The sequence below is a fragment of the Pseudomonas fluorescens group sp. PF-69 genome (assembly GCF_054481235.1).
The window spans coordinates 281756-510428 of record NZ_JBTMNC010000001.1 but is presented as its reverse complement, the minus strand read 5'-3'; the positions used below and the strand labels follow the sequence as shown (position 1 = coordinate 510428).

202 protein-coding genes, 1 tRNA gene and 6 pseudogenes (2 of these 209 cut by a window edge) are annotated in these 228673 nt (G+C 59.4%); 129 read left to right on the top strand and 80 right to left on the bottom strand.

Annotated features, from left to right (window positions below; all coding sequences use genetic code 11):
- The 6 genes from cysN to ACX3YF_RS02365 all read left to right on the top strand — a co-directional run.
- Window positions 1-350, top strand: partial view of a sulfate adenylyltransferase subunit CysN gene (gene cysN / locus ACX3YF_RS02390; protein WP_458973363.1) — the 3' portion only. It extends 1549 nt beyond the left edge of the window; only the last 350 of its 1899 coding nucleotides appear in the window; the start codon falls outside the window, past its left edge; the stop codon is at window positions 348-350.
- Between the two features lie 401 nt (window positions 351-751).
- A complete protein-coding gene (locus ACX3YF_RS02385; RefSeq protein WP_130203968.1) occupies window positions 752-1303 on the top strand; it encodes a hypothetical protein in 552 nt (183 codons plus the stop codon).
- Between the two features lie 327 nt (window positions 1304-1630).
- A complete protein-coding gene (locus ACX3YF_RS02380) occupies window positions 1631-2182 on the top strand; it encodes a hypothetical protein (protein ID WP_130203969.1) in 552 nt (183 codons plus the stop codon).
- The gene (locus ACX3YF_RS02375) at window positions 2163-2747 is read left to right on the top strand and encodes a 2OG-Fe(II) oxygenase (protein ID WP_458973362.1); all 585 of its coding nucleotides are present in this window, start codon (window positions 2163-2165) and stop codon (window positions 2745-2747) included. The genes ACX3YF_RS02380 and ACX3YF_RS02375 overlap by 20 nt, the downstream gene beginning before the upstream one ends.
- A 3-nt stretch (window positions 2748-2750) precedes the next feature.
- Window positions 2751-2990, top strand: a complete 240-nt coding sequence (locus ACX3YF_RS02370; protein ID WP_448645815.1) for a hypothetical protein — start codon at window positions 2751-2753, stop codon at window positions 2988-2990.
- A gap of 89 nt (window positions 2991-3079) precedes the next feature.
- The gene (locus ACX3YF_RS02365) at window positions 3080-3541 is read left to right on the top strand and encodes a hypothetical protein (RefSeq protein WP_458973361.1); all 462 of its coding nucleotides are present in this window, start codon (window positions 3080-3082) and stop codon (window positions 3539-3541) included.
- A 236-nt stretch (window positions 3542-3777) separates the two neighbouring features.
- Here the strand turns inward: ACX3YF_RS02365 and ACX3YF_RS02360 are convergent.
- The 4 genes and pseudogenes from ACX3YF_RS02360 to ACX3YF_RS02345 all read right to left on the bottom strand — a co-directional run.
- Window positions 3778-3870, bottom strand: a pseudogene (locus ACX3YF_RS02360) (metal ABC transporter ATP-binding protein); the annotation flags it as partial.
- Window positions 3871-3876: 6 nt separating this feature from the next.
- On the bottom strand, window positions 3877-4782 hold the full coding sequence (locus ACX3YF_RS02355) for an acyltransferase (protein WP_130203972.1): 906 nt from the start codon (window positions 4780-4782) through the stop codon (window positions 3877-3879).
- A complete protein-coding gene (gene pta / locus ACX3YF_RS02350) occupies window positions 4783-6882 on the bottom strand; it encodes a phosphate acetyltransferase (RefSeq protein WP_047537783.1) in 2100 nt (699 codons plus the stop codon). It abuts the gene before it with no gap.
- Between the two features lie 60 nt (window positions 6883-6942).
- Window positions 6943-7269: a DUF3565 domain-containing protein gene (locus ACX3YF_RS02345; RefSeq protein ID WP_458973360.1), complete on the bottom strand. Its 327-nt coding sequence runs from the start codon at window positions 7267-7269 to the stop codon at window positions 6943-6945.
- Here ACX3YF_RS02345 and ACX3YF_RS02340 point away from each other — a divergent pair.
- From ACX3YF_RS02340 to ACX3YF_RS02330, 3 genes are all read left to right on the top strand, one after another.
- Entirely contained in the window at window positions 7238-7723 is a 486-nt protein-coding gene (locus tag ACX3YF_RS02340) for an FKBP-type peptidyl-prolyl cis-trans isomerase (RefSeq protein ID WP_008054392.1), read from the top strand. The genes ACX3YF_RS02345 and ACX3YF_RS02340 overlap by 32 nt on opposite strands.
- 124 nt (window positions 7724-7847) lie before the next feature.
- Window positions 7848-8330 (top strand): glutathione peroxidase, encoded by a 483-nt coding sequence (locus ACX3YF_RS02335; RefSeq protein WP_103405219.1) that lies wholly within the window; start codon window positions 7848-7850, stop codon window positions 8328-8330.
- Between the two features lie 235 nt (window positions 8331-8565).
- Window positions 8566-9669, top strand: a complete 1104-nt coding sequence (locus ACX3YF_RS02330) for an NADH:flavin oxidoreductase (protein ID WP_458946090.1) — start codon at window positions 8566-8568, stop codon at window positions 9667-9669.
- Window positions 9670-9783: 114 nt separating this feature from the next.
- Here the strand turns inward: ACX3YF_RS02330 and ACX3YF_RS02325 are convergent, their stop codons facing one another.
- A complete protein-coding gene (locus ACX3YF_RS02325) occupies window positions 9784-10983 on the bottom strand; it encodes a glycosyltransferase family 4 protein (RefSeq protein WP_458973359.1) in 1200 nt (399 codons plus the stop codon).
- A 40-nt stretch (window positions 10984-11023) separates the two neighbouring features.
- Entirely contained in the window at window positions 11024-11776 is a 753-nt protein-coding gene (gene cysZ, locus ACX3YF_RS02320; RefSeq protein WP_130203976.1) for a sulfate transporter CysZ, read from the bottom strand.
- 315 nt (window positions 11777-12091) lie between these two features.
- On the opposite strand from cysZ, the gene trxB reads away from it, so the two are divergent.
- Window positions 12092-13048 (top strand): thioredoxin-disulfide reductase, encoded by a 957-nt coding sequence (gene trxB, locus ACX3YF_RS02315; RefSeq protein ID WP_047539318.1) that lies wholly within the window; start codon window positions 12092-12094, stop codon window positions 13046-13048.
- A gap of 177 nt (window positions 13049-13225) precedes the next feature.
- Here the strand turns inward: trxB and ACX3YF_RS02310 are convergent, their stop codons facing one another.
- The 7 genes from ACX3YF_RS02310 to ACX3YF_RS02280 all read right to left on the bottom strand — a co-directional run bounded on the left by ACX3YF_RS02310 (window position 13226) and on the right by ACX3YF_RS02280 (window position 17860).
- On the bottom strand, window positions 13226-14476 hold the full coding sequence (locus tag ACX3YF_RS02310) for a 2-aminoadipate transaminase (protein WP_448645819.1): 1251 nt from the start codon (window positions 14474-14476) through the stop codon (window positions 13226-13228).
- 250 nt (window positions 14477-14726) lie between these two features.
- On the bottom strand, window positions 14727-15065 hold the full coding sequence (locus tag ACX3YF_RS02305; RefSeq protein ID WP_458973358.1) for a HopJ type III effector protein: 339 nt from the start codon (window positions 15063-15065) through the stop codon (window positions 14727-14729).
- Window positions 15058-15354, bottom strand: a complete 297-nt coding sequence (locus tag ACX3YF_RS02300; RefSeq protein ID WP_047537806.1) for a DUF1244 domain-containing protein — start codon at window positions 15352-15354, stop codon at window positions 15058-15060. The genes ACX3YF_RS02305 and ACX3YF_RS02300 overlap by 8 nt, the downstream gene beginning before the upstream one ends.
- 69 nt (window positions 15355-15423) lie before the next feature.
- Window positions 15424-15795 (bottom strand): dihydroneopterin triphosphate 2'-epimerase, encoded by a 372-nt coding sequence (folX, locus tag ACX3YF_RS02295; RefSeq protein WP_448645821.1) that lies wholly within the window; start codon window positions 15793-15795, stop codon window positions 15424-15426.
- A gap of 2 nt (window positions 15796-15797) precedes the next feature.
- Entirely contained in the window at window positions 15798-16373 is a 576-nt protein-coding gene (gene folE, locus ACX3YF_RS02290; protein ID WP_130203980.1) for a GTP cyclohydrolase I FolE, read from the bottom strand.
- A 20-nt stretch (window positions 16374-16393) separates the two neighbouring features.
- Window positions 16394-17104, bottom strand: coding sequence for a dihydromonapterin reductase (gene folM / locus ACX3YF_RS02285; RefSeq protein WP_130203981.1), 711 nt, complete (start codon window positions 17102-17104; stop codon window positions 16394-16396).
- 186 nt (window positions 17105-17290) lie between these two features.
- Window positions 17291-17860, bottom strand: a complete 570-nt coding sequence (locus tag ACX3YF_RS02280) for an antibiotic biosynthesis monooxygenase (protein WP_288097799.1) — start codon at window positions 17858-17860, stop codon at window positions 17291-17293.
- A gap of 212 nt (window positions 17861-18072) precedes the next feature.
- Between ACX3YF_RS02280 and ACX3YF_RS02275 the strand changes: the two genes are divergently transcribed.
- Window positions 18073-19032, top strand: a complete 960-nt coding sequence (locus tag ACX3YF_RS02275) for a MerR family transcriptional regulator (RefSeq protein WP_454837843.1) — start codon at window positions 18073-18075, stop codon at window positions 19030-19032.
- A gap of 2 nt (window positions 19033-19034) precedes the next feature.
- Here ACX3YF_RS02275 and ACX3YF_RS02270 read toward each other — a convergent pair whose 3' ends face one another.
- Both ACX3YF_RS02270 and ACX3YF_RS02265 read right to left on the bottom strand, forming a co-directional pair.
- The gene (locus ACX3YF_RS02270; protein ID WP_458973357.1) at window positions 19035-19640 is read right to left on the bottom strand and encodes a hypothetical protein; all 606 of its coding nucleotides are present in this window, start codon (window positions 19638-19640) and stop codon (window positions 19035-19037) included.
- 72 nt (window positions 19641-19712) lie between these two features.
- Window positions 19713-20171 carry a PAS domain-containing protein gene (locus ACX3YF_RS02265; RefSeq protein WP_130203985.1) on the bottom strand — a complete coding sequence of 153 codons (459 nt, stop codon included), beginning with the start codon at window positions 20169-20171 and terminating at the stop codon, window positions 19713-19715.
- A 100-nt stretch (window positions 20172-20271) separates the two neighbouring features.
- Between ACX3YF_RS02265 and ACX3YF_RS02260 the strand changes: the two genes are divergently transcribed.
- The 4 genes from ACX3YF_RS02260 (at window position 20272) to ACX3YF_RS02245 (ending at window position 23744) form a co-directional block, all read left to right on the top strand.
- Window positions 20272-20727 (top strand): flavodoxin, encoded by a 456-nt coding sequence (locus ACX3YF_RS02260; protein ID WP_130203986.1) that lies wholly within the window; start codon window positions 20272-20274, stop codon window positions 20725-20727.
- A gap of 234 nt (window positions 20728-20961) precedes the next feature.
- Window positions 20962-21744, top strand: a complete 783-nt coding sequence (locus ACX3YF_RS02255; protein ID WP_458946087.1) for a class II aldolase/adducin family protein — start codon at window positions 20962-20964, stop codon at window positions 21742-21744.
- Complete coding sequence (locus ACX3YF_RS02250; RefSeq protein ID WP_198131942.1) at window positions 21744-22646, top strand: alpha/beta fold hydrolase; 903 nt, start codon at window positions 21744-21746, stop codon at window positions 22644-22646. The genes ACX3YF_RS02255 and ACX3YF_RS02250 overlap by 1 nt, the downstream gene beginning before the upstream one ends.
- Window positions 22647-22832: 186 nt before the next feature.
- Complete coding sequence (locus tag ACX3YF_RS02245) at window positions 22833-23744, top strand: SDR family oxidoreductase (RefSeq protein WP_204149727.1); 912 nt, start codon at window positions 22833-22835, stop codon at window positions 23742-23744.
- A 49-nt stretch (window positions 23745-23793) separates the two neighbouring features.
- On the opposite strand, the gene ACX3YF_RS02240 is transcribed toward ACX3YF_RS02245, so the two are convergent.
- On the bottom strand, window positions 23794-24564 hold the full coding sequence (locus ACX3YF_RS02240) for an N-acetylmuramoyl-L-alanine amidase (RefSeq protein WP_130203990.1): 771 nt from the start codon (window positions 24562-24564) through the stop codon (window positions 23794-23796).
- Window positions 24565-24824: 260 nt separating this feature from the next.
- A complete protein-coding gene (locus ACX3YF_RS02235) occupies window positions 24825-26030 on the bottom strand; it encodes an ISL3 family transposase (RefSeq protein WP_130211659.1) in 1206 nt (401 codons plus the stop codon).
- A 561-nt stretch (window positions 26031-26591) separates the two neighbouring features.
- Between ACX3YF_RS02235 and ACX3YF_RS02230 the strand changes: the two genes are divergently transcribed.
- From ACX3YF_RS02230 to ACX3YF_RS02210, 5 genes are all read left to right on the top strand, one after another.
- Window positions 26592-28385, top strand: a complete 1794-nt coding sequence (locus ACX3YF_RS02230) for a DUF1302 domain-containing protein (RefSeq protein ID WP_130203991.1) — start codon at window positions 26592-26594, stop codon at window positions 28383-28385.
- A gap of 23 nt (window positions 28386-28408) precedes the next feature.
- Window positions 28409-29776: a DUF1329 domain-containing protein gene (locus tag ACX3YF_RS02225; protein ID WP_047537843.1), complete on the top strand. Its 1368-nt coding sequence runs from the start codon at window positions 28409-28411 to the stop codon at window positions 29774-29776.
- Between the two features lie 141 nt (window positions 29777-29917).
- On the top strand, window positions 29918-32470 hold the full coding sequence (locus tag ACX3YF_RS02220; protein ID WP_454837848.1) for a LuxR C-terminal-related transcriptional regulator: 2553 nt from the start codon (window positions 29918-29920) through the stop codon (window positions 32468-32470).
- 144 nt (window positions 32471-32614) lie between these two features.
- On the top strand, window positions 32615-32941 hold the full coding sequence (locus ACX3YF_RS02215; protein WP_448645825.1) for a hypothetical protein: 327 nt from the start codon (window positions 32615-32617) through the stop codon (window positions 32939-32941).
- A gap of 142 nt (window positions 32942-33083) precedes the next feature.
- Window positions 33084-33773 (top strand): hypothetical protein, encoded by a 690-nt coding sequence (locus ACX3YF_RS02210; protein ID WP_448645826.1) that lies wholly within the window; start codon window positions 33084-33086, stop codon window positions 33771-33773.
- Here ACX3YF_RS02210 and ACX3YF_RS02205 read toward each other — a convergent pair.
- Window positions 33738-34559 (bottom strand): IclR family transcriptional regulator, encoded by an 822-nt coding sequence (locus ACX3YF_RS02205; RefSeq protein WP_130203995.1) that lies wholly within the window; start codon window positions 34557-34559, stop codon window positions 33738-33740. The genes ACX3YF_RS02210 and ACX3YF_RS02205 overlap by 36 nt on opposite strands.
- Before the next feature lie 165 nt (window positions 34560-34724).
- On the opposite strand from ACX3YF_RS02205, the gene hmgA reads away from it, so the two are divergent.
- The 3 genes from hmgA to maiA are packed head-to-tail and all read left to right on the top strand — an operon-like array spanning window position 34725 to window position 37985.
- Window positions 34725-36029, top strand: coding sequence for a homogentisate 1,2-dioxygenase (gene hmgA, locus ACX3YF_RS02200; protein WP_448645827.1), 1305 nt, complete (start codon window positions 34725-34727; stop codon window positions 36027-36029).
- A gap of 3 nt (window positions 36030-36032) precedes the next feature.
- Window positions 36033-37337, top strand: a complete 1305-nt coding sequence (fahA, locus tag ACX3YF_RS02195; protein WP_130203997.1) for a fumarylacetoacetase — start codon at window positions 36033-36035, stop codon at window positions 37335-37337.
- A 12-nt stretch (window positions 37338-37349) separates the two neighbouring features.
- A complete protein-coding gene (gene maiA, locus ACX3YF_RS02190; protein ID WP_458973356.1) occupies window positions 37350-37985 on the top strand; it encodes a maleylacetoacetate isomerase in 636 nt (211 codons plus the stop codon).
- A 32-nt stretch (window positions 37986-38017) separates the two neighbouring features.
- On the opposite strand, the gene ACX3YF_RS02185 is transcribed toward maiA, so the two are convergent.
- Window positions 38018-38821: a SirB1 family protein gene (locus ACX3YF_RS02185; protein WP_130203999.1), complete on the bottom strand. Its 804-nt coding sequence runs from the start codon at window positions 38819-38821 to the stop codon at window positions 38018-38020.
- Window positions 38822-39004: 183 nt separating this feature from the next.
- Between ACX3YF_RS02185 and ACX3YF_RS02180 the strand changes: the two genes are divergently transcribed.
- Complete coding sequence (locus ACX3YF_RS02180; protein WP_047537867.1) at window positions 39005-40024, top strand: Glu/Leu/Phe/Val dehydrogenase family protein; 1020 nt, start codon at window positions 39005-39007, stop codon at window positions 40022-40024.
- A gap of 185 nt (window positions 40025-40209) precedes the next feature.
- Here the strand turns inward: ACX3YF_RS02180 and ACX3YF_RS02175 are convergent.
- A pseudogene (locus ACX3YF_RS02175) lies at window positions 40210-40449 on the bottom strand (YebG family protein); the annotation flags it as partial.
- A 281-nt stretch (window positions 40450-40730) separates the two neighbouring features.
- On the opposite strand from ACX3YF_RS02175, the gene ACX3YF_RS02170 reads away from it, so the two are divergent.
- Window positions 40731-41231 carry a phosphate-starvation-inducible protein PsiE gene (locus ACX3YF_RS02170; RefSeq protein ID WP_047537873.1) on the top strand — a complete coding sequence of 167 codons (501 nt, stop codon included), beginning with the start codon at window positions 40731-40733 and terminating at the stop codon, window positions 41229-41231.
- Here ACX3YF_RS02170 and ACX3YF_RS02165 read toward each other — a convergent pair.
- Entirely contained in the window at window positions 41228-41545 is a 318-nt protein-coding gene (locus ACX3YF_RS02165; protein ID WP_130204001.1) for a DUF3509 domain-containing protein, read from the bottom strand. The genes ACX3YF_RS02170 and ACX3YF_RS02165 overlap by 4 nt on opposite strands.
- Window positions 41546-42231: 686 nt before the next feature.
- On the opposite strand from ACX3YF_RS02165, the gene ACX3YF_RS02160 reads away from it, so the two are divergent.
- The 3 genes from ACX3YF_RS02160 to ACX3YF_RS02150 all read left to right on the top strand — a co-directional run bounded on the left by ACX3YF_RS02160 (window position 42232) and on the right by ACX3YF_RS02150 (window position 44488).
- Window positions 42232-42642 (top strand): HPF/RaiA family ribosome-associated protein, encoded by a 411-nt coding sequence (locus ACX3YF_RS02160; protein WP_130204002.1) that lies wholly within the window; start codon window positions 42232-42234, stop codon window positions 42640-42642.
- Window positions 42643-42929: 287 nt separating this feature from the next.
- Window positions 42930-43502 carry an RNA polymerase sigma factor gene (locus tag ACX3YF_RS02155; protein WP_458946084.1) on the top strand — a complete coding sequence of 191 codons (573 nt, stop codon included), beginning with the start codon at window positions 42930-42932 and terminating at the stop codon, window positions 43500-43502.
- Window positions 43499-44488: a FecR family protein gene (locus tag ACX3YF_RS02150; RefSeq protein WP_448645831.1), complete on the top strand. Its 990-nt coding sequence runs from the start codon at window positions 43499-43501 to the stop codon at window positions 44486-44488. The genes ACX3YF_RS02155 and ACX3YF_RS02150 overlap by 4 nt, the downstream gene beginning before the upstream one ends.
- On the opposite strand, the gene ACX3YF_RS02145 is transcribed toward ACX3YF_RS02150, so the two are convergent.
- Window positions 44475-44789 carry a hypothetical protein gene (locus tag ACX3YF_RS02145; RefSeq protein WP_223272616.1) on the bottom strand — a complete coding sequence of 105 codons (315 nt, stop codon included), beginning with the start codon at window positions 44787-44789 and terminating at the stop codon, window positions 44475-44477. The genes ACX3YF_RS02150 and ACX3YF_RS02145 overlap by 14 nt on opposite strands.
- Between ACX3YF_RS02145 and ACX3YF_RS02140 the strand changes: the two genes are divergently transcribed.
- Window positions 44731-47061 (top strand): TonB-dependent siderophore receptor, encoded by a 2331-nt coding sequence (locus ACX3YF_RS02140; RefSeq protein WP_458973355.1) that lies wholly within the window; start codon window positions 44731-44733, stop codon window positions 47059-47061. The two genes, ACX3YF_RS02145 and ACX3YF_RS02140, sit on opposite strands and share 59 nt — an antisense overlap.
- A gap of 117 nt (window positions 47062-47178) precedes the next feature.
- Here ACX3YF_RS02140 and ACX3YF_RS02135 read toward each other — a convergent pair whose 3' ends face one another.
- Window positions 47179-48054: a helix-turn-helix domain-containing protein gene (locus ACX3YF_RS02135; protein WP_448645832.1), complete on the bottom strand. Its 876-nt coding sequence runs from the start codon at window positions 48052-48054 to the stop codon at window positions 47179-47181.
- Window positions 48055-48192: 138 nt separating this feature from the next.
- Between ACX3YF_RS02135 and ACX3YF_RS02130 the strand changes: the two genes are divergently transcribed.
- Window positions 48193-49095 carry a DMT family transporter gene (locus tag ACX3YF_RS02130; RefSeq protein WP_103405246.1) on the top strand — a complete coding sequence of 301 codons (903 nt, stop codon included), beginning with the start codon at window positions 48193-48195 and terminating at the stop codon, window positions 49093-49095.
- Window positions 49096-49120: 25 nt separating this feature from the next.
- Here ACX3YF_RS02130 and ACX3YF_RS02125 read toward each other — a convergent pair whose 3' ends face one another.
- Window positions 49121-49630, bottom strand: a complete 510-nt coding sequence (locus ACX3YF_RS02125; protein WP_130204007.1) for a DUF2165 domain-containing protein — start codon at window positions 49628-49630, stop codon at window positions 49121-49123.
- Between the two features lie 166 nt (window positions 49631-49796).
- Window positions 49797-50771 (bottom strand): 2-hydroxyacid dehydrogenase, encoded by a 975-nt coding sequence (locus ACX3YF_RS02120; RefSeq protein ID WP_103405248.1) that lies wholly within the window; start codon window positions 50769-50771, stop codon window positions 49797-49799.
- A gap of 166 nt (window positions 50772-50937) precedes the next feature.
- Here ACX3YF_RS02120 and ACX3YF_RS02115 point away from each other — a divergent pair, with 166 nt between their 5' ends.
- Window positions 50938-51183, top strand: coding sequence for a hypothetical protein (locus ACX3YF_RS02115; protein WP_130204008.1), 246 nt, complete (start codon window positions 50938-50940; stop codon window positions 51181-51183).
- A 171-nt stretch (window positions 51184-51354) separates the two neighbouring features.
- Here the strand turns inward: ACX3YF_RS02115 and ACX3YF_RS02110 are convergent, their stop codons facing one another.
- The 4 genes from ACX3YF_RS02110 to norR form a co-directional block, all read right to left on the bottom strand.
- On the bottom strand, window positions 51355-51687 hold the full coding sequence (locus ACX3YF_RS02110; protein ID WP_458973354.1) for a hypothetical protein: 333 nt from the start codon (window positions 51685-51687) through the stop codon (window positions 51355-51357).
- A 58-nt stretch (window positions 51688-51745) separates the two neighbouring features.
- Window positions 51746-52204, bottom strand: a complete 459-nt coding sequence (locus ACX3YF_RS02105; RefSeq protein WP_130204010.1) for a GNAT family N-acetyltransferase — start codon at window positions 52202-52204, stop codon at window positions 51746-51748.
- Between the two features lie 27 nt (window positions 52205-52231).
- Window positions 52232-53134, bottom strand: coding sequence for a chemotaxis protein CheV (locus tag ACX3YF_RS02100; RefSeq protein WP_454837854.1), 903 nt, complete (start codon window positions 53132-53134; stop codon window positions 52232-52234).
- Window positions 53135-53285: 151 nt separating this feature from the next.
- Window positions 53286-54836, bottom strand: a complete 1551-nt coding sequence (gene norR / locus ACX3YF_RS02095) for a nitric oxide reductase transcriptional regulator NorR (RefSeq protein WP_458973353.1) — start codon at window positions 54834-54836, stop codon at window positions 53286-53288.
- Window positions 54837-54992: 156 nt separating this feature from the next.
- Between norR and hmpA the strand changes: the two genes are divergently transcribed.
- The 7 genes from hmpA (at window position 54993) to cyoE (ending at window position 62608) form a co-directional block, all read left to right on the top strand.
- Entirely contained in the window at window positions 54993-56174 is a 1182-nt protein-coding gene (hmpA, locus tag ACX3YF_RS02090; RefSeq protein ID WP_047537922.1) for an NO-inducible flavohemoprotein, read from the top strand.
- Window positions 56175-56442: 268 nt separating this feature from the next.
- Window positions 56443-56952 (top strand): disulfide bond formation protein B, encoded by a 510-nt coding sequence (locus ACX3YF_RS02085; RefSeq protein ID WP_103405254.1) that lies wholly within the window; start codon window positions 56443-56445, stop codon window positions 56950-56952.
- Window positions 56953-57770: 818 nt separating this feature from the next.
- Window positions 57771-58706, top strand: a complete 936-nt coding sequence (gene cyoA / locus ACX3YF_RS02080; protein WP_130204014.1) for a ubiquinol oxidase subunit II — start codon at window positions 57771-57773, stop codon at window positions 58704-58706.
- 3 nt (window positions 58707-58709) lie between these two features.
- Window positions 58710-60740 (top strand): cytochrome o ubiquinol oxidase subunit I, encoded by a 2031-nt coding sequence (cyoB, locus tag ACX3YF_RS02075; RefSeq protein ID WP_204149729.1) that lies wholly within the window; start codon window positions 58710-58712, stop codon window positions 60738-60740.
- Between the two features lie 3 nt (window positions 60741-60743).
- Window positions 60744-61367: a cytochrome o ubiquinol oxidase subunit III gene (locus ACX3YF_RS02070; RefSeq protein WP_454837856.1), complete on the top strand. Its 624-nt coding sequence runs from the start codon at window positions 60744-60746 to the stop codon at window positions 61365-61367.
- On the top strand, window positions 61368-61709 hold the full coding sequence (gene cyoD / locus ACX3YF_RS02065) for a cytochrome o ubiquinol oxidase subunit IV (RefSeq protein ID WP_130204017.1): 342 nt from the start codon (window positions 61368-61370) through the stop codon (window positions 61707-61709).
- A gap of 11 nt (window positions 61710-61720) precedes the next feature.
- On the top strand, window positions 61721-62608 hold the full coding sequence (gene cyoE / locus ACX3YF_RS02060; RefSeq protein ID WP_047537940.1) for a heme o synthase: 888 nt from the start codon (window positions 61721-61723) through the stop codon (window positions 62606-62608).
- Window positions 62609-62665: 57 nt separating this feature from the next.
- Here cyoE and ACX3YF_RS02055 read toward each other — a convergent pair whose 3' ends face one another.
- Together ACX3YF_RS02055 and ACX3YF_RS02050 are read right to left on the bottom strand one after the other, a co-directional pair.
- A complete protein-coding gene (locus tag ACX3YF_RS02055) occupies window positions 62666-62944 on the bottom strand; it encodes a DUF3077 domain-containing protein (protein ID WP_458973352.1) in 279 nt (92 codons plus the stop codon).
- 338 nt (window positions 62945-63282) lie between these two features.
- Window positions 63283-64701, bottom strand: coding sequence for an aminotransferase-like domain-containing protein (locus ACX3YF_RS02050; protein ID WP_130204019.1), 1419 nt, complete (start codon window positions 64699-64701; stop codon window positions 63283-63285).
- 150 nt (window positions 64702-64851) lie between these two features.
- On the opposite strand from ACX3YF_RS02050, the gene ACX3YF_RS02045 reads away from it, so the two are divergent.
- From ACX3YF_RS02045 to ACX3YF_RS02000, 10 genes are all read left to right on the top strand, one after another.
- Complete coding sequence (locus ACX3YF_RS02045; RefSeq protein WP_130204020.1) at window positions 64852-65952, top strand: MFS transporter; 1101 nt, start codon at window positions 64852-64854, stop codon at window positions 65950-65952.
- 42 nt (window positions 65953-65994) lie between these two features.
- Window positions 65995-67275, top strand: a complete 1281-nt coding sequence (locus ACX3YF_RS02040; RefSeq protein ID WP_130204021.1) for an ATP-grasp domain-containing protein — start codon at window positions 65995-65997, stop codon at window positions 67273-67275.
- A gap of 61 nt (window positions 67276-67336) precedes the next feature.
- On the top strand, window positions 67337-67831 hold the full coding sequence (locus ACX3YF_RS02035) for a RidA family protein (protein ID WP_130204022.1): 495 nt from the start codon (window positions 67337-67339) through the stop codon (window positions 67829-67831).
- An 83-nt stretch (window positions 67832-67914) separates the two neighbouring features.
- Window positions 67915-68400: a cupin domain-containing protein gene (locus ACX3YF_RS02030; RefSeq protein WP_130204023.1), complete on the top strand. Its 486-nt coding sequence runs from the start codon at window positions 67915-67917 to the stop codon at window positions 68398-68400.
- 210 nt (window positions 68401-68610) lie between these two features.
- Window positions 68611-69255 (top strand): glutathione transferase, encoded by a 645-nt coding sequence (gene yfcF, locus ACX3YF_RS02025; RefSeq protein WP_458973351.1) that lies wholly within the window; start codon window positions 68611-68613, stop codon window positions 69253-69255.
- A gap of 25 nt (window positions 69256-69280) precedes the next feature.
- Window positions 69281-70633: a KamA family radical SAM protein gene (locus ACX3YF_RS02020; protein WP_130204025.1), complete on the top strand. Its 1353-nt coding sequence runs from the start codon at window positions 69281-69283 to the stop codon at window positions 70631-70633.
- A gap of 31 nt (window positions 70634-70664) precedes the next feature.
- On the top strand, window positions 70665-71537 hold the full coding sequence (locus tag ACX3YF_RS02015; RefSeq protein ID WP_458973350.1) for a branched-chain amino acid aminotransferase: 873 nt from the start codon (window positions 70665-70667) through the stop codon (window positions 71535-71537).
- A gap of 21 nt (window positions 71538-71558) precedes the next feature.
- A complete protein-coding gene (locus ACX3YF_RS02010) occupies window positions 71559-72317 on the top strand; it encodes a TauD/TfdA family dioxygenase (protein WP_458973349.1) in 759 nt (252 codons plus the stop codon).
- A 66-nt stretch (window positions 72318-72383) separates the two neighbouring features.
- Window positions 72384-73343, top strand: a complete 960-nt coding sequence (locus ACX3YF_RS02005) for a diiron oxygenase (RefSeq protein WP_458973348.1) — start codon at window positions 72384-72386, stop codon at window positions 73341-73343.
- A gap of 14 nt (window positions 73344-73357) precedes the next feature.
- Window positions 73358-74158: an N-acyl homoserine lactonase family protein gene (locus tag ACX3YF_RS02000; RefSeq protein ID WP_449104752.1), complete on the top strand. Its 801-nt coding sequence runs from the start codon at window positions 73358-73360 to the stop codon at window positions 74156-74158.
- Between the two features lie 1862 nt (window positions 74159-76020).
- Here ACX3YF_RS02000 and ACX3YF_RS01995 read toward each other — a convergent pair.
- From ACX3YF_RS01995 to ACX3YF_RS01980, 4 genes are all read right to left on the bottom strand, one after another.
- Entirely contained in the window at window positions 76021-77451 is a 1431-nt protein-coding gene (locus tag ACX3YF_RS01995) for an aminotransferase-like domain-containing protein (RefSeq protein WP_458973347.1), read from the bottom strand.
- A gap of 271 nt (window positions 77452-77722) precedes the next feature.
- Window positions 77723-78427, bottom strand: coding sequence for a hypothetical protein (locus tag ACX3YF_RS01990; RefSeq protein ID WP_130211377.1), 705 nt, complete (start codon window positions 78425-78427; stop codon window positions 77723-77725).
- Window positions 78428-78605: 178 nt separating this feature from the next.
- Complete coding sequence (locus ACX3YF_RS01985; protein ID WP_204149772.1) at window positions 78606-80126, bottom strand: sensor histidine kinase; 1521 nt, start codon at window positions 80124-80126, stop codon at window positions 78606-78608.
- Window positions 80123-80839: a response regulator transcription factor gene (locus ACX3YF_RS01980; RefSeq protein ID WP_090467259.1), complete on the bottom strand. Its 717-nt coding sequence runs from the start codon at window positions 80837-80839 to the stop codon at window positions 80123-80125. The genes ACX3YF_RS01985 and ACX3YF_RS01980 overlap by 4 nt, the downstream gene beginning before the upstream one ends.
- A gap of 216 nt (window positions 80840-81055) precedes the next feature.
- Between ACX3YF_RS01980 and msrB the strand changes: the two genes are divergently transcribed.
- Genes msrB through msrA form a run of 3 tightly spaced genes read left to right on the top strand, consistent with a single transcriptional unit; the run spans window position 81056 to window position 84135 of the window.
- Window positions 81056-81586: a peptide-methionine (R)-S-oxide reductase MsrB gene (gene msrB / locus ACX3YF_RS01975; RefSeq protein ID WP_448645845.1), complete on the top strand. Its 531-nt coding sequence runs from the start codon at window positions 81056-81058 to the stop codon at window positions 81584-81586.
- Window positions 81587-81619: 33 nt separating this feature from the next.
- A complete protein-coding gene (locus ACX3YF_RS01970; RefSeq protein WP_458973346.1) occupies window positions 81620-83398 on the top strand; it encodes a cytochrome c biogenesis protein DipZ in 1779 nt (592 codons plus the stop codon).
- Window positions 83399-83427: 29 nt separating this feature from the next.
- Window positions 83428-84135 (top strand): peptide-methionine (S)-S-oxide reductase MsrA, encoded by a 708-nt coding sequence (gene msrA / locus ACX3YF_RS01965; protein WP_130211381.1) that lies wholly within the window; start codon window positions 83428-83430, stop codon window positions 84133-84135.
- A gap of 10 nt (window positions 84136-84145) precedes the next feature.
- On the opposite strand, the pseudogene ACX3YF_RS01960 reads toward msrA, so the two are convergent.
- A pseudogene (locus ACX3YF_RS01960) lies at window positions 84146-85048 on the bottom strand (LysR family transcriptional regulator); the annotation flags it as partial.
- Window positions 85049-85149: 101 nt separating this feature from the next.
- Between ACX3YF_RS01960 and ACX3YF_RS01955 the strand changes: the two are divergent.
- A complete protein-coding gene (locus ACX3YF_RS01955; RefSeq protein ID WP_458973345.1) occupies window positions 85150-86325 on the top strand; it encodes an acetylornithine/succinylornithine family transaminase in 1176 nt (391 codons plus the stop codon).
- Between the two features lie 36 nt (window positions 86326-86361).
- On the opposite strand, the gene ACX3YF_RS01950 is transcribed toward ACX3YF_RS01955, so the two are convergent.
- Together ACX3YF_RS01950 and ACX3YF_RS01945 are read right to left on the bottom strand one after the other, a co-directional pair.
- The gene (locus ACX3YF_RS01950) at window positions 86362-86862 is read right to left on the bottom strand and encodes a P-loop NTPase family protein (RefSeq protein WP_458946075.1); all 501 of its coding nucleotides are present in this window, start codon (window positions 86860-86862) and stop codon (window positions 86362-86364) included.
- 439 nt (window positions 86863-87301) lie between these two features.
- Window positions 87302-89224 (bottom strand): alkaline phosphatase D family protein, encoded by a 1923-nt coding sequence (locus ACX3YF_RS01945; protein WP_458973344.1) that lies wholly within the window; start codon window positions 89222-89224, stop codon window positions 87302-87304.
- Window positions 89225-89387: 163 nt separating this feature from the next.
- On the opposite strand from ACX3YF_RS01945, the gene ACX3YF_RS01940 reads away from it, so the two are divergent.
- Both ACX3YF_RS01940 and ACX3YF_RS01935 read left to right on the top strand, forming a co-directional pair.
- A complete protein-coding gene (locus ACX3YF_RS01940) occupies window positions 89388-89852 on the top strand; it encodes a hypothetical protein (RefSeq protein ID WP_458973343.1) in 465 nt (154 codons plus the stop codon).
- Between the two features lie 155 nt (window positions 89853-90007).
- Entirely contained in the window at window positions 90008-90349 is a 342-nt protein-coding gene (locus ACX3YF_RS01935; RefSeq protein ID WP_130211388.1) for a potassium channel family protein, read from the top strand.
- Window positions 90350-90931: 582 nt separating this feature from the next.
- Here ACX3YF_RS01935 and ACX3YF_RS01930 read toward each other — a convergent pair.
- From ACX3YF_RS01930 to ACX3YF_RS01915, 4 genes are read right to left on the bottom strand one after another with little or no spacing between them, the layout of a single operon-like run.
- A complete protein-coding gene (locus tag ACX3YF_RS01930; protein WP_130211389.1) occupies window positions 90932-91153 on the bottom strand; it encodes a formate dehydrogenase subunit delta in 222 nt (73 codons plus the stop codon).
- Entirely contained in the window at window positions 91150-94032 is a 2883-nt protein-coding gene (gene fdhF / locus ACX3YF_RS01925) for a formate dehydrogenase subunit alpha (protein WP_458973342.1), read from the bottom strand. Before fdhF ends, ACX3YF_RS01930 begins: the two co-directional genes overlap by 4 nt.
- Entirely contained in the window at window positions 94029-95585 is a 1557-nt protein-coding gene (locus ACX3YF_RS01920; protein ID WP_458973341.1) for a formate dehydrogenase beta subunit, read from the bottom strand. Before ACX3YF_RS01920 ends, fdhF begins: the two co-directional genes overlap by 4 nt.
- Window positions 95585-96061, bottom strand: coding sequence for a formate dehydrogenase subunit gamma (locus ACX3YF_RS01915; RefSeq protein WP_458973340.1), 477 nt, complete (start codon window positions 96059-96061; stop codon window positions 95585-95587). Before ACX3YF_RS01915 ends, ACX3YF_RS01920 begins: the two co-directional genes overlap by 1 nt.
- A 498-nt stretch (window positions 96062-96559) precedes the next feature.
- On the opposite strand from ACX3YF_RS01915, the gene ACX3YF_RS01910 reads away from it, so the two are divergent.
- Window positions 96560-96928 (top strand): PH domain-containing protein, encoded by a 369-nt coding sequence (locus ACX3YF_RS01910; protein ID WP_047538021.1) that lies wholly within the window; start codon window positions 96560-96562, stop codon window positions 96926-96928.
- Window positions 96929-97071: 143 nt separating this feature from the next.
- Here ACX3YF_RS01910 and ACX3YF_RS01905 read toward each other — a convergent pair whose 3' ends face one another.
- The 3 genes from ACX3YF_RS01905 to ACX3YF_RS01895 form a co-directional block, all read right to left on the bottom strand.
- Window positions 97072-97680 carry a LysE family translocator gene (locus ACX3YF_RS01905; protein WP_448645853.1) on the bottom strand — a complete coding sequence of 203 codons (609 nt, stop codon included), beginning with the start codon at window positions 97678-97680 and terminating at the stop codon, window positions 97072-97074.
- A gap of 201 nt (window positions 97681-97881) precedes the next feature.
- On the bottom strand, window positions 97882-98211 hold the full coding sequence (locus ACX3YF_RS01900; protein WP_130211394.1) for a hypothetical protein: 330 nt from the start codon (window positions 98209-98211) through the stop codon (window positions 97882-97884).
- A 151-nt stretch (window positions 98212-98362) separates the two neighbouring features.
- Window positions 98363-98447 (bottom strand) — tRNA-Leu (locus ACX3YF_RS01895).
- Between the two features lie 108 nt (window positions 98448-98555).
- Between ACX3YF_RS01895 and queA the strand changes: the two genes are divergently transcribed.
- From queA to ACX3YF_RS01865, 6 genes are all read left to right on the top strand, one after another.
- Complete coding sequence (gene queA / locus ACX3YF_RS01890; RefSeq protein ID WP_130207434.1) at window positions 98556-99620, top strand: tRNA preQ1(34) S-adenosylmethionine ribosyltransferase-isomerase QueA; 1065 nt, start codon at window positions 98556-98558, stop codon at window positions 99618-99620.
- 14 nt (window positions 99621-99634) lie between these two features.
- Window positions 99635-100750 carry a tRNA guanosine(34) transglycosylase Tgt gene (gene tgt / locus ACX3YF_RS01885; RefSeq protein WP_161793961.1) on the top strand — a complete coding sequence of 372 codons (1116 nt, stop codon included), beginning with the start codon at window positions 99635-99637 and terminating at the stop codon, window positions 100748-100750.
- Between the two features lie 43 nt (window positions 100751-100793).
- Complete coding sequence (gene yajC, locus ACX3YF_RS01880; RefSeq protein ID WP_016773317.1) at window positions 100794-101132, top strand: preprotein translocase subunit YajC; 339 nt, start codon at window positions 100794-100796, stop codon at window positions 101130-101132.
- A 64-nt stretch (window positions 101133-101196) separates the two neighbouring features.
- On the top strand, window positions 101197-103065 hold the full coding sequence (secD, locus tag ACX3YF_RS01875) for a protein translocase subunit SecD (protein ID WP_130207436.1): 1869 nt from the start codon (window positions 101197-101199) through the stop codon (window positions 103063-103065).
- A 9-nt stretch (window positions 103066-103074) separates the two neighbouring features.
- Complete coding sequence (secF, locus tag ACX3YF_RS01870) at window positions 103075-103989, top strand: protein translocase subunit SecF (protein ID WP_130207438.1); 915 nt, start codon at window positions 103075-103077, stop codon at window positions 103987-103989.
- A 120-nt stretch (window positions 103990-104109) separates the two neighbouring features.
- Complete coding sequence (locus ACX3YF_RS01865) at window positions 104110-104661, top strand: glycine zipper 2TM domain-containing protein (protein ID WP_196585707.1); 552 nt, start codon at window positions 104110-104112, stop codon at window positions 104659-104661.
- 241 nt (window positions 104662-104902) lie between these two features.
- Here ACX3YF_RS01865 and suhB read toward each other — a convergent pair whose 3' ends face one another.
- The gene (gene suhB / locus ACX3YF_RS01860) at window positions 104903-105721 is read right to left on the bottom strand and encodes a type III secretion system regulator SuhB (protein WP_047538060.1); all 819 of its coding nucleotides are present in this window, start codon (window positions 105719-105721) and stop codon (window positions 104903-104905) included.
- Between the two features lie 146 nt (window positions 105722-105867).
- On the opposite strand from suhB, the gene trmJ reads away from it, so the two are divergent.
- From trmJ to ACX3YF_RS01755, 21 genes are all read left to right on the top strand, one after another.
- Complete coding sequence (trmJ, locus tag ACX3YF_RS01855; protein WP_047538063.1) at window positions 105868-106638, top strand: tRNA (cytosine(32)/uridine(32)-2'-O)-methyltransferase TrmJ; 771 nt, start codon at window positions 105868-105870, stop codon at window positions 106636-106638.
- A 2-nt stretch (window positions 106639-106640) separates the two neighbouring features.
- Window positions 106641-107417: a serine O-acetyltransferase gene (cysE, locus tag ACX3YF_RS01850; protein ID WP_458973339.1), complete on the top strand. Its 777-nt coding sequence runs from the start codon at window positions 106641-106643 to the stop codon at window positions 107415-107417.
- A 184-nt stretch (window positions 107418-107601) separates the two neighbouring features.
- Entirely contained in the window at window positions 107602-108093 is a 492-nt protein-coding gene (gene iscR, locus ACX3YF_RS01845) for a Fe-S cluster assembly transcriptional regulator IscR (RefSeq protein ID WP_003227911.1), read from the top strand.
- Between the two features lie 50 nt (window positions 108094-108143).
- Window positions 108144-109358, top strand: a complete 1215-nt coding sequence (locus ACX3YF_RS01840; RefSeq protein ID WP_130207442.1) for an IscS subfamily cysteine desulfurase — start codon at window positions 108144-108146, stop codon at window positions 109356-109358.
- Window positions 109359-109546: 188 nt separating this feature from the next.
- The gene (gene iscU / locus ACX3YF_RS01835) at window positions 109547-109933 is read left to right on the top strand and encodes a Fe-S cluster assembly scaffold IscU (protein ID WP_028620148.1); all 387 of its coding nucleotides are present in this window, start codon (window positions 109547-109549) and stop codon (window positions 109931-109933) included.
- 34 nt (window positions 109934-109967) lie between these two features.
- Window positions 109968-110291 (top strand): iron-sulfur cluster assembly protein IscA, encoded by a 324-nt coding sequence (iscA, locus tag ACX3YF_RS01830; protein ID WP_003227904.1) that lies wholly within the window; start codon window positions 109968-109970, stop codon window positions 110289-110291.
- Between the two features lie 8 nt (window positions 110292-110299).
- The gene (hscB, locus tag ACX3YF_RS01825; RefSeq protein WP_130207569.1) at window positions 110300-110821 is read left to right on the top strand and encodes a co-chaperone HscB; all 522 of its coding nucleotides are present in this window, start codon (window positions 110300-110302) and stop codon (window positions 110819-110821) included.
- Window positions 110822-110872: 51 nt separating this feature from the next.
- On the top strand, window positions 110873-112735 hold the full coding sequence (gene hscA, locus ACX3YF_RS01820) for a Fe-S protein assembly chaperone HscA (RefSeq protein ID WP_130207444.1): 1863 nt from the start codon (window positions 110873-110875) through the stop codon (window positions 112733-112735).
- A gap of 2 nt (window positions 112736-112737) precedes the next feature.
- Window positions 112738-113079, top strand: coding sequence for an ISC system 2Fe-2S type ferredoxin (fdx, locus tag ACX3YF_RS01815; RefSeq protein WP_130207446.1), 342 nt, complete (start codon window positions 112738-112740; stop codon window positions 113077-113079).
- A gap of 14 nt (window positions 113080-113093) precedes the next feature.
- Window positions 113094-113294 (top strand): Fe-S cluster assembly protein IscX, encoded by a 201-nt coding sequence (gene iscX / locus ACX3YF_RS01810; protein ID WP_047538086.1) that lies wholly within the window; start codon window positions 113094-113096, stop codon window positions 113292-113294.
- Window positions 113295-113386: 92 nt separating this feature from the next.
- On the top strand, window positions 113387-113812 hold the full coding sequence (ndk, locus tag ACX3YF_RS01805; RefSeq protein WP_047538089.1) for a nucleoside-diphosphate kinase: 426 nt from the start codon (window positions 113387-113389) through the stop codon (window positions 113810-113812).
- Window positions 113813-113840: 28 nt separating this feature from the next.
- Window positions 113841-114989, top strand: coding sequence for a dual-specificity RNA methyltransferase RlmN (rlmN, locus tag ACX3YF_RS01800; RefSeq protein WP_047538092.1), 1149 nt, complete (start codon window positions 113841-113843; stop codon window positions 114987-114989).
- 12 nt (window positions 114990-115001) lie between these two features.
- Window positions 115002-115760, top strand: coding sequence for a type IV pilus biogenesis/stability protein PilW (gene pilW / locus ACX3YF_RS01795; RefSeq protein ID WP_288096944.1), 759 nt, complete (start codon window positions 115002-115004; stop codon window positions 115758-115760).
- Complete coding sequence (locus tag ACX3YF_RS01790; protein WP_458973338.1) at window positions 115760-116791, top strand: RodZ domain-containing protein; 1032 nt, start codon at window positions 115760-115762, stop codon at window positions 116789-116791. Before pilW ends, ACX3YF_RS01790 begins: the two co-directional genes overlap by 1 nt.
- Before the next feature lie 3 nt (window positions 116792-116794).
- Window positions 116795-117904, top strand: a complete 1110-nt coding sequence (gene ispG, locus ACX3YF_RS01785; RefSeq protein ID WP_020795607.1) for a flavodoxin-dependent (E)-4-hydroxy-3-methylbut-2-enyl-diphosphate synthase — start codon at window positions 116795-116797, stop codon at window positions 117902-117904.
- Between the two features lie 38 nt (window positions 117905-117942).
- Window positions 117943-119232: a histidine--tRNA ligase gene (gene hisS / locus ACX3YF_RS01780; RefSeq protein WP_130207452.1), complete on the top strand. Its 1290-nt coding sequence runs from the start codon at window positions 117943-117945 to the stop codon at window positions 119230-119232.
- Between the two features lie 41 nt (window positions 119233-119273).
- Window positions 119274-119915, top strand: coding sequence for a tetratricopeptide repeat protein (locus tag ACX3YF_RS01775; RefSeq protein WP_090467297.1), 642 nt, complete (start codon window positions 119274-119276; stop codon window positions 119913-119915).
- Window positions 119908-121059, top strand: coding sequence for an outer membrane protein assembly factor BamB (gene bamB / locus ACX3YF_RS01770; protein ID WP_130207456.1), 1152 nt, complete (start codon window positions 119908-119910; stop codon window positions 121057-121059). Before ACX3YF_RS01775 ends, bamB begins: the two co-directional genes overlap by 8 nt.
- Window positions 121060-121314: 255 nt before the next feature.
- Window positions 121315-122784, top strand: coding sequence for a ribosome biogenesis GTPase Der (gene der, locus ACX3YF_RS01765; RefSeq protein ID WP_090316528.1), 1470 nt, complete (start codon window positions 121315-121317; stop codon window positions 122782-122784).
- Between the two features lie 145 nt (window positions 122785-122929).
- Window positions 122930-124078 carry a pyridoxal phosphate-dependent aminotransferase gene (locus ACX3YF_RS01760; RefSeq protein ID WP_130207460.1) on the top strand — a complete coding sequence of 383 codons (1149 nt, stop codon included), beginning with the start codon at window positions 122930-122932 and terminating at the stop codon, window positions 124076-124078.
- Window positions 124066-124857, top strand: a complete 792-nt coding sequence (locus tag ACX3YF_RS01755; RefSeq protein WP_130207462.1) for an amidohydrolase — start codon at window positions 124066-124068, stop codon at window positions 124855-124857. The genes ACX3YF_RS01760 and ACX3YF_RS01755 overlap by 13 nt, the downstream gene beginning before the upstream one ends.
- A 202-nt stretch (window positions 124858-125059) precedes the next feature.
- Here ACX3YF_RS01755 and leuA read toward each other — a convergent pair whose 3' ends face one another.
- Complete coding sequence (gene leuA, locus ACX3YF_RS01750; protein ID WP_047538113.1) at window positions 125060-126739, bottom strand: 2-isopropylmalate synthase; 1680 nt, start codon at window positions 126737-126739, stop codon at window positions 125060-125062.
- 388 nt (window positions 126740-127127) lie between these two features.
- On the opposite strand from leuA, the gene ACX3YF_RS01745 reads away from it, so the two are divergent.
- Window positions 127128-127484 (top strand): hypothetical protein, encoded by a 357-nt coding sequence (locus ACX3YF_RS01745; protein WP_047539337.1) that lies wholly within the window; start codon window positions 127128-127130, stop codon window positions 127482-127484.
- A gap of 30 nt (window positions 127485-127514) precedes the next feature.
- On the opposite strand, the gene ACX3YF_RS01740 is transcribed toward ACX3YF_RS01745, so the two are convergent.
- Together ACX3YF_RS01740 and xseA are read right to left on the bottom strand one after the other, a co-directional pair.
- The gene (locus tag ACX3YF_RS01740; RefSeq protein ID WP_458973337.1) at window positions 127515-128336 is read right to left on the bottom strand and encodes a peptidoglycan DD-metalloendopeptidase family protein; all 822 of its coding nucleotides are present in this window, start codon (window positions 128334-128336) and stop codon (window positions 127515-127517) included.
- Window positions 128337-128339: 3 nt separating this feature from the next.
- The gene (gene xseA / locus ACX3YF_RS01735; protein WP_130207466.1) at window positions 128340-129719 is read right to left on the bottom strand and encodes an exodeoxyribonuclease VII large subunit; all 1380 of its coding nucleotides are present in this window, start codon (window positions 129717-129719) and stop codon (window positions 128340-128342) included.
- A gap of 187 nt (window positions 129720-129906) precedes the next feature.
- Here xseA and ACX3YF_RS01730 point away from each other — a divergent pair, with 187 nt between their 5' ends.
- Window positions 129907-130674 (top strand): sulfite exporter TauE/SafE family protein, encoded by a 768-nt coding sequence (locus ACX3YF_RS01730; protein WP_196585699.1) that lies wholly within the window; start codon window positions 129907-129909, stop codon window positions 130672-130674.
- A 136-nt stretch (window positions 130675-130810) separates the two neighbouring features.
- Here ACX3YF_RS01730 and ACX3YF_RS01725 read toward each other — a convergent pair whose 3' ends face one another.
- From ACX3YF_RS01725 to ACX3YF_RS01715, 3 genes are read right to left on the bottom strand one after another with little or no spacing between them, the layout of a single operon-like run.
- On the bottom strand, window positions 130811-131200 hold the full coding sequence (locus ACX3YF_RS01725) for a hypothetical protein (protein ID WP_047538121.1): 390 nt from the start codon (window positions 131198-131200) through the stop codon (window positions 130811-130813).
- A gap of 8 nt (window positions 131201-131208) precedes the next feature.
- Window positions 131209-131637, bottom strand: coding sequence for a DNA polymerase III subunit chi (locus tag ACX3YF_RS01720; RefSeq protein WP_130207470.1), 429 nt, complete (start codon window positions 131635-131637; stop codon window positions 131209-131211).
- Between the two features lie 59 nt (window positions 131638-131696).
- A complete protein-coding gene (locus tag ACX3YF_RS01715) occupies window positions 131697-133187 on the bottom strand; it encodes a leucyl aminopeptidase (protein ID WP_130207472.1) in 1491 nt (496 codons plus the stop codon).
- 406 nt (window positions 133188-133593) lie between these two features.
- On the opposite strand from ACX3YF_RS01715, the gene lptF reads away from it, so the two are divergent.
- From lptF to pdxJ, 8 genes are all read left to right on the top strand, one after another.
- A complete protein-coding gene (gene lptF, locus ACX3YF_RS01710) occupies window positions 133594-134712 on the top strand; it encodes an LPS export ABC transporter permease LptF (protein ID WP_130207474.1) in 1119 nt (372 codons plus the stop codon).
- Complete coding sequence (gene lptG, locus ACX3YF_RS01705; protein WP_458973336.1) at window positions 134705-135766, top strand: LPS export ABC transporter permease LptG; 1062 nt, start codon at window positions 134705-134707, stop codon at window positions 135764-135766. The genes lptF and lptG overlap by 8 nt, the downstream gene beginning before the upstream one ends.
- 171 nt (window positions 135767-135937) lie before the next feature.
- On the top strand, window positions 135938-137737 hold the full coding sequence (gene lepA, locus ACX3YF_RS01700; RefSeq protein ID WP_130207478.1) for a translation elongation factor 4: 1800 nt from the start codon (window positions 135938-135940) through the stop codon (window positions 137735-137737).
- Window positions 137738-137742: 5 nt separating this feature from the next.
- On the top strand, window positions 137743-138597 hold the full coding sequence (gene lepB, locus ACX3YF_RS01695; RefSeq protein WP_130207480.1) for a signal peptidase I: 855 nt from the start codon (window positions 137743-137745) through the stop codon (window positions 138595-138597).
- A gap of 184 nt (window positions 138598-138781) precedes the next feature.
- A complete protein-coding gene (gene rnc / locus ACX3YF_RS01690) occupies window positions 138782-139471 on the top strand; it encodes a ribonuclease III (protein WP_018927089.1) in 690 nt (229 codons plus the stop codon).
- On the top strand, window positions 139464-140366 hold the full coding sequence (gene era, locus ACX3YF_RS01685; RefSeq protein WP_047538131.1) for a GTPase Era: 903 nt from the start codon (window positions 139464-139466) through the stop codon (window positions 140364-140366). Before rnc ends, era begins: the two co-directional genes overlap by 8 nt.
- A gap of 131 nt (window positions 140367-140497) precedes the next feature.
- Entirely contained in the window at window positions 140498-141181 is a 684-nt protein-coding gene (gene recO, locus ACX3YF_RS01680; RefSeq protein WP_090467302.1) for a DNA repair protein RecO, read from the top strand.
- Window positions 141182-141232: 51 nt separating this feature from the next.
- On the top strand, window positions 141233-141979 hold the full coding sequence (pdxJ, locus tag ACX3YF_RS01675) for a pyridoxine 5'-phosphate synthase (protein ID WP_047538133.1): 747 nt from the start codon (window positions 141233-141235) through the stop codon (window positions 141977-141979).
- 126 nt (window positions 141980-142105) lie between these two features.
- Here the strand turns inward: pdxJ and mltF are convergent, their stop codons facing one another.
- On the bottom strand, window positions 142106-143566 hold the full coding sequence (gene mltF / locus ACX3YF_RS01670; protein ID WP_130207482.1) for a membrane-bound lytic murein transglycosylase MltF: 1461 nt from the start codon (window positions 143564-143566) through the stop codon (window positions 142106-142108).
- Window positions 143567-143852: 286 nt separating this feature from the next.
- Here mltF and purL point away from each other — a divergent pair, with 286 nt between their 5' ends.
- Together purL and ACX3YF_RS01660 are read left to right on the top strand one after the other, a co-directional pair.
- Window positions 143853-147749: a phosphoribosylformylglycinamidine synthase gene (purL, locus tag ACX3YF_RS01665; RefSeq protein WP_458973335.1), complete on the top strand. Its 3897-nt coding sequence runs from the start codon at window positions 143853-143855 to the stop codon at window positions 147747-147749.
- A 20-nt stretch (window positions 147750-147769) separates the two neighbouring features.
- Window positions 147770-148081 carry a YqfO family protein gene (locus ACX3YF_RS01660; RefSeq protein WP_130207486.1) on the top strand — a complete coding sequence of 104 codons (312 nt, stop codon included), beginning with the start codon at window positions 147770-147772 and terminating at the stop codon, window positions 148079-148081.
- Window positions 148082-148178: 97 nt separating this feature from the next.
- On the opposite strand, the gene ACX3YF_RS01655 is transcribed toward ACX3YF_RS01660, so the two are convergent.
- Window positions 148179-149378, bottom strand: coding sequence for a hypothetical protein (locus tag ACX3YF_RS01655; protein ID WP_130207488.1), 1200 nt, complete (start codon window positions 149376-149378; stop codon window positions 148179-148181).
- Window positions 149379-149503: 125 nt separating this feature from the next.
- On the opposite strand from ACX3YF_RS01655, the pseudogene ACX3YF_RS01650 reads away from it, so the two are divergent.
- Window positions 149504-149599 (top strand): annotated as a pseudogene (locus ACX3YF_RS01650) (NGG1p interacting factor NIF3); the annotation flags it as partial.
- 66 nt (window positions 149600-149665) lie between these two features.
- On the opposite strand, the gene ACX3YF_RS01645 reads toward ACX3YF_RS01650, so the two are convergent.
- Both ACX3YF_RS01645 and ACX3YF_RS01640 read right to left on the bottom strand, forming a co-directional pair.
- Complete coding sequence (locus ACX3YF_RS01645; protein ID WP_458973334.1) at window positions 149666-150169, bottom strand: L,D-transpeptidase family protein; 504 nt, start codon at window positions 150167-150169, stop codon at window positions 149666-149668.
- A 50-nt stretch (window positions 150170-150219) separates the two neighbouring features.
- Complete coding sequence (locus ACX3YF_RS01640; protein WP_196586328.1) at window positions 150220-150768, bottom strand: NUDIX hydrolase; 549 nt, start codon at window positions 150766-150768, stop codon at window positions 150220-150222.
- A gap of 147 nt (window positions 150769-150915) precedes the next feature.
- Here ACX3YF_RS01640 and ACX3YF_RS01635 point away from each other — a divergent pair, with 147 nt between their 5' ends.
- From ACX3YF_RS01635 to ACX3YF_RS01595, 9 genes are all read left to right on the top strand, one after another.
- Complete coding sequence (locus tag ACX3YF_RS01635) at window positions 150916-151515, top strand: CoA pyrophosphatase (protein WP_047538148.1); 600 nt, start codon at window positions 150916-150918, stop codon at window positions 151513-151515.
- Between the two features lie 55 nt (window positions 151516-151570).
- Window positions 151571-152095 (top strand): gamma carbonic anhydrase family protein, encoded by a 525-nt coding sequence (locus ACX3YF_RS01630; protein WP_458973333.1) that lies wholly within the window; start codon window positions 151571-151573, stop codon window positions 152093-152095.
- The gene (locus tag ACX3YF_RS01625) at window positions 152092-152307 is read left to right on the top strand and encodes a DUF1289 domain-containing protein (RefSeq protein ID WP_130207494.1); all 216 of its coding nucleotides are present in this window, start codon (window positions 152092-152094) and stop codon (window positions 152305-152307) included. The genes ACX3YF_RS01630 and ACX3YF_RS01625 overlap by 4 nt, the downstream gene beginning before the upstream one ends.
- 166 nt (window positions 152308-152473) lie before the next feature.
- Window positions 152474-152941 carry a preQ0 transporter gene (locus ACX3YF_RS01620; RefSeq protein ID WP_458973332.1) on the top strand — a complete coding sequence of 156 codons (468 nt, stop codon included), beginning with the start codon at window positions 152474-152476 and terminating at the stop codon, window positions 152939-152941.
- A 100-nt stretch (window positions 152942-153041) separates the two neighbouring features.
- Window positions 153042-154223, top strand: a complete 1182-nt coding sequence (gene purT, locus ACX3YF_RS01615) for a formate-dependent phosphoribosylglycinamide formyltransferase (protein ID WP_130207497.1) — start codon at window positions 153042-153044, stop codon at window positions 154221-154223.
- A 206-nt stretch (window positions 154224-154429) separates the two neighbouring features.
- Entirely contained in the window at window positions 154430-154978 is a 549-nt protein-coding gene (locus ACX3YF_RS01610; protein WP_075946645.1) for a sugar ABC transporter ATPase, read from the top strand.
- 117 nt (window positions 154979-155095) lie between these two features.
- The gene (gene guaB / locus ACX3YF_RS01605) at window positions 155096-156565 is read left to right on the top strand and encodes an IMP dehydrogenase (protein WP_130207499.1); all 1470 of its coding nucleotides are present in this window, start codon (window positions 155096-155098) and stop codon (window positions 156563-156565) included.
- Window positions 156566-156663: 98 nt separating this feature from the next.
- A complete protein-coding gene (gene guaA / locus ACX3YF_RS01600; protein ID WP_130207501.1) occupies window positions 156664-158241 on the top strand; it encodes a glutamine-hydrolyzing GMP synthase in 1578 nt (525 codons plus the stop codon).
- A 308-nt stretch (window positions 158242-158549) separates the two neighbouring features.
- A complete protein-coding gene (locus ACX3YF_RS01595; protein ID WP_458974823.1) occupies window positions 158550-159764 on the top strand; it encodes a tyrosine-type recombinase/integrase in 1215 nt (404 codons plus the stop codon).
- A 599-nt stretch (window positions 159765-160363) separates the two neighbouring features.
- On the opposite strand, the gene ACX3YF_RS01590 is transcribed toward ACX3YF_RS01595, so the two are convergent.
- Entirely contained in the window at window positions 160364-160807 is a 444-nt protein-coding gene (locus tag ACX3YF_RS01590; RefSeq protein ID WP_458973331.1) for a PaaI family thioesterase, read from the bottom strand.
- A 489-nt stretch (window positions 160808-161296) separates the two neighbouring features.
- On the bottom strand, window positions 161297-162127 hold the full coding sequence (locus ACX3YF_RS01585) for a hypothetical protein (RefSeq protein WP_458973330.1): 831 nt from the start codon (window positions 162125-162127) through the stop codon (window positions 161297-161299).
- A 108-nt stretch (window positions 162128-162235) separates the two neighbouring features.
- Between ACX3YF_RS01585 and ACX3YF_RS01580 the strand changes: the two genes are divergently transcribed.
- From ACX3YF_RS01580 to ACX3YF_RS01560, 5 genes and pseudogenes are all read left to right on the top strand, one after another.
- A complete protein-coding gene (locus tag ACX3YF_RS01580; RefSeq protein ID WP_458973329.1) occupies window positions 162236-162463 on the top strand; it encodes a helix-turn-helix transcriptional regulator in 228 nt (75 codons plus the stop codon).
- 34 nt (window positions 162464-162497) lie between these two features.
- Window positions 162498-163622 (top strand): replication initiator protein A, encoded by a 1125-nt coding sequence (locus tag ACX3YF_RS01575; protein WP_458973328.1) that lies wholly within the window; start codon window positions 162498-162500, stop codon window positions 163620-163622.
- A gap of 829 nt (window positions 163623-164451) precedes the next feature.
- Window positions 164452-164733 (top strand): IS66 family insertion sequence element accessory protein TnpB, encoded by a 282-nt coding sequence (gene tnpB, locus ACX3YF_RS01570; protein WP_458973327.1) that lies wholly within the window; start codon window positions 164452-164454, stop codon window positions 164731-164733.
- Window positions 164697-165074: pseudogene (locus ACX3YF_RS01565) on the top strand (IS66 family transposase); the annotation flags it as partial. The gene tnpB and the pseudogene ACX3YF_RS01565, both read left to right, overlap by 37 nt.
- A 177-nt stretch (window positions 165075-165251) precedes the next feature.
- Window positions 165252-165476, top strand: coding sequence for a hypothetical protein (locus ACX3YF_RS01560; RefSeq protein WP_458973326.1), 225 nt, complete (start codon window positions 165252-165254; stop codon window positions 165474-165476).
- 473 nt (window positions 165477-165949) lie between these two features.
- Here ACX3YF_RS01560 and ACX3YF_RS01555 read toward each other — a convergent pair whose 3' ends face one another.
- Both ACX3YF_RS01555 and ACX3YF_RS01550 read right to left on the bottom strand, forming a co-directional pair.
- The gene (locus tag ACX3YF_RS01555; protein WP_458973325.1) at window positions 165950-166951 is read right to left on the bottom strand and encodes a hypothetical protein; all 1002 of its coding nucleotides are present in this window, start codon (window positions 166949-166951) and stop codon (window positions 165950-165952) included.
- The gene (locus ACX3YF_RS01550; protein ID WP_458973324.1) at window positions 166944-168635 is read right to left on the bottom strand and encodes an AAA family ATPase; all 1692 of its coding nucleotides are present in this window, start codon (window positions 168633-168635) and stop codon (window positions 166944-166946) included. Before ACX3YF_RS01550 ends, ACX3YF_RS01555 begins: the two co-directional genes overlap by 8 nt.
- A 579-nt stretch (window positions 168636-169214) precedes the next feature.
- On the opposite strand from ACX3YF_RS01550, the gene ACX3YF_RS01545 reads away from it, so the two are divergent.
- On the top strand, window positions 169215-169415 hold the full coding sequence (locus ACX3YF_RS01545; RefSeq protein ID WP_458973323.1) for a transcriptional regulator: 201 nt from the start codon (window positions 169215-169217) through the stop codon (window positions 169413-169415).
- Between the two features lie 181 nt (window positions 169416-169596).
- Here the strand turns inward: ACX3YF_RS01545 and ACX3YF_RS01540 are convergent, their stop codons facing one another.
- Window positions 169597-172560, bottom strand: a complete 2964-nt coding sequence (locus ACX3YF_RS01540; RefSeq protein ID WP_448645859.1) for a membrane-targeted effector domain-containing toxin — start codon at window positions 172558-172560, stop codon at window positions 169597-169599.
- A gap of 250 nt (window positions 172561-172810) precedes the next feature.
- Window positions 172811-175837, bottom strand: coding sequence for a dermonecrotic toxin domain-containing protein (locus ACX3YF_RS01535; RefSeq protein ID WP_458973322.1), 3027 nt, complete (start codon window positions 175835-175837; stop codon window positions 172811-172813).
- Between the two features lie 188 nt (window positions 175838-176025).
- On the opposite strand from ACX3YF_RS01535, the gene ACX3YF_RS01530 reads away from it, so the two are divergent.
- Both ACX3YF_RS01530 and tadA read left to right on the top strand, forming a co-directional pair.
- Window positions 176026-177402, top strand: a complete 1377-nt coding sequence (locus ACX3YF_RS01530) for a multicopper oxidase family protein (RefSeq protein ID WP_458973321.1) — start codon at window positions 176026-176028, stop codon at window positions 177400-177402.
- Entirely contained in the window at window positions 177402-177899 is a 498-nt protein-coding gene (gene tadA / locus ACX3YF_RS01525) for a tRNA adenosine(34) deaminase TadA (protein ID WP_047538171.1), read from the top strand. The genes ACX3YF_RS01530 and tadA overlap by 1 nt, the downstream gene beginning before the upstream one ends.
- 122 nt (window positions 177900-178021) lie before the next feature.
- Here the strand turns inward: tadA and cmoB are convergent, their stop codons facing one another.
- The 7 genes from cmoB to ACX3YF_RS01490 form a co-directional block, all read right to left on the bottom strand.
- Complete coding sequence (gene cmoB / locus ACX3YF_RS01520) at window positions 178022-178978, bottom strand: tRNA 5-methoxyuridine(34)/uridine 5-oxyacetic acid(34) synthase CmoB (RefSeq protein WP_448645861.1); 957 nt, start codon at window positions 178976-178978, stop codon at window positions 178022-178024.
- Window positions 178975-179754, bottom strand: a complete 780-nt coding sequence (cmoA, locus tag ACX3YF_RS01515; RefSeq protein WP_189340409.1) for a carboxy-S-adenosyl-L-methionine synthase CmoA — start codon at window positions 179752-179754, stop codon at window positions 178975-178977. The genes cmoB and cmoA overlap by 4 nt, the downstream gene beginning before the upstream one ends.
- Window positions 179755-179935: 181 nt before the next feature.
- Window positions 179936-180571 carry a lysoplasmalogenase gene (locus ACX3YF_RS01510; RefSeq protein WP_458973320.1) on the bottom strand — a complete coding sequence of 212 codons (636 nt, stop codon included), beginning with the start codon at window positions 180569-180571 and terminating at the stop codon, window positions 179936-179938.
- 2 nt (window positions 180572-180573) lie between these two features.
- Window positions 180574-180966: a protease inhibitor I42 family protein gene (locus tag ACX3YF_RS01505; RefSeq protein ID WP_196586743.1), complete on the bottom strand. Its 393-nt coding sequence runs from the start codon at window positions 180964-180966 to the stop codon at window positions 180574-180576.
- 214 nt (window positions 180967-181180) lie between these two features.
- Entirely contained in the window at window positions 181181-183598 is a 2418-nt protein-coding gene (gene lon, locus ACX3YF_RS01500; protein ID WP_130207517.1) for an endopeptidase La, read from the bottom strand.
- A gap of 317 nt (window positions 183599-183915) precedes the next feature.
- Entirely contained in the window at window positions 183916-186327 is a 2412-nt protein-coding gene (locus ACX3YF_RS01495) for a glucose/quinate/shikimate family membrane-bound PQQ-dependent dehydrogenase (RefSeq protein WP_458973319.1), read from the bottom strand.
- Window positions 186328-186537: 210 nt separating this feature from the next.
- A complete protein-coding gene (locus ACX3YF_RS01490) occupies window positions 186538-187920 on the bottom strand; it encodes a carbohydrate porin (protein ID WP_458973318.1) in 1383 nt (460 codons plus the stop codon).
- Window positions 187921-188288: 368 nt separating this feature from the next.
- Here ACX3YF_RS01490 and ACX3YF_RS01485 point away from each other — a divergent pair, with 368 nt between their 5' ends.
- Together ACX3YF_RS01485 and ACX3YF_RS01480 are read left to right on the top strand one after the other, a co-directional pair.
- Complete coding sequence (locus ACX3YF_RS01485; RefSeq protein WP_007985772.1) at window positions 188289-188519, top strand: VF530 family protein; 231 nt, start codon at window positions 188289-188291, stop codon at window positions 188517-188519.
- A gap of 14 nt (window positions 188520-188533) precedes the next feature.
- Window positions 188534-189193, top strand: a complete 660-nt coding sequence (locus ACX3YF_RS01480; protein WP_130207523.1) for a Pr6Pr family membrane protein — start codon at window positions 188534-188536, stop codon at window positions 189191-189193.
- A 104-nt stretch (window positions 189194-189297) separates the two neighbouring features.
- Here the strand turns inward: ACX3YF_RS01480 and ACX3YF_RS01475 are convergent, their stop codons facing one another.
- Window positions 189298-190083, bottom strand: a complete 786-nt coding sequence (locus ACX3YF_RS01475) for a siderophore-interacting protein (RefSeq protein ID WP_130207525.1) — start codon at window positions 190081-190083, stop codon at window positions 189298-189300.
- The gene (locus ACX3YF_RS01470; protein WP_448645864.1) at window positions 190080-190655 is read right to left on the bottom strand and encodes a PadR family transcriptional regulator; all 576 of its coding nucleotides are present in this window, start codon (window positions 190653-190655) and stop codon (window positions 190080-190082) included. The genes ACX3YF_RS01475 and ACX3YF_RS01470 overlap by 4 nt, the downstream gene beginning before the upstream one ends.
- Window positions 190656-191157: 502 nt before the next feature.
- Between ACX3YF_RS01470 and ACX3YF_RS01465 the strand changes: the two genes are divergently transcribed.
- From ACX3YF_RS01465 to ACX3YF_RS01440, 6 genes are all read left to right on the top strand, one after another.
- Entirely contained in the window at window positions 191158-191643 is a 486-nt protein-coding gene (locus tag ACX3YF_RS01465; RefSeq protein ID WP_448645865.1) for a CS1 type fimbrial major subunit, read from the top strand.
- A gap of 102 nt (window positions 191644-191745) precedes the next feature.
- Entirely contained in the window at window positions 191746-194268 is a 2523-nt protein-coding gene (locus ACX3YF_RS01460; RefSeq protein ID WP_196586748.1) for a CS1-pili formation C-terminal domain-containing protein, read from the top strand.
- A gap of 41 nt (window positions 194269-194309) precedes the next feature.
- Window positions 194310-195572, top strand: a complete 1263-nt coding sequence (locus ACX3YF_RS01455; protein WP_458946046.1) for a hypothetical protein — start codon at window positions 194310-194312, stop codon at window positions 195570-195572.
- 59 nt (window positions 195573-195631) lie between these two features.
- Window positions 195632-196375 carry a molecular chaperone gene (locus tag ACX3YF_RS01450; protein ID WP_458946045.1) on the top strand — a complete coding sequence of 248 codons (744 nt, stop codon included), beginning with the start codon at window positions 195632-195634 and terminating at the stop codon, window positions 196373-196375.
- Window positions 196376-196438: 63 nt separating this feature from the next.
- Entirely contained in the window at window positions 196439-196927 is a 489-nt protein-coding gene (locus tag ACX3YF_RS01445; RefSeq protein WP_458973317.1) for a CS1 type fimbrial major subunit, read from the top strand.
- A gap of 305 nt (window positions 196928-197232) precedes the next feature.
- Window positions 197233-198411 carry a hypothetical protein gene (locus tag ACX3YF_RS01440; protein ID WP_458973316.1) on the top strand — a complete coding sequence of 393 codons (1179 nt, stop codon included), beginning with the start codon at window positions 197233-197235 and terminating at the stop codon, window positions 198409-198411.
- Window positions 198412-198472: 61 nt separating this feature from the next.
- Here ACX3YF_RS01440 and ACX3YF_RS01435 read toward each other — a convergent pair whose 3' ends face one another.
- Together ACX3YF_RS01435 and ACX3YF_RS01430 are read right to left on the bottom strand one after the other, a co-directional pair.
- Complete coding sequence (locus ACX3YF_RS01435; protein WP_458973315.1) at window positions 198473-203131, bottom strand: NEL-type E3 ubiquitin ligase domain-containing protein; 4659 nt, start codon at window positions 203129-203131, stop codon at window positions 198473-198475.
- 164 nt (window positions 203132-203295) lie between these two features.
- Window positions 203296-206415 carry a transglycosylase domain-containing protein gene (locus ACX3YF_RS01430; RefSeq protein ID WP_130207529.1) on the bottom strand — a complete coding sequence of 1040 codons (3120 nt, stop codon included), beginning with the start codon at window positions 206413-206415 and terminating at the stop codon, window positions 203296-203298.
- A gap of 633 nt (window positions 206416-207048) precedes the next feature.
- Between ACX3YF_RS01430 and ACX3YF_RS01425 the strand changes: the two genes are divergently transcribed.
- Window positions 207049-208470: an amino acid permease gene (locus ACX3YF_RS01425; RefSeq protein WP_458973314.1), complete on the top strand. Its 1422-nt coding sequence runs from the start codon at window positions 207049-207051 to the stop codon at window positions 208468-208470.
- A gap of 96 nt (window positions 208471-208566) precedes the next feature.
- Here the strand turns inward: ACX3YF_RS01425 and ACX3YF_RS01420 are convergent, their stop codons facing one another.
- Window positions 208567-209706 (bottom strand): OpgC family protein, encoded by a 1140-nt coding sequence (locus tag ACX3YF_RS01420; RefSeq protein ID WP_130207533.1) that lies wholly within the window; start codon window positions 209704-209706, stop codon window positions 208567-208569.
- Window positions 209707-210071: 365 nt separating this feature from the next.
- Here ACX3YF_RS01420 and ACX3YF_RS01415 point away from each other — a divergent pair, with 365 nt between their 5' ends.
- Entirely contained in the window at window positions 210072-211580 is a 1509-nt protein-coding gene (locus ACX3YF_RS01415) for a glucosyltransferase domain-containing protein (RefSeq protein WP_458973313.1), read from the top strand.
- 22 nt (window positions 211581-211602) lie between these two features.
- Here ACX3YF_RS01415 and ACX3YF_RS01410 read toward each other — a convergent pair whose 3' ends face one another.
- The 3 genes and pseudogenes from ACX3YF_RS01410 to ACX3YF_RS01400 all read right to left on the bottom strand — a co-directional run bounded on the left by ACX3YF_RS01410 (window position 211603) and on the right by ACX3YF_RS01400 (window position 214353).
- Entirely contained in the window at window positions 211603-213222 is a 1620-nt protein-coding gene (locus tag ACX3YF_RS01410; RefSeq protein ID WP_130207537.1) for an FMN-binding glutamate synthase family protein, read from the bottom strand.
- Between the two features lie 169 nt (window positions 213223-213391).
- Window positions 213392-213680: pseudogene (locus ACX3YF_RS01405) on the bottom strand (helix-turn-helix transcriptional regulator); the annotation flags it as partial.
- Between the two features lie 202 nt (window positions 213681-213882).
- A complete protein-coding gene (locus tag ACX3YF_RS01400; RefSeq protein WP_130207539.1) occupies window positions 213883-214353 on the bottom strand; it encodes a hypothetical protein in 471 nt (156 codons plus the stop codon).
- Between the two features lie 192 nt (window positions 214354-214545).
- On the opposite strand from ACX3YF_RS01400, the gene ACX3YF_RS01395 reads away from it, so the two are divergent.
- From ACX3YF_RS01395 to ACX3YF_RS01385, 3 genes are read left to right on the top strand one after another with little or no spacing between them, the layout of a single operon-like run.
- Window positions 214546-214989, top strand: a complete 444-nt coding sequence (locus tag ACX3YF_RS01395; RefSeq protein ID WP_448645871.1) for an NUDIX hydrolase — start codon at window positions 214546-214548, stop codon at window positions 214987-214989.
- 22 nt (window positions 214990-215011) lie between these two features.
- Window positions 215012-215650, top strand: a complete 639-nt coding sequence (locus ACX3YF_RS01390) for a LysE family translocator (protein WP_130207543.1) — start codon at window positions 215012-215014, stop codon at window positions 215648-215650.
- Between the two features lie 2 nt (window positions 215651-215652).
- A complete protein-coding gene (locus ACX3YF_RS01385; RefSeq protein WP_458946038.1) occupies window positions 215653-216192 on the top strand; it encodes a GNAT family N-acetyltransferase in 540 nt (179 codons plus the stop codon).
- Between the two features lie 78 nt (window positions 216193-216270).
- Here ACX3YF_RS01385 and metR read toward each other — a convergent pair whose 3' ends face one another.
- Window positions 216271-217188, bottom strand: a complete 918-nt coding sequence (metR, locus tag ACX3YF_RS01380; RefSeq protein ID WP_130207547.1) for a transcriptional regulator MetR — start codon at window positions 217186-217188, stop codon at window positions 216271-216273.
- A 107-nt stretch (window positions 217189-217295) separates the two neighbouring features.
- On the opposite strand from metR, the gene metE reads away from it, so the two are divergent.
- Window positions 217296-219608, top strand: a complete 2313-nt coding sequence (gene metE, locus ACX3YF_RS01375) for a 5-methyltetrahydropteroyltriglutamate--homocysteine S-methyltransferase (RefSeq protein WP_130207549.1) — start codon at window positions 217296-217298, stop codon at window positions 219606-219608.
- Between the two features lie 140 nt (window positions 219609-219748).
- Here metE and ACX3YF_RS01370 read toward each other — a convergent pair whose 3' ends face one another.
- Window positions 219749-224962: a dermonecrotic toxin domain-containing protein gene (locus ACX3YF_RS01370; RefSeq protein ID WP_458973312.1), complete on the bottom strand. Its 5214-nt coding sequence runs from the start codon at window positions 224960-224962 to the stop codon at window positions 219749-219751.
- 209 nt (window positions 224963-225171) lie between these two features.
- Between ACX3YF_RS01370 and ACX3YF_RS01365 the strand changes: the two genes are divergently transcribed.
- The 3 genes from ACX3YF_RS01365 to ACX3YF_RS01355 all read left to right on the top strand — a co-directional run bounded on the left by ACX3YF_RS01365 (window position 225172) and on the right by ACX3YF_RS01355 (window position 227939).
- Window positions 225172-226203: an alpha/beta fold hydrolase gene (locus tag ACX3YF_RS01365; protein WP_458973311.1), complete on the top strand. Its 1032-nt coding sequence runs from the start codon at window positions 225172-225174 to the stop codon at window positions 226201-226203.
- Between the two features lie 135 nt (window positions 226204-226338).
- On the top strand, window positions 226339-227034 hold the full coding sequence (locus ACX3YF_RS01360) for a hypothetical protein (RefSeq protein ID WP_130207555.1): 696 nt from the start codon (window positions 226339-226341) through the stop codon (window positions 227032-227034).
- On the top strand, window positions 227031-227939 hold the full coding sequence (locus ACX3YF_RS01355) for a hypothetical protein (RefSeq protein ID WP_448645874.1): 909 nt from the start codon (window positions 227031-227033) through the stop codon (window positions 227937-227939). Before ACX3YF_RS01360 ends, ACX3YF_RS01355 begins: the two co-directional genes overlap by 4 nt.
- Before the next feature lie 56 nt (window positions 227940-227995).
- Here the strand turns inward: ACX3YF_RS01355 and ACX3YF_RS01350 are convergent, their stop codons facing one another.
- A protein-coding gene (locus tag ACX3YF_RS01350) for a sigma-54-dependent transcriptional regulator (RefSeq protein ID WP_448645875.1) crosses the window boundary here: on the bottom strand, window positions 227996-228673 show its final stretch. Its footprint extends 714 nt past the window's final position; only the last 678 of its 1392 coding nucleotides appear in the window; the start codon falls outside the window, past its right edge; it ends in the stop codon at window positions 227996-227998.

Genomic DNA, 228673 nt, shown 5'->3' with positions numbered 1-228673 from the left:
GGCGTACCGAGAACTGGCGTCGTGCCGCGCACGTCGCGCGTCAGTTCAACGAAGCCGGTTTGCTGACCCTGGCGGCGTTCGTTGCGCCGAGCTCCGAAGGTCGTGAACAGGCCAAGGAACTGATCGGCAAGGAGCGTCTGCTGACGGTCTACGTCCAGGCTTCGCCAGCGGTCTGTGCCGAACGCGATCCACAAGGCCTGTACGCGGCGGCCGGCGATAACATCCCGGGCGAGTCCTTCCCGTACGACGTGCCGCTGGATGCCGATCTGGTGATCGACACCCAATCGCTGTCGCTGGAAGAAAGCGTCAAGCAAGTGCTGGATCTGCTGCGCAAGCGTGGCGCGATCTAAGCTCAAAGCAGCGGCAAGCTTCTAGCTTCAAGCTGCAAGAAAAAGCCCGCAGACAGGTAACTGTCTGCGGGCTTTTTTTGTGCTCGGAAAAACGCGTGAATGGCCAGCGTTGTTGGTGCTTGGGAAATGGACTACAGGGATATCGGAACTCGTAAGTTACATTTGTTTGCATAGGGAGATATTGTTGTTAGCAGATATGAGGTTGATATCTGTTTCGGTTTTTTTTTGGGGGGGGCGAAAAGAAAATACAAAGCGCAGGGTTTTTGAATTTTAAGCGCTCTGAAATATTAAAGTTTAAAGATTTGGATTTCTCGGTGAGAAAAATCTGAGTTTCGAGCGGTGCCAATCCCTGTCAGGTGTGAGTGTTAAATGTTGTTTTTGATAGGCGTCTGGAGGTACGTGTGCCTGCAAAGAATTTATATGCCAATCCTGGATATGTTACTGGGGTCGGAGAGAATGTTTCCTTACTATTTTTGTTTTTTGTTCTGGTTTTGGTCTCGGTTCTTGTATATGGAAAAATACAGGAAATCCCTCCCTTGCCGGAAAGGCTGGTTAGGGAGAGTGCTTATTTGTATAAAGATGTTTCGCACTCAAGGAATGATTCATTTTTATATTTGAGGGTCGGGCTGAATGATGATGCCTATAACTACATTATTGAAGCTTCTGCTAGTGACATTCAGAACTTGGATTTGAGGAAGGGGCAAAAATTATGGGTTGCTGTAGATTCAGATCGGGCTAAACGGTTTGTTTGGTGGGTCTATGATGTTGATACCCATCTGTTGGTCAGTCGTGAGGATATATTGAGTTGGATAAAGCGTAGTAACAATGAGTGCTATTTTTTATTGGTGTGGTTGTCAGTTTTGTCATCATGCTTTCTGTTTGTTATTTTTCGAAATGGAATTTGGAACAGGGTTGTAGCGAAAAGGAGAGTGCATGAAAATCGAACGGATTGATAATGGAATATACGTGATTTATGACTTTCTGACGGAAAGCGAAGAAGTCGCCATAAACCTTTTGCTCAAGGGGGTTGTCTGGAGATAAAGCTGGCCAAATTATGAAGAACTGCTCTTTGTCAGGCCCTGCTGGCACGTGTTCATCTCGGTGTTTTGTCTAGTTTCGAAAAATACAAAGCTCTGGAGCTTTGCGTTTAAGCGATCTGAGGTATTTCACTTAAAAAAGTCGGGCTATTCGGTGCGCAAGATTTGAGATTCGAACGATTCCGAGCTCAGTCAGGTGTTGAATCCTTAATGTGATTTTCGATTGACGTTCTGGGAGTGCGTGTGCCTGCAAAGAATTTATATATCCCTCCTGAATATATTGCCGGGGTCGGTGAGATTGTTTTTTTAGTGTTTTTGTTTGTTGGTTTTGTTGTTGCTTCGGTCCCAATGTATGGAAAAGTACGGGAGATCCCTCCCTTGCCGGAACGGCTGGTTATGGAAAGTGCTTATTTGTATAGAGATGTTTTTCAGTCAAGAGCTACTTCATCTTTATATTTGAGGGTCGGGCTGGATGAGGATGCCTATAACTACATTATTGAAGCTTCTGCGAGTGACATTCAGCACCTGAATTTGAGGAAGGGGAAAAAATTGTGGGTTGCTGTGGATTCAGATCGGACTAAACGGTTTGTTTGGTGGGTCTATGATGTTGATACCAATTTGTTGATCGGCCGTAAAGATATATTGCTTTGGGTAAGGTCAAATAACATTGGGTGTTATTTTGTGCTGGCTGGTTGGTCAATTATATTGTCCTACTTGCTGTTTGTAATTGCTCGGAATGGGATTTGGAACAGGGTCGCTGCGAAAAGGAGAACGCATGAAACTCGAGAGAATTGATAATGGAATATATGTTATTGATGACTTTCTGATGGAAAGCGAAGAAGTCGCTATAAATCTTTTGCTCAAGGGGGCTGTCTGGAGATACAACTGGCCAAATTATGAAGAGTTGCCCTTCGTCAGGCCCTGCTGGCACGTGTTCATTGCGGGTAAAGGTCGCCCTGAGCGGCAGTCCTGCCTGGAAGAATTGAACGGCAATGAATCATGGCGTTTTCTGGTTGGTTTCTGGGAGCGATTTTCAGATCTACATGATTTCAATATGACGTTGTTAGGTGTTTACGCAAACGGACAGATGTTCGGGCAAGACACCATTATTCATCGTGATAACAAAACCCATCCGGGATTGACTGTTATCGTTTTCTGCAACGAGCACTGGCCCACGTCCTGGGGAGGAGAGCTCGTTTTCTATGATGATGCGAAAGAAAATGTCATTAAGGCTGTACTTCCAAAATCTCGTCGTGTGGTGGTTTTCGATGGGCGAATTCCACATGCGGCGAGATCACCTTCCGTCAAGTGTGATCAGGTAAGAATGACACTTGCGTTTAAAACTGTGATCAAGGAGTAATATATGGCTGGGAAAGCCGAGATAATTGTAGGTGTAGTGAACGATGGCGTAACTGTCGGCTCGGGTGCGACTGCGGTGGCAGACCAGTTTTTAGTGAATGGGGCTGGAATGGTGTTGGTGAGCCAAACGGCACAAACCGGTGCTGTAATAGCGAGCGTGATGTCAGTCACCAAGCTGGCAGGACCTTATGTGCCGATTGTGAGCATGCCAGCCAATATAGTCGCTGGTACTATACTTTCCTAAAAATTGGAGTGGATGTTAGAGATGGTAATGGAATTAACAAGGGTGATGCTCTTAACCTCGTAGGTAATGTCGCTGGTGTACTCGGAACTATGGCTATTTTAGTAGCTTCACCATCGCTGATTATTGCCAGTATGAGTGTCTCGATTCTTGTTGGTGGGTATTCAATCTATAAATCGCAAGCGCTCGAAAACATAGTGACAAATGCTGCGAATTTCTTTAATGGTAGTGCTGCGGATAACTACCTTGATTACGTCTGTGCACCCGACATGAAGATAGTGCACAAGGAAACTCTGAGGGTGGCGTACGGTAATCAGATGCTTTCTTGTAATTGGTTTTCTGCAACCGGCGAATTTTTGCCTTCTGCGATAGCTGTATTCAACGAAAATATCGGGGGAGGGGGATCTTATGCTCCTGCGCCTTTTGTTCCTCCACCACCGCCGCCTGAAAATATCGCAACAGTAACGATCGGGCCACTTGAAATAGGTGGTAACCCTGATGATACCGGTGACGAATATGGGTGCTGTACAAGCGGTAGTGATGGTTATATTTAACAGGCCGCACTGTAAGGCTAGTGGTGTTTAAGCAAACAATCCTTGGTTTTGGATAAAAGCGCGATTGAGTGCGAGTCGATTCAAGTTCGCGTCATGCTGGGGCGTGCAGCTCATTACTTATAGAGGCCAGCCTATCCGTTTATCAAGTTCTTGCCATGCAGGCAGTGAGTATTAGCCCGTAATGAAAAACCCGCCGATGAGTGATCATCGGCGGTTTTTTTTCAGATTGATTCGATCAAATGTGGGAGCGAGCCTGCTCGCGAATACGGTGTGTCATTCAACATTGATGTAGGCTGATCCGCCGCATTCGCGAGCAGGCTCGCTCCCACAGGGGATCAGCGTTTGTCTGGATATTCCCGATGCATCTGCCCCAGCAACGCATCCTTGTCTTCCCAAAGCTGATTGATCCAGCCCTGAAACTGCAGGCGGTACTCGCCGTCCTGGTCGTAGTTCTTGCCGATGAACTGCGGCGGAATTTTCAGCTCTTCGAAGTGCACCACCACATCCGCAATATTCCCGCACAGCAGGTCCCAGAAACCAGGTCGTCCGGCTGGGTAGTGGATGGTCACGTTGACGATGGACTCCAACTGCTCGCCCATGGCATCCAGCACAAAGGCAATGCCGCCGGCCTTGGGTTTGAGCAGGTATTTAAAGGGTGATTGCTGTTGGGCATGCTTGCCTTCGGTGAAGCGTGTGCCTTCGACGAAGTTGAAAATCCCCACCGGATTATTGCGGAACTTTGCGCAGGTGTTGCGGGTGGTTTCCAGGTCTTTGCCCTTCTTTTCCGGATGTTTCTCCAGATAGGCCTTGGAGTAGCGCTTCATGAACGGGAAGCCCAGCGCCCACCACGCCAGGCCGATCACCGGGACCCAGATCAGTTCTTGCTTGAGAAAGAACTTCAGTGGCTGGATACGGCGGTTGAGCACGTATTGCAGCACCAGGATGTCGACCCAGCTCTGGTGATTGCTGGTGATCAGGTACGAATGCCGGTAGTCCAGGCCTTGCAGGCCGCTGGTGTGCCAGCGGGTACGACGGACCAGGTTCATCCAGCCTTTGTTGATGCTGATCCAGGCTTCGTGGGTATGACTCATCAACCATCCGGCGATGCGCTGGGTGAAGGCGAACGGCAGGACCTTGATCAGCGCCACGCAGAACAGGAATGAGCACAGCAGGATGGTATTGAGTGCCAACAGCAACGAAGCAATGACACCGCGCACGGCGGCAGGTAGAAAAACCAGCATTTAAACGTCCATAGGTCGGTTGGCTGCCTGGATCGCGGTCAACGCGATGGTGTAGACGATGTCGTCGACTTGCGCACCGCGCGGCAAGTCATTCACCGGTTTGCGCAGGCCTTGCAGCATCGGGCCGAGGCTGACGCAGTCGGCGCTGCGCTGCACGGCTTTGTGAGTGGTGTTGCCGGTATTCAGATCGGGGAACACGAACACCGTGGCGCGTCCGGCCACCTGACTGTTCGGTGCCAGTTGCCGGGCCACGGTTTCGTTGGCGGCGGCATCGTATTGCAACGGTCCGTCGATCAGCAGCGAGTTCTGTTGCTCATGGGCGAGCAGCGTAGCCTCGCGCACCTTCTCGACCTCTTCGCCGCTGGCCGATTCACCGCTGGAGTAACTGATCATCGCCACACGGGGAGTGATGCCGAACGCTGCCGCCGAATCGGCGCTTTGCAGGGCGATCTCGGCCAGTTCGCTGGCGCTCGGGTGCGGGTTCATCACGCAGTCGCCGTAGACCAGCACCTCTTCCGGAAACAGCATGAAGAACACCGACGAGACCAACGTGCAGCCCGGCGCCGTTTTGATCAGTTGCAGGGCCGGGCGAATGGTGTTGGCGGTGGAGTGGATGACGCCCGACACGAGGCCATCGACCTCGTCCAGCGCCAGCATCATGGTGCCGATCACCACGGTGTCTTCCAGTTGCTGCTCGGCCATGGGCGCGTTGAGGCTTTTGCTTTTGCGCAGGGCAACCATCGGTTCGACATAGCGCTCGCGGATCAGGTCCGGGTCGAGGATTTCCAGCCCCGGTGGCAGCTCGATGCCTTGGGCGCGCGCAACGGCCTCGACGTCTGCCGGTTTGGCCAGCAACACGCAACGGGCAATGCCGCGGGCCTGACAGATCGCTGCGGCCTGCACGGTCAACGGCTCGCTGCCTTCGGGCAGGACGATGCGCTTGTTGGCGTTCTGCGCACGCTGAATCAGTTGATAGCGGAACACGGCCGGCGACAGGCGCATTTCCCGCGGTGTGCCACAACGCTGGTGCAGCCAGTTGGCGTCGAGGTGGCTGGCGACGAAATCGGTAATGATTTCCGCGCGCTCGCGGTCGTCGATCGGGATTTCCTTGTTCAGGCCGTTCAACTGGTTGGCGGTGTCATAGGAGCCGGTGCTCACCGACAACACCGGCAAACCGGCCTGCAAGGCGCCACGGCAGAGGTCCATGATCCGTGGGTCGGGCAGGGTGTCGCTGGTCAGCAACAGGCCGGCCAGCGGTACGCCATTCATGGCGGCGAGGCTGACGGCGAGGATGATGTCGTCGCGATCGCCCGGGGTCACCACCAGCACGCCCGGTTTGAGCAGCTCTACGGTGTTACGCATGGTGCGCGCGCAGATGATGATTTTGGACATGCGCCGGGTTTCGTAGTCGCCGGCGTTGAGCACCTGTGCGCCCATCAGGTCGGCGACGTCGCGGGTGCGCGGGGCGTTGAGTTCCGGCTGAAACGGAATGCAGCCCAGCAGGCGGAAGTCACCACTGCGCAACAGCGGCGAATGTTCCTTGAGGCGGGCGGCGAAGGCCTCCATGCTTTCGTCGGTCTTCACCTTGTTGAGGATCACGCCGAGGACTTTCGGGTCTTTCGGGCCGCCAAACAATTGCGCCTGCAACTCGACGCGACCGGACAGTTCGGTCAGCACTTCGTTTTCCGGCGCCGACACCAGGATCACCTCGGCGTCGAGGCTTTTGGCCAGGTGCAAGTTGACCCGTGCGGCATAGCTGGCGCTGCGGGTCGGGACCATGCCTTCGACAATCAGCACGTCCTTGCCGATGGCCGCTTGTTGATAAAGCGTGATGATTTCTTCGAGCAACTCGTCCAGCTGACCGTCGCCGAGCATGCGCTCGACATGGGCCAGGCCCAGTGGCTGTGGAGGTTTCAGGCCGTGGGTGCGGGCGATCAGTTCGGTGGAGCGCTCAGGCCCCGTGTCACCCGGATGCGGCTGAGCGATCGGTTTGAAAAAACCGACCTTGAGGCCGGCACGCTCAAGGGTGCGGACCAGCCCGAGGCTGATGGAGGTCAGACCCACACCAAAATCGGTGGGTGCGATAAAAAAAGTTTGCATGCGGATTCTCTGGAGGTGCATGGCAGTGGTGATCATCTATATCTGACGATCTACCGAAATTCAGTCGCCAAGGTTATCGCTAACCGAGCCTTGTGCGCACCAACCGCAATCGAAGGGCTGGCCTATTTTTTCATGGCGCCGTGCAGGGTCCGTGACCCAGGCGCGGGACTGCCAGGGCGGCTGGTGTCGCAGGTGCTGTGTGTGGCCGCAGGAAAGCTCGGCCACCCAGTGTCCGTCCTCGTCTTGATGAAAGCCGGTGATCGTCGCAATCCGTCTGTCCGGGTTGTATTCGCTTTCGGGCGATTGCTTCGCTAAACTGGGTCTTTCATTATTCTTATGCAAAAGGTCTCGCCCCATGCTGATTGCCGCCAATAAGGCTGTCTCCATCGACTATACCCTGACCAACGACGCTGGTGAGGTCATCGACAGCTCAGCCGGCGGCGCGCCGCTGGTCTACCTGCAAGGCGCAGGTAACATCATTCCGGGCCTGGAAAAGGCACTGGAAGGCAAAGCAGTCGGCGACGAGCTGACCGTAGCCGTTGAACCTGAAGATGCCTATGGCGAGTACGCTGCCGAACTGGTCAGCACACTGAGCCGCAGCATGTTCGAAGGCGTGGATGAGCTGGAAGTGGGCATGCAGTTCCACGCTTCCGCTCCGGACGGCCAGATGCAGATCGTGACCATCCGCGATCTGGATGGCGACGACGTGACTGTCGACGGCAACCACCCGTTGGCCGGTCAGCGCCTGAATTTCCAGGTCAAGATCATCAATATCCGTGATGCCAGCCAGGAAGAAATCGCTCATGGTCACGTCCATGGCGAAGGTGGCCATCACCACTGATTTTCTGCGCTAAGCTTTCGATTACTGGAGAGGCGCCCCGAGGGCGCCTTTTTAGTCTGCGGCTGTCCCAGGCGACACCGATAAGTGGCTGTTTCGAGAAGAACACGGGAATCTGGAGTTCGTCATGAGTGCTTTTCACGACCTTAATTTGACAGCCCTTGATGGTCAGGCGCTACCTTTGGCGCCGTTCAAGGGGCACGTGGTGCTGGTGGTCAACGTTGCTTCCAAATGTGGCCTGACCCCACAGTACGCGGCGCTGGAGAATCTTTACCAGCAATACAAGGCCAAAGGCTTCAGCGTGTTGGGCTTGCCGTGCAACCAGTTTGCCGGACAGGAGCCAGGCACCGAGCAGGAAATCCAGGAGTTTTGCAGCCTCAACTATGGCGTGACTTTTCCGTTGTCCAGCAAACTGGAAGTCAACGGGCATGAACGTCATCAGCTGTACAAACTGTTGGCGGGCGAGGGCGCGGAGTTCCCGGGTGACATCACCTGGAACTTCGAAAAGTTCCTCCTGGGCAAAGACGGGCGTGTACTGGCGCGGTTCTCGCCACGTACGTCGCCGGACGATCCGAGCGTCATTCAGGCGATTGAAAAAGCCCTGAGCTGATTCCCCCCCCTGTAGGAGCGAGCGGGCTCCGGGCGGCGTTCCGACGATGGACCTGAGAACGCCGCGGGGTGTCAGGTTTCCCGCGTTATCGTTCACGACAATCGCGAGCAGGCTCGCTCCTACAAGGTTATTCGTAACCTTTTGCTCCTTTATCACCCAAATCGATAGTGCTATCCAGCGCGTGCGGATCTCCATATTATCGCCGTCATAAAGTAATCCTTCGTGGAGCGTCCCCATGCCCGTCCAAGCTCTGTTCAAACCGTTCCACCTTGGCAACCTCGAACTGCCGACCCGCGTCGTCATGGCGCCGATGACCCGTTCGTTTTCCCCAGGCGGTGTCCCTAACTCCAAAGTCATCGAATACTACCGTCGTCGTGCTGCCGCTGGCGTTGGCCTGATCATCACCGAAGGCACCACCGTCGGCCACAAGGCATCCAATGGCTACCCGAACGTCCCGCACTTCTACGGCGAAGCCGCCCTGGCAGGCTGGAAGAAAGTCGTCGACGCCGTCCACGCCGAAGGCGGCAAGATCGTTCCGCAACTGTGGCACGTCGGCAGCGTGCGTCGCATCGGCACCGAGCCGGACGCCAGCGTGCCGGGTTATGGCCCGTCGGAAAAAGTGAAGGACGGTCAGGTCGTTGTTCACGGCATGACCCAACAAGATATTCAGGACGTGATCGCCGCGTTCGCCCAGGCCGCCAAGGATGCCCAGAGCATCGGCATGGACGGCGTAGAGATCCATGGCGCCCACGGCTACCTCATCGACCAGTTCTTCTGGGAAGGCAGCAACCAGCGTACCGACGAATACGGCGGCAGCCTGGCCAATCGTTCGCGGTTCGCCATCGAATTGATCCAGGCGGTGCGTGCGGCGGTCGGCGAAGGTTTCCCGATCATCTTCCGTTTCTCTCAGTGGAAACAGCAGGATTACACCGCGCGCCTGGTGCAAACCCCGGAGGCGCTGGGCGAGTTCCTCAAGCCGTTGTCCGACGCCGGCGTGGATATCTTCCACTGCTCGACCCGCCGCTTCTGGGAGCCGGAGTTCGACGGTTCCGAATTGAACCTGGCGGGCTGGACCCGCACGCTCACCGGCAAGCCAACCATCACCGTCGGTAGCGTCGGTCTGGATGGCGAGTTCCTGCAGTTCATGGTCAACACCGACAAGGTCGCGCAACCGGCCAGCCTGGAAAAACTGCTGGAGCGTTTGAACAACGACGAGTTCGACCTGGTAGCGGTCGGTCGTGCGCTGTTGGTCGATCCGGACTGGGCGCAGAAAGTTCGCGAAGGCCGTGAGCAGGACATTCTGCCGTTTAGCCGCGATGCGTTGATGACCTTGGTTTAAAGGCGTCTGTACCGGCCCATCGCGGGCAAGCCCGCTCCCACAAGTTTTGTGTACAACGCAAAACACTGTGGGAGCGGGCTTGCCCGCGATGGGGGCCTCAAAGTCAGTAAATGTTCAAGGGATTATCGACGCGTTCGACACCACCTGCTCCCTCACGCAAGCCCCCCGCAACTGCCCCTCGAACTGTTCGATAATCGACGCCCAGCCCTGGCGACTGGCATGCTGGCGTGCGTTGAGCCGAACGCAGCGCAAGGTTTCCCGCTCTTCCAGCAGCCACGCCGCCGCATCGCAGAACGCTTCTTCATCTCCCGGCATCGCCAGTACGCCGTTGTAGCCATGGCGAATATGCTGGGCTGCCGCCGCCTGATCGTAGGCCACGACCCCCAGCCCCGAGGCCAGCGCCTCAAGCACTACATTGCCAAAGGTTTCGGTCAGGCTCGGAAACAGGAATACATCCCCCGACGCATAGTGACAGGCCAGGGCTTCACCGCGCTGAGTGCCGCAGAAAATCGCCTCGGGCATCTCGTTCTCCAGTTCCTGGCGCTGCGGACCATCGCCCACCACGATCAGCTTCAGGGTGCGCTGTGGATAACTGGCCTTGAGGGTGTCGAAGGTGCGCTTGAGCAATCCCAGGTTTTTTTCCTGGGCCAGGCGACCGACATGAATGACCGCGATGTCTTCTTCGGCCAATCCCCATTGCTCGCGCAGGGCGTTCAAGCGTTTTGAGGGGTGAAACAATTGACTGTCGACCCCTCGGGAAAGCAGCGCCAGGCGCTCGAAGTGACGCCGTTCCAGCTCCATTCGCTGACTGACGCTGGGCACCAGGGTCATGGTCGAACGATTGTGGAACCAGCGCAGGTAGTGGGTCAGCAGCCGCGTCAACAAGCCGAGCCCATATTGGTTGGAGTACTGCTGGAAATTGGTGTGAAAACCGCTGACCACCGATATCCCCAGGCGCCGTGCCGCTCGCAGTGCCGATAACCCCAATGGACCTTCGGTGGCGATGTACAGCACATCCGGGCGATGGCGCTTCCAGCGGCGCAACAGCTTGTGCATTGACGACTGACCCCATTGCAAACCGGGATAGCCCGGCAGCGGCCAGCCCCGGCACAGCATCAATTCATCGTCGCTGCTCAGTTGCTGATCGCAGCCTTGGCGCGGCCGAATCAATTCCACCTGATGCCCGCGCGCGCGCAAACCGTCGCACAAGCGACCAAGGGTATTGGCCACGCCGTTGATTTCGGGAGGGAAGGTTTCGGTGATCAGGGTGATATGCAGAGCTGTCGTCATGACCTCAGTGTCGGCTGAGGCCATGTCGGCGTTATGGCGTTTGCGTGATGGATTTGTGACCGTATCAGCGCTGGGTCACCAGGTTCTCGGCCCCGCGCTCACGCACCCAGAACAGCGTCGCCCCGGCCACGGCGGCCGGCATCATCAGGATGTTGACCACCGGAATCAGCAGCGCCAGGTAGACGATGCCGCCGAAACTCATGCTCTGCCAGCGTTTCTGCCGCAACCAGGCGAGCATCTCGTTCCAGCCCAGCTTGTGGTTGTCCGCCGGGTAGTCGATGTACTGGATCGCCATCATCCAGACCCCGAACAGCAGCCACAACGGCGCGGCGATGATGTTCACCACCGGGATGAACGAAAGAATGAACAGGCCGATCGCCCGGGGCAGGAAGTAACCGAGCTTGCGCATTTCCCGGCCCAGGGTGCGGGGGATCATGGCGATCAGCTCGCCCCAGCTGAAGGTCGGGAAGTCGTCAGTGCCGCGCACCACCACTTCGACTTTTTCCGCCAGGAAGCCATTGAACGGTGCGGCGATGACGTTGGCGAGCATGGTGAAGGTGAAGAACACCATCAACACCACCAGCACGACGAACAGTGGCCACAGGACATAACTGAGGAAGCTCAGCCAGTCGGGCAGGGAAGGCATCAGTGTGTCGACCCATAGGCTGAACTGGTGACCAGCCAGATAGATCAATCCGACGAACAGCACCAGATTGATGACAAGTGGAAGCAATACAAAAAGACGAAGGCTGGGGCTGAGAACCAGTTTCAGGCCTTCGCGCAGGTATTGCGGGCCGGACAGAACAGGGGCGGGCATAACGTGCTCCGAGCAAAGGGAAAACGCGCCGACCTTACCGGCTTTGCCTGACGGGTGAAAGCGCGGTAGCGGCATCGACATTAACTGTAACAAAGGCGTCCTGATAATCACGCTGACGGGATAGAGACCACCTATGAGCTGGATTGTTAAACCGTATTTCCTTAATCTTCGCCCCCTCGATACGCTGCACCCATTCTTTTTACAGGACTGTCGAGTTCAAGCCTTCCCCAAGTGCTTTCAATGGTCCTTTTTTATTCCCGCCGGCAAACCGGCGATCCGCGCCAGGTGTTCCGGGCCGGTCAACAGGAGCAGGTCATGTCTGAAGTCCGTCATTCGCGAGTGATTATTCTCGGTTCCGGCCCTGCCGGTTACAGTGCCGCGGTCTATGCCGCCCGTGCCAACCTCAAGCCACTGCTGATCACCGGCATGCAGGCTGGCGGTCAACTGACCACCACCACCGAAGTCGACAACTGGCCGGGCGACGTTCACGGCCTGACCGGCCCGGCGCTGATGGAACGCATGAAAGAGCACGCCGAGCGCTTTGAAACCGAGATCGTTTTCGATCACATCAATGCCGTGGACTTCGCTGCCAAGCCTTACACCCTGACCGGCGACAGCGCGACCTACACCTGCGATGCGCTGATCATCGCCACCGGTGCGAGCGCGCGCTACCTGGGCCTGCCGTCGGAAGAAACGTTCATGGGCAAAGGCGTTTCGGCCTGCGCGACCTGCGACGGTTTCTTCTACCGCAACAAGCCAGTGGCTGTGGTGGGCGGTGGTAACACGGCGGTGGAAGAGGCGCTGTACCTGGCCAACATCGCCAGCACCGTGACCTTGATTCACCGTCGCGAAACCTTTCGCGCTGAGAAAATCCTGATCGACAAGCTCAACGCCCGCGTGGCCGAAGGCAAGATCATCCTGAAACTGAACGCCACCCTGGACGAAGTCCTGGGCGACAACATGGGCGTGACGGGTGCCCGTTTGAAGAACAACGACGGCAGCTTCGACGAAGTAAAGGTCGACGGCGTGTTCATCGCCATCGGCCATACCCCGAACACCTCGCTGTTCGAAGGTCAGCTGACGTTGAAAGATGGCTACCTGGTTGTGCAGGGCGGCCGTGATGGCAATGCCACGGCGACCAACATCGAAGGTATCTTCGCGGCCGGTGACGTGGCTGACCACGTCTACCGTCAGGCCATCACCTCGGCCGGCGCCGGTTGCATGGCGGCACTCGATGCCGAGCGTTACCTGGATAATCTGCAGAACGCTTGATTCTGCGATCGTAAAAAAACCGGCTTCGGCCGGTTTTTTTATTGCCTCGAAAAATCTCACTCCTGTAGGAGCGAGCACGCTCGCGAGGGTGGTCAACGATGACGCTGGCAACCTGACACCCCGCAGTGCCCTGTCGTCCATCGCGAGCAGGCTCGCTCCTACGGTGAAGGCAGGTGTTCAGACCAGTTTCTTCAGGCACGCTTCGAGAATATCCAACCCTTCCTCCAGCACCGCAGCCTCGGTGGTCAACGGTGCCAGCAGCCGAATGATGTGGCGTGATTTGCCGCTGGGCATCAGCAGCAACCCGGCGTCCCGCGCCAGGGCCAGCAGTTGCGTCAGTTGCGCGGCTGCCGGGGTGCCATCGGGTTTGATCATTTCGATACCGCGCATGGCACCAACGCCAGTCAGTCGACCCAGATACGGCGACAGCTTGTTCGCACACCAGGCTTCGTAGCGGCTGACGATCGCTTCTTCCTGTTGCGAGCCCCAGGCGTTCAGGTTGGCATCGGTCATTTCATCCAGCGTCGCCAGCGCGGCGGCACAGGCGATGGGATTGCCGGAGTAGGTGCCACCCAGCCCGCCCTTGGGCAAGTTGTCGAGCAGCGATTTACGCCCGACCACCGCACCCAGCGGCACGCCACCGGCGATGCTTTTGCCCAGCAGGATCAGATCGGGTTCGATGCCCAGTCGCGAGAACGCAAAGCGTTGGCCGGTACGGCCGAAACCGGACTGGATTTCATCGGCGATCAGCACGATGCCTTTCTCGTTGCAGAAACGCCGCAATGCCTGGGCAAACTCAACGTCCATCGCCAGGAAGCCGCCTTCGCCCTGCACGGGTTCGACGATAAAGCACGCCACGTCTTCGACATCGATCTCGACGCTGAACAGCCGCTCCATCGCCTTCAGGGCCTCGGCGCAGGTGACGCCGTTATCCTGGCTCGGGAAGGGCAGGTGATACACCGGCCCTGGCAACACACCGACTTTCTGTTTGTAGGGTGCGACTTTGCCGTTGAGGTTGAGGGTGGCCAGCGTACGCCCGTGGAAGCCTCCATCGAAGGCGATCACGGCGCTGCGGCCGGTGGCGCCGCGCACGATCTTCAGGGCGTTTTCCGCCGCCTCGGCGCCGCTGTTGGTGAGCATTCCGCTGACAGGGTAATCCACCGGGATAAACGCGCTGAGGCGATCCATCAAGGCAATATAGGGTTCATGTTGCGCCGCGTTGAACGCGTAATGGGTCAGCCGGGTGGCCTGTTCGCGAATGGCTTCGACGATGCGCGGATGGCAATGGCCGAGATTGAGTACGCCGATGCCACCGACGAAGTCGATGTAGCGTTTGCCATTGGTGTCCCAGACCTCGGCGTTTTTACCGTGGCTGAGGGTGACAGGGTGAACGATGTTGATCGACTGACTGATGCTTTCGCTGCTCATGAATGACCGGCTCGGAAGAAGGAGGACTTCCTTTATCTAAGCCGTGAGCAGCACTGGCGGGCAAACGAAATAAAGTGGCCGGGTCAATCTGAAAAGTCGGGATGTGCTTTGCGCGCCTTGAACGCTGACTTGTAGGAGCGAGCCCGATCGCGATGGTGGTCAACGATAACACTGGCAACCTGACACCCCGCGGTGCCCTGTCGTCCATCGCGAGCAGCCGAGCGTCGACCGGCTGCTCCTACAAGTTAAATCAGCGGCGGGTCAGGGGCTGTTGAGCGAACTTCACGCCAGCCAGGCCATGGACCATCAACGCACGGATATTGCCGTGGTCGCTGCCTTCAGGCGTGGCCAGCACCGAGCGGTAGTGTTCGCCGAACGCCAGCAGGGCTTCTTCGTCGCTCAAGCCTTCCAGCAATGCCAGGCCCAGCGTCTTGCATGAACCTTCGTTCTGTCCGGCGGCGTTTTCCACGCCACCGTTGTTGAACGCCTGTGGCTGGTAGTCGTAACCGGCGGCGATGAAGGCCAGGGTATCGGCAAAGCCGTGTTCGCCGCTTTTGAGGCTGGTGCGCAGGGTGTTCAACTCACTCATTGGGTTTTCCTTTGGCGAACGCCGCTTGTTGTTCGGCGCTGGCTTCTTGCTGAAATTGGGCTTTCCAGTCGGCGTACGGCATGCCGTAAACCACTTCGCGGGCTTCGTCGAGGCTCACCTCGATCTGGCGTTCGTCGGCAGCCGCCTTGTACCACTTGGACAGGCAGTTACGGCAGAAACCCGAGAGGTTCATCAGGTCGATGTTCTGTACGTCCTTGCGGCTGTCCAGGTGGGCCACCAGCCGGCGAAAGGCGGCGGCTTCGAGTTCCAGGCGTTGTTGATCGTTCATGGCGGGCTCTGTGAAATCCAGTCGTGGCGCGGGATGATAAAAGTCTGGCGGGCAATCCGCCAGACGCACTCAGCGACTCGCCGCCAGGGTGATCGACACCGACTCGGCGAATCGCAGGGCGTGGGGCTTGTCCACTTCGACCTCGGCGTACAGCACCGACTCGTTGGCCATGACCAGATCGAGAATCTCCTGGGTCAGGCGTTCGAGCAGCGCAAAGCGATTGCCCTCGACGTGGGCGATGATGGCCTTGGTGATGGTCCGGTAGTTCAGCGCGTGATCGATGTCATTGTCACGCACTGCTTCCCGGGCCTCGTAGAGGATGGTCAGGTTAATCAACACATCCTGTTTGTTGAGGATTTCATCCTCGTTGATGCCGATGAAGGTGCGCAGGCACAGGTCCTTGACCCGGATGCGTGCCATGCCTGGTTGAAGTTGTGGCATTACTACTTGCTCCGTCCAATCAATTGCAGGAACTCCTGGCGGGTGTTGCTCGATTCGCGGAAGGCGCCGAGCATCACCGAGGTGTTCATGGTCGAATTCTGTTTCTCGACGCCGCGCATCATCATGCACATGTGCCGGGCTTCGATGACCACCGCGACGCCGGCCGCGCCGGTTACTTGCTGCACCGCGTCGGCGATTTGCCGGGTGAGGTTTTCCTGGATCTGCAGGCGTCGGGCGAACATGTCCACCAGCCGCGCGATCTTCGACAGGCCCAGCACCTTGCCCGTGGGAATATAAGCCACATGCGCCTTGCCAATGAAGGGCAGCAAGTGATGTTCGCAAAGCGAGTACAGCTCGATGTTGTCGACGATGACCATTTCATCGTTGTCGGAAGCGAACAGCGCACCGTTGACGATTTCTTCGACACTCTGGTCGTAACCATGGCAGAGGTATCGCATGGCCTTGGCCGCGCGCACCGGCGTGTCGAGCAGACCTTCGCGGTCGGGATTCTCGCCGAGACCGATCAGGATTTCGCGGTAGCTCTGAGACAGAGCGTTCTGAGGCAGGGATAACGTCATGGAAAATCCTCGCGGGACACTTATTTGAGGTGCCTTCCGCCATTGACGGTCAGGGTCGTGCCGGTGACATAAGGGTTGTCGAGCAAATAGCGCAGGCTCTGATAGATCACTTCGCTGCCGGGTTCGATACCCAGTGCGGATTTGGCCAACGCCTTGGCGCGGTAGGCCGCGTCGTCATCAGGGTTGAACAGTAGCAGGGCCGGGGCGATTCCGTTGACCTTGATGCCCGGCGCGTATTTCGCGGCGAAGGACAGCGTCAGGCTGTCGAGCCCGGCTTTGCTGGCGCAGTAGCCGATGTGCCTGCTGCTGCCCTTGCGGGTCACGTCATCGCTGATGTGCACGATGTCGGCGGGGCTGGAGCGTTCGAGCAGCTCGGCGCAATGCAGGTTGATCAGGTAGGGCGCCAGCATGTGCACGCTGAACATGCGAGTGAAGGCTTCGGCTTCGGTCTCCGGGGTTTCGGCCAGCCATTCGGAGGCGTTATGCACGATCGCCCGCAGGCTCTCGGTATGGGTTTTCAGCTCGCTGATGAAGGCAAGGATTCCGCCCTCGGTGGCGAAATCGGCAAACAGCGCCGTCGCCCCCAGATCGCGCAGGGTTTGTACGCCGGGGCGTTCGCTGCGGTAGCTGAAAATCACGCGATGGCCGTCTTCGAGCAATCGCTGCGCGCAATGCAAGCCGACACGCTGGCCGGCGCCGGTGATGAGGATTGGGGCTGCGGAAGAGGTCATGAACGGCTCGCGTCGCGGTAAGAGCAAAACTATACCAGCGCATTGCAGCGTTCACCTATGCCCTCGGTAGGAGCAGCCGGTCGACGCTCGACTGCTCGCGAGGGTCGTGAACGATAACGCTGGGAGCCTGATACCCCGCAGCGTTCTCGGGTTCATCGCGAGCTGGCTCGCTCCTGCACCGGGAGATCAGCGGCTTTGAGGGCTTGGCTCGGCGGACAACCGGCGCACAGGCTTGCTATTGAGCCAACCCGCCAACAAGCGCGTCGACAGTGGAATGAAGAAGTAGACCATCAAGGGCGTCAGGCACAGCGTGCTGACAAATATGCGAGGCAGCAGGCTCATTTCACTCAGCAACGGCCCAATAACAAAGTTGAACAGCAGCGACACCGGAAAGAAAGCCAGCCAGATCGCCACTGCCTGTTTCCAGCGTGGCGGGCGTTGGCCTGCGGCGCCAAACCAGCCTTCGATGCCACTGACCCGATGTTCCATCGGATGGGCGAACAAGTCGCTACCGCGGGCGAGCCAGGCCGTACGCGAGGCGGAGTGTTCCCAGGCGTGCAGGGTCTGCTCGTCGGCGAAGCGGAAAATAATCTGGAATTCATTATCGTCGGGCGGCGGAGCGAGCACGCCGGATCCGAGATAACCGGGGAAGTCGGTGGCCAGTTGTTCGCCTTCGCGTAGCCAGGCGATCAGATCCTGATAACGCCCATCGGCAACGCGACGTGCAACCATCAGCGTGACGGGTGAGGTAGACATTGTGTATCTCCGTAAGGCTTTTGCGTCGATCCGGGTAGGAACTTCGCTGAACGCAGTGCCGGGGTGGTGGACTGCGTGTCGTGACAAGCAAGGATTATTCCGCATTCTACCTGTTTTCGTATTCGTTGTTTTTCGATCGCCCATGGCTTGAATGATCATGGGGCAGGGGGGTTAAAATGCGGCTCGAACTACACATGGACGTTGAGGCCCAGATGCCCGTACTTACTGATGGTGCTTCAGGCGTACCGCAGGCTGTATCTCTTGAGCAGGAAGAGCTCTTCCCCATTCGCGAAGTATCGCGCCTGACCGGCGTGAATCCCGTCACGCTACGTGCATGGGAGCGACGCTATGGTCTGATCGTGCCAACGCGCACCGAAAGTGGGCATCGCCTGTACTCGATGGCCGATATCGAGCGTGTCCGCAGCATCCTCGGCTGGATCGAACGCGGTGTCGCGGTCAGCAAGATCGGCAAGATACTGGCCAAGGCAGCGCCGCTTCAGGCGTTGTCGCACCTGATCCCCAACGACCTCGTACAAGCTGACTATGCGCAATGGCATCAGCAGCTTCAGGCCGCCGTCAGTGCTTTTGACGATGTGTTGCTGGAGCAGATATACGGACAGATCTTTTCCAGCTACAGCCAGCCGGTGGTGTTTCAGGACATCCTGCTCCCGCTCTGGACGCGGTTGCTGCAACGCCAGGATTCATTCGGCCGGGTCAGCGAGTGGTTGTTCCTGGATAGTTTCCTGCGATCACGGGTCACGCAACGCTTGCTGTTGATCCGTGACAAGCAACCAGGGCGAGTCATCGTCAGCGCCCTGTCGGGCCAATGCCGGGAACTTGAATTATTGATTGCTGCCTTGTTCCTGAGCAGCGAACAAGCCGGCGTGCGCGTGTTGGCCATCGGCCAGCCGTTCGATGAGTTGACCCTGGTGTGCGAAAGGATCAAACCCCAGGCACTGGTGCTTTTTTCCAATCACGTACCGGCGCCCGAACTTCCACGGCGCTTGAATCGCCTGGCGATGAGCCTTGATTGTCCGTTGCTGCTGGCCGGTGATGCGTCCGACCTGGCGCAGGAAAGCCTTGCCGGATCGTCGATCGGTTGTCTGGGAAACGAGGGCGTGGTGATGCGCCAGCGTCTGAAACAGTTCCTGGCGGGCAATCTGGATACTTGAATTCAGAGATGCAGGGTCGGGTGGGTCAACCGATGTTGCTGCAGGATGTACTGGCGCAGGCGTTCGGTTTCATCCGTGTCGCTCTGGCTCAATTGATAGGCGTAGAAGCCTTGCTCGGTTTCCTTCTCGAAGGTGCCGCGCAGCGCGATTCGCTCATAGCCTGAAGGGCTGAACCACAAAACGAAATGCTTCGGTGCCTTGGTCTTGTTGCGAACCTCGAGCAAAACCCCTTTGAACGAGACTTCATGCACCCACATCGTGCCGGGTTGGCCCTGGGCATTTTCCAGTGCTACCGGTTCTTCGAGCACCAGTCGCCATGGCCGCACCAATGGGCCGTCTTCATAAATGCTGGGAACACCCAGGCGCAGATGCAGCGCATGAAATTCGTCTTCCACCAAGTGCAGGGGAAACGTCATTTGCTGATTTTCGAAATTGGCCTGGATGGTGACTTGCTCATGCGCTGCCAGGCGCGTGAGTAAGTCACGGATTTGCGAACCGCCGTTTACGAGCAGGCTCGACGTCGCATCACGCACATTGAGCTGCGGGTTGTGTTGCATGGTCTGGATGAAATCCAGCTCATCCTGGGTGAGGAGCGCGTCGCGATGCATGGCAGGCTCGAAAGAAATAGTTACAAAGTGTTCGGTGATTGTAGTTAATGACAATTGATTCGCTGATTTGTTTTAACCGTTCGTCGCTTTTAGCGCCGAAAGCTCAGCCCGGGCTTCGGCCAATTGCGCTTCAAGCTGCGCAATCCGTTGCTGTGCCTTGACTTGCAGCGTCACGTCTTTTTGTACACCGATAAAATAAACCAGCCCGTCACTCGGATTTTTCACCGTCGAAATGGACAGCTCATTCCAGAACGGTGTGCCGTCCTTGCGGTAGTTGCGCAGGATTTCCCGACAGGATCCTTCGCTCTTCAGTGCATCACGAATCTTCGTCAAAGCTGGCTGATCCCGGTCTCCGGATTGCAGGAAGCGACAATCCTGGTAAAGGATTTCTTCGCTGGAGTAACCGGTGAGGCGCTCGAATGCCGGGTTGACGTAAATCAGAATCTTGTCTTGCGCGCCTTCTTTTTCGGCAATCACGATGCCGTCGTTGGAGGCGTTGATCGCCAACTGCAGCAGTTTCGAGTTGATCATGGTGGACCCCTTCCTTGTTGGTTGTCGGGGGATTCTAAAAGAACAATAAAGACTGTGCTGTTAAGATCCCGGTCTTTGACTCAGCTTCAGGATCAGATTGATGAAAGTCGCCATCATTTCCGGCTCGGTGTACGGCACGGCCGAAGAGGTTGCCCGTCACGCCGCCAGCCTTTTGAAAAACGCCGGTTTCGAAACCTTTCACAACCCGCGTGCAAGTCTGGCCGATGTCCAGGCCTTTGGCCCGCAAGCTTTCCTGGCGGTGACCTCGACCACCGGCATGGGTGAGTTGCCGGATAACCTGCAACCGCTGTACTTCGCGATCCGCGACCAATTGCCCGCGGCCTGGCGTGGTTTGCCGGGTGCTGTGATTGGCTTGGGCGATGCGAGCTACGGCGATACGTTCTGCGGCGGCGGCGAATTGATGCGTGAGTTGTTCGGTGAGCTGGGTATTCGCGAAGTGCTGCCAATGTTGCGCCTGGACGCCAGTGAAAGCGTCACTCCCGAAACGGATGCCGAGCCCTGGCTGGCAGAGCTGGCTGGCGCTCTGCGGGGCTGACCGAGCACCGCTCAACGTTTGTTAACGTCGATTCTCAGGGTGCTGCCGGGGCGGCAGGCAGTGCCCGGCTCGGCCTCTCTGGCGGCGGTACTTTGACGTGTATCCCGCTTCACTGAGCGACTGACTCGCTCGGCCATCAAGCTGGCTGCCAATGCAACTACGCGAACCCTGGAGGGTGTCTAGACTCGATAGTCATTGGAAACACTCCATAATAAAAACCAGAGGTTCCTTGTCGTGAGCGTAGCCCCCGTTCAATCCCTCGACAGCGTCAAAGACCAGGTCAGTGCCGCCGAGTGGCAGACCCGGGTCGACCTGGCAGCCTGTTATCGCCTGGTTGCCCTGCACGGCTGGGACGATCTGATTTTCACCCACATCTCGGCCAAGGTGCCTGGCACCGAAGACTTCCTGATCAACCCTTTCGGGATGATGTTTCACGAAATGACTGCCTCGAGCCTGGTCAAGGTCGATCAGGCCGGCAACAAGCTGATGGACAGCCCGTACGAGATCAATCCGGCCGGTTACACCATCCACAGCGCGGTGCACGAGGTTCGCCATGATGTCGTCTGCGTGCTGCACACCCACACCGCCTCGGGTGTTGCGGTCTCGGCGCAGAAACAAGGCATTTTGCCGATCAGCCAACAATCGTTGTTTGTCCTGTCCAGCCTGGCGTATCACGCCTACGAAGGCGTTGCGCTGAATCACGAAGAGAAGGCGCGACTGCAAGCCGATCTCGGGGAAAACAATTTCCTGATGCTGCACAACCACGGTTTGCTGACCTGCGGCGGCACCATCGCCGACACGTTCCTGATGATGTTTACCTTCCAGCGCGCCTGTGACATCCAGGTCATGGCGCAGGGCGGTGGCGCGGAACTGATCGCCATCGAACCGCAGATTCTGGCGGGTGCCAAGGCGATGATCGCCGGTGTCACCAAAAGTGCTCAAGGCATGGGCGGTGTGTTGGCCTGGCCAGCGCTACTGCGCAAACTCGATAAACAAGACACGGGTTATAAACTCTAATGGCACTCGCTGAGATTCCTCTGTGTATCTGGCGCAAGCGCAGCCAGACATTCGTCTTCCGTGGCCAGACCATTCGTTACTGGACGGCGGGGCAGGGTGAGCCGCTGCTGCTCATCCATGGCTTTCCGAGTGCCAGTTGGGATTGGCATTACCTGTGGCAGCCGCTGGCTCAGCGCTATCGGGTGATTGCCTGCGACATGTTGGGTTTCGGTGACTCGGCCAAACCGGTGAATCACGAATACAGCTTGCTGGAGCAGGCTGATCTGCAACAGGCGCTGCTGGCTCAACTGGGTGTCGAGCAACCTGTGCACCTGCTGGCGCATGATTACGGCGACAGCGTGGCTCAGGAGCTGCTGGCCCGGCATTACGATTCGCAGATTCAAATTGCCAGTTGCGTGTTCCTCAACGGCGGGCTGTTTCCGGAAACCCATCGTCCCGTCTTGATGCAAAAACTGCTGCTCAGCCCCTTGGGCTGGATGATTGGCCGCGCGTTCAGTCGCGATGGATTGGTGAAGAGTTTTCATCAGATCTTTGGCCCTCAGACGCTTCCCACCGAGAGCGAAATGGATGATTTCTGGAGCCTGATCGAAAGCAATAACGGGCCACGGGTCATGCACAAGTTGATCGGCTACATCCCCGAACGGCGAGTGCAACGCGATCGTTGGGTCGCCGCCATGCAGCGCGGTGAGGTGCCTTTGCGCGTGATCGATGGCGAGGTCGATCCGATCTCCGGCGCGCACATGGTCGCGCGTTATCGGGAGCTGATCCCCAACCCGGATGCGGTGCTGTTGAGCGGCATCGGTCACTACCCACAGATCGAGGCGCCGTCCCAGGTGCTCAAGCACTACCTGGCGTTTCGCGATCAGCAGGTGCTGCCGCCGCTCAAGGTGGCGTGTTCCTGAGTTCTGCTGAACGCAGAAGACTTTGTGGCGAGGGAGCTTGCGCCCTCGCCACAAAGTCCTCGCTGTCTGACGTTCATCATCCCCCAGCCTTATCGCGCACCATTCAGCCTCCCCCCTGTTCATTGTGACCCGCAGCGCCGTGCCTGAAACTCCAAGGCAATGTCCCTGGCCTGTTGGAGTCCTCCCATGAATGAGTCTGTGCGCTTCGAAGATAAAGTCGTGATCATCACCGGTGCGGGTGGCGGCCTGGGACGGGCGCACGCGCTGTTGTTCGCCCAACAGGGCGCCAGGGTGCTGGTCAACGACCTCGGCGGCTCGGCCCAGGGCGAAGGTGCCAACGCATCTGCGGCAGACCGCGTGGTCGCGCAAATCCGTGATGCCGGTGGCACCGCCGTGGCCAACCACGACTCGGTCACCGATGGCGACAAGCTCGTTCAGCATGCACTCGATGTCTTCGGTCGTGTCGATGTGGTGGTCAACAACGCCGGCATCCTGCGCGACAAGACCTTCCACAAAATGGAAGACGCCGACTGGGACCTGGTTTACCGCGTCCATGTCGAAGGCGCCTACAAAGTCACCCGCGCCGCATGGCCACACATGCGCGAACAAAACTACGGCCGGGTGATCTTCACCGCGTCCACCTCCGGCATCTACGGCAACTTCGGCCAATCCAACTACGGCATGGCCAAGCTTGGCCTCTACGGCCTGACCCGCACCCTGGCCATCGAAGGCCGCAAGAACAACATCCTGGTCAACGCCATCGCCCCCACCGGCGGCACGCGCATGACCGAAGGCCTGATCCCGCCGCAAGTGTTCGAGCAACTCAAACCGGAACTGGTCAGCCCGCTGGTGGTTTACCTGGCCAGCGAAAACTGCCAGGAAACTTCCGGCCTGTTCGAAGTCGGCGGCGGCTGGATGGGCAAGGTGCGCTGGGAGCGCAGCCTGGGCGCCGGGTTCGACCCACGGGTGGGTTTCTCGCCGGAAGATGTGGCGGCGCACTGGCAGCAGATTTGTGATTTCGAAGGCGCAGCGCATCCGAAGGACAACATTGAAGCGCTGAAGGAAATGATGGGGAATTTGCAGAAGTATTCGTTGTAATGCGGCAGGCAAGGTCATATTGAATGACCTTGCCGACTGTGTTCGTGGGCTATCGAGGAAAGTACCTGGACACCAGCGCCGCCAGGGTTGCGGCTGTTTGCGCATCCATGACCCCGTCGTAACGCTCCGGGCGAAAATGCATCTGAAATGCCCGGACCAGTTGCTTGAAACCTTGCTCGGTCGAAGCGCCTGAAATGTCATATCCGTAGGACTTGAATAGCGTTAGCAACTCGCTGCGGGCCGGAATGGCGCTGGCGTTGTATTGCTGTAGAAAGTCGTCCCGGGTGACCTCATCGAACCAGGCGCCGATGCCTTTGAGATAAAGCGCATGCCAGGGAAACACAGGTCCCGGGTCGCTTTTTCGTCCAACCGCGATATCCGAGTGCCCCAATACCTGGGTGGGTGTGATGTCCGGGTAGCGCTTGAGGATATTCAGCGCCAGTTCTTCAATGGCAGCGATCTGTTCTGGATGATACGGCGGAAAGTTGAACTCGCCGTTGTTATCCGTCGCAAGATTGATGATTTCAATGCCGATGGAGGTGTCATTCAGATTGCTGCGACTACCCCATTGGCTGACGCCCGCATGCCAGGCACGATGGGATTCATCCACCAGGTTGAAGATGTGCTGTTCGGTATAACCTTCTCTCAGATAACTTGGATCGGTAATGTCCGGAACCAGGTAATGGGCGCTGACGCTCGGCCCCGTCAGAATTTTTACCGAGCTGGAGAAGTTGCCGGCTGTGTAGTGGAAGATAAGGAAGCGTATTCGGTTGTTGAAGCTTTTACTTGAGCGGTATTTGTTGTAACTGATGGATTTCATAAAAGCACTCGCAATGAATCAAGAAGAGGTCAGCTGATGATGGGAAGTGTCTGACCTGCGAGTTAGCTTAATTGTTGGAGTGCTCCGGGTAGTTACAAAGTTCTGTAGGTGTATTCTGAGATTGATGTGGGTTGAAAGTGGTTTTTTGGCTGATTGGAGTTGAGTGCTTTGGGGTTTTTAGTTTAAAAGTTGCTAAAGATTAAAAGTAATGAGAGTGGATCCAGTCGGCTCCACAAAATCGCGCCCATAAAAAAGGTTCTTCACGGATTACCGGGAAAGACGCTCTTGATCTTCATGAAAAAGAATTCGCTATCCCGGTAACCGTACGCCATCCGCTTAATGACCTTTATTCGATTGTTGATGCCTTCCAATTGGCCCGTATGCATCGGCCAGCGAACACGACTGACGATGCCTCGCCAGTAACCCTTCAGTCGTTTGGCAAACTGGATCAGAGGTGGTATTTGGCTTTCATGAGCGTGGCGCAACCATTGCTGCCAGGCTGATCGCCAGCCCCAAGCGGTGCTCGGTGCCCAAAGCGTTTTGAGTTCAGCCTTCATCAAATAGACCGTCATCAACGCTTGGTTGGCCGCCAGCAGATCCTCCAAACGGACCTGTTGCTCCGGCGTTTTCAGGTTCTGCGGGTTGCGCAGCAACAGCCATCGCGCTTGCTTGATGACCTTTCGGGCAGGCTTGTCATGACGTAGCCGATTAGCTTCATCGACGCGGACTCGATCAATCACCTCTCGGCCATATTTAGCCACCACATGAAAGAGGTCGTAGACCACGCGCGCTTTTGGGCAGTGCTGACGAACCTCCAGGTCAAAGGCGGTGTTCATGTCCATCGCCACCGCTTCGATGCGAGCGCAACCCTCTGGCCCCAGCTCTTCGAAGAATGGCCTGATCGCCGCGCGGCTGCGACCTTCGCCAATCCAAAGCACTCGCCGGGTATCGGCGTCCAGCACGACGCTGGCGTAACGATGACCTTTGAACAGAGCGAATTCATCCATCACCAAGCGCCGTGGCTGCGCCTTTGGCAAAACACTCAACGCCACTTGCAAGGCTCGACGCTCTAGCAACCGAACGCTGTCCCAATGCAGACCGAACAGTTGAGCCACGTGTTTTGTGGGGAGACGCTCGCAGGCTTGAATGACCGCCTCGGCCAGGCGGCGCGTCATGCGGGCATAGCGATCCAGCCAACTGACCGCTTCCATGCGTTTACCACAGTCGCGACACCCAACACGCCGAAGCAAAACGCTGAGGCGCACTGCTCGGCCAAGAATGGGCAGATCGCGGATGACTCGTTGGCAATACTCATGCGTGGTCGAGCACGGTTTTTGGCAGCCGCTACAAGAGGGGAATTGGGTGGCGTGGGGTGTCAGGTCGATCTGTAGCGCATCGCCATCGGGCTTGATGGTGACGACAGAAAAGCCCTCCCAAAAGGGAAGGAAAGTATTAATATCGCGCATAAGAACGCCGGTTTGTTAGATGTGTTTGCTCGCACGAACATCATCAATCAAATCGGCGTTCTTGTTTCTGTGTTTCCCGGGATTCCGTGAAGAACCATAAAAAAGGCCGCTGCAAACGCAGCGGCCAAAGAAGACGTTGGATCCAGGAGCTACAAATCAACGTCAGTGTGCACGGGGCGATGAGTCGATATCCTCAATCTCATCTGAAATCTGTCGCCAGTCGGCACGGTAAATCACGTGCCGCTGCTTCGTGCTTCCGGGCGGGTTCCCGTGAAAGCCAGGCTAGAATAAGTGTTGGCCAGTAAAGGAAAAATAGCGATTCGAGACATGCTGTATTGCAACATTCGTAACAGTCCTGATGACCTCTTCGAGGTCCGTTTCGCCACAACATGCGCACAGCTGATGGCCTCCCATCCAGCCCATCCATACCCCCGTGTAAACCCCCGTTCCCGGTGGCCATTCATCCTTTAGAGGTACACCACGAATACCTCCTTGGTGCGCTTATCGCCCCTGGCAGGCGGCAGTAGGGTGAGGCCTTCTGTCACTCACCGGGGAAGACGCATGACAAAAACAACAATGCGCGCCATCTTCACGCCGCAGGCGCTGGCCGCTGCGGTGGCCTTGGGTTGCTGTGCCCAGGCGCAGGCCATTTCATTCAACGTCGGCGAGATCGAGGGGACGTTCGACTCGTCGCTGTCGGTGGGCGCGAGCTGGGGCATGCGCGATGCCGACGACTCGCTGGTGGGCACGGTCAATGGCGGTTCCGGCCAGTCCTCGACCGGCGATGACGGGCGGCTGAATTTCAAGAAAGGCGAGACGTTCTCGAAGATCTTCAAAGGCATCCATGACCTTGAGCTGAAGTACGGCGACACCGGTGTGTTTGTCCGTGGCAAGTATTGGTACGACTTCGAACTGAAGGACGAAGACCGCGAGTTCAAGCCCATCAGCGACAATGGCCGCAAGGAGGGCGCCAAGTCTTCCGGCGGGCAGATCCTCGATGCCTTCGTCTATCACAACTACTCCATCGCCGATCTGCCGGGCACGGTGCGTGCGGGCAAGCAGGTGGTCAGTTGGGGCGAAAGTACATTCATCGGTAACTCGATCAACAGCATCAACCCGGTGGATGTTTCCGCGTTCCGCCGTCCGGGTGCCGAGATCAAGGAAGGCTTGATTCCGGTGAACATGTTGTTCGCTTCCCAGGGCCTGACGGACAAGTTGACCGTGGAAGGCTTCTACCAACTGGAATGGGACCAGACCGTTCTCGACAACTGCGGGACCTTCTTCGGCGTCGACGTGGCGGCGGACGGTTGCAACAAGAACTACACCGTCGCCAGCCCGGCCATCGCCCCGTTGCAGCCGATTGCTGCGGCGTTTGGCCAGGGGTTTGAAGTCAGCAAGGAGGGCGTGATCGTGCCTCGTGGCGGTGACCGTGATGCCCGCGATTCCGGGCAGTGGGGGACGGCGTTGCGCTGGCTCGGCGACGACACCGAGTACGGTCTGTACTTCATGAACTACCATAGCCGCACGCCGACGGTGGGCACCGTCACCGCAGGTGCCAGCACGCTGGCGAGCATTCCGGGGATCGTGGCCACGGCCAACCGGATCGCGCCCGGCAGTGGCTCGGGTCTCGCGCAAAGTGTGATGCTCGGGCGCGGCCAGTATTACCTCGATTACCCGGAAGACATTCGCCTGTACGGCGCAAGTTTCTCTACCACCTTGCCCACCGGTACCGCATGGACCGGCGAGATCAGTTATCGACCCAACGCGCCGGTGCAGGTCAACACCAACGACCTGACCCTGGCCATGCTCAACCCGATTGCCGGCGGCGCGGCATCGCCCATTGCGTCCCGTCCAGGCGCCGACAACAAGGGCTATCGGCGCAAGGAAATAACCCAGGTCCAGAGCACCCTGACGCACTTCGTCGATCAGGTGATGGGCGCTGATCGCCTGACCCTGGTGGGCGAGGCCGCGGTGGTTCACGTCGGTGGCCTGGAAGCCCGCAGCAAGCTGCGCTATGGCCGCGACTCGGTGTACGGGCAGTATGGTTTCGGCGGCGACACCGATGGCTTCGTGACCTCGACCTCCTGGGGTTATCGAGCCCGGGCCATCCTCGATTACAACAACCTCATCGCCGGCATCAACATCAAACCCAACCTGTCGTGGTCCCACGACGTCAGCGGGTATGGCCCCAACGGGCTGTTCAACGAAGGTGCCAAGGCCGTCAGCCTCGGCGTCGACGCGGACTACCGCAATACCTACACCGCAAGCCTCAGTTACACCGATTTCTTCGGGGGGGACTACAACACCCTCGAGGACCGCGACTTCGTGGCGTTGAGCTTTGGCGTGAACTTCTGATCTGGCTGAGAAGGATGATTTCCATGCGCAAGATGATTCTGCAATGTGGTGCCCTGGCCCTCGGTCTGCTGGCCGCCAACGTGATGGCGGCGGTAACGCCGGAAGAGGCCAACAAACTCGGCACCAGCCTTACGCCGTTGGGCGCGGAGAAGGCCGGCAATGCCGACGGTTCGATTCCGGCGTGGACCGGCGGTATTCCGAAAAACGCCGGGGCGGTCGACAGCAAGGGTTTCCTGGCCGATCCATTCGCCAATGAAAAGCCTTTGTTCGTCATCACGGCGGCGACGGTCGACAAGTACAAGGACAAGCTGTCCGATGGGCAGATTGCGATGTTCAAACGCTATCCCGAGACCTACAGAATCCCGGTGTATCCGACTCATCGCACAGCGGCCCTGCCACCGGAAATCTATGAGTCGGCCAAGCGTAGCGCACTGAATGTAACCCCGATCAACGACGGTAACGGTCTGGCCAATTTCACTGGCAATCGCTACTACGCGTTCCCGATTCCGAAGAACGGTGTCGAGGTGATCTGGAACCACATCACCCGTTATCACGGCGGTAATCTGCGTCGCACCATTACCCAGGCAACGCCGCAATCGAATGGGGATTTCACCGTCATCCGCTTCAAGGACGAGGTGGCCGTACCGTCCCTGCTGGGGGATTACAAACCGGGCAGCGAGGAGAACGTACTCAACTATTTCAAACAGGAGGTGACCGCCCCGGCGCGGCTGGCGGGCAACGTGTTGCTGGTTCACGAGACCCTCGATCAGGTCCAGGAGCCGCGCAAGGCCTGGATCTACAACGCCGGCCAGCGTCGCGTGCGGCGTGCGCCGCAAGTGGCCTATGACGGCGTCGGCACCTCATCGGACGGGTTACGCACCACCGACAACTTCGACATGTTTTCCGGAGCGCCGGATCGCTACGACTGGAAGCTGATCGGCAAGAAAGAAATGTACATCCCGTACAACAGCTACAAGCTCGATTCGCCTGACCTGAAGTACACCGATGTGATCAAGGCCGGGCACATCAATCAGGACCTGACCCGTTATGAGTTGCACCGGGTGTGGGAGGTTGTCGCCACGGTCAAGCCTAACGAGCGGCATGTCTATGCCAAGCGTCACATGTACATTGACGAAGACACCTGGCAAGTCGCCCTGGCCGATCACTACGACGGTCGTGGCCAGCTCTGGCGCGTGGCGGAAGGGCATGCCCAGTTCTACTACGATCATCAGGTTCCGGCCTACACCGTCGAGGCGCTGTATGACCTCATTGCCGGCCGTTACATCGCACTGGGGATGAAGAATGAAGAGAAGCGCAGCTTCGAATTCAACATCGCGGCAAAAGCTGGGGACTACACACCTGCAGCATTGCGGAGTACAGGTGTGAAGTAGTCTTCCTACAGGCTCTTACACAAAAAGGTGACCTCGCGGTCACCTTTTTTATGGGTGTAAATCAGTCTGCTGAATACTTCTTCAACAAGCGTTCGGGAGCGGTCTAGGGTGGCGCCACAATTATAAAAAGGCGCCTCTACTATGACTGCCATGACCCTGAGTCTGGACCGTCCTGGACCCCTGCCTCGCTTGTCTTCTCACCACCTGGCTCGCGAGCGCTTGACCGAACCGCTGCTGGCCTCGTCGGCCCGGGTCAAGCTGCTCTGCGCACCGGCCGGCAGCGGCAAGAGTGCACTGCTTACCGAGTGCCTGCTGCGTGCGCCGGAGCACTGTCGGGTGTGTTGGTTGCCGTTGTCGGGGACGTGTTTGAGTGTCATCGATTTTCAGCAGCGCCTGACCCAGGCACTGGGGTTCGCAGCGGCGGATGAGCACGTTTTGCTGGAGTCGCTGACCCGGTTGCAGACGCCGACCTGGGTGTTTCTCGATGATTACTGTCGCGTGCCCAATCCTGAACTCGACCGCTTGCTGGACCGTTTGCTGGCAGTCAGAAATCCATTGTTGAACTGGTGGTTGAGCTCGCGTCGGCGTCCGTCATGCAACTGGCCGCGGTTGTTGCTCGATGATGAGTTGTACGAGTGCGAGGCGCGCGCGCTGGCGTTCAACGAGTCGGACATCGAACAGTTGCTCGTCCATGTCGCGCCAGGGCAGGCAGCGATTACGGCCAGGAAGATCATCCAGCGCAGCGGTGGCTGGTGCGCCGGCACGCGCATTGCCTTGCTCGATGGTTGTCAATGGGTGGCCGGGCAGGACAAGCAGGGACGATCGGCGACGCTGCTCGACTACTTGCAACATGAACTGTTCAACACCCTGCCGCCGGAACTGCTTGAAGCCTGGCAAGTGCTGGCGCACCTGCCGCGATTCAATGCCGGTCTGTGCGAGCATCTGTTTGGCGCCGGTGAGGGTGCGCAGTGGCTGCACGCCTTGCAGGACATGGGTTGTTTCATCGAACCCTGGGAGGATTCGCCCGACTGGCTGCGAGTGTTTGTGCCACTCGCCCGGGCCGTGCGTGACGAGCAGGGTTCGGCGGGACGTTCCTGGCATCGGCGTGCCTGCCAGTGGTTCACCGCCGAGCAGGACTGGCAGGGCGCGTTCGAGCAGGCGTTGCTGGCTGAAGAGTTCGAGGTCGCGGTCAGTCTGTTGCAGCACTTCAGCTTTGAGCACTTGTTCCGCCGAGAGAATGTGCGTTTGCTGCTCGATCTGCATGAGCGCCAGGGCGAAGAGTTGACCTTCGGAACGCCGCAATTGGTGGGCTTGATCACTGCGGCATTGTTGTTTGCCGGACGCTTCGATCAGGCGGCCGCGTGCATTGAGCAACTGGTCCGGTTCACCCCCCAGCCCACGGCTGCCCTGCAACGGCAACTGCTGGCGCGCTGGCAGGCGCAGCAAGGCTGGTTGCTGCATTTGCAGGGGCGGATGGAAGCGGCGCGCACGCACTTTATCGAAGCGCTGGCCGAGTTGGGCGCCGATGCCTGGGCCGCGCGATTGTTATGCCTGTCCGGGCTGACCCAGCAAGCACTGCTCAGCGCCGACCTCGATGCGGCGCAGGCCTTTAACCGTGAGGCGCTGTGTCTGGCGCGGGCGCAAGGTTCGCTGCTCTTTGAAGGCTTGCTCGAACTCGATCATGCCCAGTGGCTGGAGCAACGCGGCGCTCCCCAGCGAGCCGAAAGCCTGCTGGCGGATATCCATGAATTGTTGTGTCGCCAGGCTGATCGCCCGACCCCGCTGCTCGGTCGGATAGCCTTGCGGCGCGGACGTCTGGCGCTCTGCCAGGGGCAGGACAGCCTGGCTTCCGAGCTCTTCCAGTCCGGTCTGCAGGACTGCCTGCACAGTCAGGACAAACGTGCGCTGTATGGTTTTCTCGGGCTGGCACAGGTGGCCGCCAATCAGCGCGATTACGCACGCGCCTTTGACCGGTTACGCGATGCCGAACGCCTGATGCAGCAGCGGCAGATTCCCGACACGGTTTATCGCAGTGTGTTGCTGCAAATCAGCAGTCACTTCTGGTTACAGCAAGGTCGAGTGCAATTGGCTCATGAAGCACTGACCCGCGTATTGCGGCACTACCGTGGACCACAGGCCCGTCAAGCGCCTCCGGCCACCGTGGAACTGATCGCGCGGATCGATTACCTGTTGGTGCTGGCCGAGACGTATCTGCAACAGGCGAAGCAGCCGTTGGAGCGGCTCAAGGCGTTGCTCGATCAAGCGCAACGTCACGGGAGGCTGGCGCTTGAAGCGGAGCTGCAATTGGCGATCTGCGAAGTGGCCGATCTGATGGGCGAGACGGCGCTGGCCAAGTCGGCCTTGCAGGCCGGACTGGAGCTGGTGAAACGCTGCCATTTGCAACAAGCCTTGTGCGAACTGTGCCTGCGCCAGCCGACATTGCTCAGTCGATTGGGCGAAGACGAACAGATGACGCCTCCGACCCTGGACGACAATCCATTGAGCGCGCGCGAACTGGAAGTGCTCAGTCTGATTGCTCAGGGCAACTCGAATCAGCAGATCGCCGAGCAGTTGTTTATCTCGCTGCATACAGTAAAAACCCACGCGCGACGAATTCATAGCAAGTTGGGCGTCGAACGTCGTACCCAGGCGGTGGCCATCGCGAAGAAGTTGGGGCTTATATCGTCAGGGTGAAGTGGCTGTGGGTTAAGTTGTCGGAGTATAACTTGCAAGATGGCGAAACATTCTACTGCGTGCGTGATGTGCAGATTTGATTAGTATGCTTTCCGGCAACAACAAACCTGATATTAATTAGTTGGCAAGCAAGGAAGATAAATCATGGAAGAACTCAATATTGAACGCGTGCGTGCCATGTTGCATGCAAGGCTCGGTGGGCGTGGTATCGATGTCGATAAAGTGTATGTGAACGGCATTCATAAGCTTGAAGATCCGCAGGTAACTTATTCCCAAACACTGGTGTGGGCGTTCTTTCTACTGCTGCAGGATCACGAGATTCCCCACTTTGAAGGGGAGACGCTGGGGCTGTTTACCGAGCCTTACACATTCGACCCGGCCTATCGTTTCAAGGGGCTGGACTTTGAGGAGGTCAACAGAATGGGCGTGGACATCGCCCAGGTTTTTCTGGGTGACTCCGTAAACGGATGAAAGAAGTGATGCCAGCGTCAGTTGGTATGAATATCATTTATTGATTTTGTTTTCCTCAGCATCGTCGGGGTTCGACGCGTGCTGATGTGAAACAGCTGGCCGTGCAGGATGTACGTGCCAGATAACGACACCGGAAGTTTTTATGAGTGACAGTTTCTTTTCTCCCCACAAGATGATGGCGTTGAAGAAAATTCGCGCAGATTTTGCGGTAGAGGTGTTGTTGGTTGAGCGGCTGCAAAAGCTCGGGGTTAACTCGTTCAAGACCTATTTGAATACGTTGGATGATCTGATCAGCAAAAATGTCATCTCTTCCAAGACACTATTCGAAGAAACACTGGGTTGGGTCGAAAGCGAACAGTTGCCTAATTATGTACAGGCCCTTAATGAAGTTTTCAGTCGGCGGTTTTCCTTTGAAGCCAAAGACAGGGTCAAGGCTCTGGATATGCCGGGCTTTGAGCGCATCGTCATCGACATAGTCAATGCGCTGACCAGTGCTCCCTCGATCAATCTTTCAAAGCGCTCGATCAAGCCATTGGACTTTGAGACGGTGCACGCGGCATTGAAATATCAAATACCCGAAGTGGATATTGATAGCGTGTACGTGACCAGTTTTATCGTTGAACTCGGGGTGCAAAAAGTCATTCAATCAAGAAGCCTGGTTGAAGATCTATACGCTCATTTGCAGGACGATGAAATTCCGTTCTATTCCGGCGAGGGGATGGGCGTTTATTCGGTCGCCTACAGTGCCGAAGAGCGTCATCTTCATCCACAGCTCACGGCGACGGATATCCGCGATTTAGTGATCGAAATCGTTCCGGATTTCCTGGTCTGATTGGGCGGGACTCTCGTATCCCATGCGCCAACTGACGGCCCGCGACGCTGCGAGTAATCGCCGCGCCGCCGGGCCGTTTTCGTCGGCATGAAACAGCGACGTCGGGCCTACCACCGTCAGCACGGCCACCACTTTCCCCATCGCGTTGAACACCGGCGCCGACAAGGCGTCCACGCCGGGCATCAACAACCCATGCACATGATGCAGGCCACGTGTGCGGATCTGCTCGCACATGGCTGCATAGGTTTGGTCATCCGCCAGCGCGTGGGCTGATTGCCCCTGCAATTCCTGTTCGCGCAAGTCCACGGTTTCGCGCTTGGGCAGGTAGGCGCCAAACACCAGGCCCGTCGACGAACTGAGCAATGGCAGCACCGAGCCCAATTGCGTCACAACCGTCACCGCACGCACCGCCGGTTCGATGTGCACCACGGTTGCCCCCTGGTTGCCCCACACCGCCAGGAAGCAGGTCTCGTTCAAGTCGTCGCGCAACTCGGCCAAGGGCAGGGCGGCGACTTTCAGCACGTCCATACTGTTGAGTGCGGCCAACCCGACGCGCAAGGCTTCGCGGCCCAGGCCGTAATGGTTGGTGGCGCTGTTCTGTTCGGCAAACCCGCTGGCGATCAGTGCCTGCAAATAGCGGTGAACCTTGCTCGCCGGCATGTGCACGTGTTCGGCCAGGCGCGAGAGTGAAGTCGAGGGTGATAACTCGGCCAGGGCCTTGAGGATGTCGGTACCCACCTCGGCCGAGCGGACTTTCTGTTTACCGTTGCTGTCTGGCTTTTCCATGGAGGCGGTGTGATCCCGGGACGAATGGGCGTCTTTATAGCTTGACGGTCAATACCAATCAAATTACGTTATGCGTAATTGAATTACGATAAAAATAACCCCGGCGTGCCCAGACCTCTGCAACGGAGTGACAGGCCACTGCCCACTCCCTGTTCAGGAGGCTCCATGAACCTCGATTCAACGGCGCCAGCGCTGGTTTACCAGTCAGGCTTCGGCAACGAATTCAGCAGTGAGGCACTGCCCGGTGCGCTGCCGGTCGGCCAGAACGCGCCGCAAAAAGCCCCGTACGGCCTCTATACCGAACTGTTCTCCGGCACCGCGTTCACCATGGTCCGCAGCGAAGCCCGGCGGACATGGATGTACCGCATCCAGCCATCGGCCAATCACCCGGCATTCGTCAAACTAGAGCGGCAATTGGCCGGTGGTCCACTGGGTGAAGTGACCCCCAATCGACTGCGCTGGAACCCGCTGGATATTCCCGCTGAACCAACCGACTTCATCGACGGCCTGGTGAGCATGGCCGCCAACGCCAGCGCCGACAAACCGGCCGGGATCAGCATCTACAGCTACCGCGCCAACCGCTCCATGGAACGTGTGTTCTTCAACGCCGACGGCGAATGGCTGCTGGTGCCGGAGCAGGGCCGTCTGCGCATCGCCACTGAACTGGGCGTGCTGGAACTGGAGCCGCTGGAAATCGCCGTGCTGCCGCGCGGCTTGAAATTCCGCATCGAATTGCTTGACCCGCAAGCCCGCGGCTACCTCGCCGAGAACCATGGTGCGCCGCTTCGCCTGCCGGATCTGGGGCCGATTGGCAGCAATGGCCTGGCCAACCCGCGGGACTTCCTGACCCCGGTGGCCCATTACGAAAACCTCAAGCAGCCGACCACGCTGGTGCAGAAATTCCTCGGTCAGCTGTGGGGCTGCGAGCTCGATCATTCGCCGCTGAACGTGGTCGCCTGGCACGGCAATAACGTGCCGTACAAATATGACCTGCGCCGCTTCAACACCATCGGCACCGTCAGCTTCGACCATCCGGACCCGTCGATTTTCACCGTGTTGACCTCGCCGACCAGCGTCCACGGCCTGGCCAATCTCGACTTCGTGATCTTCCCGCCACGCTGGATGGTGGCCGAAAACACCTTCCGTCCACCGTGGTTCCACCGCAATCTGATGAACGAATTCATGGGCCTGATCAAAGGCGAGTACGACGCCAAGGCTGAAGGCTTCGTGCCCGGCGGTGCGTCCTTGCACAGCTGCATGAGCGCCCACGGCCCGGATGGTGAAACCTGCACCAAAGCCATTAATGCTGACCTCAAGCCGGTGAAAATCGACAACACCATGGCCTTCATGTTCGAGACCAGCCAGGTGCTGCGCCCGAGCCGGTTCGCCCTCGATTGCCCGCAACTGCAAACCCATTACGATGCCTGCTGGGCCACATTGCCCGCCACTTTCGACCCGACACGGAGATAACCCATGACGCAGACTTCCATCCCTCGCAGTTGGGTTGCCTCCGCCAACGGCCACGCGGATTTCCCGCTGCAAAACCTGCCGCTGGGCGTGTTCAGCGTGAAGGGTTCGGCGCCACGCAGTGGCGTGGCCATCGGTGAGCATATTGTCGATCTGGAGGCCGCACTCGATGCCGGCCTGTTCGATGGCGCAGCAAAAGCCGCCGTCGAAGCCACACGTGGCGGTCAGTTGAATGCGTTCTTCGAACTCGGTCGTGAAGCTCGCGTAGCCTTGCGTCAGCGTTTGATCGAGTTGCTCGAGGAAGGCAGCAGCCTGCGCGGCAAGATCGAGGCCCAGGGCGCCAAACTCCTGCCACTGGCGGCGGATTGCGTGATGCACCTGCCGGCGAAAATCAACGACTACACCGACTTCTATGTCGGTATCGAGCACGCGCAGAACGTCGGCAAACTGTTCCGCCCGGATAACCCGTTGCTGCCGAACTACAAGTACGTGCCGATCGGATACCACGGCCGCGCCTCGACCATTCGCCCCTCCGGCACTGACGTCCGTCGCCCGAAAGGCCAGACCTTGCCGGCGGGTCAGAGCGAACCGACTTTCGGTCCGTGCGCGCGCCTGGACTACGAACTGGAGCTGGGTATCTGGATCGGCCAGGGCAACGAGATGGGTGACTCCATCGCCATTGGCGACGCCGCCGATCACATCGCCGGCTTCTGCCTGCTCAACGATTGGTCGGCACGGGACATCCAGGCCTGGGAATACCAGCCGCTGGGGCCGTTCCTGTCGAAGAGCTTCATCACCAGCATCTCGCCGTGGGTCGTCACCGCCGAAGCGCTGGAGCCGTTCCGTCGCGCCCAGCCTGCGCGCCCGGAAGGCGATCCACAGCCGCTGCCGTACCTGTTCGACAAGCGTGATCAGGCGGCTGGCGGCTTCGACATCGAACTGGAGGTGCTGCTGCTGACCGAAGCCATGCGCGAGCAGAACCTGCCAGCCCATCGCCTGACCCTCAGCAACACAAAACACATGTACTGGACCGTGGCGCAAATGGTCGCGCACCACAGCGTCAACGGTTGCCAGTTGCAGGCCGGCGACCTGTTCGGATCGGGCACCCTGTCCGGGCCGGAAAACGGTCAGTTCGGCAGCCTGCTGGAAATCACCGAGGGCGGTAAAAAGCCGATCGAACTGGCGTCGGGCGAAGTGCGCAAATTCCTTGAAGACGGCGATGAAATCATCCTGCGTGGCCGTTGCAGCCGTGAAGGTTTTGCGTCCATCGGTTTCGGCGAATGCCGTGGCAAAGTGTTGCCGGCACGCTAAGGGGAACGGGTCATGCAGCTCTACACCTATTACCGTTCGACCTCGTCCTATCGGGTGCGCATCGCATTGGCGCTCAAAGGCCTGGATTACCAGGCGCTGCCGGTCAACTTGATCGCGCCGCCGGGTGGCGAGCACCGCCAGCCGGCGTATCTGGTGATCAACCCGCAGGGCCGCGTGCCGGCCTTGCGCACCGAGGAAGGTGAACTGCTGATCCAGTCACCGGCGATCATCGAGTACCTGGAAGAGCGTTATCCACAGGCGCCGCTACTGTCGAAAGACCTCGCGGCCCGCGCCCGTGAGCGTGGTGTGGCGGCGGTGATCGGTTGCGATGTGCATCCGCTGCACAATGTCAGCGTGCTCAACAGGCTGCGCCAGTTGGGCCACGATGAATCGCAGGTGATGGAGTGGATCGGGCACTGGATCAGCCAGGGGCTGGCGACCGTGGAGCAGTTGATCGGCGACGAGGGGTACTGCTTCGGGCCTGAGCCAGGTCTGGCCGACGTCTACCTGATCCCGCAGCTGTATGCGGCCGAGCGCTTCAATATTCCGCTTGAGGGCTATCCACGCATCCGTCGTGTGGCAGCGCTGGCGGCGACCCATCCGGCGTTCATCAAGGCGCATCCGGCGAATCAGCCCGACACACCTTAACGCCCTCCACCTGCCCCTGTGGGAGCAGGCGATCAATGAACGACGGAATTGGGCGGCAAATGCCCCAGCCGTTCAGTGAGGCGAATCCGCTGGATCGGGTCGTCGCTGAGCAACAGCGCATGCTCCAGGTCGAAGCGCTCGGCGTTCGGGCAGTCCAGCCGTTGGTAGAGACTGGCCCGGGCCAGATAGTCGGCGGCATTGCCATTGCCCAGTTCCAGCACGCGCTCGGCATCGATCAAGGCGCCGATGTAATCGTCGTGGGACAGGTGCAGTTGACGCAGGTTGCGCGACAGGCGTTGCAGCATCTGCACGGGATCGGCGGTAACCAGGTGTTCGGCGCTGAGTTTCATGTTCGGGCCGTACTGGCGTTGCAGCAATTCCCGGCAATCGTTGGGGTATAGCCGGCGGCCGCCGCACGGATCGAGCAAGTGATCGGCCCCCGGTACGCGCAGCAGGAAATGCCCCGGAAAATTAACCCCGACCAAGGGGATTTCCAGGCCCCTGGCCAGCTCCAGGGCAATCAGCCCCAGGGAAAGCGGTTGTCCGCGACGCAACTCCAGCACCTTGTTGAGCAAGGCCACCTGTGGGCGCAATGGGCTGAAGTCGTCCTGGGCGAAACCCAGGTCATTCATGCGGCGTAACAAGGGTTGCGCCAGTTCGTTGACCGGCAGCATCGGCAAGCCGGAACTCACGCGCTGTTGCAGCTCATGGAATTCCTTGAGCAACGCCTCGGGATTGACCTCGCTGTCATGTTCGGCCGCAATCCATAGCGCTGCCTCGAACAGCGCGGGCGGTGAACGTTGCAGACAGGCGAAAAACGATTGGCGCGGTGTCATCAGAATCTCCGGACAATGCCTCGTTTTAGCCCCGTCGCCAGCATTCGTCCAGTGTCATGCAGAGGCTGATTCAGGTTATTTCCGAATGCTTGCATCAAGGCTGCGCTTATTCCGGTGCGCTTCTGCAATTTTTGGGCGCAAGCCTATACTGGCGACTACAAGAAGTGATTCGGGAGCCTTACGATGTTCGCTCTCATGCAAAGCACTCGCCTTGAATCGCTGCATCTGAGCGTCGACCCGGTCACCGGGTTGAAGGCGGTCATTGCCATTCATAACAGCCGGCTGGGGCCTGCCCTGGGTGGTTGTCGTTACCTTGCCTACCCCAACGACGAATCTGCGATCGAGGATGCGGTGCGGCTGGCCCAAGGCATGAGCTACAAGGCCGCATTGGCCGGCCTGGCCCAGGGCGGTGGCGTGGCGGTGATCATTCGGCCGGTCCATGTGGCCAACCGTGCGGCGCTGTTCGAGGCCTTCGGGCGCTGCATCGAGCAGCTCGACGGCCGCTACATCACTGCCATCGACAGCGGCACGTCGGTAGCGGACATGGATTGCATCGCCCAGCAGACCCAACATGTCACCAGTACCACCTCGGCGGGCGACCCTGCGCCCCATGCGGCGATGGGTGTTTTTACCGGCATTCGCAGCACCGCGATGGCGCGACTGGGCAGCGACAACCTCGAAGGTTTACGGGTGGCCATTCAAGGCCTGGGCAATGTCGGGTTTGCGCTGGCGGAACAACTGCACGCCGCAGGTGCCGAACTGCTGGTCAGCGACATCGACCACGGCAAGGTGCAACTGGCCATGGAGCAACTCGGCGCGCACCCGATCGCCAACGATGCATTGCTCAGCACCCCATGCGACATACTCGCTCCCTGCGGCCTGGGCGGCGTGCTCAGCAGCCACAGCGTGACGCAACTGCGCTGCTCGGCAGTGGCCGGTTCGGCGAATAATCAGCTGACTCATCTGGACGTCGCCGATCAGTTGGAGCGGCGGGGCATTCTGTATGCGCCGGATTACGTGATCAATGCCGGCGGGTTGATCTACGTCTCGCTCAAACACCGTGGCGAAGAGTTGTCGACCATCACGGCCCACCTGTCGAAAATCAGCTCTCGGCTGACGGAAGTCTTCGCCCACGCCCAGGCGGAAAAACGTTCGCCGGCCCGGGTGGCGGATGAATTGGCGGAGAAAGTCTTGTATCGCTGAGTGGATTTCCCGGCATGAAAAAGGCCCTGACTCCATCGGACTCAGGGCCTGTTCAATTCGGGCGTTGCTTACTTTGCTGCTTTGGCGGCCTTGGCTGGCTTCGCCTGAGCGACCGGTTCAGCGATTGGCTCCTCGACGGGCGTCGCCACTTCAACCGGTTCTGCGACTTCGACAGGTGCACTGAGCAATTCGGACAACGCATCCGGCTGGCTCTTGAACGCCTTGGCGAACACATCGCGGTTCTTCGCCATGTAGATCCCGGCTTCTTCCACTTGCTGCTCGGTCAGGGACGGAACGGCTTTTTGCAACACTTCTGCCAGCAACTCGGCCAGTTCGAGCATTTTGTCATGACGGTCAGCTTCGGCTTTATCCATGAACAAGCGCTCCAGATCTCGGCTGCTGCGGTATACCACTTCGACGGCCATTCACCACCTCACATGCCTTCACATTTGGTTGTCTGATTCGACTACTGTATCTATATACAGCTAAAAGGATAAGCGAAACCCGGGTGTTTGGGTAGTGGCTTTTTAATCTAGACCGAAAACAGGGTTTGTAAGGCTCGTCGATGACAGGTGGGTGCGACCAAACGTCACGGAGCGCGTTCCAGAGCGCCCCGCCATCATGGCGTGGCCTTGTTTCTGCATGCAGAACAATCGTCATGTCCAACCCGCATTATCCGGTCGAGCCGACCTAAGGAAGCATCATCGTGAAAATCAACTGGGCAGAAAACCTGCGGCAGAACGTGCATGAACTGGCCGAGTCCCTGGGCAACCTGTTCGTCGAGACCTTCCACTATCTGGCGCTGTTCGCCATTGGTGCGGTGACCGCGTGGGCAGCGGTGATGGAATTTCTCGGGATGATCGAACAGGGCCACATCAAGATCGATGACATCTTGCTGCTGTTCATCTACCTGGAGCTGGGGGCGATGGTCGGGATTTACTTCAAGACCAATCACATGCCGGTGCGTTTCCTGATCTACGTGGCGATCACGGCGCTGACACGATTGCTGATTTCCAACGTCTCGCACCACAACCCACCGGACATCGGGATCATCTACCTGTGCGGCGGGATTCTGCTGCTGGCATTTTCGATTCTGGTGGTGCGTTACGCTTCATCGCAATTCCCATCGGTGAAAATTGAAAACCCGCACCGCAAGACAGGCGCGGGCTCCAGTGAACACCCGGAAGTGGAGAAGGGCGAGCTTTAAAACCTCATGGCAGGTCGAGGCCGGCCTTTGGCGGGGGGCGGCGGCAGGTTGCGCATGTCGCCATCGGTCATGGCTTCGAGAATGGCCACGGCGCTGTGGCCCTGTTCGATGGCGATGCCGAACTGAATGCTTTGTACCAGGCGTTTGAGGCGCTCGGGGTCGTTGCGCTGGTCAGCACTGATCATGCGTTTGGCCACTATGTGGCCGCTATTGGACAGGGTCAGCATGATGCTGCCATCGAGACCCTGAATGCTCAGGTTGATCTGATAATCCGCTGCAAAAGCATCGGTAATGAGCTGGAAAGGGTTGTCCATGATGCGTCACCGCCTGATTGAACGTGCAGTTGTTGACCGGTCGATATCGGGATTAGTTCGCAACACCGGACCATCGGCCTTCATGGCCAAATCGCCATCAATGCTTGCAACAGGGATGTAGCAAGGGGCATGCCGGAAAGATTGTCGGACAATCATGGCTGTGGAAAGCCGAGGGGCTCTAAAGCGAATGCGCGCCGGGTAACCCCTTCAGGCGCTGGCTTGCTGGCGACAGCACAGTAACGATTGGCACGGGTGTCGCCTGATGAATTGCCATCTCCCGCAAGCCGGGGCCTACAGGGATATCTGCTGCTCATGTGTTCCCGCCTGCCCATTTGAGGGCAAGAAACCTGTGCGTGCCTCCAAAGCGATCAGCTCTCTACCGGCCTCGAAGGCACGGATGTGCGGCGATTGCCGGCGTGGGCGCTGGAGGAGGACGCGGGGATTTTTTGCGGCCAGCATCCACTGCGGACCAGCAAATATGAGGATTTGTGAGGGCGACTCGACTCCCGACCTTAACAGCGCTTTTGCCGGTTGTCCGGCTTTTTTTCGATTAAAAATTTATCTTTTTTTAGGGGTTGAATTGTTCAGCGTACAGACCGATTGTGTAAATCAAGAGGTCACGGTGATGACGCCCAAGGGCTTAGCTGACCGGCCTCTCGCGAGCTAGCTGAAATAAGGGATGAACTATGCAAATCCAAGTCAATAGCGATAACCATATTCAAAGCAGCATCCGACTGGAGGAGTGGGTACGTACTACCATTGAGAGCACGCTCGAACGTTATGAGGAGGACCTGACCCGAGTGGAGGTTCACCTGCGGGACGAGAACGGCGACAAGCCTGGTCCCCACGATCTACGCTGCCAACTGGAAGCGCGGCCAAAAGGCCACCAACCGATTTCCGTTACCCATAAAGCCGCCAGCCTGGAACTGGCGATCGATGGAGCCGCCGAGAAACTCGAGCACGCACTGGAACACCTGTTCGGCAAATTGCGCGGCAAACCACGAGCCACTGTGGTGCCGTTCGAGCGCGAGGCTCACGCCGACGTGCTGCTGGAAGAAGAGTTTCTTGAAAACGAGCAGGCTGCGCAAAACGGCTGAAACCTGATTCATTTTTAAACCACCCACTCGAACGGGCCTGCATTGCAGGCCCGTTTCGTTTTCAGCGTCGTTGGCATTGGAACGCTGTTTCATCCATTATTTTTTGCGCATGAGAATATTTATCATTAGTATTGGCGGCCTTGTTGGCCCGTGATGTTCACGCGGCTTCATCGGTTTCCAGGTCGCGACATGAAAGGCACCCTCGGCACGTCCCCTCGTTTTACCGTTGATGCTCAGTGCGGTGCTGCTGGCCAGGCCGATTACCGCATGGGCGCAGTACCGAATCGATGATCACTCGTCCTCCCGAACCCCGCGAAATCCAACGCGACGACCTGCACGGCGACCGTGCGCATTTTCTTCAGGTGTTCCTCTCGCAACGTTCGCAAATGGAAGCGCTGGTCAGTCGTCGCGTCGGCTGCCGGGCGACGGCGGCGGACCTGGTTCAGGACTTGTTCCTGCGTTTCTGGCGACGGCCGCTGGTGCAGGTCGAAGAGCTCGGCACCTACCTGTTGCGTTGCGCGGGAAACATCGCCATCGACCATTTGCGCAGTGAGGGCTCGCGGGTGCGGGCCAGCGAAGGTCTGATGATCGAACCGGTGGATGGCGTGGGCAGCGAACCGCAAGCGGCACTGGAGGCGGGCAACGATCTGCGTCATGTCGAGGCGGCGTTGCGCGCATTGCCCGAACGCACGCGGCAGATCTTTCTGCTCAATCGTATCCATGGCCGCAAATACGCCGAGATCGCCAAGGCCATGGGGCTGTCCCAAAGTGCCGTGGAAAAACACATGATGCGCGCGCTCGAGGCCTGCAAGGCCAGCCTGCGGGAGCCCGAGCCTCGCACGCCAGGGAAAGCGAAGTGAATACCATTGAACCCATCATCCCGACGCCAGCACAGGAACAGGCGGCACTGGCCTGGCTGAGTCTGCTGCATGACCAGCCCAGCAGCGGTGATCAGGCGACGTTCAGCCAGTGGTTGCAGGCCGACCCGGCCCATGCCGAGGCCTATGCCCGTGCTCAGGTTGTCTGGGAACTGAGCGAAGTGCCGGCGCGGACGATGGCGGATGAGGATGCATCGGCCCTGCAAGGTTATCTCGACGCCATGAACCGCTCGCGCCGCCGCAGCGTTGCGCGTTGGTCCGGGGCGTTGGCCATGGCGGCGTGCCTGCTGTTGATGATCAGCCTCGGTACGGGTTGGCAGCCGTCGCGCTGGGTCGATGACCTGGGGGCCGATTATGTGTCGGCACCGGGGGAAATCCGCACCGTCACCCTGGCCGATCAGTCGCAGGTCACCCTTGATGCCGACAGCGCCATCGCCGTGGATTTCAGTCGCGGCGAGCGGCATGTGCAGGTGCGACGAGGGGCCGGTTTTTTCAACGTGACCCACACCGGCGAGCCGTTTGTGGTGGAGGCCGGAAAGGGCCGCGCCCAAGTGTTGGGCACGCAGTTCGAGGTGCGCCTGCAAGCCCATGGGGCGAAGGTCACGGTGTTGTCCGGGCGGGTCGGTGTGACGGCGGACAGGAACGCCGAGCAGCAGGTCCTGACGGCCGGCCAGCAAGTGGCGTATGGCGAAGGCCTGGCGGAAAAACTCCACGCGGTGGACAGCGAAGCGCAGTTGGCGTGGCGCCAGGGGTGGCTCAATTACTACAAAGCGACACTGGCCGATGTAGTCCAGGACCTGGGGCGCTATTACCCGGGACGGATCGTGTTGCTCAACGATGAACTGGCGAAACGTCGGGTCAGTGGCAGCTTCCCGAGCAAGGACCCGCAGTCGGTGCTGAGTTCGTTGCAGGGAGTACTGGGATTTGAGCAACACCAGCTTCTGGGGCATTTGATTATTTTGCGTTGAGCCTTATGGCGCCATCGCTGGTCAGCCAATCACCCTCGATAAAATTATTTTCAACTTTGTGCTGAGGTAAATCCGAACGCCATTCGTGTAGTGACTGAAACTGCGATTCATTCGCATCCATTGCGGTTCTACACAGGTCACGAGTCATGAAGTCCAGGGCAAAATCGGGTTCGGTCAAACAATGGTGGGGTGTTGCTGCGTTGAGCTTTTCGGCGTTGGCGTTGTTGCCGCTGAGTGTGGCGATGGCTGCAGACACCCGTGCCCCACAACGCGCGCCCTTCAGTTTTTCGATGGCCGCCAAACCGCTGCCCCAGGCCCTGAGCGACTTCAGCCGCGTTACTGGTATCAGTGTGATCTACACCGATGAAGCGCCCTACGGCCTCAACGCACCGGCCATCAACGGCCAGATGAGTGCCGAACAGGCGCTGCAGCGTTTACTCAGTGGTTCAGGCTTCACCTTCCGTCGCACCGACGATCACACCATCGCACTGGAACCGCAGCCCACCGAAGGCGCCTTGAACCTGGGGGCGACCACCATCACTTCGGTGATGGATCAATCCACTAGCTACCAGCCGCCGCCCACCAGTTCGATCATGCGCAGTTCGGCGCCGATTCAGGAGATCCCGCAGACCATCAACGTGGTGGCGGCCCAGGTCATTCGCGATCAGGCACCGCGCAATCTCGATGACGCGCTGGCCAACGTCAGCGGCATTACCCAGGGCAATACGCTGGGCAGCACCCAGGATTCAGTCATGACCCGCGGCTTCGGTGACAACCGCAACGGCTCGATCATGCGCGACGGCATGCCCCTGGTGCAGGGCCGTGGCATGAACGCCACGGTGGACCGGGTTGAAGTGCTCAAGGGGCCGGCTTCGTTGCTCTACGGGATTCAGGACCCGGGCGGTGTGGTGAACATGGTCAGTAAAAAGCCAGAACTCGAGCAGTACAACGCCCTGACCCTGCGTGGCTCGACTTACGGCGACGGCAAGAACGGCAGCGGCGGCAGCTTCGACAGCACCGGTGCCCTGGGCACTTCCGGCCTGGCCTATCGCATGGTGCTGGACCACGAAGACGAAGATTACTGGCGCAACTACGGCGTGCATCGCGAGACCCTGGTGGCGCCGTCGCTGGCCTGGTTCGGCGAGCGCACCAAGCTGCTCTTCGCCTATGAGCATCGCGAATTCCTCACCCCGTTCGACCGTGGCACGGTGATCGATCCGCGCACCAACCACCCCTTGGACATCTCTCGCAATGAGCGCCTCGACGAGCCGTTCAACGACATGGAAGGGCGTTCGGATCTCTATCATTTCGAGGCCGATCACGAACTCAACGACAACTGGAACGCCCACTTCGGCTACAGTTGGAACCGCGAAACCTACGACGCCAGCCAAGTCCGTGTCACCGCCATCGACACCACTAAAGGCACCCTGACCCGCAGCATGGACGGCACGCAGAATGCGATCAGCACCGACCGGTTCGCCACGGCCAGCCTTGAAGGCAAGGTCAATGTTGCGGGCATGCAGCATGACTTGGTGTTCGGGATCGATGACGAGTACCGCAAGATCTACCGTGCCGACCTGATCCGCCAGAAAAGCCTGAGCACGTTCAGCTACCTCAACCCGGTCTACGGCCGTGAAGTCCAAGGCACCACAGTCAGCGCGGCGGACAGCGCCCAGACCGATTTGCTGCGTAGCGATTCGGTGTTTGTGCAGGACTCGATTCACCTCACCGACCAATGGATTTTTGTAGCGGGCGGGCGTTTCCAGGCGTACGACCAGTACGCCGGCAAAGGCGTGCCATTCAAGGCCAACACCGACAGCAACGGCCAGAAATGGGTGCCGCGCGCCGGCCTCGTCTACCGTTACACCGATGAATTGTCGTTCTACGGCAGCTACACCGAATCCTTCAAACCCAACTCGACCATCGCCCCCCTGAGCGGCAGCAGTACCGTGCTCGATGGCAGCATTGCGCCGGAAGAAGCCAAGTCCTGGGAGATCGGTGCCAAGCTCGATATGCCGGGGCGGGTCACCGGCAACATCGCCCTGTTCGATATCAATAAACGCAACGTATTGGTGGCCAATTCCGAAGGCCCGGTCACGATTTACAGCGCCGCCGGCGAAGTGCGTTCCCGTGGTCTTGAACTGGACCTGAGCGGTCAACTGAGCGATCGCTGGAGCATGATCGGCAGTTACGCCTACACCGATGCCGAAGTGACCGAGGACCCGGACTACAAGGGCAAGAAACTGCAAAACGTGGCCCGCAACAGCGGTTCGCTGTCGGCGGTGTACGACTTCGGCAATGTCATCGGTGGCGATCAACTGCGGGTCGGCGCGGGGGCGCGTTATGTCGGGGAGCGGGAAGGCAACGCGGTGAATGATTTCGAGCTGCCGGGCTACACGGTCGCCGACGCGTTCGCCACCTACGACACGCAACTCGACGGGCAAAAGGTCAAGTTTCAGCTCAACGTGAAGAACCTGTTTGACCGCACCTACTACACCTCGGCGGCGAGCCGGTTCTTTGTGTCGATGGGCGATTCGCGGCAGGTGACCTTGTCCAGCACGCTGGAGTTCTAACGCAAGACCGCGTCATCGTTTATCGCGAGCAGGCTCGCTCCCACAATTGGAATGCATTCCCCTGTGGGAGCGAGCCTGCTCGCGATGGCGGTCTGACAGCCGCTTGATATCCCGAACCTAGCGCAAAAACGCCTGCCGATATTCGCCCGGCGTCCCCGCCAAGACCTGGCGAAAGCGATTGGTGAAGTGACTGGCACTGGCAAATCCGCAGGCCAGCGCGATATCCCCCAGCGGCTGCGATGTCGAGCGCAACAACTCTCGCGCCCGGCCCAGTCGCCGTGCCAGCACATATTGATGCGGCGGCAGGCCGAAGCTTTCGCGGAACATCCGCGCAAAGTGGTATTCCGACAGCGCGCACAGCGCTGCCAGTTGTCCCAGGCTGATGGCTTCGCCCAACTGGCTGTCGATGTACTCCACCAACTGTCGCCGCTGATGCGCCGCCAACCCGCCCTTGAGTCGCAATCCGTCGCGCAGGCCGACCTGACTGAGCAAGGCATGGCTGAGCATTTCGTGGGCCAGGCTGCTGGTGAGCAGGCGTTCGCCGGGTTCATCCCAATTGAGGCCGATCATCTGTCGAAAGCGCCGCGCTTGCAGCGGGTCGTCGAGGAACGTGCCTTCGCGCAACTGCACTTCACGGGGCTCGCGGTCCAGCAACGTGACGCAGCCGAGGGCGAATTGTTCCGGGCTGAAATAGAGGTGGGCCAGACGAATGTCGCCATTGATCACCCAGCCTGACTGATGATCGGCCGGCAGGATGCACAGCTTGTCCGGGCCGCCCTTGGTGCCGGGCTGATCGCGGCGAAAGGTGCCGGTGCCGCCGGCGATGTAGCAGGACAAAGTGTGGTGGCTCGGCGCTTCGTAATCCTGGGCGTCGTGATGGTTGCTCCACAAGGCTGCCGCCATGCCGTCACCGAGCTCGGCGCTGTGCTCCAGGCGAGCATTGGGCGAGCGGTTGAGGGCTTGAAAGACTTGCAGGGTTTCCAGTGCGGGCATGATCAGTTCTCTCCAACGCCTTGCATCCTACTCCGTAGGCGTGCGCCTGCCAGCCAGTGGCGCGACAAAAGCGCAAGTTTATGCAAGTGCGGCATGGCGCGACGCCGGACACTGGGCTCCTATCGAGGAGCCTTTGTCATGAACCTTTCGTTGTATTTGTTGACCGTGCTGATCTGGGGCACCACCTGGATTGCCTTGAAATGGCAGTTGGGTGTCGTGGCGATTCCCGTGTCGATCGTTTATCGCTTCGGCCTCGCCGCACTGGTGCTGTTTGTGATGTTGCTGCTCAGTCGGCGGTTACAGGTGATGAATCGTCGTGGGCATTTGATTTGCCTGGCGCAAGGGTTGTGCCTGTTCTGCGTCAACTTCATGTGTTTCCTGACGGCCAGCCAGTGGATTCCCAGCGGTCTGGTCGCCGTGGTGTTTTCCACCGCGACACTGTGGAACGCCCTCAATGCACGGGTGTTCTTCGGCCAGAAAATCGCCCGTAACGTGCTGATGGGCGGCGCGTTGGGCTTGTGCGGCCTGGGCCTGTTGTTCTGGCCGGAACTGGTCGGCCATACCGCCAGCCCGCAAACCCTTCTCGGCCTGGGTCTGGCGCTGTGCGGCACCCTGTGTTTCTCGGCGGGCAACATGCTGTCGAGCCTGCAACAGAAAGCCGGGCTCAAGCCGCTGACCACCAATGCCTGGGGCATGGCCTATGGCGCGGCGATGCTGTCGGTGTGGTGCCTGGTCAAAGGCATTCCATTCGATGTGGAGTGGAGCGCCCGCTACATCGGTTCGCTGTTGTACCTGGTCATTCCGGGGTCGGTGATTGGTTTCACTGCTTACCTGACACTGGTCGGGCGTATGGGGCCGGAGCGCGCCGCGTATTGCACCGTGCTGTTCCCGGTGGTGGCGCTGAACGTGTCGGCGTTCGCCGAGGGGTATCAGTGGACCTTGCCGGCCTTGGTGGGGCTGGTGCTGGTGATGCTGGGCAACGTACTGGTGTTCCGCAAGCCCAAGGCACCGATGGTTCAGGGCAATGGCAAGCTGGCGTGAAGCCTTGTCAGGGTCGAGTGTGTTTTCAGCGCTCGATCCTGATCGCCACATACAACAGCGATGGCAACATGAAGTCGACAATGTGCTGGGCCCAGTCCTTGTAGTTCCAGTGTTGCGATTGGTCCATATTGAACCACTCGGCACCAATGACCTGGAAACAGAGGTAATAAAGAAAGAGTGCAATCAATAAGCCGATAATGGCGAACTTCTTCGCTTCGTGGAATTTCTTGCTGCTGGAGTTGATGTTCTTGTACAGATAGTACGTGCCAATGATGCAGAAGCTCGTGTACATGACTTCAAGGGTAATGATCAGCCAGTAGATCCGATGCTGGAGAATGGGCGAGGCAATCGCTCGTTCGCTGTATCTGGAACTCGCATGGGTGGTGTCCATGCTCAGGATATGCGACAGGTACTCATAGTTGGTGGCGTAATCGGTAATGTTGCTGTACATCACCAGTAAACCGAAGAAACTTACGAATAACATCAGTGTGGCTTTACTGAATTTTATGACGTGGTTGGTTGTGATTTGGCTCAAGGTTAAATATCTCCAGAACTAAGTTTCGGTGTGTTTTTAGTTTGGAGTTTATACGGCGGGTTATTTGTCTGGTCGTGAACTGAATTGCAGGATATGTAGCGCCAAGTTGAAGGTGCGGGTTTTTAAAGTGTGCGGGCAGGCATCGGTAACGCCTGCCCTGGGTTATTCAGCCTTTCCAGACTTGCGGGTTGACCAGGTCCTGTGGGCGTTCACCCAACAAGGCGCTGCGCAGGTTGGCCAGGGCACGATTGGCCATGGCTTCGCGGGTTTCGTGGGTCGCCGAGCCAATGTGCGGAAGCGTCACGGCGTTTTTCAGCTGAAACAGTGGTGATTCGGCCAGCGGCTCCTTTTCGTAGACGTCCAGCCCGGCGCCGCGAATCCGGTTGTTCTGCAAGGCTTCGATCAGTGCCGGTTCGTCGACCACCGGGCCGCGAGCGATGTTCACCAGAATCGCGCTCGGCTTCATCAACGCCAGTTCGCGATGGCTGATCAGGTGTTTGGTTTTCTCACTGAGTGGTACCACCAGGCAGACGAAATCAGCTTCGGCCAACAGTTCATCCAGGCTGCGCATCTGTGCGCCGAGTTCTTGTTCCAGCGCGGTCTTGCGGCTGTTACCGCTGTAGAGGATCGGCATGTTGAAACCGAAGCGCCCACGGCGAGCGATGGCCGCGCCAATGTTGCCCATGCCGACGATACCCAGGGTCTTGCCATGCACATCGCAACCGAACAACGCCGTGCCGACGCTCGCCTGCCATTGGCCTGCCTTGGTCCAGGCGTCGAGTTCCGCCACGCGCCGGGCACTGCTCATCAGCAGGGCGAACGCCAGGTCAGCGGTGCTTTCTGTCAGCACGTCCGGGGTGTTGGTGAGCATGATCCCGCGCTCACTGAGGTACGCGACATCATAGTTGTCGTAGCCCACCGAAACGCTGGACACCACTTCCAGTTTCGCGGCGTTCTCCAGTTGGGCGCGACCGAGTTTGCGGCCGACGCCGATCAGGCCGTGGGCGTGGGGCAGGGCTTCATTGAACTGGGCGTTGATGTCGCCATTTTTCGGATTCGGCACGATGACGTCGAAGTCTTGTTGCAGGCGTTCGACCATTTCAGGCGTGACGCGGCTGAAGGCGAGGACGGTCTTTTTCATGGGGCGGGGCTCGTCAGGGCGGAGGAGAATGCTGAGCACGCTAACATTCTTACCGGGATTTGTGCGAGTCGCGTAACAGCAGCTTGCAGCGCTTCATCCAGTTATACTGGCGCCTTTCGTGGCTCGCTGACCGGGCCCGACACTTTACGCATCACCCGGAGCTTTCATGACTTCCCCGAAACAACCGCCGGTCGCCGACACCTTGAGCGACGAGCAGGCAGAGCTGCCAGACAGCGTCGACAGCGAAACCAAAGCCGCCATCCCGGCGTTCAAGTTCCCGTTCAAGCCAGGAGAATTGGCCGGCGCCAAGAACGCCAGCCAGCCGTGGTACAAGAACGGCGCCAAGAATGGCCACACCAAGACGCCTGGCATGGCACCGCCAGGGACTCGGCGTTCGATGGGCAAGCGCTAAGATCCAGGCCATCACTGGCGATACATCCCTTGGCTCGAGCTGCCCGCAACGAAATAAGCGAGTCGTTCGCCGACGCCTGCGTCACCGTGTGCGCAGCGGCGTCCACTGCCTGTCTGGCGACATCCTCGCCAGACACTTGGAACAGCCCGCCGGCAGCGCCTGTCCGGCCACTCACTGGCCTTTGGCGGCCGGGTAAATCGAGTCCCATTCGGTGACATACGCGGTTTTGCTTTTTTTGTTGTAGAGACACAGCTCGGTGCCTTGCGCGCCTTTCATGTGCTTTTGCGGGTACTGACCTTGCAGCAGGAGCGCGGTGTAGCCGACGCGGTCGTCGAACTGGGCGGCATTGCCCACGGGGTTGGCATTCTTCAGGCCACTGGCCTTGGTGCAACTGGCCAGGACGGTTTTGTCGTAAGCGGCCCAGGCGTCGGGGCTGGAAGCCTGGGCCTGGGCCTGGGGGGCGAGGGCGGTGAGGCAGAGCAGGGTCAGGGCAGCGGTTTTCATGGGCCGGAAATTCTTTTGGAGGGCGAAGGACCGGATTATGCCTGAAGGAGGGTGTTCGTCAGGCTGGAACCGCTTCCCGGCGAACCACATGCATCCCGACGCTTTCATACAACCGCTGCGCGCGCAGGTTGTCCTCCAGCACCTTCAAATCCACAAAACCTTCGCGGCGTTGCTGGAACACCTTGAACGCGTGCAGCAGCAAAGCGCGGCCCACACCTCGCCGTTGAGCCCGTGGATGCACCACCAGGTCTTTGATGTAGGCGCTGGTCCAGCACTGGCACACGGCAACCACGCCTTCGGCATCCAGGGCAATGAAGCACAGGTCGGGATCGTATTCGGGGTCGGTTTCAAATTGCCGTTGCCAGCACTCCAGCGCCGGTACGCGACCACCGCCCTCGCGGTAACCCAGTGTCATTAACCGATGGGCGGTTTCGGCAAGTTCCGGGCGGTAGCGGGTCAATTGAAGATCGTTTGGCCAAGGATTGGCCGGCACAGCCTCCGCGAGGTTGCGCCGCATCAACAAGCAAAAGTCCTCGGCCAAGACTCAATGACCCTGTTCAGCCACAGCCTTGGCTGCCGTGATCAGGCACTGGGTCAGTTCGGGCGAGGAGAACTTGGTCAGCACCGCGTTGGCACCGGCCTGACGAGCCTTTTCACTGTTCATCGCGCTGTCCAGTGAGGTATGCAGCAGCACATAGAGGTGCGCAAAATCCGGCGTTTCGCGCAGGGTTCGGGTGAAGGCGTAGCCGTCCATTTCAGACATTTCGATGTCCGAGACAATCAGATTGATCTGCTGGGCGGTGCCTTGCAAATCCAGCAGGCAGTCGATGGCTTCCTTGGCGCTGCGCGCCGTATGGCATTGCAGGCCGAGATTGCGCAACGTGTGCACCGATTGCTGCAGGGCCACCTGACTGTCATCGACCACCAGAATCCGTGCGTTGCCCAACAGCTCGGCGTCTTCCATGCTCAGTTCGGTCGGTGCCGTTTCGATCTGCACCGGGGCGATGCCATGGATGACTTTTTCGATGTCCAGTACCTGCACCAGGGTGCCATCGACCGAGGTCACGCCGGTGATGTACGAGCGCACCCCGCCAGAGCCGAAGGGCGGCGGACGGATATCGGTGGTCAGGCAGTGAACGATCTTGCTCACCGCCTGGACGTGCAGGCCCTGCTTGGAGCGACTGACGTCGGTGACGATCAGGCAGCCGCCATTCGGGTCTTCCAGCGGACGTTCGCCGATGGCGCGGCTCAGGTCGATCACAGACAGCGACGTACCACGCAGCGTGGCAATGCCTTTGACGTGGGGGTGCGACTCCGGCAGCCTGGTCAGCGGCGGGCAGGGGATGATTTCACTGACTTTGAGCAGGTTGATTGCCATCAACTTGCCGCTGCGCAAGGTAAACAGCAGAAGCGAAAGTGAATCTGCACGGGCTTTGATGGAAGACATATGTACCTTCTTGGGAAAAAGGTGATGGGCGATCGCGAGGATCGCCAATAACTTCGATGCCGGGTTATCGACTTGTTGGGGGCAGGCTTTAGGGCCAATACCAATCCATTGGTTTTAGCACGACACCTGTGGCGAGGGGGCAAGTTCGGCGTCACTTCATGCCGAGCCTCTTGGCCATCCGCCCAAGATTCGCCCGATCCAGGCCCAGCTCACGCGCCGTACTCGCCCAGTTGTTGTGATGCCGCTCCAGGCACGCGCCGATCAACTGGCGCTGGTAGTTTTCGGTGGCTTCGCGCAAATCCCCCGTGACCAAAGCCATGGCGGCGGGGGCCGTTTGCTCGGCGGGTGCTTGCGCATTGGCATTGGGCAGGTCCAGGTCCGCTGCGCTCAAACTGAGAATCTTTGGCCGTTCCTTGCAGTTGCCCAAGGCTTTCAGGGCGCTGCGGCCGATCAAGTGTTCCAGCTCCCGCACATTGCCCGGCCAGTCGTAAGCCAGCAGTGCAGCCTGGGCATCGGTGCTCAGGCGCAGGCTGTTGAGTCCCATGCGCGAGCGGTTTTGCTCCAGGAAGTAGCCGCTGAGCAGCAGCACGTCCCGCCCGCGATCACGCAGTGCCGGTACTAATAGTGGGTAAACGCTGAGGCGGTGATAGAAGTCGGCGCGGTAACGGCCGCTGCGCACTTCTTCGGCCAGGTCGCGGTTGGTCGCCGCGATCAGCCGCACGTCGACCTGATGCTCGGTATCCGAACCCAGTCGCTGCAATTGACCGCTTTGCAGCACCCGCAGCAATTTGGCCTGCACGGTCAGGGACAGCTCGCCGACTTCATCGAGAAACAACGTGCCGCCATTGGCCAGTTCAAATTTGCCGCGCCGATCATTCATCGCCCCGGTAAAGGCGCCGCGCACGTGGCCAAACAGTTCGCTCTCCACCAGGGTGTCCGGCAGAGCGGCGCAATTGAGGCTGATGATCGGTTTGTCGGCCCGGGTCGAAGCGGCGTGAATGGCCTGGGCCACCAGTTCCTTGCCGACCCCGGTTTCTCCAGTGATCAGCACGGTCAGGTCGCTGCCGCCCACCAGGTTGATTTCTTCCACCAGGCGCTTGTGCGCCTTGCTCTGGCCGATCATTTCACGGCTCTGCTGACCGCTGGCCTGACGATAGACCTCGGCGCGCTGGTGTTCGTCCTCGACGCGATTGTTCAGGCGCTCGATGCGTTCGGCGGCATTGACCGTGGCGGCGGCGAGGCTGGCGAAGGCTTCCAGCGAATCGAGTTCGATCGGTTGAAACTGTTCCGGATCGAGGGCGTCGAGGGTCAGCAGCCCCCACGGACGTTCATCGATAAACAGCGGACAACCCATGCAGTCATGGACTTCGAGATGATCATCCAGGCCCTCGACCAGACCGTCATAAGGGTCGGGCAGGTTGCTGTCGGCGGCGAAGCGGGTCGGCCCGGAACTGCTGAGCAAGGCTTCGAAGCGCGGGTGCTCACTGACCTTGAAGCGGCGGCCGAGGGTGTCGGTACTCAAGCCGTCGACGGCCAGCGGCACCAGCCATTCGCCGTCAAGACGCAGCAGGGCCGCCGCATCGCAAGGGAGCAGGGCGCGCATGGCTTCCAGCAAGCGCCGATAGCGCTCGCCTTCGGGCAGTTCGCGGGACAGGTCCGAGACCAGTGGCAGCAGGGCGGTTAGCAGGGATTTTGCAGTCATAGTGACTCCATGTAGTCGGTGTGACTATAAGGCAAGCTGTGTCGATATGACTATCTCGTCTGTAACTTATTGATTTTTAACAATATAAATATTGGCATGGAAACTGATAAGTACAGGGCAAACGTTGAGAAAACCTCGTTGCCCTGGAGTCACTTTATGCTTAGCGCCCAAGACCGTGCCATCGTCAAATCCACTGTACCGTTGCTGGAAAGCGGCGGCGAAGCCTTGATCACCCACTTCTACCGCATGATGCTCTCCGAGTATCCGCAAGTGCGCCCGCTGTTCAACCAGGCTCACCAGGCCAGCGGTGACCAGCCGCGCGCCCTGGCTAATGGCGTACTGATGTATGCGCGCCACATCGACCAACTCGACCAGTTGGGCGACCTGGTGGCCAAGATCATCAACAAGCACGTGGCCCTGCAGATTCTGCCGGAGCACTACCCGATTGTCGGTACGTGCCTGTTGCGCGCAATCGCCGAAGTCCTGGGCGAAGAAATCGCTACCCCGGAAGTGATCGCGGCTTGGGGGGCGGCATACGGTCAACTCGCGGACATCCTGATCGGTGCCGAAACCAGCATCTACGATCAGAAGGAACAGGCACCGGGCGGCTGGCGCGGGGCGCGGGAATTCATCGTGGCGGCCAAAGTCGAAGAAAGCGCGGAAATCACCTCGTTCTACTTCGAACCGGCAGATAAAGGCCCGATTCTGGCAGCAGAGCCAGGCCAGTACATCGGCATGAAACTGATCCTCGATGGCGAAGAGATTCGTCGTAACTATTCACTGTCGGCCTTGGCGAACAAAGGCCAGTACCGCATCAGCGTCAAGCGGGAAACCGGCGGTCGTGCCTCCAATCATCTGCACGATCAGTTGCACGTAGGGTCGAGCATCCAGTTGTTCCCGCCATCGGGCGAGTTCACCCTGACCGCCAGCGAAAAACCGCTGGTGCTGATCAGCGGCGGCGTCGGCATCACCCCGACCCTGGCGATGCTCGAAGCGGCGCTGGAAACCGAGCGGCCAGTGCACTTCATCCACTGCGCCCGCAATGGCAGCGTTCACGCCTTCCGCGACTGGATCGACGGTCTGGCCGAGCGTCACCCGCAACTCAAGCGCTTCTACTGCTACGACGAAGATGACGGCGTCAGCGCGGCGGCACACAAGGTCGGGTTGTTGAGCCAGGAGCAACTGGGCGAATGGCTGCCGGCAGAGCGAGATGTGGACGCTTACTTCCTGGGCCCTAAAGGCTTCATGGTGGCCATCAAACGGCACCTCAAGGCCTTGGGCGTGCCGGAGAAGCAAAGCCGTTATGAGTTCTTCGGGCCGGCTGCGGCGCTGGAGTAAGTCACCGAACGCGACTCGGGAGATCGAGTCGCCTTCTTCGCGAGCAGGCTCGCTCCCACAGTGATCGAGGTGAGCACAAGATTTGTGTTCAACCGAAATCCATTGTGGGAGCGAGCCTGCTCGCGAATGCCGCTCCGCAGTCTTGAATTGAAATAACGCATAAAAGTTAATCCCTTCTTAACCCGCTTATCGTCTATTCCCCCGACATCCCCCGACACGCGCCAGGCGTGTAGACTGGCGGGCAATCGATACCTTGAAGGGAAACGCGATGAGCGAGGAAACAATGCGGTTGGGCCGTGAGCGGCGCTTTCTGGTGTTGCTGGGCATTATCTGCCTGGCGTTGATCGGCGGCGCGCTGTACATGCAAATCGTACTGGGCGAGGCCCCTTGCCCGCTGTGCATCCTGCAACGTTATGCCTTGCTGCTGATCGCGCTGTTCGCCTTCATCGGCGCCGCAATGCGCACCCGTCGCAGCATCACGCTGTTTGAAACCCTGGTGGTGATCTGCGCGCTGGCAGGCGTCGGGGTGGCCGGGCATCACGTCTACACGCAGTTTTATCCGGCGGTGAGTTGCGGCATCGATGTGCTGCAACCGATCGTGGACGGCTTGCCGCTGGCGAAGATCTTCCCTCTGGGTTTCCAGGTGGATGGCTTCTGCTCTACGCCGTACCCGCCGATCCTCGGATTGTCCCTGGCGCAATGGGCGCTGGTGGCCTTCGTGCTGGTCGTCGTGCTGGTGCCGCTGCTCACGGTGCGTAACCGCAAAGCCCTGCGCTGAAGAGCCTGAAAAAGCCCCGGTCCTCGATGAGAGGCCGGGGCTTTTTTTGTCTCGAAGAATGCGTTTCAGCGGCTTTGTAAAAAGAGCGTGACGTGTGGCAATGAAGGGTGTGACACGTGTGCGACATGTTGTCACATCAAGGGTGTCGCAGCGGCGCCCGGGACGGCGGATTGGTGCGCGGTCAGGCAAGGAAATTGGCCTGCCTGGCGGGCAGGCCATTTTGCCCCGGTCAGGCTGGAGCAGGCAGTTTTAACAGGCTCTGGCAATTTGCCAGAGCCCTTGTCATATCGGGGTTTGGGGCAGGTCGGGGGCGCCTGGAACTGCCCGGATACTGTCTGAATCGCGGCTGGTAGACCTACAATTTTTGGTGTTTTTGTTGAGAATTAATTTCGATAAGATGCGCCACTTTTACGAAAACCGGTAAGTATTGTTGCCTGTTTGGATAAAAATTATTTCGGGATGAGACATGGTTTATAAAACGCTACATATCTACAATCGCCCGCACTGAATTCCCGACTCCGCTCGCCCTGACTCAGGAGCATGAGCAGAAACCGGGTGTCGAGAGGCCGGGTGGCTTCATGCGACCCCCTGGTGTCGGTGCCTCCAATTATCCGCACCAAATGGAATTGGTCTGTAACAAGGCCTTTGACCACGAATTCGAATAAGAACTCAACGCTAGCCCAGGATTTGTCGAAACGCGTCTGACGCACGACGGGCCAGCCCTTATTCAATCCAAGAAAAATGCCAACCCTTGGCAGGGTGAAGTGTTGGCGATCAAAACCCAACTGCATTGCGCAAGCAGCTTTAGAGGTCGTGAGATGAGTAAAAACAGGTACCCCAGATTACTAGGCCTAGTGCCGCTGCTCGGCACGTTGTTGCTGGGAGGCTGCAACATGACCTTGCTCAATCCCACGGGCCAGGTTGGCCTGGAGCAGCGAAACCTGATCATCACCGCAACGCTGCTGATGCTGTTGGTCGTGGTCCCGGTCATCGTGATGACTTTCCTGTTCGCCTGGAAATATCGCGCGTCCAACACTAACGCCACTTACACGCCGAAATGGAACCACTCCACCAAGATCGAGATCACGGTGTGGACTGTTCCGATTCTGATCATCCTTGCCCTGGGTTACATCACCTACAAGACGACCCACGAGCTGGATCCGTACCGTCCGATTCAATCCGACGTGAAGCCGGTGACCATCGAAGTGGTCGCGCTGGACTGGAAGTGGCTGTTCATCTACCCGGAACAAGGCATTGCCACGGTCAACAAGATCGTGTTCCCTGCGCACACGCCCGTTAACTTCCGGATCACCTCCGACACCGTGATGAACTCGTTCTTCATCCCGGGCCTGGGCGGCCAGATCTACGCGATGGCGGGCATGCAGACCAAGCTGCACCTGATCGCCGACCGCAACGCTGAAATGGATGGCATCTCGGCCAACTACAGCGGTGCCGGTTTCACCGGTATGAAATTCAAGGCAATCGCCACGTCACAGGAAGATTTCGACGCCTGGGTCAGCGAAGTCAAAAAGGCACCTAAACAGCTTGAACAAGCTGAATACGCTGCCCTTGCCAAGCCAAGCCAGAACAACCCAGTCGAGCTCTACTCCTCGGTTACGCCGAACCTGTTCCAGACCGTCGTCGACAAGTACGAAGGCATGAAACCAGGTCCGAAACTGAACCACGAGAAGAAAGAGAAAGAAGTCGCCGCTACGGACATGAACTCGCATTCAGCTGCCGGGGCAGAGGAGTAAACGATGTTTGGTAAATTAAGTTGGGAAGCGGTCCCGTTCCACGAGCCGATCGTGATGGTGACCATCGCCATGATCGCGCTGGGTGGTCTGGCACTGTTCGCTGCAATCACCTACTTCAAGAAGTGGACCTACCTGTGGACCGAGTGGCTGACGTCGGTCGACCACAAGAAAATCGGCGTGATGTACATCGTCGTCGCCATGGTCATGCTGCTGCGCGGCTTTGCCGACGCCATCATGATGCGTACCCAGTTGGCCATGGCCACCGAGGGTTCGCCTGGCTACCTGCCACCTGAACACTATGACCAGATCTTCACCGCTCACGGTGTGATCATGATCATCTTCATGGCGATGCCATTCTTCACCGGCCTGATGAACCTTGCAGTGCCGCTGCAGATCGGCGCGCGTGACGTTGCCTTCCCGTTCCTGAACTCCCTGAGCTTCTGGCTGCTGGTGTCCGGCGTTGTGCTGATCAACCTGTCCCTGGGCGTCGGCGAATTCGCCAAGACCGGTTGGGTTGCCTATCCGCCGCTGTCGGGCCTGCAATACAGCCCTGGCGTGGGGATGGATTACTACATCTGGGCGCTACAGCTATCGGGTCTGGGTACGACGCTGACGGGGGTCAACTTCCTGGCCACCGTGCTGAAAATGCGTACCCCTGGCATGAAGCTGATGGACATGCCGATCTTCACCTGGACCTGCACCTGGGCCAACGTCCTGATCGTGGCTTCGTTCCCGATCCTGACCGCTACCCTGGCACTGCTGACGCTTGACCGTTACATGGATTTCCACATTTTCACCAATGAACTTGGTGGCAATCCGATGATGTACGTCAACCTGTTCTGGGCCTGGGGTCACCCTGAGGTGTACATCCTGATCCTGCCGGCATTCGGCATTTTCTCGGAAGTCATCTCCGCCTTCACCGGCAAAAAACTGTTCGGCCACCACTCGATGATCTACGCCTCGGGCGCGATCTCGGTACTGGGCTTCATGGTTTGGCTGCACCACTTCTTCACCATGGGCTCCGGGGCCAGCGTCAACGCCTTCTTCGGTCTGGCGACGATGCTGATTTCCATCCCGACGGGTGTGAAACTGTTCAACTGGCTGTTCACCATCTACCAGGGCCGTCTGCGCTTCACCAGCCAGGTGATGTGGACCCTGGGCTTCATGGTGACCTTCGCCATCGGCGGCATGACCGGTGTACTGCTGGCCATCCCGGGTGCTGACTTCGTTCTGCACAACAGCCTGTTCGTGATCGCGCACTTCCACAACGTGATCATCGGCGGTGCGGTATTCGGTTACATCGCTGGTTTCGGCTTCTACTTCCCGAAAGCGTTCGGCTTCAAGCTGCACGAAGGTTGGGGCAAGGCAGCGTTCTGGTTCTGGATCAGCGGCTTCTTCGTCGCCTTCATGCCGCTCTACGCGCTGGGCTTCATGGGCATGACTCGTCGTCTGAACGCCACCACCAACCCTGAGTGGGTGCCGTACCTGTACGTCGCCATGGTCGGTGCGGTGATGATCGCGTTCGGTATCGCCTGCCAACTGATCCAGCTGTACGTCAGTGTGCGTGACCGCAACAAGCCAGAGAACAAGTGCGACCACGGTGACCCGTGGAATGGCCACACTCTGGAATGGTCGACCTCGTCGCCACCTCCGTTCTACAACTTCGCTGTGCTGCCTAAGGCCGACTGCATCGACCCGTTCACCGAAGCCAAGGAAAATGGTACCGCGTACAAGGCTCCGGCCAAGTACGAACCGATCCACATGCCAAACAACACCGCCACCGGTGTGGTCATGGGCGCTCTGTTGACCGTGTTCGGCTTCGCCATGATCTGGCACATCTGGTGGCTGGCCATCGCCAGCTTCGCTGGCACCGTGATCTACTTCGCGATTCACGCGGCCCGTGATGATCAAGGCTATATGGTGCCGGTCGACGTGATCGAACGCATCGAAGCCGAGCAGCACAAGCGTCTGGTAGCGGCAGGGAAAATCCCGGCCACCGCCACCCGTGTTGAAACCTCGTTGGAACAGGCTTAAACCATGTCGAATTTAGTGACCAATGTTGGACACGCCCATGGTGACCATGGGCACGATGACCACCACCACGACTCGGGCGAGACGACCGTATACGGTTTCTGGCTCTACCTGATGACCGACTGCATTCTGTTTGCGTCGATCTTCGCGGTGTACGCGGTTCTGGTTAATAACGTAGCGGGTGGCCCGTCGGGCCACGACATCTTCGAACTGCCTTACGTACTGGGCGAAACCGCTCTGCTGCTGTTCAGTTCGATCACCTACGGCTTCGCCATGCTGGCGTTCTTCCGTGGCAACAAGACGCAGGTCCTGGGCTGGCTGGCCATGACCTTCCTGTTCGGTGCCGGCTTCATCGGCATGGAGATCAACGAGTTCCACATGCTGATCTCCGAAGGCTACGGTCCTAACCGCAGCGGCTTCCTGTCCGGGTTCTTCACCCTGGTCGGCACCCACGGTCTGCACGTGACCAGCGGTCTGATCTGGATGGCGATCATGATGTACCAGGTCAACAAGCACGGCTTGACGGCGACCAACAAGACTCGCCTGAGCTGCCTGAGCCTGTTCTGGCACTTCCTGGACGTGGTGTGGATCTGCGTATTCACGGTTGTTTATCTGATGGGGACTATGTAAATGGCTAACGCAGCTCATTCCCACAATGGTCACGACGACGCCGGTCACGGCAGCGTCAAGTCCTACGTCATTGGCTTCGTCCTGTCGGTGATCCTGACCGCGATTCCATTCGGTCTGGTGATGTTCCCGTCGCTGCCGAAGTCGACCACCCTGTGGATCGTACTGGCGTTCGCGATCATCCAGGTGCTGGTGCACCTGGTGTACTTCCTGCACCTGGACCGTTCGGCCGCGCAGCGTAACAACGTGATTGCGTTTGTTTTCGCCGCGATCGTGATCGTCCTGCTGGTTGGCCTGTCGCTGTGGATCATGTTCAGCATCCACACGTTCATGATGGCGAAGTGAGGTAAGTCCGGATGTCCTTTAAGCACTTTATCCAAATCACCAAACCGGGGATCATTTTCGGTAACGTGCTTTCTGTGGCAGGCGGATTTTTCCTGGCCTCCAAAGGGCATGTCGATCTGGCCATTTTCCTGGCCGCCATGATCGGCACGTCCCTGGTGGTCGCCTCCGGTTGCGTGTTCAACAACTGCATCGACCGCGACATCGACCTGAAGATGGAACGCACCAAGAACCGGGTGCTGGTCCAGGGCTTGATCTCCCTGAAACTGGCCCTGGTCTACGCGACCGTCCTGGGCGTCGCGGGCGTTGCGCTGTTGTACAAGGTGGCCAACCCGTTGGCCGCGCTGTTCGCGGTGATCGGTTTCGTCATCTACGTCGGCTTCTACAGCCTGTACCTCAAGCGCAAGTCGGTTCACGGCACGCTCGTGGGCAGCCTGTCGGGCGCCATGCCGCCGGTGATCGGTTACGTCGCGGTGAGCAACACCTTCGACATGGCCGCGCTGACCCTGCTGGTGATGTTCAGCCTGTGGCAGATGCCGCATTCCTACGCCATCGCGATCTTCCGCTTCAACGATTACCTGGCCGCCTCCATCCCGGTGCTGCCTGTGAAGCGCGGAATCGAAGTGGCCAAGAAGCACATCCTGATCTACATCCTGGCCTTCCTCGTGGCGACCTTGATGTTGACCTTCAGCGGTTACGCCGGCATGAGCTACCTCGCCGTCGCCGCGGCCATGGGCATGTACTGGCTGTACATGGCCTGGACCGGCTACAAGGCAGTGGATGACACGGTCTGGGCACGCAAGCTGTTCGTGTTCTCGATCTTCACCATTACCGCGTTGAGCGTGATGATGTCCCTGGACTTCAAAGTGCCGACCGAGCTGTTGCTGACGTACGCGCCTTAAGCGTCGAATGCTGAATTGAAAAGCCCCGCCTTCGAGAGAAGCGCGGGGCTTTTTCATTTATGCGCGGTTGTTGCACGGTGCATCGAGCACCTTCACCACGTCATCGATGATGGCCTTGCTCATGTCCTGCAAGAAGTGCGAGGCCCAGGCGTGTCGGTCGGTGTCGCGGGTCATCGCGGCGTCGCTGGCGAGCAGTTTGGCGAGGTGGAGCAGGTCGGAGGCGTGGGACAGGGCAAAGATGATCGGGACGCCGGCGTTGATGCGGAACAGGGGGGCGTTGGCGTGGTAGGAGAAAGGGGTGAGGCCGATGGTTTTGAGGTCTTGTGGAATGGTCATTGGGCTTCACCTCCTGCTGGTTGGGAGGTGTTGGGTGCAAAAGCATAAATTTGGAACGGATAGCTGGCATGCATAAGGAAAACACCGAATGTGCCCATATCGAATTCGAGTTCTCAGGCCCGGTCGCTGAATTGGCAGCGACGGGCGAAGGTAGTCAGACAGGATGAGGTCGGCAATCGTGGCGATCTGGTGGCCGGGGATGTCAGCGGTCGATTGGACGGCGCAAACCCCTGTGGGAGCGAGCCTGCTCGCGATGGCGGGGTGTCAGGCGACATTAATACTGGATATGACGACCCCATCGCGAGCAGGCTCGCTCCCACAGGGATAGGGGGAATCAGTTATTTTTGCGGCTTGTCCAGCAACCGGAAAAACCGCTCCCGCACCTGCACATGATCACTGTGCGCCACGTTGAATCGCAGAAACTGATTGGCATCCTGCGCCTTGCTCAGCAAGGTTCCCGGTGCCAGTACCAGGTCGATTTCCAGACCCTTTCTGGCCAGGCACTCGGCTTTGAATCCTTCTGGCAATCGGGTCCAGATGTACAACCCTTCCCCCGGCAGCGATGACACCGAACACCCGGCTTCGCCCAGCCACGCCGCCACCCGGCTGTTCGACTCGTAGAGCCGGTCCACCGTGCGGCGCATGTGTTTGGCGTAGCTGCCGTCGCTGAGCATGGTGCAGATAATCTGCTCGGCCATTTCCGAGGTCATGCCACCGCAGGCCATTTTCAGCGTCACCATCCGTGCCGCCAGTTGCGGTGACAGCACGGCGAAGCTGACGCGGCTATTGGCGGTCAGGGTCTTGGAAAACCCGGAGACGTAAGAGACATTGTCCAGCCCGCTCGCCGCCAGGCGCGGCGTTCGGCGTTGCTGCATGTCGCAGTACAAATCGTCTTCGAGGATGTGGAAGTTGTAGCGATGGCTCAGCTCCACCAAGCGGTAGACCTGCGCCGAGGTGAACGAATGCCCGGTCGGGTTGTGCAGGGCATTGTTGGTCATGTAGAGCACGGGACGATGGGTGATCAGCAATTGCTCGAACGCGTCCAGGTCCATGCCGTCGCACTCGCGGCGGATGGTAATGACCTTGACGCCATGCCAGGCCAGATTGGTGTGCATCGTGAAGTAACACGGGTCATCGAGCAGCACTGTGTCGCCGGGTTTGACCAGCAGGCGCATCAGCATGTCGATGGCTTGTACGGTGTTGGCGGTGGTGATGATCTGCTCCACCGGCGCTTCGATGCCCAAGGTCGACATCTTGACCCGCAAGGCCTGGCGCAATGGCAGGTAACCGCTGGCGTTGCCGTATTCGCCCATGCGCAAAGTGGTCGCGCGCAGCGTTCCGCGCACGGCCTTGAGCAATTCTTCGGCGGGCAACCACGAGGACGGCAGAAAACCGGCCCCCGGGCGCAACGCGCCATTGTCGAGCAATACCGCGCGGCGGACGACGCTGAGGGTGTCTTGGGGGAGCAGGTCCGGCCCGGCGTTGGCTGGCAGGGTGCTGCTGGAGCGGTGCACGTAGTGCCCGGAACCCTGGCGGGAAACCACCAGGCCCTTGGCCCGCAAGCGGTCCAGGGCGTCGACCACCGTGGACTTGCCCACGTGCATCAAGTCGGAGAGTTCGCGAATCGGCGGCAGCCTCGACCCGTGGGGCAGGCCGCCCTGGCTGATCGCCACCGTGAGTTGATCGACGATCTGCTGGACCAGCGGCACACCTGGCTGGAACTCGATAGCGGCGATCACTGCTCGCTGAGCCTGCATTTTACTGGTCTCTCCGGCAGTAAAGTTCGTTTGATTCTATACGAACTTGCTCTGATCAAGACAGGCATCTCTTTTTACTATCACTTTGGAAAGTTTTCGGATTATCGACCTGTTGCCGGTCATTCAGTCGCCAGGTTCATGAGGTGCCGCATGAGTTTAGAAACAACCGCCGTCGTGGCGAAACCGGTGATCAACCTGCGGTTGTTCACCATTCGAATCATCACGGCCGTGGCGTTGTTCGCGGTGCTGGGCAAGGCCAACGTCTGGCTCGATACCGCCACCAACAGCATTCTGGCCCTGGGGTATCGGGCCTTGTTGCTGCTGCTGCCATTGACGTTGCTGGTCCTCGGTCGCCGTTCCCTGAGTGTCACGCTGCTGTGCGCTGCCGCCGGCCTGGTGCTGTTGGCCGTCACCCATAACCAGGGCGTTGTCATGTTTGCCGCGGCGCTGTTTGCCTACGGCATCGCGATTGCCGGTTACCTGATCAAGAGCGAAGCGGCACAGACCAAGGAAGGCGCGGCCTACAACCGCGTCGCCATGAACATGGGCAGCCTGCTGGCAGGTCTGATCCTGCTCTCGCCATTGCTGACCCCCACCCTGTTTTTCCTCGGCGCGGCCGGTTTTGTCCTGCTGTGCCTGCCCATCGCCCTGGGGGCGACCTTCACCTGCGATCCCGTGGTTGCCCGTCCGGCCGGCCAGGAAGGCAGCGGCTGGGGCAATAAACTGCCGTGGGTCATCGCCGGCGTCATCATGGGCATCAAGCTGTTTGGCGTGTTCTCGATCCTGCCGCAAGCGATCCTGCTCAAGACCGGCGAACTGCCGGCCTGGTACGGCCTGATGCTGATCCTCAACAGCGCCGTGGTGGTCTTCGCGCAAGTGCCGGTCATGAAACTGATCGAGCGCACCGGGCGCTTCAAGGTGCTGACAGTGATCGCCATCATCGTCGGCGGTTTTGCGGTGCTGTCTTCACCGGCGGCGTTCCACGTCGAAACCCTGGTCGGCGCGCTGGTCTGGGTGGCGCTGCTGTCCATCGCCGAGTGCGCGTTCAGTCACCTCGATTACTTCTCGGTCAAGCAGAACAACATGTTCGTCAAGGAAGTGTCCCTGGGCGTCGGCGCCGGGTTGACCGTGTTGATCATGCGGGTCATGCCGCCTCCCTATAACGCGCTGGTGCTGGCGGCCATCGGCGCTGGCGGGATTCTGGTCTGGTATTGGCTCAACCGTAAATCGATCGCGTCGCTGCATGACTGAGTCATCGCCGTTTCGGTTTTCATTTTGCAAGTCGGGGATTTTATGAATACGACTTCGTGTGTAGTAGTGGTGGGGTACAACGGCAGCCGGGTTCACGATGTCCAGAAGCTGCGCGAATTGTGCAAGTCGCTGTACAACGCGCGGCTCATCCTGCTGGTCGAGCAGATCCAGCCCCAGGACGACCAGGTCGCTGATCATGTTTGCAGTACATCGCTGGCCGAGAAAGACGTTCCGGCCTCTCTCGAACTGGTGGTCGGTTGCCTTGATGCCGATTGCTGGAAGCTGATCGGGGTACTGCCGTTTTCGGATCGCGGTGTGCTGCTCGGTGCGGCGCTGGCCAGCCATTTCGGCCTGCCCGGCATCACCCCGGCCGAGGCGCGGGCGGGGCTCGACAAACAGATTTTCCGCCAGCTCGAAGCGACGGCCACTGAGGCGCCCGAGGATTACCGGCCGATCCTTTCCACCCGGATCGAGGGCCTTCCGGAACTGCGTCAGCGCGTGATCGAAATGGGCGGCAAGGCGTTCATCAAGCCGGCCTGCGAAGGTGCCAGCCGCGGCTGCCGGGTCATTCGGCACCCGTCCGAATGTGACGAGGCCTGGCAGGCGCTCAAGCCCTATCGCGAGGGGGGCATCGTACTCGAAGAGTTGATCCAGAACGCCCGGGAATACAGCTGGGACTATGTTGCGGGAAGCACCTGGATCACCGAGAAAACCACCACCGATGGCGCCTACCGCGCCGAGATCCAGCAAGTGGTGCCCGCCCCTTTGGCAGAGGACGCACAGGCGCGGCTGATGGCCGCCGGCCGACACATGGCCGGGTTGGTGTCGCAGGACAACGGGGCCTGGCACAACGAAGTTTTCCACAGGGCCAATCACCGCACCTCGGCCGTCGAAACCAACATGCGTCCCGGTGGCATGCACATCTGGGACCTGGCACGTAGGGCGTTCATCGACTTCGACCCGTGGGAGCGCTGGGTCCGCTGGGCCGTGGAAGGCCAGGTCGCCAACCACGATCCGGTGTCGCGCGGCTACTGCGGCATACGCCTGTTGCGAGCGAACACCGGCGGCATCCTGCGGGATGTACCGGACATCCCGTCGCTGGCCCGTTCGCTGAACATCGAGCTGGTGGAAGCGGTGCTGACCAAGCGCATCGGTGATTCGGTCAGTGCACTGGTGAAAGACAACTTTTCGTTCATCGGCCACATCGTGTTGTTCAACGAGCGATACGAGGACCTCAGCGTGGACCTGTTGCGTCTGGCCGAGGCCATTGAATCAAGTGTCGGGATCACCAGCCTGGCCGCACCGGCAAGGGCTGTGGGTTGAGTCGTGGATCAAGCCGCGGCGATCGATGTTTTTTGCAGTATTGATCAAGAGGGAAAGGTAAATGAATGCACACATGACCTGTGATGAGCGCTTCATCGCTCTGGCACGGGAATTCGACTATGACATCTACGGCGAGAACACCGCAGGCGGGCATTACGCGCCGCTGATTCGTCATCACGATGAACTGTATATCAGCGGTCTGGTGCCGCGCATGAACGGCAAAATCCACTACCCGGGGCGGGTCGGACTGGAACTCGACATGGCGGACGCGCAGGCGGCCGCCAGCATCAGTGCCATGCGGGGATTGGCGCTGATCGTGGATGCCATCGGTTCGCTGGACAAGATCAAATCCTTGATCCGGATAACGGTGTATGTGAAGTCCACGGCCGATTTTGTCGACCTCAGTGAAGTCGCCAACGGTGCGTCGGATGTGTTCAGTCACGTACTGGGTGACGCCGGGAAACATACACGCACCACAGTCGGTGTTTATCAATTGCCAAAAAATGCGGCCATTGAAGTGGATATGATCGTGGCGTTGCGACCGTCGACGTTATAAATGAAGTTGACCGGCTTTACACTGTTGAAGGGTTGGCCTAATGTCGGGTAATTCAGTTCGGCAGAATAAGTTGGAAGCAGCTAATGAATAACGTTCAGGGTGCGTTTTTTTCATATAAGGACTTTCGCCAGAGTCTGGATCGGCAACCGGTCAAACCTCGTGTGTGGAAAGGTACCGAACTTTGCGATATGCGCCAGACCCTCGAGGCCAGCGACGTCGATATCGTTGCGCTGGCCCACGATAATACGCTGGAAGGCTGCCAATTGACGCCCGGCATGGCGGTGTCCATGCAATGGCTGGTGCCCGGTTCAACACTCGATGGCCATGTCCATGCCTGGTGGCATCTGTTCATCATCCAGTCGGGCAGCGGTACGTTGTCACTGGGGGATGCAGACGAGGTCAACATCGGCCCCGGGGATGTCTTGCTGGTGCCGGCCTGGACCCGCCACGGCTTCGTCAATACCAGCGCTACCGAGCCGCTGGCCATGCTCAACCTCAGCAACATGCCGCAAATGGCATTGCTATCCAATCACGCCGCCAACGTTGGCCTGATACCCCGCCCGCTGTAATTTCTTCTCGGCTGCACACCAGGGAGTCCGCGTACGCTGACTCCCTTTTTTGATTTTTACGCACCTCAAAAATGCCTTCAGACAACTGAAATGCTCTGATTTCTGTATCGATAGAAACAGATAATTTCTGTATCTGTTCAGCGCTTAATCAACTTACTACGATCGCTTCAAATGCAACGGATTAATGTGTTTGATGCAAGGGAGCGTTCTATGGAAAGTACGAAATTAAAGCTGTATCTGGGTGCGGACTATGTCAGTGCTTTTGCCATGTCGGCGTTTGTGGCTTTAAAGGAAAAACAACTTTCCTTTGAACTGGTAACGCTGGATTTGAAGGCGCGTGACAACTATCTGCAAAGTTATCGCGATCTTTCGCTGACTTGCAAAATCCCTGTGTTAGTTCACGAAGGTTTTGCGCTTTCGGAATCTTCAGCCATTACCGAATATCTGGAGGAGCTCGTTCCAGACTCAAACAGAATTTACCCGCAAGGCATCAAGCAGCGCGCCCGTGCCCGTCAATTGCAGGCTTGGTTGCGCAGCGATCTGCTCGTGGTGCGCAGGGAGCGTCCGTTTGACCTGGTGTATTTCGGCAAGAAGGACACGCCGCTGTCCGACGAGGCCCGGGCCGCGGTCGACCGGTTGTTCTTCGTGGCGGATCGTTTGCTGGAGGAGGGCGCCGAGCACCTGTTCGGCGACTGGAGCATTGCCGACACCGACCTGGCGATCATGCTCAACCGACTGGTTGCCAACGGCGATCCGGTCCCGGCGCGCCTCGCGGCCTATGTGCAGCGCCAATGGGATCGCGACAGCGTCCGGGCATGGATGGACTTAGAGCGCAAAGCGCCCGCCATCCAGTAACCATCGCCAGTACAGGAGCGCTGCCATGCAAGGACTGTCGGAGCACGAAAAATACAAACCCTATAACGCGCGCACCATCCGCGACACGCCGTACTGGCACAAGCTGACACCTGCGTTGCAGGAAGCCATGACCGTGGTCGCCCGGGTCATGCCGTTTCGCACCAACGAATACGTGCTGGGGACACTGATCGACTGGAACAACATTCCGGACGATCCGATTTTCCGCATGACCTTTCCCCACAAGGACATGCTGCTCCCTGACGAGTACCAATCGCTCAAGCAGTTGATCGAGCAGGACGACAGCGCCGCCATCAAGCGGCGGATCGAGGCGATCTGGCTGCGCATGAACCCGCACCCGGCGGGGCAGCTGACGCACAACGGCGCCACCCTCGACGGAAAAGTCCTGCCGGGCATTCAGCACAAGTACCGCGAGACCGTGCTGTTTTTCCCCGGTGCCGGTCAGACCTGTCATGCGTACTGCACCTTCTGTTTCCGTTGGGCACAGTTCATCGGCGAAGAAGAACTCAAGTTCAATGCGCGCGAATCCCAGGAACTGGTGAGTTACCTGCGGGTGCACACCGAGGTCACCGACGTGCTGATCACCGGCGGCGACCCGCTGATCATGAACAGCCGATCCCTGGCCGGGTACATCGAGCCGCTGCTGGAATTGCCTCACCTGAAGAGTATTCGCATCGGCACCAAGTCGGTGGCCTATTGGCCGCAACGATTCGTCACTGACAAGGACGCGCCGCAGCTGCTGGCGCTGTTCAAGCGGATCGTCGCGGCCGGGAAAAACCTGTCGATCATGGGGCACTACAACCACCCGGTAGAGATCCGCCAGGACATCGCCCGTCAGGCTGTCGAACGCATCCGCTCCACGGGCGCGACCCTGCGCATGCAGGCGCCGGTGATCCGCCACATCAACGAAAACCCTGCCGATTGGGCAGCGCTGTGGACCGAAGGCGTACGGCTCGGGGCGGTGCCTTATTACATGTTCGTCGAGCGCGACACCGGCCCCAGCCATTACTTCGCGATGCCGCTGGCGCGGGCGTTCGAAATCTTCCAGGCCGCCTACCGCACGGTGTCGGGCCTGGCGCGCACGGTGCGCGGGCCGTCCATGAGCACCTTCTACGGCAAGGTGTTGATCAACGGCATCGAGACCGTCGCCGGGGAAAAAGTCTTTGTCCTGCAGTTCCTCCAGGCCCGCGATCCGCAATGGGTGTTGCGTACCTTTTACGCGCGCTTCGACCCGCAGGTGACCTGGTTCGATGACTTGCAACCGGCCTTTGGCGAGCGAAGGTTTTTCTTTCAGAACGAGCCTGAGCGGTTGCTTGAGTCAGCGCCCGAATTGATACCGGTCCTGCTGCAAACGGCGTAGGACGAATCTTGAACACTGGGGAGACAAGGACATGAGCGGTATCCCGTTTGATCAACGCGAAGGATGGATCTGGCTCGACGGCGAGTTCGTCGAGTGGTCCCAGGCGCGCCTGCACGTACTCAGCCACGGCTTGCATTACGCCAGCACGGTGTATGAAGGGGAGCGCGTCTACAACGGCAAGATCTTCAAGCTGCGCGAACACAGCGAGCGTCTGTATCGCTCGGCGCAATGGATGGACTTTGCGATCCCGTTTGAACTGGCCGAACTGGAAGCGGCCAGCCACGAACTGCTGCAACGCAACAACGTCAGCGACGGTTACCTGCGACCCGTGGCCTGGCGCGGCAGCGAGATGATTTCCACCTCGGCGCGCTTCAATCGCGTGCATGTGGCCATCGCTTGCTGGCAATGGCCGAGCTATTTCGATCCGGCGGCGCGCATGGCCGGTATCCGGTTGAAGACCGCCACCTGGCGACGTCCACCACCGAGCAGCAGTCCTTTCGAGGCCAAGGCGTCCGGGCATTACCAGATCGCCACACTGAGCAAGCACGACGCGGAAAACAGCGGTTACCACGATGCCTTGATGCTCGACTGGCGCGGCCACGTCGCCGAAGCCACCAGTGCCAACGTGTTCTTCGTCAAAAGCCGGACGCTGTACACGCCGGTGCCCGACTGCTTCCTCAACGGCATTACCCGGCAGACCGTGATCGAGCTGGCCAGGGCCCTGGATTATCAGGTGGTCGAAGCGACGATTCTGCCGACGCAACTGGGCGACTTCGATGAGTGTTTTCTTACAGGAACCGCCGCCGAAATCACCCCCGTACAGAGCATCGATGAGCAGCACTATCGACCGGGTGATGCCTGTCGCCAATTCATTGCCGCCTACACCTCAACCGTAAACGCCTGATCAACCGCCAGGAATTTCACCATGCCAAATCAAGGGATTGTTGCGTCCAAACCTTACGTCTCACTCGATCATCGCCATGAAGAATTGTCGACCCGTGGCTGGACTGTCCTGACCCCCGGCGAATTCGCCCATGACGTGACAGGCACATTGCATGAGTTCGGTCCGGTCATTCCGCAGTTCAACGGGCAAACGGCCTTTGCCATCACCCGCAAACCGGGCTACGAAGACTTGCCGTATTCCCAGAGCATGAACGGCATCGGCCCCCATACCGAAGCGCCGGTATACGGGCCGCCACCGCGTTACCTGGCCCTGCATTGTCACCGGCAGGCGACTTGCGGTGGCGGGCATACCGGGTTGGTGGACGGTTACGAATTCCTGAAGTCCCTGGAACGCACCGAGCCGGAACTGCGCGAGTGGCTGGACGACACGCCGGTGGAGTTCGTCGCTACTGCCAAACCCGGCGAACCCGCGCAATGCCGGGTCAAGGAATACATCCTGACGCCGACAGAGGACGGCGATATTTTCCGCTTCAGTTACAACCAGTTTCACTACGGCGACGTGAATCCTTCCAAGGAAGCCTTGCAGCAATCCCAGGTCGCCAACAGCAACTCGCCACTGGCCCGGTTTGCCACGCTCGGTGAGGCGTATTTCATCGAGCACAACATCCCGGTGCTGATTCCCGATGGCTGCATGCTGATTTGGGACAACTGGCGAATGATCCACGCCCGCAGTCGTTACACTGACCCGGCGCGCCACCTGACCCGCTATTGGCTGGCCTGATTTTTCCGTCGCCCTTCATTCTTTTGGCGTACCCCTGGTGGGTACGCGTCTTACAGGTATCGCGTCATGCAAACAGCAATCGAGATCGCCAAGGTCGATCATCAACTGATCGTGCGGCTCAATCAGGCCTGGACCCGGCGCGCCACCGTCTGCTCGCCGGACAAGTGGTCGGTCGATGAAGTGTTCGACCCGGCGCGCCCGGATTACCCCGAGCGCATGGTGCCGTTTTTCCATCACCCCAAATTCCAGGCCTTGAGCGAAACGCTCAAGAGCAGCGTGGTGACCTGGGGCTGGATCGGCTACAACCTGCGCACCGTCACCGCCGAAGAACACGTCGTGAATCCGGCGCTGAGCGTCATTGCCAACCAGTACCTGGGCAAGGACGACTGGCATTTTCGCGAGGCGATGCAGCAGACCCTGATCGATGAGCACTACCACACGCTGATGCACCTGCGGGCCATCGAGCGCACCAAGGTCGACCGGGCGCTGGATCAGGATCTGGACTTGCCGCCGTCCGTCACCTACCTGCGCCTGCTGGCCCTGCGTGAAACGCTGACCGAGCAATGGCAGAAAGATCTGGCGGCGATCACCTTTGCGGTGGTGGCCGAGATCAGCGTCAACGCCTATCTGGATCTGCTGGCGGACGACCAGACCATCCAGCCGCAAAACCGTCGCGTGGCCGAACAGCACAACCGCGATGAATATGCCCACAGCAAGGTACTGGCCGAAGTGGCCAAGGTGATGTACGCCAACATGCAGCCGCCTCAGCGGGCATTTTTCGCACGCACCTTGTCGCAGGCGCTGAGTGCCTTTATCGCTCAGGACTACTCGATGTGGGAGGAGATTCTGACGCAGCTTGGGGTCGAAGACGCCGCGCTGATCATTGCCGACACCCGCGAAAGCAACAAGAACGCCACCATCATGCGCGACTACAGCGGCCTGCATCGTCTGGCACAGGATCTGGGTATCAGCGAGCAGATCGATTTCGATTTTCGTCCGACCCTCAACACCACCGCAGCGGCCTGAACCCGGAGGCGCCCATGTCAGTTCCTGTGTACGAAGTGTTCGCCATCCGTGTCGGCGCCAATGCCCAGCGCACCGCACGGGAGAATTTCCTTTACGACGCCTGCTGCGGTGATCCCAATGCGCCGATGCCGCTGGATTATTACTTCTGGGTCATCCGCAACGAGCAGCAGGTGATCGTGGTCGACACCTGTTTTCAACCGGCCACGGCGGATCGGCGCCATCGTCAGATGTATCGCCTGCCGGAGGAGTCCCTGCGGCAACTGGACATCGATCCGGCGCAGGTCGAGCACCTGATCCTGACGCATCTGCACTGGGACCATGCCGGCAATCTCGCGCTGTTTCCCAAGGCCACGGTGCATCTGCAGGAAGCGGAACTGCGCTTCTGCACCGGGCCGAAAATGGCCCATCGCACGGTGAATAAAACCTACGAGGTCGACGATGTGATGTCGGCGCTGCCGCCGTTGTTCGAAGGGCGGATGCGCTTGCACGGCGGTACGGTCGAGGTGATGCCGGGTGTGACGCTGCACCCGGTGGGTGGGCATACACCCGGCAGTCAGGTGGTGCGGGTCAATACCGAACGCGGCTGGATCGTGCTGGCCTCGGATGCCGCGCATTTGTGGGTCAACATCCGTGAGCGCAGCCCGTTCCCGATCCTCGACGACCTGGCGCAGACCCTTGAAGCCTTCAGCGAAATCGACCGCCTGGCCGACAGCGAAGACCACGTGATTCCCGGCCACGACCCCCTGATCGCCGAACGCTTCCCGCACTGGAACGACGACCCGCACATCATCAGCCTGCACCAATCCCCGACCTGAAGAACACCCAAACCTGTGGGAGCGAGCCTGCTCGCGATGGCGGCGGTACATTCCGCATGGATGTGTCTGATAGTCCGCCATCGCTGGCAAGCCAGCTCCCACAGTTGATGGTGGTCGTGCACGAGCCCTTCGCTCACTGAAATTCCCCTGTGGGAGCGAGCCTGCTCGCGATGGCGGCGGCACATTTACCATGGATGTGTCTGATAGTCCGCCATCGCTGGCAGGCCAGCTCCCAAAGTTGATGGTGGTCGTGCACGAATCCTTCGCTCACTGAAACTCCCCTGTGGGAGCGAGCCTGCTCGCGATGGCGACGGCACATTCACCATGGATGTGTCTGATAGTCCGCCATCGCTGGCAAGCCAGCTCCCACAGTTGATGGTGGTCGTGCACGAATTCCCCTGTGGGAGCGAGCCTGCTCGCGATGGCGGCGGCACATTTACCATGGATGTGTCTGATAGTCCGCCATCGCTGGCAGGCCAGCTCCCAAAGTTGATGGTGGTCGTGCACGAATCCTTCGCTCACTGAAACTCCCCTGTGGGAGCGAGCCTGCTCGCGATGGCGACGGCACATTCACCATGGATGTGTCTGATAGTCCGCCATCGCTGGCAAGCCAGCTCCCACAGTTGATGGTGGTCGTGCACGAATTCCCCTGTGGGAGCGAGCCTGCTCGCGATGGCGACGGCACATTCACCATGGATGTGTCTGATAGTCCGCCATCGCTGGCAGGCCAGCTCCCACAGTTGATGGTGGTCGTGCACGAATCCTTCGCTCACTGAAATCCCTCTGTGGGAGTGAGCCTGCTCGCGATGGCGGCGGCACATTCACCATGGATGTGTCTGATAGTCCGCCATCGCTGGCAGGCCAGCTCCCAAAGTTGATGGTGGTCGTGCACGAATCCTTCGCTCACTGAAATCCCTCTGTGGGAGTGAGCCTGCTCGCGATGGCGGCGGCACATTCACCATGGATGTGTCTGATAGTCCGCCATCGCTGGCAAGCCAGCTCCCACAGTTGATGGCGGTCGTGCACGAACCCTTCGCTCACTGAAACTCCCCTGTGGGAGCGAGCCTGCTCGCGATGGCGGCGGCACATTTACCATGGATGTGTCTGATAGTCCGCCATCGCTGGCAAGCCAGCTCCCACAGTTGATGGCGGTCGTGCACGAATCCTTCGCTCACTGAAATCCCTCTGTGGGAGCGAGCCTGCTCGCGATGGCGGCGGTACATTCACCATGGATGTGTCTGATAGTCCGCCATCGCTGGCAGGCCAGCTCCCACAGTTGATGGTGGTCGTGCACGAATCCTTCGCTCACTGAAATTCCCCTGTGGGAGCGAGCCTGCTCGCGATGGCGGCGGTACATTCAGCATGGATGTGTCTGATAGTCCGCCATCGCTGGCAGGCCAGCTCCCACAGTTGATGGTGGTCGTGCACGAATCCTTCGCTCACTGAAATTCCCCTGTGGGAGCGAGCCTGCTCGCGATGGCGGCGGTACATTCAGCATGGATGTGTCTGATAGTCCGCCATCGCTGGCAGGCCAGCTCCCACAGTTGATGGTGGTCGTGCACGAATCCTTCGCTCACTGAAATCCCTCTGTGGGAGTGAGCCTGCTCGCGATGGCGGCGGTACATTCAGCATGGATGTGTCTGATAGTCCGCCATCGCTGGCAGGCCAGCTCCCACAGTTGATGGCGGTCGTGCACGAATCCTTCGCTCACTGAAATCCCTCTGTGGGAGCGAGCCTGCTCGCGATGGCGGCGGTACAGGCAACAGCAATGTGTCTGTCATGACGCCATCGCTGGCAGGCCAGCTCCCACAGTTGATTGTGGTCAGGCATGAATCCTGTGTTCAGTGAAGATCCCCTTTGGGCTAGCCATGGTTCTTGAGGCGGCGGCCCAAGGTCTGCAGTGCCTCGTCGATTTTTGGCGAATACGGCGTTCCGCAGCCAATGCGCACAAAGTGATTGAAACGCTTGGCATTGGAAAAGATATCCCCAGGGGAAATCTGGATGCCGACCTTCAGCGCCTCATGGAAAAACGCCATGGCCGAGTGCTCGCGCGGCAGTTCCACCCACAGCAACGTCCCGCCCTGCGGGTGGGTCACGCCGGTGCCCTCGGGAAAGTAGCGGGTGATCGCTGCGCTCATTTGCTGACGCTGTTGCGTCAGGGTTTTGCGCAAACGACGCAGGTAACGTTCGTAGGACGGTGTCCCCATGAACGCACTGACCGCCAGTTGCGACAACGCCTCGCACCCACGGGATTGGGTGTGTTTGAGCATCTCCACGCGGTCGTGCCATTTCCCCGCACTGATCCAGCCCAGGCGTATGCCCGGCGCAAGGGTTTTGTTCAGCGAAGCGCAATAGATCAGGTTGCCGGTGCGGTCCCAGTGTTTGAGCGTGGATAACGGCTGTTCGGTGTCCACCAGATCGCCGTAGGTGTCGTCCTCGATCAGCACGGTGTTGTGTTCGGTGCACAACTGAACCAGCCGCGCCTTGTTGGCATCCGGCATGATGCTGCCCAGCGGGTTGTGCAGGTTGGGAATGACGATCAGCGCCTTGATCCGTTCCGGACCTTGCAGCAGTTGTTCGAGGGCCAGCAGATTGATCCCGCTGTGGGGCGTGGCCGGGACTTCCAGTACGCGCAGGTTCAGGCTTTCGAGAATTTGCAGCAGGCCGTAAAAAGTCGGCGATTCCACGGCCACGGCGTCGCCGGGCCGGGTCACCGCGCGCAATGCCAGGTTGATCGCTTCGGTGGCGCCGTTGGTGATCACGATGCGATCGGCTGTCAGATGGGTCTTGGTGGTCAGCGCCCGACGGGCCAGTATGTTGCGCAATGCGCTGTTGCCGCAGGTCGAGCCGGCGGCATCGAGCAAATGCTGATCGTGGCGCAGCGCCTTGATCATGTTGTCTTGCAGGGTCTTGAGCGGGTACAGCTCCGGTGCGCAGTAGGCACTGGCGAAATTGACCTTGATCGTCGCCCGCTGGCTGGCCTTGAGCACCGAGGACACCTGTTCGTGAATGCCGACGTAGACCCCGGTGTCCAGGAGTGGCGGCGGGGCGGCGGGGGCGGGTTTGACCGGTGTGTCGGGCTGGCGGATGTAGTTGCCGGAGCGTGGCCGCGCCTCCAGCACTCCGTAGTCCTCCAGCTCGCGGCACACCTGCACCGCGGTCGACAGGCTGACGGCATGCTTTTCCATCATCAGCCGAATCGAGGGAAATCGTTCACCGGTTTTCAGGGTGCCGCTGCGGATGGCGTCCAGGTAGTGGTTGGCTAGCTGACGATACAAGGGCGTCGTGTTCATGATGACCTCAGCAATCGCACCACTGAGGTCTTGGGCTGGAAAGTGAGTTGACGCTCCCCCGCAGGCGGACCCGTGGTGCTCAAGGGTTTAAGGGAAGGTGGTTCTGGCGTCGATACTGGAAGAGTAATCGCGGATTGCGAGGAATCACGGGCAATAAAAAGCCCCGCGCTGGGACGGGGCTCTTAAATGAGTCTATGGGGTCTTGTGGCGAGGTGGCTTGCCTGTGGCGAGGGGGCCCCCTCACTCCAGGTCAAGCCGAGGGTGTATCGGGTTACTGCGCGGCGATGCTGTAGCCGTCGAACGCGGTTTGCTGCTGCAGGGCGGTGATGATGTTCTTGCGGTTGACGGCCTGGGGGGCGCCGCTGTTGTCCAGGAACGTATCACTTTCCAGCTCGGCTTCATCGCCTTCGCCAACGAAGGTAAAGCCCAGGAATTCCAGGGCGTCACGGTCAACGTTCAAGCGCGAACGCGGAGTGCGCAGCGGCAGGGTCACGCTCATGCCGTCCTTGCTGATGGTGAACACTTCGACGTCTTTCTTGGCTCGCGCCGCCTTGCTCTTGCCGCTGCTCGGGTTGCTGATGGCCTGGTGGGTCTGGTTCAGCACCTTCAATGCCAGACCGTAAACGATCTCCTGAAAGGCCGGGTCGTCCTTGAAGCTGGAGAGGATACGGCTGATCGGGAACTTGCTGCTCAGGTCTTCCAGGGCCGCGATGTCGGCCGCTTCGGCATCCTTGAGCTGCTTGAGTTCGCCCATCAACTCGTAAGCCTTGTCGTCGTCGAAGTTGTCGTGAGCCTGGCGAATCGCAGCACGCAGCTCGCGGATCTGATCGCTTTCACGGCTCGATTGAAACGCGTCGAGGACCATCTCACTGATGGTTTTTGCCTGAGGCACGTGTTGTGAAAGATTGATGGAGTTTTCGTATTCCGCTTTGGACGACAAGGTGACTACGGATTCAGCGGTGTTGGAATCGGACATTGAAATTTCACTACTTCTTTTAACTTGAATAGAGACGAGAAAGCACGGGGGCCTTTTCAGGCCGCCTAATCTATTGGACCGGGGCGGGGTTGTCACGGACCAACAGGCCAACGGAGCAAATCAAGGCGTGCACCTCGCTGCAGGTGCCGGCTTGCCCGCGACGGGGCGCCTCGGCCCGTCAGGCGTGCCCCGGTGTGTTCAGGTTCATTGAACGCTCTGCCAACGCCGACGCGGTGGCTTCATCCACCGCCAGCGAGAAGCGGAACGTCGCGCCGCGCCCTGGCACGTCGATCAGCTGAATGTCGCGGCCGTGCAATTGCAGGATGCGGTGCACGATCCGCAGGCCCAACCCGCCATCACGCCGAGCCCCGCCAATATTGAATGGCCGCAGGAACAGGCCTTCGCGCAGCTCGGGGGCGATGCCGGGGCCGGTGTCGCTGACCGTCACTTCAATAAACGATCCCTGTGGCCGCAAGCCGAGCTCGATCTCGCCACCTGGCGGGGTATGGCGCAAGGCGTTGTCGAACAGGTTGGTCAGCACCCGTTCGATCAACCCCAGATCAGCCCAGGCCGCCGAAACGTTTGGGGCAAACGTGGCCTTCAATTCGACCTGGCGCGCCTCGGCCGTCAGCTCGAATTTCTGGAAGATGTCCTGGGCCAGGTCGGTCAGGGAGAAGCGCTCCAGCACCGGTTGCACGAAGCCATGTTCGAGTCGCACCAGTTCCAGCAGCGATTGCGCCAGGCCACCGACCTTGCGGCTCTGGTCCAGCGCGATGCCCAGGTAACGACGACGGTCGGCGGGGGACAGGGTGGCGTCCTTGAGCGACAGGGTTTCCAGGTAGCCATGCAGCGACGCGAGCGGGGTGCGCAGGTCGTGGGAAATGTTCGCCACCAGTTCGCGGCGCTCCTGATCCTGGCGGGTCAAGGTGCGCCATTGCTCACCGAGGCGTGCCTGCATCTGCCGGAAAGTGGCGTCGAGTATGGCGATTTCGTCATGGCTGGCGGCTTTCTCCATCGGAGCCGCTGTCGGCGGCGTGACCGGAACGCCGTCGATGTCGAACTGGCTGACGGTTTCGGTCAGGCGGCGCAATGGCCGGGTGATCAGGGCGAACGCCGTGAGACCGGCGATCAGGCACAGCAACGCCACCAAGCCGATGGACAGCAGCGCCGTATTCAGCGCCGCACTGGTCGCACCGCGTTCGGCGAGGCGATCATGGTCTTCGCCGAGCAACACCACATAGAGATAACCGGCCGGTTTGCCATCGACCTTGAGCGGCGCGGCGCTGAACACCTTGCGCCCGTCGACGCTGCGTGGATCGTCGCCGGGAATCGGCAAGGCGTCGCCCTTGAGCAGGCGCTGGATCGGCGCCAGGTCGACCCGCTCGCGGCGTATCCGACCCTCCGGTGCGGCGCTGCCGACAATCTTGCCCTCGGTGTCGAGCAGGTACACCTCGACACTCGGGTTGACCAGCATCAACTGGCTGAACAGATCGCGCACGGCACCGGGCATCAGGCCCTTGGTGTCCATCAGCACCGTGTCGCTGGCGATGTGTTGCGCCAGGTCCCGGGACAAGCCTTGCACCACTTCCTGCTCATGCATCTGGTTGGAGCGCACCTGCATCCACGCCGACGTGCCGCAGCACACCAGCAGCAACACGGCGAACACCAGCGACAGGCGTTGTGTCAGGGTCAACCTCATGGCTGCTCCTCCCCGGTCGCGAATTTGTAGCCGCGCCCCCACACCGTGAGGATGCGCACCGGTTGCGCCGGGTCGGTCTCGATCTTGGCGCGCAGGCGGTTGATGTGGGTGTTGACCGTGTGTTCGTAGCCTTCGTGGCTGTAGCCCCACACGGCATTGAGCAGGTCCATGCGCGAAAACACCTTGCCGGGCTGGCGGGCGAAGAAGTAGAGCAAGTCGAATTCTCGCGGGGTGAGGTCCAGGCGCCGACCGTCGAGGGACACTTCTCGGGTGATCGGATCGATGGCCAGACCGTCGAGGATCAGGCTGCCAGCATCCATCTTCAGGTTGCGCGCCATGGCGTCGACCCGGCGCAGCAGCGCTTTGACCCGGGCCACCAGTTCAAGCATGGAAAACGGCTTGGCCAGGTAATCGTCGGCCCCCAGTTCCAGGCCGAGAATCCGGTGCACTTCGCTGGAGCGGGCGCTGGTGATGATGATCGGCGTGTAGCGCGCCATGGCACGGGCGCGCCGGCAGATTTCCAGGCCGTCGACGCCGGGCAGCATCAGGTCGAGGATCAGCGCATCCCAACTGCCTTGCTGCAGCAGGCGCATGCCTTCGTTGCCGTCCGCGCAGTGCACCACCTCGAACTGCTCATCGCGCAGGTGCAGGCAGATCAGGTCGGCGATATGCAAATCGTCCTCGACCACGAGGACTCGTTTGGTCTGTTCCATCCAGCTCAATCCTTCGGCGCAATGAATGCATTGTGCGAAATGCTGCTCGTGGTAGGCGCGAGCAAGCTCGCTCCCACCATTGAAATACCCGGGCATTGTGCGGCTTTTCCGCGGCCGGAGTTATCACGAATTGTTTAACTCCCCGTGAGGATTTGGCGATCACCCCAAGCCTAGGCTGTGTTCAATGAAAACGGCCCAGGATTTTTGGAGGCGGCGATGGATTCAAGACGATTTTCGCGGCGGCAATTTCTCGCAGTGAGCGGCGGGCTGGGGGTTGCAGCCCTGGCCATCGGCCTGTTGCCCAAATTTTCCGCGAGTACCGCGCTGATCAGCGAGGCGGACGCGGCAGAGGTGTTCGAAGTGACCCACAGCGACAGTGAATGGCACGCGATCCTGAGTGACGAACAGTACGAAATCCTCCGTGAAGAGGGCACCGAACGGGCCTACAGCAGCCCGCTCAACAATGAGCACCGCGACGGCACGTTTGCCTGTGCCGGTTGCGACCTGGCGTTGTTCTCCTCGACGACCAAGTTCGACAGCCATACCGGTTGGCCGAGCTTCTGGATGCCGCTGGACAAGGCCGTGGCCACCCGTCAGGACCGTTCCTTCGGCGTGCTGCGCGAAGAGGTTCACTGCCGGCGTTGCGGCGGGCATCTGGGCCATGTCTTCGATGACGGTCCCAAACCCACCGGGCTGCGCTACTGCATGAACGGCCTGGCGATGAAGTTCGAGCCCAGGACGGCCTGATTCCCACCCCTCATTTTTTTGCAGGTAATCGCCATGTGGCTGCTACTCCTCGCTTATCTCGGTGGTGTGCTGACGATTGTCAGCCCGTGCATTCTGCCGGTCCTGCCGTTCGTCTTTGCCCGCACCGGACAGCCGTTCATCAAAAGCGGTCTGCCGCTGTTGGCCGGGATGGCGCTGACCTTCGCGCTGGTGGCCACCCTGGCGGCGGTCGGCGGTGGTTGGGTGGTGCAACTCAATCAATACGGGCGCTGGCTGGCGCTGGTATTTGTGGCGCTGTTCGGCCTGACGCTGTTGTTGCCGCAACTGGCTGAGCGTCTGACCCGCCCGCTGGTGGCGGCCGGCAGTCGCCTGTCGGAAGTGGCCGGCGCCGATGCGCGGCCGCGTCCCGGCGCTTCGTTCCTGATCGGCGTTGCCACGGGCCTGCTGTGGGCCCCTTGCGCCGGGCCGATTCTGGGGTTGTTGCTGACCGGTGCCGCGCTGCAAGGTGCGAGCATCCAGACCACCTTGCTGCTGTTGGCCTATGCCGCGGGTGCCGCGACTTCCCTGGCCGTGGCGCTGCTGCTGGGCGGTAAGGTCTTCGCCGCGATGAAGCGCTCGATCGGTGCCGGGGAGTGGCTGCGTCGTGGCCTCGGCGCGGCGATGCTGGCGGGTGTGGTTGCGATTGCCCTGGGGCTCGACACCGGGCTTCTGGCGCGGTTCTCCACGGCCTCGACCGGCGGAATCGAGCAGGTGCTGGTCGGGCGCCTGGCCGGCAAGTCACCCCGTGACAGCGCGGCGATGAGGGCGCAAAACCCGGTGTCTGAAGAAGGTGCGCTGCCAGTGGCTGACAAAGCCCCGGGCACCTTGCCAGTCGAAGGCAACCTGCCACCGCTGAGCGGCGCGGTGCAGTGGCTCAACTCGCCACCGCTCGATGCCCAGGCCTTGAAGGGCAAAGTGGTGCTGGTGGATTTCTGGACTTACTCCTGCATCAACTGCCTGCGTTCGCTGCCCTATGTCAAAGCCTGGGCCGAGAAATATCGCGATCAGGGTCTGGTGGTGATCGGCGTGCATGCCCCGGAGTTTGCCTTCGAACGCGACGTTAAAAATGTCACCCAGGCCATGAAGGACCTGGGGATCCATTACCCGGTGGCCATCGATAACGAGTTCAAGATCTGGCGCGCCTTCAACAACGAATACTGGCCGGCGCACTATTTCGCCGACGCCCAGGGGCGTATCCGCTATCACCACTTTGGCGAAGGCGAGTACGCCGAATCGGAGCGGGTCATCCAGCAACTGCTGCGTGAAGCAGGCGCGACCAAGGTCTCGGACGGGCTGATCAACGCCAAGGCCGATGGCGTGCAGATGGCCCCGGACAACAACGAAGTGCAGTCGCCGGAAACCTACGTCGGCTATCAGCGTGCCGAGCATTTCGTGCCGGACACCTCGCTGGTGCCGGACAAAGTGGCGACCTACACGCCAGCGAAGCAGTTGGCCCTCAACGACTGGAGCCTGGGCGGCCTGTGGCATGTTGGCTCGGAACGGGCCACCGCCAGCGCTCCGCAAAGCCGCATCGTCTATCGCTTCCACGCCCGTGATTTGCACCTGGTGCTTGGTCCCGGCGCGGATGGCAAACCGGTGCGCTTCAAAGTACTGATCGACGGCAAGGCCCCCGGCGATGCCCATGGCATGGACGTGGCACCCGATGGCAGCGGCCGCGTGACGGAACAGCGTTTGTATCAACTGGTGCGCCAGAACGGCGGCGTGAGTGACCGCACGTTCAGCATCGAGTTTCTGGATCCCGGCGCATCGGCCTACGCCTTTACCTTCGGCTGATCGACCTCAATTCTTCAGGAGTCAACGTCATGAAAAACCTGTTCACCTGGCGCCGTACCTTATTGGGACTGGCGGCTGCCGGCTTCATCAGTCAATGCTCGGCGTTCTCTTTCGGCAGCGCTGAAGAGGCCGTCGTCCTGCCCCCTCCGGCCCTGGATGAAAGCACGCAGGCCCACAGCGAAACCGCCGTGTTTGCCGGTGGTTGCTTCTGGGGCGTTCAAGGGGTGTTCCAGCATGTCAAAGGCGTGAAAAACGCCGTCTCGGGGTACGCGGGCGGTGCGGCTGACACGGCCCGGTACGAACGCGTCAGCAATGGCAATACCGGGCATGCGGAGTCGGTTGAAGTGACCTTCGACCCGAGTCAGGTCAGCTATGGCACCTTGCTGCAAATCTACTTTTCGGTGGCGCACAACCCGACCGAACTCAACCGTCAGGGACCGGACACCGGCACCCAGTATCGCTCGGCCATTTTCACCCAAAGCAGCGAACAGCAACGGGTGGCCCAGGCCTACATCAACCAGCTCGACGCCGCTCATGCGTTCGACAAACCGATTGTGACCAAACTGGAAAGCTACAACGGTTTCTACCCGGCGGAGGAAGAGCATCAGGACTTTCTAACCGAGCACCCGACGTACCCTTACATCGTGATCAACGACCTGCCGAAAGTGGCACAGCTCAAGCAGCTGTACCCGGATCGCTATCAGGAAAAACCGGTGCTGGTGAAGGCGAGGCTGTGAGGGGCGGCGAGTGCTTGCCCCACATCTTCACGGCGAAGTCGACGAAACGACGCAGTTTCGGCAGGCGGTGTCGATCCTGGGCATAGACCAGGTGCATCGGCCGGCTCGGCAGTTGATAGCTCGGCATCAGGGCGACCAGTTTGCCCTCCCGCAGGTCTTGCTCCACCAGCGCATCGGGCACCATCACGATGCCCATGCCGGTGCGCGCCGCTTGATGCAAACCCGCCGAGCTGTTGATCAGCATCGGACCGCTGACCGCCACCTCGACTTCGCCTTCAGGACCGTGCAGGCGCCATTGCCGGGCCACTGATTGCCAGTCATCACCGGCCGGGTAGGCAAACGCCAGGCAGTCGTGCTGTTGCAGGTCCTCGGGTTTTTCCGGGGTGCCCCGACGCGCCAGGTATTCCCTGGAGGCGCACATGGTCAGGGTGTAGTCGATCAACGGGCGGGCGATCAGGTTGGAGGGTTCGAGTGCGCCCAGGCGGAAGGCCACGTCAAAACCGTTATCCAGCAAGTCCGGGCGTCGATTGGTGAGCACCACGTCCAGTTTCACCCGCGGGTTTTGCAAGCTGAACTCACTCAAGGCCGGCGCCAGGCGCTCGGTGCCGAAGGTCAGCGGTGCGGTGATGCGCAGGGTGCCGCTGGGCTCATCGTGGGTTTGCTCCGCCAGGCGCTCGGAATCCGCCACCAGCCCCAGCACTTCGAGGCAGCGTTGATAGTACGCCGTGCCAAATTCGGTCAGGCGCTGGCGCCGGGTCGTACGGTTGAGCAGGCGCACACCGAGGCGCTGCTCCAGGGCCTTGAGATGATTGCCCACCATGGTCGTGGACATCTCACATTGCTGCGCGGCGGCGGTCATGCTGCCGGCTTCGACCACCCGTACGTAAACGCTCATTGCCTGGAACAGATCCATTATCAAGCCTGGCTTTAAAATGATTGAAGTTTTGCCGGGTTTTTCCAGCTGTGGTGGCTAACCATACTGCAAAAACACTGACCATAGAGGGAGCTTTTGCCATGACCGCCGCCTGCCTGATGAGCACTTACCAACCGTTGGCCTTGAGTTTCACCAAGGGCCTTGGCACACGCCTGTGGGATCAGGCCGGTCGTGAATACCTGGACGCGGTCGCTGGCGTGGCGGTGACCAACGTCGGCCACTCACACCCGAAAATCGTCTCGGCCATCAGCGAGCAGGCCGGTTTGCTGTTGCACACTTCGAACCTGTACAGCATCGATTGGCAGCAACAACTGGCGCAGAAACTGACCCGGTTGGCCGGCATGGACCGGGCGTTTTTCAACAATTCCGGTGCCGAGGCCAACGAAACGGCGCTGAAAATCGCGCGGCTGCATGGTTGGCGCAAAGGCATCGAGCAACCGTTGGTGGTGGTCATGGAGAACGCTTTCCATGGTCGGACCCTCGGCACGCTATCCGCCAGCGATGGCCCGGCCGTGCGCCTGGGCTTCAACACGTTGCCGGGGGATTTCGTTAAGGTGCCGTTCGGTGATCTCAAGGCACTGGACCAGGTGCAACAGGCCCATGGCCCGCGCGTCGTGGCGATTCTGATGGAGCCGATCCAGGGCGAAAGCGGCGTGCAACTGGCGCCGCCGGGCTATCTCAAAGCCGTGCGCGAGCTGTGCCATCGGCGCGGGTGGTTGATGATGCTCGATGAAATCCAGACCGGCATCGGCCGCACCGGCCAGTGGTTTGCGTTCCAGCACGAAGGCATCGTGCCGGACGTCATGACCCTGGCCAAAGGCCTGGGCAACGGCATCCCGATCGGCGCTTGCCTGGCCCGGGGCAAAGCCGCCGAGCTCTTTACCCCCGGTAGCCACGGCAGCACCTTCGGTGGCAACCCGTTGGCCTGTCGGGTCGCGTGCACCGTGCTGGACATCATCGAAGAACAGCAATTGCGGGAAAACGCGCGGACGCAGGGTGAACGCCTGCTCGAAAGGTTGCGCGCGGAACTGGCGGACCACCCGAATGTATTGGCGATTCGCGGCCAGGGCTTGATGATCGGCATCGAACTCAAACAACCGATCCGCGACCTGTCCCTGATCGCCGCACGGGATCACAGCCTGTTGATCAACGTGACCCGCGGCCAGATCATCCGCCTGCTGCCGCCGCTGACGATTGATGAGCGGGAGGTGGAGATGATTGTCAGGGGGGTTGCTTTGTCGATGAGAGCCGACTGAACCGGGTTTCCGTGCAGGAGCAGCCTCGGGCGGCTCCTACGCGGTCGGTGCTTGTGTTGCGAAGTCGGTGATTTGCGCCCGATTCGCCAGCTGAATGCGCGAGCCAGTGAAATCCTCGAACAGTCGCTGATGCGCCGCAAACCCACTGGATCCCTCACGCTTGCGATAGCTGCCGGCCCAGTCCAGCAAGGCGATCAGCAACAGGTCATCATCGTCGCGCCCGGCCTCGCGCTGGCGAATGTTGGCCACGCAGTCCTCATCTTCAACACTCAACCAGATCAACGCGGTGGCGCGGGGCAGGAGTTCGCTGGCGATCCAGCCATAAACCCCTTCGATGACCCAGCGCTCTTCACTGGCCGCCACCCGTGCCATGGCCAACGCCTCGTTCCGGGGGCGGGCGATGCTGTGTTCGTCAGATATCCAGTGAAGGCGATCAAGGTCGGTCCATGGCACGTGCAACGGCTGCGACAGTCGTTCTGCCAACCAGCTCTTGCCGGAACCTGAGTTGCCGATGATCAGGGTTCGAGTGAGGTCCAATTCGCGTTACCTCTTTGAGTCACACGATCCATTGTAGGCGCGAGCCTGTCGAATCGTCGCACCGTCGCGATGGTCGTCAGCGATAACGCGGGTGGCCTGGTTAAACGCGGCGCACTTGGGCCCATCGCCAGCAGGCTGGCTCCTACAGGTTTGCGGTCATGTGTAGGCGCGAGCCTGTCGAATCGTCGCACCGTCGCGATGGTCGTCAGCGATAACGCGGGTGGCCTGGTTAAACGCGGCGCACTCGGGTCCATCGCCAGCAGGCTGGCTCTACAGGTTTGCGGACATGTGTAGGCGCGAGCCTGTCGAATCGTCGCACCGTCGCGATGGTCGTTAACGATAACGCGGGTGGCCTGGTTAAACGCGGCGCACTCGGGGCCATCGCCAGCAGGCTGGCTCTGCAGGTTTTCGGTCATGATCAGGAGCGGCGGTCATCCCTTCACTCCTCATCGGCAGGCGGCACCATGCGCGTCTTCGGCGCCCCATTGGCGTTGTGCTGATAGATATCCTGCGGCTGACCCTGATCATTGAAAAACACCTGGCCGATCCCCGCCGAATTCCACAGCCGTTCACCGGCCTCGGCATGCTCGGGGACGTGCGGCACGATGCGCAGGCGCCGACGTTTGGTCAGCCAGTTGAGCGGCGAGCGTGGCGAGTACAGCCAGCGGTTGAGGCTATCGAACCACTCGAGCAGGGCCCGGGGGAATTCGTTCTTGATGCCGCTGCTGGTGATCTGCCAGATATGCGGCCCGGCCTTGCGGTGTCGGATCAGCACTTCGTAGACGAAGGAATAATGCACATCCCCCGAGAGCACCACGTAGTTACCCGGCGTACGCGAGTGTCGGAAAATGTTCAGGATCACCTGCGCCGCACCGCGATGGGCCATCCAGTTTTCCGCGTCCACCAGCAGTGGATAACCGCACCAACTGAACACCCGCTGCACGGTCTCGATCAGTTTCACGCCGAAGATCGGGGCAGGCGAAACGATGATCGCGCACGGGTGGTCGAGCAGTTCCTGTTGCAGTTCGCTGAGGGCTTCCCAGTCGAGCAGGCCCGAGGGTTGCTTGAGGTTCATCTCGCTGCGCCAGCGCCGGGTGCGGGTGTCGATCACCACCACGGCCGGGCGGGTGGGCAGCACGTAGTGCCAGTTCTGAAATTTCAGCAATTGGTCGATCAAGTCATCTTGCACAGGGCTGTCGAGGTAGCGGTCCTGCCCGGTGGCGCTCAACAGCCGCGCTTTTTCCAGGACGCCGCTGAAGGCATCCGGGTTGTTGCCCCAGCCCTGGCACAGCATGTAGGCCAGCAGTGCATTACCGATGATGCGTTTGGAGAACGGATGGCCGTAGGCCGTTTCCTCCCATTGCGCGGAAAGATTCCAGTCATCGGTAATGTCGTGGTCGTCGAAAATCATCAGCGTCGGCAAGTGCGCCAGGGCCCGGGCGACCTGGCCGAGTCCGGCCTTGAAGCCATCGATGCGGGTTTGTTCCAGTGCATAGCGCTGAGCCCTGTCCGGCGTCAGTGCCGGCGGCTGCGGGGCAATCAAGGTCCAGGGCGTGGGGGACCAGACCAACACATACATGGCCATGACTTCGGCGAAGGTCACCAGATGGTTGTCGGCGTTGCTGCTGGTGAAAATCGGCTTGCGCGCCCCGCCGAAAAATCGCTCGCGCAAGGTCTCGTTGCTTTCAAGCGCCGGTAACAAATCCGCACGGTGGTAGTAGCTGGCGGGATGCTCGTAGAGTTTGGCGCTGTCGTTGACCACGGCGCCTTCCAGGTGCTCGCCGAACAGTCCCAGTCGCTCGATCAAGGCATGAATGGCCCGCAACATCGGCCCGGCGACATCGTCGGCGTACACCTGATCGCCGCTCATCATCAACAGTGCCGGGCGCTCGCTGGCTTCAGGGGTTTGCGCCAGCAGGGCATCGACACACAGCAAGCCGTCGGCTGACGGGTGATGAGGTTTGCGGCAGGAGCCATGCAGCAACTGATCGATGCGTGAGCGCAGAACGAAATTCGGACGACGGGCATCGCCATACAACAGATGGGGCGCCCAGTCGGCGATGCCTGTTTGTGCGTCATCGATCAGCAGGTCGTACTCGATCAGCGTGTCCCAGGGCAGGGCGGCCTCCAGCGTCACGTCGATCAGATGCACGAAGGCCTGCGTGCCCACCTGGATGACCGTGCATTGCCCGGCATCCAGACGTACATCGGCAACACCCTGCACGCGCAACGTCAGCGCCAGCGACCGCGAGCCGACCAGCCACATCACCAGCCGCGTGGGCTCCAGACGGCGTAACAGCGGCCCGGCCAGAACCGGTGGCAGTGAATGATGATCAGCAGGTAATGGCAGAGTGACGGACATCCGGGTTCAAGACTCTTGGGGCACCGAAGCGGGCGATGATAGCGCAGGTCGTTGCGGCTGCCTGTTAACGTTGAAGTGATCAGTGTCAGCTGACCGATGGCCAATACAGGCTAGAGTGAATGACCTGACTGTCGACAAGCTTTCGCTCTGAGAAGAGGAACACATGAAGAAGATCATCCTGCCGGCGCTGGCCATGTTGATCGTTGCCCAGTCCCCGGCCTATGCCATCAACGACAAGTACCGCAAACAACTCGAACAATCCGGTTGCACCCAGATGAGTGAACTGGAGGGCTGCGATATCCACAAGAGCAAGGCCGAAAACGCCAAGGCCGGGTTCAGCAATCCGCAAGCACCGGCCGCCAGCGACAGCGCGAACACCCAGACGCCGTATGCCGGGCAGTGGGTCGCCAAGAGCGACGCCGGCGCGACCGTCGCCACCATACGTATCGACTCGAAGGAGAACGTCTGGGTCAACGGCAAGCGGGTCAACGCCAAGCGCACCGACGGCACGCTGCAGTTCCGCCAGGGCAAGATGACGTTCACGATCCAGGGTGATCGGCGGCTGACGGGGGAAGATTACTGGACCGACAGCGATGCCGGGGCAAAAGGGCCCATTGAGGTCGAATAAGCGCCGATACAGCCCTGTGGCTACGGTATGTCCTCTGCGGCATTAGCCTGGCGTGGTTGCCTTCGGTTTGTGGGCGGCGCTGCGTTGATCCGGCCATCGAAATCCAGCGTTTGTGCCAAGCTGATGGGGTGCCCACAACCCAGGAAGCTCGTGACATGAACCTCAATCACGCATCCCACGTTCGCCATGAGTTCTACAAGACTGTCTGGTTCTACTTCTGCGTGGTGTGGCCGATCTTCTCCATCCTGCTGTTCCTGATCGTTCTGTTCGGCCTGATCATCAGCTACTTGGAAGGCTGGGGCCCATTCGACGGTATCTATTTCGCCTTCGTGACCGGCCTGACCATCGGCTACGGCGAACTGGTGCCCAAACTGGCGGTATCGCGGGTGCTGGCGATAATGCTGGGGTTCAACGGCGTACTGATGACCGCGATCTTTGCGGCGATCAGTGTGCGGGCGATCGAGGCGGCCGTGCGGGCGAAGGAGGGGGACGCCTGAATAGGGCTCCGCACCCCATTCCCCTGTAGGAGCGAGCCTGCTCGCGATGGTCGTCAACGATGACACGTGCTTGCAGGCTAAACGCGACGGCCTTGGGGCCATCGCGAGCAGGCTCGCTCCGACAGTGGTCCTGGTCGGACGCGGAATAGGGTTACGCAACCAACAATTGCCTTGTAGGAGCGAGCCTGCTCGCGATGGTCGTCAACGATGACACGTGCTTGAAGGCTAAACGCGACGGCCTTGGGGCCATCGCGAGCAGGCTCGCTCCGACAGTGGTCCTGGTCGGACGCGGAATAGGGTTGCGCAACCAATTGCCTTGTAGGAGCGAGCCTGCTCGCGATGGTCGTCAACGATGACGCGTGCTTGAAGGCTAAACGCGACGGCCTTGGGGCCATCGCGAGCAGGCTCGCTCCTACAGTGGTCCTGGTCGGACGCGGAATAGGGTTACGCAACCAATTGCCTTGTAGGAGCGAGCCTGCTCGCGATGGTCGTGAACGATGACACGTGCTTGCAGGCTAAACGCGACGGCCTTGGGGCCATCGCGAGCAGGCTCGCTCCTACAGGTGGTTTTTCAGTGTTGGGCTAGGCCTCCCAACCCGCCCCGGTTACCGCCGCCTGCACCAGCGGGTGTAAATCCTCCCCGTGATGCTCGGTCTGCCAGGCCAGCAGTTCCTTGCGCATGCTCGGCGCCCAGAACATTTGCAGGTGATTGCGCACACTGAGCACGGCCTGTTCCTGGTCCGGCTGGCTGGCGAAGTACTGGGCGATCTGGTTGGCCATCTTGATCAGGTTGTCCGTGCTCATCGGCGTGCCTCCGCCTTATCGCCACGGGCCTGGCGGCGTTCCTTGAGCAGACGGTCCTGTTCGTCGCTGAAGGCCTGATAGCGCTTTTGCCACTCGGAAGGGTGATAGACGCGGCTGACTTCCACGGCCGTGACCTTGTACTCCGGACAGTTGGTGGCCCAGTCGGAGTTGTCGGTGGTGATCACGTTGGCCCCGGATTCCGGGAAGTGGAAGGTGGTGTACACCACGCCCGGCGCGACCCGTTCGGTAATCCGCGCACGCAACACGGTCTGCCCGGCACGGCTGCCGATGCCGACCCAATCACCTTCGTTGATGCCCCGGCTCTCGGCGTCGGTCGGGTGGATTTCCAGGCGGTCTTCTTCATGCCAGGCAACGTTCTCTGTACGGCGGGTCTGAGCACCAACGTTGTACTGGCTGAGGATGCGCCCGGTGGTCAGCAGCAGCGGGTAGCGACTGTTGACCTTCTCTTCGGTGGGCACGTACCCGGTGAGCATGAAACGCCCCTTGCCACGCACGAACTCGTCGATGTGCATGGTCGGCGTGCCGTCCGGCGCTGCGGCGTTGCACGGCCATTGCAGGCTGCCGTGGCGCTCCAGTTCGGCGTAGCTGACGTTGGTGAAGGTCGGCGTCAGGCGGGCGATTTCATCCATGATTTCGGACGGGTGTTTGTAATGCATCGGGTAACCCAACGCATTGGCCAGGGCCACGGTGCCTTCCCAGTCGGCCTTGCCGCCCAGCGGTTCCATGACCTTGCGAACCCGGGAGATGCGCCGCTCGGCGTTGGTGAAGGTGCCGTCCTTTTCCAGGAACGAACTGCCCGGCAGGAACACATGAGCGAACCTGGCGGTTTCGTTGAGGAAAATGTCCTGCACCACCACGCATTCCATGGCCGACAACGCGGCGGTGACGTGCTGGGTATTCGGATCGCTCTGGGCGATGTCCTCACCCTGGCAATACAAGCCCTTGAAGCTGCCGCCCAGGGCTGCTTCGAACATGTTGGGAATGCGCAGGCCCGGTTCGGATTGCAGGGTGACGTTCCACGCCTGTTCGAACTGCGCGCGCACCACCTCGTTGGAGACGTGCCGGTAACCGGGCAGTTCGTGGGGGAAGGAGCCCATGTCGCAGGAGCCCTGCACGTTGTTCTGACCGCGCAGCGGGTTCACGCCCACGCCTTCGCGGCCGATGTTGCCGGTGGCCATGGCCAGGTTGGCGATGCCCATGACCGCGGTGCTGCCCTGGCTGTGTTCGGTGACGCCCAGGCCGTAGTAGATCGCCGCGTTGCCGCCGGTGGCATACAGACGCGCGGCGGCACGGATGTCGGCAGCGGGTACACCGCAAATCGCGCCCAGCACTTCCGGCGAGTTTTCCGCGCGGCTGACGAACTCGCGCCAGTTGGCGAAATCGCTGCCTTCGCAACGGGCGTCGATAAAGGCCTGGTTGAGCAGGCCTTCGGTGACGATCACATGGGCCAGGGCGTTGAGCATGGCGACGTTGGTACCGGGGCGCAGGGCCAGGTGATATTCAGCGCGGGCGTGCACCGAATCCACCAGATCAATGCGTCGCGGATCGATCACGATCAACCTCGCACCTTCACGCAAACGACGTTTGAGCTGGGAAGCAAACACTGGGTGCGCATCGCTGGGGTTGGCGCCCATCACCAAAATCACGTCGGCCTGCATCACCGAGTCGAAACTCTGGGTGCCGGCGGACTCGCCCAGGGTTTGTTTCAGGCCATAACCGGTCGGCGAATGGCAGACCCGCGCGCAGGTGTCGACGTTGTTGTTGCCGAACGCGGCACGCACCAGTTTTTGCACCAGATAGGTTTCTTCGTTGGTGCAACGGCTGGAGGTGATGCCACCGATGGAGTCGCGGCCGTACTTCTGCTGCAGCCGGCGGAATTCGCTGGCGGCGTAGGTCACCGCTTCGTCCCAGCTGACTTCCTGCCACGGATCGTTGATGTGCTGGCGGATCATCGGTTTGGTGATGCGATCCGGGTGCGTGGCGTAGCCCCAGGCAAAGCGGCCCTTGACGCAGGAGTGGCCGTGGTTGGCCTGACCGTTCTTGTCCGGCACCATGCGCACCAGCTGCTCGCCTTTCATCTCGGCGCGGAACGAGCAGCCCACACCGCAATAGGCACACGTCGTGATCACGCTGCGCTCGGGCTGGCCCAGTTCGACCACACTTTTCTCCATCAGGGTCGCGGTAGGGCAGGCCTGCACGCAGGCGCCGCAGGACACGCATTCGGAGTCGAGGAAGTTATCCCCACCGGCAGCGGCCACACGGGACTCGAAACCGCGCCCGGTAATGGTCAGGGCAAAGGTACCCTGGGTTTCTTCGCAGGCACGCACGCAGCGGTTGCAGACGATGCACTTGCTCGGGTCGTAGTCGAAATAGGGGTTGGACGTGTCCTTCACATCGGCCAGATGGTTGTCGCCTTCATAGCCGTAACGCACTTCCCGCAGGCCGACTTGACCGGCCACGGTTTGCAGCTCGCAGTTGCCGTTGGCCGAGCAGGTCAGGCAGTCCAATGGGTGATCGGAGATATACAGCTCCATGACGTTGCGGCGCAGGGTCGCAAGCTTCGGCGTCTGGGTGTGCACGGTCATGCCTTCGCTGACCGGCGTGGTGCAGGACGCCGGGTAGCCGCGCATGCCGTCGATCTCCACCAGGCACATGCGGCAGGAGCCGAAGGCTTCCAGGCTGTCGGTGGCGCAGAGCTTCGGAATGGTGGTGCCCAGCAATGCGGCGGCGCGCATCACCGAAGTGCCTTCGGGCACGCTGATGCTGCGGCCGTCGATGTGCAGGGTGACGTGCACGTCGCTGTCACGGGCAGGGGTGCCCAGATCGATATCGGTTTTCGGGTCGAAGAGAGTGATCATTGCTCGGCCTCCGAGGGCTGCAAGCCGAAGTCGGCGGGGAAGTGCTTGAGGGCGCTGGCGACCGGGAAGGAAACCATGCCGCCCAACGCACACAGCGAACCGTATTGCATCGTGTCGCACAGGTCCTTGAGGATGATCACCTGCTCATCGCGACCGCTCGCGTCCGGTGCGGCCAGCAAGCGGTCGATCACCTCGACGCCGCGGGTCGAGCCGATGCGGCACGGCGTGCATTTGCCACAGGATTCCTCGGCGCAGAATTCAAGGGCGAAACGCGCCATCCGGGCCATGTCCAGGCTGTCGTCGGCCACCACTACGCCACCGTGACCGAGCATCGCGCCCATGGCGGCGAAGGCCTCGTAATCCAGCGGCGTGTCGAATTGCGACGGCGGCACCCAGGCACCGAGGGGACCGCCCACTTGCGCGGCCTTCAGCGGCCGACCACTGGCGGTCCCGCCGCCGTAGCCCTCCACCAGTTCCCGCAGGGTCAGGCCAAAGGCCCGTTCCACCAGCCCGCCGTGACGCACATTGCCCGCCAGTTGAAACGGCATGGTGCCCAGGGAGCGGCCCATGCCGTAATCGCGATAGAACTGCGCGCCCTTGGCCAGAATCAGCGGCACCGAGGCCAGGGTCAGCACGTTGTGCACCAGGGTCGGCTGGCCAAACAGGCCCTTCAAGGCAGGGATCGGCGGCTTGGCGCGTACGATCCCGCGCTTGCCTTCGAGGGAGTCCAGCAATGCGGTTTCTTCACCGCAAATGTAAGCACCGGCACCGACCCGCACTTCCATGTCGAAAGACTGACCGCTGCCGCCGACATTGGCGCCCAGGTAACCGTTCGACCGGGCAATCTCCAGCGCTTCGCGCAGGGTGGCCACGGCATCCGGATATTCCGAGCGCACATAGATGTAGCCGTAGGTGGCGCCGACGCACAGGCCGGCAATGGCCATGCCTTCGATCAGCAGGAAGGGGTCGCCTTCCATCAGCATGCGGTCGGCAAAGGTGCCGGAGTCGCCTTCGTCGGCGTTGCACACGATGTACTTTTGCGCCGCTTCGGTGAGGCGCACCGTGCGCCATTTGATCCCGGCGGGGAAGGCCGCGCCGCCACGGCCACGCAGGCCTGAATCGAACACCTCAGTCGCAGTCTCCTCGCCGCCAAGGGTGACGGATCTGTTCAAACCTTCGAAACCGCCGTGGGCCCGGTAGTCGTCCAGCGACAGCGGCCGGGTGATGCCGGCGCGGGCAAACAGCAGGCGCTGTTGAGTCTTCAGATAGGGCAGGTCTTCCACCAGGCCCAGGGCCAGTGGATGAGCGGATGGATCGCCCAGGGCCTCAAGCACCGACGGCACATCGGCCGCCGTCAGTGGGCCGAAGCCGATACGGCCTTGCGGGGTGTCCACTTCCAGCAGCGGTTCCAGCCAGTACAGGCCGCGCGAACTGGTGCGCTGCAGCTCCAGCGGCAGATGGCGTTCGTGGGCCTGAGTGGTAAGGGCTGTCGCCACCTCATCGGCGCCCACGGCACGGGCCAGGGAATCACAGGGCAGATAGAGCGTCGGCATCAAGCGTCCTCCCGGCAAGCGTCAAGCAGGGCATCCAGACGCTCGGCACTGAGCCGCGCATGCACCCGGCCATCCAGTTCCAGCGCCGGGGAGCAGGCGCAGGCGCCCAGGCAGTACACCGGACGCAAACTGATGCTGCCATCGGCGCTGCTGCCGTGGTCGTCCAGTTGCAGGCGTTCGCGCAGCTGCGCGGCCAGTTGCTCGGCGCCGCGACTCTTGCAGGACTCGGCCCGGCACAGACGCAGAATGTGCCGAGCGGGCGGCGCGGTGCGCAAGTCATGGTAAAAACTGATCACCCCGCGCACCTCGGCCTGACTCTGATTCAGCGCATGGGCAATCTCGGAGACGGCGGCATCGGGGATGTAGCCGATGTGCGCCTGAATATCGTGAAGAATGGGCAACAGTGCACCCGCAGCGCCCTTGTGGCGTTCCAGCAGGCTGTTGACCAAAGGCAAGTGCAACGTCTCATCAGGCATTCAGCAATCCTCACGGTCACGGACAAACCATAGGGTTGTCGGTCGTCCGAAAGTGTCGGCTGCGGCATTCACACCACGTCACGGTATCGTGGCATCGTCAGGCCGTTGGCCAGGGCACCCTCAATGGGCATCTTGTTGTGCCCGACGCGGTCTTCGCCGCGCCTCTACCGGGCATAAAGGGCAGCTTGCCACGCCGCTATTGATCGAACTGCACCAAAGCGACGTGCTCGGTTCTGCCTACGACTCTCCATTCAGTCTAGATGAGTGCCGCCAGGGGCGTTCACTCACTGGCCTGATGCCCGGAGGGCTTGTCGAGGGGGGATGTATAGCAACCATTGCAGGTAAGAAGAAGCATCAGAACCGTGGGCAATTCTGCGGAGCAGATGGGTTGAGCCATGGCGGGGAAAGTGGTGGAGTGGGGGTTGGCCCTGCACTGTCGATCGAGATACGGTATGAAGTCATGCTTAAGCCGTTCATTGGATAAACAGGGAAAGACAGATGATTGATTTCAACAACAAGGGATTCTTCAAACTCAAGCAAAACGACGAATACGCCGAACGCGTTTCCGCCCTGTTGATCGACGGCGAACACGTTATCGATGCCTACAAATCCATGCGCGACGGCGTGGTGTTTACCAACAAACGCATCATCTCGGTCAACGTCCAAGGCATCACCGGCAGCAAAAAAGACTTCACCTCGTTGCCCTACAAAAACATCGTGGCGTACTCGGTAGAAACCTCGGGCACGTTCGACCTGGACTCCGAGCTGGAGATCTACTTCTCGTCGCTGGGAAAGGTGAAGTTCGAATTCACCGGCAGGACTTCGATGGTGGAAATTTCGAAACTGATTTCTCAGCATCTGCTTTGAACTGACGGTCTGCCGAATCACCGCCCAGCCAAATCCCGCCCGATAAAAAGCCCCGAAAACTCGGGGCTAATCAAAAAGAATCAAAAAGGGAATCACCTTGAAAATTAATCTGTGCACCTTTTTTCGAAATCATCCAAGTCTGTTTATTTGCTGGCCGAGGCCATCAGCACGCCAAAGCAAAAAAAGGTAGTGCCCGACAGTTTGCCGACAATACGGGCGCCACTATTTGTGGTGAGCCAGCTTCTTGCACCGTTGGCCATGAGGGCATATCCGGTATGAACCAGTACAACGAGCAAGCTATAGGACGACACCAGCAAGAAGAACTGGCTGTAGTAGTTACCCTCCGATTGGATGAACTGAGGGAATACTGCGAGAAAGAAGAAACCGGCCTTGGGATTCAGCAACTGGATCGACAACGCCTCGGAAAATCGACGCCACGGACGCGAGGACGTGACTTTGAGTTCGGGGATAAAACTCGTGGCACGCCACATCTTGATCCCCAGATACAACAAGTACGCTGCACCCACGTACTTGAGAAGGGTGAACGCAGTGGCCGAGGTGGCCAGGATCACCCCGACGCTACTGGCGGAGATACCCGCGACGACAAAAGCGCCCAACGCGATACCAAAGATACCGGGCAGCGAGCCAGTCCAGCCATGCCGCAGGGAGTTGGAAATCGTCAACACCACCCCTGGGCCGGGGCTAAGCACGGTCAAAGTTGCCAGAATTATAAACAGTCCGTAATTAGCCATGAATCACTCCATTGAATAGGGTATTGCGAAGATACTGCATAGCCCAAACGATGTACTCGCGCAACAAACCTGTGAACAACAACCCGGTGCAAATGGCATAGAGGCAGGGGGAAAAGGTGGGCAGATTTATATCAGATGAACAGGACAACCAATTTCAGCCCTGCTACGGGCGTTCCCGCTTTTTTTGGTCACTCCGTCATATCACTGGATATCTTTCAGATAATCCTTAAGCGCAACAAGCGGCGCACCAATCAGCTCCATCGTCTGAACACTGGCAACGTCCCCCGCCAACCGCCGCAACTCCCGCCCCAACGGTTTATCCACACCCCCAACCGCCTCCAACGCCAACCCCACACACTCACCCACCTTCACCTGAATCCCCTCAACATCCCCCCGCCGCACCAGCAACTCAAACACATCCCGCTGGTAATCACCCATGACCAGGTCGTCACGCAAAATCGGGCTTGAATCTTCCGATTCGTAAGCCAGTTTGAGGGAGAAGAGGGCGACGGTTTCCAGGTGCTGTTCCATGGGGGGAATCCTTGATGAGTGTCTGACTGACCGAGGGTGTGAAGATCAAAAGCATCGCTGGCAAGCCAGCTCCCACAGGTTTTGGCAGCGTGGCGGTTACTTTTCTATAGGCGAAAAAAAAGGCCTTGCTAAGCAAGACCTTTCTTAATGTTGGTGCCCCGAGGGAGACTCGAACTCCCACTCCTTTCGAAAACGGATTTTGAATCCGCCGCGTCTACCAATTCCGCCATCAGGGCTCAATGGCGGCGAAGTATAGAGATGAGATAACCGCTGGTCAATCAGGTGCATGGAGAATTTTTGATATTTCCGCTAGACTTCCCGGCCCTGCTAGACGACACCCCATCATGCGCGTTGCTGACTTTACCTTCGAGCTCCCTGATTCGCTGATTGCCCGCCATCCTTTGGCCGAGCGTCGCAATAGTCGCCTGTTGACCCTGGATGGGGTCAGCGGCGCCCTGGCACACCGTCAATTCACTGATTTGCTGGAGCATTTGCGCCCCGGCGACTTGATGGTGTTCAACAATACCCGGGTGATTCCGGCGCGGCTGTTTGGCCAGAAGGCTTCCGGCGGCAAGCTGGAAATCCTGGTGGAGCGGGTGCTGGACAGTCATCGCGTGCTGGCCCATGTGCGCTCCAGCAAGTCGCCCAAGCCGGGGTCGAAGATTCTGATCGATGGCGGTGGCGAGGCCGAGATGCTGGCGCGACACGATGCGTTGTTCGAGCTGGGGTTTGCCGAAGAGGTGTTGCCGCTGCTCGACCGCGTCGGGCACATGCCGCTGCCTCCTTATATAGACCGCCCGGATGAAGGCTCGGACCGCGAGCGTTATCAGACGGTGTACGCCGAGCGCCTGGGCGCGGTGGCGGCGCCGACGGCGGGGCTGCATTTCGATCAGCCGCTGATGGAGGCGATTGCCGCCAAGGGCGTCGAGACTGCGTTCGTGACCTTGCACGTCGGCGCCGGCACCTTCCAGCCGGTGCGTGTCGACAAGATCGAAGACCACCACATGCACAGCGAATGGCTGGAAGTCGGCCAGGACGTGGTGGATGCGGTCGCCGCGTGCCGGGCTCGCGGTGGGCGCGTGGTGGCGGTGGGGACCACCAGCGTGCGTTCCCTGGAAAGCGCCGCGCGCGATGGCGTGCTCAAGCCGTTCAGCGGCGACACCGATATCTTTATCTACCCGGGCCGGCCGTTTCATGTGGTCGACGCCCTGGTCACCAACTTCCATTTGCCTGAATCCACGCTGTTGATGCTGGTTTCGGCGTTCGCCGGTTATCCCGAGACCATGGCGGCCTACAAGGCAGCCGTCGATAACGGGTACCGCTTTTTCAGCTACGGTGATGCGATGTTCATCACGCGTAATCCTGCGCCGACTGCCCCTAAAGAATCGGGCCCAGAGGAAACTGTATGAGTCGCACCTGTCGTATGTCTTTCGAGCTGCTGGCCACCGATGGCAAGGCTCGTCGCGGTCGTCTGACCTTCCCGCGCGGTACCGTCGAGACCCCGGCCTTCATGCCGGTGGGCACGTACGGCACGGTCAAGGGCATGCTGCCACGGGATATCGAGGCGATCGGCGCTGAAATCATTCTGGGCAACACTTTCCACCTGTGGCTGCGCCCGGGCACGGAAGTGATCAAGAAGCACGGCGACCTGCATGATTTCATGCAGTGGAAAGGCCCGATCCTGACCGACTCCGGCGGTTTCCAGGTGTTCAGCCTGGGCGCCATGCGCAAGATCAAGGAGGAGGGCGTGACCTTCGCTTCTCCGGTCGACGGCGCCAAAGTGTTCATGGGCCCGGAAGAGTCGATGCAGGTCCAGCGTGACCTGGGCTCGGACATCGTGATGATTTTCGACGAATGCACGCCGTACCCGGCCGACGAAGACGTTGCCCGCATTTCCATGGAGTTGTCCCTGCGTTGGGCCAAGCGTTCGAAAGAAGCCCATGGTGACAACACGGCGGCGCTGTTCGGCATCGTTCAGGGCGGCATGCACCAGGACCTGCGCATGCGCTCCCTGGAAGGCCTGGACAAGATCGGCTTCGACGGCCTGGCCATTGGCGGTCTGTCGGTGGGTGAGCCGAAGCATGAAATGATCAAGGTGCTGGATTATCTGCCGGGCATGATGCCGGCTGACAAACCTCGTTACCTTATGGGCGTTGGCAAACCCGAAGACTTGGTTGAGGGTGTGCGCCGCGGTGTGGACATGTTCGATTGCGTGATGCCAACCCGTAATGCCCGCAACGGGCATCTGTTCATTGATACTGGCGTGCTGAAGATCCGAAACGCGTTCCATCGCCATGATGATTCGCCGCTCGATCCGACCTGCGATTGCTACACCTGCCAGAACTTCTCCCGCGCTTATCTGCATCACCTGGACAAGTGCGGCGAAATGCTGGGGAGCATGCTCAATACCATCCATAACTTGCGTCATTATCAAGTGCTTATGGCTGGTTTGCGCGAGGCTATTCAACAGGGTACATTGGCCGCCTTTGTCGATGCCTTCTACGCCAAACGCGGGTTACCTGTTCCGCCTTTGGACTGAGTTTTCTGACCCCAAGATTCAACATTTGCAACTGGAGTGCTAAATGAGCTTTTTTATCTCTAATGCCATGGCTGACGCTGCCGCACCTGCTGCTGCCAGCCCAATGGGTGGCGGCTTTGAGTGGATTTTCCTGGTCGGCTTCCTGGTCATCTTCTACCTGATGATCTGGCGTCCACAGGCCAAGCGCGCCAAAGAACAGAAGAATCTGCTGAGCAGCCTGCAAAAAGGCGACGAAGTTGTGACCACCGGCGGTATCGCCGGCAAGATCACTAAAGTGGCCGACGATTTCGTCGTTCTGGAAGTTTCCGACACCGTCGAAATGAAATTCCAGAAAGGCGCCATCGCCGCCACGCTGCCAAAAGGCACGCTGAAAGCGATCTAAGTTTCAACTTCATATTCAATCGACGGGGCGCGCAAGGCGCCCCGCGTCATAAACGGGCGGCGTGATGCTGAACAAATACCCTCTGTGGAAATACATTCTGATCCTGGCAGTGCTGGCGGTCGGTCTGATTTATTCCGCTCCCAATCTGTATCCTGATGACCCGGCGATTCAAATCAGCGGCGCGAGCACTGCCTTGCAGGTCAATCAGGCTGATCTGGACCGTGTGAGCACAGCGCTCAAGGAGTCCGGGATCAACGTCAAGGCCGCGACACTGGCCGCCAATGGCAAGGGCGGTCTGATTCGCCTGGTCAAGGCGGAAGACCAGTTGCCTGCCAAGGACGTCGTGCGCAAGGCATTGGGTGATGACTACGTCGTTGCACTGAACCTGGCGCAAACCACCCCGCAATGGCTGCGCAACCTCGGCGCGCACCCGATGAAGCTGGGTCTGGACTTGTCCGGTGGTGTGCACTTCCTGCTGGAAGTGGACATGGACAAAGCCCTCGATGCACGCCTGAAAGTCTACGAAGGCGACGTCAAGAGCCTGTTGCGCAAAGAGAAACTGCGTTATCGCAGCCTGCCGCAGCTCGATGGCGCCATTCAGCTGGGCTTCACTGATGAAGCTGCCCGCGAGCAGGCCCGCAGCCTGATCCGCAAGAATTTCAACGATTTCGACATTGTTCCGGCCGACCTCAATGGCCAACCGGTACTGCGTCTGGCGATGACCCCGGCCAAGCTGGCGGAAATCCGCGAATACTCCATCAAGCAAAACTTGACCACGGTGCGTAACCGCGTCAACGAGCTGGGTGTTGCCGAACCGATCGTCCAGCGTCAGGGCGCCAACCGTATCGTGGTTGAGCTGCCGGGCGTACAGGACACCGCCGAAGCCAAGCGTATCCTCGGCAAGACGGCCAACCTTGAATTCCGTCTGGCTGCAGAGCCTGGCGCTTCGAAAGCCACTTCCGAAACCTTCGAGTTCCGTGAAGGCAAGCGTCCGCCGGCACAGATCGAGCGTGGCCTGATCATCACCGGTGACCAGGTGACCGACGCCAAGGCTGGCTTCGGCGAACATGGCACGCCAGAAGTGAACATCCGTCTGGATGGTCATGGTGGCGAACTGATGAGTCGTGCGACCCGCAGCAACGTGGGTCGCAGCATGGCGGTGATCTTCATCGAGCAGCGTCCGGTGACCACCTACGTCAAGCAAGTGGTCAACGGCGTCGAGAAAGACGTCCCGGTTCAGACCTTCAAGGAAGAGAAGAAGATCATCAGCCTGGCGACCATCCAGTCGCCGCTGGGTGCCCAGTTCCGTATCACCGGCCTGAACGGCCAGGGCGAGTCGTCCGAACTGGCGCTGCTGCTGCGTGCCGGTGGTCTGGCCGCACCGATGTACTTTGCTGAAGAGCGCACCATTGGCCCGAGCCTGGGTGCGGACAACATCACCAAGGGTATCGATGCATCGCTGTGGGGCATGCTGTTTGTCTCGCTGTTCATCATCGCCATCTACCGCTTCTTCGGCATCATCGCCACCGTCGCACTGGCGGTGAACATGGTGCTGCTGCTGGCCCTGATGTCGCTGCTGGGTGCAACGCTGACCCTGCCGGGTATCGCCGGTATCGTCTTGACCATGGGTATGGCGGTCGACGCCAACGTGCTGATCTTCTCGCGGATCCGTGAAGAGATCGCGGCGGGCATGACCGTACAGCGGGCAATCAACGAAGGCTTCGGCCGGGCATTCACCGCGATTCTCGACGCCAACCTGACAACACTGTTGGTCGGCGGGATTCTCTTTGCCATGGGCACCGGCCCGGTCAAAGGCTTCGCAGTGACCATGTCCCTCGGGATCTTTACCTCGATGTTCACGGCCATCATGGTGACCCGCGCGATGGTCAACCTGATCTTCGGCGGTCGTGACTTCAAGAAGTTGTGGATTTAAGGGGCTGCCATGTTACGTACAATCAACTTCATGGGCGTTCGCAACTTTGCGTTCGGCGTCACATTGTTCCTTACCGCACTGGCAATCTTCAGTGTCTTCCATAAGGGCATGAACTGGGGCCTGGACTTCACCGGCGGTACGCTCATCGAGCTGACCTACGAGCGTCCGGCCGATGTCACCAAGGTACGTGAACAACTGGTTACCGCCGGTTATCACGAAGCCATCGTGCAGAACTTCGGTGCGACGACCGATCTTCTGGTGCGTATGCCAGGCGAAGACCCGCAACTGGGTCATCAAGTGGCTGAGGCGCTGCAGAAAGTCGGCGGCGACAACCCGGCCAGCGTCAAGCGCGTCGAGTTCGTCGGCCCGCAGGTGGGTGAAGAGCTGCGCGACCAGGGCGGCCTCGGCATGCTGATGGCGCTGGGCGGCATCCTGATCTACCTGGCGTTCCGCTTTCAGTGGAAGTTTGCGGTCGGTGCGATCGTGTCCTTGATCCACGACGTGATCGTGACCATCGGTATCCTGTCGTTCTTCCAGATCACCTTCGACCTGACGGTGCTGGCGGCGGTACTGGCGATCATCGGTTACTCGCTCAACGACACTATCGTGGTGTTCGACCGGGTTCGCGAAAACTTCCGGGTGCTGCGCAAGGCCAGCCTGATCGAGAACATCAACATCTCGACCACGCAAACCCTGCTGCGGACCATGGCGACTTCGATCTCCACCTTGCTGGCGATCGCGGCACTGCTGTTCTTCGGTGGCGATAACCTGTTCGGCTTCTCCATCGCCCTGTTCATCGGTGTTCTGGCGGGTACCTACTCGTCGATCTACATCGCGAACGTGGTGCTGATCTGGCTGAACCTGAACTCCGAGGACCTGATTCCTCCGGCGGCCACCGAGAAGGAAGTCGACGACCGCCCATAACGGCCATCGTTTTCCCGGTTGCAAGCCCTGAAAGGCGCGAGTTGAACTCGCGCCTTTTTTTATGCTCCAAGGCTGGGAGAAGCGCGGACACGTTCCGCGGGTGATGGTCAGGAGGTTCATGTGAACAAGTCGATGCTGGTTGGTGCGGTACTGGGTGCTGTCGGTGTGACTGCCGGGGGTGCTGTGGCCACCTACAGCCTGGTTAAAAAAAGCGGCCCTGAGTTTGCTCAGGTTTTAGCCGTTGAGCCGGTCAAGACACAAATCAAGACTCCACGTGAAGTGTGCAAGGACGTCGCGGTCACCCGGCAAGCGCCGGTGAAAGATCAGCATCAGATCGCCGGTACGGTGGTCGGTGCCCTGGCGGGTGGTCTGCTGGGTAACCAGATCGGCGGCGGCACCGGCAAGAAGATCGCCACGGTCGCAGGCGCGGTCGGTGGCGGTTACGCCGGTAACAAGGTTCAGGAAGGCATGCAGGAGCGCGACACCTACACCACGACCCAGACCCGTTGTAATACGGTGAATGACATCAGTGACAAGGTCGTGGGTTACGACGTGCGGTATTCGCTGGACGGCAAGGAAGGCAAGGTGCGGATGGATCGCGATCCGGGTAACCAGATTCCTGTGGATAAAGAAGGCAAGTTGATCTTGTCGCAGAATCAGCAGGGCCAATAAGCTCAGGCGTCAGATTCGAAAAGAAGCACCCTTCGGGGTGCTTTTTTTGTGCTCGCGATTCACGCACCACCGCAATCCTCTGTAGGAGCGAGCCTGCTCGCGATGGTCGCCAACGATTGCGCGGGTATTCAGGATTAACGCGGCGTCTTTGAGTTCTTCGCGAGCAGGCTCGCTCCTACAAAGGGGGAGTTCCGGGCATAAAAAAAGCACCCCGAAGGGTGCTTCTTTTGTCGCGGGAAGCTTAGCGCTTCAGCGAGGCTGGCAGGTGCGGCTGGATGGCCGTCAGGACTGCCTTGAAGCATTTGGTGTTGCCCGCAACGATGTGGCCTTTTTCAAGGAAATCGTGACCGCCGGTGAAGTCGCTCACCAGGCCGCCGGCTTCCTGAATCAGCAGGGCGCCTGCGGCCATGTCCCACTCGGACAGGCCCGACTCCCAGAACGCGTCGAAACGGCCGGCTGCCACGTAGGCCAGGTCAAGGCTCGCCGAACCGGCGCGGCGGATGCCGGCGGTCTGGCCCACCAGGGCGCGGAACATGCCCAGGTAGTTGTCGAGGTTGTCCATTTGATCGTCACGGAACGGGAAGCCGGTACCCAGCAGGGCGCCTTCCAGGCTGGTGCGGCCGCTGACGCGCAGGCGACGACCGTTCAGTTGAGCGCCGCGACCACGGCTGGCGGTGAATTCTTCCTGGCGAACCGGGTCCAGAACAACGGCGTGTTCCAGGCGACCACGGTATTTGCAGGCGATGCTGACAGCGAAGTGAGGAATGCCGCGCAGGAAGTTGGTGGTGCCGTCCAGCGGATCGATGATCCACAGGTACTCTTCGCCTTCGATGCCGGTGCCGGCGTGCAGGCCGGTTTCTTCACCCCTGATCGAGTGATTCGGGTAGGCCTTGCGCAGTGCATCGATGATTTTCTGTTCGGCGGCGCGGTCCACCTCGGATACGTAATCCTTGGCGTCTTTTTCGTCGACCTTGATGGTATCCAGGCGCTCGATGGAGCGGAAGATCAATTCACTGGCGCTGCGGGCGGCGCGCAGCGCGATATTCAGCATGGGCTGCATGGATGTGTCACCTAAGGTTGTTAAAGAAAGCCGGGCATTCTATCAGAAAGTTTCTACAGGTGAAGGTCAACGTTCGCTTTCGTGGCTTAACGGTAGGATGAGCTGTAAGATTCCGCTCCTTAATCCAGTGTTCGAGAGCGCCTCCCTTGCTGCAAAACATTCGTGTCGTGCTGGTCAATACCAGCCATCCGGGCAATATCGGCGGGGCTGCGCGTGCCATGAAAAACATGGGCCTGTCGCGGCTGGTGCTGGTTGAACCGCGGTTGTTCCCGCATCACGAAGCCGATGCCCGTGCATCCGGTGCCGGTGACATCCTTGAAAAAGCGCAAGTCGTCGCCACTTTGGAAGATGCCTTGGTCGGCTGCAATCTGGTGCTGGGCACCAGTGCTCGTGATCGTCGAATTCCCTGGCCGCTGCTCGATCCTCGCGAATGCGGTTCGAAAGTGGTTGAGGAAGCCGCGCAAGGCGCCGAGATCGCCCTGGTGTTCGGTCGTGAAGATTCCGGCCTGACCAATGAAGAGCTGCAGCGATGTCATTATCACGTGCACATCCCCTCAGACCCTGAGTTCAGCTCGCTGAACCTTGGGGCGGCGGTGCAGGTGTTGAGTTATGAAGTGCGCATGGCCTGGCTGGCCGCTCAAGGTCAGCCGACCAAGGTCGAGAAGGAAGAGGTGGCATCGGTCAAAAGCGCTGAGCTGGCGACCATGGATGAGCTGGAGCGATTCTATGAGCACCTGGAGCAAACCCTGGTGGCCATTGAGTTCCTGGATCCGGAAAAGCCACGGCACTTGATGGCGCGCCTGCGCCGGTTATACGGACGCAGCTCGGTCAGCCGGGCGGAAATGAATATTTTGCGTGGCATCCTCACGGAAACCCAAAAAGCGGCCCGTGGCGAGCTTCTGAAACGGAAGGATTAATGATGTTCGAGCGTTTGCGTGAAGATATCCAGAGTGTTTTCCATCGTGATCCGGCAGCGCGTAACGCTTTTGAAGTCCTGACCTGCTACCCGGGCATGCACGCTATCTGGATCCATCGCCTGTCTTCGATGTTGTGGCGCGCGGACCTGAAATGGCTGGCGCGCCTGGTGTCGAACTTCGGTCGCTGGTTGACCGGGATCGAGATTCATCCGGGCGCCAAGGTCGGTCGTCGCTTCTTTATCGACCATGGCATGGGCATTGTCATCGGTGAAACGGCTGAAATCGGCGATGACGTCACGATCTATCAAGGTGTGACCCTCGGCGGCACCAGCTGGAACAAAGGCAAGCGGCACCCGACTCTCGAGGATGGGGTGGTGGTGGGCGCCGGTGCCAAGGTGCTTGGCCCGTTCACCGTGGGTGCGGGGGCCAAGGTCGGCTCCAACGCCGTGGTCACCAAGGCTGTGCCGGCCGGTGCGACCGTGGTCGGGATTCCGGGGCGGATCATCGTCAAGTCCGACGAAGAGCAGGACGCCAGGCGCAAGGCGATGGCCGAGAAAATCGGTTTCGATGCCTACGGTGTCAGCGAGGACATGCCGGACCCGGTGGCGCGTGCCATCAACCAGTTGCTTGATCACCTGCAGGCGGTGGATGGGCGTCTGGAGGGGATGTGCGGGGCGCTGAAGGATCTGGGCAGTAATTACTGTGCCAAGGACTTGCCCGAGCTGCGCGAAGAAGATTTCGCCTGCGTGAAGGACAAGAACCAGAGTCAGGTCAGCTGATTCCGCTGCGGGTCGCAAATAGGCAGTGGCACAGCGCTAAGCGGTGTGCCATTGGGTCGCAGACCCTGCTATGATGCGCGCGCTCTTTTGCGGGTAAACCTGACTAAAGTACTAGGTCTTATAGTTGACTTAAATACTCAGGAATTGCATACTCGCCCCATTCCGAACTCCGTGGTAATTGTCCATGCGACTGACTACAAAAGGCCGATACGCCGTGACCGCCATGCTTGACCTGGCGTTGCACGCGCAGCACGGGCCCGTGTCCCTGGCCGATATCTCCGAGCGCCAAGGCATCTCCCTGTCCTACCTCGAACAGCTTTTTGCCAAATTGCGCCGCAGCAATCTGGTGTCCAGCGTCCGTGGTCCTGGCGGCGGCTACCAGCTGTCGCGCGACATGCAGGGCATTCAGGTCGCCCAGGTGATCGATGCGGTAAACGAATCGGTCGACGCTACCAAATGCCAAGGGCAGGGTGATTGCCATTCGGGCGATACCTGTCTGACTCACCACTTGTGGTGCGACCTGAGCTTGCAGATTCACGAATTTCTGAGCGGTATCAGCTTGGCTGACCTTGTGACTCGCCGTGAGGTACAAGAAGTAGCCCAGCGCCAGGATCAACGCCGTTGCAACAGCAAGGCGCCACGCCTGGACAAGATTGAAGCGTCCGCCGTCGAATGACAGCCAGAGAGCCAACGGCGCGCCAGCCAGCCTGATTTAGGAGATAGTCCATGAAATTGCCGATTTACCTTGATTACTCTGCGACTACCCCGGTTGATCCGCGTGTCGCGCAAAAAATGAGTGAATGCCTGCTGGTCGACGGGAACTTCGGTAACCCGGCGTCCCGTTCCCACGTGTTTGGCTGGAAAGCTGAAGAGGCCGTCGAAAACGCTCGTCGTCAGGTGGCCGACCTGGTCAACGCCGACCCGCGCGAAATCGTCTGGACTTCCGGTGCCACCGAATCCGACAACCTGGCAATCAAGGGTGCGGCGCATTTCTACGCCACCAAAGGCAAACACCTGATCACCACCAAGATTGAGCACAAGGCTGTCCTCGACACCATGCGCCAACTGGAGCGTGAAGGCTTCGAAGTCACCTACATCGAGCCTCGCACCGACGGCCTGATCACGCCAGAGATGATCGAAGCCGAGCTGCGCGACGACACCATCCTGGTTTCGGTCATGCACGTGAACAACGAAATCGGCACCATCAACGACATCGCCGCCATCGGCGAGCTGACCCGTTCCAAGGGCATCCTGTTCCACGTCGACGCTGCTCAGTCCACCGGCAAGGTCGAGATCGACCTGCAGAAGCTGAAAGTCGACCTGATGTCGTTCTCCGCGCACAAAACCTACGGCCCTAAAGGCATCGGCGCCCTGTATGTGAGCCGCAAGCCGCGTGTTCGCATCGAAGCGACCATGCACGGCGGCGGTCACGAGCGCGGCATGCGTTCGGGTACCCTGGCGACCCACCAGATCGTCGGCATGGGCGAAGCCTTCCGTGTGGCCAAGGAAGACATGGCTGCCGAGAACGTGCGCATCAAGGCCCTGAGCGACCGTTTCTTCAAGCAGGTCGAGCACCTGGAAGAGCTGTACGTCAACGGCAGCCTGACCGCCCGCGTTCCGCACAACCTGAACCTGAGCTTCAACTATGTTGAAGGCGAGTCGCTGATCATGGCGCTCAAGGATCTGGCGGTTTCGTCCGGTTCGGCTTGCACCTCGGCATCGCTTGAGCCTTCGTACGTGCTGCGCGCCCTGGGCCGCAACGACGAGCTGGCTCACAGTTCGATCCGTTTCACCTTCGGCCGTTTCACCACCGAAGAAGAAATCGATTACGCCGCGCAGAAAGTCTGCGAGGCCGTTACCAAGCTGCGCGCTCTGTCGCCGCTGTGGGACATGTACAAAGACGGTGTCGACATTTCGAAAATCGAGTGGGCGGCACACTAATTAAATCGCCGTTAGCAGACGCTGTAAAAACGTAGCGAGCGAAGGGAAGACAAGGAAAAAACAGGCGAGGACGCGGAGTTTACTGGTTGTAAATGAGCAGTCCGAGCCTGTTTTTGACGCAGGATTACCGAGCGCAGCAGTTTTTACAGGGTCTGAAGAGCGACTCTCTGATGAGTGAGGATTGAATCATGGCTTACAGCGAAAAGGTCATCGACCACTACGAAAACCCGCGCAACGTCGGCAAGATGGACGCGGAAGATCCTGATGTCGGCACCGGCATGGTCGGCGCGCCGGCGTGCGGCGACGTGATGCGCCTGCAGATCAAGGTCAACGAAGCCGGCATCATCGAAGATGCCAAGTTCAAGACCTATGGTTGCGGTTCGGCAATCGCTTCCAGCTCCCTCGCCACTGAGTGGATGAAGGGCAAGACCCTGGACGAAGCGGAAACCATCAAGAACACTCAGCTGGCTGAAGAACTGGCCTTGCCGCCAGTGAAAATTCACTGCTCCGTGCTCGCTGAAGACGCCATCAAGGCGGCCGTTCGCGACTACAAGCAGAAGAAAGGCTTGATCTGACTTTCAAGATTTGGCGACGAGTAAGGAGTCACCGATGGCTATCAGCATGACAGAAGCGGCTGCTCGACACGTGCGACGCTCCCTCGACGGGCGCGGCAAAGGTGAGGGGATTCGTCTGGGTGTTCGCACTACAGGCTGTTCCGGCCTTGCCTACGTGCTGGAGTTTGTCGACGAGGTGGTGGCGGAGGATCAGGTGTTCGAGAGTCACGGCGAGAAAGTGATCATCGACCCGAAAAGCCTGGCCTACCTGGACGGCACCGAGCTCGATTTCGTCAAGGAAGGGTTGAACGAAGGCTTCAAGTTCAACAATCCCAACGTGCGCGGTGAATGTGGCTGCGGCGAAAGCTTCAACATCTGAGGCGGCTCGTGGGTACTCCTTGTCATTTCGCATTATTTGAGCTGCAACCGAGTTTCAATCTGGATCTCGATCAGCTGGCTACGCGCTACCGTGAGTTGGCGCGCGGCGTTCATCCGGACCGCTTTGCTGACGCTACCGAGCGCGAGCAGCGGCTGGCGCTAGAGCAATCCGCGAGCCTCAACGAGGCCTACCAGACGCTCAAGAGTCCACCCAAGCGCGCGCGATACTTGCTCGCCTTGAATGGTGGCGAGCTGCCGCTGGAGGTCACGGTGCATGATCCGGAGTTTCTTCTGCAGCAAATGGAGCTGCGTGAAGAGCTCGAAGACCTGCAGGACAGTGCAGACCTGAATGGCGTTGCCGCCTTCAAGCGCCGCCTGAAGGCTGCCCAGGATGAGCTGAACCAAAGCTTCGCAGCTTGCTGGAACGATGCCGTGCAACGTGAAAAGGCCGAACGCCTGATGCGGCGCATGCAGTTCCTCGACAAGCTCACCTACGAAGTGCGCCAGCTAGAAGAGCGCCTCGACGATTAACCCAGTGCCGCTCCGGTCGCACGCCTGATATACAGATAAGTCCTGATTACGATGGCCCTACTGCAGATCGCCGAACCCGGCCAAAGTCCTCAACCGCACCAGCGTCGTCTGGCTGTGGGGATCGACTTGGGCACTACCAATTCGCTGGTCGCTGCGTTGCGCAGTGGTCTTTCCGAGCCTTTGGCTGACGCAGAGGGGCGGGTTATCCTGCCTTCCGCCGTGCGCTATCACGCCGATCGCGTCGAAGTTGGCGAATCCGCCAAACTGGCTGCCGCTACCGATCCTTTGAACACTGTGCTGTCGGTCAAGCGCTTGATGGGTCGTGGTCTGTCCGACGTCAAGCAACTGGGCGACCAACTGCCGTACCGCTTCGTCGGCGGCGAGTCGCACATGCCGTTCATCGACACAATCCAGGGCCCGAAAAGTCCGGTTGAAGTCTCCGCCGATATCCTCAAGGTCCTGCGCCAGCGTGCCGAGGCGACCCTGGGCGGCGAACTGGTGGGCGCGGTGATCACCGTTCCGGCCTATTTCGACGACGCTCAGCGCCAAGCCACCAAGGATGCGGCCAAACTGGCCGGTCTGAACGTGCTGCGTTTGCTCAATGAGCCGACGGCTGCGGCGGTCGCTTACGGTCTGGATCAGCATGCTGAAGGCCTGGTTGCTATTTATGACCTGGGCGGCGGCACATTCGATATTTCGATTCTGCGTCTGACCGGCGGTGTGTTCGAGGTTCTGGCGACTGGCGGCGATAGCGCTCTGGGCGGTGATGACTTCGATCATGCGATCGCTGGCTGGATCATCGAGAATGCCGGCTTGTCTGCCGACCTTGATCCGGGCGCGCAACGTAACTTGCTGCAAACGGCTTGCGCCGCAAAAGAGGCGCTGACTCATGCTTCGTCCGTTGAGGTTGCCTATGGCGACTGGAAAGCCGAGCTGACCCGTGAAGCGTTCAATGCGCTGATCGAACCAATGGTCGCCCGCAGCCTGAAGGCCTGCCGTCGCGCCGTTCGCGATTCCGGCGTCGAGCTGGAAGAAGTGCACGCGGTGGTCATGGTCGGTGGTTCGACTCGTGTGCCTCGTGTTCGTGAAGCGGTCGCCGAGGCCTTCGGTCGTCAGCCATTGACTGAAATCGATCCGGATCAAGTGGTGGCCATCGGGGCTGCGATCCAGGCTGATACATTGGCCGGCAACAAGCGCGACGGTGGCGAATTGCTGCTGCTGGACGTGATTCCGTTGTCTCTGGGGCTGGAGACCATGGGCGGCTTGATGGAGAAGGTGATTCCTCGGAACACCACCATCCCTGTCGCCCGCGCCCAGGACTTCACGACATACAAGGATGGCCAGTCGGCCATGGCGATCCATGTGCTGCAGGGTGAGCGCGAGCTGATCAGCGACTGCCGTTCCCTGGCGCGCTTCGAATTGCGCGGTATCCCGGCGATGGTGGCTGGTGCGGCGAAAATTCGCGTGACGTTCCAGGTTGATGCCGACGGTCTGCTGAGTGTTTCTGCGCGCGAACTGGGTTCGGGCGTCGAGGCCAGCATTCAGGTCAAGCCGTCCTACGGTCTGACCGATGGCGAAATCGCCAAGATGCTCAAGGATTCGTTCCAGCACGCCAATGACGACAAGGTTGCCCGCGTACTGCGTGAGCAGCAGGTCGATGCCCAGCGCCTGATCGAGGCGGTGCAGGCTGCCTTGGAGGCCGACGGCGACCGCTTGCTCGATGCCGAAGAGCGCATGGTCATCGAAGCGCAGGTGCTCGAATTGACCGAACTGATGAAAGGGACCGATGGTTACGCCATCGAGCAGCAGACCAAGCGTCTGTCGCAAGTCACCGATGCCTTTGCTGCCCGCCGCCTGGACTCGACGGTGAAAGCCGCGTTGGCGGGGCGGAACCTGAATGAGATTGAGGGATAACGATGCCGCAGGTCATTTTTCTGCCACACGAAAAGTTTTGCCCGGACGGTATGGTTGTGGAGGCTGAGCCGGGTATTTCCATCCTCGAACTGGCCCATGAGCACCATATCGAGATGGAAAGCGCCTGCGGTGGTGTCTGCGCCTGCACCACTTGTCACTGCCTGATTCGTGAAGGCTTCGACTCGCTGGAAGAGGCGGATGAGCTGGAAGAGGACTACCTTGACAAGGCTTGGGGGCTGGAAGCTCAATCACGCCTGGCCTGTCAGGCACGAGTCGGGACTGAAGACCTGACCATCGAAATTCCGAAATACTCGCTCAACCATGCGGCCGAAGCGCCGCACTGATTCAAGGAAGTGAAATGAGTCTGAAATGGGTTGATGTGCTGGAAATCGCGATCCAGCTGGCCGAATCCAGGCCGGAAGTGGACCCGCGTTACGTGAACTTCGTCGATCTGCACAAATGGGTGCTGGCATTGCCGGAGTTCAGTGATGATCCGACCCGCGGTGGCGAGAAGGTGCTTGAAGCCATTCAGGCCGCCTGGATCGAAGAAGCAGATTAAGTCTGCGCCGTACGCAGTTAGGCAATACCCAAGAACCCGCGTATAATTCGCGGGTTTAATTTTTCGCAAATTACCGTTTCTGGAGTTACACCATGGCTGTTCAACGTACTTTCTCCATCATCAAGCCTGACGCCGTTGCTAAAAACGTGATCGGCAAGATCGTTTCCCGTTTTGAAGAAGCCGGCCTGCGCGTTGTAGCTTCGAAAATGAAGCAACTGTCGAAAGCCGAAGCTGAAGGCTTCTACGCTGAGCACAGCGAGCGCGGTTTCTTCGGTGACCTGGTTGCTTTCATGACCTCCGGTCCGGTTGTTGTTCAGGTTCTGGAAGGTGAAAACGCTATCGCTCGCAACCGTGAGCTGATGGGCGCTACCAACCCTAAAGAAGCTGCTGCCGGCACCATCCGTGCTGACTTCGCTGAATCCATCGACGCCAACGCTGTACACGGTTCGGACTCCGAAGCCGCTGCTGCTCGCGAAATCGCATACTTCTTCGCAGCTACTGAAGTAACCACTCGCTAAGCATTGGCTTAAGAGTGAAGGTGAATCCATGACTACATCGACTGTTAAAACCAACCTGCTGGGTCTGACTCAACAGGAAATGGAAAAATTCTTCGACTCAATCGGGGAGAAGCGTTTCCGTGCCGGTCAGGTAATGAAATGGATTCACCACTTTGGCGTCGATGATTTCGACGCCATGACGAATGTCAGCAAGGCCCTGCGCGAGAAGCTCAAGGCTGTTGCCGAGGTTCGCGGTCCGGAAGTGGTCAGCGAGGACATCTCCAGCGACGGTACCCGTAAGTGGGTCGTGCGCGTGGCGTCCGGCAGCTGCGTCGAGACCGTGTACATTCCCCAGGGCAAGCGCGGCACTTTGTGCGTTTCGTCCCAGGCAGGCTGTGCCCTGGATTGCAGTTTCTGCTCCACCGGCAAGCAAGGCTTCAACAGCAACCTCACCGCCGCCGAAGTGATCGGCCAGGTGTGGATTGCCAACAAATCCTTTGGCAGCGTCCCGGCGACCGTCGACCGTGCCATCACCAACGTGGTGATGATGGGCATGGGTGAGCCGCTGCTGAACTTCGACAACGTCATTGCCGCCATGCACCTGATGATGGATGACCTGGGCTATGGCATTTCCAAGCGCCGCGTGACCCTGTCCACTTCGGGCGTGGTGCCGATGATCGATGAGCTGTCCAAGCACATCGACGTCTCCCTGGCGTTGTCGCTGCATGCACCGAATGACGCATTGCGTAACCAATTGGTGCCGATCAACAAGAAGTATCCGCTTAAGATGCTGCTCGAGTCGTGCCAGCGCTACATGTCGTCCCTGGGCGAAAAGCGCGTGCTGACCATCGAGTACACCTTGCTCAAGGACGTTAACGACAAGGTCGAGCATGCGGTCGAGATGATCGAGTTGCTGAAGAACATTCCGTGCAAGATCAACCTGATTCCGTTCAACCCGTTCCCGCATTCCGGGTACGAGCGGCCGAGCAACAACGCCATTCGCCGGTTCCAGGATCAGCTTCATCACGCCGGTTTCAACGTCACTGTCCGCACCACCCGTGGTGAAGACATCGACGCGGCCTGTGGTCAATTGGTAGGGCAGGTGCTGGATCGCACCCGTCGCAGCGAACGTTATATCGCCGTGCGCGAGTTGAGCGCCGACAACGATATGGCGCAGAACGCCGCGAACAACAACTAAGAGAGGATCTCTATGTCCCTGCGCTTTGCGCTGCTTTTGCTGTTGGCCAGCCTGTGTGCTGGCTGTGTTCTTTCGGGCGATTACAATCCCATGAAGACCAGCAAGGGCCGTGATGAAGCGCGTGAGGCCTATGTGCAGCTCGGGATCGGCTATTTGCAGCAGGGCATGACCGAGCGAGCGAAAATACCGCTGAAAAAAGCGCTGGAGCTGGATGACGCGGACCCGGATGCCAACGCGGCGCTGGGCCTGGTATTCCAGGCTGAAATGGAACCGGAACTGGCCGATCAGCATTTTCGCAAGGCGCTGTCATCCCGCCCCGCCGATGCGCGAATCCTCAATAACTACGGCAGTTTTCTTTTCGAGCAGAAGCGCTACAAGGATGCCTATGAGCGCTTTGAGCAGGCTGCCGCCGATACGCTGTATCCTGAGCGTTCGCGTGTGTTCGAGAACCTTGGCATGACGGCTTCGATGCTCGGTCAGCGTGATTTGGCCCGGCAGCAACTGGAGAAAGCCCTGCGCTTGAACCACCAGCAGCCTCGTGCATTGCTGGAAATGGCTGAGTTGTCTTACGAAGACAGGCATTATGTGCCCGCGCGTGACTATTACGACCGTTTTAGCCTGCTCACCGAGCAAAATGCACGTAGTCTATTGCTCGGCGTTCGACTGGCAAAAGTGTTTGAAGATCGCGACAAGGCCGCCAGTGCGGGCCTGCAACTAAAACGACTCTATCCCGGTACACCGGAATATCAGCAATACCTGTCGGAGCAATGATGAAAGCGGCGCATCCCGAAGTTGTAGCAGCGAATCGCGTTAATCCCGGTGAGACCCTGCGCCAGGCCCGCGAAAGCAATGGCTGGTCGCTGGCCGAAGTGGCCCTCAAACTCAACCTCACCGTCAATTCCCTGAGTAATCTGGAAGCCGGCGCTTTCGACAAGCTGCCAGGGCATACCTTTGCTCGCGGCTATATTCGCGCCTATGCCAAGTTGCTGGGCATGGATCAGGCCGTTCTGGTCCAGCAGTTCGACCAATCCACCGGCACCGACTCCAAGGGCAGTAACGTTCATAGCCTGGGCCGCATCGAAGAGCCGGTCCGGGTTTCCCACACCATCTTGCGAATTGTCAGTCTGCTGTTGCTGATCGCAGTGATTGGCGGTGGTTTTGTCTGGTGGCAGGATCAGACCTCGATGCGCACCAAGGATCTGGTCAGCCTGAGCCCGGAGCACGTGGAAGTCGAAGGCGCTGATGGCACCACCCAGATTCATCCACTGGACGAGCCGGAAGACCAGGCCGTCGCGCAAGGTCAGGCTGAAGGCGCAACCGCTCTTGCGTTGCCGCAGGCCGATGCGTTGGCGCCAGCACCGACCGAGGCTCAAGCGACCGCACCAGCGGTACCACCGGCCACACCTGCGCCAGTTGCACCTGCGCACGGTACGGCTCCGGTTGTTGCCACTCCTGCGACCCCGGCGCCGGCAGTTCCCGCCGTACCAGCCCCGACCGTGACCGCGCCGAGCGTCCCAAGCACCCCGGCGCCGGCAGCTCCAGCGGCTGCCCCGGTCGCCGGCCAGGGCCAGGTTCAACTGCAATTCACGGCCGATTGCTGGACGCAAGTGAGCGATGGCACCGGCAAGGTGTTGTTGAGCGGCCTCAAGCGTAAAGGCGATAGCGTTTCCGTCAGCGGCAAACCGCCGTTTTCCGTACGCCTGGGCTTCGCCCGTGGCGCTCAGGTGAGCTACAACGGCCAGCCAGTTGATGTTGCTCCATTCACCAGTGGCGAGACTGCTCGCCTGAAGTTGGGTCAATAAGTCATGCACGGCGAATCTCCAATCAAACGTCGCGAATCGCGCAAGATCTGGGTCGGCAACGTACCGGTTGGCGGTGATGCGCCAATCGCTGTGCAGAGCATGACCAACAGCGACACCAATGACGTCGCGGCCACCGTTGCACAGATCAATCGTCTGGAAGCAGCCGGTGTCGACATCGTGCGGGTGTCGGTACCGGACATGGACGCTGCCGAGGCCTTCGGCAAAATCAAGCAACTGGTCAAGGTGCCGTTGGTTGCCGATATCCATTTCGACTACCGGATCGCGCTGCGTGTCGCCGAGCTGGGCGTTGACTGCCTGCGGATCAACCCGGGCAACATCGGTCGCGAAGATCGCGTGCGTGCCGTGGTCGACGCCGCCCGTGATCGCGGAATTCCGATTCGCATCGGCGTAAACGCCGGTTCCCTGGAAAAAGACCTGCAGAAAAAATACGGCGAGCCAACGCCCGCAGCGCTGGTTGAGTCTGCCTTGCGCCACGTTGAACACCTCGAACGCCTGAATTTCCAGGACTTCAAGGTCAGCGTGAAAGCGTCCGACGTGTTCATGGCCGTCGAAGCCTACCGCCTGTTGGCCAAGGAAATCGTCCAGCCGTTGCACCTGGGGATCACCGAAGCGGGTGGTTTGCGTTCCGGCACAGTGAAATCTGCCGTGGGCCTCGGTATGCTGCTCGCCGAAGGGATTGGCGATACTATTCGCATCTCGTTGGCGGCTGATCCGGTCGAGGAAGTGAAAGTCGGCTACGACATTCTCAAATCCCTGCACTTGCGCTCCCGTGGCATCAACTTCATCGCCTGCCCGAGCTGCTCGCGGCAGAACTTCGATGTGGTCAAAACCATGAACGAGCTGGAAGGGCGTCTTGAAGACCTGCTGGTGCCGCTGGATGTCGCGGTCATCGGTTGCGTGGTCAACGGGCCCGGTGAAGCCAAGGAAGCCCATATCGGCTTGACCGGCGGCACGCCAAACCTGATTTACATCGACGGCAAGCCGTCGCAGAAACTGACGAATGACAATCTCGTGGATGAGCTCGAACGCTTGATCCGCGAGAAAGCGGCCGAAAAGGTCGAAGCTGACGCTGCCGTCATCGCGCGCGGCTGAGCCCGACCCAAGAGCCGAACGGAATTTAAGGATTTAATGTGAGCAAGTCTCTGCAAGCCATTCGTGGCATGAACGACATCCTGCCCGAACAGACCCCTCTGTGGCGTCACTTCGAGGGCACCGTTTCGCGTCTGCTGGATAACTACGGCTACAAGCAGATCCGCATGCCGATCGTCGAGTTCACCGAGCTGTTCAAACGCTCCATCGGTGAAGTGACCGACATCGTCGAAAAAGAGATGTATACCTTCGACGACCGTAACGGCGACTCCCTGACCCTGCGTCCGGAAGGCACGGCAGCCTGTGTACGTGCAGTGCTCGAGCACGGCATCACCGGTGGTGGCCAGGTGCAGAAGCTGTGGTACATCGGTCCGATGTTCCGCCACGAGCGTCCGCAGAAAGGCCGTTATCGTCAGTTCCACCAGATTGGCGTCGAGGTGTTCAACCTCGATGGTCCGGACATCGATGCCGAACTGATCGTGCTCACCTGGCGCCTGTGGGGCGAGCTGGGCATCCGTGACGCGGTCAAGCTCGAGCTCAACAGCCTGGGTACCAGCGAGTCCCGTGGCCGTTATCGCGAAGCACTGGTCGAGTTCCTGTCCGCTCACCTGGACAAGCTGGACGAAGACAGCCAGCGTCGCCTCAAGACCAATCCGCTGCGCGTGCTCGATACCAAGAACGCCGAGACACAAGCGATTCTGGTCGATGCGCCGAAAATGGCCGACTACCTGGACGAAGAGTCCCGCGTGCACTTCGAGGGCCTGAAGGCTCGCCTGGACGCCGCCGGCATTCCTTACGTGATCAACCCGAAGCTGGTTCGCGGGCTGGATTACTACAGCAAGACCGTTTTCGAATGGGTCACCGACAAACTCGGCGCCCAGGGCACCGTGTGTGCGGGTGGTCGTTACGACGGTCTGGTCGAGCAGATGGGCGGCAAGCCGACTGCGGGCGTTGGCTTTGCAATGGGCATCGAGCGTCTGGTCCTGTTGCTGGAAACCCTGGAGCAGATTCCGGAAGAGATCTCTCGTCAGGTCGACGTCTACCTCTGCGCCTTCGGTGAAGCCGCCGAGCTGGCTGGCCTGGCGTTGAGCGAGCGGGTTCGTGATCAGTTGCCCAACCTGCGCCTGCAAGTGAATGCCGGTGCCGGCAGCTTCAAAAGCCAGTTCAAGAAAGCCGACAAGAGCGGTGCGCTGTATGCACTGATCCTCGGTGACGACGAGATGGCCCAGCAAGTGGTAGGTTTCAAACCCCTGCGTGGCCAGGGCGAACAACAAAGCATTGCCTGGGATGCGCTTGCTGCACACCTGGCCACCTGCGTCGTGCAGGGTTGAAGCTGTCTAAACAGCCGATTTAGCGATTAAGGAGTATTGGGGTGTCGAGTACCGAAGACGAACAGCTGGCGGATTTGAAGGACTGGTGGTCACGCAACGGCAAGCCCCTGGTTACTGGTGGCCTGTTGGCGCTGGTCATCGTGTTCGGCTGGCAAGCCTTTCACAAGTATCAGAGCAATCAGTCGCAAGGCGCCTCAATGCTCTATCAGCAATTGCTGGAAACCACGCTGACGCCCGACGGCAAGCCTGATGCGGCCCGCGTCTCGGACCTGGCTGCCAAGCTCAACAGCGAATTCGGCGGTAGTGCTTACGCGCAGTACGGCAGCCTGTTCGTGGCGAAAGTCGCCGTCGACAGCGGCAAGCTGGATGACGCAGCCACCGAATTGAAAGCCATCGTTGCCAAACCGGCCAATCCGGCACTGGGCGAAATCGCCCGTCAGCGCCTGGCTCAGGTGCTGGCTGCGCAGAACAAGACCGATGAAGCCCTGAAATTGCTTGAAGGCGATGCCGACAAAGCGTTCCTGGCCACTCGTGAAGAACTCAAGGGCGACCTGCTGGTGCAGTTGGGTCGTACCGATGAAGCGTACGCGGCGTATCAAAAAGCCAAGGCGGCACTGTCGGATGAAGCGGCGGTCGGTGGCCTACAAATCAAGCTGGACGACCTGGCCAAAGGGGATGCGTGACGTGATCCGTTGGAAACATGCAGCATTGCTGGCTCTGGCCTTGTTGGCCGCGGGTTGCAGCAGCAACAGCAAGAAAGAATTGCCACCGGCCGAATTGACCGACTTCAAAGAAGAAGTGGTTCTGAAAAAGCAGTGGAGCCGTTCGATCGGTGACGGTCAGGGCGAAACCTACAACATGCTGGTTCCGGCGATCGATGGCGATACCATTTATGCCGCCGATGTCACTGGTGTGGTGATTGCGATGGATCGCCACAACGGCGACGTCAAATGGAAGAAAGATCTCGAACTGCCTGTTTCCGGCGCTGTTGGCGTGGGTTACGGTCTGCTGACGATCGGTACGCTCAAGGGTGAAATCGTTGCCCTGGATGCCATCAACGGCGAAGAGAAATGGCGCGCTCGCGTGTCCAGCGAAGTCCTCGCACCACCCGCCAACAACGGTGATGTGGTTGTGGTCCAGACCCAGGACGACCGTCTGATCGGTCTGGATGCCACAACCGGCAGCCAGCGCTGGTTGTATGACAGCACCCCGGCGGTACTGACCCTGCGAGGCACCAGTGCCCCGATCGTGACCAACCGCCTCGCGGTGGCGGGTCTGTCGACCGGTAAAGTGGTCGCTCTCGACATTTCCAACGGCGTGCCGGTTTGGGAGCAGCGTGTAGCGATCCCGCAAGGCCGTTCGGAGCTGGAGCGCGTGGTCGACATCGACGGCGGCTTGCTGTTGTCTGGCGAGACGGTTTATGTCGCGAGCTACCAGGGTCGCGTTGCAGCACTGGACCTGCAAAGCGGTCGCCAGCTGTGGCAGCGTGATGCTTCCAGCTACGCCGGTGTCGCCCAGGGTTTCGGCAGCGTCTACGTGAGCCTGTCTTCGGGCACCGTTGAAGGCGTCGACGAGCGTTCCACCACAGCTTTGTGGAGCAACGATTCGCTGGCCCGCCGTCAACTGTCGGCTCCGGAAGTGTTCTCCAGCTACGTTGCAGTCGGTGACCTGGAAGGTTACCTGCACCTGCTGAGTCAGGTGGATGGTCGTTTTGTCGGCCGCGAGCGCATCGACAGCGACGGCCTGCGTGCCCGTCCGCTGGTGGTGGGTGACACGATTTATGTGTATGGCAACAGCGGCAAACTGGAAGCCCTGACCATTAAGTAAAGGTTTGACTATGCTTGGGGTTAACCCCCCCAGGCTGCTTCACTTGTGGGTATGAATGTGGGAGCGAGCCTGCTCGCGATGGACGTCAACGATGACGTTTGCGTCCTGAATAAACGCGGTGCCCTGGCGTTTTTCGTCGGTGCGCCGCCCGGAGCAGGCTCGCTCCCACAGGCAAGCGTACAGTGTGGCCCCGAGCACCAGCCGCTGCCTCGCAGCGGCTTTTGTATTTTCTGAAATAACGAAGTGGAGAGCCGCATGGTTCCCGTAATCGCCCTGGTGGGCCGACCGAACGTCGGCAAGTCCACCTTGTTCAACCGCCTGACCAGGACTCGCGACGCCATTGTCGGCGACTTGTCCGGTCTGACCCGTGATCGCCAATACGGTGAGGCCAAGTGGCAAGGGCGTTCCTACATTCTGGTCGACACCGGCGGTATCTCCGGTGACGAGCATGGTATGGACGAAAAAATGGCCGAGCAGTCGCTGCTGGCCATTGAAGAAGCTGATGTTGTGCTGTTCCTGGTAGATGCCAAGGCGGGTTTCACCGCCGCCGACCAGATGATCGCCGAGCATTTGCGCAAACGTAACAAGCGTTCCTATGTGGTTGCCAACAAGGTCGACAACATCGACCCTGATATGGCCCGCGCCGAATTCGCTCCGTTGGGCATGGGCCATGCGATTCCAATCGCGGGTGCTCACGGCCGTGGCATCACCCAGATGCTGGAAATCGCCCTGAGCGAATTCCCGAAAGACGAAGAAGAGCCGGAAGAAGGCGAGGAAGAGGAAGTTGCCGAGGGCGAAGAAGCCAAGCGCATTCCTGGTCCGAGCGAAAAAGACGGGATCAAGATCGCGATCATCGGCCGTCCGAACGTCGGCAAGTCGACCCTGGTCAACCGCATGCTCGGTGAAGATCGGGTTATCGTCTATGACCAACCCGGCACCACTCGCGACAGTATCTACATCCCGTTCGAGCGCAACGACGAGAAGTACACGCTGATCGACACCGCCGGTGTGCGCAAGCGCGGCAAGATCCACGAAGAAGTCGAAAAATTCTCCGTGGTCAAAACCCTGCAAGCGATCAAAGATGCCAACGTGGTGATCTTCGTGATGGACGCCCGCGAAGGCGTGGTCGATCACGACCTCAACCTGCTGGGCTTCGCCATCGAGTCGGGTCGTGCGCTGGTCATCGCGATCAACAAGTGGGACGGCATGACCCCGAGCGAACGCGACTTCGTGAAGGTCGAGTTGCAACGTCGACTGTTCTTCGTTGACTACGCCGACATCCACTTCATCTCGGCGCTGCACGGCACTGGCGTAGGAAATCTCTACGCGTCGGTACAGAACTCGTTCAAGTCTGCCGTCACCCGCTGGCCAACCAACCGCCTGACCCAGATTCTGGAAGACGCGGTCGGTGAGCATGCGCCACCGATGGTGAACAACCGTCGGATCAAGCTGCGTTATGCCCACCTGGGTGGCGCGAACCCGCCGATCATCGTGATTCACGGTAACCAGATCGAAAAGGTGCCGAAGTCCTACGTCCGTTACCTGGAAAACACTTACCGTCGTGTGCTCAAGCTGGTCGGTACGCCGATCCGCATCGAGTTCAAGGGCGGCGAAAACCCGTACGAAGGCAACAAGAACTCGCTTACCGACCGTCAGGTCAACAAGAAGCGTCGCTTGATGTCGCACCACAAGAAGGCCGACAAGAAGCGCCGCGACAAGCGCTAAGGCAGCCCTGAGTTACGCGCTGCAAGCTTCAAGTCAAAACCAAAAAGGGGCCTGTTAAGGGCCCTTTTTTGTGCCTGATGGTTTGAGGCTTGACCGCTTGCGGCTTGTCGCTTGAAACTTGCAGCTCACCTGCAGGGGCCCACCGATGATCACCAGCAAGCTGCCGAATGTCGGCATCACTATTTTCACTCAGATGTCTCAGCTCGCGGCGCAGACCGGGGCGCTCAACCTGTCCCAGGGTTTTCCCGATTTCGATGCTCCGCAAGCCCTGTGCGATGCGGTCGGTCGGCATATTGCCAATGGCCACAACCAGTATTCACCAATGACGGGCCTGCCGGTACTGCGTCAGCAGATTGCTGCCAAAATTGCTCGCAGCTATGGCGTTCAGGTGGATGTCGATAGCGAAGTGACCGTCACTCCCGGCGCGACCCAGGCCATTTTCTGCGCCATCCAGGCGGTTATCCACAGCGGTGACGAAGTCATCGTGTTCGATCCGGCTTATGACAGTTACGAGCCTTCGGTTGAGTTGGCGGGTGGTCGTTGTGTTCACGTACAGCTGGGGCTGGACGATTTCAGCATCGACTTCGACAAGCTCGCCGCTGCGCTGAGCCCGCGTACGCGAATGATCATTCTCAATACCCCGCACAACCCCAGCGGTGCCTTGATCAGTCGCGCCGAGCTGGATCAGTTGGCGGCGCTGATTCGAGATCGCGACATCTACCTCGTCAGCGACGAGGTCTACGAACACCTGGTGTACGACGGCGTGCCACACGTCAGCGTGCTGGCCCATGAAGAGCTGTATCAGCGTGCATTCGTGGTCAGCTCATTCGGCAAGACTTATCACGTCACCGGCTGGAAAACCGGTTATGTCGTCGCGCCGCCGGCCCTGACTGCAGAGCTGCGCAAGGTGCATCAGTACGTCAGTTTCTGCGGTGTTACGCCACTGCAATACGCCTTGGCCGATTACATGGCCGAGCATCCGGAGCACATCGAAGAGCTGCCGGGTTTCTATCAGGCCAAGCGTGATCTGTTCTGCGATTTGCTCGCACCGTCGCGTTTCAGTTTCACCCGGGTGACCGGCACTTATTTCCAGCTGGTCGACTACTCGCAGATCCGTCCGGACCTCAATGACGTCGAAATGGCCCTGTGGATGACCCGCGAACAGGGTGTGGCAAGTATTCCGATCTCGGTGTTCTACCAGACGCCACCCGAAGGCCAGCGCCTGGTGCGACTGTGCTTTGCCAAACGTGAGGAGACCCTGCGTGAAGCAGCGGAAAAACTATGCGTGATCTGAGTGTGCTTGCGAATCTGAACATCGCACTGATCCAGACTTCCCTGGCCTGGCATGACCGCAAGGCCAACCTGGAGCATTTCGAATCGCTGCTGGAACAGGCCCAGGGCGCTGACCTGATTATCCTGCCAGAGATGTTCACCACCGGATTCTCGATGGAATCCGAGACCCTCGCTGAAGCGGAAAACGGCCCCACCAGCAAATGGCTGCGGGCTCAGGCGGCGAAGTTCGACGCGGTGATCACGGGCAGCGTCATCATTCAGGCGGCCGATGGCAGCCATCGCAATCGCCTGTTGTGGGCGCGGCCGGACGGTGAGGTGTTGCACTATGACAAACGCCACCTGTTCCGCATGGCGGGCGAGCATCACCACTACACCCCCGGCGAGCGTCAGGTGCAGTTCGAACTCAAGGGCTGGCGCGTGCGACCGTTGATTTGCTACGACCTGCGCTTCCCGGTGTGGAGTCGCGATGCCCAGGACACTGACCTGTTGCTATACACCGCCAACTGGCCGGGCGCACGACGCCAGCACTGGAACCGCTTGCTGCCGGCGCGGGCCATCGAAAACCTGTGCTACGTGGCGGCGGTGAATCGTGTCGGTACGGACGGCAAAGGCTTCGCGTATACCGGCGACAGCCAGGTGCTGGATTTCCAGGGTGAGACACTGCTCAGTGCCGGTGAGGCTGACGGGGTGTTCAAGGTGGTGCTGGATGCGGCGGAATTGGCGGCGTATCGCACGCGGTTTCCGGCGAATCTGGATGCGGATACTTTCGAGTTCACCTGAGTTCGTCGTCGCCTGACCTGGCCTCTTCGCGGGCAAGCCCGCTCCCACAGGGTATGTGGGTGTAATCAAAATTTGAGTTCACAACGGTCAACTGTGGGAGCGGGCTTGCCCGCGAAGGGGCCGGTTCAGACAGCACAAAACCAGCAGGCAAAAAAAGGCCCCGAGGTTCGCACCCCGGGGCCTTTTGCATGACAGCTCAGGCTTACGCCGCTTTCGCTTCCGGCTGGCTCAGGGAGCGGTTCAGCGCGCTGAACAGGGCCTTGAAGCTGGCGGTGGTGATGTTTTCGTCGATGCCGACGCCATGCACCGCACGCTCGCCATTCACCCGCAGTTCAATGTAGGCCGCTGCCTTGGCATTGGTGCCCGCGCCGATGGCGTGCTCGTTGTAGTCCATGATTTCCACGGGGACTGGCAAACCGGCCACCAGCGCTTCCAGGGCGCCATTGCCCTTGCCGCGCCAATGCAGGTTGGTTTCGCCCTGGCCTTGGCTGGCGACTTCCACTTCGACGGCGCTGTGGCCGTTTTCTTCCTGCAGGCGATGGCTGACCAGCGCGTACGGGGTATTGGCTTGCAAATACTCGCTGTGCAGCAGGGCGTGGATCTGTTGGGCCGTCATTTCCAGGCCCAGGCGATCGGTCTCACGCTGCACGACCTGGCTGAACTCGATCTGCATGCGACGCGGCAGGCTGATGCCGTATTCCTGTTCCAGCAGGTAGGCGATACCGCCCTTGCCCGACTGGCTGTTGACGCGGATGACCGCTTCGTAGCTGCGGCCGATGTCGGCCGGGTCGATCGGCAAGTACGGCACTTCCCACAGCGCGTCCGGTTTCTGCTGGGCGAAGCCCTTGCGGATGGCATCCTGGTGGGAGCCGGAGAACGCCGTGTGGACCAGGTCGCCGACGTACGGGTGACGTGGGTGCACCTGGATCTGGTTGCACTCTTCGACGACTTTGCGCACGCCGTCGATGTCGGAGAAGTCCAGTTGAGGGTCGAGACCCTGGGTGTACATGTTCAGGGCGACGGTCACCAGGTCAACGTTACCGGTGCGCTCGCCGTTGCCGAACAGGCAGCCTTCGACGCGGTCAGCGCCGGCCATCAGGCCCAGTTCGGTGGCGGCCACGCCGGTGCCACGGTCGTTGTGGGTGTGCAGGCTGATGATCACGCTGTCACGACGGTTGATGTGACGGCCGAACCATTCAATCTGGTCGGCATAGATGTTCGGGGTCGCGCATTCCACGGTGGCCGGCAGGTTGAGGATCATCTTGTGCTCGGGCGTCGGGTTCCAGACTTCGATTACTGCGTCGCAGACTTCCTTGGCGAACTCCAGTTCGGTGGCGCTGAAGGTTTCCGGCGAGTATTCGAAGGTCCACTCGGTGTCCGGCTGCATGGCCGCGTATTTGACGAACAGCTTGGCGGCGTTCACGGCGATGGCCTTGACGCCGTCCTTGTCCTGGTTGAAGACAATGCGGCGGAAGGAAGGGGAGGTCGCGTTGTACAGGTGAACGATGGCTTTCTTCGCCCCGCGAAGGGATTCGAAGGTGCGCTCGATCAGGTCTTCACGGCCCTGGGTCAGCACCTGGATGGTGGTGTCGTCCGGGATGTGGTTGCCTTCGATCAGGGTGCGCACGAAGTCGAAGTCGGTTTGCGAAGCGGCCGGGAACGATGCTTCGATTTCTTTCACGCCCACCTGCACCAGGGTTTTCCAGAAGCGCAGCTTCTTGACGGCGTCCATCGGCTCGATCAGCGACTGGTTGCCGTCACGCAGGTCGGAACTGCACCAGATCGGCGCGGCAGTGATGGTTTTCGACGGCCAGGTACGGTCCGGGATGTCGATGGTCGGGAACGCGCGGTATTTCGAAGACGGGTCTTTGAGCATGCTCATCGGAGTAATCCTTATTGTGTAGGCCGAAAAAAGGCGGCCAGCCGGTGGATCAAATGTTCTGGGGGTAAGGCGTGAGACGAGGCACCGCGATCAGCCCGGCAGTCGTGCGCTGACAAGGCACAGGCTGCGGTGCTGGCGAAGCTGGATGAGGGTGTGAGGAGTTTTCATGCCTTCAACCCTAACCGCGGGGGGGGAAGATGGCAAGCAGTCGAAAAAAATTGAGAGGAATACTCGTGTCTATGTATTTATCGAGATTTTATTGTGCTGAATGGCTCTGATCGTTCAGTTGCTTGCGCAGGGTTTGAGTGATGCGCAATCGAGGCTTTTGGCATCGGGCCGTGCCCGTGCAGCTATGCTTACAGCCTCGACTGACAAGCAGGAGTCGGCGATGAACGAGTCCGATTGGAAGCTCTATTGCGTGTTGCGTCCGGTCGCCCATGAGCGGATGTGCGTGCGGATCATGGCGGATGTCGAAAAGACAGTGCTGGATAAAAACCTCTCACCTTATGAGCGGATAGAGGCGAGCGAGGAATTGCTCCAGGCCGGTCAAAAGGAGTTGTACTGGGCGTTTGGGGTATTCAGGTTCTCGCGGCATGAAGCGCGTTCTCACTTGCTCGGGCTATGCGCCCGTGAGCTGGTCACGGCTGAAGAGCTGACCGGGTTCTCGGAGGAAACCCGGGAATGGATCAAGCACTGCCTGGCCGACCGGGAGGCCCACGGGATAGAAGACCTGGACGCTGAGTAAGCGGCATCGGTGATGCCGCCACCCGCAGACTTAAGGCTGAAACGCCCCGATGAAAATCGCCGGATCTACCCGCGCGTCGTTCAGGCTGACGTTCCAGTGCATATGCGGCCCGGTCGCCCGACCGGTCGAACCGACCTTGCCGACCACATCACCGCGCGCCAATTGCTGACCGACCTTCACATCGATTTTCGACATGTGGCAGAACATGCTGATGAAGCCTTGGCCATGGTCGACAAACACGGTGTTGCCGTTGAAGAAGTAATTGCCGATCAGAATCACCTTGCCAGCGGCCGGGGTCTTGATCGGTGTGCCGGCTGGCACTGCGAAGTCCAGGCCTGCGTGGGGATTACGCTCTTCACCATTAAAAAACCGGCGCACCCCGAACTTGCTCGACAGCGGCCCATTGACCGGTTTGTCCAACAGCAGGTTGCTGGGGGTATTCGGGCTGAACGTACGATAGGCGGCAATCTGCTCTGCCAGCTCGCGTTCGATGCGCTTGAGGTTTTCCGGGTCAGGGTTGACCTGCTGCGTGTTCTTCAAGGTGATGCGTTGTTCCGGGTATTTCTTCTGGCCCACGGTGAAGCTCAGCGTACGGCCGCCGCTGCTGATGGACTGGGCGCCCGGTTTAACGGTCAGCGGTACGCCGACGATGGCCAGCCAATTGTTCTGCTCCTTGACCACCAGTACCGGTTTGCCCTGATAGCTCGCTTTCGGCGCTTGCGCGGAGGTGCCCAGATCCACCACCGCGACGCCGCCGGGCACTGGTTTGTTCAACAGTCGTGTGATGTAGCTGTCGGCGTGGGCGTTGAGGGTCAGGCACAGCAATAGCAGAGAAGCTAAAAGGCGCGGCATGGGTCAATCCAGTAATGAAAGGGTGACAGGCGTCAGGTGATTGTCTTCGACCCGCACTTGCAGTTCGCCTTCGCCCAGTCTGGCTTTCAGACGTTGACCGTTATGGGTTTGCGCGGCGTTGCGAATCGCGTTGCCGCGCTCGTCGAGCAAAATGCTGTAGCCGCGGCCCAGCGTCGCCAGGGGGCTGACCACATGCAGGGTCTGCATTTGGCTTTGCAACTGCAGGCGACGGTTTTTCAGGCCCTCGCGCATGGCGCGGGGCAGGCGTTCGGCGAGACTGTCGAGGCGCTGGCGCAACAACGCCAGTTGCCGACCGGGATGTTGCCCAGCCAGGCGGGTTTCCAGGCGGATCAGCCGTTCACGTCGAGTGTTGAGGCTGCGTTCGAAGGCGCGACGCATGCGCATGTCCAGATCATCCAGGCGTTGCGCTTGCTGGCGCAGGCGTTCGCCGGGGTGACGCAGGCGCCGGGAGATGCCTTCGAGGCGCAGGCGGTCGCGCATCAAGCGGTCGCGCATGCGCATCACCAGCCGTCGGTGCAGGCTTTCGACCCGACGGACCAGATCGCTGGAGTCCGGCGCGAGCAATTCAGCGGCGGCGGATGGCGTCGGAGCGCGTACGTCGGCGACGAAATCACTGATCGACACATCGGTTTCATGGCCGACGGCGCTGACGATCGGCGTTACGCAGGCGTCCACCGCGCGGGCCACGGCTTCTTCGTTGAAGCACCAGAGGTCTTCCAGCGAGCCGCCGCCACGGGCCAGGATCAAGGCGTCGAAGCCGCGGGCATCGGCCAGTTTCAGCGCGCGGACAATTTGCGCGGTGGCTTCGCGGCCCTGAACGGCCGTAGGGATCAGCGTCAGTTGTATCTGAGGTGCGCGACGGCGGAACACGCTGATGATGTCGCGGATCACCGCGCCGGTGGGTGAACTGATGATGCCGATCCGTTGTGGATGGGCCGGCAGCGGTACCTTGCGCTCGGCACTGAACAGGCCTTCGGCGCTGAGTTTTTCCTTCAGCGCATCGAAAGCCAGCCGCAACGCGCCATCGCCGGCAGGTTCCACGGTGTCGAGGATCAGTTGGTAGTCCCCGCGCCCCTCGAACAGCGAGACCTTGCCGCGTACCTTGACGGCCAGGCCGTCTTTCAGCGCTTGTCGTACCCGCGCCGCGTTCTGCCGGAACAGCGCGCAACGCACCTGGGCACCGCTGTCCTTGAGCGTGAAGTACACGTGGCCGGACGCCGGGCGGGCCAGGTTGGAGATTTCGCCTTCGACCCAGATGTTGCTGAACACGTCTTCGAGCAACACCCGTGCTCGGCCGTTGAGCTGGCTGACGGTCAGGACTTCACGGTCCAGGCCGAGTCTTGCAAAGGGATCTTTAATCATGGGGCGCATGATAAAGGCATTCGGTGACCAATCTCTATGACCCCGCACAAATCAGTTGTTGGAGGCTGTTTGTGGGAGTGAGCTGGCTCGCGATAGCGGTCCGGCAGGCGGTATCGTCGGTGAATTTCAAGACGTCGTCGCGAGCAAAACGTTAAAGTTGTCAGCCGTAATCAAGGAAGACAGGGGAATGGATGTGCTTGAGTTGTTAAACCAATGGTCATTCGGCGTCATGGAATGGCTGGTGATCGGGGGCGGTATCGCCCTGGCTTATATCGTCTTTGGCATCGCCGGTTTCGGCACCGCGTTGGTGGCTGGGCCGGTTCTGATTCTGTTCATGCCGCTGTCGAAAATCGTGCCCTTGCTGGTGTTGCTGGATTTTGTCGCGGCATTCGGCAATCTGTTGCCTTCGCGGCGCAACGTCGCCAAACCGGAGTTGTTGCGTTTGCTGCCCTGCATGGCGGTGGGTTGCACGCTGGGCGTGATTTTTTTGCTGAACCTGAAATCCGATCTGTTATTGCTGTTGATGGGGTTGTTTATCAGCGTCTATGCGATCTACAACCTGTGGGTCAAAGCCCGGCCAGCGCAATTGTCTGCCGTGTGGGCACTGCCGATGGGGACGGTGGGCGGGATGTTCGGCGCGTTGTTTGGCAGTGGCGGCTTTTTGTATGCGATCTATTTGAACAGTCGGCTGCCCAAGGACGAAGCGCGGGCGACGCAGAGCGCGCTGATCAGTTGCAGCACGGTGGTGCGCTTGAGTCTCTTCGTGGTGGCGGGGGTATACGCCGAGCTGCCATTGTTGGTACTGGCGCTGTGCTTGTTGCCGGCGATGGCGCTGGGGCTGTGGATCGGTCGAGGGCTGACGATGCGCCTGTCTCGCGAGGCCTTCGTGCGGTTGGTGACCTGGTTGGTGCTGGCGAGCGGGATCGCGCTGATCGGACGCTACCTCAGCACCTGAAAAGTCAATCAGTGGCGTGATGTTTTGTGTGGGAGCGAGCCTGCTCGCGATAAGGTCGTCACATTCAACATCGAGTCGGTTCGTACGCTATCGCGAGCAGGCTCGCTCCCACAGAAGCGCGCTTGGCGCACGTTAATCAATCGTTGTACTGGCTCAGCAACCGTTCCATCCGCGCATTCAAGCGGCGTTTGATTTCGGTTTCGATGTGCGGCGCGAAGTCGTCGATCACATCCTGCATGATCAATTGCGCGGCGGCACGCAGTTCGCTGTCGAGGTACAGCAGGGCGTCGGCGCCCTTGCTGGCGCTCGGCGCCGGTTCGGCGGCTGGCGCGGGCGCTTTCGGTTCGACGGTCGGCGCGGGGGCGCTGACGGTATCGAACAGCATCGGAATCTGTTCCTGTTCACCTTCTTCGACCGTGTCGGTCAGCAGCGGTGGTTGCAGGTTGTCATCGCCGAGCAGTTGGCGGATCGACTCAAGGTCGTCCAGCAGGTGCACGGACTTTTGCAGTGGTTTTGGAGTGTCCATCGGAATGCTCAGAGTCGCTGTAAACGGTGATCTTGCAGAGGATAGCCCTGTTCGCGGTAGAAACGGAAACTCTCCCGCGCGGCCTGGCGAATCACCGGGTCTTCCACCACCACTTCTGCCACGCGGGAAAAGCGCTGGGCAAAGGCCGGCACTTTCAGGTCGAGATTGACCAGCAGATCCTGGTGCTGACCGCAGTCTTCGCCAAGGCCCAGGACGATCAGGCTGTCCGGTTCGCTTTCGGCGGGGCCGTGGGGCACGAAACTTTCGCCTTTGAACGCCCATAAGCGTGCGTCGAGATCGTCGCGTTGGGAGGCATCGCTGCAATGCAGGTAGATGCGGTGCCCCATGCGCCAGGCTTTCTCAGTGAGCTTGCAGGCGAAATCCAGGCGTGCCGAAGGATCGGCGCTGGGCAGGATATAGAAGTCGACTTTGGTCATTGCGGTTCCTGAGCCGGGGCGGCGTCACTGGCAAGCAACGCCGCCCGGGATCATCGGTTTCAGGCTTTGGCGCGGTCCAGCAGGTATTGGGTCAGCAAGGGAACCGGACGGCCAGTGGCGCCCTTGTCCTTGCCGCCGCTGGTCCAGGCGGTGCCGGCGATGTCCAGGTGCGCCCAGTTCAGGTTCTTGGTGAAGCGCGACAGGAAGCAGGCTGCGGTGATGGTGCCGGCTTTCGGGCCGCCGATGTTGGCGATGTCGGCGAACGGGCTGTCGAGTTGCTCCTGGTACTCATCGAACAGCGGCAGTTGCCAGGCGCGGTCGTCGGCTGCCTTGCCGGCGCTGAGCAGTTGGCCGATCAGTTCATCGTTGTTGCCCAGCAGGCCCGAAGTGTGGGAGCCCAGGGCAACCACGCAAGCGCCGGTCAGGGTGGCGATGTCGATGACGGCTTGCGGCTTGAAGCGCTCGGAGTAGGTCAGGGCATCGCACAGCACCAGACGGCCTTCGGCGTCGGTGTTGAGGATTTCCACGGTCTGGCCGCTCATGGTGGTGACGATATCGCCCGGGCGAGAAGCGTTGCCGCTCGGCATGTTCTCGGCGCAAGCCAGGATGCACACCAGGTTGATTGGCAATTTCAGCTCGAGTACCGCACGCAGGGTGCCGAACACGCTGGCAGAGCCACCCATGTCATATTTCATTTCGTCCATGCCGGCGCCTGGCTTGAGGCTGATACCGCCGGTGTCGAAGGTGATGCCTTTGCCGACCAGGGCGTAGGGCTTCTCGGATTTCTTGCCGCCGTTGTATTGCATGACGATCAGGCGCGGTGGTTGGGCGCTGCCCTGGCCAACGGCATAGAACGAGCCCATGCCCAGTGCCTTGATCTTCTTCTCGTCGAAGACTTCGACTTTCAGGTCCTTGAATTCTTTGCCGAGGTTTTTCGCTTGCTCACCGAGGAACGTCGGGTGGCAGATGTTAGGCGGCAAGTTGCCCAGGTCGCGAGTGAAGGCCATGCCGTTGGCGATGGCGGTGGCGTGGGTCACGGCGCGTTGCACTTCAGCCTGGGCGGCCTTGATGGTCAGCAGGGTGACTTTCTTCAGGGCGCGTGGTTCGGCTTTCTGGCTCTTGAACTGATCGAACTGGTATTCGCCGTCCACCAGGGTTTCGGCCAGCAGGCGGGTCTTGCCGTAGCTGTCGCGGCCCTTGACCACGATTTCGTCCAGGGCCAGGACCGCATCACTGCCGCCCAGGCCTTTGAGGGTATTGAGTACGCCGGCGATGATTTTGCGGAACGGGCGGTCGCCCAGTTCTTCATCTTTACCCACGCCCACCAGCAGCACGCGCTCGGCCTTGAGGTTTGGCAGGCTGTGCAGCAGCAGGCTCTGCCCGACCTTGCCGGCCAGGTCGCCACGCTTGAGCACGGCGCTGATCGCACCGCCGCTGAGTTCGTCGAGTTGTTTGGCGGCGACGCCGAGTTTGCGGCCTTCACCGACGGCGACCACCAGCGTGGCGGTTTTCAACGTTTCCGGGTTAACGCTCTTTACAACCAGTTCCATGTCCGGGTCCCTGAATTGATGGTCAACTCGCAAGCGCTCGACACCGTATGTGCGTCGCCTGCCTGCATCTAAATAGAAAGTAATAGTAAGGCGCCAGTACCGACCGGCGACGAAGGCCGCAGTTTGAACCTCGCTGGAGGCGCCTGACAACCCTCGGTTGTACGATTGTCGGAGCGAGCCTGCTCGCGAAGAACTTGAGGCTGCGGCGGGGTTTCAGGCTTCGCGCGATTAGGTGTCGCCCTTCGCGAGGAGGCTCGGTCCTGCAGGCGCTTCCATGCATTGCGCAGTGACAGGCGCACCCAATCACAGGATAATGCGCCATCTTTTTCGGCGGCTCTGCTCTGCGGGTTGCCTGATATGTTTGTTTGTTTGGCTGCCTTCGCCTGACAATCCTGGAGTGTCTGGTTTGATCGTCTTCCGTTACCTATCCCGCGAAGTCCTGTTGACCTTGAGCGCCGTCAGCGCCGTGCTGCTGGTCATCATCATGAGCGGACGCTTCATCAAATACCTCGCCCAGGCGGCTTCGGGCCTTCTGGATCCGGGTTCACTGTTTCTGATCATGGGCTTCCGCCTGCCGGGATTCCTGCAACTGATCCTGCCATTGGGGCTGTTCCTGGGGATTCTGTTGGCGTATGGCCGGCTGTATCTGGAAAGTGAGATGACCGTGCTTTCGGCTACCGGCATGAGCCAGCAGCGTCTGTTCGTCATGACCCTTTTTCCGGCCACGCTGGTGGCGCTGATCGTGGCGTGGCTGAGCCTGAGCCTGGCGCCACAAGGTGCCAATCAGTTCCAGTTGCTGCTGAACAAGCAAGATGCCCTGACCGAGTTCGATACCCTGGAGCCGGGGCGCTTCCAGGCGTTGCGCGACGGTACCCGGGTGACCTACACCGAGCAGTTGTCCGATGATCGTATCAACCTGGGCGGCGTATTCATCTCGCAAAAGAACGCCTCATCCGACGGGAAAGATCGCGGGATTTCCGTGCTGGTGGCCGAAAAGGGCCGGCAGGAAATCAAGCCAGATGGCAATCGCTACCTGATCCTCGACAATGGCTACCGTTACGACGGTAATCCGGGGCAGGCCGACTATCGTGCGATCAAGTACGACGAGTACGGTGTATTGCTACCCAAGCCGGATGTCAGTGACGAAGTCACCGACCGTGATGCGCTGAGCACCAGTGTCTTGATCCATAGCGATGACTTGCGTATGCGCGCCGAACTTGAGTGGCGCCTGTCCTTGCCTTTGCTGGTCTTCATCGTGACCCTGATGGCGGTGCCGCTGTCGCGAGTCAATCCGCGCCAGGGGCGCTTCCTCAAATTGTTGCCGGCGATTCTTCTTTATATGGCTTACCTGACCCTGCTGATTGCCGCACGCGGCGCCCTCGACAAGGGCAAGATCCCGGTGGCGTTGGGCTTGTGGTGGGTGCATGCCATCTTCCTGGTCATCGGCCTGGGCCTGCTTTACTGGGAACCCCTGCGCTTGAAAATGGCGAGTCGCCGCAGCGCGCTGGAGGTGGCCCGTGGTTAAGCTCGACCGCTACATTGGTAGCAGCGTGCTCATTGCGATCCTGGCCGTGCTGGGGATCATCCTGGGGCTGGCGACGTTGTTTGCGTTCATCGACGAAATGGGCGAGATCAGCGATACCTACACCCTGACCGATGTCGCGAGTTATGTGCTGCTGACGGCACCGCGCCGGCTTTACGAGATGTTGCCGATGGCGGCGTTGATCGGTTGCCTGATCGGCCTCGGCAGCCTGGCCAGCAACAGCGAGTTGACCATCATGCGCGCGGCCGGCGTGTCGATCGGGCGAATCGTCTGGGCGGTCATGAAGCCCATGCTGGTGCTGATGCTTGCCGGCGTGCTGATCGGCGAGTACGTCGCCCCTGTCAGCGAAAACATCGCGCAAGCCAATCGTTCGCTGGCCCAGGGCGGTGGCGACGCGCAAAGTGCCAAGCACGGCATGTGGCACCGTCAGGGCGATGAGTTCATCCACATCAACTCCGTTCAGCCCAATGGCATTTTGTACGGTGTGACCCGTTATCGCTTTGACGCCGAGCGGCACATGTTGTCCGCCAGCTTCGCCAAGCGCGCAGACTTCGACAAGGAGCACTGGCAGCTGACCGATATCACCACCACGCTGTTCCACGATAAAAGCTCTGAGGTGGTGACTGCCCCCATGGAGCGCTGGGACGTGGCATTGAGCCCGCAATTGCTCAATACCGTGGTGATGACGCCCGAGTCGTTGTCGATCAGCGGTCTGTGGGGGTATATCCACTATCTGGCGGACCAGGGCTTGAACAATGGTCGTTACTGGCTGGCATTTTGGGTCAAGGTGTTGCAACCGTTGGTCACTGCCGCGCTGGTGCTGATGGCGATTTCCTTCATTTTCGGTCCGTTGCGTTCGGTGACCCTGGGTCAGCGGGTGTTTACCGGCGTGCTGGTGGGCTTCACTTTCCGCATTGCCCAGGATTTGCTGGGCCCTTCGAGTCTGGTGTTCGGTTTCTCGCCGCTGTTTGCGGTGCTGGTGCCGGCCGGTATCTGTGCCTTGGCCGGGCTGTGGTTGTTGCGTCGCGCCGGTTGATGGCGGGGCGTTCCCGGCTTCTTTGGTCATAAAAAACGCCCCTGTCGCAAGACCGGGGCGTTTTTGTACTGGCCGTCTGACCTGCGAACGTGACGCTAGCGCCGTGGATCAGGTACAATTCCCGGCTATTTTTCGGCGGGCTATGCCTGCAGCCTTTTTGAGTGTTGATCCGTGAGTGATTTGAGTCATATCCGCAATTTCTCCATCATCGCCCACATTGACCATGGCAAGTCGACGCTGGCCGATCGCTTCATCCAGATGTGCGGCGGCCTGGCCGAGCGTGAAATGGAAGCCCAGGTCCTCGACTCCATGGACCTTGAGCGTGAACGCGGCATCACCATCAAGGCGCATAGCGTTACCCTGTATTACAAGGCCCGTGATGGCATCACCTATCAGTTGAACTTCATTGATACCCCCGGCCACGTTGACTTCACCTACGAAGTCAGCCGCTCGCTGGCGGCCTGTGAAGGCGCGTTGCTGGTGGTCGATGCCGGTCAGGGTGTCGAGGCGCAGTCGGTAGCCAACTGCTACACGGCGATCGAGCAGGGCCTGGAAGTGATGCCGGTGCTGAACAAGATCGACCTGCCACAGGCCGATCCGGACCGCGTTAAAGAAGAAATCGAAAAAATCATCGGCATCGATGCCACCGACGCGGTCACTTGCAGTGCCAAGACCGGTCTGGGCGTCGATGAAGTGCTCGAGCGCCTGGTAACCACCATTCCGGCGCCGACCGGCAACATCGAAGATCCGCTGCAAGCGTTGATCATCGACTCCTGGTTCGACAACTACCTGGGCGTTGTGTCCCTGGTGCGCGTACGCCATGGCCGTGTGAAGAAGGGCGACAAGATTCTGGTCAAGTCCACCGGCAAGATCCACCTGGTGGACAGCGTCGGTGTCTTCAATCCCAAACACACCGCTACCGTTGACCTGAAAGCCGGTGAAGTGGGCTTCATCATCGCCGGCATCAAGGACATTCACGGTGCGCCAGTGGGCGATACCCTGACCTTGAGCTCGACGCCGGACGTCGATGTGTTGCCAGGTTTCAAACGCATTCAGCCTCAGGTCTATGCCGGTCTGTTCCCGGTCAGCTCCGACGACTTCGAAGACTTCCGTGAGGCGCTGCAAAAGCTCACCCTGAACGACTCGTCGCTGCAATACACACCGGAAAGCTCCGACGCCCTGGGCTTCGGCTTCCGTTGCGGTTTCCTCGGCATGCTGCACATGGAAATCATCCAGGAGCGCCTGGAGCGCGAGTACGACCTGGACCTGATCACCACCGCGCCAACGGTAATTTTCGAGCTGCTGCTCAAGACCGGCGAAACGATCTACGTCGATAACCCGTCGAAGCTGCCAGACCTGTCTTCCATCGAAGACATGCGTGAGCCGATCGTGCGGGCCAATATTCTTGTGCCGCAGGAGCACCTGGGCAACGTCATTACCCTGTGCATCGAGAAACGCGGCATTCAGCATGACATGCTGTTCCTCGGTACCCAGGTCCAGGTGACCTACGATCTGCCGATGAACGAAGTGGTCCTGGACTTCTTCGACCGCTTGAAGTCCACCAGCCGCGGCTATGCTTCGCTGGATTACCATTTCGACCGTTACCAATCGGCTAATCTGGTGAAACTGGATGTGCTGATCAACGGCGACAAGGTCGACGCCCTGGCGCTGATCGTGCACAAGGACAACGCGCACTACAAAGGTCGCCAGTTGACCGAGAAGATGAAAGACCTGATTCCGCGGCAGATGTTCGACGTGGCAATCCAGGCCGCCATTGGCGGTCAGATTGTGGCGCGGACAACCGTCAAGGCACTCAGAAAGAACGTATTGGCCAAATGCTACGGCGGTGACGTTAGCCGTAAGAAAAAACTGCTGGAAAAGCAAAAGGCCGGTAAAAAACGCATGAAGCAGGTCGGTAACGTGGAAATTCCACAAGAAGCCTTCCTTGCAGTGCTCAGGTTGGATAGTTAGGTCCTATGTCACTAAATTTCCCGCTGTTGCTGGTCATCGCCGTATTCGTCTGCGGCTTGTTGGCGTTGCTCGATCTGCTTTTCCTGGCGCCGCGTCGGCGTGCCGCCATTGCCTCCTATCAGGGGAGCGTGAGCCAGCCTGATGTGATGGTGGTCGAGAAACTGAACAAAGAACCGCTGCTGGTCGAATACGGCAAGTCGTTCTTCCCGGTGTTGTTCATCGTGCTGGTGCTGCGTTCGTTCCTGGTGGAACCGTTCCAGATCCCTTCCGGCTCGATGAAACCGACCCTGGACGTCGGCGATTTCATCCTGGTGAGCAAGTTTTCCTACGGGATCCGCTTGCCGGTGATCGACAAGAAAGTCATTGAAGTTGGTGAGCCACAACGCGGCGATGTGATGGTGTTCCGCTATCCGAGCGATCCAAACGTCAACTACATCAAGCGTGTAGTCGGTCTGCCGGGTGATCAGGTTCGTTACACCGCTGACAAGCGCCTGTTCGTCAACGGTGAATCGATCGCCGAGCAACTGGTCGGCTCCGAGCCGGGCACCTTGGGGAGCGCCGAGCTCTACAAGGAAAAACTGGGCGCCGCCGAGCACCTGATCCGCAAGGAAATGAGTCGCTACCGTGCTACGCCGGACCGTTCATGGACCGTACCTGCCGGGCACTACTTCATGATGGGCGACAACCGCGACAATTCGAACGACAGTCGTTACTGGGATGATCCGAGCATTCCCAAGGATCTGCTGGGCATGGTTCCCGACAAGAATATCGTCGGCAAGGCCTTTGCAGTCTGGATGAGCTGGCCGGAACCCAAACTCAGTCACCTGCCGAATTTCTCGCGGGTTGGCCTGATCAAGTAATCAAACACGGCGCTGTTGAACACAGCGCCGAATGCATTTCTGGAGTCGACACAATCGACACCGGCAGCATGAAAACAACGATATTCAGGACGTTATTTTTGAACACAGCGTTAATTGTCCCAAGCCTGCGCCGAACCCCGGCGATGGCGGTGGAATCCAACCACGAACTCAGCGTGGGTAAACCGTGAGCGTCTCTTTAAGCCGTCTCGAGCGCCAGCTCGGTTACACCTTCAAGGATCAGGAACTGATGGTCCTGGCCCTGACTCACCGCAGCTTTGCCGGGCGCAACAACGAGCGCCTGGAGTTCCTCGGTGATGCCATTCTCAACTTCGTGGCTGGCGAGGCATTGTTCGATCGCTTCCCGCTGGCCCGCGAAGGCCAGTTGTCGCGTTTGCGTGCCCGTCTGGTGAAAGGTGAGACCCTGGCCGTACTGGCCCGTGGTTTCGATCTGGGCGAATACCTGCGCCTGGGCTCCGGCGAATTGAAGAGCGGCGGTTTCCGTCGCGAGTCGATTCTGGCCGATGCCCTGGAAGCGCTGATTGGTGCGATCTACCTCGATGCCGGCATGGAAGTGGCGCGCGAACGCGTGCTGGCCTGGCTGGCCGGCGAGTTCGAAGGCCTGACACTGGTCGACACCAACAAGGACCCAAAAACCCGCCTGCAGGAGTTTCTGCAGTCCCGTGGTTGCGAACTGCCGCGTTACGAAGTGGTGGATATCCAGGGTGAGCCGCATTGCCGGACGTTCTTCGTCGAATGCGAAATCATCTTACTGAATGAAAAAAGCCGAGGTCAGGGTGTGAGCCGTCGCATTGCCGAACAGGTAGCGGCCGCCGCAGCACTGATTGCCCTGGGTGTGGAGAATGGCAATGACTGATACAACTGCAACGCGCTGTGGCTATGTTGCCATCGTCGGCCGTCCGAACGTGGGCAAGTCCACGTTGCTGAACCACATCCTGGGTCAGAAACTGGCGATCACCTCGCGCAAGCCGCAAACCACCCGTCACAACATGCTCGGTATCAAGACCGAAGGCGATGTGCAGGCCATCTATGTCGACACCCCCGGCATGCACAAGGGTGGCGAGAAAGCCCTGAACCGCTACATGAACAAGACCGCATCGGCGGCGTTGAAAGACGTCGACGTGGTGATTTTCGTGGTCGACCGCACCAAGTGGACCGAAGAAGACCAGATGGTCCTCGAGCGCGTGCAATACGTGACCGGCCCGCTGATCGTGGCGCTGAACAAGACCGACCGCATCGAAGACAAGGCGGAGCTGATGCCGCACCTGTCCTGGTTGCAGGAACAGTTGCCGAACGCGCAGATCATCCCGATCTCGGCCCAGCACGGGCACAACCTCGACGCGCTGGAACGGGTGATTGCCGGGCATCTGCCGGAAAACGATCACTTCTTCCCGGAAGACCAGATCACCGACCGCAGCAGCCGTTTCCTTGCCGCTGAACTGGTGCGCGAAAAAATCATGCGCCAGATGGGGGCCGAGCTGCCATACCAGATCACCGTCGAAATCGAAGAGTTCAAGCAGCAGGGGAAAACCCTGCACATTCATGCGTTGATCCTCGTCGAACGTGACGGCCAGAAGAAAATCATCATTGGCGACAAGGGCGAGCGCATCAAGCGTATCGGCACCGAGGCGCGCAAGGACATGGAGCTGCTGTTCGACTCCAAGATCATGCTCAACCTTTGGGTCAAGGTGAAGGGTGGCTGGTCCGACGACGAACGCGCCTTGCGTTCGCTGGGTTACGGCGACCTGTAATACGGCGCTGCCCCCTGTAGGAGCGAGCCTGCTCGCGATGGTGGAAAACGATAACGCAGGCTTTCTGAATGAACGCGGCGCTTTCAAGTCCATCGCGAGCAGGCTCGCTCCTACAGGTCACTGAGAACTCCATGTCCCAGCCAATTGGCCAACCCGCCTACGTCCTCCACTCCCGCGCCTACCGCGAAAGCAGTGCGCTGGTGGACTTCCTCACGCCGCAAGGTCGGCTGCGGGCCGTATTGCGCAGTGCGCGAGGCAAGGCCGGGACGCTGGCACGGCCATTCGTACCACTGGAAGTGGAGTTTCGGGGGCGAGGCGAGCTCAAAAACGTGGGGCGCATGGAAAGCGCCGGCGTTTCCACCTGGCTCAACGGAGAAGCCCTGTTCAGTGGCCTTTATCTCAATGAGTTGCTGATTCGCCTGCTGCCCGCCGAAGATCCGCATCCCGCCGTATTCGATCATTACGCCGCCACCCTGCTGGCCCTGGCTGAAGGTCGTCCGCTGGAACCGCTGCTGCGCTCATTCGAATGGCGGCTGCTCGATGACCTCGGTTACGGCTTTTCTCTGATCACTGACATCCACGACGCCCCCATCGCGCCGGACGGCCTCTATCGCTTGCAAGTGGATGCGGGGCTGGAGCGGGTCTATCTGTTGCAACCGGGCCTGTTCAATGGCACGGAATTGCTGGCCATGGCCGATGCTGACTGGAGCGCGCCGGGTGCCTTGTCGGCGGCCAAGCGCTTGATGCGGCAGGCGCTGGCCGTTCATTTGGGCGGTCGGCCGCTGGTTTCCCGAGAGTTGTTTCGAAAACCGTAAATTCCCCATGTATGCTGTGCACCGAACTTTCTCTTCTTCTGGAGCGCTTCCGTGACCACCAGCACCCGCATTCTTCTTGGCGTGAATATCGACCACGTTGCCACCTTGCGTCAGGCCCGGGGCACTCGCTACCCGGACCCGGTGAAGGCAGCACTGGATGCGGAAGAGGCGGGCGCCGATGGCATTACCGTGCACTTGCGTGAAGACCGTCGCCACATCCAGGAGCGCGATGTGTTGCTGCTCAAGGACGTGCTGCAGACCCGCATGAACTTCGAGATGGGCGTCACCGAAGAAATGATGGCGTTCGCCGAGCGGATTCGCCCGGCGCACATTTGCCTGGTGCCGGAAACCCGTCAGGAGCTGACGACGGAAGGTGGTCTGGACGTGGCGGGGCAGGAAGCCCGGATCAAGGCGGCGGTGGAGCGTCTGTCGAAGATCGGCTCGGAAGTGTCGCTGTTCATCGATGCCGATGAGCGTCAGATCGAGGCGTCCCGTCGTGTGGGCGCGCCGGCCATCGAGCTGCACACCGGGCGTTACGCCGATGCCGAGACGCCTGCCGAGGTGGCTGAAGAACTCAAGCGGGTTGCCGATGGCGTGGCGTTTGGTCTGGCCCAGGGCCTGATCGTCAACGCCGGCCATGGCCTGCATTACCACAACGTCGAAGCCGTTGCGGCAATCAAAGGTATCAACGAGCTGAACATCGGCCATGCGCTGGTGGCCCATGCGTTGTTCGTTGGCTTCAAGTCAGCTGTTTCGGAGATGAAGGCGCTGATTCTGGCGGCGGCCGCCAAGGCTTAAAGCCGGGCGCAAGACCCGATGCGGGAGCGAGCCTGCTCGCGATGACGGCCTGACAGGCACAATTGAAGTGACTGAAAGGGCCCCATCGCGAGCAGGCTCCCTCCCACAATTATTTGATGGGGGCTGTTAAAGCGGTGCCGGTTCCGGAGCCGGCTTGGTCTTGTCGATCCCCGGCACGAGCAACTTGCCCTCGGCCACTTGATCGCCTTCAAGTTGCGGCTGCGTCACCCAGGTCAGGATGTCGTAATAGCGGCGGATGTTGGCCACGAAATGCACCGGCTCACCGCCACGGGCATAGCCGTATCGGGTTTTGCTGTACCACTTCTTTTCGGACAGCCGCGGCAGCATTTTCTTCACGTCCAGCCACTTGTCCGGATTCAGGCCTTCGCGCGTTGCCAGTTTGCGGGCGTCATCCAGGTGGCCGCTGCCGACGTTGTAGGCCGCCAGGGCAAACCAGGTGCGATCCGGTTCCTGGATCGACTCGTCCAGTTGATCCTTCATGTAAGCCAGGTACTTGGCGCCGCCCATGATGCTCTGCTTGGGGTCGAGGCGGTTGGACACGCCCATGGCCTGCGCGGTGTTCTGGGTCAGCATCATCAGGCCGCGCACGCCGGTTTTCGACGTGACTGCCGGTTGCCACAACGATTCCTGATAGCCGATGGCCGCCAGCAGGCGCCAGTCGACTTTCTCTTTCTTGGCATAGGCCTTGAAGTGCTGTTCGTACTTGGGCAGGCGTTGCTGCAAGTGTTGGGCGAAGGTGGTGGCGCCCATATAGCCAAGGACGTCGACATGCCCGTAATAGCGGTCCTTGAGGCGTTGCAGGGTGCCGTTTTTCTTGACCTTGTCGAGGTAGGCGTTGATCTCGTTGAGCAGGCTGTTGTCATCCCCGGCCGCCACCGCCCAGCTCTGGTTGCTGGCGTCACCGAGGTCAAAGGCGACCCGGATATTGGTGAAGTAGACCTGGTTCATCGCGACTTCGTTGGAGTCCACCAGGGTCAGGTCGATCTGCCCCTCATCGACCATGCGCAGCAGGTCGACGACTTCAACGGCGTCGGACTCTTCGTATTCAATGCCGGGAAATTGCTTTTTCAGCTGCGCCAGTTGTTCGGCGTGGGTGCTGCCCTTGAGCACCATGATCTTCTTGCCCACCAGATCTTTCGCTTCGGTCGGGCGCGACTGGCCGTTGCGATAGATGATCTGTGGGGTCACTTCCAGATAGGAGTGGGAAAATCGCACCTGCTTTTTACGCGCTTCGCTGCTGACCAGCCCCGCGGCGGCCAATACCGGGCCTTTGGGTTTGCCCACCTCGTTGAACAGGTCGTCGAGGTTGTCGGCGGTCTCGATCTTGAGTTCGACCCCCAGATCGTCGGCGAAGCGCTTCACCAGCTCGTATTCGAAGCCGGTTTCACCGTTGCGATCCTGGAAGTAGGTGGCGGGGCTGTTTCGGGTGATCACCCGCAGCACGCCATCCTCCTTTACGCGCTCCAGTGTGTTGGGTTTATCAACACAGCCACTGAGCATCAGGAAGAGTCCGGTTGCGATCAGCCATTTGGCGTACCGCGGACGCAAAGCCGTTGGGAAAAACATTTGCGCAGTATACGCAAAGGACCACGAGCGCCATATCTCGACAGCAAAGGGCTTGTCTGCTAGAAGGCGAAAAACCCACTTGGAGCCCGCAGGAATGGGCTATAACCCGATTTTGCACCCGTCAAAATAACTCGAGCCGAGCGCCCCGATCGGCGCCGGTTTTTCGGTCGGACACCCGCTCCGACGTCCGGGTGCAACCGCGCGTAGCGTTTCGGGTGATGTCGCGGGCTGTTTAGGCTAGAATGCACGGCCTCAAAGCACACCCCTTCCCGAGGCTGTCCCGAAGATGTTGATCCTGCGCGGCGCTCCTGCCCTTTCTGCCTTTCGCCACAGCAAACTCCTTGAGCAACTGAGCCAGAAGGTCCCGGCTGTCAGTGGCCTGTATGCTGAATTCGCTCACTTCGCCGAAGTTACCGGCGTCCTGACCGGCGACGAACAGCAGGTGCTTGCGCGCCTTCTGAAATACGGTCCAAGCGTTCCGGTCCAGGAGCCGACCGGTCGTCTGTTTCTGGTGTTGCCGCGGTTTGGCACCATTTCGCCATGGTCGAGCAAGGCCAGCGACATCGCTCGCAATTGCGGGCTGACCAAGATCCAGCGCCTGGAGCGCGGCATTGCGTTCTACGTTGCCGGCCAGTTCAGCGACGCAGAAGCACAGCTGATTGCCGATGTGCTGCACGACCGCATGACCCAGATCGTCCTGGGCAACCTCGAACAGGCTGCCGGCCTGTTCAGCCACGCCGAACCCAAGCCCCTGACCGCGATCGACGTGTTGGGTGGCGGCCGCGCCGCGCTGGAAAAAGCCAACACCGAGCTGGGCCTGGCCCTGGCGGAAGACGAGATCGACTACCTGGTCAACGCATTCGTCGGCTTGAAGCGCAACCCGCACGACATCGAACTGATGATGTTCGCCCAGGCCAACTCCGAGCATTGCCGTCACAAGATTTTCAACGCCAGTTGGGATATCGACGGCGAGAGCCAGGAAAAAAGCCTGTTCGGCATGATCAAGAACACCTACGTGATGCACAGCGAAGGCGTTCTGTCAGCTTACAAGGACAACGCATCGGTGATCGTCGGCTCCGTGGCCGGTCGTTTCTTCCCGGACCCTGAAACCCGCCAGTACGGCGCGGTGCAGGAGCCGGTGCACATCCTGATGAAAGTCGAGACCCACAACCACCCGACCGCGATTGCCCCGTTCCCGGGCGCGTCCACCGGTTCCGGTGGCGAGATCCGTGACGAAGGTGCAACCGGTCGCGGCGCCAAGCCGAAGGCTGGCCTGACCGGCTTCACCGTATCGAACCTGCAGATCCCGGGCTTCGAACAGCCATGGGAAGTGCCATACGGCAAGCCTGAGCGCATCGTTACCGCCCTGGACATCATGATCGAAGGCCCACTGGGCGGCGCGGCGTTCAACAACGAATTCGGCCGTCCGGCACTGACCGGTTACTTCCGGACCTTCGAACAATCCATCTCCACCCCGCACGGTGATGAGGTTCGCGGTTACCACAAGCCGATCATGCTGGCCGGCGGCATGGGCAACATCCGTGAAGAACACGTCAAGAAAGGCGAAATCCTCGTTGGCTCCAAGCTGATCGTGCTCGGCGGCCCGGCGATGCTGATCGGTCTGGGCGGCGGCGCGGCTTCCTCCATGGCCACCGGCACCAGTTCGGCGGACCTGGACTTCGCTTCCGTACAGCGTGAAAACCCTGAGATGGAGCGTCGCTGCCAGGAAGTCATCGACCGTTGCTGGCAACTGGGCGACAAGAACCCGATCAGCTTCATCCACGACGTGGGTGCGGGCGGTCTGTCCAACGCCTTCCCGGAACTGGTCAACGACGGCGACCGTGGTGGCCGTTTCGAACTGCGTAACATTCCAAACGACGAGCCGGGCATGGCCCCGCACGAAATCTGGTCCAACGAATCCCAGGAACGTTACGTTCTGGCAGTCGGCCCGGCTGATTTCGAGCGCTTCAAGGCGATCTGCGAACGCGAGCGTTGCCCGTTCGCCGTGGTCGGCGAAGCCACTGCCGAGCCGCAGTTGACTGTCACCGACAGCCACTTCGGCAACAGCCCGGTGGACATGCCGCTCGAAGTGCTGCTGGGCAAGGCCCCGCGCATGCACCGCTCGGTGGTGCGTGAAAACGAGCTGGGCGACGATTTCGATCCGTCGACCCTCGACATCGGCGAGTGCGTCGAGCGCGTACTGCATCACCCGGCCGTGGCCAGCAAGAGCTTCCTGATCACCATCGGCGACCGCACCATCACCGGCCTCGTGGCCCGTGACCAGATGGTCGGCCCGTGGCAGGTTCCGGTGGCCGACGTTGCCGTCACCGCCACCAGCTTCGACGTCTACACCGGTGAAGCCATGGCCATGGGCGAGCGCACTCCGCTGGCGCTGCTGGACGCTCCGGCGTCGGGCCGCATGGCCATCGGCGAAACCCTGACCAACATCGCGGCCTCGCGCATTGCCAAGATCTCCGACATCAAGCTGTCGGCGAACTGGATGTCGGCTGCCGGTCACCCGGGCGAAGACGCGCGTCTGTACGACACCGTGAAAGCGGTCGGCATGGAGCTGTGCCCTGAGCTGGGCATCACCATTCCGGTGGGCAAGGACTCGATGTCCATGGCCACGCGCTGGAACGATGAAGGCGTGGACAAGGCTGTCACTTCGCCGATGTCCCTGATCGTGACCGGTTTCGCGCCAGTGACCGACATCCGTCAGACCCTGACCCCGCAACTGCGCATGGACAAGGGCACCACCGACCTGATCCTGATCGACCTGGGCCGCGGCCAGAACCGCATGGGCGCCTCGATCCTCGCCCAGACCCACGGCAAGCTGGGCAAGCAGGCCCCGGACGTCGATGACGCCGAAGACCTGAAAGCGTTCTTCGCCGTGATCCAGGGCCTCAACGCCGACGGTCACCTGTTGGCTTACCATGACCGTTCCGACGGTGGTCTGCTGACCAGCGTGGTCGAGATGGCCTTTGCCGGTCACTGCGGCCTGAACCTGGTGCTCGACAGCGTTGCCGAGGATGCCTCCGAGATCAACGGCATCCTGTTCAACGAAGAACTGGGCGCAGTGATCCAGGTGCGTCAGGACGCGACGCCAAGCGTACTCGCACAATTCAGTGCGGCGGGTTTGGCTGATTGCGTGGCGGTGATCGGCCAGCCGATCAACAACGGTCAGATCGACATCGTCTTCAATGGCGACACCGTGTTCGAAGGTCAACGCCGCTTGCTGCAACGCCAGTGGGCCGAGACCAGCTACCAGATCCAGCGCCTGCGTGATAACGCCGACTGCGCCGAGCAGGAGTTCGACGTGATCCTGGAAGAAGACAACCCGGGCCTGAGCGTCAAGCTCAGCTTCGACGTCAACCAGGACATCGCCGCGCCTTACATCAAGAAAGGCATTCGCCCACAGGTTGCCGTGCTGCGTGAGCAGGGCGTCAACGGTCAGGTGGAGATGGCGGCGGCGTTCGACCGTGCCGGCTTCAGCGCGATCGACGTGCACATGAGCGACATTCTGGCCGGCCGTGTCGACCTGAACGAGTTCAAGGGCCTGGTCGCCTGCGGCGGCTTCTCGTACGGCGACGTACTGGGTGCCGGTGAAGGCTGGGCCAAGTCGGCCCTGTTCAACAGCCGTGCCCGCGATGCGTTCCAGGGCTTCTTCGAGCGTAACGACAGCTTCACCCTGGGCGTGTGCAACGGTTGCCAGATGATGTCCAACCTGCACGAGCTGATTCCGGGCAGCGAGTTCTGGCCGCACTTCGTGCGTAACCGCTCCGAGCAATTCGAAGCGCGCGTGGCGATGGTGCAGATCCAGGAGTCGAACTCGATCTTCCTGCAAGGCATGGCCGGTTCGCGCATGCCGATCGCCATTGCCCACGGCGAAGGTCATGCCGAATTCTCCAGCGAAGAAGCACTGCTGGAAGCGGATCTGTCCGGTTGCGTAGCCATGCGTTTCGTCGACAACCACGGCAAGGTCACCGAAAACTATCCGGCCAACCCGAACGGCTCGCCGCGCGGGATCACCGGCCTGACCAGCCGCGACGGTCGCGTGACCATCATGATGCCGCACCCGGAGCGTGTGTTCCGCGCCGTGCAGAACTCGTGGCGTTCGGAAGACTGGAACGAAGACGCTCCCTGGATGCGCATGTTCCGTAATGCTCGTGTGTGGGTGAACTAAGAGCGGGTGGACTCAGGGCCGTGTACAAGCTCAGCTTTTTTGTTCCTGCCAGTCACGTCGAAGACGTGAAAAGCGCCGTATTCGCCGCCGGTGGCGGTCGGATCGGCGCTTACGATCACTGCGCCTGGCAAGCGCTTGGCCAGGGCCAGTTTCGCCCACTGGACGGCAGTCAGCCGTTCATTGGCGAAGCCGGGCAGGTCGAGCGGGTCGAGGAATGGAAGGTCGAGTTGGTAGTGGCTGACGAGTTGATTCACTCGGTGGTGATGGCGCTAAAACAGAGCCATCCCTATGAAACACCGGCGTATGAGGTGTGGCGGTTGGAGGATTTCTGACCGCTGAAATGAAAAACCCGCTGAGAGCGATTTCAGCGGGTTTTTTGGGGGTTGGGTTTCAGCAGTGTGGGAAGGTGCTCAGTCAGCGCAGCGGAATCTAATCTTCCGGGCTTACCACCGTAAACCGGACAACTGCACTCGGCTCGGAAGTGAGACCATTTTTACTCTGTCGTGCTCGGATGCGATGGTTGCCTTCTCCTAGCGTTAGCGAGCTGTACCATTTGTTATCCACCACCAACGCGTCGTTTAACTTTGTACCTGCGCCATTGAGCAATTCGACTGTATTGCCCACTTCACATAATCCATCGATTGCCAAAGCCCCCGCCGGGTGGGTACTGTCCGTGACGGGGACTCGAATTGATGGTGCGGGGGGGCGGGTGTCGATGATCCAGATGGGCAGCTGATAAAAAATTTTACCTATCGCCCACCCAGAGTCTCCATCACCTACATGAATATCGATCAATTCATTACCGGATCTGTAGTGAGGGCCAACCATCACTTTCCAGCGGTCACCGACTGAATATCCGTGATACTCCCCATTATCCCAATAGGTAACTACGTAAGTAAATGATTCAGTGCCTGAATATGGGGTGCGCGTACCGCCGAATTCGGAAATACCCATTGGAACGTTTCTTCCTAGTTGTCCGGGCGTAACTTCGGGCGTATCCCAGGTGGATTCCAGTTCGTTGTTTGTCAATCCGACTCCAATCCAGCGTCCTACCACATCGGATACGTCATCACCGACCACCTGCCGAATCTTCACATAGGCCACCTGGCTCTGGTTCCATGTATGTGCGTATGACCAGGTGGTACCGGTCACTACCGCTTTGCCTAACATGTTTTCATCCAGATCAAATACAAAAACTGTCGCGTTCAATGTACACGATCCCTTGAACTGCACTATGCCGCCGATGGGAATGGAGCTGTTGACGTCGGGCTCTGTCACTTCGGGCAAGGGGATTGTGCCCTTATCGCGCACCATGAATGTCGGGACTGGTCCAGGATCCGAGGTAATGCCATCGACAGTTTGTCGAACCTGAAAAGTATGGACGCCCGGTGAAAAATCCTTCAGCGAATGGGACCACTTTGTGCCGATGGCCGGCACAGTTACCCATGACGACGAGATCAATAGCTCTACTTGCGCGTTATCCACGCACGTGCCGCAAATGCGAATGTAATCAGAATACACGGCACCCAATTTTGGCCATTCGACCACCGGCACGGGTGGTTTCGTCGATTTTGCGGTTGAAGTGATTTTGTCCGTATTTTCTGCTTGTTCTTCGCTTGAATCGCTCATGGTCTAGCTCTCCTGGCGCAGGCGGACGCGCCTGGGTCTGGTGCAGATTCTCGTATAGACCATCAATAGTGAACATCTGACAGAAATGACAGTTCAGACCAACGGTAGTCGTTGGGATCAATGGGGCGGATGAGTTGATTCACTCGGTGGTGATGGTGCTGAAACAGAGCCATCCCTATGAGACACCGGCGTATGAGGTGTGGCGGTTGGAGGATTTCTGACCGCTGCAATGAAAAACCCGATGAGAGCGATTTCAGCGGGTTTTTTGTTGCGCGAAACAAAGGGAGCTAGGGACGAATCTCGATCATCGTGCCATCCGGCACCAGGTTCCAGACTTCACGCATGTCCCTGTTGCGCATGGCGACGCAGCCGTCGGTCCAGTCCAGGGTATGGAACAGGTCTTCCGGGGTGTCATCGGTGTCCGGGGTGCCGTGGATCATGATCATGCCGCCGGGATCGACGCCTTCGCGGCGTGCGCGGGCGGAGTCAGTGATGTTCGGGTAGGAAATGTGCATCGCCAGATTGAAGTTGTTGCTGGTCTTGCGCCAGTCGATCCAGTAGAAGCCCTCTGGCGTGCGTTTGTCGCCTTCCATCAGTTTCGCGCCCTTGGGGCGTTTGCCCAGGGAAATGCGATAGGTCTTGACCGGCTTGCCGTCCATGATCAATTGCAATTGATGGGCGGACTTGAGAACCAGGACTTTCTCGATGACCTTGCCGTTCAGCGTTTCCACGGCAGACGCCTGGGATACCGTGATGAAAGACAAGCAAAACAGGGCAAGCAACCAGCGCATTGAAACGATTCCCCAAAAGGTGTCGCGACTATTCATTTATAGATGTTTTTTTAGTTGGCAGGCTGAGCGAGCGGCGGGATCGATTCGGACCGCACGGGGTAGACCTCGGCCCGCCGGTCAGCGAAGAAGCATTCTAAGGTACGGCCCACCGTGCGGAAAGCCAGCTCATCCCAAGGAATGTCGACTTCGTCGAATAATTGCACTTCCAGGCTTTCAGGGCCGGCGGCAAAGTTCAGATCGGCCAGTTCGGCGCGGAAAAATACATGCACCTGGCTGATGTGCGGCACGTCGATCAGGGTATAGATGCTCAGGTTGCGCACCCGGGCGCAGGCTTCCTCGGCGGTTTCGCGAATCGCCGCCTGCTCGATGGTCTCGCCGTTTTCCATGAAACCGGCGGGCAGGGTCCAATAGCCCAGGCGTGGCTCGATGGCGCGTCGGCACAGCAATACCTTGTTGCCCCAGGTCGCCACGCAACCGGCGACGATATTGGGGTTCTGGTAATGAATGGTCTGACAGCGGTCGCAAACGAAGCGAAGGCGCGAATCACCTTCGGGAATGCGCTGGGTCACCGGGTTGCCGCACTGACTGCAAAATTTCATGCTTGGGTTCCTGAATGCTGCGCCTATCTTGGCGTGCGGCGGTGGCTGTCGGCAAGTTGTCGTTTCGCGACACGCCGCTCTCCGGGGGCTTGGGCGACCGAGGCGATTGGTGCATGATGCAGGGTAAGGCACAGATCGAGAACACTCATGCTGGACGAGCTACTGCATCGGGTAAGCAACCACACACCGCGCACGTTGGAGACCGACCGACGTTTCCCTGAGGCCGCCGTACTGATGCCCATCACTCGCAGTGACGAGCCGGAACTGCTGCTGACCTTGCGTGCCAGCGGACTCTCGACCCACGGCGGCGAGGTGGCCTTTCCCGGCGGCCGACGCGACCCCGAAGACCCCGACCTGATTTTCACCGCCCTGCGCGAAGCCGAAGAAGAGATTGGTTTGCCGCCAGGGTTGGTCGAAGTGATCGGCCCGCTCAGCCCGCTGATTTCCCTGCACGGCATCAAGGTCACCCCTTATGTCGGGGTGATTCCCGATTTCGTCGAATACCAGGCCAACGATGCCGAGATTGCCGCAGTGTTCAGCGTGCCCCTGGAATTCTTCCGCAAGGACCCGCGCGAACACACCCACCGCATCGATTATCAGGGCCGCAGTTGGTACGTGCCGAGTTATCGCTATGGCGAATACAAGATCTGGGGGCTGACGGCGATCATGATCGTCGAGTTGATCAACCTGCTCTATGACGCCAAAATCAGCCTGCACCAACCGCCGAAAAGCTTTATCAATACCTGATGCCATCACTCGAATGGCCTGAACACGCCGCTGCCTGAGCCTTGAGGACAACACAATGAAATACCGCCTGGGCGACGCCCGTGTCGAGACCCACCCAGAGAGCTGGGTCGCGCCCAATGCCGTGCTGGTGGGCAAGGTCAAACTGGAAGAGGGTGCCAACGTCTGGTTCAACGCTGTGCTGCGGGGCGACAACGAGCTGATCCTGATTGGCAAGAACAGCAACGTCCAGGACGGTACCGTGATGCACACCGACATGGGCTACCCGCTGACCATCGGCACCGGCGTGACCATTGGCCACAATGCCATGCTGCACGGCTGCACCGTCGGCGATTACAGCCTGATCGGCATCAACGCGGTCATTCTCAACGGTGCGAAAATCGGCAAGAACTGCATCATCGGCGCCAATTCGCTGATTGGCGAAGGCAAGGAAATTCCGGATGGTTCGCTGGTCATGGGCTCGCCCGGCAAAGTGGTGCGCGAACTGACCGAGCCGCAGAAGAAGATGCTCGAAGCCAGTTCCGCTCACTACGTGCATAACGCCCAGCGTTACGCGCGCGACCTGATTGAGCAGGAACAATGACGACCCCTGAACGCCCGGTGCCATCGCCCTGCGTGAATATTTGTGCGCTGGACGACGATGACATCTGCACGGGCTGCCAGCGCTCGGTCGAAGAGATTACCCGCTGGAGCCGCATGACCAACGACGAACGCCGCACGGTGCTGGGCTTGTGCCATGAGCGGGCCAAGGCCAGTGGGTTGGTGTGGATGATCGGCACAAAACCGGGGAATTGAGGCGCGGCCTTTGTTGTAGGAGCCAGCCGGCTCCGCGCGGCGTTCCGACGATGGACTCAAGAACACCGCGGGGAACCAGACTCCCCGCGTTATCGTTAGCGACCATCGCGAGCAGGCTCGCTCCTACAGTATCCTGTGCCGCAAACTCACAGGTACCTCCAAGCCCATGTTCTTCCTCATCGCCTACATCAGCAGCGTCGTGCTGATCAACTACGCCTTTTCCACCGCGCCGCACCTGGACATCATCTGGTCGGCCTGGGGCGGTCTGGTGTTCGTATTGCGCGACATGGTGCAAACCCGTTTCGGTCATGGTGCCATCGCAGCCATGCTGGCGGCGCTGGTGCTGTCCTATATCACTTCCGATCCGTCCATTGCCCTGGCCAGCGCCACGGCGTTCGCGGTTTCCGAGTGCATTGACTGGCTGGTGTTCAGCGTCACCAAGCGTCCGCTGCATGATCGCCTGTGGATAAGTTCGGTCCTGAGCATTCCCCTCGATACCTTCATTTTCTTCGGCATGATCGGTGCGTTGACCCCGGGTGTGATCCTCACCGCCCTGGGCTCGAAGTTCGCCGGTGTGACCGCCGTGTGGCTGATCATGGCCTGGCGCCTGCGCAAACAGACTGTCGTCAGCTGAAGCCAAACCCTGCGGTTCATGTAAAATGCCGCGCTTTCTCCCCATGGATCGCGCGTATTGCGCCGTATCCTCGATGATCCGCTCCTTTGAGGACCTTCAGATGACCCGTATCGGAACTCCATTGTCGCCGACTGCGACCCGCGTATTGATGTGTGGCTGTGGCGAGTTGGGCAAGGAAGTGGTGATCGAGCTGCAACGCCTGGGCGTTGAAGTGATTGCCGTGGACCGGTACGCCAACGCACCGGCCATGCAGGTGGCGCACCGCAGCCACGTGATCAACATGCTCGATGGCGCCGCCCTGCGTGCCGTGATCGAAGCCGAGAAGCCGCACTTCATCGTGCCGGAAATCGAAGCCATCGCCACCGCGACCCTGGTCGAGCTGGAGTCCGAAGGTTTCACCGTGATCCCGACCGCACGCGCTGCGCAGTTGACCATGAACCGCGAAGGCATCCGTCGTCTGGCCGCCGAAGAGCTGGACCTGCCGACCTCGCCGTACCACTTCGCCGACACCTTCGAGGATTACAGCAAGGCGGTCGAAGACCTCGGTTTCCCCTGTGTGGTCAAGCCGGTGATGAGCTCGTCGGGCAAAGGCCAGAGCCTGCTGCGCAGCGCCGATGACGTCAAAACAGCCTGGGACTACGCGCAAGAAGGCGGCCGTGCCGGCAAAGGCCGGGTGATCATCGAAGGCTTCATCGATTTCGACTACGAAATCACCCTGCTGACCGTGCGCCATGTGGGCGGCACCACATTCTGCGCGCCGGTCGGCCATCGTCAGGAAAAGGGCGACTACCAGGAATCCTGGCAGCCACAAGCCATGAGCCCGATTGCCCTGGCCGAGTCCGAGCGCGTGGCCAAAGCGGTGACCGAAGCCTTGGGTGGTCGTGGTCTGTTTGGCGTCGAGCTGTTCATCAAGGGTGATCAGGTGTGGTTCAGCGAAGTGTCGCCGCGCCCGCATGACACCGGCCTGGTGACCCTGATTTCCCAGGATCTGTCGCAGTTCGCCCTGCATGCCCGCGCGATTCTGGGCCTGCCGATCCCGTTGATCCGCCAGTTCGGGCCTTCCGCATCGGCGGTGATTCTGGTGGAAGGGCAGTCGACCCAGACCGCTTTCGGCAATCTGGGTGCCGCGCTGAGCGAGCCGGATACCGCGCTGCGTCTGTTCGGCAAGCCTGAAGTCAACGGCCAGCGCCGCATGGGTGTGGCCCTGGCGCGCGACGAGTCGATCGAAGCCGCCCGCGCCAAGGCGACCCGTGCCTCGCAAGCGGTGGTCGTAGAGTTGTAAAAGCCGCTCTGGCGGGCCTATACCTGCTATGGGCTCGCCACAATTTACTGTGGGAGCGAGCCTGCTCGCGAAAGCGATGTTCGCACCAACATCGATGTTGAGCGTGAAGGCGCTTTCGCGAGCAGGCTCGCTCCCACAAGGATTTTGCTTAATTGCCGAGTGTTCGATTGCGCAAGTCTTTTCATTAAAGCTCCAGGCCGTTACCCATGAATTCGCAAAGCATCATCGTCCCGAAAATCTCCACACTGCCGGTGCACGAGCCCCGGGCACGGGCGATCGTGCGTTGGCTGGTGCGCAAGAACATCGTCAAGGAAGAACTGACCACCTGCGGCCGCACTGGCAATCGCATGGCGCACGCCATTGGCGACGGCGCCCGAGCAGTGGTCCTGCATCCGGAGGCCTTGCCGTTCGGCGAGCCGGTCAACGGCCTGGAGATCGTCACCAAGCGCTGCATCTATACGCCGGCCAAGGGCTTCCTTGAGGAAGCGGGCTGCGCCGAGTGCCGCAAGGAGATTGGCGAAGCGCTGTTCGAAAGCCTCGAAGACTGGATGCCCGGGCGCACCGATAACTTCACCTGCCCGGAATGCGGGCACGAAGACGACATCAACGGTTTTCTGTTTTTGCAGGAGTGCGGTTTTTCCAACCTGGGTTTCATCTTCAACAATTGGGCGGAAGCCGGGTTCAAACAGAGCTTTCTCGACGAATTCGCCGATTGGCTGGATCAGCCGGTGAGTTGGGTCAAAGTCGAGTTGTAGGCGGCAATTATTCCCGTATATCAGCAATACCGATAATAGACAGAGTTTTACATTGAACCCGAAGGGGTGTCTGACTATAATGGCGCGCTTCCATTTTCCCGCTCGGGAGCCCCCGCGATGCTGCGTATCAGCCAAGAAGCTCTGACATTCGACGACATTCTCCTAGTGCCTGGTTATTCCGAGGTGCTTCCTAACGAAGTCAGTCTCAAGACCCGCCTTACCCGTGGCATCGAGCTGAATATCCCACTGGTTTCCGCTGCCATGGACACCGTCACTGAAGCCCGTCTGGCAATTGCCATGGCTCAGGAAGGTGGTATCGGCATCATCCACAAGAACATGACCATCGAGCAGCAAGCTGCCGAAGTCCGCAAGGTCAAGCGTTACGAAGCCGGTGTGGTCAAGGACCCGATCACCATCGACGCCGACGCTACCGTGCGCGAGCTGTTCGAATTGACCCGCATGAACAACATCTCCGGCGTTCCGGTGCTGCACAATGGCGACCTGGTCGGCATCGTCACTTCCCGTGACGTGCGTTTCGAGAACCGTCTGGAAGCCACCGTCCGTGATGTGATGACGCCTAAAGAGCGTCTGGTCACGGTCAAGGAAGGCGCCAACAAGAACGACGTCCGCGAGCTGCTGCACAAGCACCGCATCGAACGCGTTCTGATCGTCGACGACAAATTCGCCCTCAAAGGCATGATGACTGTCAACGACATCGAAAAAGCCAAGGCTTACCCGCTGGCCAGCAAGGACGATCAAGGTCGTCTGCGCGTTGGCGCCGCCGTCGGCACCGGTAAAGACACCGGTGATCGCGTCGCGGCCCTGGTCAGCGCCGGCGTTGACGTGGTGGTGGTCGACACTGCCCACGGTCACTCCAAAGGCGTGATCGACCGCGTTCGCTGGGTCAAGCAGAACTTCCCTGAAGTGCAGGTCATCGGCGGCAACATCGCCACCGGCGCTGCCGCCAAGGCCCTGGCCGAAGCCGGCGCTGACGCCGTCAAGGTCGGTATCGGCCCTGGCTCGATCTGCACCACCCGGATCGTCGCCGGTGTCGGCGTCCCGCAAATCAGTGCCATCGCCAACGTTGCCGCTGCCCTTGAAGGCACTGGCGTTCCGTTGATCGCCGACGGCGGCATCCGTTTCTCCGGTGACCTGTCCAAGGCCATCGTCGCCGGTGCTTCCTGCGTGATGATGGGCTCGATGTTCGCCGGTACCGAAGAAGCGCCGGGCGAGATCGAACTGTTCCAGGGCCGTTCGTACAAGGCTTATCGCGGCATGGGTTCGCTGGGCGCCATGTCCCAGGCACAGGGTTCCTCCGACCGTTACTTCCAGGACTCCTCGGCAGGCGCCGAGAAGCTGGTTCCGGAAGGCATCGAAGGGCGTGTGCCGTACAAAGGCACCCTGAGCGCGATCATCCATCAACTGATGGGCGGCCTGCGTTCTTCCATGGGCTACACCGGTAGCGCCAACATCGAAGAAATGCGCACCAAGCCTGAATTCGTGCGGATCACCGGCGCTGGCATGGCCGAGTCCCACGTTCACGACGTGCAGATCACCAAAGAAGCGCCAAACTACCGCGTAGGTTGAGCCTTCAAGCAAAAAGTTAACGACCGGGGCTGTTTTATTCAGCCCCGAGTTGTTTCTGAATCACGACTGTTTCTGAATGACTTAGACGAGACTGAATCATGGCCCTCGATATTCACGCTCACCGCATCCTGATCCTCGACTTCGGTTCCCAATACACCCAGCTGATCGCCCGTCGCGTTCGCGAAATCGGTGTGTACTGCGAACTGCATCCGTTCGACATGGACGAGGAAGCGATTCGCGAATTCGCTCCGAAAGGCGTCATCCTCGCCGGTGGCCCCGAGTCCGTGCACGAAGCCAACAGCCCTCGCTGCCCGCAAGCGGTCTTTGACCTGGGCGTACCGGTCTTCGGTATCTGCTACGGCATGCAGACCATGGCCGAGCAACTGGGCGGCAAGGTAGAAGGTTCCGAGCTGCGTGAGTTCGGTTATGCCCGCGTAGACGTAGTCGGCAAGAGCCGCCTGCTCGACGGCATCGAAGACCACATCGACGCCGACGGCCTGTTCGGCCTCGACGTGTGGATGAGCCACGGTGACAAGGTCACCAGGATGCCGGAAGACTTCCACATCCTGGCCAGCACCCCGAGCTGCCCGATCGCCGGCATGTTCAGCGACGCGCGTCGCTACTACGGCGTGCAGTTCCACCCGGAAGTGACCCACACCAAGCAGGGCGGTCGCATCCTGTCGCGCTTCATCCTCGACATCTGCGAGTGCGAAGCCCTGTGGACCCCGTCGAAGATCGCTGAAGACGCCATCGCCCAGGTACGTGCCCAGGTCGGCACCGACAACGTGCTGCTCGGCCTGTCCGGCGGTGTGGATTCGTCGGTGGTTGCCGCGCTGCTGCACAAGGCCATTGGCGACCAGCTGACCTGCGTGTTCGTCGACAACGGTTTGCTGCGCCTGCACGAAGGCGAGCAAGTGATGGCCATGTTCGCCGAGAACATGGGCGTCAAGGTGATCCGCGCCAACGCTGAAGACCAGTTCCTCAACAACCTGGCTGGCGAAAGCGATCCAGAGAAGAAGCGCAAGATCATCGGCCGCACCTTCATCGACGTGTTCGATGCCGAATCCTGCAAGCTGGACAACATCAAGTACCTGGCCCAGGGCACCATCTACCCGGACGTGATCGAGTCGGCTGGCGCGAAAAGCGGCAAGGCCCACGTGATCAAGTCGCACCACAACGTGGGTGGCCTGCCGGAAGAAATGAACCTCAAGCTGGTTGAACCCCTGCGCGAGCTGTTCAAGGACGAAGTCCGTCGTCTGGGCCTGGAACTCGGCCTGCCGTACGACATGGTCTACCGTCACCCGTTCCCGGGCCCGGGCCTGGGCGTGCGGATCCTCGGTGAAGTGAAGAAGGAATACGCCGACCTGCTGCGTCGCGCCGACCACATCTTCATCGAAGAACTGCGCAAGGCCGACTGGTATCACAAGGTCAGCCAGGCATTCGTGGTGTTCCAGCCGGTGAAATCGGTTGGCGTGGTCGGTGACGGCCGTCGTTACGCCTGGGTCGTGGCCCTGCGTGCCGTGGAAACCATCGACTTCATGACCGCGCGTTGGGCACACCTGCCTTACGAACTGCTGGAAACCGTCAGCGGCCGCATCATCAATGAAATCGAAGGCATCTCCCGCGTCACCTACGACGTGTCGAGCAAGCCGCCAGCGACCATTGAGTGGGAATGATTGGACGTCCGGCACTGCCCGGCACCCACTAGCAGGAAATGCCCTGGAGCCCGCTTAATTGCGGGCTTTTGGCTTTTTTGGTCTGGCAAACTCTGGCAGCTTTGTGCATCGCCAAGCACCGTGTTTATGTGGCATGGTACGGGGCATTGACTGAGCCAAATGCCATGCTTGGTACTCGATACCATGTCTCCTTAGCAGGGAAGGGCATGGTATCAAATCTCATGATTAGCCCGGTTTCATTGGGCTTTATCGTGGTGTATGAGTGCTTTTCTTTGCATGGTATTTTTTACAAGGAATCCGTGACTGCCATGCTGACCGATACCAAGCTGCGTAACCTCAAACCGAAAGAAAAACTCTACAAGGTGAACGACCGCGATGGGCTGTACGTGGCCGTCACCGCTGCCGGTTCCATCTCATTTCGCTACAACTACACCATCAACGGCCGTCAGGAGACCATCACGTTTGGTCGCTATGGCGTGGGTGGCATCACACTTGCGGAAGCCAGAGAGCGCTTGGGTGAGGCTAAAAAGATGGTTTCGGCTGGTAAGTCACCTGCCAAAGAGAAAGCCCGTGCCAAGGCACGCATCAAAGGTGCAGAGACGTTTGATGCTTGGGCTGAGAAATGGCTGCGTGGGTATCAGATGGCTGACTCGACTCGCGACATGCGCCGATCTGTTTACGAGCGCGAACTCAAACCGCAATTCGGTAATCAGAAGCTGGTGGAAATCAATCATGAGGACCTGCGAACGCTGACTGATGCAATCGTGGAGCGTGGAGCTCCAGCGACGGCCGTGCACTCCCGCGAGATTGTGATGCAGGTTTTCCGATGGGCGATTGAGCGTGGCCAGAAGGTAGATAACCCGGCTGATCTGGTACGTCCTGCAAGCATCGCTAAATTCGAGCCACGTGACCGCGCTTTGGGGCCTGACGAAATCGCGTTGATGTATCAATACCTTGACCGCATCGGCACCGCCTCCTCCGTGCGAGCCGCTGCTAAGCTGCTGTTGCTCACCATGGTTCGCAAAAGTGAGTTGACCAACGCCACCTGGAACGAGATCAATTTCAGCGAAGCCCTGTGGACCATTCCGAAGGAGCGGATGAAGCGACGCAACCCCCATTTGGTGTTCTTATCTCAGCAGGCTTTGGATTTCTTCATTGCGCTGAAGACATTTGCCGGTGGTTCAGATTACGTCTTTCCCTCCCGGTACGATTCTGATTTGCCAATGAGCACCGCGACGATCAATCAGGTGCTGACGCTGACCTATCGGCTCGCGCAAAAAGAGGGGCAGCCGCTGAGTAAGTTCGGGCCCCATGATTTGAGACGAACAGCGAGCACACTGCTGCATGAGGCAGGTTACAACTCAGACTGGATTGAGAAATGCCTTGCACACGAGCAGAAGGGCGTTCGGGCCGTCTACAACAAGGCTGAATACCGTGATCAGCGTCGGGCGATGTTGCAGGATTGGGCGGATATGATTGATGAATGGACGGTCAAACAGCCACGGCAAAGCACCGCAGGCTAGGGGGCTAATTACATTGATTTGACCACGCGTTTGCATGCGACCTGAACAGTCATTTGTATCAGACTTGACCAGCGCGTCTCGCTTCCATGCTTTGCCAAAACTGAACCGAAGCTGGTGGTGACGACAGGCAGAAATCGGCCGATTCTGTTGAAAAAGTCGACCATGGTTTCCGCAGCAGAAAAGTATGCGTTCGATATTGAAATCTTTACTTTCGGCAGAGGCTTACGGACTCAGATTTCACGTAGCAGTGTGCAAAAAAGGTGTTTTAACCAGTCAATGACCTAGCTGTTTGGGCGAACCGACTTTTTCAACAGAATCGGCCATAAGCAGACATTCGGTCGTATCTACGGATTCAGGGTGGATTCACTATGAAGGTATGCAAAACTTAAAGGCTTGGCACTGGCTTAAATAGATCGAATGAAATCTGATTTGATGGTCAGGCTTCAAAATGAAAACGATGTTTGGAATGAGATTTACTGGTTCTCGAACGTGCTGCCAGCCCTTACGGAAGATCACCGACAATGCCCATAGGAGCATTGTCGGCGTCAGGAATTTCCGGCGTGCCCGATGCTATCTAATGAGCTGTCAGATCATTACCTTCAGGCTTTGAGGGGAATATTTCGCATAGTCACCAGAGCTGTGGCGCAAAGGGTTTCCTTGCCTTGTTTCACGGCAAACAAATCGGCAGCGGCAACCGTAGTTTTGTTCGCTGCAATGATGACACGTCCCCTGGCTAGTAGCTTATCACCATCTGCCGGGGCAATTAGTTTAACAGTGAAATCTGTAGTCATATTTATCCAGCCAGGTGGCAGCAAGGTTCCGGCGGCCGAACCTCCGGCAAAATCAGCCAACGCTCCGATGATACCACCTTGAAAGTAGCCGTTATGCTGGGTGAGTTCTTTGCGCACTGGCTGTTCGATTTCACAATGACCTGGCTTCAGATAATTGTAATGAAATCCCAGTAACTTTGCCGCTGGCATACTGAGTACCGCTCCTTGGACGTGCTTGTCAAAGTCGGGATTGCTTGCAGCAAAATCTTCCATGGTATTCATCCTTTTATTCTGCATTTGTGAACGACACTAACCAAGCTACCGCTCGAATTCTTTATCGATATATTTTTCATTCTGCCCGTTACATATAGCTCTCCTTGGTGAACAAATCCAAGTTCTCCGGTACGTAAATAAGGCAGTGGAATGTCCCATGATTTTTCAATGATATAAGGCGAAGGCGTGGAAAGTGGTTTAGGAATCGTCCTTATCAAATTTTTTGGCTACCCTCATTCGGCCCTAAGTTCCGTAGGCATGCACTTTCGACTGATTCTGGCCAATCCAATTCTTGCCAGTGGCCACTAGCAGCTATGGGTCGCTATTTGTGATAGTCCGCTATGGGTCGTTATGAGCCTCTCAGCTTTGACGTCTGATCGGTCAGATTCTCTGTAATCGTTGGTCAAGTTCAATGCAAATGACTGGTCAGGTCATATGCAAGCGTCTGCTCAAGTGCGCTGCAATTTCGCAGCTAGATCATGATTGTCTTCAGCGTGTCGCCTGCTTCTGCGCTCGCCGCTTGATAGCGGCGGAAACTGCTTGGCGTGATACGCCAAGCTGGCGCGCTATTTCAGCTTGACTCATGGTGCCCAGGGTTAACAGATCATCCATCGTACTGGTGGGAGACTTGAGTGCCTGGAGCAGTCGATAGGCTTCTCTCCTGACATATGCGTGGGCTTCAATGTCCCACTCAGGGAGAGTACCGGCTTCCTGTGACCAGATTTGGTCAATCAACTCGTCATACTCTACCGCAAACCTTCTGTCGCGTTGGTATGCGCGGCGAGCTTCATCGCTTCGCCTTGGGTTGTGTGCTTCGCAGTAGAGTTTGCTGGGCTTCGCTGCGCCTTCGGGCTGACCCGGTAGTTTAGTGGGTCGGAGCAAGTCACCATGCCGTGCCCACGCGGCAATGAGTATTCGCCGCTCGACGTGCTCCCTGAAGGCTGAAACCGAGCGGTCACCGCGCATTTCCACCATGTCACAGTAGGCCATTAACATGCGGGCGGGCTCGTACCGGCCGAACTCACCTTTCCATGCCTGCTCGTAGCGCGCCACCAAGGTATCGGCTTTTTTCTGAGCTGCCGCACGAATGGCATCCGTTAGCGGCACGACTTTGACGTTTCCTCGTTGTAGGCGCTTGAAGACCTTTTGAGCTCCCACGCTGATCGAGTATTCGGTGGATCGCCAGCATAGTTCGCAAAAGCCCCAGTTGTAGGCGTTGCTGAGCTTGGCGCGGATGCGGTCAGACGATGTATCGCTTTCCCTAACCAGGCGTTCTAGAAACGGATCGAATGTGCTCGGCGCTTTCTCACGTTTTTTCATCGTCCGATGATAGCTTTTCGTGACAACTAAATTCTAACTTTTTTGTGCCTTGATTCTGGCGCTGGAGGGCATTGTCAAGCATCTGAAGAGTTCTAAGGAAATCTACATATGGAAATCAAGGCAAAGAACAAGACATTGATCAACCGCAAGAAATTGCTGGCGATGATCCCGCTGGCTGAGCGCACGATCTACAACATGGAGCAGCGGGGGGAGTTTCCTCGCCGCATCGCGCTCACTAGCCGAAACGTTGCATGGGATTTGGCCGAAATCGAGGAATGGATTGAGGTGCGCAAGTCTTCGGGCACCCAAGCCGCCCGCCCAGGAATGGGGGGCTGAACCGTGGCGGTTGACGTACGAGCGGCGTTCGAGCATGAACCACCTGTGCTGTATTTCATGTGGCCAGTTGCGGGCGGCACTGGACGAAATTACAAACCGCACCCTTGGCGTGCAAGGTTGCATAGGTTGGGCCATCCACATGACTAGCAGAAGCATGGATCGCCACCTTAAGAAGCGCATTGAGGCCGCAGCTAGGCCCGGTGAAACATATGAGCAAGTCGCTGCCCGCTTGGAGCGCGAAGTGGATGATGGAAACGGGGCCGCTCCATCTTCTAAGCCACAAATGCTTACCGTAGTGCGCAAGCCGTCTAAGGGCAACGAGCAGCAGGATTTCTATGTACCGGGGTGTGATGTAGGCATCCGCGACATTCTCTGCGTCATGGATGTGGCCCTGTTCCGCCTGTCCCCGAAAGAGACGCGGGCCGGTGACCTGATCCGCTACGAATTATCTGATGGATATGTGGAGGTCTCAGCAGGGGCGCATGGTATGGCAACCGAGAAGGATTACGACCTTGTGATAATGGCGGTATCCCATCTCACCGAAGCTATGAACCGCTACAAAGAAGGCAGAGGCGACAAGCCCGGTAGAGTGTTCCGGCCACATGCTTGCGACGTTCTCAAGTTCCTACGGAGCGGAGATGGTGGCCAGCAGAAAAAAGACCTTATAGGGACTTGCCTACGATTAAACACTACACACGTAGCAGTGCAGCGAACCAAAAAAGGCAGCGGCGGCCCCATGTTTACCGTTTCCAAGGGTGAATCACTTATCTCACGTTACGAGGTTATCACTGGGGCCACTGGACGGCTGGAGTTTCTCGAAATCGAGATAGCCCAATGGATGTACCTAAAAGTCACAGAGGGAGAGAATCCGGATGTGCTGACATTGCATTCTGATTACTTTCGGATACGAGGTATTGGCCGGTTTGTTTATCGGCTAGCCCGGAAGTCCGCAGGAAAGAACAACGCCAAATGGTTGTTTCAGACAATCTATAAGCGTATCGGGAGCACTGGCACATTCAACAAGTTCAGCTTCAGGCTGCGAAACCTGATCAAGGCTAACGACCTACCAGAGTACAAGCTTCAGATGGAGGTCGGGCGGGCTGGGCCATTGTTGTCTATCACCTACCGGGGGGCAATGGAGGCGCCGTCCGGTTCCTAATATGCGGATCGAATTAAAGCCCGACGCCGCGTCCGTTTTTTTTGGGGGCTTGATTTACGGACAAGTTTGCGGACAGGCGAGGTTTAACCCTTCGGCCTGTGAATAGCCCGTACTTTAGGAACTGAAATCAGTACATTAGGAACCAGAATCCGTACATTAGGAATAAAAGGTCGTACATTAGGAATCAAGTAACGGCTTAAGTGCTTGATTTTGAAAATAAAAAATTAAAAGTTGGCGGCTAAAACTCTTTAAAACCTATTAAAACTCTAAAGCCCGTTTTGGTTGTGGGTAACTCGACCAAAAATCGACCGCCCAAATAGAACCCCGATGCGGGATTCCCCCATCGCTTCAGTGCGGCTCGTTCGAAACGATGTTTACAAAGTTAAATCCAGAGGCGGCGGGAGAGAGAACTGCCTTTGTTTTGTTACTGAGTATTTATAACTAGCGATACGTTTAATGATTAATGCGATTTTATGCGAAGCAACGCGATTATATGCGATTCAACGCGATTCAACGCGATTATATGCGATTGGACAAGGTTTGATTGGCGATACAGATGTAGTCGCATAAAATTGCATAACATTAGACGGCAAGATGTGTGTTGTGGGCCCACAAGCTTCGCTTGTTCCCCCCCAACACCTACCCTTATTCGCCTTCGGCTCAACGGACAGTCTTGCTCTGCGAGGCTTACCGTTGCCGTCGCTACTCAAAAACGGAAAGGACAGAGTATGGAACCAGAGCAAAGTAAGCGCTCCATAAACCCCATATTCAAAGCCGTCACCTGATCCCCGATGCTGTGCTCCCGATTCCTTTACGGAGCCAGCACCTCATGATGCGTCCCGACGCAAAAGTCGAAAAAGTCTATCTCTATCCCAAGCCTGTCGACTTCCGAAAATCCATCGATGGCCTCGCCGCTCTGGTCGAACTGGACATCAAAGTCGCGGTGTTTGATCCGGTGCTTTTCGTGTTCCTCAACAAGCCTCGCAACCGAGTGAAGATTTTGTATTGGGAGCGCAACGGCTTTTGCCTTTGGCTAAAGCGCCTGGAATCCGAGCGCTTCAAAACATCGCCGGATTGTTCGGATGGCTGGAGAAAACCCAGCCACAAGTGACGGCGCAGAATGCACTGGGCAAAGCCATCAGCTACCTGGCCAGCAACTGGATCAAGTTGGTGCGCTACACCGAAGCCGGTTACTTGCCGATCGACAACAATGCGGCAGAGCGTGCGATCAGGCCCTTCGTTGTCGGGCGCAAGAACTGGCTGTTCAGCGACACGCCCAAAGGCGCGACAGCCAGCGCTCAACTTTACAGTTTGGTCGAGACGGCTAAAGCCAACGGCCAGGAGCCCTATGCGTGGCTGCGCCACGCACTTGAGCGCCTGCCACAAGCCTCGAGCGTAGAAGACTTCGAAGCCTTGCTGCCGTGGAACTGCACGCCAGAGATGCCACGGTAATCATCAAACCCGCATCTTAAAAGGTGGGGTTTATGGATCGCTTACAGAGCAAAGACCAAGGCCGCGGAGGGAACTCGCTCCGATCAAGGTTTGGGTGTCTCAGAAGGAGCGGGCTGTTATCCAAGAACGCGCCGACCAGACAGGCTTGTCCCTCTCGGCTACCTGCTGGCGGTTGGGATGAATACGCCAATTAGGTCTGTCGTAGACCTGGCCGCCGTTGCTGACTTGGCCAAGGTCAATGGCGACCTTGGACGGGTTGCCGGATTGTTAAAATTATGGTTTGCCGAGAAGCGAGGGCAAGGGGCAAAGTCGATAGATGTCGAAGCGATGATGATGAATTTTCGAGTTCTGCAAGCGCAAGTTTTGGATCTCATGAGCCGGATCGTCTATAAGCGAAAATAACAACGCCCCTTACGCAAAGAACATACAGTTAGTTGACGGTATTCTGGTGAAAATCGCGGAGCTAGTGCCGATCGAGAGTCTTAGCGCTAGTTTGGGAAACACCCTATTGATCGGGATCTTTGGGCAGTGAGCGCCAGCAACACTTGTCACACCGCCAAAAAAGCATCAGGCCTTCATCGCCGCCATCAAGGCAACCCTGCCCAACAGTCGTATAGGCAAAGTGAGGAGTGGGCAAGCGTATCTACATAATCAATCCATGGGATTTTATCGCCATCATATTGACTATTTCGTAGGTGCAATAGCTATCCATTAACGTCACTAACTGACGCCCTGTCAGTTTTTACTGAGATCGATTTTTTATGCTTCAGATCTATATAAAAATGACAGGGCTATAAAATACGTGGTAATACCTGGATTAATACTACCTGTATAGTACGAGGTCTAGCCCGGTATAGTGAATAAACCGAGAGTTGTTAATCATCAAGTTTTATGGCGAAGTGAGTGCATAACGTATTCTCACCATTAAGCTCCATATGATGATGCAGTTTCTTCAAGTTTCCATAAGGTGTTTTGACCTCATCTATACTAACCGAGACCAAAGGAGAGCCAGGAATATAAGAAGACATCACTAATGAGTTGAGATGGGAAATATACCTAGTCCACCATTCAGAGAATTTAGAGCCACTATAGTAAGTTACTAAAAAAGTCCGTTTAACAGCCAGCGGGTTATAGTTTGTCAGCAATTTTTTATAGTGGTCATCTATATATTCCTTGTCAACCGAACTTAGCTTCATGGCTTCGATTATGGTATATAGATCCCCGTTGTTTTCAACTACGATATCCAGCTCACCCGCCCCCTTTTTTGACGCGGATTTTCCCTCCCGAGTTTGATCCTTTACCTCGTAGCTTTTACTAAGTAACATCTCTCGCAAAAAGTCATTATAGTCATCTTCCAGCTTGTTTTTTTTCGATAGCCTACCCAACCTATGAATGACCCATCCCAAATCCGCTTCAAAGTCCGCATAGCCACAGATTCGCTCAAAAATTTTTGAGATCTTATGATGTTCAAGACTTTGCAAACTCAGTAAATTTATCCGCTGCCTGTTTATTTCATCAATGAAATCGTCATAATGGTTATTATTTTCGGCAACAATAGATTTATCAAACGTGGTCGTGGCATTGGAAATGGTGTTATAAATTACCTCGCTATCAGCATTTGCTCCACCAGATGATGCTATTAACGTTTTTCCTGAGCTCTTAGACTCTACCAATGCTTTCCATGCTGTGTAATTTTTGAAGCCGTCAATGTCATCTTTCAATGCGCTAACGTACGCCAGAACAATCTTTCCCTCTCTATCTAACACTATTTGATCATCGGACATGAGGAATTTTGTTAAAAATACATTCATGTACACAGTAGGGTCGGAAATGTTGCTAGATAAAAAAGACGGACAAATGCAGTGAGCGTTAGCCATGCAAAACGCCCTCGGTCTTACTGGATTTTTCTGATTTAAGCTGTTGAATCTGGATGGTGTCTTTAATTTCTACATCCATAAAATCACGCGGCCATTTAATATCTCCGGTCGCATTAATTGCGATATTATCCAGAGTGGTGCAACTACCAGCTCGATCTCTGTGGAGATAATATATCTTGATGTCCTCTTCGCTCAGAGCCGAGCTATCATCTACGACCCTCAATCTAATTCTACGTATCAGTGCATCACTATGAGTTTCAATTAGAAATTTCTTACTTTCTTTTAAAGCTATGACAATCAAAGCATCAGTCAACCATGCCTGCATGTTCGGGTGGAGATGAATTTCCGGTTGCTCGATTATCGTCAAGGAATCCTTAGGGGATAAATACGCCTGTACCAATATTGGTAAAACTTGCGATATACCAAACCCCACATCGGTCAGCTCTAAATTTACTGAGTCTTGGTTGACCACAATTTTATGAATAATGTCATTAACCCTCTCAATGTCAATTCCGATATTAAAAGGAGCAAACAATACATTTATCTTGTTTTTTATTTCCGGATTGTTTTTTAAAACTTCTGCAAGCTCCGTTCCATCTAAAGCATTGAGCTTACGATGATGAATCGATTTGTCCAGCAGATAATACCTTTGAGGGAATGCTCGAAGCGGACTAACGTGATTTATTTGCAAGTCAGTAAGGCTGTCAAGTAAATGCTTGGAGGTTATCGCGACAAAGTGAGCAAGAATGCTGGCAAATGGATTGGGACTATTTTTTATAAATGTAAAACTACCAAAGCTCACGCTCAACTGCGGCGAGGCTCTAGAAATTTTCATGGAATCGAAATCAATAGTCTTTAGGATTTCAGTTTTGGATCTGTCCAATGCAACCTGAGAAAATACATCTGAGAATATCTTGGTGTTCTGGCCTTCTCGTTTAAATCCAAAAACAACGGCGCCAGCTTTGTTGTATTGAATATATTCGCTTACTTTTAAATTTTCCTGCTTTTTATTGTACGAAAATGAGTAGCTGATACGTGTGGGAGTGATGCGCGAAGCAGATGCTGACATTAATGTATCAAAACAGTCTTCAATCTTGCGTATCGAAGTCTTCTCAGTCGCTGCTATAAATTCCGGTGTGAAAATACGTGCTTTTCTCTCTGTGGGCAAATTAGCACGATAGATTTTTATAATCTTAATATATAGGCTTGAAAACTCTTTTATCTTTTGAGGGGATGCCATGTTGTCGCTTGTTGATAATTGAAGTTCTTCAACTTTCGACATTAGCTTTGAAAGTATCTCAGGCTTCGCCGGCCCCTGCCTAACTATATAGCTTATAAATCGAATTATTTGTGTGTGCATTTCCAAACAACCGGATTTCGCACTGTGTAAGTTTTTTTTCAGAATGTCCGTAGTGCTGAGGGAAAAAGTGAAGGATAATTTGTTTTCTGGGTTTTTATCCCTAACAATGTTTAGCGTTTCACCCATCCCCGTTTTGTTTCCATTTAAACGAAGTGCAGACTCGGAAATAGCTGTCGAGTCTGCTGACTGAGACAACATTAATAACGAATTTATGAGTGCGCTCTTGCCACTACTGTTTGCTCCAAGCAATATAGTTATTGGCTTGAACTCAATATCAAATTCTTTAAATGCCTTGTAGTTCGAGCCAGAAAACCTTGAAATCATTTCGCCCCCTCATACTCTAGAATCGACAAGCACGATAAAAGTCGCATGGTACCTCTAACAGTCTCACTATTGCAACTTGAACAGCTCGGGCAAGTGTTAATTTTTGATCCGTGTGCGGCATTCTGATCTGACGTTTAAGTTTTTGAATATGCGCATCAGAGCAAGTTGGGTTGGACACACTTGTTGCTAGTGTGAGTGTTAAATGAGCTTGTTCAATCAGTCATTGAAATGCAAACAGAATTAATCTAAGTAAAGACCTGTCGAACAGTCTCAGACTAGATTCATTTGGGATAATCTATCTGAGGGCGGAAAAAGTAGCTGGGTTCGTGGGTGTTTTTTAACCGAAAATGAGAGCGGCATGAGTTCGTAGTATCTCACTGAGCCGAATTGACAATCCTGAGCGTGTTTCGCCAAAGCCTTTACGACGAGTCTGTATGAAAACCCACGGCTCCTTATACAGTTTAAGGTTGTACGCTATTGAATCTGACTCCCATGGTCCAAATCATCCATTCTTGGTAACGGGATCAATAATCCAGGTGTCCCCCAGTATCGTGCCCTCAACAAAGTGGATGTCACAAGATGAAAGACCGACCACATGACGATGCAATGGCCGAGCAGTTCCACGCCGATCCGGCCTATGCGGCCGAGTTGCTGACCGAAGTTCGCCGCAACGGCGACTCGGCCGAGCTGGCCATCCTATTGCGACAGATAGCCAAGGTGTTCGGACAGGATGAGGGGTGGAGTCTTGCCGATGCGGAGCGAAAGCTATCGTCTACATAGCAGGATATGGCATCCTTCATGGAATTAAGTATATTTCGTATTATAACTCATTGATATTATACGAATTTTATTAATTATCAATAATAGAGTGGGAATGATCGTATTTGAGCCCGTAAACCCAGGCTCAAAACGATAGCGACAAAGGAAGCCCCCGATCGTGAGACCGGGGGCTTCTTGCGTTTCAGGGGATGCGCACCAGCCTCAAGTTAATGCGCTCAAGCGCCTCGCGAAGTTCTCCCAGCGTGGCAAAACGCTTGTTGCTAAGGCTGCCCCAATTAGGGCGGTTGACGTACAGGCCTTTCGCGTCCTTCTCGATGGGCGTGACGACCAACTTGAGGTCTCTGCTGCGGTGAATCAGCACGGTTTGGCTACCGACCTTGTCAATGGTAAGCATCCCTGGTTCAGTCAGTGCGGCTTCCATCTTCGCTCGCCTGACTCTTGCGGGTGGCAGTTCGACCTGCAGGCGCAAGTCGTTTTTTACGAATTCCGGCCTCATGTCTTCGAGGCTTTCGCCGGCTCTTCCCGGATCGGGTTCGATATCACCCTTCAGGCCGGGTTTGGCGCTTTCGACACGAAGCCCGATACCGCCTTCCAGTTCGCTGAGGCCGGGAACCCCTTCCCAATTGTTGGCGTGGCTTTCGCCGACAAACGCTATCCAGTTGTGCGCTCCCCTGAGGGATTGGTCGGCATCGATGACGGTTTTGGCAAAGTAATTCATCATCTCCTGCCGGTAGTTGCGGCTTACCTCCATCATCCCCGCGGACCGATAGCTGGCGGCACAATCAATCGCCTGGACACGGATGTGGTTCTTTTGCGCGGCCTTGACCACTTCCAGGAAGGTAAACTCGCCGGCTGGGTCGGTGTCATGGCCCTGATCAAGGATTTTGAGGTAGGACTCCAGATCTTCCGAGAGATCGCCACCCCGGTTGAATATGTCCAGGTCCGCCTGATGGAAGTCGGTGAGCAAGTGTTCCATGTACAAGGTCTTGATCCTTTGTTTACTGAGCACCTCCATGTTTTCGATCAGAAATTGCTTGCTGCCGATACTGGAGTGGTTTTCGCCGATCACCAGGCCTCGTGTTTCCTTGTAGAGTGATTTGATAATGTTCTTTGTCTGTATGTTCCCCCCCGGGCCCAGAAGGGGAATGTCGGGCCTGGGCGGCAGGTGCGGGTTCATGTAGAAAGCCCGGGCATCCCGGTACAGACGATGTCGCAAGTTTTTGAACTGTTTGAGCGAGCCTTCAGGATCGGTGATGTTTTCAAAAACATCCTGCAGGTGTCTGCCTCTCAGTTCGCCATTGGCCACGGGCTTGAGTGCCTGGTGCAATTCGGGCGGTACATCGTAAGGGGTGGGCACACTGTCCATGTCGGGTAACCGTCCTGCGGAACGTCCCCAAGGCAGTTTGTCGAGAATCTTCCCTCCACCGTACAGGCCGGGACGGGTGAGGGGTTCCCATCGACCCTCGGCATTCAAGCGAACCGGCAGGCTGCGGTGAAACGAGAACTCGTTGGCGGGATCGATGACGACCCAGGTCTTCATCTCGTTGACGTAGCGGACCCGATAGTAGTCGTCCTCGATCTTGATGTAGTTACCGCCGGTGGAGGGCTGATAGATGTTTCGGTAACGGCCTTCAGTGCTGACCACGTCCAGACCGTCAAGCAGTTCATTGGTCCGGAAGGGGGCCAGCGGATTCTCGCCTTCCAGCCTATAGGTTCGACCCGGGGCGGCCACGGTGATTCTGGGCGTTGCGCCCGTCGGGTGCTCCACCCCGGCGGCGAGATTTTCTTGGGGCGTGAACGTTTCCCTGGCTTCCTGGACCTGCGCCACTTCGGCGGTGCCCCCGAGTGACAGCAGGTTGAACAGCGTGTCGATGGAGCTGAATATCGCGCTGAGAACCCCGGTCTTGCGCTCCGTGGCATTCATGCCGTTGACGGCCTGGGATATGCCAAGACCGATGTCGGCGATCCCGGCACCGACAGCCGCCAGGGCGACCGGCCAGCCCGCGACGGCCATGGACCCAAAGAGACGGGTAAAGACGCTCAGGTAGCCGATCCACATTTTTTCCCGCAAGTCGCCGTTGGAGCGCAGTGACAGCTCCGCATCGCTGAACATGCGCTCGATGGTCGAATCACGAATCCAGGTGAAGGCGTCAATTGTCAGGTCCGGAGCATCCTGATCGAACAGGCTGCTGTCGTATTTGCCCCAGGTGACATACAGCAGATCAATGATGTGGTTCAGGCCGACGTTGTCTTCATCCTGCTGTTGGGCGGCCAGCGGGAAGTGGGCCATGAAGCGGCTGCGGTTGTCGGCGTGGTTGTTCTGGCACAGCAACCACCAGTGCAAGTCATGGGGCGTCTCGAACACGTGGAAGGCATTCAGCTCGCCGGGGGTATAGAGAATCTGACGCCCGTTTTTATCGATGATGCGCAGGATGTCGGTTGCCCGATAATTGCCGATGTACAAGGGGGCGACCCGCAGGCCTTCGATGGCGGGGGCTTCAGCCTTGAGCATGTCCAGGCTAATGGGCCAGGAAATGTTCCCGGCCACGGCCTTGAGCACGGTCTTGAGGTTTTCATTGCTCAAGCGCTCGCCCTGATGTTCTTCCACCGCCTTCGAAATGAAATTGAGCTTGGCGAGCGTGCGGTAATTGTCTGAGTGACTGGCCCAGAAGTCGGACATTTTTTTCCAGTAACGATCATGGAAGTTAATGCGCCACAGATCCTTGATGACCTGGCTGGGGTACATCTTCACTTCGTTGGTTTCGTTATAGATCCGGGCCTGCGCGCCTTCATTGTAGAAGCCGCCGTCACTGTCCAGCAGGTCGGCGTTGTCCTGATCCTGGGCGTGGAAGCGCTGAACCACCAGCTGCGGCAGCGTCAGTGACTCGATGGGCGTGGGGTAGTGTTCCCAGAGCAGGAAGGCTTTGCTGCTGGTGACGGACGTGTTGTCGAAACGGTGCCACCACACTCGATCCGGATCGATGTGCTGTATTCCGTATTTGTCCAGGATGCCTTGGGCCTCTGCGTGGGACATGTCGTGCATGTCGGGGCAGGCCTCTACGAACGGGATCACCAGATCCTTGAGGGCGCGCAGATCGGCCGGGTTGGGCAGGAGCGATGAGTTGCCTGTGTCAGATGAATGCATTCTCTGTCCTTGAGAAGTGGAGGGGTAAGAGGTCGGCACTATGTGACGCAGGCGAGATTGGATCTGTAGGGCTTTGAGTGAATGTCAGGTCGTTTTAATGGATAGATGCTGTAAGAAAAGTATGGAACGCACGCTGAAATCAGGGCTCAACGCGGCGCGCGACACATTTGCGACCCCATAGGGGAGCGAGCAAGCTCGCTCCCACAAGGTTTCCGGTGTTTTTCAGTGGGGCGGGAAGCCCTTGAAAGACTTACAGCGGCAAGCGACCTTCGAGGTGCATGCCCATGCGGCTGAGACCCCACGACAGCTCTTCGATGCTGGCATAGGGCACCTGATGCACCTCGGTCCAGGCGGGGCGATTGATCAGGTAGTTGCCGTCGGCCGTGCGCTCGACCAGTGTCCGGGTCACCTGGCCGTCTCTGCTGCGATGGATCAGCGTCCAGTTTTCGTTCGACTTTTCAAAGGTGAACATGCCTTGCCTGAACAGCATCCGGCTCAGTTCCTCCGGCGTTCTTTCGAGCAAGGGCAGTGGCATCTGCAAGCTCAGGTCTGTGTGCAGGGTGTCGACATTGCCGTCGATGGATTCGGGTTGTGTGGCAAAGCCGCGACCTACCTCCCTTCCTCGATCCGTTTCAATCAACGGCCCCTCTTCCGGCAGCACCTCTTCGATACGCAAACCAATACCGCCCTGCATTTCGCTGATGCCAGCCATGCCGCGAAAGGTGTTGATGTTTTCCTGATCCGTCAGCACCACCCATTTGCCCGCGCCGTTCAGCGCTTTATCGGCCTGCATGAGGGTGTGGGTGAGGTAGGTCTTGATGGCTTGCTCGTGCATGTCGGGCAGTGATGAACCGGGGAAGCGGTAACTGGCCAGGCAGTCGGTTGCCTGAATACGAATGCCATGTTGTTGAGCCGCCTTGACCACTTCGAGCGGGGTGAAGCGTCCGGAAGGGTCGCTGGTCAGCTTTTCCAGATACGCCTCGAGATCACTGGGCATTGACCCGGTCTTGAAGAATTGATCGAGCTCTACCTGGTTGAAATCGTTGAGCAGGCGGTGGAAATAGATCGTCTTGATTTCCCGTTGGGCCAGGGTCGGCATGTTCTCGATGAGAAACCGCATGCTGGCAATGCGGTCCTGGCTTTCGCCAATGACCAGGCCAGGCGCTGCATTGAATATCTTCGGAATCAGTTCGGCGGTAGTGGTTGAGGGTGTCACGGCGGGCAGCTCAGGGCGCGGCGGTAATGAGGCAGTGAATCCGTTGCGAGCGAAGAACAGGCGTGCATCCTGTGACAGCTTGGCGCGTGACGCTGCGATGTACTCTTCGTAAGTGGTCACCCCGCGAAAACTTCCGTCTGGCTGACGGACCAGTTTGATATGGGTTTCTCTTTCGCCCAGCGCAAGCTGTCTGAGACGGAACCGGTTAACGACATCGTATTCCGTGGAAGGGCCGCGCAGGATGGCCTGTGATGGCGCTTGAACAGAAGCGGACGTAGAAGCGGGCTCGGGCTCGGGCTCGGGCACAGGTGCAGGCGCTCGTGACGATCCCGGATGCCGGTTGCCGCCGCCCTTGAGTCCGGCTCGGGGTGTCAGCTCCCATTCGCCCTGGGCATTGAGACGCACAGGCAGAGATCCCGAAAACGCGTTTGGATTTTCCGGATCAATGATCGCCCAGGTACCGCCGCCGTTGAGGTCGGCTTCGTAACGTACGTAATAGGCGGCCTCATTGAGCATGATCGCGGTGGAGGGGTTGGAATCGAGTCGATAAATGCCCTGGAATTGTCCGGACTCACTCATCGGCGTACGACCTTCGAGCAGCTCATTGGCTTGCCAATGCTCGGGAATTTCGATGGGTTGCGACGTTTCAGGCAAGGATGAATCCAGTTCAACGGGCCGTTCGGCGGGCCAGCCCACAGGCTTCGTGTCCTCGGCAACCAACGCCTCTTTCAGCTCATCGAGGTTTTCCGGAACGATTTCCTCCAGCGATCCCGGCCCCTTGAGGAACAGGAGGTTGAACAGCAAATCGATACCGCCCAGCACGGCGCCAAGAACGCCGGCCTTGCGCTCCGCAGTGGTTTTTCCGTTGACCGCCTGATCGATGTTCAAACCCATGCTGGCGATACTGGCACCCACCAGCGGCAGGGCAATCGGCCAGCCGACCACCGCCATGGGCCCGAATATTTTCAAACCGGCGCTGAGGTAACCGATCCACAGTTTCTTGCGCAGATCGCCATTGGACGTCAGCGAGAGTTCAGCTTCGGCGAACATCGCGTCCTTGCTCGAATCGCGCAGCCAGCTGAAGGCATCGTCGCTGATGATCCGGTTCTCTTTGTTGATCAGGTGATGGTCGTATTTGCCCCAGGTGCTGACCAGCCTGTTCATGAGATCGGTGATGTTCTCGGCGATGGTCTGGCGATCGGCCAGGGAAAAATGGGTCGTGAACGTCTGGCGCGCGGCTTCCTCGTTCATTTCCTGCAGTATCCAGTAATGCATGTCCGTCGCGGTTTCCAGCACCTTGAAGGCGACGGTGTCGCCGGGCAGGTAGACAATCTGGCGGCCGTTGGGCGCGACAAAACGAAGGAGGCTGGTGGCGACGTGACCGTCGACGTCCAGGGTCCTGACGTTGCCGGCACAAGGATGTTGTGCTTGCAGCATCGACAGATTCACCGGCCAGGTGATCGGACCGATCACGGCCTGGGTGACGAATTGAAAGTCGTCGTCGCTCAGCTGGCGCTTGTCCCGGGCCTTCACCGCCTGGATGAGGAAATTGCACTTGGCCAGGGTGCGGAAGTCCGCGGCAGATGTGTCCCAGAAGGTGGTCAGGCGCTCGCGGTACATCGAACTGAAATCGATGCTCCAGAAGGCCTTGAGCACCTCGTTGCCGTGCAGGCGCACTTCGTTGCTTTCATTGAAGGTCCCGGCGTTCGGGCCGGCGGTGTAGAAGCCGGCATAGACATCCAGCAAGTCGGCGTTGTCCTGATCGCTGGCGCGAAAGCGGTGGATGACCAGCTGCGTCAGGGTCATGGAGGACGTCGGCGTGGCGTGGACGTGCTCCCAGCCGGTAAAGGCTTTCGAACTGCTTTGGGCGGCGTCGAAACGGTGGAAGTACACCTGGTCCGGGTCAAGACCGGCGATGCCGGATTTTTTCAGCAGGTTGCTGGCGACTTCATGGGCCGTGTCCTGCAGGCTGGGGCACGTCCGGATGATCCGGATGGCGATGGCCTGGAGCGCCGCTTCATCGGCGGCATTGGGCAGTGGGTGTGTTTCGTTGGTGTTCATGCACTCTCATTCCTTGAGACAACGGCAGTGCAGGATGAGCCGTTAATACAAGGCATGTGCACTACATAGTTATGCCCTCGGCGGATGTGCGGCCACACGTCACCCTTACTGTTTCGCAATTGCAGGTGTATCGTATTCGCCTTTTGCGGGCCCAGGGCCCGAAGCTGATACGTGAGGTAGTTGAGTCCATGTCCTTTACCCGTCGACAAATACTCGGTGGTCTGGCCGGTCTTGTAGTGGTTGGCGTGGGGGCGGGTGGCGCGTCGCGTTACTGGCTGGGCAAAAGGGCCGACGCCGAGGCGGGCCATGACTACGAGCTGATCGCCGCGCCGCTGGACGTCGAGCTGGTGCCGGGACACAAAACCGAAGCCTGGGCGTTCGGCCCGTCGGCGCCCGGCACCGAACTGCGGGTGCGTCAAGGCGAATGGTTGCGGGTGCGTTTCATCAACCACCTGCCGGTCGCCACCACCATTCACTGGCATGGCATCCGCCTGCCGCTGGAAATGGACGGCGTGCCCTACGTTTCGCAACTGCCGGTGCTGCCGGGTGAATACTTCGACTACAAGTTCCGCGTGCCGGACGCCGGCAGCTACTGGTATCACCCCCATGTGAACAGCAGCGAAGAGCTCGGCCGTGGCCTGGTTGGCCCGCTGATCATCGAAGAGCGCGAGCCGACCGGTTTCAAGTACGAAAAAACCTTGAGCCTCAAGAGCTGGCACGTCGATGAGGAAGGTGCTTTCGTCGCGTTCAGCGTTCCTCGCGAGGCGGCTCGTGGCGGTACGGCGGGGCGTCTTTCGACCATCAACGGGGTCTCTCAACCTGTCATCGATTTGCCCGCCGGCCAGATCACCCGCGTGCGCCTGCTCAACCTCGATAACACCCTGACCTATCGCCTGAACATCCCCGGCGTCGAAGCGCAGATCTATGCGCTGGATGGCAACCCGGTCGAGCCGCGCCCGCTCGGCAAGGAATACTGGCTCGGTCCCGGCATGCGCATTTGCCTGGCGATCAAGGCCCCGCCGGTCGGCGAAGAGTTGTCGCTGCGCAACGGCCCCGTACGGTTGGCGACGTTGCGCTCCGTGGCCAATACCGATGCGCCGACTGAATGGCCCCCCGCGCTGCCCGCCAACCCGGTGGCCGAACCGGACCTGGCCAATGCCGAGAAACTCAACTTCAATTTCGAGTGGGTGGGTTCGGTGTCGGTGAACGTCGATAATGGCAAGCCGCCGAGCCTGTGGCAGATCAACGGCAAGGCCTGGGACATCACTGACAAGACCTGCGTCGACCGGCCGATTGCCAGGCTCGAGAAGGGCAAGAGTTACATCTTCGAATTGAAAAACATGACTCAATACCAGCACCCGATTCACCTGCACGGCATGAGCTTCAAAGTCATCGCCTCGAACCGGCACAAGGTCATCCCGTACTTCACCGACACTTACCTGTTGGGCAAGAACGAGCGCGCGCAAGTGGCGCTGGTGGCGGATAACCCGGGCGTGTGGATGTTCCATTGCCATGTGATCGACCACATGGAAACCGGCCTGATGGCCGCCATCGAGGTGGCGTGATGCGACAGATTCGTCCCGCCGCCATCATCGACCGTAGCCGTGATCGCGACTTCATGCGTGAAGCCCTGGCCCTGGCCGCCCAGGGCGCCGCTCTCGGCGAAGTGCCGGTGGGCGCGGTGCTGGTGCAGGACGGCGAAATCATCGGCCGCGGCTTCAACTGCCCGATCAGTGGCAATGACCCGAGCGCCCACGCCGAGATGGTCGCCATCCGCGCCGCCGCCCAGGCCGTGAGCAACTATCGCCTGCCGGGCAGCACGCTGTACGTGACCCTGGAGCCGTGCAGCATGTGCGCCGGGCTGATCGTGCACTCGCGGATTGCGCGGGTGGTGTATGGCGCGCTGGAGCCCAAAGCGGGGATCGTGCAGAGCCAGGGGCAGTTCTTCACCCAGGGCTTCTTGAATCACCGGGTGTTGTATGAAGGCGGGGTGTTGGCCGAGGAGTGCGGGGCGGTGTTGAGCGAGTTTTTCAAGGCGCGGCGCGCCAAACCTTCAGACTAAACACCGCCTCTCTGTAGGAGCGAGCCTGCTCGCGATGTACTTGAGAGCGCCGCGTCCATTCGGAAAGCCCGCGTTATCGTTGTCCACCATCGCGAGCAGGCTCGCTCCTACAGGTTTCTGCATTATTTTCTGGCCACAATCACCGCCCGCATCGGCGCCGGCAGCCCTTCGATGGTCTTGCTGTGATCCTCGGGATCGAGGAAGTCGCTCAGGGACTGGTACTTCATCCACTCCGTGCCGCGCTGTTCCTCGACCGTGGTCACGCTCACATCCACGCACTTCACATCGCTGAACCCGGCGCGGCGCAGCCACAGTTCCAGCGCCGGCACCGACGGCAGGAACCACACGTTGCGCATTTGCGCATAACGGTCTTCCGGCACCAGCACCTGGTGTTTATCGCCTTCGACCACCAGGGTTTCCAGCACCAGTTCGCCGCCCTTGACCAGGCAATCCTTCAGCGCCAGCAAATGTTCGATCGGCGAGCGACGGTGGTAGAACACGCCCATGGAGAACACCGTGTCGAAGCCTTCCAGGTTCGGCGGCAGGTCTTCGAAGGGGAAGGGCAGGTGCCAGGCGTTCGGCTCGGACAGGTAACGCTGCACGGCCTGGAACTGGCAGAAGAACAGCCAGTTCGGATCGACACCGATCACGCTGTCCGCGCCGGCGCCGAGCATGCGCCACATGTAATAGCCGTTGCCGCAGCCGACATCGAGGATGCGTTTGCCCTTGAGGTCCAGGTGCGGGGCCACCCGCGACCATTTCCAGTCCGAGCGCCATTCGGTGTCGACGTGTACGCCAAACAGGTCGAACGGCCCCTTGCGCCACGGCGACAGGCCCATCAACGCGGTACGCATCTGCGCGCGGGTGGCATCGTCGCAATCGGTGTCCAGCTTCAGGCCGTTGAGCAAATCGACTTCGCTCGGCTGGATGGTCGGCAGGGCGTCGAGCGCGCTTTGCCAGCGCTCCAGGTCGCCGTGACCCTTTTCCATTTTCTTGTCGAGTTGCGCCTGCAGGGTGTTGGCCCAGTCGGCCAGTGGCGTGCCCGCCAGACGGCGGGCGAGGGGGGACAAATCAATCATGGCAAGGCAATCAACGAGGCAAAGTTAAGACACTGGAACCACGGCACGACTTTCGAGAACCCGGCGGCCAGCAGGCGTTCGCGGTGTTCTTCGAGGCTGTCGGGCTTCATGACGTTTTCGATGGCGCTGCGCTTCTGGGCGATTTCCAGTTCGCTGTAGCCGTTGGCGCGTTTGAACGCGACGTGCAGATCAGTGAGCAGCGCGTGCTCTTCGGGGTCGTTGAAGCGCAGTTTTTCCGAGAGGATCAAGGCACCGCCGGGCAGCAATGACTGACGGATGCGCGACAGCAACGCCGTGCGTTGCTCCGGGGCGATGAATTGCAGGGTGAAGTTCAGCGCCACCACCGAGGCAGACTGGAAGTCGAGGGCGAGGATATCGCCTTCGATCACTTCGACCGGCAACAATTCCTGGAACATCGAGTCCTGACCGTTGAGGTACTCGCGGCAGCGCTCGACCATCGCCGCCGAGTTATCCACAGCGATCACCCGGCAACCGTCGGTACGCACGTGACGGCGCAGGGCCTGGGTCACGGCACCCAGCGACGAGCCCAGGTCATACAGCACACTGTTGGGCTGGGCGAACTGCGCGGCGAGCACGCCAAGGTTTTCGACGATGGTCGGATAACCTGGCACCGAGCGCTTGATCATGTCCGGGAACACCCGCACCACGTCCTCGTTAAAGGCGAAGTCAGGCACCTGGGCCAAAGGCTGGGCGAAAAGGCGATCGGGTTCTTTGCTCACGGCGGTTCCAGCGGCGTAGGTGGAAAAGGCCGGCATTTTAGCCAAGTTGGCGCGGCGATGCGCGGGTTGTCTGATAAAGCGGCGGGGCAAGTCCGGATTCTTCGTCGTCAGTGAGATCGCTGTCGCGAGCTGGCTCGCTCCCACAGGGGATTTCGTCGGATATGAATCTTGTATTCACAGCAGATCAATTGTGGGAGCGAGCCGGCTCGCGATGGGGTCAACGCGGTTTCTGAGTGAACGCCGACGCGGTAATGCCCCATTGCCCCAGCCAGTAACTGAGGATAATCACGTACGGCGCCGCCTCGAACGGCACCACAAAGCGACTGACGCCAATCACGCTGTCGGAAAACACAAACGCCACGGCACCGCCCGCCGCGAGCAGCGCCGAGCGCTTGGGCACCTCGGTGCCGAGTCGGGCCAGTGCGCGCCAGAGCATGGCGCTGATCGCCAGGCCGTAGACAATCACCGGGATCAGCAACGGGCCAAGTCCGTGAGCGATCAGAATTCCCAGCAGCACGGCACAGACACCCAAGGCCAGGATCAGTGGCAACAAGGCCAGGCGCCGGCAATCGCTCAAATACGCTTTCAGGTAAGCCAGATGCGCGACCAGAAACGCCCCAAGGCCGAACACGAACAAATCCCCCGGCCACGCCAGCAGCACGTCACCGAGCAGGGAGAAGATCAATCCGAGGCTGATCCAGCGCCGATACTCGCTCGGTGGCGCATCGTGCAGCCAGCCGAGCAGGGCCAGGACGGGCAGCGGCTTGACCAGCAGACAGAGCAGCGCGGCGTGCACGCTGACCCCGTAGAGAAAGGTCACGGCGCCCATGAGCGCCAGAATCAGCCAACCCACGGTCAATCAACCGATATGTTGCAGTCGAAAGAGTCCACCGGCAGCACTTCCGGCGCCCAGGGCTGTTGCGAAGTCAGGCGCAAACGCCCGGTCCCGGTGGCGAAGGCCTGAAAGCGCCAGGTGGAAATCCCGGCCGCGCCGACCACACCGGCATCTTCCGGGTTGGTATAGACCTCGGGGCTGAGCGCTCGCAACACGCCACCGGCCGAATCCTGGATGGCCCAGCGGTAACCCGTGGTCGGATTGCTTGGCAGGGTCAGGATCAGGTTTTGCCCGTTGGTGAGCTTCACCGGGCATTCGCTTTGTTTTTCCACGGTCACATTCTGCTTCGGTTGCGTGGCGCAGGCGGCCAGCAGCGCGAGGGCGAGGGGGACAAACAGGCGGGTGGGGGACATAAGATCAATGGCTCCGGCGTTCACGACGAACGGCGAGCATAACTGAGATGAGACAAAGTGTGACAGTGTTGGGAATTGGCGTCGCCAGGGCCAACGCCATCGCGAGCAGGCTCGCTCCCACAGGGTTTTTGCAGCGAACACAAAATTTGTGAACACCAACCACTGTGGGAGCGAGCCTGCTCGCGATAGCGGTAGTGCGGACGCCAGAGAACTGTCAGAACAACACTTTGGCCACATCCGCAAATCGCTTGGCGAAGTGCACGGTAATGCCTTCCTTCAGATACTCCGGCAACTCCTCGAAATTACCCCGGTTGGCCTCCGGCAGAATCAACTCGAATATCTTCTGTCGCCGCGCCGCGATGACCTTTTCACGCACCCCGCCAATCGGCAGTACGTGCCCGGTCAACGTCAGTTCGCCGGTCATCGCCACGCCTTTCTTCGGCGGCTGGTTACGCGCCAGCGAGAGCAGGGCGCTGGCCATGGTCACGCCGGCGCTCGGGCCGTCTTTCGGGGTGGCGCCTTCCGGCACGTGCAGGTGCACGAAAGCCTCGTCGAAGAACTTTGGATCACCGCCAAACGACTTCAGATTGGAACTGACGTAGCTGTAGGCGATTTCCGCGGACTCCTTCATCACATCACCCAGTTGCCCGGTGAGTTTGAACCCACGGTTCAAGGTGTGGATGCGCGTCGCTTCGATCGGCAGGGTGGCGCCGCCCATGCTGGTCCAGGCCAGCCCGGTGATCACGCCGATGCCCGACAACACTTGCTCGTTGCGGAACACCGGTTTGCCGAGCGAGCTTTCAAGGTCTTTGGGGCCGAGCTTGATCACGGCATCCGGGTCGTCGAGCAGCTTCATCACCGCTTTACGCACCAGTTTGCCGAGGTTTTTTTCCAACTGGCGGACACCCGCTTCACGGGCATAACCGTCGATCAATGCCTTGAGCGCGCTGTCGCTGATGCTCAGGCTGCCCTTGGACACGCCGGCTTTCTCAAGCTGTTTCGGCCACAGGTGACGCTTGGCGATGGCGACTTTTTCTTCGGTGATATAGCCCGACAGGCGAATCACTTCCATCCGGTCGAGCAACGGCCCGGGGATCGAGTCCAGGGTGTTGGCGGTGCAGATGAACAGCACCTTCGACAGGTCCATGCGCAAGTCGAGGTAGTGGTCGAGGAATTCGACGTTCTGCTCCGGATCGAGGGTTTCCAGCAGCGCCGAGGCCGGGTCGCCCTGGTAGCTCTGGCCCATCTTGTCGATCTCGTCGAGCATGATCACCGGGTTCATCACTTCGACGTCTTTCAACGCCTGCACCAGTTTGCCCGGCTGAGCACCGATGTAGGTGCGGCGATGACCCTTGATCTCGGCTTCGTCGCGCATGCCACCGAGGCTGAAACGGTAGAACGGCCGGCCGAGGGATTCGGCGATGGATCTGCCGACGCTGGTCTTGCCCACGCCCGGCGGGCCGACCAGCAGCACGATGGAGCCGCTGATCTCGCCTTTATAGGCACCGACCGCGAGGAACTCGAGGATGCGGTCCTTGATGTCATCGAGGCCGGCATGGTGCTTGTCCAGCACCTTGCGGGCGTACTTGAGGTCGAGTTTGTCCTCGCCGTACACGCCCCACGGCACCGAGGTCGCCCAGTCGATGTAGTTGCGGGTGACCGCATACTCCGGCGAGCCGGTCTCGAGGATCGACAGCTTGTTCATTTCCTCTTCGAGGCGCTTCTGCACCTGCACCGGCAGGACTTTGCCCACCAGTCGCTGTTCGAACTGTTCGAGGTCGGCGCTGCGGTCGTCCTTGGTCAGCCCCAGCTCCTGCTGGATGACCTTGAGCTGTTCCTTGAGGAAGAACTCACGCTGATGTTCGCCGATCTTGCGGTTAACTTCGGCAGAAATTTCTTTTTGCAGGCGCGCGACCTCGACTTCCTTGCGCAGCATCGGCAGGACTTTTTCCATGCGCTTGAGCATCGGTACGCAGTCGAGCACTTCTTGCAGTTCGCTGCCGGTGGCCGAGGTCAGGGCGGCGGCGAAGTCGGTCAGGGGCGACGGATCGTTGGGGCTGAAGCGGTTGAGGTAATTCTTCAGCTCTTCGCTGTACAGCGGATTGAGCGGCAGCAGTTCCTTGATCGCATTGATCAGCGCCATGCCGTAGGCCTTGACCTCGTCGGTCGGCTCGGTGGGCTGGTGCGGGTATTCGACTTCCACCAGGTACGGCGGGCGATGGTGTTTGAGCCAGGTCTTCAGGCGTACGCGGGTCAGGCCCTGGGCGACGAACTGCAACTTGCCGTTTTCGCGGCTGGCGTGATGCACCTTGACCAGCGTGCCGTAGAGCGGCAGGGCCGACGTGTCGAAATGACGCGGGTCTTCCTGGGGGGTGTCCATGTAGAACAGCGCCAGGGAGTGGTGATCGGATTTGGCGACCAGGTCGAGGGTTTCGGCCCAGGGTTCTTCATTGACGATGACCGGCAGCACCTGGGCCGGGAAGAACGGTCGGTTGTGGATCGGGATGATGTAGACCTTGTCCGGCAGGTTCTGGCCAGGCAGGGCGAGGCCTTTGCCGGTGGAGTGAGGGGTGGCGTTTTCCGGATCGGCGTATTCGCTCGGGTCTTCAGGGAATTCTTGCTGGTCGCTCATTTGGGCACCTGCGCAATGGGTATGGGTCTTAGATGGGGCAGGTTGGCGGTGGTTTCAATGATGCCTGGGCATTAACCGGTCATTCAAAGGTGTATTCAGCAGGGATTCAGGTTAGCTGAACCTCGGCTTAGCGCGGACAATTGTGGGAGCGAGCCTGCTCGCGATGACGGAGTGTCAGTCAACATTTTAGGTGTCTGACATCACGCTATCGCGAGCAAGCTTGCGCCCACAGGGGGCGTGTGGTGTTTTGAAATCTGCGGCCACAAAAAAGGCGACGCCTGTGAGGGCGTCGCCTTTCGTTTTACTGCCGCTAAAACTTACTCGGGCAGTTTGTACGCAATCACATAGTCACCCATCTTGGTGCCCAGCGAACCATGACCGCCGACCACGAGCAGCACGTATTGCTTGCCGTCCTTGCCGGTGTAGGTCATCGGTGTCGCCTGGCCGCCGGCCGGCAGGCGCGACTTCCAGAGTTCCTTGCCGGTGTTGACGTCATAGGCGCGCAGGTACTGGTCCAGGGTGCCGCTGAGGAAGCCGACGCCACCCGCAGTGACCATCGAGCCGCCCATGCTTGGCACGCCAATGGGCAGGCCGATCGGCAGCGGCGAGCTGTCGCGGCTGGTGCCGTTCTTGCGTTTCCACACGATTTTGCTGGTGGTCAGGTCGATACCGGCCACGTAACCCCAGGACGGCGCCTGGCACGGCACGCCGAACGGCGACATGAACGGGTGCATGATCACCGCGTATGGGGCGCCCGTGTTCGGTTGCACGCCAGCGGTTTCGCTCTCGCGCTTGCTGCCGGCCGCCACTTGGGCGCGCGGGACCATTTTCGAGACGAAGGCCATGTAGTTCGGGCTGGTGAACAACATCTGGCGAACCGGGTCGACCGACACGCCGCCCCAGTTGAACACGCCGACGTTACCCGGATAGATCAGGCTGCCCTGTTCCGATGGCGGGGTGTACTGGCCTTCGTAACGCAGTTCCTTGAACTGGATGCGGCACAGCATCTGGTCGAACGGACTGGCGCCCCACATGGCTTTTTCGGTCAGTTCCGGAGCCAGCAGGTTCAGGTCCGAACGGGCCTGGGTCGGCGCGGTGTGGTCACCTTTCACGGCGCCTTGCGGGACCGGGATTTCGCGGATCGGAACGATCGGCGTGCCGTCGCGACGGTCGAGGACGTACAGGCTGCCTTGCTTGGTCGGTTGGATCACAGCCGGCTTGATGCCGTCGGCGGTTTTCATGTCCAGCAGGGTCGGCTGGCTGCCAACGTCCATGTCCCACAGGTCATGGTGGGTGAACTGGTAGTTCCAGCGCACCTTGCCGGTGGCCAGGTCCAGAGCGACCAGGCCGGCGCTGAATTTTTCTGCGCCAGGGGTGCGGTCCGCGCCCCACTGGTCAGGCGTCTGATTGCCCAGCGGCAGGTAAACCATGCCGAGTTTTTCGTCGACGCTGGCCAGCGACCACATGTTCGCCGAGTTGCGGCTGTAGATCTGGCCCGGTGCCAAAGGCTCGGTGGCGTCCGGGTTGTTGCTGTCCCAGTTCCACACCAGGTGACCGTCGCGCACGTCATAGGCGCGGATCACGCCGGACGGCTCGTTGGTCGACTCGTTGTCGGTGACGTGGCCACCCATGATCACCAGGTCACGGGTGATCGCGGCCGGCGAGGTGGAGTAGTAGCCACCCGGCGTGAACGGGCCGATGCCCTGGGTCAGGTCTACTACGCCGTTGGTGCCGAAGCCTTCGCAGATCTTGCCGGTGTCGGCATTCAGTGCGATCAGGCGGGCGTCGGCGGTCGGCAGGTACAGACGACGCGGGCAAGCCTGGGCCACTGCTTTACCGGCTTCGGAAACGACGGCGGACGCCGCATCGCCGGCCTTGGCGTAGGCGTTTTCGTCATAGTAGGAAACGCCACGGCAGGTCATGTGGGCGAAGCCCTTGAAGCCCGACGGGCTCTTGATCTGCGGGTCGAAGCGCCAGATTTCCTTGCCGGTGTCCGGGTCCAGCGCCAGCACCTTGCTGTGGGCGGTGCAGGCATAGAGCATGCCGTTGGCTTTGAGCGGGGTGTTTTCGTTGGTCAGTTCCACCGGGTCATCGGCGGTCGGCAGGTCGCCGGTGCGGATGCGCCAGGCTTCCTGCAACTTGCCGACGTTGCCGGGCGTGATTTGCTTGAGCGGCGAGTAGCGATCACCGAATTCGCTGCGGCCATAGGCCTGCCAGTCGCCTTCGGGCATTGCTGGCGCCGTGCTGGTCATGTCGGCGCTGTCGCGGCCCAACTCGCCAAGGACTTCACCGGGGTGGGTGAACTGGCTGGCAAGGGCGGTTGCACCGGCCAGCGCCACGGCCACGCTCAATGCGCCGGTGCCCAGTGGCGCAGTGCCGTCACGCAGCAATGGACGGCGGAACCACGGCAACAGCATCACCACACCCAGGGCGAACCACAGCGCCAGGCGCGGCACCAGTTGCCACCAGTCGAGGCCCACTTCCCACAAGGCCCAGACGGTGCTGGCGAACAGCACCAGTGCGTACAGGCCCAGTGCGGCGCGACGGGCGGCGATCAGCAGAACGCCGGTCAACGCGATGCCGATACCGGCCAGCAGGTAGTACAGCGAGCCGCCCAGCATGCTCAGCTTGACCCCCCCGGCCAGCATGGCCAGGCCCATTAGCAGAAGCAGTATGCCGAGCAAGGTCGGCAATAGACGGCTTCGACCCAAGGCACCCTCAGTGCTCATAGTGTGATTCTCCGTGACGTTTCAAGTAGTCCCGCGCCAGTTCACTGTAGATGACGATCCGGCGCGGGCATGGTTCAGATAAAAACGGTTTGGTTGATGCAACCCTTGTGGGAGCGAGCCTGCTCGCGATAGCGGTCTGGTATTCAGCATTAATGTCGACTGATACACCGCCATCGCGAGCAGGCTCGCTCCCACAGGGGAATGGTGTTTTTAGAACGACGACTGGATCTTGATCCCGCCAATCAGCGCGTCATCGACCTGGTCCACGCCACCGGGGTGACGGATGTACTGCAAATTCGGGCGCACGGTCAGCCAGTGGGTGACGTGCACGCCGTAATAGAGTTCGGCGCTGTATTCGGTGTCCTGGGGCGGCAGGAAGGCCGGGTCGTCGTAATCGAAGACGGCGTGGGCCTGATTGGTCGCTTCGGCGTTTTTGCGGTAGGCCGGGTTGACGTGGACGCGGGCCAGGGCAAAGCCGATGTCATCTCTGGCCCGGGCATCGAGCAAGCCTTTGTAGACGAGGCCGGCCTGGACGTAGTTGTCGATGGCGTTGGTCTTTTTGTCGTGCATCGTGCCGTTGGCGAACAGGCTCAAACCACGACTGTTATCGCTGGCGACGCTGGTGACCTGCTGCTGAAGGCCGAGCCATACGCCGTGCTTGCTCGACGCGCTGCGGTAGGCCTCACCGCTCAGGGCCGCGGGCTGACCGTTGCTGTCCTTGTAGACGTCGCTGGCTTTGGCGCTGCTGTAGTAGTAACCGGCGCGGTACTCGCCGGGCAGGCCGTTGAGCTTCGGCGTCCACACCAGTTCCACCGGCAGGACCGTGCCCTGGGTGCCACTGCCGCTGAGTTTGAAGCCGTTGTCACGATCGAGGTTGGACGGGTTTTGCTCATAGGCACCGACCTGTGCGTACAGCTCGGGCGTCAGGTGATATTTGACCCGCATCGCCCATTGGCTGACCGGCCAGTTGTACCAGATGCCACCGGCCCAGTTGCCGACCTGGGAGCCGCAGAACGCCAGGTTCTGGAAGTCGCAAGGGAAGCTGTTGAAGTCTTCGCCTTCGCCAAAGCGGCCGACCTTGATGTCGAGTGTCTGGTCGAGGAATTTCTGCTGATACCACATCTGCGTCAGGCGCGAGGTCTGGCCACGCCCCCAGACTTCCTGGGCCGAGGTGAAGCCGCCGACACGCGGATCGTTGATCCGGTCGTTGCTGATGTTGTTGCCGCTGCGTTTGGTCACGGTCAGCTGAAATTCGGCATCGTTCCAGCCGAGGATCTTCTGCAGGTCCAGATGCGTACCGAGGCCGAACTGATCGCTGTAGCGCGCCGTGCGGTCGTGGTCGTAGCCGCCGTGCAGGTTGCTGCCCATTTCGCCGGTGTAATCCAGTTTGAATTCGTAGCCCTTTTCCGCCAGTTCGGTGCGCGTGCCGTTCCAGTCGCCGAGCATCCACGGTGAGTCGCTATCAAAGGCCGCCGCAGCCTGGGCGCAGGTGACGAGGCTCATCGCGGTCAATCCGCCGATCAGGTTCAAGGCGTTCCGGCAGGCGACAGGCTTAAAGACAGCGCTGTCTTTCGAAGGTTGTAAATCAGGCATAGAGGGGAAATTCTTGATCTTTTTCTGGGGATGATTGGACGCGGCAGGCGAGATGCGTATCAGCGGAAGCGTTTCAGCAAAGGCCAGTGCAAGGATAATGTTCTGTTACAAATAGAGAAAGCGCTTTGTTGAGATGAATTATTTCGGATTCGGTAACAATTGTAGGAGCGAGCCTGCTCGCGATGGACTTGAACGAAAACGCGTAAAACCAGATGCCCAGCGGTGTCATTGCGTTTTTCGCGAGCAAGCTCGCTCCTACAGGGTCCCGGGATCCCAAGATCACCTACATTTGATAGATCGCTTCCACCCGAAGAAGCCCTCGGCTAAGGTGCGCGGCTTCCAATCCACACTCTGCTCGAAGGCCTGGCATGACCGAACACAACACTGACCCGCTGCACGGCGTGACCCTGGAACAGATCCTCAACGCCCTGGTTGAGCATTATGAGTGGTCGGGGCTGGCCGAGCGCATCGATATTCGCTGCTTCAAGAGTGACCCGAGCATCAAGTCGAGCCTGACGTTCCTGCGTAAAACCCCTTGGGCACGGGAGAAGGTCGAGCGCCTCTACGTAAAGCTGATGCGCACCAAGCGTCCGCTCTGAACAGGGTCAACCCGATGGCGATGGGGTCTGCCGCACGACGTCATTTTGTGGCCGTGGCAGCGGTCCTGGGTTGGGCCGGCCTGAGCATCCAGATGTACCTGATTTTCTATTCGCGGTGGACCCTGGGCGCCAGTCTGCTGGGTGGGTTGATGAGTTTTTTCAGCTACTTCACCGTGCTCAGCAATACGCTGGTGGCGACGGTCCTGACCTGTGAACTGACGTCCCGCGAGTCCGCTGCACGGCGCTGGTTTTTACAATCCTCGGTCAGTAGCGGCATTGCCGTGAGCATCGCCGTGGTCAGCCTGGCCTACAACCTGTTACTGCGCCATTTGTGGCACCCGCAGGGCTGGCAATGGCTGGCCGATGAGCTGCTGCACGACATCATGCCGCTGCTGTTCCTGGTGTATTGGTGGTGTTGTGTGCCCAAGGGCCGGTTGCGGCTGGGGCACATCGCGTTGTGGGTGATTTATCCGCTGCTGTACTTCGGCTATTCGCTGCTGCGCGGGCATTTGCTGGCGGTTTATCCCTATCCGTTCGTTGATGTGGAGAAGCTGGGTTATCCACAGGTGTTCATCAATGCCGGGGGATTGTTGGCGGGGTTTGTGTTGATTGCGTTGCTGTTGATTGGATTGGATGGTTGGCTGGGACGCCGTGCCAAGGGGCTGAATTTGTAGTGTTTGTGGCATCGCCATCGCGAGCAGGCTCGCTCCCACAAAGGTTTGCTGCACACAGATCCAATGTGGGAGCGAGCCTGCTCGCGATGGGGCCCTAAAGCCGGTCACTCTTCGTCAGTGTTATCCAGCCGCCAGTAGCCGACCGCTTTGACGAACTGCTCGTCCAACCCATGCTCATCGAGCAACACTCGACGGATTTGCCGTGACACCTTGGTCTCGGTCGCGACCCAGGCGTACAGGCTGCCCGTGGGCACCTTGATCTGCCGCACCGTGCTCAGCAGGTGGTCCTTGCCACCTTCGCGCAGCACCCAGATCACGTTGACCTGGGCAGCGCTCTGCAGCACTTGCTGCTCCTTGCCGTTTTCCACTTCGACAATCACCAGCGCCCGCCGATTCGCCGGCAAGCCTTCAAGACGCCGGGCAATGGCGGGCAGGGCGGTTTCGTCGCCGATCAGCAGATAGCTGTCGAACATGTCCGGCACGATCATCGAACCGCGCGGCCCGCCGATGTGCAGGAACTGCCCCGGCCTGGCCTGTTCGGCCCAGGTCGAGGCAGGGCCGTCGCCGTGCAGCACGAAGTCGATGTCCAGCTCCAGCGTGTCCAGGTCATAGCGACGCGGGGTGTAGTCACGCATGGCCGGCATCGGTCCGTCGCTTTTGCCGGCGCCGAGTACCAGGGTTTCCAGGGCTGCCTGTTCCGCCGCGTTCTGCGGGAACAGCAGTTTGACGTGATCGTCCGTGCCGAGGCTGACGAACCCTGCCAGTTCGGGCCCGCCCAGGGTGATCCGGCGCATGCGCGGGGTCAGGTCGACCACCCGCAACACTTTCAGGCGCCGGCGTTTGATTTCGTGCATGACGCGATGAATGGCTTGGGTAACGACTTCAGTCATTCGGCTTTCTCCTGGGCAGCTTGAACGGCGGGGCCGTCGACGATGGCTTTGGCGGTGTCGTTGAGCAGGGCCGCGACACGCTGGATCTCTTGCGCGCTCCAGCGGCCGTGGTGCAGTTGCAGGGCGTGGCGCAGGTTGTGCACCGCCTCGTGGATTTCGGGTGGGCGATCATGGCCGCGCAGGGAGCGTTTGCTGACATCGATGCGCACCCGCACGCCTTCAAGGGCGACGGCTTGCTCGGCCAGGGATTGACGCCCGGCGTCGGTCACGCAATAGCGTTTTTTCCCGCCTTCGGCGTCGCCCTGGATCATTTCGCTCTCTTCCAGAAAGGTCAGGGTCGGGTAAATCACGCCGGGGCTGGGGCTGTAGGCGCCGTCGAACATGCCTTCGATCTGGCGGATCAGGTCGTAGCCGTGGCAAGGCTGTTCGGCGATCAGCGCCAGCAACAGCAATTTCAGGTCACCGGGGGCGAAGACCCGGGGGCCGCGACCACCGCGCTCGCGGCCGGGGCGCTTCTCGAAGCCGTCGCGGCCGTCGCCGTGTTCGCGGTAGGGGGAATGATGGTCTCTCATTTGTGCTTTCTCTCGTCGTGTTTAGACATAACTTAAGATATATCTTAATGGGGGCGCAAGCCCCCCCGACCGATGGCCGTCCCGAGCGTCGGGCCGATTTGCCCGCCAAAACGGCAAAAATGGTGGCAATCAATGCAGGTGAAAAACCTGAAATTAGTGTTAACTCTCTAATGTTATGTTTTGGCCTATTAAATGCGGGACTTGTGGTATTGGTCTTACAGAAGCAACTAGGTTAGTATCTGCGAGTCATTGTCGTTAGTGTCAGCTTTGTAGTATTTCTCTTACAGTCAGGCATTCAATTTTAAGTAATTTCAGGTTTTTTCTTTCTGCCTCGATAGCACTTTGGCTACGCACTTGCAGGAACTTGCCTGCTTACTTTCCAGATAAATTGGTCGATCATCTTTCGGCGTTGAAAGTTCAGCTGAGCAAATAACTGCTCGTGACGGTTTTGCTCAACTTGAACTTTCTGCGCTTTATCCTTTTAAAAGACAGGTACTGAAAGATGTTCAAGAAAATCGCGTTCGCTGCTCCTCTGGCTGTTCTGGCACTGAGTTCTTCCGCCGTATTCGCCGCGGGTGAAGCCCGTCATTCCATCAACCTTGTCGCTCATGTACCCACCAATGGTTTCTACGTGGTGCCGGTCGATCCGGATCTGGTCAACAAGGATCAGAGAATGGATTACTTGCCAAGCAAAGGCACCATGGATGAGGTCAACGGTTTCTTCGACGTGCGCAACAACAACGGTTCGGTGCACGCCAGCCTTGAAAGTGTGCCGAAGCTGATCGGTGGTGCTTCGGAGATCGACCTGCAAGTGGCACTCAACAATGTAGTGCTCACGACCACTCCGCAAATGGTCGTCGGCGAAACCGAATCGAACGTGAACTATCGTGCCCCTCTCAACATCAAGGCGCTGGGCACTACCTTTGCGCCAGGTGATTACACCGGTGCGGTCACCATGATGTTCGATGCTGTTCCTCCTGCTCCTTGATCAAGAGTCATAAGCACTTACTTGTATAAGTAACGTGACCGACCGGCGCTGTAAAAAGTTGCCGGTCGGGATTTAACTTCTTTGTTATTAGAGTACTCGTTCATGTTCCCGATGACGCCCATCGCGGCAGCGCTTGCGTTGCTGTTATGTAGCAGTGCATTTGCGGCGCCCACTTCTGTTGATCATACGCCGCGAAGTTTGCTGGCCCAGGCCAAAGGCTTGCCGGCAGAGTTCGAGGAGCATTTCTTTGACGTTCCGTTGGCGGTTCGGGTCGAGCTCGATCAACAGCCACTCGGTGAGGCGATGATTGTGTTGTCCCGCGATGACCGGGTGACGTTGCTCGATTTCACCGACACCAGTGAAAGCCGTTTGGGTGCCGGGGAGCGCGAGACTTGGGCCGACATCCTCAAGCCCGGCGTGGCCTTGGGAGCCTGCACGGGGCAATGCCCGGAACAAATGCTGGCGGTTCACTACAACCTGGAAAATTCCTTGCTGTCGATCGTCACCGAAAATGCCGAGCGCGACAGCGAAGCCAAGCGTTTCTACGCTCAGCCCGAAGGCGGCAGCAGCGGCCTGATGGTGCGTAACCAGCTCAATCTCAACGGCGGCCAGGATCAAGACCTGGGCGGTCGTTTCGGTCTGGAGGCCAGCGGCAGCCTGGGCAACTGGAGCCAGACCTTCAACATGCAACTGGCGCGTCTGGGCGGGCCGGATGACAAGACCTACCACGCGGTGCATGAGCTGTTCACCCAGCGCGAACTGGAGGGCAGTTTTTTCCGCCTGGGCTACTTCACGCCCAACGCCGAAGGCCTGACCCGCCAGCCCCGTTCGTTCGGCACCAGTCCCGACACCGCCGTGGGCGTGATGTATGGCAGCTCCGACAGCCTGGCCATCGACAGTCCGAAACCCAGCGTGTACCCGGTTTATGTCACGGCCAACCGCCAGGCATCGGTGGAGATCTATCGCGATGGCCTGTTGATCAACACCCAGTCGGTCCCGGCCGGGTTGCAAACCCTCGACACACGGCCATTGCCCGGCGGCATTTATGAAGTGGAAGTACGGCTGATCGAGGACGGTCAAGTCACTTCGACCACTCAGGAGCTGATCTACAAGCCGAGCAATTGGCGCAACCACGATGAGCGCTGGCGCTACAACCTGTTCGCCGGGCAGGAAAGCAAGCTGCTGAGCAACTGGGATCAACAAAGCAGTGGCGATGCCACGGCGGGGGCTTCGATCAATTATCTGCTGCACCCGCGGGTGATTCTCGGCCTGTCCGCACGCCAGGTGCGGGAAAAGCTCCAGTACGGCAGCTCCATCGACTGGACCCTGGGCAACAGCACCAGTGTCTACGCCAACCTCTACCAGACCGAGGACCACGGCACCGGTGCCGACCTGCAAGGCCTGTACAACTATGGTTCCGGCAGCCTGGTGATCAGCCACAACCGTAGCTGGCTCGACACCACCAATACCTACGACACGCTGCCCGACGGCACCCGCGTGCGCCAACGCAATGTATTCACCGGCCAGACCAGCAATTCATCGCTGGCGCTGAACCACCGCATCAGCCGCAAGAGTTCGCTCAATGCCCGGGTGTCCCACAGTGAGGGCAACGTCGAAGGTGTCGGCGTCGACCTCGGCTGGACCCAACGGACCCAGTTGTTTGGCAGCGATGCCAATTGGCGTTTGTCGCTGTTCGACCGACCGGGCAGCTACAGCAGCGGCGATGCGCGCAATCGCGGGGTCGACCTGAGCATCAACTTGGCCCTCGGTGGTCCCGGCCAGCAGATTTCCGGGAGCATCGGCAGCCGTACCGCCCGTGAGGGTGGGCGCGATAACAACGCCTCGCTGGGTTGGCGCAAAGACCTGCAAGACCACGTACTGCAGAGCGTGTCGGTGACCGCGCTGACCGACACCTATGGCGTCGGCCTGTCGAGCCTGGCGAACTTCCGTACCGACGAAATCAACGGCGACGGTTTTATCCAGCGCTCGTCGTTCAATAACAACTTCACCGGTGGCCTGAACCTCGACAGCACGCTGGTCGTGGGCGCACAACGCATGGCACTGACCAGCCAGCATCAAGGGCGCGGCGCCGGGATGATCGTTGACGTCGAGTCCGACATCGACGGTATCGCCCTGCGCGCCGACGACCTCAGCGGCGGCAGCGCAGCCCTGCGGCCGGGGCGCAATTTCATTCCGCTGACGGCCTACAAAAACAGTTCGGTGAGCTTCGACTTCGAAGGCAATCACGTGCCGGCAGCCAGCATCGAACCTTCGCGCACCCGCTATCACCTGAACAAGGGCGGCGTGGAGTACCGCAAGGTGCGGGTGATGAAAACCCTGACCGTGCTCGGGCGCCTGCTCGACCCGCAGGGACGGCCGCTCAAGGGCCACCACGTGATCAACCATGCCAGTCGTGGGGTCAGCGAAGTCGATGGCTTCTTCTCGATGGAAATGAACGCGGGCTCACCGACCCTGGAGGTGCGTTACGCCGACCAGTTGCTGTGCCAGTTCCGCCTCGATATCGACAAACACCGCAGCGAAAACAACGTGTTGATGATCGGTGATTTGCGCTGTTCGCCGGACACCCTGGCGGACGCCACCCACAGCGCCGAGACGGCGGGCTGAACGGCCCGCGGTTGAATCTGGTTATCGGAGGTCAGACTTACATGAACGTCTCGCGTTCTTTCATTTCACGTACCAAGGGGTGGGTGGCTGGCGCATTGCTCACCAGCACCATGACCGCTCCGGCCAGTGCCGAGGACGTCACGATCACTGCCGTGTTCAAGCCGGACTCAGCCTATCCGCATCTCAACAAGTTCAAGAACACCACGCCGCCCAGTGGTTATTGCGGGAATTGGCCTGACCAGTGTGAATTGGAGCAGTTCTTCAGCTTGAAGGTGCCGATTCAGTTCAATTCTCGTTCACCCATACAGGCCAATCATGCCTCCGTGCGTCAGGGGGCGATGTTGAAAGCGCCGGCGCAATGGCGTGAGTTGACCGTGTATCACGAAACGACCAGAGAACCCGAGACGGTGAGGGTACGGATAGCTGGCATCGGCTCGCAGGCGGTGACCGATGATGTGATGGAACTGGTGGGAGGCGCCGATGATTACCGCATTGCGCACAACCTGTTATGGGGCCTGAGTTGGGTGAGTGCACCGTCGCCCTGCCTCTACAGCGGGGTAGGCTGGTACACCACCACCACCTACGATTTTTTCTGGCGAACGCCCACCGAAGGCACCTGCGCAAAACAGGCAAAGTTCAATGTTCCGTGGCTTCGCTTCAATCACCTGGATTTCGCCTATGAACTGGAGACCCCCAATCCCTTGGGCATGTCTTCAGGGCACTACACCGGCTCACTGACTTACAGCATCGGCCCCAATGGCGATTTCGATTTTGGTGATGTTCTGATACCGAGCGATTCGGCGTTGACGATGAACTTCAATCTCGACGTGCAGCACACCCTTAAGGTCGACATTCCGCCCGGTGGCGAAAAGGTCCAGTTGGTCCCGGCCGGTGGCTGGCAGAGCTGGCTGCATGCCGGGCGTAAACCGGTGCGGTTGTTCCGTGACCAGACCTTCAATATCTCGGCCTCCTCGCGTTTCAAGATGTACATGGAGTGTGAGTTTATCGGCGTCGTTTACGACTGCCTGCTTGATGACCGGGTCTCCAGGCGAGGAGTGGAGCTGCAGGTCTATGTCAGCCTGCCCAATGGCCTGACCGACATGAGCGGGCAACCCGTCAGGCACATGCGCCTGCGAGCGGGCGCGGCCAATGCGCTGTTTTTCCAGCCGGGTTTCTACGTCGACAGGGCGCCGGGTGTCCTGCACTTCGAGGTACCGCCGAGGCAGATGCAATTCATGTTGTCGCCTGGTGCCGGTCCCTTTTACCGGGGCAACGTGACCGTGATCTGGGATTCGGAAATCTGATGGGCCGCCTATCGAGGGTCCGCGCCTGTGTTGTGTTCAATGTCATGAGGTTCAAGGGTATGAAACGTCTGTGGTTGCTGTTGGGTTTGAGCGGGTTTTCTCTGGCGGTTCAGGCCGGTCCGCAGATCAATGTCGGAACGGTGTACGACTATCTGGACAGCGACAAGAGCACCTACCTCAAGCGCGTCTACAACAGCGGCGACAGCACCGCGTTCGTCAAGGTCAACATCCTGGAGATCATCTACGACGCCGATGGCAGTCACCGCGAAATACCGGTCGCAACCCAGGCCGATGGCAGCGGTCGGGATGGCTTGATGGCCAGCCCCGCACGCCTGATCGTGCCGGCCAAAGGCATGCAGGGCACACGTTTGCTGCACATGGGCGCCCGTGACACCGAGCGGTATTTCCGCGTGCGCTTCGTGCCGGTGGTACCGGAAAAGGAAGATGACTTCGCGGTGTCCAGTGAAGAGCGCGATACCTACAAGGAGAACCTGTCGGCGGGGGTCAACGTCATGACCGGCTTCGGCACGGTGTTTTTTGTCCGCCCGAAGAACAGCCGTTTCGACAGCGTGATCGATGACACCCTCGATGCTTATCGTCTGCGCAATAACGGCAACACCGTGGTGGTGATCGATGAGTTTCGCAACTGCTCGCTGAAGAATGAAACCGAGTGCGAACCGACCACCAAGCATCACGTTCTGGCGGGCAAGTCGTTCGAGTTCGAGAAAAAGCCTGGGCGGGAATACCGCTTCAACCTGATCGAAGGCGCTGACAAAAAATCCTTGCGCGTTGCCAGCCAGTGACACCGCCAGAGGCGGGTCGCGCTGAAAGACTCGCCGCTTTTTTCCACGCAACAGGTAACTGACATGATCAAGCAATCGGCCATCGCCCTGGGTGTGGGCGTGATGATGTGTGCCCAGGTTTTCGCGGCACGGGAAGAGCGCACATTCGAGGTGTGGGCGGATATTCCGACCCTGGGCTTTTACGTGATACCGGCCGAGACGAACTGGATTCACCTCGAACAGACCCTGCCGTGGAATCGCAACACATCGAGGCTCGAAGGGCTGCGCAAGAATTTCGACGTCAGGCACGACACCAGTGCGATCGAAGCGCGGCTGGAGACCGAGCCTTATCTGTTCAACGGGCGTGCAGACCAGAACATCTACTTGCGGGTCAGCTTCAACGGTCAGGAGCTGAGCCATGATCCGAAACCGCGCGAAGTGGTGTCGGCGACGCAAGCCATGGCAGGCGGGCGCTTTGCTTTGGAAATCCAGCCGAAAGAGCCGGCCGCTGGCTATAAGCCGGGGACTTACTACGGCACTGTCCAGCTGATTTTCAGTGCGGCGGCACCCTGATCTGTGTTCGGCAGGGATCAAAAATGTGGGAGCGAGCCTGCTCGCGATGGCGGCGTGTCAGGCGCCATGCAGGCTGAATGTGCCGGCCTCTTCGCGAGCAGGCTCGCTCCCACAGTGGTTTTGGGCGCACACAGGATTCCCGTTGGTTATGCCGGGCTTTTGTAACGATTGAATATCGAGTGGATATCAACCCTCCCAGGGAACAGGTCGGGGGTTATCGGAGATGGATACAGATGAGTGTCACCGGTTTTTTGTTTTCAACGAGGCATCCAGGGGTGTGGATTCTTTTGATGGTGTGGTGGCTGATGCCCCAGGCGTTGGCCCAGGACGTTTCAATCACGGCGTTGTTCAAGCCTGATCCGACGCAACCCCATCTCAACCAATTCAAGAACACCACCCCGCCCAGCGGTTACTGCGAGCGATACCCGGGGCAATGTGTCGAAAATCAGACGTTCAGCCTGCAAGTGCCGATTCAGTTCGAGTCCAGCCAGGCGATCCCGGCCAACCATGGGTCGCCGCGCCAGGGCGCAACGTTCAGGGTGCCGGCGCAATGGCGCGATCTGACGGTTCGTCATGAATCCGGAGCGGTGGAGACGGTAAAAATGCGCATTACCGGCATAGGCTCCAAGTATGTGACTGAGGATGTTCGGCAGCTGACGGGGGACACCAACGAAGACTACCGATTCGCACATAACCTGTTATGGGGATTGAGCTGGGTGAACAGCCCGGCGCCGTGCCTTTACAGTGGAGTGGGTTATTACGGGACCAACTACTACGGCTTTTTCTGGAAGACGCCGGTTGAGGCCGCCTGTAATAAACAGGCGAAATTCCAGGTGCCATGGATGCGTTACGAGTTTCTGGATTTTTCCTATGAGCTTTTCACGCCCAATCCGTTGGGCATGTTGGCGGGCCATTACACGGGGTCATTGACTTACACCGTCGGCCCCAACGGCGACTTCGACTTCGGCGATGTCATGCTGCCGAGCAGTCCCATACTGACCATGAACTTCAATCTCGACGTTCAACATACGCTCAAGGTCGATGTCCCGCCCGGTGGCGAAAAGGTCCAGTTGCTCCCGGCCGGTGGCTGGCAGAGCTGGCTTCACGCGGGGCGCAAACCGGCGCGGTTGTTCCGTGACCAGACCTTCAATATCTCGGCCAGTTCTCGCTTCAAGATGTTTTTGCAGTGTTCAATCACCGATGGACGGGTCTGCTATATGGCTGATCGGAATTTGATACTGACCGCACCATTGAAAGTCAGCGTGAGTCTACCGGGTGGCTTGACCAATAGCGCCGGAAGACCGGTCCAGCGCCAGGAACTGCTGACTGAGGGCGGGAGCGAGATTTTTCAGCCAGGCCACTATGTGGATCGTAAGCCGGGCACCTTGCACTTCGAGCTTGAGAAACCCGATCATCTTTTTTTGCCGGGGGCACCCAAACAGTATTTCGGCAGCGTCACCGTGATCTGGGATTCCGAAGTGTAAGGCCAAGGCCCTGAACCTGACGGCGCAAACCGCCGTCAGGCTGTCCTCACTTGCTTGGGTTTTAATGGCCGGCGCGCTTCATGGCAGCACGGGTCAGGCTTCGCGACAGTTCTTTCTCGGCGTCGCCCAGGTCGACCAGCAATCGGTCGAAGATCGCATCGCTGAACGGCTCATCCGCAAAGACCACGGTGTCCGGCACCGGCAGATCATTTATCAGTTCCCTGAGTTGGCTGCGCAATTCGGCGCGGCGCAGATCCGATGTCGACTCGACCCATTCGCGCTGGGTATCGCGCAGGGTGTCCAGTTGATCCGACAGGCGCTGATAGCGATGTTTATTGGTTTGCAGTGGGTTCGCATAGCGTTCGTTCAAATAGTCTTGCCAGAAATCCTGCTCGAGCATCCGGTCGACCAGACCATCGCCTTCGCCCAAGGCCAGGACCGTGTCATAGGCTTGATCGATCATTGCGTCAGTGACGCCGGACACTGGCCGGTAAAGCATGCCCTTTGATTGCCAGGGCAAGTCGAGGCGCTCTGCCAATCCGGTCTGATAGGCCAGGTAGACCTCGACTTCGTCCGGGTTGTCGCCACGACTGGCGACATCGGCGCGGGCAATGTCGTTGACCTGTTCCAGCCGCGCCGCGCCTTTGGCCAGGGTCACCAGTTTCTGCTCCAGCTGAGCCGTGTCAGTGGTGTACGCATGGGCCTCGTAGGCGAGCACGTGGATGCCCATGTGATTGAACAACTGGGCGCCGGCGTCGGCGCAATCCACTGGCGCGACGGCCATGGTGAACAGCTTCTCCCGAAGAGACGTGTCGACGTAGACGGCATCGAGCATGCGCCAGACACGCTGCACCAGTTGATTCTTGGCCGGGCCGGGCCTCTGGAAGTCGCGGCTCCGTCGGGTATTGAGCAACGCCCTCAGGAAGGCCTCGGCCTGGGGCTCATCGGCCAGATCCGTCCAGTGATTGGCCCGGTCGATGCCCCAGCCGGGCACATCGTTCCAGTGGTCCGCGCTGTAGTCGGAACTGACCACCCAGTCGGCCTGGCTGTCGGAGGGCACGATCGGCTCAGGGGGCAATTGCACCGAACGACGGATCGCCTGATAGCGAACCCGGTTGGTTTCCGACAGGTTGCCGACATCCAGCCGGGTGCGCGCCACGACCCAGGCCTGCGGTGAGCCTGGGACCACGTTGGGTATCAGGCTGATCGGGTTATTCCGAAGATCCAGCAGAAAACCGCGGGGCCTGGTTTTGCTCAACGTACCTTCAGGCCAGCTGACAATGACCGTGTCCCGCAGACCGACGACTTTCAGCCGGGGCATGAGTGAGATGTCGACCGCCCTACCCAGGGGGTTTTCATCCAGACGCAGGACCTCAAGGCTGTCCAGGTGCTTCAGTTGCTCGACAGCGGCAGCGTCCAGCACGATTTCATTGTCACTCAAGCGCAGGCGTTCGAGCCGGTGCATGGCGCCGATGTTTTCCGGCAGGCTCGTCAGGCTGCATCGACTGGCGCTGAGTTCGCGAAGGTTGGGGAAGTCTTTCAGCAAACCGTTGGCTTTGGCGGAAAAGCGGGTGTTGTCGAGTTTCAGGATCGTGACCTTGTCCAGAAAACTTTGTAGCTGCGGCCGTTCGGGCCATTCGGATTGCAGATTTATCGGAAGCAGTTCCCGTGACAGATCCAGTGCATAGCCATGGGGTTCGGTACGGCTGCCGAGCTCGGCATTTTTTCTTTCGAAACAGGCGAGTAATCGCTCGGCAATGTGTTGTCGAGTTCCGCGCAACGGCATCGGATTGTCGGCATCCAGTCCGGCGGCCTGCGCGTGCCAGAGATCGATCAGATTGCGCAGTTGGTTGAGATCGTTTTCCTGTTCCTCAAGCAGCCTCATCGGCTCGCCCCTTTCAGTCAGGGCACGGGCAAACGTATCGACCTCGGTATCGCTGAAGTGCGGATAAAGGTCATGGATGCGTTCGTGCAATGTTTTGCCTTCCTTGCTGAGCCAGCCCCCACGCACCAACAACATCGTTTCATGTTCGGCCACCGCGCGAACGGGCGGCTCGGCGAGCACGACCCGGCGTTCGCTCGGCGGAGCCGATTTGACCATGACCCACTGCCTGAACAGTTCTGCATCCCCCGGTTTGTAGCCCAGGGCGTTTTGTCCATTTTCCTGCGTGGCCTGCAGCACGGCTTCAAAAAAGTCATCGGCTTCATGGATCGGCTGATCGTCACCGTCACGCACCTGATACTGCCCGGCCTCGTCGCGAATCAGGACCCGCACCCGCGTGGCGTCATCGGGGCCGACGCTGTAACGCAGCTCGCCATCGATGGTTCCCTGACGAATCTCCAGGCGCAGGTCGCCGAAGGTATCGGTGTTGAAGCGCAGGGTGCCCAGCACCAGGCGCTCGGTGTCGGGGGTGATTGATGCGCTCGGGTATAGACCCTGGGCCGCCCGCACCGCCCGGGTTTCGAATTGCAGCTCTCGGGCCTGGGTTTTCAGGCGCAGGGGCAGGCGTTTCTTCTGGGCGATGTGCTGATCTTCCGTGGCACTGGCGCCCTCGATGATGTGTTCGGCAACGGTCGCCGGCAGCTCGGGGAACTCGCTGAACAACGGCGCGATTTCAGTGGATAGTGGCGCGGGTGCAATGGGGGGTGAAGCCAGGCGTTGCAGGGTATCGGTCAGCAGCGGTGGGGGCGGGGCGTTTTCAACATGCACCCTGCGCAGCACGCCTTCATCGGTGCCGCTGATCTGGCGGATCTCCTCCAGCTGTTCATCGTTGAAACCCTCGGTGCTGTGGCCGAGGCGGCGCATCAGGGTCGAGCCTTCCCACTGGCGCGGGTTTTCCGTTTCGCAGACCCAGGCGCCATGGCCATTGTGGCGCAGGGTCGGGGCGTAAGCATCGAAGCGCTGCGGATGGCGGATGCGTGGTTGCCCGGTGACCGGGTCTTCCAGCACTTCGAAATGTTGATCGTCCAGGCGCAGGATGCGTCGACCCTGATGCTGGTGAATACCCTGGTCATCCGGCCGGGCGTCCGTGGGCAAATTCACGTCGGTGCGTTGATAGGGGCTGAGGTCAGGGTTCCACAAACGCGTCTCACCGTTGGCCAACTGCACTGGTTTCAGGCCTTCAAAAAACGGCGAGAGCTTCGTCCGTGCCACATTGCCGACGGCGCCTGCCGCCGCGAACACGCCCAATTGGATGACGCTTTCCAGCACGCCGAGGGTCTGCTCACCTGCGTCGGCCAGGCGTCCTTCGGCCAGGTCGACCAGGCCCTCGACCACGCCATCGGTCAGTTGCCAGGCCGTGTACGCCAGCATCAGCGGGCCCAGGCCAGGCACCAGCGGTGTCGCCACCAGCAGGGCAACGTTGAGGATGTCGGAGAGCATTTTTTCCAGGTTGTCCCACCAGGCCCACCTGGCCATGCGGTCGGCGTATTCGGTGGAAATGGCGATCTGCCGGGCATCGTTGAACACCTTGTTGAGGGTCTGCCGGTAGCGATAGCCCCACAGGTCATTGTTGAAGGTCGTCTCGCGGTCGATCTTGATGCTCGACACGCTGAATTGCAGATCGGGTTTATCCACAGGGGTTTCGCGCCAGCTCGGCAAGCTGGAACCGGCGGCCACCGGCTGCCATTTCACCGTGCTCAGGCGCGCGTTCAACCCGGCAAAAAAATGGCCGCGTTGCTCATGGGGTACGAACTGGCTGAAGAACCGTTGATAGCTGTTGGCGGATTCGCCATCGCGCAACTGGCGCGTCAGTTCAGCCATGAACTCGAGTGACGAGGCGTACCGCTTGAGTGGGTGGAGCGGATCATGGGGAACATAGGCAATCACCGGGACCGCGCCGCTGGCGCTGGAGGTGTCCGCCGCGATCAGGATGATGCCGCTCAGGCGCGTGTCCATCATCGCCAGGTTGTAATAGCCGACGGGTTGGCCGTTCCACTTCAGTCGCGAACGATCGTCGAGCATGCCTTGCACGACATCAAAGGCCTCCTGGTCGATGTCGTTTTTCATCAGGGCCATGTGCGCGGCGACATTCAGTGCGCTTTTCTGGCTGAGAATGACTTTGTGGCGCAGAACATTGCTCGCCGCTTTGTCGGTGGGCAGCAAGGTGTCTTTCAGGTGCTGTTGATAGCGGGCGCCGATGTCCAGGTCGCGACACAGGGACTTGAACTGCTCGATGCTCAGTCTGTGCTTGAGCGGTTTGACGTTGAAATGCCCGCGTGCATCGGGGCGGGTGATGAACTCGGAGTCCTGGGTGAATGTTTCGTCCCGGGAAAAGTTGTGCAGCGCGGCGTCCAGCAGCGAGACGGTGCGGCTGGTGGTTCCGCCGGAAAAGTCATGCACCCACCAGGCCGTCGTCACCGGGGCATAGAGTCGCAGCCAGGTTTCCTCGACATCGTCTTCGACGCCGAAGCGGTCCTTCAGCGCTTTCTGCAGCAGAGGTTTGGCAAAGGCGGAAATATCCTGCACACCACTCAGAGCCTTATCTGCGGTGTTTTGCGCGGTCCAGCCGAGCTGGATGGCTTTTTTCAACTGGCGGTGAGCGGTGGTTGACGCGTTCTTGTGCCAGTCGGGCAGCGTCAGCCTGACCGATTTCAGGGGGGCGACACGCGATGGCGAGGCGTTCAGCAGCCAGGCAGGAATCGCCTTTCTGACCTGATGGAAGTGGATGCTTTTATCGAGGGGGTCTGATCCTTGAATCGCCGAGGGGGTAATGGGCATTGCCTGATCGTCCTTTGATCATGAATCGGACGACCAGACTAGGTAGGCATGAGGCCCAGAAAAAGCGCAAAAATCGGTTTGAATCGGCGCCGTTGCCGGCACCGTTCTCGCAAAAATCGAGAGTGAAAAATACATATGTACCGCCATCCTTCCATTGAGTTCTCTCAGCGGCCGGCGGTGACCTCGGTTGGCTGGCACATGGTGTGGGTGCCCGGTTGCAGGTAAGGCGTGAGGATCGGCGCCATGCCCTTGAGCACCTGCACCGGCAGTGCCGAGGTGAAGGTGAAGGCTTCCGCCGAGCGCCCCGGTACGAACGCCGTCAGGGTGCCGAAATGGGTATCGCCGATGTAGAACACGAAGGTCGCCGTGCGGTTGAGGGACTTGGAACTCAGGATCCGTCCGCCGGAACCGATGGCTTCGATACGGTTGTCGCCGGTGCCGGTCTTGCCTCCCATGGCCAGCGGCCTGCCATCGGGCAGTTTGAAACTGCCGGCGACCCGCTTGGCGGTACCGGCATCCACCACTTGCGACAGGGCTTCGCGCATGGCGGTGGCGACTTCGGACGGCATGACTCGCTTGCCGACGACCGGGTCATTGATCAGTTTGGTTTCATAGGGCGTGCCGGCGGCGAAATGCAGGCTGTCGATGCGCAGGGTCGGCATGCGTACGCCGTCGTTGAGGATGGTGCCGATCAGCTCGGCCAGGGCGGCAGGGCGGTCGCCGGAGCTGCCGATGGCGGTCGCCAGCGACGGCACCAGGTGGTCGAACGGATAGCCGACTTTCTGCCAGCGCTGGTGGATGTCGAGGAACGCCTCGATCTCCAGCATGGTACGAATGCGGCCGTCACGGGCACCCTTGTGCTTGCTCTTGAATAGCCAGCTGTAGACCTCCTGGCGTTCGAACTGGCTGGCCTTGACGATGTCCTTGAACGTGGCGTCCGGGTGGTTCAGCAAATAGCCCATCATCCACAGATCCAGCGGGTGGACCTTGGCGATGAAGCCTTGGTCCGGCAGGTCGTAGCTGCCCGGGCCGTAACTGTCGTAGAGCCTTATCAGGCGTTCATCCGTGAGTTTTTCGGTGAGCTTGGCGCCTGTGAGGTGCGAGCGCACGAAGGTGTTGAAGCTTTCCTGGCTGGCGTGCGGCAACAGGTATCGGTGCACGGCGGCCATGCGGATCGGGGTTGGGCGCATGCCGTCGAGGAAGGTTTCGAGCCGAGCCTGGGTGTCCTTGTTCTTGTATTTTTTCCAGAACTTGAGCAGGAATGAAGTGCCTTCGCGGTCGGCGAACGAGGCCAGGTATTCCTGACGACGCGGGTCGCGGTCGTCCTTGAGCAATTCGGAGCTGTTGTTGGGGCCGGAATAGGTGGTGTAGCGCACCAGGTCGCGCATCAGGCGTATGAACGGCAGGTTGATCGACTCCCGCAGGGCATCGCGCAGGGTCGGCATGCGGCCGTTGTCTTCCTTGCGGAAGTTATGGAACACGTGCAATCCGCCACCGGTGAAAAACGCTTCGCCGGGGCTGGCGGAATATTTGCGGTCCAGCGCCGCACCGAGCATGGGCTGCAGGCTGCGGTCCTTGTTCTGGATCAGATAATCAACCACCCAGCGGCTCAGGTGATCCTGTTCCGGCACCTCGACTTTCTTCAGTTCCGGGATGGTCATGCCGGCATATTTATCGTGCAACTCGGCAATGATCTGCAGATAGGTGGTCAGCACGCGCATTTTTGCTGTGGAGCCCAGTTCCAGTTTGCTGCCTTCATTGATGTCGAACGGTTGATCGGTGCTGTCGGTCTGCACCCGCACCCGCGAACCGTCCGGGGTCAGTTCGAACAGCGTGAAGCTGTAGCGCACTTGCGTGGTGCTGGTGGTGGTCAACAGCCGCTCGCCGATCAGGCCGATCTGCGAAGCGAAGGCCGGGTCGGCGAGTTTTTTCAGGTACTCGGTGGCCTGGGTTTGCAGTTCGCCTTGCAGGGTGCTGGTGGCCGAGAGGTCAAGGCGGTCAAGGTCGTACAGCGGGCGATTGAGCATCCCGGCCAGACGGCTGCGGGCCACGCTGATGCCCTTGTTGGTTTCGATCGGCTGGATGGTCGGCTGGGTGGCCCAGTCGCGGTACGTCACCTTGCTGGCCAATGCGGCGGCGGCAAACGGGGCGTCGATCACGCCATTTTGGGCCAACAAGCGAATATGGCTGTCGGTGAGGTCGACCAGTTCGTCACGACCCTTGGTCAGGTAATGGGACGGGCGGCGCTGGGCGATCATCAATGACAGCATCTCGCGCAAGGCCAGACCTTTCGCCGCCATGGTTTGCGGGTCTGTCGCGGTGCGGGTCAGTGCTTCGTTGGCCTGGTTGAAATCGGAGCCGTACCACACCCGCAAGCCTTCGGCCATGCCATGCACTTCGCCGTGGCCGGGTACGGCTGACAGCGGCACGCTGTTGAGGTAGTCGCGAACAATGTTCTGCCGGGCTTCGAGGGTTTGTGGCCCGGCCTGATAGGCACGTACGGTGGCGGAGATCATCTGGCGGATTTTCTCCGCGCCATTGACCGTCAAGCCATCGGGCGAGTGCCGGTATTTTTCCAGCTGCGTGGCCAGAGTACTGCCACCGGCGGACTGGCCGGGTACGTGCAGCAACTTGGCAACCTGGGACCATGCCGCCATGCCGAAGCGCGGCCAGTCCACGGCAGGGTTGGCCAGGGGTTGCCTGGGGTCGAGCAGAAAGCGGTTTTCGATAAACAACAGGCTGTTGACCACCACCGGCGGGATCGAGGCAAAGCTGGAATAGAGCTGTTGCGGATAGTGGTACTGGTACAACGGCGCGGCGTGGCAATCGGTAATCGATAACCCGGCCTGGATTTTCTCGGCATAGGGCACGAACAGGCCCCTGTCGGTGTAATTCATCAGCGCCGGAGAAAATCGGGTTTGCGCTTCGATGACGAAATCACGCTTGAGCAAACGGGGCAGGAACTCGCCCAGCGAGCTATAGCCCAGGCGCAGATCGAACGGGCCGGCGCCAGGGTAGTGAATGGCATCACTGGGGCCGGGTTTGAGTTCATAGTTGAGGGTTTGGGCAAACTTGCTGATCTCCCGCGATTGAAACCTCGACGTGCGCATCTCCTTGGACGCCGCCAGGCCTACGACAATCGCAATGATCAATATCAGCAACCAAAACGCCTTCCACCCATGCTTGACGCGACTGCGACGGGGTTTTTCAGGTATAGGCGCTTCATCCACACGTTCAGTCGGGACCACGGTTTTACTCGAATCGGTTTGCCATAACGCGCCCATAGTCGACTGATCCATTCACGCAGATTGATCTGACTTGTCTGAAGCTTAGACGGTGCTTGGCGATGGTGAAAAAATTGTGAACCTCCAACTATCGGGTTTCTTCCGTTCCCTGTGGCGAGGAAGCTTGTCGGATCGCCGCACCGTCCCCCTCGAGTGCGCCGCAGTCGCAACACCAGGCAACCGGTTCAGTCAGGCACAACCCGATGACAGGGATTGGGGCCGCTTCGCAGCCCGGCGGGAACGAGCGCCCTCGCCACTGGGACCGCTGCACGCTGGAAGTGCTGTTCTAGACGCGTCCATCGGGTAAAAACGGCCTGTCTGCGGGCATGACGACGCACCAATACCGTGCAATACTCCCCGCCGTCACAAAATGGCGAAAAATCCTACATAAGTCAGGCAATCCAGCTCCGTCGATCCCGCTTTTGCCGAGAGTTATGCCTGAATTTTGTGGTTTATAGAGTGAAAATTTCTGTCGCCGGCTTTTTATACTGCACGCCCCGCTGATCTTGCAGGATGTGTCCTGGAAGACGGTTTTGCCCACGAGGCCGAGCCGGTTATGGGAAGCGGTGACTTATCAGTCATTGCTTCGACACTCGGTGGCTATATCCAATAACAAGACGAGGTGGTACCCCTATGCCAGTTGGCAATCATCTGCCCCACGGCGAGACCGCTCAGGGCGGCCCGCTCAAACGTGAACTCGGCGAACGGCATATTCGCTTGATGGCACTCGGAGCCTGTATCGGTGTCGGTCTGTTTCTCGGTTCGGCCAAGGCCATTGAGATGGCAGGGCCGGCGATCATGCTGTCCTACATCATCGGCGGCCTGGCCATTCTGGTCATCATGCGCGCCCTCGGCGAAATGGCCGTGCACAACCCGGTTGCCGGTTCGTTCAGCCGTTATGCCCAAGACTACCTCGGCCCTCTGGCAGGCTTCCTGACCGGCTGGAACTACTGGTTCCTGTGGCTGGTGACCTGTGTCGCGGAAATCACCGCCGTGGCGGTGTACATGGGCGTCTGGTTCCCCGACGTACCGCGCTGGATCTGGGCGCTGTCGGCCCTGGTCAGCATGGGCACCATCAACCTGATCGCGGTCAAGGCCTTCGGTGAATTCGAGTTCTGGTTCGCCCTGATCAAGATCGTCACCATCATTGCGATGGTCTTGGGTGGCATCGGCATCATCGCCTTTGGCTTGGGCAACGATGGGGTGGCGCTGGGCATTTCCAATCTCTGGACTCATGCCGGCTTCATGCCCAATGGCGTTCAAGGCGTGTTGATGTCCCTGCAAATGGTCATGTTCGCCTACCTCGGCGTGGAAATGATCGGCCTGACCGCCGGTGAAGCGAAGAACCCGCAAAAGACTATTCCCGATGCGATCGGCTCGGTGTTCTGGCGGATTCTGCTGTTCTACGTCGGTGCACTGTTCGTGATCCTGTCGATCTACCCGTGGAATGAAATCGGTACCCAGGGCAGCCCGTTCGTGATGACCTTCGAGCGCCTGGGCATCAAGACCGCCGCTGGCATTATCAATTTCGTGGTGATCACGGCGGCGCTGTCGTCCTGCAATGGCGGCATCTTCAGCACCGGGCGCATGCTCTACAGCCTGGCGCAGAACGGTCAGGCCCCGGCCGGCTTCGCCAAGACTTCGAGCAACGGCGTGCCGCGTCGCGCGTTGCTGCTGTCGATGGGCGCCTTGTTGCTGGGCGTGCTGCTCAACTACCTGGTGCCTGAAAAGGTGTTCGTCTGGGTGACGGCGATTGCGACCTTCGGTGCGATCTGGACCTGGGTGATGATCCTGCTGGCCCAGCTCAAATTCCGTAAGGGCCTGAGCGCCAGCGAACGTGCGGGCTTGAAATACCGCATGTGGCTGTACCCGGTCAGTTCTTACCTGGCGCTGGCGTTCCTGGTGCTGGTGGTCGGTCTGATGGCCTACTTCCCGGACACTCGCGTGGCCTTGTATGTCGGCCCGGCGTTCCTGGTGCTGCTGACCGTGTTGTTCTATGTGTTCAAACTGCAACCGACCTCTGCGTCGCAGGGTGCGATGCAGTCGGCTTCGTAAGTCGTCACGCCTGAAACGCAAAAGCCCCCGGTCCATTGGCCGGGGCTTTTGTATTTTTGCAGATCAACTCGGCATCGACAGGCGCACGCGATCTGCTCAGGCAGACGCTGTCACCGTCTGCGATCTTTTGATGGTCTGATTCAAGCGCTTGTTGAACTCCAGCCACGCCCCCAGCAACGCCATCAACCCGGCCCCCACCAGCGCCGTGAAGATCTGCATGGCGAAGGCATCGTCGGTCATCGCATTGATCATGTCCGCCAGGGGCGCCAGCAGCACGCCGAGGCAGAAGATTTCCAGGGAAAACCGCCCCATGCGGCAGCTTTGCCGGGCCAGCCAGTTTTTCGTCCAGCCGGTGTCGGGCAGCAGTTTCGCGGTGACGTAGGCCAGCGCCAGAAAGTGCAACAGGCGCACGGGTGACAGGTTGGTCTTGCTGATCGGGTACAACAGGTTGCTCAGGCTGGCCGGCATCAGCGCATCGTGGATCTGCGGCCAGCGCCACAACACAGTCAGCACGCCGGCGACCACAACGTATACCGCTGCCGTCATGAACAAAGGCTGGCGAATCAAAGGTCGAGTCTCGGGCACGCGCGAGCGCTGTGAGTGAATCGCCGCCGCGCCACCGAGCACGAACAGCAATTGCCAGGCGACAGGGTTGAAGTACCACACGCCGTCCTTGATGGCGGCCAGGTTCCAGCCCAGCCACTGCGCCAGCAGATACACCGTCAATGACCCCGCCACCACGGCCCAGGGCTTGCGCACCAGCAACGGCAGCACCAGCGGTAACCCGGCCAGCAGCACGATGTACAGCGGCAGCGGGTCCATCAGGTTCGGTTTGAAGCGCAGCAGCAGTTCATCGATCAGGGCCTGTTGCGGGCTGGCGATGAAGTGGTGCATGCCCATTTCCTCCACCAGGTCCCGGGTCTCCACGTGACTGTTGGCGAAGAACACAATGCCCATCAGCATCGCCAGCAGGAAAATATGCACCACGTAGAGCACCCAGGCCCGGCGCAGGATTTTCACGCAGGTGATCAGGAACCCCTCGCGGGCGAGGATTTTGCCGTAGGCCAGTACCGCGGCATAACCGGCCAGAAACACGAAGACTTCAGCCGCGTCGCTGAAGCCGAAGTTGCGCAAGGTGATTTGACCCAGAGGGTTGTGGGGCACGTGATCCCAGAAAATGAAGATCAGTGCCAGACCGCGAAAAAAGTCGATCCGGTGATCGCGCTCGAACGTCATGACATCAGGCTCTTGAACGGGGGTTAAACAAAGGAGTCCGGAAGGGGGCGAAAGGTTGCGCCCCGGCACATCGGCGGCGCGCAGGGTGGCGTGATTCGCCGACAAATGCAAAGTCGGGATATTTCGGAATGTCTCGCAGCGTTTAACCGCTGGTCTGAAAGGCCCTCACGCCTGTGATTTCTGACAGTAGACAAGCTCAAATGTAGGTGGACGTACTGGGTTCCAACACAGGGTTGTCAGCATGAGACGGGTGCGCAAAGGCTTGTCCGGCGACTGGGTGATCGGCGTTGCGAACACGCGGATTCACCGCCCCCTCGCTGTGGTCAAACACATGGGCGGCGGCAAAGACCGGCACGGGCCTTAGCATGGGCAGATTCAGTGATTTCTTCGTCAGGGAACTCGGTCGCCGTCAGGTCTGGCTGTTTTTCCTGCTCGCGACCTTTTTGTATGTGCTGCCGCTGATCCTGGCGGACTTCCCCTACATCGATGACAACTGGCGCTCGCTGTCGGCAGGGATGGCCTGGACCGAACAGGGGCGATTGTTCGCCGAGCTGTTCTACAACGCGCTGACCTTCAGCAACGCCGCGCCGAACATCTTTCCGTTGCCGCTGTTGATCGCAACCGTGGCCATGGCCTCGGCACTGACCAGCCTGACCTTTCATTACTTCCGTCAACCGACGGTCGCCAGTTGTCTGGTGCTGTTGCCGCTCTGGTACAACCCGTTCTTCCTGCAAAACCTCTCTTATCAGTACGACGGCCCGATCATGGTCCTGAGCGTGGTGGCGGTGATCTACGCCATCACCTTTCGCCACCCCTCGCGCAATGTGCAATGGCTGGTGCCGTCATTCCTGATTGCACTGGCGCTCGGGTTGTATCAGGTGAGCCTCAATGTGTTTCTCGGCCTGTGTTGCCTGGAAGTGTTGCGCGCCGCCAATGACAAAGTGGCCTGGCCGCAGTGGGGCGGTCTGATCGGCTGGAAGTTCGCTCAACTCGTGCTGGGCGGGTTGATCTACGGCGTCAGCGCTTACCCCTTCATGGGAGAGGGGCGCATGCTGTTGCTGAACGGGGGCGCGCAACCCTTGCTGCAAATCCAGATCAACATCGGCCGGGTGCTGGAGAAAGTGGTGTTGCTGTTCCATGGCGGGTTTGCCTGGGTGTTCGCCGGATTGCTGCTGTGCGCCATTGCCGGTGCGGTTCGCCTGGGTTCACGGGTTGTGCGGCGTCCGGACAGTGGGCCGAAGAAACTGTTGATCGGACTGCTCTGTGTGCTGAGCGTGCCCATGGTGCTGCTGTTGGTGTCGGGGGTTGCCCTGTTTTTCCGCGACTTCAACGAAGGCGCCAGAACCTTGATGGGCTTCGCAGTCTTGCTGGTGCTGATGTTCTACCTGGCTCATCTGGCACTGGCCCCCCTGCACGAGCGATTGCCGCTGCTGTTGGTGGTGCCGCTGTTGGCGATGCTGTCACTGTCGTTCGCCTATGGGCGGGTGCTGACGCTGCAGAAAACCTTCGCCAGCAGCGCGCTCTACAGCCTCGAGTACGACATCGCCAGCCATCGGGCGCTGCGCGAGGCCAAGCGCATTTACCTGTCGGTGACCTATTCCGATCATTGGTTGGCCGGGGCCGCGGGCTCATTCAAGCACATGCCGGTGTTGCACTATCTGCTGAACACCGACTTTTACATGCTGGCCGAAAACCTGCCCAAGGTGGGCATCACCAACGTGGTCGCGGAGAAGGAGCGGCGTAACGCGACGAAGGTGGGGTATCAAGGCTTTCCCTCGCTGGTAGAGAGCCGGTACTACCGGATCTACCTGATCGGGGATTACGGTTTTATCGTGATGAAGGAACCGGCCCCGATCAAAACGCTTCGCTGGTGAAGCGGTGACGGGGCCGTGGCGGTCAAGCAGCCGCGATCTCATTGGGCTCGAAACTGTCGGCCCGCGCCATCTGCCACATCCGCGAGTAAAACTCGCCATTCACTTCACCGTTCAGCAATTCCCCTGGTTTGAGGGACACATGCAACTGCGAGAACAGTTTGATCTCGGTTGCCGACATGCGCCGCACCAGGTGTTTGGCCGACAACTGCGACGGATGTTCGAGGCCCGCGGCGGCGAGCATCTCCGCCAGGCCCTTGAGGGTGTTGCGGTGGAAGTTGTAGACGCGCTGGGCCTTGTCCGGCACCACCAGCGCCCGTTGGCGCAAGGTGTCCTGGGTGGCAACACCGGTCGGGCATTTGTTGGTGTGGCAGCTTTGCGACTGGATGCAGCCGATGGCGAACATGAAGCCACGCGCCGAGTTGGCCCAGTCGGCGCCGATGGCCAGGACGCTGGCGATGTCGAAGGCGCTGACGATCTTGCCGCTGGCGCCGATTTTGATCTTGTCCCGCAGGTTCAGGCCAACCAGGGTGTTGTGCACGAACAGCAACCCTTCGCGCATCGGCACGCCGATGTGGTCGGTGAACTCCACCGGGGCGGCGCCGGTGCCGCCCTCCTTGCCGTCGACCACGATGAAGTCCGGGAGAATGCCGGTTTCCAGCATGGCCTTGGCGATCCCCATGAACTCCCACGGATGACCGAGGCAAAACTTGAAGCCCACCGGTTTGCCGCCGGACAGCTCACGCAACTGCTGGATGAAGTGCATCAACTCGATAGGCGTGGAAAACGCACTGTGACGTGACGGCGAGATGCAGTCTTCGCCCATCAGGATGCCGCGGGTATCGGCGATTTCCTGGGTGACCTTGTGCTTGGGCAGAATCCCGCCGTGGCCCGGTTTGGCGCCCTGGCTCATCTTGATTTCGATCATCCGCACCTGCGGCGTCTGTGCCTGCGCCGCGAAGCGTTCGGGGTCGAAACGCCCGTCCGCGGTACGGCAACCGAAGTAGCCGCTGCCCAGTTCCCAGGTCAGATCGCCGCCGTGTTCGCGGTGATACGGGCTGATGCTGCCCTCGCCGGTGTCATGGGCGAAGTTGCCGAGTTTGGCGCCCTGGTTCAAGGCGCGGATGGCGTTGGCACTGAGCGAGCCGAAGCTCATGGCCGATATGTTGAACACCGACGCGGAATACGGCCGGGTGCATTGCGGGCCACCGACCATCACGCGGAAACTGGCGGGGTCGCTCAAGGGCGCCGGACGCATGGAATGGCCGATGAACTCGAAGCCCGATTGATACACGTCGATCAGGGTGCCGAACGGCTTGTCGGCGCTTTCATTCTTGGCCCGGGAGTAGACCAGTGAACGCTGGGCCCGGGAAAACGGCAGGGCGTCGCTGTCGGATTCGAGCAGGTACTGGCGGATTTCCGGGCGAATGGCTTCGAACATGTAACGAATGTTGCCGAGGATCGGGTAATTGCGGCGAACTGCGTGGGGACTTTGCAGCAAATCGAAAACACCGATCAGGCTGAGTACGCCCGTGACAGCGGTGATCGGCCACAGCCAGTCGTGCTCGAGAAAGGGCAGGCTGGCGAGGGTGAATATCACGCAGACGGCAAAGAAGGCGTAGCGGCTCAGGAGTGACAGACTCATACGGTTTCCGTGGGTTCGGACTCAAATATTCGGCTAAACGCAAATCACTGTAGGCGCGAGCCTGCTCGCGATGAACCAGAGAACACCGCGGGGCATCAGGTTCCCCGCGTTATCGTTCACGATCATCGCGAGCAGGCTCGCTCCTGCAGAAAAGCATTTCAGTGCCATGTCAGGCATTTTGTGCCTGTAGAAAAATCGAAAACAGCTCGGACTGGGATTTGATCCCCAGCTTGCTGTACATGTGTTTCTTGTGGACCTTTACGGTTTCGATGGAGATATCCTGGCTGCTTGCTGCCCAGTGAAAGGCACAGCGTGCGGTCGCCTTCGAGCTGACAATTAAACTGGATTTCGTCCGCCACGACATTCACACGAAAGTAGCGTTGATAGTACTCGGTGAGTTCGAAATGCTCCGGCGCCACCTCCGACAGGCGATGTTGTCCAACGAAAGTGTCATGCCTCTACCCCTATCGTGTTACCCCGGCGGCGTAATTCCCCGCCTGCTGGCTTGCCGCGCATATGGCGCACAGGCAGCGACCGGGCAATCTTTGCGCCGCCCGGCATCCATGACAAGGAATACCCATGAAGGTCGAACTCGCCCAATTGGCGGGCCGTGACAACGACACGGCCTACAACCAGGCGTTTGCGCGGATCCTTTTTCGTTCAGGCTTGAATGGCTTCGTGTTTCGCCCGCGTCTTGTCTTCGTGCTTCTGCTTGTCACTCGGAAGGGCGTTGATGCAGTAGTTGATGTAGTAAAAGGTAAAAAGCCCGGTATAGACCAGGTTCATACGCAGCTCGAAGTTGTGTACAGCCAAGGCGTAAGCCTTCAGCACTCGCCGCACGCGAAAGCACCAGAGCAGGGAAAGTGCTGCGAGTAATAACAACAGGATACCGGTCAGCACGAGCGCATAGAGATGGGGGACGACGCTGATATATCCGATTGCCCCGATTAGGGCCAGGTAGCCGATAAAAAAGGCCGAACTCATGGTTTTTATGTGAGTGACATCCTCCAGTGCGGTAAAGGTTTTATACATCCAGATGTTCAAATAGAGCCCACCTGTCAGTAGCCCCAACAGAACGAGATGAAATGTCTTGGTGTCGATTTTTTCTTTCAGCGTTGAGATGTCGGACATGCAGGGGTTTCCATAGGCTGCGAACGGGGTGATGGACCGTAGAAAATCGGTGCAAACACGCTACCAAACTCGTTCGTGGGAAATTTCCGGACTTGTCAGCGGACCGTTCTGGTCCTTGACGAGACTCAGCCCTTGGCCGAGGCAAAAAGGCGTGGGATTCTGTACGGCCCTCACATGGACCCTTGGTCAGCAATGTCTTTTCCTACTGAAGTTTCTCTCATTGATTCCGGACTTATCCACATCGCCGCCGCCCTGCTGATCGGCCCCGATGGCCGTACCTTGCTGGTGCGCAAGCGTGGCACCGAGGCGTTCATGCAGCCGGGGGGCAAAATCGAGGCCCATGAGCAACCGATCCATGCCCTGGCCCGTGAGCTGGAAGAGGAGTTGGGTTTGATCATTGATCCAGCCTGCGCGACTTTTCTCGGGCAGTTCTCGGCTCCGGCTGCCAACGAACCGGGTTTTGTCGTACAGGCGGAAATCTTTCTGCTGACCATTGATGCCGACGTTTCCCCGGCGGCAGAGATCGAAGAAGTGATCTGGATCGACCCGGCCACCGACGGCAATGTCACCCTCGCGCCATTGACACGTGACCTGATCCTGCCGTTTTATCGGGCTTCGCTGACCGCGATCGCCTGATCATCCACGCCAAGGAACTGCCATGATCCCACTTCAGGATTTACTGATTTTCGCCGCTGCCGCGTTGCTGATGGTCCTGACGCCGGGGCCGAACATGATCTATCTGATCTCCCGTTCGATCTGCCAGGGACGCAAGGCCGGTGTGACGTCGTTGCTGGGTGTGGTCTCGGGTTTTTTCGTGCACCTGTTCGCCGCGGCGGCCGGTTTGACCGCTGTGTTCCTGGCGGTGCCGATGGCTTATGAAGTGTTGAAATGGGCCGGCGCGCTGTACCTGCTGTGGCTGGCCTGGCAAGCGGTGAAACCCGGTGCGCGGTCGCCGTTCGAGGCACAACAGTTGCCGCCGGATTCGTCGCGCAAACTGATCACCATGGGTTTTCTGACCAGTGCCCTGAACCCGAAGATCGCGGTGTTCTACCTCTCGGTGTTTCCGCAGTTCATCAGCCCCGAACACGGTTCGGTGTTCACCCAAAGCATCGTGCTGGGCCTGACCCAGATCAGCGTCAGTTTTTGCGTCAACCTGCTGATCGCGCTGTTTGCCGCGGGCATCGCCTCGTGGTTCGTCAGCAACCCGACCTGGCTGGCGCTGCAGCGTTATTTCATGGGCTTCGTGCTGTCGGCGCTGGCGCTGCGGCTGATGCTTGAACAACGCCGGATGGCTTGAACATGTGGATCGAACGTCTGGATACCGGCCACGCCCTGGCTTACCGGGAGTTGATGCTCGAAGCCTATGACCGTCACCCGCAGGCGTTCACCTCCAGCGTGCGCGAGCGTGCCTCCATGCCCTTGCAGTGGTGGGAGTCACGCCTGACCAGCAAGCTGGATCCGGTGTTCGGCGCGTTCGAAGAGGGCAGGATGGCGGGCATTGTCGGGCTGGCTTTGGAGCCTCGGGAAAAGGCCCGGCACAAGGCGACGCTGTTTGGCATGTACGTGTCCGCCGATGTCCGTCAGCGCGGGCTCGGCTATCAGCTGGTACAGGCGGTGTTGGCCGAGGCGCAGCAGCATCCGGAACTGCGGCTGATCAAACTGACCGTCACCGCCGGCAATGACGCTGCCTTCAACCTGTACCGCCGTTGCGGGTTCATCCAGTTCGGGCTTGAGCCGATGGCGGTGCGGGTGGGCGAGGAGTACTTCGACAAGATTCACATGTGGCGTGAGATCCAGGCACATCGCCAACCCCTGTGGGAGCGGGCTTGCCCGCGATAGCGGTCTGACATTCAAAGCATGTGTCGACTGACCTGACGCCATCGCGGGCAAGCCCGCTCCCACAGAGGGTGTGGTGGTCTAGCGAACCGCGCTAACCCCATCCAGCGTCGAAAACGACGTGTCCTTCGCCGTCAGCAGGAAATCGCGCATGTACGGCGCATCCAGCATGTCGGTGCGAACGGCCGCGTACAGCGTCGCGAACAGTCCTTTCTCGCCCAGCCGCTTGGCCTTCACGTAACCCCGTGAGCTGTACTCGTGCAGCGCCCAATGGGGCATGCCGCAGACGCCGCGTCCGCTGGCCACCAGTTGCATCATCATCACCGTCAGTTCCGATGTGCGCACCTGCGCCGGTTCGATATCGGCCGGTTCCAGGAAACGGGTGAAGATGTCCAGGCGGTCGCGTTCCACCGGGTAGGTGATCAGGGTTTCCGTGACCAGGTCTTCCGGGACGATGTAGGCCTTGCTCGCCAGACGGTGCTGGTTGGCCACGGCGAGCATCGCCTCGTAGGTGAACAACGGCACGTAAGTGATCCCCACCAGGTCCAGCGGATCGGAGGTCACCACCAGGTCGAGATCGCCACGGGCCAGGGCCGGAAGGGGCGCGAAGGAAAACCCCGACGCCAGGTCCAGCTCGACTTCCGGCCAGGCGTCGCGGAATTGATCGATGGTCGGCATCAGCCACTGAAAGCAACTGTGGCACTCGATCGCCATGTGCAAGCGACCGGCGGTGCCACCGGCCAGCCGCGCGATGTCGCGTTCGGCGCCACGCAGCAGCGGCAGGGTGGCGTCGGCCAGTTGCAGCAGGCGCAAGCCGGCGCTGGTGAAGCGCACCGGTTTGGTCTTGCGCACGAACAGTGGCATGCCCATGCGCTCTTCCAGTTCCTTGAACTGGTGGGACAGCGCCGACTGGGTCAAATGCAGGCGATCGGCCGCATCCACCAGGCTGTCGGCTTCGCGCAAGGCGTGCAGGGTCTTCAGGTGACGGATTTCAAGCACCGTGGGCTCCATGAGAAAAACTTGTGATCAACACGAAAAGGTTGAGTTTGTCTCATGTTGCCCTGGCTGTCGACAATAGCGCCATCTTTTAAGGGAGCAAACTCACCATGGCCTTGGCCCACACCCTCGGTTTTCCGCGCATCGGCGCCGACCGCGAATTGAAAAAAGCCCTCGAATCCTACTGGAAGGGCGATCTCGACCAGGAGGCGCTGCAAAGCGTCGGCCGCCAGTTGCGCGCCACCCACTGGCAATTGCAAGAAGACGCCGGCATCGACCTGCTGCCCGTCGGCGACTTCGCCTGGTACGACCAGGTACTGACCCACTCCCTGGCCTTCGGTGTGATCCCCGAGCGCTTCGACAGCACCCGGGACGCGCACGGCCTGCCGACCCTCGACACCCTGTTCGCCATGGCCCGTGGCGCCACGGCGACCTGCTGCGGCGGTGAGCATGGCCAGACGCAATACGCCCAGGAACTGACCAAGTGGTTCGACACCAACTACCACTACCTGGTCCCGGAATTCAGCGCCGAGCAGCCGTTCAAGCTGAGCTGGGAACAGCTGTTCGACGAAGTCGCTGAAGCCAGGGCCCTCGGTCACAACGTCAAACCGGTGATCATCGGCCCGCTGACGTACCTGTGGCTGGGCAAGGCCAAAGGCAACCCTTTCGACAAGCTCGACCTGCTGGAACGCCTGCTGCCGGTGTACAACGAAATCCTCGGCCGCCTCGCCGCCCAAGGCGTCGAATGGGTGCAGATCGACGAACCGATCCTGACCCTCGACCTGCCGCAGGCCTGGAAAAACGCCTTCGAACGCGCCTATCACATCCTCCAGTACTCGCCGTTGAAAAAACTCGTGGCGACCTACTTCAGCGGTCTGCAAGACAACCTCGGCCTGGCCGTTGGCCTGCCGGTGCAAGGTCTGCACATCGATGCGGTGCGCGCGCCCGACCAACTGCTGCATGTGCTCGATCGTCTGCCGACCTACAAGATTCTCTCGGTGGGCCTGGTCAATGGCCGCAACGTCTGGCGCTGCGAACTGGAGCCGGTCCTCGCGCAACTGCAATTTGCCCAGGAACGCTTTGGCGACAACCTGTGGGTCAGCAGTTCCTGCTCGCTGCTGCACAGCCCGGTGGATGTGGAGCGTGAAGACAAACTCGATCCGGAACTGAAAAGCTGGCTGGCGTTTGCCGTGCAAAAGTGTGGCGAAATCGCTGTGTTGCGCGATGCCTTGAACGATCCTCAGGCGCCCAAGGTGCAAGCCGCCCTGGCGGAGAGCCGCGCCGTTCAGCTCAGCCGCGCGGAGTCGCCGCGCATCCACAAGGCCGACGTGCAGGCACGTGTCGCGGCGATCGGCCCGAACGACAGCCAGCGTCATGCGCCGTTTGCCAAGCGCATCGAACAGCAGCGTGCACGCCTGAAACTTCCGGCGTTTCCGACCACCACCATTGGCTCGTTCCCGCAGACGGCATCCATCCGTCTGGCGCGCCAGGCCTTCAAGCAAGGCAAGCTGTCGGCCAATGACTACAACGATGCCATGCGCCACGAAATCCGCCACTCCGTGCAGATCCAGGAGCGCCTGGGACTGGATGTGCTGGTCCATGGTGAAGCCGAGCGCAACGACATGGTCGAGTACTTCGCCGAACAGCTGGATGGCTACCTGTTTACCCGTTTCGGCTGGGTGCAGAGCTACGGTTCGCGCTGCGTGAAACCGGCGATCATCTACGGTGACCTGAGTCGACCGAACGCCATGACCGTCGACTGGATCACTTATGCACAGGGCCAGACCGACAAGGTCATGAAAGGCATGCTCACCGGTCCCGTGACCATGCTGATGTGGTCGTTCCCCCGTGAGGACGTGTCGCGCAAAGTCCAGGCGCAACAATTGGCCCTGGCCCTGCGTGACGAAGTGCTGGACCTGGAAGCCGCAGGCATCAAGATCGTGCAGATCGACGAAGCCGCGTTCCGTGAAGGCCTGCCGCTGCGTCGGGCGCAATGGCAGGAATACCTCGACTGGGCGGTGGAAGCGTTCCGCCTGAGTGCCAGCGGTGTGCGTGACGAAACCCAGATCCACACCCACATGTGCTACAGCGAATTCAATGACGTGATCGAAGCCATCGCGGCCATGGACGCCGACGTGATCACCGTTGAAACGTCGCGTTCCGACATGGAATTGCTGGAGGCGTTCAAGGCGTTCGACTACCCGAACGACATCGGTCCGGGCGTCTACGACATCCACTCGCCACGGGTGCCGGACACCGCCGAGATGGTCAAGCTGATGAGCAAAGCGGTGAAGCGCATTCCGGCCGAGCGTTTGTGGGTCAACCCCGATTGCGGTCTCAAAACCCGTGCCTGGCCGGAAACCGAAGCAGCGCTGGTCAACATGGTGGCGGCGGCGCGACAGTTGCGCAGCCAACTGGCCTGATCACTACCCCCCTGTAGGAGCGAGCCGGCTCCGGGCGGCGTTCCGACGATGGACGTCAACGATAACGCGGGAAGCCGGATACTCAGCGGTGCACCTGCGTTTTTCGCGAGCAGGCTCGCTCCTACAGGGGTTTGCGGTGTTTAGAGTTCGGCGAAGTGTTTGACCCCCAGCGGTTTGCCAATGTCGCCGCGCCAGATCGCTTGCACGTGGGCGCCACTCTCGGCCTGGGCCTGCTGCCATTGCAGGCCCAGGTTGCGTTGCTCCGGCAGTTTCAAATGACCTTTGACGAAGTCGTTGAACGCAGGTTTCGCCGAGCCGTAGTGGAAATGCGCGTACCACAAGGTCTGGGGTGACTCACCACGCACATCGCGAACCTCGTACTCCTGGAGGAAATCCCTGCGCCCGTCCGCGCGTTTGCCCAGATCGCGCAGGCCGCCCTCCTTGCGGATGTCCACCACGCGTTGTTCGAGCAGATAGTCCAGGTAGCCCTCGGTCGGGGTTTTGCTGTTCAGGGTCTGGTCGATTCGCAGGGTGCGGCCGGCACGGGTCAATTCATTCGCGCGATTGCGCAATTGCAGCGCGACCGTCTCCGTGGGCGACAGGCGTTCGATGGCCCGGGCGCGCATGTTCAGTTCCGCGGCTTCACTGATCATCATGTGCTCCAGATCGACCGGCAACATGTCCTGGCGGGCGTAGCCTTCGACTTTGCTTTTGTAGGCGTCCACGGTGCCGAGTCGTTTCCTGGCCTCCACCAGCAACGGCGTGATATCGGTCGTCAGCTCCGTTGGCGCAGCAGCCACGGGTTCACTGAGGTGATATTTGCCGCTGGAGGAACGGGGTAGCCAGGTTTCCCGGTGACCATCGACGCCCTCGACGGTGAAGCGCTGTTGTCGGGTCACGGCATCGGTGCTGGCAACGCCGATGAGCAGCTGGTTGTCTTCGGTCTCGAACAATTGTTTCCCGGCGCTTCCCGTTTTCGGGGTGTTGGATGGGCGTGTCTTGATGGCCTGGCGAGCCGACGCTTCGACGTTTTCCAGGATGTCGAGAAACGCTGTGACGCGCTCCAGATCCAGGTGCTGTGGATAACCCAGCGACCAGGCCCCAAGGTGGCGGCGAAACTTGGCATAGGTCGCCAGGCAATCTTCGAGCACCTTGTTGCGCTGGGTAAACGTGGCCTGTACTTCCGGCAAATGATGTTGGGTCAGCAGGGCACGCCCGACCTTGTTGCGGGCCTCCTTCAATTGCACGTGAAAGTAGACCCAGGACTGGTCGGTGACGGCGCTGTAGTGGGTGATGATCTCCAGCACATGCGCCGCTTTGAGGTAGTGGTAATTGGCATTGCTGAATTTTTCGTTAATGGTGGCCATTTCCGGGGCCATCTTCGATTTTTGTACGCGATGGGTGATCCTGCCGTTCCATCGATTGGCTTCTGCGGCCTGTGCGTGGAGCTGCTCAAAATCCTTGAGAAACTCGATTCGCACTTCCTTGCGTTGCGCCATCAATTGCACGTGTGCAGCGGTATCGCTGTAGTGCGTGGCGTCCGAACGGGCCACCAGTTGATCGATACGGTCGAGATGTGCCACCAGTCGCTCTCTGGCCAATTCGACCCGCCGCACCGTGCGATCAACGATGACCCAGGCGCAGCGGCTTTGAAAGTCTTCGATCTGCGTGCGTTTTCGGCCATGGCTGAACAGCATCAACTCTTCAAGGTTCAGGTACAGGGCCTGTGCAAGTTCGATGTCGTTCACGCAGGCGGTGTCGACTTTGGCACGAAGGGGGGGACGCTGGTTCAATTCAAGTTTGAAGTAGTGCCCCAGGACCGCGTTGGAGCCGTGGGTCTGGGTTTGCAGCCGCCGGGTGTAGGCGTCGACGGTGTTGGTCAGGGTCAACTGGCGGCGCAAGGCCCGGTCGGCCCACCAGCGTGGCAACCAGCGGCGAATCGCGGCGGGCCACAGCGGGTCGAGGCCGTCAGCCACATGCCCGAGCACCGCGCCGCCACCGGCACCCCCTCCGGCGGTCACGGTGCCGTACACCGCGTAGTGGGTATTCCAGTGGCCGGCTTCGTCCAGGGCGATGGGTTGTTTATAGGTCCGTGTGCCCGTGGCGCTCAAGCGCCATTGCGGTGGGTTGTCGGTCAATTCGATGCGATAGATGCGACCCTGGCTGACCATGAAGTCGCCGTCAGTGTGTCGATAAACGTTGCGATAGATCCCTTCGGTGCCCGGTTGCAGGCCGGCCAGGGATATCTCGTGTTCGTACTCATAGCCCCTGAAGCGCTCGAGGGTGCGTCGGACCTGCTGCGGGGTCGACACCTGCAAGGCGCCCGGTGTTTTCGTCATGGCGCGCAGTTGTCGCCCGCGCGTGGCAGCACGCGCGGTGCCGGACGTCGCGCTGGCGCCGGGCAGCAGGTCCATGGCGGCGTCGATCAATGACAGCAACACCGCTTCCACCTCGGCCAGGCCATGGCCGACATCACCGCGCAAGAAGGCCGCCACCGCCAGGTTGGCGCTGCTCCAGGCGTCGTACAGGGCAATGGCCGTACCCACGAAAGGCACGACGCCCAGCGCCATTTTCAGGTAGTTGAACAGGGCCCCGCAGCGCAGCGCGACGTGCTCCAGATACAAGGCATCGTTGGAACGCGATGTCACCCGATGCGCCTCCAGCAGGCGGCCCATGTGCACATTGAGCAGATGCGCTGTAAGGGATGTGGTGCTCGGCCAGGCGGTGCCGATGCCGATCAGGGCGTCGAAGTTTTTCAGCAGGGCCTGGTTGATCCGGCTGACGTGCCGGGCGAACTCCCCGGTCACTGCGCGTCCGGCCAGATAATTGACCATCGTGCTGTGCAGGCATTGGTTGAACAGAAACTTCCGCGCCTGTTCTTGGCTGTCGAACTGACGCAGAAAAACCCCGTCGGGGCAGTCAGGCCGATAGAGCAGGGTCAGGCCGCTGATTTGCTCGACGATAAAGGTCACGCCGGCCAGGGTGCTCGGTCCCTCGCCCGGCGTGTCCGTGCCGCCAACGGTCAGGTGCGCGGGCAACAACACAATGCGCTTGCCATCGACCGCAAAGGCTTCACGACTGTTGGCGTCGATGGCGATCTGCAGCACGCGCTGGCCGGCGACATCGATGTCTTTGGCGAGCACGGCGAACTCCCCTTGCAGTTCAAGCATCAGGCGCCAGGGTTCGCTCAGGCATTCACGTCGATATTCATTGCTGAAGGCCGAGGCGGCCGGAGTGCCCAGGAAGGTCTCGCGGATCAACGTCTCGTATTTTCCGGCCAGATCCAGTTCGGTGACCAGTTTGCGCAGGTAGGCCTGGGTGATGCCGGTTTGCAGCTTCTGCCGTTCGCCCTCGTCCGCGCCGCTGATCTGGACCCGCATCAACGACAAGCGCCACCCCATCGGCTGATCGATATTGCCTTGCGCCAGTTCGGCGATGGACAACAGGCTGCGTTGCTCGCTGCCGATCAGTACACTTTTTTGCGGTGTGCCAGGCGCCGGGCCCTGGATCAGCTCTCTGCGCCAGGTGGTGGTGTCGGGGAGGTCGAGCATCACTTCAACGTTTTGCGTGAGCGCGAAGTCTTTGCGCAGGCGGGCGTCGATGGCCTTTTTACTGAAGGCCTCGCGCAGCGGCAGTTCCCGCTCCAGCAACTGATGGGAGCGCTTCATCGCCGCGATGTAGGCGGTGAATAGCGCTTTGATGCGGTCGCGCTGGGCCGCGGACAGTGCGCTGAGGGACGACGGCAAGCCTGTGGCCAGCAGGACGCTGCGGTTCTGCTCGAGGATGTGGGCAAAGGCCAGCTCCCGTGCGGGGGCCGTGGGAACGGTGAGGCGGGCGAGGGTCTGTTCGCGCAGGTTGTCCAGTTCCGCCGCGCGTTGGCTGGCATGGGACGGAACGGGGTTGGCGGTCATCAGTCGCGCCGCCTGCTGTTCACAGCTTTGAAGCTGGGTTTGCAAGGCGTATTCGAACGGATTGCCGGTCAGCGTCGGGAGGTCCAGGGTTTGCGTGTCGTCGTTGGCCGGCCGCTTGAACAACCTCTGCTCCAGCGCCTGGCGGGAGGCGAACCGTTGCAGGCCGCCGAAACGTCCGGGCCAATAGAGCAGCAGACTGTCGCTGGCAGACGCCAGCAAGGCCGATGGACGGGCGAACACCAACACGCCATCCAGTTCCTGGGTGTGCGTCGTGGCGGTGTCGCCTTCGTTGACCGTCGCTGACAGCACCAGTCGGGCGACCGCTGTGTCAGCCGGTCGTGGCTGATCGGGCGCGTCGAGCACGGTCGTGAGCCACTGATGTTCATCGTTGCTGATTTGATTCAGGCTCAATTGCAGGTCGGCTTCGGCACGCAGGCCGCTCAGACGCGCCTGGTACAGGGCTGCGTAATGGGGACCTGACTGCTTGCGCAATTCGAGCAGTTGCGGTGCACCGTCGGTACCCAGGAGGGCGCTGGCGGCCTCGGTGCTGGCCTGCTCGGCGCTGCGCAGGGCGTCGAATTGCTGTTGCAGCCGCTGCAGGCGCGGGTCGTTCGGGTCGCCTGGCAAGTTCGGGCCCAGCAGGTTCTCCAGGGCTGTTTGCTGGTGCAGTACGGCACTGCGGCGCAGGTCAAATGGAATGTCCGGGCTCAGTTGCGCGAACGGGGCGACGTCGTCATTGGCGTCCGCCATGGGCAGGTCGGGGGGCGGGGCAAAAACATCGTCGTTGCGTGGCCGCTCGGCAGCGGCGGTGGCCAGTCGCGCCAACAGGGATTCGGCACTTTTCCCCAGCTCGGGTTTGTCGAGGACGGTGTAGTCGACCGTGACCTTGGTCCCCGGTTGCGGTTGCTGCCGGATCAACCAGCGTTCCATGTCGTTGCGGCTTTCAAAGGTCATCCAGGGCACTTGCCGAGACGGCCAATACAGCATTTGGCTGACCGGTTGGTCGGTGTTGCGGGTAATGACCAGGGCGCCCGGCAGTTCGACCGTCAGGCCGCTGTCGCCCCTGAGCGACAGTGTTTCGACGTACACCAGGACTTCGGGGGTGGTGTTTGGCGCGGTCGGGGTGACGAGCTCCAGCAGCACGTTGAGCTGTTCGGCATTCAAGGTGCCCTGGGCGAATGCCCATTGGCACGACGCCTCGAAATGCTGGCGATACAAGCCAATGGCCTGTGCCTGGCGTGACCGGTCGGTGCCGCGTGCGCGTGCCTGCCACCAGTCGGCGGTCAAGGGGGCTTGCGGGTTCTGCGCCATGAGCGCCAGCCACTGATCGCGACAATCGTTCCAGCGCGCCGAGACGCTCAGGTACAGGTTTTCGTCGGTGTTTTGGGCTGATGGAGGGACGAGGCCGAAGTCGGCCGGCGGTGCGGTGGGTGTTTCGAGCATGAAGCAGGACTCCGATGGGTGAAAAAGTCGGGGTCATTAGAGGTCGGTCGAACGAGGGGCGGGCGGTACATAGTTATCGCGTGGCGCTGAGTGTGCCCTGATGACCGCCCGGCACACTTCATCAAACTGTCATCGAACTGTGGCAGCGCGCTTGAACAAACTTCATCAGACTCGCGCTCTACTGGGGTTCTGCGTTTCGGTGTTTCTTCATGCGCGCTTTGTTTTTATCGACAGTCTTTTTCATGGCCGCGTTGTTTGGCCTGCCGTCATGGGCGGCGTCTCGTTGCGATGTCAATGTCCCGACCGAACGGGTTGATCTGGCGCAGGTGAGCCTGGCCTACCAGAGCATCGGCCGCGCCTCCGATCCGGCGTTGCTGCTGGTGATGGGCCTGGGCGGGCAGTTGATTCACTGGCCGGACGAGGTGGTGGTCGCGCTGTGTCAGCAGGGCTTCCGGGTGATCCGTTATGACAATCGCGATGTCGGCCTGTCCACCTGGCGGCAACTGCCGGTCGAGGCCAACCTGACCTTCGAAGTGTTGCGCTACAAGCTCGGCTTGCCGGTGTCGGCGCCGTATTCGTTGACCGACATGGCCGATGACGGCCTGGGGCTGATGGATGCCTTGCACATCGAGCAATTCCACGTATTGGGGGCGAGCATGGGCGGCATGATCGCCCAGCATATGGCCGCCATGGCCCCGCAACGGGTCGAAAGCCTGACCCTGATCATGACCAGTTCCGGGGCCGAAGGCTTGCCGGCGCCGAGTGCGGCGTTGGTGCAGTTGCTCGCACGTCGCGGGGCACCCAATCGTGAGGTCGCGCTGGAGCAACAGGCTGACTTGCTGGCGGCCCTGGGCAGCCCGATGGTGACGGATGATCGCCAGGCGCTGTTGCATCAGGCGGCGCTGTCCTATGACCGTGCGTTCAACCCTGAAGGGGTGAAACGGCAAATCATGGCGATCCTCGCCGAGCCGAGCCGTGTGGCGTTGCTCAACCAGTTACGCGTTCCGGCGCTGGTGGTGCATGGCACCGCCGATCCGTTGTTGCCGGTGATGCATGGCGTGCACCTGGCGGCGCATATCCGTGGCAGCCAGTTGAAATTGATTCCGGGATTGGCCCATCGTTTCCAGGAGGCGTTCAAGGCGCCGTTGCTGGCGGCGGTGTTGCCGTACTTGCGGGCTCATCGCGAGGACACCTCGCATTGGGCGCAGATAGAGCCGGTGGCCGAACACAATCTGCTGTGACTCCCCGCCCCAGATCATGAGGGCAACCGTCGACTGACATTTTTCAGTCGTCAAAAAAGTAGCTATATGCCACTATGGTTTTGACCGTGGCTGCCGATACAGGCAGCGATGTTTTCAATCATAGGGATTTGATCCATGAATTTTCACGCTCTACGCACTATCGCTGCGCTGACTTTGCTTGCCTGCCTGACCCTCACCGGCTGTGCCAACGTCCAACCTCCCGTACCGCTGGATCATCAATTCTGGGATGCCAAGGAGCCGACCATTGGTGTGGCGATCACCGTGGTACCGCCGCCGGTGTTGGCCTTGACCGGAAATCAGGGATTTCTCGACTACGCCATCAACAAGGGCGTCAACAGCAAACTCAGTGCCAATGTCGAGCAGTGGCAAGTGCGTGATCTGACCACCTTGCCGGACTTGATCGTCGCCAAGTTGCAGGCCAAGGGCTACAAAGCCAAGCGTATCGACGAGCCGCTGGATTTGAAAACCTACAAGGAAATCTCGTTCCACGAAGGCTACATGACCCGCGACCTGACGCCGGTCAAGGCGGCTTATGGGGTGGACCGGTTGCTGTTGGTGAACGTCTACGCCACCGGTGCCACGCGAAGCTACCACGGCTTTATACCGACCAGCGTGCCGATGGCGCAGGTGGGCGGGCAGGGCCTGGTGGTCGACCTGGCCGACAACAAACTGTTGTGGTTCAAGCCTTTTGTCGTGACTCAAGCCGCTCAGGGCGAGTGGGATGAGCCGACCTACAGCAACCTGTCCAATGCGTTCTACCAGGCTGTGGATACCAGCCGTCAGCAAATGATCACTCCGTTCGCACAATGAAGCGTCCAATCGTTGGGGCCAGCGCGCTGGCCCTGTTGATGTTGACGGGTTGCGCACAAAAACCGGCCCCCGACGCCGGTTTCAAGGATCAGGGCGCATTGCCCTACGTCCAGGCCCACGGGCTCAAGGTCGATGTCCAAGTGCCGCAAGCGTTTGTCGGTGCCAGCACGGTGATCGATTCCGAGGCTGCATTGAAGGCGGCTTCGATCAGCCAGAACCTGGTCGCGAACTCGGGTAACAGTGCCGGACTGGCCGGGCTGCTGGTGGCCAGTGTGGTCAATACCCAGGTGGGCAGCGGCAGCCTGCAGCGCGATGCGGAAAAATCCGCACTCAAAGACGCGCAACCCATGGCCGATTTGCTCGGTGGCGTGGCGTTGCAGGAACGCCTGCAGCAGCGCTATCAACGGGCTTCGCAAAGTGCCGGGCTCAAGCAGGGCGAAGGCCAGGTCACGGCTCGTTTGTTGATCGAACCGAAGCTGATGCTGACCCCGGATCGCGGCAGTTTTGTGCTGGTCAATCAGGTGCAGGTTCAGGACATTGCCGGTTCGCCGCTGTATCGCATGCGCATCGAGGTGGCCAGCCAGCCGATTCGCCGCTGCGGCCAGCAGTGCATCGATGACGGCAGCCTGGAACTGGCGAAGGTTACCGCCGTGCTCGATGAATGCATCGATGAGTCCATGCGGGTGTTGGCCACCGACCTGATGCAGCCGACACCGCCTCCGGCAGCCCAGGAAACCTTGCGCTATGTACTGGACGGTCGGCGCGTGGTCGAGCGCGGTTATCAACTGGCCAACAACGGTAACTATTGGCGCTATCGCAACCTCTACGGCGCGGTGAAGTCTGTGCCCGTGCCGTTTGAGGATGCGATGACCCAGGCGCAATTGCAGCAGGTTTCAGGGCGCTAGCGCTCCAGGCCTGACACAGCAGGCTCGCTCCCACAGAGGGTGGTGTGTTTCCTGGCTCAGCGCACGATCTTGTCCACATGAATCCCGAGTTTTTTCAGCCTGTACCAGAAGCTGCGCTCGGAGATTCCGATCAACTGCGCGGCGGCGGCCTGTACGCCGTTGCTCTGTGCCAGCGCCGCCAGAATGTAGGCCTTTTCGACTTCCGCCAACGCGGCGTCCAGATCCGGCGGCACGCTGGCGCCCTCGCTGAGAATGGCGCCGCTGCCGGCCGGCGACGAAGCAAACAGGTACGCCGGCAGATCATCGTCTTCAATCACCGCCCCCGAGGCGACGATGGTGGCGCGCTCCACACAGTTTTGCAGTTCGCGGATATTCCCCGGCCATGAATAATTGGCCATGGCCTGTAACGCTTGCGGGCTGAAACCGGTGATGCGTTTGCCGGCGGCAGCGCCCAGCGAATGGGCGAAATGCCGGGCCAGCGGGGCGATGTCTTCGACGCGTTCGCGCAGGGCTGGCAGGGGAATCGGGAACACGTTGAGCCGATAGTAGAGGTCTTCGCGAAACTCCTTGTTGGCCACCGCGTCCAGCAGGTTTTTATTGGTGGCGGCGATGACCCGCACATCGACCTTGCGCTCGCGGGGATCGCCCACCGGTTCGATCACCCGTTCTTGCAAGGCCCGAAGGATTTTCGCCTGCAGGGCCAGGGGCATTTCGCCGATTTCATCGAGAAACAG

Excerpts from the sequence above, each read along its gene's own strand:
- era (WP_047538131.1), top strand. The coding sequence starts at position 139,464 with ATGACTGATACAACTGCAACGCGCTGTGGCTATGTTGCCATCGTCGGC.
- fdhF (WP_458973342.1), bottom strand. The coding sequence starts at position 94,032 with ATGATCACTCTCTTCGACCCGAAAACCGATATCGATCTGGGCACCCCT.
- ACX3YF_RS01385 (WP_458946038.1), top strand. The coding sequence starts at position 215,653 with ATGTGGATCGAACGTCTGGATACCGGCCACGCCCTGGCTTACCGGGAG.
- ACX3YF_RS01655 (WP_130207488.1), bottom strand. The coding sequence starts at position 149,378 with ATGAGCGATTCAAGCGAAGAACAAGCAGAAAATACGGACAAAATCACT.
- ACX3YF_RS01985 (WP_204149772.1), bottom strand. The coding sequence starts at position 80,126 with ATGAGGTTGACCCTGACACAACGCCTGTCGCTGGTGTTCGCCGTGTTG.
- ACX3YF_RS02035 (WP_130204022.1), top strand. The coding sequence starts at position 67,337 with ATGAATGCACACATGACCTGTGATGAGCGCTTCATCGCTCTGGCACGG.
- ACX3YF_RS01740 (WP_458973337.1), bottom strand. The coding sequence starts at position 128,336 with ATGCCGCGCCTTTTAGCTTCTCTGCTATTGCTGTGCCTGACCCTCAAC.
- ACX3YF_RS01620 (WP_458973332.1), top strand. The coding sequence starts at position 152,474 with ATGTTCTTCCTCATCGCCTACATCAGCAGCGTCGTGCTGATCAACTAC.
- ACX3YF_RS02085 (WP_103405254.1), top strand. The coding sequence starts at position 56,443 with ATGAGCGAGGAAACAATGCGGTTGGGCCGTGAGCGGCGCTTTCTGGTG.
- ACX3YF_RS01720 (WP_130207470.1), bottom strand. The coding sequence starts at position 131,637 with ATGACCAAAGTCGACTTCTATATCCTGCCCAGCGCCGATCCTTCGGCA.
- iscR (WP_003227911.1), top strand. The coding sequence starts at position 107,602 with ATGCGACTGACTACAAAAGGCCGATACGCCGTGACCGCCATGCTTGAC.
- ndk (WP_047538089.1), top strand. The coding sequence starts at position 113,387 with ATGGCTGTTCAACGTACTTTCTCCATCATCAAGCCTGACGCCGTTGCT.
- fahA (WP_130203997.1), top strand. The coding sequence starts at position 36,033 with ATGACGCAGACTTCCATCCCTCGCAGTTGGGTTGCCTCCGCCAACGGC.
- ACX3YF_RS02375 (WP_458973362.1), top strand. The coding sequence starts at position 2,163 with ATGAAACTCGAGAGAATTGATAATGGAATATATGTTATTGATGACTTT.
- secF (WP_130207438.1), top strand. The coding sequence starts at position 103,075 with ATGTTACGTACAATCAACTTCATGGGCGTTCGCAACTTTGCGTTCGGC.
- ACX3YF_RS02305 (WP_458973358.1), bottom strand. The coding sequence starts at position 15,065 with ATGAGTGAGTTGAACACCCTGCGCACCAGCCTCAAAAGCGGCGAACAC.
- ACX3YF_RS01630 (WP_458973333.1), top strand. The coding sequence starts at position 151,571 with ATGAAATACCGCCTGGGCGACGCCCGTGTCGAGACCCACCCAGAGAGC.
- ACX3YF_RS01990 (WP_130211377.1), bottom strand. The coding sequence starts at position 78,427 with ATGTCCGATTCCAACACCGCTGAATCCGTAGTCACCTTGTCGTCCAAA.
- ACX3YF_RS02155 (WP_458946084.1), top strand. The coding sequence starts at position 42,930 with ATGATCACTCGTCCTCCCGAACCCCGCGAAATCCAACGCGACGACCTG.
- cysZ (WP_130203976.1), bottom strand. The coding sequence starts at position 11,776 with ATGCCCGCCCCTGTTCTGTCCGGCCCGCAATACCTGCGCGAAGGCCTG.
- cysE (WP_458973339.1), top strand. The coding sequence starts at position 106,641 with ATGTTCGAGCGTTTGCGTGAAGATATCCAGAGTGTTTTCCATCGTGAT.
- ACX3YF_RS01475 (WP_130207525.1), bottom strand. The coding sequence starts at position 190,083 with ATGACTGAAGTCGTTACCCAAGCCATTCATCGCGTCATGCACGAAATC.
- ACX3YF_RS02365 (WP_458973361.1), top strand. The coding sequence starts at position 3,080 with ATGGCTATTTTAGTAGCTTCACCATCGCTGATTATTGCCAGTATGAGT.
- ACX3YF_RS01490 (WP_458973318.1), bottom strand. The coding sequence starts at position 187,920 with ATGCCTGATTTACAACCTTCGAAAGACAGCGCTGTCTTTAAGCCTGTC.
- yajC (WP_016773317.1), top strand. The coding sequence starts at position 100,794 with ATGAGCTTTTTTATCTCTAATGCCATGGCTGACGCTGCCGCACCTGCT.
- ACX3YF_RS01580 (WP_458973329.1), top strand. The coding sequence starts at position 162,236 with ATGGAAATCAAGGCAAAGAACAAGACATTGATCAACCGCAAGAAATTG.
- ACX3YF_RS01575 (WP_458973328.1), top strand. The coding sequence starts at position 162,498 with ATGAACCACCTGTGCTGTATTTCATGTGGCCAGTTGCGGGCGGCACTG.
- ACX3YF_RS02205 (WP_130203995.1), bottom strand. The coding sequence starts at position 34,559 with ATGGAAAAGCCAGACAGCAACGGTAAACAGAAAGTCCGCTCGGCCGAG.
- ACX3YF_RS01610 (WP_075946645.1), top strand. The coding sequence starts at position 154,430 with ATGAATTCGCAAAGCATCATCGTCCCGAAAATCTCCACACTGCCGGTG.
- ACX3YF_RS01355 (WP_448645874.1), top strand. The coding sequence starts at position 227,031 with ATGAAGCGTCCAATCGTTGGGGCCAGCGCGCTGGCCCTGTTGATGTTG.
- ACX3YF_RS02335 (WP_103405219.1), top strand. The coding sequence starts at position 7,848 with ATGAGTGCTTTTCACGACCTTAATTTGACAGCCCTTGATGGTCAGGCG.
- ACX3YF_RS02260 (WP_130203986.1), top strand. The coding sequence starts at position 20,272 with ATGAAAGTCGCCATCATTTCCGGCTCGGTGTACGGCACGGCCGAAGAG.
- tgt (WP_161793961.1), top strand. The coding sequence starts at position 99,635 with ATGTCTTTCGAGCTGCTGGCCACCGATGGCAAGGCTCGTCGCGGTCGT.
- secD (WP_130207436.1), top strand. The coding sequence starts at position 101,197 with ATGCTGAACAAATACCCTCTGTGGAAATACATTCTGATCCTGGCAGTG.
- lepB (WP_130207480.1), top strand. The coding sequence starts at position 137,743 with ATGTCACTAAATTTCCCGCTGTTGCTGGTCATCGCCGTATTCGTCTGC.
- ACX3YF_RS02235 (WP_130211659.1), bottom strand. The coding sequence starts at position 26,030 with ATGCGCGATATTAATACTTTCCTTCCCTTTTGGGAGGGCTTTTCTGTC.
- ACX3YF_RS01645 (WP_458973334.1), bottom strand. The coding sequence starts at position 150,169 with ATGCGCTGGTTGCTTGCCCTGTTTTGCTTGTCTTTCATCACGGTATCC.
- ACX3YF_RS02100 (WP_454837854.1), bottom strand. The coding sequence starts at position 53,134 with ATGTCTTCCATCAAAGCCCGTGCAGATTCACTTTCGCTTCTGCTGTTT.
- tnpB (WP_458973327.1), top strand. The coding sequence starts at position 164,452 with ATGATGCGTCCCGACGCAAAAGTCGAAAAAGTCTATCTCTATCCCAAG.
- ACX3YF_RS01905 (WP_448645853.1), bottom strand. The coding sequence starts at position 97,680 with ATGGCTAATTACGGACTGTTTATAATTCTGGCAACTTTGACCGTGCTT.
- ACX3YF_RS01940 (WP_458973343.1), top strand. The coding sequence starts at position 89,388 with ATGAAGAAGATCATCCTGCCGGCGCTGGCCATGTTGATCGTTGCCCAG.
- ACX3YF_RS02340 (WP_008054392.1), top strand. The coding sequence starts at position 7,238 with ATGCTGATTGCCGCCAATAAGGCTGTCTCCATCGACTATACCCTGACC.
- ACX3YF_RS01755 (WP_130207462.1), top strand. The coding sequence starts at position 124,066 with ATGCGTGATCTGAGTGTGCTTGCGAATCTGAACATCGCACTGATCCAG.
- ACX3YF_RS01480 (WP_130207523.1), top strand. The coding sequence starts at position 188,534 with ATGGCGATGGGGTCTGCCGCACGACGTCATTTTGTGGCCGTGGCAGCG.
- lon (WP_130207517.1), bottom strand. The coding sequence starts at position 183,598 with ATGAGCGACCAGCAAGAATTCCCTGAAGACCCGAGCGAATACGCCGAT.
- guaA (WP_130207501.1), top strand. The coding sequence starts at position 156,664 with ATGGCCCTCGATATTCACGCTCACCGCATCCTGATCCTCGACTTCGGT.
- mltF (WP_130207482.1), bottom strand. The coding sequence starts at position 143,566 with ATGTTTTTCCCAACGGCTTTGCGTCCGCGGTACGCCAAATGGCTGATC.
- ACX3YF_RS02010 (WP_458973349.1), top strand. The coding sequence starts at position 71,559 with ATGCCAAATCAAGGGATTGTTGCGTCCAAACCTTACGTCTCACTCGAT.
- pta (WP_047537783.1), bottom strand. The coding sequence starts at position 6,882 with ATGCAAACTTTTTTTATCGCACCCACCGATTTTGGTGTGGGTCTGACC.
- der (WP_090316528.1), top strand. The coding sequence starts at position 121,315 with ATGGTTCCCGTAATCGCCCTGGTGGGCCGACCGAACGTCGGCAAGTCC.
- maiA (WP_458973356.1), top strand. The coding sequence starts at position 37,350 with ATGCAGCTCTACACCTATTACCGTTCGACCTCGTCCTATCGGGTGCGC.
- ACX3YF_RS01485 (WP_007985772.1), top strand. The coding sequence starts at position 188,289 with ATGACCGAACACAACACTGACCCGCTGCACGGCGTGACCCTGGAACAG.
- queA (WP_130207434.1), top strand. The coding sequence starts at position 98,556 with ATGCGCGTTGCTGACTTTACCTTCGAGCTCCCTGATTCGCTGATTGCC.
- ACX3YF_RS02310 (WP_448645819.1), bottom strand. The coding sequence starts at position 14,476 with ATGAGCAGCGAAAGCATCAGTCAGTCGATCAACATCGTTCACCCTGTC.
- ACX3YF_RS02270 (WP_458973357.1), bottom strand. The coding sequence starts at position 19,640 with ATGCATCGCGACGCGCTCCTCACCCAGGATGAGCTGGATTTCATCCAG.
- ACX3YF_RS02240 (WP_130203990.1), bottom strand. The coding sequence starts at position 24,564 with ATGAAATCCATCAGTTACAACAAATACCGCTCAAGTAAAAGCTTCAAC.
- ACX3YF_RS02325 (WP_458973359.1), bottom strand. The coding sequence starts at position 10,983 with ATGGCCTCAGCCGACACTGAGGTCATGACGACAGCTCTGCATATCACC.
- ACX3YF_RS02030 (WP_130204023.1), top strand. The coding sequence starts at position 67,915 with ATGAATAACGTTCAGGGTGCGTTTTTTTCATATAAGGACTTTCGCCAG.
- ACX3YF_RS02275 (WP_454837843.1), top strand. The coding sequence starts at position 18,073 with ATGCCCGTACTTACTGATGGTGCTTCAGGCGTACCGCAGGCTGTATCT.
- ACX3YF_RS01390 (WP_130207543.1), top strand. The coding sequence starts at position 215,012 with ATGATCCCACTTCAGGATTTACTGATTTTCGCCGCTGCCGCGTTGCTG.
- ACX3YF_RS01430 (WP_130207529.1), bottom strand. The coding sequence starts at position 206,415 with ATGGGCGCGTTATGGCAAACCGATTCGAGTAAAACCGTGGTCCCGACT.
- ACX3YF_RS01585 (WP_458973330.1), bottom strand. The coding sequence starts at position 162,127 with ATGAAAAAACGTGAGAAAGCGCCGAGCACATTCGATCCGTTTCTAGAA.
- hmpA (WP_047537922.1), top strand. The coding sequence starts at position 54,993 with ATGCTTAGCGCCCAAGACCGTGCCATCGTCAAATCCACTGTACCGTTG.
- ACX3YF_RS01640 (WP_196586328.1), bottom strand. The coding sequence starts at position 150,768 with ATGAAATTTTGCAGTCAGTGCGGCAACCCGGTGACCCAGCGCATTCCC.
- hmgA (WP_448645827.1), top strand. The coding sequence starts at position 34,725 with ATGAACCTCGATTCAACGGCGCCAGCGCTGGTTTACCAGTCAGGCTTC.
- folX (WP_448645821.1), bottom strand. The coding sequence starts at position 15,795 with ATGCCACAACTTCAACCAGGCATGGCACGCATCCGGGTCAAGGACCTG.
- ACX3YF_RS01760 (WP_130207460.1), top strand. The coding sequence starts at position 122,930 with ATGATCACCAGCAAGCTGCCGAATGTCGGCATCACTATTTTCACTCAG.
- trxB (WP_047539318.1), top strand. The coding sequence starts at position 12,092 with ATGTCTGAAGTCCGTCATTCGCGAGTGATTATTCTCGGTTCCGGCCCT.
- leuA (WP_047538113.1), bottom strand. The coding sequence starts at position 126,739 with ATGAGCATGCTCAAAGACCCGTCTTCGAAATACCGCGCGTTCCCGACC.
- ACX3YF_RS01910 (WP_047538021.1), top strand. The coding sequence starts at position 96,560 with ATGATTGATTTCAACAACAAGGGATTCTTCAAACTCAAGCAAAACGAC.
- norR (WP_458973353.1), bottom strand. The coding sequence starts at position 54,836 with ATGACTGCAAAATCCCTGCTAACCGCCCTGCTGCCACTGGTCTCGGAC.
- ACX3YF_RS02135 (WP_448645832.1), bottom strand. The coding sequence starts at position 48,054 with ATGCCCGCACTGGAAACCCTGCAAGTCTTTCAAGCCCTCAACCGCTCG.
- ACX3YF_RS01400 (WP_130207539.1), bottom strand. The coding sequence starts at position 214,353 with ATGTCCGACATCTCAACGCTGAAAGAAAAAATCGACACCAAGACATTT.
- ACX3YF_RS01465 (WP_448645865.1), top strand. The coding sequence starts at position 191,158 with ATGTTCAAGAAAATCGCGTTCGCTGCTCCTCTGGCTGTTCTGGCACTG.
- ACX3YF_RS01955 (WP_458973345.1), top strand. The coding sequence starts at position 85,150 with ATGACCGCCGCCTGCCTGATGAGCACTTACCAACCGTTGGCCTTGAGT.
- ACX3YF_RS01415 (WP_458973313.1), top strand. The coding sequence starts at position 210,072 with ATGGGCAGATTCAGTGATTTCTTCGTCAGGGAACTCGGTCGCCGTCAG.
- ACX3YF_RS02215 (WP_448645825.1), top strand. The coding sequence starts at position 32,615 with ATGGAAGAACTCAATATTGAACGCGTGCGTGCCATGTTGCATGCAAGG.
- ACX3YF_RS02265 (WP_130203985.1), bottom strand. The coding sequence starts at position 20,171 with ATGATCAACTCGAAACTGCTGCAGTTGGCGATCAACGCCTCCAACGAC.
- ACX3YF_RS02250 (WP_198131942.1), top strand. The coding sequence starts at position 21,744 with ATGGCACTCGCTGAGATTCCTCTGTGTATCTGGCGCAAGCGCAGCCAG.
- purT (WP_130207497.1), top strand. The coding sequence starts at position 153,042 with ATGACCCGTATCGGAACTCCATTGTCGCCGACTGCGACCCGCGTATTG.
- ACX3YF_RS01370 (WP_458973312.1), bottom strand. The coding sequence starts at position 224,962 with ATGCTCGAAACACCCACCGCACCGCCGGCCGACTTCGGCCTCGTCCCT.
- ACX3YF_RS02140 (WP_458973355.1), top strand. The coding sequence starts at position 44,731 with ATGGCTGCAGACACCCGTGCCCCACAACGCGCGCCCTTCAGTTTTTCG.
- ACX3YF_RS02180 (WP_047537867.1), top strand. The coding sequence starts at position 39,005 with ATGTTCGCTCTCATGCAAAGCACTCGCCTTGAATCGCTGCATCTGAGC.
- tadA (WP_047538171.1), top strand. The coding sequence starts at position 177,402 with ATGCGACAGATTCGTCCCGCCGCCATCATCGACCGTAGCCGTGATCGC.
- folM (WP_130203981.1), bottom strand. The coding sequence starts at position 17,104 with ATGACCTCTTCCGCAGCCCCAATCCTCATCACCGGCGCCGGCCAGCGT.
- iscU (WP_028620148.1), top strand. The coding sequence starts at position 109,547 with ATGGCTTACAGCGAAAAGGTCATCGACCACTACGAAAACCCGCGCAAC.
- ACX3YF_RS01595 (WP_458974823.1), top strand. The coding sequence starts at position 158,550 with ATGCTGACCGATACCAAGCTGCGTAACCTCAAACCGAAAGAAAAACTC.
- ACX3YF_RS02220 (WP_454837848.1), top strand. The coding sequence starts at position 29,918 with ATGACTGCCATGACCCTGAGTCTGGACCGTCCTGGACCCCTGCCTCGC.
- ACX3YF_RS01445 (WP_458973317.1), top strand. The coding sequence starts at position 196,439 with ATGATCAAGCAATCGGCCATCGCCCTGGGTGTGGGCGTGATGATGTGT.
- bamB (WP_130207456.1), top strand. The coding sequence starts at position 119,908 with ATGCGTGACGTGATCCGTTGGAAACATGCAGCATTGCTGGCTCTGGCC.
- guaB (WP_130207499.1), top strand. The coding sequence starts at position 155,096 with ATGCTGCGTATCAGCCAAGAAGCTCTGACATTCGACGACATTCTCCTA.
- ACX3YF_RS01980 (WP_090467259.1), bottom strand. The coding sequence starts at position 80,839 with ATGGAACAGACCAAACGAGTCCTCGTGGTCGAGGACGATTTGCATATC.
- ACX3YF_RS02000 (WP_449104752.1), top strand. The coding sequence starts at position 73,358 with ATGTCAGTTCCTGTGTACGAAGTGTTCGCCATCCGTGTCGGCGCCAAT.
- ACX3YF_RS02355 (WP_130203972.1), bottom strand. The coding sequence starts at position 4,782 with ATGCTGGTTTTTCTACCTGCCGCCGTGCGCGGTGTCATTGCTTCGTTG.
- ACX3YF_RS01715 (WP_130207472.1), bottom strand. The coding sequence starts at position 133,187 with ATGGAACTGGTTGTAAAGAGCGTTAACCCGGAAACGTTGAAAACCGCC.
- ACX3YF_RS02160 (WP_130204002.1), top strand. The coding sequence starts at position 42,232 with ATGCAAATCCAAGTCAATAGCGATAACCATATTCAAAGCAGCATCCGA.
- recO (WP_090467302.1), top strand. The coding sequence starts at position 140,498 with ATGTCCCAGCCAATTGGCCAACCCGCCTACGTCCTCCACTCCCGCGCC.
- cyoD (WP_130204017.1), top strand. The coding sequence starts at position 61,368 with ATGGCTAACGCAGCTCATTCCCACAATGGTCACGACGACGCCGGTCAC.
- suhB (WP_047538060.1), bottom strand. The coding sequence starts at position 105,721 with ATGCAGCCCATGCTGAATATCGCGCTGCGCGCCGCCCGCAGCGCCAGT.
- ACX3YF_RS01900 (WP_130211394.1), bottom strand. The coding sequence starts at position 98,211 with ATGGAACAGCACCTGGAAACCGTCGCCCTCTTCTCCCTCAAACTGGCT.
- ACX3YF_RS01915 (WP_458973340.1), bottom strand. The coding sequence starts at position 96,061 with ATGCCTGATGAGACGTTGCACTTGCCTTTGGTCAACAGCCTGCTGGAA.
- ACX3YF_RS02210 (WP_448645826.1), top strand. The coding sequence starts at position 33,084 with ATGAGTGACAGTTTCTTTTCTCCCCACAAGATGATGGCGTTGAAGAAA.
- ACX3YF_RS01540 (WP_448645859.1), bottom strand. The coding sequence starts at position 172,560 with ATGCATTCATCTGACACAGGCAACTCATCGCTCCTGCCCAACCCGGCC.
- ACX3YF_RS01450 (WP_458946045.1), top strand. The coding sequence starts at position 195,632 with ATGAAACGTCTGTGGTTGCTGTTGGGTTTGAGCGGGTTTTCTCTGGCG.
- ACX3YF_RS02330 (WP_458946090.1), top strand. The coding sequence starts at position 8,566 with ATGCCCGTCCAAGCTCTGTTCAAACCGTTCCACCTTGGCAACCTCGAA.
- ACX3YF_RS01730 (WP_196585699.1), top strand. The coding sequence starts at position 129,907 with ATGGATGTGCTTGAGTTGTTAAACCAATGGTCATTCGGCGTCATGGAA.
- ACX3YF_RS01625 (WP_130207494.1), top strand. The coding sequence starts at position 152,092 with ATGACGACCCCTGAACGCCCGGTGCCATCGCCCTGCGTGAATATTTGT.
- ACX3YF_RS02105 (WP_130204010.1), bottom strand. The coding sequence starts at position 52,204 with ATGCGGCGCAACCTCGCGGAGGCTGTGCCGGCCAATCCTTGGCCAAAC.
- iscX (WP_047538086.1), top strand. The coding sequence starts at position 113,094 with ATGAGTCTGAAATGGGTTGATGTGCTGGAAATCGCGATCCAGCTGGCC.
- ACX3YF_RS01935 (WP_130211388.1), top strand. The coding sequence starts at position 90,008 with ATGAACCTCAATCACGCATCCCACGTTCGCCATGAGTTCTACAAGACT.
- ACX3YF_RS01635 (WP_047538148.1), top strand. The coding sequence starts at position 150,916 with ATGCTGGACGAGCTACTGCATCGGGTAAGCAACCACACACCGCGCACG.
- ACX3YF_RS02070 (WP_454837856.1), top strand. The coding sequence starts at position 60,744 with ATGTCGAATTTAGTGACCAATGTTGGACACGCCCATGGTGACCATGGG.
- ACX3YF_RS02230 (WP_130203991.1), top strand. The coding sequence starts at position 26,592 with ATGACAAAAACAACAATGCGCGCCATCTTCACGCCGCAGGCGCTGGCC.
- ACX3YF_RS02245 (WP_204149727.1), top strand. The coding sequence starts at position 22,833 with ATGAATGAGTCTGTGCGCTTCGAAGATAAAGTCGTGATCATCACCGGT.
- ispG (WP_020795607.1), top strand. The coding sequence starts at position 116,795 with ATGCACGGCGAATCTCCAATCAAACGTCGCGAATCGCGCAAGATCTGG.
- ACX3YF_RS01410 (WP_130207537.1), bottom strand. The coding sequence starts at position 213,222 with ATGAGTCTGTCACTCCTGAGCCGCTACGCCTTCTTTGCCGTCTGCGTG.
- ACX3YF_RS01725 (WP_047538121.1), bottom strand. The coding sequence starts at position 131,200 with ATGGACACTCCAAAACCACTGCAAAAGTCCGTGCACCTGCTGGACGAC.
- ACX3YF_RS01420 (WP_130207533.1), bottom strand. The coding sequence starts at position 209,706 with ATGACGTTCGAGCGCGATCACCGGATCGACTTTTTTCGCGGTCTGGCA.
- ACX3YF_RS01970 (WP_458973346.1), top strand. The coding sequence starts at position 81,620 with ATGTGGCTGCTACTCCTCGCTTATCTCGGTGGTGTGCTGACGATTGTC.
- ACX3YF_RS01550 (WP_458973324.1), bottom strand. The coding sequence starts at position 168,635 with ATGATTTCAAGGTTTTCTGGCTCGAACTACAAGGCATTTAAAGAATTT.
- ACX3YF_RS02345 (WP_458973360.1), bottom strand. The coding sequence starts at position 7,269 with ATGGAGACAGCCTTATTGGCGGCAATCAGCATGGGGCGAGACCTTTTG.
- metE (WP_130207549.1), top strand. The coding sequence starts at position 217,296 with ATGGCCTTGGCCCACACCCTCGGTTTTCCGCGCATCGGCGCCGACCGC.
- ACX3YF_RS02185 (WP_130203999.1), bottom strand. The coding sequence starts at position 38,821 with ATGACACCGCGCCAATCGTTTTTCGCCTGTCTGCAACGTTCACCGCCC.
- ACX3YF_RS01455 (WP_458946046.1), top strand. The coding sequence starts at position 194,310 with ATGAACGTCTCGCGTTCTTTCATTTCACGTACCAAGGGGTGGGTGGCT.
- ACX3YF_RS02120 (WP_103405248.1), bottom strand. The coding sequence starts at position 50,771 with ATGAAAAAGACCGTCCTCGCCTTCAGCCGCGTCACGCCTGAAATGGTC.
- ACX3YF_RS02110 (WP_458973354.1), bottom strand. The coding sequence starts at position 51,687 with ATGAAAACCGCTGCCCTGACCCTGCTCTGCCTCACCGCCCTCGCCCCC.
- ACX3YF_RS01460 (WP_196586748.1), top strand. The coding sequence starts at position 191,746 with ATGTTCCCGATGACGCCCATCGCGGCAGCGCTTGCGTTGCTGTTATGT.
- ACX3YF_RS01555 (WP_458973325.1), bottom strand. The coding sequence starts at position 166,951 with ATGGCTAACGCTCACTGCATTTGTCCGTCTTTTTTATCTAGCAACATT.
- msrB (WP_448645845.1), top strand. The coding sequence starts at position 81,056 with ATGGATTCAAGACGATTTTCGCGGCGGCAATTTCTCGCAGTGAGCGGC.
- ACX3YF_RS01535 (WP_458973322.1), bottom strand. The coding sequence starts at position 175,837 with ATGAACACCAACGAAACACACCCACTGCCCAATGCCGCCGATGAAGCG.
- ACX3YF_RS02280 (WP_288097799.1), bottom strand. The coding sequence starts at position 17,860 with ATGTCTACCTCACCCGTCACGCTGATGGTTGCACGTCGCGTTGCCGAT.
- ACX3YF_RS01560 (WP_458973326.1), top strand. The coding sequence starts at position 165,252 with ATGAATACGCCAATTAGGTCTGTCGTAGACCTGGCCGCCGTTGCTGAC.
- xseA (WP_130207466.1), bottom strand. The coding sequence starts at position 129,719 with ATGATTAAAGATCCCTTTGCAAGACTCGGCCTGGACCGTGAAGTCCTG.
- ACX3YF_RS01590 (WP_458973331.1), bottom strand. The coding sequence starts at position 160,807 with ATGGAAGATTTTGCTGCAAGCAATCCCGACTTTGACAAGCACGTCCAA.
- yfcF (WP_458973351.1), top strand. The coding sequence starts at position 68,611 with ATGGAAAGTACGAAATTAAAGCTGTATCTGGGTGCGGACTATGTCAGT.
- folE (WP_130203980.1), bottom strand. The coding sequence starts at position 16,373 with ATGACGTTATCCCTGCCTCAGAACGCTCTGTCTCAGAGCTACCGCGAA.
- ACX3YF_RS01790 (WP_458973338.1), top strand. The coding sequence starts at position 115,760 with ATGAAAGCGGCGCATCCCGAAGTTGTAGCAGCGAATCGCGTTAATCCC.
- rlmN (WP_047538092.1), top strand. The coding sequence starts at position 113,841 with ATGACTACATCGACTGTTAAAACCAACCTGCTGGGTCTGACTCAACAG.
- ACX3YF_RS01425 (WP_458973314.1), top strand. The coding sequence starts at position 207,049 with ATGCCAGTTGGCAATCATCTGCCCCACGGCGAGACCGCTCAGGGCGGC.
- ACX3YF_RS01470 (WP_448645864.1), bottom strand. The coding sequence starts at position 190,655 with ATGAGAGACCATCATTCCCCCTACCGCGAACACGGCGACGGCCGCGAC.
- ACX3YF_RS01505 (WP_196586743.1), bottom strand. The coding sequence starts at position 180,966 with ATGTCCCCCACCCGCCTGTTTGTCCCCCTCGCCCTCGCGCTGCTGGCC.
- ACX3YF_RS02115 (WP_130204008.1), top strand. The coding sequence starts at position 50,938 with ATGACTTCCCCGAAACAACCGCCGGTCGCCGACACCTTGAGCGACGAG.
- iscA (WP_003227904.1), top strand. The coding sequence starts at position 109,968 with ATGGCTATCAGCATGACAGAAGCGGCTGCTCGACACGTGCGACGCTCC.
- ACX3YF_RS01920 (WP_458973341.1), bottom strand. The coding sequence starts at position 95,585 with ATGCCGACGCTCTATCTGCCCTGTGATTCCCTGGCCCGTGCCGTGGGC.
- cyoA (WP_130204014.1), top strand. The coding sequence starts at position 57,771 with ATGAGTAAAAACAGGTACCCCAGATTACTAGGCCTAGTGCCGCTGCTC.
- ACX3YF_RS02300 (WP_047537806.1), bottom strand. The coding sequence starts at position 15,354 with ATGAACGATCAACAACGCCTGGAACTCGAAGCCGCCGCCTTTCGCCGG.
- ACX3YF_RS01360 (WP_130207555.1), top strand. The coding sequence starts at position 226,339 with ATGAATTTTCACGCTCTACGCACTATCGCTGCGCTGACTTTGCTTGCC.
- ACX3YF_RS02040 (WP_130204021.1), top strand. The coding sequence starts at position 65,995 with ATGAATACGACTTCGTGTGTAGTAGTGGTGGGGTACAACGGCAGCCGG.
- ACX3YF_RS02045 (WP_130204020.1), top strand. The coding sequence starts at position 64,852 with ATGAGTTTAGAAACAACCGCCGTCGTGGCGAAACCGGTGATCAACCTG.
- ACX3YF_RS01945 (WP_458973344.1), bottom strand. The coding sequence starts at position 89,224 with ATGTCCGTCACTCTGCCATTACCTGCTGATCATCATTCACTGCCACCG.
- ACX3YF_RS02370 (WP_448645815.1), top strand. The coding sequence starts at position 2,751 with ATGGCTGGGAAAGCCGAGATAATTGTAGGTGTAGTGAACGATGGCGTA.
- cyoE (WP_047537940.1), top strand. The coding sequence starts at position 61,721 with ATGTCCTTTAAGCACTTTATCCAAATCACCAAACCGGGGATCATTTTC.
- ACX3YF_RS01995 (WP_458973347.1), bottom strand. The coding sequence starts at position 77,451 with ATGAACACGACGCCCTTGTATCGTCAGCTAGCCAACCACTACCTGGAC.
- ACX3YF_RS01365 (WP_458973311.1), top strand. The coding sequence starts at position 225,172 with ATGCGCGCTTTGTTTTTATCGACAGTCTTTTTCATGGCCGCGTTGTTT.
- cmoA (WP_189340409.1), bottom strand. The coding sequence starts at position 179,754 with ATGCCGGCCTTTTCCACCTACGCCGCTGGAACCGCCGTGAGCAAAGAA.
- cmoB (WP_448645861.1), bottom strand. The coding sequence starts at position 178,978 with ATGATTGATTTGTCCCCCCTCGCCCGCCGTCTGGCGGGCACGCCACTG.
- ACX3YF_RS01495 (WP_458973319.1), bottom strand. The coding sequence starts at position 186,327 with ATGAGCACTGAGGGTGCCTTGGGTCGAAGCCGTCTATTGCCGACCTTG.
- fdx (WP_130207446.1), top strand. The coding sequence starts at position 112,738 with ATGCCGCAGGTCATTTTTCTGCCACACGAAAAGTTTTGCCCGGACGGT.
- ACX3YF_RS02015 (WP_458973350.1), top strand. The coding sequence starts at position 70,665 with ATGAGCGGTATCCCGTTTGATCAACGCGAAGGATGGATCTGGCTCGAC.
- ACX3YF_RS01440 (WP_458973316.1), top strand. The coding sequence starts at position 197,233 with ATGCCCCAGGCGTTGGCCCAGGACGTTTCAATCACGGCGTTGTTCAAG.
- ACX3YF_RS01435 (WP_458973315.1), bottom strand. The coding sequence starts at position 203,131 with ATGCCCATTACCCCCTCGGCGATTCAAGGATCAGACCCCCTCGATAAA.
- ACX3YF_RS01545 (WP_458973323.1), top strand. The coding sequence starts at position 169,215 with ATGAAAGACCGACCACATGACGATGCAATGGCCGAGCAGTTCCACGCC.
- ACX3YF_RS02050 (WP_130204019.1), bottom strand. The coding sequence starts at position 64,701 with ATGCAGGCTCAGCGAGCAGTGATCGCCGCTATCGAGTTCCAGCCAGGT.
- purL (WP_458973335.1), top strand. The coding sequence starts at position 143,853 with ATGTTGATCCTGCGCGGCGCTCCTGCCCTTTCTGCCTTTCGCCACAGC.
- ACX3YF_RS02225 (WP_047537843.1), top strand. The coding sequence starts at position 28,409 with ATGCGCAAGATGATTCTGCAATGTGGTGCCCTGGCCCTCGGTCTGCTG.
- cyoB (WP_204149729.1), top strand. The coding sequence starts at position 58,710 with ATGTTTGGTAAATTAAGTTGGGAAGCGGTCCCGTTCCACGAGCCGATC.
- ACX3YF_RS02005 (WP_458973348.1), top strand. The coding sequence starts at position 72,384 with ATGCAAACAGCAATCGAGATCGCCAAGGTCGATCATCAACTGATCGTG.
- ACX3YF_RS02055 (WP_458973352.1), bottom strand. The coding sequence starts at position 62,944 with ATGACCATTCCACAAGACCTCAAAACCATCGGCCTCACCCCTTTCTCC.
- msrA (WP_130211381.1), top strand. The coding sequence starts at position 83,428 with ATGAAAAACCTGTTCACCTGGCGCCGTACCTTATTGGGACTGGCGGCT.
- pilW (WP_288096944.1), top strand. The coding sequence starts at position 115,002 with ATGTCCCTGCGCTTTGCGCTGCTTTTGCTGTTGGCCAGCCTGTGTGCT.
- ACX3YF_RS01840 (WP_130207442.1), top strand. The coding sequence starts at position 108,144 with ATGAAATTGCCGATTTACCTTGATTACTCTGCGACTACCCCGGTTGAT.
- ACX3YF_RS02020 (WP_130204025.1), top strand. The coding sequence starts at position 69,281 with ATGCAAGGACTGTCGGAGCACGAAAAATACAAACCCTATAACGCGCGC.
- ACX3YF_RS01395 (WP_448645871.1), top strand. The coding sequence starts at position 214,546 with ATGTCTTTTCCTACTGAAGTTTCTCTCATTGATTCCGGACTTATCCAC.
- hscA (WP_130207444.1), top strand. The coding sequence starts at position 110,873 with ATGGCCCTACTGCAGATCGCCGAACCCGGCCAAAGTCCTCAACCGCAC.
- ACX3YF_RS02130 (WP_103405246.1), top strand. The coding sequence starts at position 48,193 with ATGAACCTTTCGTTGTATTTGTTGACCGTGCTGATCTGGGGCACCACC.
- ACX3YF_RS02165 (WP_130204001.1), bottom strand. The coding sequence starts at position 41,545 with ATGGACAACCCTTTCCAGCTCATTACCGATGCTTTTGCAGCGGATTAT.
- ACX3YF_RS01530 (WP_458973321.1), top strand. The coding sequence starts at position 176,026 with ATGTCCTTTACCCGTCGACAAATACTCGGTGGTCTGGCCGGTCTTGTA.
- ACX3YF_RS01745 (WP_047539337.1), top strand. The coding sequence starts at position 127,128 with ATGAACGAGTCCGATTGGAAGCTCTATTGCGTGTTGCGTCCGGTCGCC.
- ACX3YF_RS01930 (WP_130211389.1), bottom strand. The coding sequence starts at position 91,153 with ATGAGCACGGACAACCTGATCAAGATGGCCAACCAGATCGCCCAGTAC.